Raw genomic sequence first — 230,686 nt, 5'->3', positions numbered from 1 at the left:
AGTTAGAGATTGAGTATCAGGCAAAATTCCCCGACGATCCACTATCAGTATTAAGAGAAATTTTAATTTACGTTCTTGAAGCTACCGTGACAGAAGAACGCCGACGTTTGTTGTTGGAAATTATATTCCACAAATGCGAATTTGTCGGGGAAATGGCCTCTGTTCAGTTAGCTCAACGTAGTCTGTGTATTGAAAATTACGACCGTATCGAACAAACATTGCGGCACTGCATGAATGCCAACATGCTACCAGAAAATTTGAACACGCGTCGCGTGGCGGTGCTGCTGCGTAGCTACGTTACCGGAATTATAGAGAACTGGTTATTTGCCCCAGAATCTTTTGATCTGAAAAAAGAGGCCCGGGAATACATCGCTGTACTGCTGGAGATGTGTCTTCTCTGCCCAAGCCTGCGGGTTAACGTGGCGAAAACCTGCTAACGCTTTGGGTCTGAACCAGGAATTCTCCTGGTCGTTTTGCCTGCTGCTATTCTGCCGGTCACAGCCGTGATATTCTTGCCGCTTGACTATTTTCGGTCACTTTTCCGGTTCAGAAACGTTCATTCTCATGACTATGTTGCAGCTCTATAAACGTTCACAGCATCTTATTGCTATTACCATTCTTTTCTTCATTCTATTGCTATCCTGCCAGTCATCTGCATTTGCGCGGGCGCAACAGAGTGGTGAACTGCCGACGAAAGCGGATATTCAGAGCCAGTTAGACACGCTGAATAAACAAAAAGATCTCTCCGCGCAGGATAAGCTGGTCCAACAAGATCTCATCGATACCATTGCCGCGCTGGATAAAATCGATCGCGTGAAGGATGAAACCGTACAGCTTCGGCAGAAAGTTGCCCAGGCGCCGGAAAAAATGCGTCAGGCGACGGATGCGCTAAATTCGCTTAGCGATGTTGATAATGACGATGAAACGCGAAAAACGCTGAGTACGCTCTCCTTACGACAGCTTGAGTCGCGCGTGGCGCAGGTTCTGGATGACCTGCAAAGTTCGCAAAACGATCTTGCCGCTTACAACAGCCAACTGGTGTCGCTGCAGACGCAGCCAGAGCGCGTACAAAATGCGATGTACACCGCGTCGCAACAGATGCAGCAAATTCGCAATCGACTTGATGGCACCAGTGTGGGAGAGGCGGCTTTACGCCCCAGCCAGCAGGTGCTGCTGCAGGCGCAGCAGGCGCTGCTGAATGCGCAGATCGACCAGCAGCGTAAGAGCCTCGAAGGTAATACGGTTTTGCAGGACACCCTGCAAAAACAACGCGATTACGTGACGGCGAACAGTAACCGCCTTGAACATCAGCTTCAGCTCTTGCAAGAAGCGGTGAACAGCAAACGACTGACGTTAACCGAAAAGACGGCGCAGGAAGCGGTAACGCCGGACGAAGCCGAGCGTATCCAGTCCAATCCGTTAGTGAAGCAGGAGCTTGATGTTAACCATCAGCTCAGCCAGCGCCTGATTGCCGCGACTGAAAACGGCAACAGCCTGATGCAGCAAAATATCAAAGTTAAAAACTGGCTTGACCGCGCCCTGCAATCCGAACGCAACATTAAAGAGCAGATCGCCGTTCTGAAAGGCAGTCTGCTGCTGTCGCGCATTTTATATCAGCAACAACAAACGCTGCCGTCGGCAGATGAGCTTGCCGATATGACCAACCGGATCGCCGATTTGCGTCTGGAGCAGTTCGAGGTCAACCAGCAGCGTGATGCGTTGTTCCAGAACGATGCGTTTGTCGCCAAACTGGAAGAAGGGCACAGCAACGAAGTTAATCCTGAAGTCCACGATGCCCTGATGCAGGTCGTGGATATGCGTCGTGAACTGTTGGATCAGCTAAATAAGCAGTTGGGCAACCAGTTGATGATGGCGATTAATCTGCAAATCAACCAGCAACAGTTAATGAGCGTGTCGAAAAACCTGAAAGGGATCCTCACGCAGCAAATTTTCTGGGTTAACAGTAACCGTCCGATGGACTGGGACTGGATCAAAGCCTTCCCACAAACGCTAAAAGACCAGTTTAAGTCGATGAAAATCACGGTGAACTGGGAAAAAGCCTGGCCAGCCGTATTTATTGCGTTCCTGGCAGGGCTGCCGCTGCTGCTTATCGCCGGGTTAATCCGCTGGCGTTTGAGGTGGCTGAAGGATTATCAGGCAAAATTAGCCGCCGCGGTGGGGAACCTGCGTAACGACAGCCAGCTTAATACACCCAAAGCAATTCTGATCGATCTCATCAGAGCCTTGCCGGCATGTCTGATTATCCTCGCGGTGGGCCTGATTTTGCTGACCATGCAGCTGAATATCAGTGACCTGCTGTGGGCGTTTAGCAAGAAGATGACCATCTTCTGGCTGGTGTTTGGTCTGTGCTGGAAGGTGCTGGAAAAAGATGGCGTGGCGATTCGTCATTTTGGCATGCCAGCGCAGCAGACCAGCCACTGGCGCCGCCAGATTGTTCGTATCAGCCTTGCGTTGTTGCCGCTCAACTTCTGGTCGGTCATTGCTGAGCTGTCGCCGCTTAATTTGATGGACGATGTGCTTGGCCAGGTGGTCATTTTCCTCAACCTGCTGCTGATCGCCTTTCTGGTATGGCCAATGTGCCGCGAAAGCTGGCGTGACAAAGAGTCGCATGGTCTACGTCTGGTCACCATTACCGTGCTGTCTATTATTCCGATTGCACTAATGGTGCTGACGGCGACAGGGTATTTCTACACCACGCTGCGCCTGGCCGGTCGTTGGATTGAAACGGTCTATCTGGTTATCCTCTGGAACCTGCTGTACCAGACGGTGCTGCGTGGATTGAGCGTAGCGGCACGCCGTATTGCCTGGCGTCGTGCGCTGGCGCGTCGTCAGAACCTGGTTAAAGAAGGGGCTGAAGGCGCAGAACCACAGGAAGAACCGACCATTGCGCTGGAGCAGGTTAACCAGCAAACGCTGCGTATCACTATGCTGGTGATGGTTGCCCTGTTTGGGGTTCTGTTCTGGGCTATTTGGTCTGATTTGATAACCGTATTCAGCTACCTCGACAGCATAACGCTCTGGCATTACAACGGCACCGAAGCAGGGGCTGCGGTGGTGAAAGACGTCACCATGGGCAGTCTGCTGTTTGCGATTATTGCCTCAATGGTCGCGTGGGCGCTGATCCGTAACTTACCCGGCCTGCTGGAAGTGCTGGTGCTTTCGCGACTGAAGATGCGTCAGGGCGCTTCCTATGCGATCACCACGATCCTTAACTACGCCATCATCGCCATCGGCGCGATGACGGTCTTCGGATCGCTCGGCGTCTCGTGGGATAAGCTACAGTGGCTGGCAGCTGCTCTGTCGGTTGGTCTTGGTTTTGGTCTGCAGGAAATTTTCGGTAACTTTGTTTCCGGTCTGATTATTCTGTTTGAACGTCCGGTCCGCATCGGCGATACCGTGACTATCGGTACGTTTTCAGGAACGGTCAGCAAGATTCGTATCCGTGCCACCACCATTACCGACTTCGATCGCAAAGAGGTGATCATCCCGAACAAAGCATTCGTGACGGAGCGTTTGATCAACTGGTCGCTCTCTGATACCACCACGCGTCTGGTGATCCGCATTGGTGTGGCCTACGGTTCGGATCTGGACAAAGTGAAGAAAGTGCTGCTGCAGGCGGCGATGGAACACCCGAAAGTCATGCACGATCCGGAGCCTGCGGTGTTCTTTACCGCCTTTGGCGCTAGCACGCTGGATCATGAACTGCGTTTATACGTACGTGAACTGCGCGATCGTAGTCATACGGTTGATGAACTTAACCGTGCGGTGGATCGTTTGTGCCGTGAAAACGACATTGATATTGCCTTTAACCAGCTCGAAGTGCACCTGCATAATGCGAAAGGCGACACCGTGACCGAGGTTAAGCGTGACATCATCAAGGGTGACGATCCGACGCCTTCGGTAGGTTAATAGAAAAAATCATCAGGCCCGCGAGCTTTGATTAATTCGTAGGCCTGATAAGTGCAACGCCATCAGGCATTTCAGCTATAGCGCTTTTTTAGAAGAAGAGAGCTGTTTCCTTTCGTAATCCCGTTTAATAATCTCTAGCGCCTTCAGCACTGTTTCAGGCGCAACCTGATTTTCTTCAAGTAAAACAATCAGGTCGACGGCCAGTTTGACCTCGTCCGGGGCGTTCTCTAATGACATAAATTCTCCGGGGATTAGCGGGTTAAACGCGCCAGCACGTTTTCTATTCTTGCCAGTGCATGACGACAACGCGCGAGTCGCGCTTCGAATGCTTCTACTTCACGATGCAGTTTTTGCTGTTCTTCAAAGCCGGTAGCCTGAGCCAGGCGCTCTTTGCGTTCTCGCGTCATTTCAACCAGACGGCGTTCAAACTCCTGGTGTTGTACTCGCTTGCGCTGCCAGCGCGCAAGACCTGGAGATGCGCTGTCCCACTCCCGGAGCGACCAACTGGCGGTTTCACGTGAAATCGCCTCTAACTGTGAGGCAAGGTGTTCCGCAAGCCAGCTAATTTGTGGTAGTTGTTGCTGCTCAACGGCGCGGCGCAGGGCCGCGAGATTATCATCTGCTTCATCCAGACAGGCCTGCAGCAACGTGCTGCGGGTGTGAAACAGATGTCTGTCAAAGCGGGCGCTAAGCGTTGCATGGTGCGCCAGCGGGGCACAACGCTGGCGTAGGCGGTTAAGCTGGTTTTCGAGCGTCTGAAGCAGCATGACGGTTTTCACGACAACACTCCGATGAAAATGAGAACTGTTATGCTAAAGTAGCGATTCTCTGTGTTAAGTACTCATATTATGCAACGCATTATTCTAATCATCATTGGCTGGATAGCGGTAGTGCTAGGTACGCTGGGCGTTGTATTGCCTCTGTTGCCGACGACGCCGTTTATACTTCTGGCTGCCTGGTGTTTTGCCCGCTCATCGCCGCGTTTTCACGACTGGCTGCTGTACCGTTCGTGGTTCGGCGGGTATCTGCGCCACTGGCAAAAACACCGCGCGATGCCGCCGGGAGCGAAGCCGCGCGCTATTTTGTTGATCCTGGTGACGTTTGGTATTTCACTGTGGCTGGTCAATATGATGTGGGTACGCGGCCTGCTGCTGGTCATCCTCGCCTGTTTACTGATTTTTATGTGGCGGATCCCGGTGATTGATGAAAAACAACAAAAGCAGTAAAGCGCAATAAACGCTGTTGCAATTGTCTCCCACAGTCAGTAAATTCGACCGTTTTCGAGCACAGGCGCAGGTGGTCAAAGGTTAAGCAAGTGTAACCTTGACTCATATATAGACACAAAATCATTCAAGATACGTCGAGGATGAAGTGTATAGTGCGCCGTGAAGTAATACTGTATTAATCAGGCACAAACTTATGACCGCGACTGCACAGCAGCTTGAGTTTCTCAAAAATAGCATCAAAAGCATCCACGACTACCCAAAACCGGGCATTCTCTTTCGTGATGTCACCAGTTTACTGGAAGACCCGAAAGCCTACGCCCTCAGCATTGAATTGCTGGTTGAACGCTACAAAAATGCGGGTATCACAAAAGTGGTTGGCACCGAAGCGCGTGGCTTCCTGTTTGGCGCGCCGGTAGCGTTGGGTCTGGGCGTCGGCTTTGTTCCAGTACGCAAACCCGGTAAGCTTCCGCGTGAAGTTATTGCTGAGAGCTATGAACTGGAATACGGCACCGATCAGCTGGAAATCCACGTTGATGCCATCAAACCTGGCGATAAAGTCCTGGTTGTGGATGATCTGCTGGCAACCGGCGGCACGATTGAAGCGACCGTGAAACTGATCCGCCGTCTGGGTGGTGAAGTGACCGATGCCGCTTTTATCATTAACCTGTTTGATCTGGGCGGCGAACAGCGTCTGGAAAAACAGGGGCTGACCTGTTATAGCCTGGTTCCATTCCCAGGCCACTAAGTCGGGCTATCTTATCCCGGCTGAAGTAATACCGAGACACACAACCTCGCCGTCGCTGCGAGGTTGTGTTAGCATTATCCCCCTGTGAATCCACCCTCCAGCCTTTCAGAGCCTGCCAATGAGTTATCAGGTCTTAGCCCGAAAATGGCGCCCACAAACCTTTGCTGACGTCGTCGGCCAGGAACATGTGCTGACGGCACTGGCGAACGGCTTGTCGCTAGGGCGTATTCATCATGCTTATTTGTTTTCCGGCACCCGTGGCGTCGGGAAAACCTCTATCGCCCGTTTGCTGGCGAAGGGATTAAACTGTGAAACCGGCATCACCGCGACGCCGTGCGGCGTGTGCGATAACTGCCGCGAAATCGAGCAGGGGCGTTTTGTCGATCTGATTGAAATCGACGCCGCCTCACGCACCAAAGTCGAAGACACCCGTGACCTGCTGGATAACGTCCAGTATGCGCCTGCGCGCGGTCGCTTTAAGGTCTACTTGATCGACGAAGTGCACATGCTGTCGCGCCACAGTTTTAACGCCTTGCTGAAAACGCTCGAAGAGCCGCCCGCGCACGTTAAGTTCCTGCTGGCGACTACCGATCCGCAGAAGCTGCCGGTGACTATCCTGTCGCGCTGTCTGCAATTCCATCTTAAAGCGTTGGATGTCGATCAGATTCGTCATCAGCTTGAGCATATTCTCAAAGAAGAGCATATCGCGCATGAACCACGTGCGCTGCAACTGCTGGCTCGCGCCGCGGACGGTAGCCTGCGCGATGCGCTGAGTCTGACCGATCAGGCGATCGCAAGCGGCGATGGTCAGGTCTCGACCGACGCGGTCAGCACCATGCTCGGCACGCTGGACGACGACCAGGCGCTCTCGCTTGTTGAAGCGGTTGTGGCTGCGGACGGTGAACGCGTTATGACGCTGGTTAACGATGCCGCTGCGCGTGGGATCGAATGGGAAGCGCTGCTGGTTGAGATGTCGGCTTTGCTGCACCGTATTGCTATGGTTCAACTTTCACCCGCCGCGCTCGGTAGCGATATGGCCGCCATTGAACAGCGTATGCGCGAGCTGGCGCGGATCGTCCCGCCAACCGATGTGCAGCTTTACTACCAGACTCTGTTAATCGGGCGCAAAGAACTGCCGTATGCGCCGGACAGGCGAATGGGCGTCGAAATGACGCTGCTGCGTGCGCTGGCTTTTCATCCGCGCATGCCGCTCCCGGAACCTGAAGTCCAGCGACAGTCGTTTGCCCCGGCCGCACCCACTGCGGTGATGACCCCGACGCAGGTGCAGCAGCAGCCAGCGCCTGCGCAACAGCAACAGAATGTGCCGCTCTCCAATGCCACCAGCCAGGTGCTGGCGGCGCGCAGTCAGTTGCAACGTGCTCAGGGAGCAACCAAACCAAAAAAGAGTGAACCGGCAGCCGCTTCCCGCGCGCGGCCGGTGAATAATGCTGCGCTGGAAAGACTGGCTTCGGTGTCGGAACGTGTTCAGGCGCGTCCGGCAGTTTCTGCGCTGGAAAAAGCGCCAGCGAAGAAAGAAGCGTATCGCTGGAAAGCGGCCAATCCTGTTGCAGAAGTTAAAGAAGTCGTCGCCACGCCGAAAGCGCTGAAAAAAGCGCTTGAGCATGAAAAAACGCCGGAGCTGGCGGCAAAGCTTGCGGCTGAAGCCATTGAACGCGACCCGTGGGCTGCGCAGGTAAGCCAGCTCTCGCTGCCAAAACTGGTGGAGCAGGTGGCGCTCAATGCCTGGAAAGAAGAGAATGGCAACGTGGTTTGCCTGCACCTGCGTTCCACGCAGCGACACCTTAATTCCAGCGGCGCGCAGCAAAAACTGGCTGAAGCACTGAGTTCCTTAACGGGGTCAACGGTTGAATTGACCATCGTTGAAGATGATAATCCAGCGGTGCGTACGCCGCTGGAGTGGCGTCAGGCCATTTATGAAGAGAAGCTCGCGCAGGCGCGTGAGTCGATTATTGCGGATAATAACATTCAGACGCTGCGTCGTTTTTTCGATGCGGACCTGGACGAAGAGAGTATTCGCCCCATTTGATCGTGAGCCTAATGGTTTGACGGTCGTCATCCCTTAACGTGATTGAGAGAGAAGCCTATGTTTGGTAAAGGCGGTCTGGGTAACCTGATGAAACAGGCCCAGCAGATGCAAGAAAAAATGCAACAGATGCAGGAAGAAGTCGCCAAGCTGGAAGTGACCGGCGAATCTGGCGCTGGCCTGGTTAAAGTGACCATCAACGGCGCGCACAACTGCCGTCGCGTGGAGATCGATCCAAGCCTGCTGGAAGACGACAAAGAAATGCTGGAAGACCTTGTCGCTGCGGCATTCAACGACGCGGCGCGTCGCATTGAAGAGACGCAGAAAGAGAAGATGGCTTCTGTTTCCTCCGGAATGCAGCTGCCGCCTGGCTTTAAGATGCCGTTCTGATGCAAACCAGCCCGCTGTTAACTCAGCTTATGGAAGCATTGCGCTGTCTGCCGGGCGTTGGCCCGAAGTCTGCGCAGCGCATGGCGTTCACGCTGCTTCAGCGCGATCGCAGCGGCGGGATGCGTCTGGCGCAGGCGTTAACGAAGGCGATGTCGGAAATCGGCCACTGTGCCGATTGCCGCACCTTCACAGAGCAGGACGTCTGCAACATCTGCTCGAACCCGCGTCGCCAGGAGAACGGTCAGATTTGCGTGGTGGAAAGTCCGGCGGACATCTACGCCATTGAGCAAACTGGGCAATTTTCCGGACGTTACTTCGTGCTGATGGGACACCTGTCGCCGCTGGACGGTATTGGCCCTGATGATATCGGGCTGGATCGTCTCGAACAGCGACTGGCGTCTGAGCAAATCAACGAACTGATCCTGGCGACCAATCCCACGGTCGAAGGAGAGGCGACCGCCAACTATATTGCTGAGCTTTGCATGCAGTATGGCGTTGAAGCCAGCCGTATCGCCCATGGCGTTCCGGTAGGCGGCGAGCTGGAAATGGTCGATGGCACCACGCTGTCGCACTCTCTGGCAGGACGACACAAGATTAAATTCTGAACAAACGGAGGCCGCGACGGCGGCTTCCGCTTGAAATCCTTCCCGCTTGTCCCCATTTCACCCTCAACGTGTTTTTACCATTGAAAATGGCATTGTTGAGGTAGATCTACATGAAAGGACAAGAAACTCGTGGTTTTCAGTCAGAAGTAAAACAGCTTCTGCACCTGATGATCCATTCTCTGTATTCCAATAAAGAAATCTTCCTGCGTGAGCTTATCTCTAACGCCTCGGATGCGGCAGACAAGCTGCGTTTCCGCGCTCTGTCTAACCCGGATCTGTATGAAGGTGATGGTGAGCTGCGTGTACGTGTTTCCTTCGATAAAGATAAGCGTACGTTGACCATTGCCGATAACGGCGTGGGGATGAACCGCGATGACGTTATCGATCATCTGGGGACCATTGCAAAATCCGGCACCAAATCTTTCCTCGAATCCATGGGCTCCGATCAGGCGAAAGACAGCCAGTTGATCGGCCAGTTCGGGGTTGGTTTCTACTCTGCGTTCATCGTGGCGGACAAAGTTACCGTACGTACCCGCGCTGCGGGCGATAAACCGGAAAACGGCGTGTTCTGGGAATCTGCGGGCGAAGGCGAGTACACCGTAGCTGACATCACCAAAGACGATCGCGGCACCGAAATCACTCTGCATCTGCGCGAAGGCGAAGACGAGTTCCTGGATGACTGGCGCGTACGTTCCATCATCAGCAAATATTCCGACCATATCGCGCTGCCGGTAGAGATCGAAAAATCCGAAGAGAAAGACGGCGAGACCGTGGTTTCCTGGGAAAAGATCAACAAGGCGCAGGCGCTGTGGACCCGTAACAAGTCGGAAATCAAAGACGACGAGTACAACGAATTCTACAAGCATATCGCCCACGACTTCACTGACCCGCTGACCTGGAGCCACAACCGTGTGGAAGGTAAGCAGGAGTACACCAGCCTGCTGTACATCCCGTCCCAGGCACCGTGGGATATGTGGAACCGCGATCACAAGCATGGGCTGAAACTGTATGTTCAGCGTGTGTTCATCATGGACGACGCCGAGCAGTTCATGCCGAACTATCTGCGCTTTGTGCGCGGCCTGATAGATTCCAACGATCTGCCGCTGAACGTTTCTCGTGAGATCCTGCAGGACAGCACCGTCACCCGTAACCTGCGCAGCGCGCTGACCAAACGCGTACTGCAGATGCTGGAAAAACTGGCGAAAGACGACGCGGAAAAATACCAGACCTTCTGGAAACAGTTCGGCCTGGTGCTGAAAGAAGGACCGGCGGAAGACCATGCCAACCAGGAAACGATCGCTAAGCTGATGCGCTTCGCGTCCACGCACACTGACTCCTCCGCGCAAACCGTGTCGCTGGAAGATTACGTGTCGCGGATGAAAGAAGGGCAGGAGAAAATTTACTACATCACTGCAGACAGCTATGCGGCGGCGAAGAGCAGCCCGCACCTGGAACTGCTGCGTAAGAAAGGCATCGAAGTGCTGCTGCTTTCTGACCGCATCGATGAGTGGATGATGAACTACCTGACCGAGTTCGACGGTAAGGCATTCCAGTCCGTCGCCAAAGCTGACGAGTCCATCGACAAATTGGCGGATGAAGTTGACGAATCGGCAAAAGAAGCGGAAAAAGCGCTGACGCCGTTCGTTGAGCGCGTGAAAACCCTGCTGGGCGACCGCGTAAAAGAAGTGCGACTGACCCACCGCCTGACCGACACGCCGGCCATCGTCACCACCGATGCGGACGAAATGAGCACCCAGATGGCGAAACTGTTCGCCGCTGCGGGTCAGGCCGTACCGGAAGTGAAATACATCTTTGAACTGAACCCGGACCACGTGCTGGTAAAACGCACGGCGGATACCCAGGATGAAGCGCAGTTCAAAGAGTGGGTTGAACTGCTGCTGGATCAGGCACTGTTTGCCGAGCGCGGCACGCTGGAAGATCCGAACCAGTTCATCCGTCGTATGAACCAGTTGCTGGTGTCCTGATAGCCGTAATGTAATGCCGGATGGCGCTAACGCTTATCCGGCCAACGAGCAGGCAGCTTATGAAAGCCCGATGTGCGTAGCGCCATCGGGCGTTTTTTTATCCTCTCTTTTCTTCATTTTCCTCCGTTAACCGTTTCAGCGTCGGGCGTCTTCCTTGAGCCAATTGCGTGATGGTGGTATCGTTTAGCGCTTTTTAAAAAATATCGACAACCTTTAAGGGGATTTTCGTAATGCGTATCATTCTGCTTGGCGCTCCGGGCGCGGGTAAAGGAACTCAGGCTCAGTTCATCATGGAGAAGTATGGTATTCCGCAAATCTCCACCGGTGATATGCTGCGTGCCGCCGTGAAATCTGGCTCCGAGCTGGGCAAACAAGCGAAAGACATCATGGACGCCGGTAAGCTGGTGACTGATGAGCTGGTGATCGCGCTGGTAAAAGAGCGTATTGCTCAGGAAGACTGCCGTAATGGTTTCCTGCTTGATGGCTTCCCGCGTACTATTCCGCAGGCTGACGCCATGAAAGAAGCAGGCATCAACGTGGACTACGTTCTGGAGTTTGACGTACCTGACGAGCTGATCGTTGACCGTATCGTGGGGCGTCGCGTACACGCTGCTTCTGGCCGCGTTTACCACATCAAATTCAACCCGCCTAAGGTTGAAGGTAAAGACGACGTGACCGGCGAAGAGCTGACCACCCGTAAAGACGATCAGGAAGAGACCGTACGTAAGCGCCTGGTGGAATACCATCAGATGACCGCTCCGCTGATCGGCTATTACTCTAAAGAAGCGCAGGCGGGTAACACCAAATACGCGAAAGTTGACGGCACCCAGGCCGTGGCTGACGTGCGCGCAGCGCTGGAAAAAATCCTCGGTTAATTTTTTAACGCGGTTAATGCCGGATGGTGGTGTATACACCACCATCCGGCAAATTCTCGTCTTACCTCTCACAGCAATTAGTTCTTCTTTATCGCTTTTCCGCTACAATTATCAACAATTTGAATCGATAAGAGGCGGTAATGCGTCAGACGAAAACCGGTATCCTGCTGGCAAACCTCGGTACTCCCGATGCCCCAACCCCCGAAGCCGTTAAGCGCTATCTGCGCCAGTTTTTAAGCGATCAACGCGTAGTCGATACGTCACCTGCGCTGTGGTGGCCACTGTTGCGCGGCGTTATTTTGCCGCTGCGTGCCCCGCGAGTGGCAAAACTGTACCAGTCAATCTGGATGGAAGACGGTTCCCCGCTGATGGTCTACAGCAAGGCGCAACAGCAGGCGCTGGCACAACGTTTGCCAAATACGCCTGTCGCGCTGGGGATGAGTTATGGTTCGCCGTCGCTCGAAAGCGCGGTTGATGAGCTGCTGGCAAGCGGGGTAGAACACATAGTGGTGTTACCGCTGTACCCGCAATATTCCTGTTCGACGGTAGCGGCGGTCTGGGATGAACTGGCGCGCATCTTAGCGCGTAAACGCGGTATTCCTGGCGTCTCGTTTATTCGTGATTACGCCGATGACAGCAGCTACATTGATGCGCTGGCCAAGAGCGCCCGGGATTCATTTGCTCAGCATGGCGAACCTGATTTACTGCTGCTCTCTTACCACGGCATTCCGCAGCGTTACGCCGATGAAGGCGATGACTACCCGCAGCGCTGTCGCGATACGACGCGTGAGCTGGTTTCAGCGCTTGGTCTGCCGCCGGAAAAAGTCATGATGACCTTCCAGTCTCGCTTTGGCCGCGAACCATGGCTGACGCCGTATACCGACGAAACGTTAAAAATGCTGGCGGAGAAAGGGACCCGACATATCCAGGTTATGTGTCCGGGCTTTGCGGCCGATTGCCTCGAAACGCTGGAAGAGATAGCGGTACAAAATCGGGAGATTTTCCTCGAGGCTGGCGGTAAGCAATATGAGTATATCCCGGCGCTGAACGCCACGCCGGAACATATCGAAATGATGGTCAATCTGACTGCAGCTTACCGTTAAAGCTGTGCCCTGAAGTAACGCGCGCCCTCCCGCAACGCATCGTCGGCGGTTTTCATCATCCGCGAATAGTGCAGGAAGGCGTGCAGCGTGCCGGGGTACATTTTGTACTGGCAGGGCTGCTGATGCGTCTGTAGCGTCTGGAATAATAAGCGGCTATCGTCAATCAGCGGATCAAACTCCGCGCCGGCAATAAAACACGGCGGCACATCGCGCGTCAGATCGTTATTAAACAGGCAATAATACGGTGACTCGCGATCGTCGGTGCTACGCAGGTACGCGTTTTCGTACATCTGCAAGTCCTCGCGGGTTAAACCATCCCACGCTCCGCCCATCAGCCGTCGACTCAGTGAATCCTGCAGGCCGTAAAGTCCATACCACAACAGCACCCCAGCCACCTTGCCGCAGACAATGTGTTTATCCCGCAGCCACAGTGCGCTGGCCAGCGCCAGCATGGCCCCGGCGGAATCACCGGCAAATCCAATATGATTCACATTAAGGGAATAGTCGCCAGCGTGCTGATGAAAATACTGGCAAACGGCGACAATCTCTTCGATGGCTTGCGGGAAACGAGCTTCCGGCGAGAGTGAATAGTCGATACCAATTACCGTGCACTGCGTATAGTGCGCCAGTAAGCGCATAATGCGATCGTGGGTATCCAGATTACCGAGAATAAAACCGCCGCCGTGCAGGTAATATAGCGTCGCCTGGCTATGGGGCTGCGGAGCGTAAATGCGTGTGGCAACGGGGCCGCACGTGGTAGAAATAACGCATTCGCGGGTATTCATCTGTGGCGCATCGGCATTCCACAGCTGTCGTTCATGAATATAGTGTTGGCGCTGGGCCACGATGTCATCGGCAGCGGGCCACGGCGGCAAATCGTCGCGATGAAAATTCACCACGCTTTTCATTTCATCCGAAATTTTGTCGAGTACGGGGATCTTGTTTTCCGGCTTCATAAAACGCTCCTTGTGAAGGTGAGTCATTGTAGAAATTAATCCCGTTTAAACTGCGATCTCACCGTCCGATATTGAAACTCAGCGCCGCATCGCATGCGCAGCAGGGAATGTGCTACCATGCATCGCTCAGTTAACCACCCGTAAAATCGACCATGAAATTTCCCGGTAAACGTAAATCCAAACACTATTTTCCCGTCAGCGCGCGCGATCCGTTGCTGCAACAAATTCAGCCAGAAAATGAAACCAGCGCAGCCTGGGTGGTGGGTATTGACCAGACGCTGGTGGATATTGAAGCCAAAGTGGATGATGGCTTTGTAAAACGTTATGGATTAAGCGCCGGGCATTCTCTGGTGATTGCCGATGATGTCGCAGAAGCGCTCTATCAGGAGCTGGTGCGTGAAAATTTGATCACCCATCAGTTTGCGGGCGGTACTATCGGTAACACGATGCACAACTACTCCGTGCTGGCGGATGACCGCTCGGTGCTGCTGGGCGTGATGTGCAGCAATATCGAGATTGGCAGCTATGCGTACCGCTATTTATGCAATACCTCCAGCCGTACCGATCTGAACTATCTGCAAGGCGTTAATGGACCGATTGGCCGCTGCTTTACGCTGATTGGCGAGTCAGGTGAGCGTACCTTCGCGATCAGCCCAGGGCATATGAATAAGCTACGGGCAGATAGCATCCCTGAATCGGTGATTGCCGGAGCGTCCGCGCTGGTGCTGACGTCCTATCTGGTGCGCTGCGAGCCGGGCGAGCCGATGCCGGAAGCGACCATGAAGGCAATTGAATATGCTAAAAAACACAATGTGCCGGTGGTACTGACGCTGGGCACCAAATTCGTCATTGCCGATAACCCGCAGTGGTGGCAGGCGTTCCTTAAAGAGCATGTCTCTATTCTGGCGATGAATGAAGAAGAGGCCGAAGCGCTGACCGGCGAGAACGATCCGCTGCTGGCGTCCGACAAAGCGCTGGATTGGGTGGACCTGGTGCTGTGCACCGCGGGTCCGGCGGGTCTGTATATGGCGGGCTTTACGGAAGAAGAAGTTAAACGTAAAACCCAGCATCCGCTGCTGCCCGGGGCTATTGCCGAATTTAATCAGTACGAATTCAGCCGCGCCATGCGCCATAAAGACTGTATCAATCCGCTGCGCGTGTATTCGCACATTGCACCGTATATGGGCGGGCCTGAAAAGATAATGAATACCAACGGCGCGGGTGACGGCGCGCTGGCGGCATTGCTGCATGATATCACCGCCAACAGCTATCACCGCAGTAACGTGCCTAACTCCAGCAAGCACAAGTTCACCTGGCTGACCTATTCGTCGCTAGCCCAGGTGTGTAAATATGCTAATCGCGTGAGTTATCAGGTGCTGAACCAGCATTCACCGCGCCTGACGCGCGGTTTGCCGGAACGTGAAGACAGTCTTGAGGAGTCTTACTGGGACCGTTAAATCAGGCTCAGGCCGGATAAGCGACAGCGCTATCCGGCACGTACATTAACTGGCGGTAGCAACTTCACCGGCAGGCGGCGTTTCAATTAGCTCCAGCATGGTACGGGCGATTTCACGCTCACCCATGACGACCTGATTGGCACCGCGTTCGGTAATATATTCCACCTCATCGTCATAATGCGCGCGGGCGATAATCTCAATCGACGGGCATTTCTCACGTGCAGAAGCGACAATTTCACCCGCTTCATAACCATTGGGAATGGTCAGCAACAGCCAGCGTGCGCAATCCAGATGCGCCAGATTCATAATCTCTTCGTTGGCGGCATTTCCCAGCACTGCGCGGATCCCGCGCTCGCGCAGTTCATCTACCCGGGTACGCGAGGTTTCGATAACTACCAGCGGGATCCCCGCAGCCATCAATTTCTCACCCAGCAGGCTACCGACACGACCAAAGCCAACCAGCAGGGCGTGATTACAGATATCCACCGGAATTTGCTTCTCTTCTTCGATGGCCTCTTCCAGCGTCTGCTCTTCCAGCGTTTCTGTTTTGGCGAGGTATTTTTCTAACACCGCGAACAGCACCGGGTTAAGCATGATGGACAGGATTGCCCCGGCCAGCACCAGATTCTGTCCGGCCTGCGGCAGCAGGTTTAACGCCATTCCCAGACCCGCCAGGATAAAGGCAAATTCACCAATCTGCGCCAGGCTGGTGGCAATGGTGAGCGCCGTACGTTGGGAGTGTCCAAACAGGCGCACCAGGAAATAGGCAGCAAGGGATTTACCAAAGATAATAATCGCCAGCGTGCCCAGCACCGCCAGCGGCTGCTGGATCAGGACTAACGGATCGAACAGCATCCCGACGGAAACGAAGAACAGTACGGCGAACGCATCGCGCAGCGGCAGGGTGTCATGCGCCGCACGGTGACTCAGTTCCGATTCATTCAGCACCATACCGGCGAAGAACGCGCCCAGCGCAAAGGAGACGTCGAACAACTCTACAGCGCCAAAGGCGATACCTAATGCGAGGGCGAGGACCGACAGGGTAAACAGTTCACGTGAACCGGTAGCGGCGCTGCGGGCCATAATCCATGGCACCAGGCGACGACCCACCAGCATCATAATCGCGATAAACGCCACCACCTTACCGATGGTTATGCCCATATCGACGGCCAGCGAGGCGAAGCCGACATCTTCTTTTTCCAGCATTCCGGCGACGGCTGGCAGGAGAACCAGCGTCAGTACCATCATCAGGTCTTCGACAATCAGCCAGCCGATGGCGATTTGCCCGCGCTGGCTGTCAATGAGCTGTCTTTCTTCAAGGGCACGCAGTAGCACCACGGTACTGGCGGTTGATAGACACAGACCAAACACGATCCCTACCATTAACGACCAGCCCATCACCGCTGAAAGCGCCATACCCAGCAGCGTTGCCACCGCTATCTGAGCAATCGCGCCGGGAATGGCGATAGCCTTTACCGCCATCAAATCTTTCAACGAAAAGTGCAACCCCACGCCGAACATCAGCAGGATTACGCCAAGCTCGGCCAGTTCAGGCGCTAACTTGGTATCCGCAACAAAACCAGGTGTAAATGGACCGGCCAGAACGCCCGCTAACAGATATCCCACCAGAGGAGAAATACGTAGTTTATTGGCAATCATGCCTAATATAAAAGCGAGCACAAGGCCGCCGACAATGGTGGTGATAAGCGGGGTGGCGTGATGCATTCCGTCTCCTTTGGTTGCTGTGATGATCCTGAAAACTCAAATTACGAGTAATAGTTTATGACAATTTTGATGTTTATGTTTATGAATAATTATTGAATTTTGAAGAAAACGGGATTTTAGGCGTAAAAAAGCACGGATCGGAAAAGTAAGGTGATATCTGAGAGGTAAAGGCTGATGGCAACTGTAAGTGATGACGGCCAAAATTTACTTTTGGCCGTCAGAAAATCAGGCTTTGTGTCGGTTATCAGGTAAGAATATGGTCAGTATCCCCAGAAGAGGCAGGAAAGCACATATTTTGTAGACCAAATCGATACTGGTATGGTCGGCTATCAGCCCTAACACCGCGGCTCCCAAGCCACCCATGCCGAAGGCAAAACCGAAAAATAGCCCAGAAACCATGCCGATACGCCCTGGAAGCAGCTCTTGTGCGTAGACCAGAATGGCAGAAAACGCCGATGCGAGGATAAAACCAATGATCACGGTTAAAATCCCGGTCCATTCCAGCGTTGCGTAGGGCAAAACGAGGGTAAATGGCGCTACACCGAGGATAGAGCCCCAAATAACATATTTTCTGCCAATTTTATCGCCTAATAGTCCACCAATCACCGTCCCGGCCGCGACGGCAAACAGGAAAGCAAACAGGTGAAACTGGGCATTTTGTACCGATAATCCGAATTTTTGCATCAGATAAAAGGTGTAATAGCTGCTGATGCTCGCCATATAGAAGTATTTGGAGAAAATCAGTACCAGCAGGATGCTTACCGCCAGCACCACTTTATTGCGCGGTAACGGATTTACGATGGCGACTTTCGGTTTTCCTTTACTCATCCGATGCTGCGCAGCGTACCAACGGCTGATTTGCGCCAGGACGACAATCGCTAATAACGCAGCCAGAACAAACCAGGCCACATTACCCTTACCATATGGCGCGATGATGACAGCCGCCAGCAAGGGGCCCAGAGAGCTACCGAAGTTGCCGCCAACCTGGAAAATTGACTGGGCCAGGCCGTGACGACCGCCGGAGGCCATTCGCGCCACGCGGGATGATTCCGGGTGAAACACCGAAGAGCCGGTGCCAACCAGCGCTGCGGCGAGCAACACCATATGGAAGCTGCCGGCCATGGCCAGCAAAACAAGTCCGCTCAGCGTGAAGCACATCCCAATGGGCAGCGACCACGGCATCGGGTATTTGTCCGTCCAGTAACCCACGACCGGTTGCAGCAGCGAGGAAGCAAGCTGGAAGGTCAGGGTAATCATACCTATCTGCATAAACGTCAGTGAGAACTCTGACTGCAACAGCGGATAAATCGCCAGGATCAGCGACTGGATCATATCGTTTAGCAGATGGGAGAGACTGATCGCGCCTAAAATGCCAAATGAGGTGCGTGCTTTAGCAACCGACGCTGACGCGCCAGCCACAGGCTGGGTTTGTTCACTTATTGCCATAGAAAGTCACTTCTGTTTGGGTTGCGATTATGAGGGTAATCTATTTTGTTATTATTACCTGACTAACATACCTGCGGAAGGTGTTTGAAGGAAGTCTCATTTCTGAAAACATTTTCGACTATTATTTCATATCATTGTAATTTCAGTCGTTGATTTTGGCTCAGGGAGAGAAATATGAAGTTTTTGAAACGGGGCGTGGCGCTGGCGTTATTAGCCGCATTTACGCTGGCAGGTCAGCCTGCGCAAGCGTACGAAAAAGATAAAACCTACAAAATTACCATTCTGCATACCAACGATCATCACGGTCACTTCTGGCGCAGTGAATACGGGGAATATGGACTGGCGGCGCAAAAAACGCTGGTGGACGGTATTCGTAAAGAGGTGGCTGAGGAGGGGGGAAGTGTACTGCTGCTTTCCGGTGGCGACATTAATACCGGCGTACCGGAGTCCGATCTGCAGGATGCGGAACCTGATTTTCGCGGGATGAATCTGATTGGCTACGACGCGATGGCGGTCGGAAACCACGAGTTTGATAATCCCATGACCGTTTTGCGTCAGCAGGAAAAATGGTCCAAATTCCCGTTTCTCTCGGCGAATATCTATCAGAAAAGCACTGGCGAACGTTTGTTTAAGCCGTGGGCCATCTTTAAGCGCCAGGATTTAAAAATAGCCGTACTCGGTTTAACCACTGACGATACGGCGAAAATTGGCAACCCCGAATTCTTTACCGATATTGAGTTCCGTAAACCTGCCGATGAAGCCAAACTGGTAATCCAGGAACTGAATATGGGGGAAAAGCCAGACATCATTATCGCGACCACCCATATGGGGCATTATGACAATGGCAATCACGGATCGAACGCCCCTGGCGATGTCGAAATGGCGCGCAGCCTGCCGGCGGGATCGCTGGCGATGATTGTCGGTGGTCACTCGCAGGATCCGGTGTGTATGGCTGCGGAAAACAAGAAGCAGGTTGATTACGTACCGGGTACGCCATGTGCGCCAGACAAGCAAAATGGGATCTGGATTGTGCAGGCGCATGAGTGGGGGAAATACGTGGGCCGGGCGGACTTTGAGTTCCGTAACGGCGAAATGAAAATGGTTAATTACCAGCTCATCCCTGTCAACCTGAAGAAAAAAGTGACCTGGGACAACGGTAAAAGTGAACGCGTACTCTACACCCCAGAAATAGCTGAAAATCAGCAAATGCTTTCGCTGCTGACGCCGTTCCAGAATAAGGGTAAAGCGCAGCTCGACGTGAAAATCGGTAGCGTCAATGCGCGCCTTGAAGGCGATCGGAGCAAAGTCCGTTTCGTGCAGACCAACATGGGGCATTTGCTGCTGGCTGCGCAAATGGCGCGAACCAGCGCTGATTTTGGCGTGATGAGCGGCGGCGGCATCCGTGATTCCATCGAAGGCGGTGATATCACCTATAAAAGCGTGCTGAAGGTACAGCCGTTTGGCAATATCGTGGTATACGCCGACATGAGCGGGAAAGAGGTGATTGACTATCTGACCGCCGTGGCGCAAATGAAGCCGGACTCCGGGGCCTATCCGCAGTTCGCCAACGTCAGCTTTGTGGCGAAAGACGGCAAGCTTAACGATTTGAAAATCAAAGGCGAACCCGTTGACCCAGCCAAAACCTATCGCATGGCAACGCTAAGCTTCAACGCGACCGGCGGCGATGGCTATCCGCGAATTGATAATAAGCCAGGCTATGTGAATACCGGGTTTATTGATGCGGAAGTGTTGAAAGAGTACGTGCAGAAGAACTCACCGCTGGATGCCAGCGCGTATGAGCCGAAGGGCGAAGTTACCTGGCAGTAACAGGGCGAAGTGCCGGATGGCGGTGCTGGCACCTTATCCGGCCTGCTGACTGTAAGAGTCTTCGGTTGTAGGCCTTAAAGCTGCTCGCCATCAGGCATTCATTCTACAACCGCTTAATCACGGCGTGCGATGTCGGCGAATTTCGCATCCAGAATTTTCGCCAGATCGCCCGCTGCCAGTTCGATATCCAGCCCGCGTTTGCCACCGGAAATATAAATGGTGTCAAACGTTTGGGCGGGAGCGTCGATCAGCGTCGGCAATCTTTTTTTCTGCCCCAGCGGGCTGATGCCGCCGACCAGATAGCCGGTGGTTCGCTGCGCAACCATTGGATCGGCCATATCGACTTTTTTGGCGCCTAATGCTTTGGCGACTTTTTTAAGATCTAATTGACCTGCCACCGGCGTAACGGCCACCGCCAGGTGCTTCATATCGCCATTCACGGCAACCAGCAGCGTTTTGTAAACCTGGTCCGCATTCAGACCTAGCTTGCGCACCACTTCGTCACCAAAGTTCGTCTCGGACGGATCGTGATCGTAGGTGTGGATCTGGAAAGAAATTTTGTTTTTTTCGAGTAATTTAACGGCGGGTGTCATAGCAATTTTCCTGGACCAGACAAAATACGACTCAGGCATACGCCTGATGTCTGTCTAAAAAATAGTACCATCTTGCGCAATAGTATTGGCAGGATGATGACTTTGAGCGACAATCGAACTACACCGACGCTTTAAGCGTTGGGATCATAATAATGATGAAATTCCTCTTTGACGGGCCAATAGAAATATTGGCCATTTTTTTTACCGTAACATCTCCGGCAAATTTCCTTCCCCATACAAATGCAGCGCGCCTACGGCCACGACATAGTGACCGGCGGGCATCGCTCTGAGTCGATCGCGCCAGGCTGCGTTACGCTGATGCATTAAAACGTCATACAGCGACTGGCTAAACGTATTGGGTAGCGTGAGTTCGCTATTGCACGGCGGCGTTTTAAGCCACCAGCCCATCATCTGTTGGAGCAGTCTGGCATTGGTATGCCAGTGTGTCAGGGTATCGTCCAGTAGAGCCAGGCCGTTATCGGGCAGCTGGCATAACAGCTCGATTTGGCTGGATGCGCCTTCCAGTTCGATGACCGGTTTATGCACCTGTTTTGCCGCATTCAGCAGTTGGTAATCAATCCCGTATTCCGCCCGCAGCCCCAGCTGTTGCGCCTGCGTTGCCTGTAATACCATGGCGATTTGCCACAACGGCTGGGTAGACAGCAGGGAAGGGGAAATCCCCAGTTCGCTGGTGACCTTGTGTAGATTGTCTAACTGCTCCGGGCTGATGCGTTCTTCAAGGGCGGCAAAGGTCGGAAGGTTGGCAAACGGCGCGTCGTCGCCGGAAACATCGGCTTCAACGATCAGCGCATCGGCACGCTTGAGCTTTTTGAGTAATTTGGCGGGCAGAGGCGCCATTTCGCGGCTGCCCATGTGAATGCTGCCTATCAGATGAAAATGGCGGTTGCCGGGCAAGGATATATCGATGGCAGGCCAGGTATAGGGGTTGCCGCGTAGCGCGGTGAAAAATGTTTTTACCCGGTACAACAGATCCATACGGCCTCCCTAAGTAGACTTCCATGCTAGCGCGTGGTCCAGGAAGGTGCAATGCGTGAATCGCCGGATGGCGATGCGAAATCCTCTTATCCGGCCTACAAAGTGCAGATAACATTGTAGGTCGGATAAGCGTGAGCGCCATTCGGCAATGGGTTACTCTTTCGGTTTGAAGCGCAGCAGTCGGTTAGCGTTGCTCACCACGGTAATGGAGGAGAGCGCCATCGCCGCCCCGGCAACGACCGGGTTGAGCAGCGTTCCGGTGAACGGCCACAGGATCCCAGCGGCAACCGGAATACCGATGCTGTTATAGATAAACGCGCCGAGCAGATTCTGCTTCATATTACGCAGCGTTGCCCGGGAGATAGACAGCGCATCCGCCACGCCCATCAGACTATGGCGCATTAGCGTAATCGCGGCGGTTTCAATCGCCACATCGCTACCGCCACCCATGGCAATCCCTACATCAGCCTGAGCCAGCGCAGGCGCATCGTTGATCCCGTCACCCACCATGGCAACCTGACGCCCCTGGCTTTGCAGACGCTTAATCGCCTCGGCTTTACCGTCCGGCAGGACGCCCGCAATCACCTCATCAATACCCGCCTCTTTGGCAATGGCGTTGGCGGTCGTTGGGTTGTCGCCGGTGAGCATCACCAGACGATACCCGGCGCGATGCAGACGCTGGAGCGCTGCCACGCTGTCGCTACGTAATGGATCACGTACCGCTAACAGAGCCGCCGCGTGACCATCAATCGCCAACAGGACCGGGGTTGAACCCTGGGAAGCCTGAGCGGTAATATCAGCTTCCATTTCAGTGGTATCTACCTGCTGTTCATTGAGCAACGCCTGGTTGCCCAGCAGCAACGTATGACCTTCCGTCTCACCGCTGACGCCTAACCCACGCAGCGTACGGAAACCGTTGACCTGCGGCAGCGAGATATCACCGGCTCTGTCCAGAATCGCCCTGGCCAGCGGGTGGCTGGAACCCTGTTCAAGGGCTGCAGCCAGACGAATTGCCAGCGCTTCATCGGTGTTGCCAAACGTTTTGATGGCGACAACCTGCGGCTTGCCTTCCGTCAGCGTCCCGGTCTTATCAAACACGATGGTATCCAGCGTGCTGGCGCGCTGCAGCGCATCAGCATCACGTACCAGCACCCCAAACTCCGCGGCACGCCCAACGCCGGAAATAATCGACATCGGCGTTGCCAGACCCAGCGCACAAGGACAAGCAATAATCAGAACGGTGGTGGCAATCACCAGCGTATAAACAATCTGCGGAGCCGGCCCAAAGAAATACCAGATAGCCGCACTGATCAGCGCAATGGCGACCACGACCGGAACGAACACCGAGGAGATACGGTCGGCCAGTTTGCCTATTTCCGGTTTGCTGCTTTGCGCCTGGCGCACCATACGAATAATGCGTGACAGCGTGGTGTGGCTGCCAACGGCGCTGGCGCGGAACAGCACGCTGCCGTCCTGTACGACCGTACCGGCGTGGACGCTATCGCCTTCGCCTTTTTGTTGCGGAATCGGCTCACCGGTCAGCATGGCTTCATCCAGCCAGGCTTCGCCCTGAGTGATTTCGCCATCAACCGGAACGCGATCGCCGGTGGTCAGGCGCAGCAACATTCCCGCCTGAACATCTGCCAGCGGCACGTTCTTTTCACCTTCGTCGGTAACAACACGCGCGGTCGGCGGCGTCAGATCGAGCAATTTTTCCAGTGCTTTGGACGAGCGCTGGCGAGCCCGCGCTTCCAGCATGTGCCCGAGGTTAATCAGACCGATAATCATCGCGCTGGCTTCATAATAGAGGTGTCGCGCTTCCATCGGGAACCATTGCGGCCAGAGGTTGACGCTCATGGAATAGAGCCATGCCACCCCCGTACCCAGCGCCACCAGCGTATCCATGGTCGCGGTGCCGTTCATCAGGCTTTTCCACGCATTGCGGTAAAAGTGACCGCCCGCGAAAACCATCACGGCAAGCGTTGCCAGACCAATCGCCAGCCACAGGCTGCGGTTGTCGTCACTCACCATCATGTTATCGCCAATCATTCCCCACACCATGACCGGAATACCCAGCAGCAGCGCGACGGCCGCCTGCCAGCGAAAACGTTTCATGGTTGCCACGGCGGTTTCTTGCTGACGTTCGCGACGCTTAGCATCATCTTCAATGGCTTCTGCGCCGTAACCTGCTTTCTCCACCGCTTTCACTAATTGGTCGGCGGACGCACTGCCCATTACCAGCGCAGTACGTTCCGCCAGATTTACCCGTGCCTGTGTGACACCCGGTACGTTTTGCAGAGCATCTTGTACGCGGATAACACAGCTGGCGCAGCTCATGCCGTTTAACAGCAACTGCTGGCTGTCGTCATCAGCCGTAGCTGCCGGAAGCTCGGAAGGGACCGCTGCCAGTGCTTCCGACGGGATTGATGACTCCGTCAGCGGTTTAGCCTTTGGGTGGCTTAACTCCGCGCCGTAACCGGCTTGTTTGATGGTTTCAATCAGCGCTTCTGCACTGGCGCTCCCGGTGATGTGCGCTTCAGTCACGGTGACATCCGCTTGTTCAACATCCGGACGTTGTTCCAGACTTTCTTTGACGCGTTTAACGCAGTGACCGCAGGACAGTCCGTCCAGGGTCAGGTCGATGGTTTGAGACATAACACACTCCTTTATTACGGAATTAACTGACTGTGATAAAGGTTAAACCTTCCAGCAAGGGGAAGGTCAAGGGCGTTTTAAAAAAAGATGAAAAAGCAGGAAAAGGAGAAAAACGGGAACGTCAGGTCAGGACGTTCCCGGTCTGTTATTGATTGAGAACGATAAGCGGCGTTCGATGCTCCGGTTCATTCATCACTGTGAGATCGGCGCCGTACAGCGCATTTAGCGAGGGTTGCAGCAGAACATCCTGTGGGCGACCGTTATCAACTATCCTGCCGCGTTCCATCAATACCACGCGGTCAGCATAGCGCGCTGCAAGATTGAGATCGTGCAGGACGCAGCAGACGCTGAACTGTCGTTCACCTACCAGGCGACGCAGCAGACGAAAAAGATGCTGTTGGTGGTGAATATCCAGGGCAGAGGTGGGTTCATCGAGAAACAACCATTTTGGTCTGGGCTCGGGCTCCCAAAGCTGAACCAGCAGGCGCGCCAGTTGTACCCGTTGTTGTTCTCCTCCCGACAGATGCCGGTAATCGCGCGCGGCCAGCGCCTGGCAGTCGCACAGCGTCATGATGTGCTCCGTTTCATCGCCCGTGTTGCGCGTCCGATACGGATGCCTGCCCATGCGGATCACCTCCTGCACGCTAAACGGGAAGGCCATATGACTGTTCTGGCGCATCACAGCACGGGTTTTTGCCAGCTCGGTGATTGACCACTCGTTCAGCGGCTTGCCAAACAAGCTGCAACGTCCGCTATGGGGCTGCAGATAGCCCGTAAGCTGGCGGAGTAGCGTCGATTTTCCTGCCCCATTCGGGCCAAGAATCGCGATGATTTCTCCATCAGGTAGCGTCAGGGAAACGTCATCGGTCAGTCGTCTGCCCTGAATGTGGTAGATCAGATTTTCAGCGACGATCATGACACCCTCCGGCTACGCAGTATTAACCACAGGAAATACGGTCCACCGATCAGGCTGGTTAACAGGCCAACAGGCATTTCGGCAGGCTGAACAAGAGTGCGGGCCAGCGTATCGGCAATCAGAAGTAAACAGGCGCCGGCCAGCGTAGAGCAGGGAATCAACCAGCGATGATCGGCGCCGGTAGTCATTCTGATCAGATGTGGGATCACCAGGCCAATAAAGCCAATCACGCCGCTGACGGAAACGGCAGCGCCAACCAGGAGCGAGCTGAGCAACAGTAACTGCTGGCGCTTACGTTTGACGTTTACGCCGAGGTAATGCGCCTCTTCATCACCCAATTGCAGCAAATTAAGCGTTCCTGCCATACAGACGGTGACAGCAATGGCTGGAAGAACAAACGTGCTGGCAACCAGCAGCGTCGGCCATTGGGCCTGGCCGAGATTCCCCATCATCCACAGCGTAAGTTGACGTAGCTGCTGTTCGTCACCCACATAGCTCAGCACGCCAATAGCCGAACCGCACAGAGCATTGATAGCGATACCGGCTAACAGCAGTTGCATCATTCCGCCGTGGTTATGACGCTGGCTTATCAGAAAAATAATCGTGCAGACCACCATGCTGCCCGCGACGGCAAAAATCATCTGCTCATACAACACCAGCACCACGGGGAATGAAAAGGGGATAACTATCGCGATGCCGACCATCAGCGCGGAGCCGCTGCTGACGCCAAGCAGGCCGGGATCGGCCATTGGATTGCGAAAAAGCCCCTGCATAATGACCCCTGCCGTAGCCAGCGCAGCACCGACCAAAACGGCCAGCAGCACTCGGGGCAGGCGGATGTTCAACCAGATATCGCGGTATTCGTCGTTGAACAGGGCGTTGAAGCTAATATTCAACGCCCCCTGACTGGCACCGAACAGCATCAGAGCGACCAGCAAGAGAGAAAGGCCCGTCAGAATGCTGACGGAAGAAAGCGAGTCCTTAAGCACGCAACGCTCCATAACGTCTTTGCGGCGCGAAGTTTCCGCGCCGCGAGGGGTTTACGCGGGTTTTAGTCCCGGCTCAACCAAACTGTAAATCTGGTTATTGAGTGCCGGCGCCGTGGCCAGTTCGTGAATGTGCCTGGCAACATCTGCGCGCATCACAAAGCCATGACACTCTTCGGCCTGTAATCGTTGCGCCAGGCCTGTGGCTTCACCGTTCAGCAAACCGCCGGGGCGGAGAATGGCGTAGTCCAGTTGACTGGTTTGTAGCCAGCTTTCAGCCAACGATTTTTCCCGTACAGCCTGGCCAAATGCGGCCCTAGCACGTGGGGACAAAAAGGCCCAACTGTCGCCACAGCCCAGGGAGGTGACCAGAATCATGCGTTTGATCTCAGCTTTTTCTGCTTCATCAATGACGGTTCTGTGCGCCAGATAATCCTGGGCACCGCCCATGGAGGAGATCACTGTGGCATGCTGACCCGCTGCGCGACAGGCGCAGGCGGTGACCTGGCTGTCGCAGGCATCGCCAATAAAGACCTGCACACCTTTTTCCTGCAGCCCGGCAGCGACCTGGGGATTGCGAACGACAGCAATCACCGGACGATGCTCCGCCAGCGCGAGTTCCAGCGTTTTCGCGCCGACGCCGCGACCACCTGCACCAAAAATGAGCCATGGAGCCATCAGGCATGTTCCTTTAAAGATGAAGACAACGCGTGAAAGGCGCTGACCTGTTCGGCCAGTAGCTGTCGATGCTCATCGCGACCGAGGAAAATTTTGAACATAGCGCTACCCGCCTGGTTGAAGAAGAGAATGGACGCAGTGTCCATTCCCATAAATTTGCGTTCAATCAGGGCAATATGCGTGCAGTTTTCTGCCTTGATATGACCGGTCATGCCTTTTTTGCCGCGCAGGTTGAAGTAACCGTGGCGGTGGAACCCGGAAGGTAATTCACCGGTGAATTCCAGAATGACATCAGCAGTATGGACCAGGGTGGTGACTTTGCCCCATTCGCAGACGTTTTCCCAGACGGTATCAAATTGACTGCCGGAAACCAGCGTCGGGGAAGGGAGGTTTTTCACCACCTCCAGCAATGTAGTGTTGTACTGGGCGGCGATAGCTTCCAGCGTACCGTCCGGCTCAGTTTTCAAAAAATCCTGTAAAGAGACATGGCTCATAATTCACTCCTTTTATGGTTGCTCTACCGCAATGCGCGGCGCGTTAAGTGCCTGAATCAGTTCATCAAGAGACTGCAAAATATTGCTCGCCCAAAAACGCCCTTCATTGGTCAGGCGTACACAGGTGCTGGCATCTCGCGTCAGTCCTGCGTGATGCCATTGGGTCAGTAGCGGGGCCAGTTTTTGTGCATGAGGCGTCAGCTCATCCAGCGGAACGCGGGCCGTCTCAATACCGGCCTGGAGAGTGTGTCGCCACTGGAAACCACGCTCGGCGGTGCGCATCATCATCATTAGCGGTTTTTTTCCGGCGGCGATAGATTCATGCCATGTATTCAGGTTGCGCTCGACCATCCAGGAATAGCCATTGACTGATCCTCCTGCCCCAGAGCCGAATGCCAGACAGTCTGCACCCTGTTTAATCAGCAGGTTGTACAAATTGCGTTCCCGTGTGGTGCGCGCCCAGTGGCTGTTGCTGATGCAGCGCCAGCCCGCGCTGTCCATGAAATCGCAGCCCTGAAGATAGAGATCGCGGCGTTCGGCGGGAGAGGGAACGGTTGTGCGCCCGGTTTCAACCGCTTTGCCTAGCGGTGTATTAGGGATCAGATTCAGCGCATAAAGATCTACGCCGTCGAGGCCGATGTCGCGGGCAATCGCCAGATCCTCGCCCCACAGTTTTGCGTCTTGTCCTGGCAGACCAAACAGCAGATCGCACACCACGGCGGCACGATCCCGCTTTACCAGTCCTTGCATAAAGGCTGTCGCGGTCGGGCCGTCCGAAGTACGCGCCATTTTCTTGCGGATTCGGCTGTTAAAAGACTGAATACCGATCGAAAATCGATTGGCGCCAGCGTCAAGGCAGGCATCGATTCGCGCATCGTCAAAATTGAGCACCCGTCCCTCAATGGTGATTTCGCAGTCCGGCGCCAGCGGCAGCTTGTCGCGCAGCGTGGTGATAATTCTGGCCAGATCCTGTGCAGACAGCGCAGAAGGCGTACCGCCGCCAAAATAGACGGCGTGAATGGGGGCCGACTGATGTAATGCGCTATCAGCTTCCATCTCTATTTCGCGCAACAGCGCGTTGGTGTAGCGGGTGCAGTTGTCTTCTTCAAACCGGTTTTGATAAAAACCGCAGAAAGTACAATGCGTTGCACAAAAAGGGATATGCAAGTACACCAGCCGTTTACGCGGCGGGGTTGGCTGGCTGATGACCTCCTGCCAGGTTTGTGACAATAGCTCTTTGGCAACCGGGATCGCCCCACGCCAGGGCATCGTGGCGCGGCGATCCTTAAATGGCTGACGTCCCTCGAGCGCAAAATGCGCGGTGAGATCCAGCGAGTGTTCAGTTTTCATTCTTCTTAATAAATCCAGTTAGTGAGGCCAGAATTGCTGGTGCAGGGCTTCAACCGCATCGGCGACGCGAGGCCCCATCCCCAGAATCAGCGCCTGGTCTACCGCCACAATGCGCTGGTTTTTCCAGGCTGCAGTATGGGTAATACCGGCAATCGCGCTCAGGCGATCCAGACCGCCATCCACCATTTGCGACGTCACCACGATCACCTCCGGGTTTGCGGCGATCAGTGATTCCGCGCTGTAGCTTTTATACTGCTCATGGGTGGCGACATTTTGTGCGCCGGCGAGGGTCATAATGGCATCGGCAACGCTGCCTTTTCCGGCGACCTGCGGCGCGCTGCCGCCAGCGGAGAGAATGAACATGGCTTTGACCGGCACGTTTTTCGCCGCCACGCTGTGCTGAACACGCTCCAGACGTTGCTGCAGGCGATTGACTAACGCCTCGCCTTGCTCAGGAATGTGCAGTGTTGTAGCCAGTTCTCGAATGTTGGCGTACATCTGTTCGACGGTGGCAGGCACGCGTGGCAACGTCACGACGTTAACCTTTTGCGCCCGCAGCTGATCCAAGACGATTTGGGGACCAGCATCCTGCCAGGTGATAAAGCTGTCCGGATGTAGCGATAAAATGCCCTCGCTGCTTAACTGCTTCCAGTAGCCGATATGCGGGAGTGCGGCAGTTTCGGGCGGATACGAGGTGGTTTCATCAACGCCGACCACCCGGTTGCCGACGCCCATGGCGTATATCAGTTCGCTAAGCGAGCCGCCCGCCACCACCAGGCGGTCGGCGGACTGGGCATTGAAAACGCAGGCGAGGCTCAGTAAGCCAATCATGAGTTTTTTCATCGTCAGAAATTCCACGCAAATCCAACGGCGGCATTGAAACCAGCGTCTGGAATAGATTCATGCGCGGTTCTGTAACGCTTGTCGGTCAGGTTGTTGAGCGCGAGGTTGACCTGATACTGATCCTGCGGACCGAACTCGGTGTTAAATGCGAGGTTAAGTGTGGCCCAGCCTGGGTAGTTGATTTCCGTGGTGCCGGTATTATCTTTGGCGCTGGACGCCGCGCGGATAAAGACATCGGACGTCAGGTTAGCGACGTTCATCAACCAGGTATGTTTCAAGCCGACGCGGCCGGTCAGCGTGGGTTCGCCGGTATCCCAGGTTTTAAGGGTATTGCCTTCGTACTGACGGCGAATGAGATTACCGCTCAGGTAAGGTGAAACCGCCCAGCCGTTGTATTCTGCGGTGAGTTCCATGCCCCAGGTTTTGGCCCGATCGATGTTGTCGTAGTAGTAATAGCCGCCCCGTGAAGAGGTGGTATTACCGCTGCATACGGGTTGACCTGAACAGGCCAGGCTGGCGATATAGTCTTTGGCTTCGGAGTAATAAATGGCGCCGTCAATCAGCCACATATTCCCTTTATACCGTGCGCCCAGCTCATAGTTATTCGAGTGTTCCGCCTTCAGGTTTGGGTTGCCGTAGGTCACGCTGCCGCCTGCGGACGTCTGCATAAATAGCTGAGTCAGCGTGGGGAAGACATAGCCCTGGGCATATGCAGCCCGGAGTTCAAGATCTTTAAAACCGGAATAGCGTAGGCTGGTTGAGGTCACCAGTTCATCATCGTGAACGGAATTTCCTCCGGTGGATTGCCAGGTGCTGCCGCTGCTTTGCAGGGTTTGCGTATCGTTGCGATTGAGCTTCGAAGACAGCCAGTACTGGCGTGCGCCCACGGTCCACGTCCAGTCATCGGCAAAGCGCCAGTCGTTTTGCGCGAACAATGAGGTGTTGCTTTGCTCCGCTTCGTTGTATGACAGGGTACGGGTTTGCGTATCGAAGAAGCCGGTAGCTGCGGTCTGGCGCGTACTGCCGTCCGCGTCCTGTTTTATTTTGTCATGCTGATATTGAGTGCCAATCACCAGTTCATTGTTAGCGGGAAGGGTGAAATTGCCCTGCAGCGTTACCCCCTGGGTATACTGTTTGTCGTTGGTATTGGTTTGATTGTTTATCGTCAGCGCTTTAATCGCCGGGCTGGGGATTATCTGGGTCGTTTTGACCCGGTTTTCAAATTTGCGCTCTATTGTCTGGCTGTATGCGTCAAGATGGATTTTCTTCAGGTAATCCCCGTCAGCCGCATAGTCGTAGAAAAGACCGATTTTCTCGCGTTCCAGCTTAGGTATTTTGACGCTAAAGTCGTCGAACTGGCCCTCTGGATCGTCAAACCAGGTTTGAGTAGACAGTTTGTAACGATCGAGGGAAAGTCCGATTTTGTGGCGATCGAAGTTGTAGCCAAGCCACATGCCCTGGCCGTTATTACGGAAATTGGTGTCGGGCAATCTTCCATCAGGCGTATCGCGGTCCCCCTGGTCGGAATAGCTGCCATTGATGCGGTAGTCAAAGTTTCCGATGCTGCCCCAGGCCGCAGCTGATTCTTCCCATCCTGCCGTTGCGGAGTTATAGACGGCCTTAACGCTGCCGCCGAGAGGCTTATCGCCGCCTTTTTTGGTAATAAAGTTTACGACGCCGCCAATCGCCTGCGAACCATAGAGGACAGAGTAAGGGCCTTTGACCACTTCAATCCGTTCCAGCGCGGATTCGTCAATCAGCAAACCGGCCCCGTAGTTTTGCCCGGCGCGCTGGTAGCTGACGACCTGGCCGTCTATCAAAATCAGCACCCGCGAAGAGGCTTCGCCACGAATACGGATTTGTTTCCGGCCAGCGAGGGCGTTATCGGTGACTTCAACGCCGGGAATATCTTGTAAATCATCAGCAATAGAAACGCTGGTGGAGTTTTGCAGCGTCTGGCGATCGATAACCTGAATGGTTGCCGGGCTATCCCAGAGACTACTTTCAGAGCGGTTAGCCGTGACGATCACCGTATCATCGCCGGGCGTTGAAGCGTGTGTTGTAGAGGTAGCTGCAGAAGCAGCGCCGGACATGCATAATGTCAGGGCTGAAAGAATAAATGGCCTTTGGTTAATCCGTGGCAACATAAGGGAACCTTTATTGAATGTAAATGATCATCATTATCATTCGCGTTTATATATAAAATTGTTTCCCTTTGTTCAATATGAAAGATGTAGAATCAATGCATCTTTTGATTTGAGTCAATTTTGTGCGGTCAACAAATACTGAAATGTGATCTGTGTCGCGTATAACAATGTGAATCAAAAGGATTTATTCATTTCTTTATTGGCTGAAAATGTGCAGGTCACTCGGGTAAATGATTACGGCAATCTGGGCTATAATGTGGCTCAGCACCAACAAGCACCGCGGGGGAAAAGTGAATATTAGCGATGTTGCGAAAAAAACCGGTTTAACCAGCAAAGCCATTCGCTTTTATGAAGAGAAAGGACTGGTGACGCCGCCGCTGCGTAGTGACAATGGCTATCGCACTTACAACCAACAGCATCTGAATGAACTGACGTTGCTGCGTCAGGCGCGCCAGGTTGGTTTTAACCTGGAAGAGTGCGGCGAGCTGGTAAACTTATTTAACGATCCGGCGCGTCATAGCGCGGATGTGAAAAAGCGTACGTTAGAAAAAGTGGCGGACATTGAGCGGCATATCAGTGAGCTGCAGGCCATGCGCTTGCATTTGCTGGCGCTGGCGGACAGTTGCCCGGGCGATGATAGCGCCGAATGTCCAATCATGGATAATCTCTCCGGCTGCTGCCATCACCAGGCGAAGGCTTAACGGCGAGAAGGATTAAGCATAAACACCACCGTACCGCGATACCACGGGGATTTCTCAAGCTGCGCTTCAGCCTGAGGGTCCCTGCTACCGTTTTGTACCAGTCCCAGCTTAAACGGAATGCGCAGACGAGCGAGCGCAGGCAGATACGCCTGATAATTTGTTACCGTGTGACGGCCCTGATAGCTCTGCACCACCAGTTCATCGACCGCCAGCGCGTTCAACGTGGCGACGTCGCCCGTTTTTGCCCAATCCAGTAATCCGGTTACGCCAAGTGCAAATTCAGTGGGTAACCTCTGGCGCAACTGCTGTAGAAAGTGCGCGTAGTCGGCAAGCTGATGGGTCGCCGCGTCAAAATCAACCTGCAGGCCGACAACGTGATTCCCGGCGGCCTGCCAGCGTTGCATCAACCGTATGATACGCGCCGGGATTTCCTCCGGTACGTCGAGCGTGGTAAAGCGTACGGTCAGCCAGATTGACGGAAAAGACAGACGGCTGACCGGCAGTCCGAGACGCTGGAAAACCACGTTACCCGAACGAACCAGTACCTCGCCCTGATGCAGATAGACCGTTTGCGCGTTTTTCAGCTCGTCACTGGCCTTCACTCCGGACCACAGCCAGAAGGCGGGATGCTCACGGGCGGCGACGATATCCGCCGCCTGTGCCTGGCCCAGCAGCAGTGTGGTTACCAGTAGTATTTGAGTTTTTGCGCCCACGGGCTTCCCGGATACTGCGTTTTCAGTTGGGTGAACCAGCCCTTACGCTGCAGTTTATCCACTTCCTCGCCGCCGCACTCGTTAGCGCCTGAAGGCGCATAGCACATGATGGCGCGATACAACGCGAAGCTCTTATCTTCGACTTCAGCGGTGGGCGAGGTGATTACCTGCTGATAGTAGCTTTGTCTGTCGAACTGGCCGAAGGGTTTCTTGCGCGAGATTGCTGATTCAAGCTCGTCATTGCCAGCGCTGTTTTTCCACAGATCAACATGCGTTTGCGTGGTGCGGAAGAATTCGCCTAAGCAGTTCAATGCGTGGGCATCATCCGCTTTTTTGCTCAATACCGTTACCGTTTCATTGAGGCTGCGACACGTATAACCCGCCTGCGCCGCGTCGCCATTCCAGTCGAATATGCTCAGGTTAACGTCAGCAAACGCTTCGCCAATGACCGGAGGCGTAATCGCGCTGGCCAGTTTTTTGTCATTCAGCCAGTCGCCAAAGCGATCCTCAGTAAGATCCCGCACCAGCAGCGTATGCAGGGCGATGGTACGCTCTTCGTTATTCGGACCGTGGACGGCCTGCTGACGCAGCAGTTCAGGTGTGGCCTGTGTTTTTAGCACCTGCGAGCGAAAGCGCAGGTTGGTCACGGTACTTTCTGGGGCAAAAACTGCCTCCACGTCGCCGCTATAAACCAGGGTCGCAGCGAGCTTAGCCTGCACATACTGCTGCTGTTCGTTGTCCTGACTAAGTTTTAACAACTGCTGCCAGAAATCACGCGCCGCGCTCCAATTCTTCTGGCCCATTAGCGCTTCGCCGTACAGCACCTGTTCGCTGAAGGCGAGAGTATCGTGAGCGGCAAGTTTCTGCGCTGGTGTAACTGCCTGAATAATTGCCGCGTAGTTGCCCGTTGCCTGCCACAGATTCAGTTGCAGATCGCGCCATAGCGGCAATTTTTGGCTCTGTTCAAACACCGGCTTGCTGGCGTCGAGTTGTTCCTGGGTCAACGTGGGTTTACTGTTGTTATCCAGGCGCAGCGCGCGCAGCAGTTCGATATAGCTGACCAGCGGCGCGTCGGGGAAGGCCTCCACCACCGGTCCTTCAAAGAATTGCATACCGAATACATTATCGTATTCGATAACGATTTCACGCAGTTGCTGTGCGTCAGCCGACTGCTGGAGCGTCTGCTCATACAACCCGGCCAACTGCGGCCACGCCTGTAAATACCAGTTTATGCGACGCAACATACCGCGGGTGGAATTGGCGTAGAGTCCTTCCGGCCAGCGTTGCAAATAGTTCTGCGCCTCTTTTTGCGCCTGAGCGGCGTCTTTAAGTTTGATATTGTCGATATTAAATTCGCCGTACTGCCCGTCGCTAAACTTACTGCTTTTGTTCAGTGCTGTGCGCATCAACATGTATTGCGCGGTTTCCATCAGCCAGGGGGAGCCGTTGTGCAACACGATGGTAAAGTCTTGCTCGGCCCCTTCGTAATTTTGATCGTAAAAATGCGCGGCACCGGTCAGATACGTTTTGTACAGAAGTGAAGTCGAATCAGCCGGAAGTGCAGCAAGGGACTCGGCGATCTGTTCTTTGGTCGCGCGCCCCCATAAATCCAGGCGCGCTTGCGCAAGTAATCGGCGCTGGTCGATATTTAACGTCTCGTCCGTCATTAGCGCAGCGATAAACTCGCTTACGCTCTGGCGATTATTCGACACATAACGGTTTTCCAGGTCGGCATCATAGCCGTTTTGTTTGGCAAATAGCGGAGGTTCGATTTCCAGAACAGCCAGTTGCTGACTCAGAGTGGTATCTTCACTTTGCACCGGGGCAACCGCTGGCTGCGGGACAGTCTCATCCCATTGTGGGTGATACGCAAAATAGAAATCGCGGGAGCGGGTGATATCCGCTGGCATCGACTGCACCGGCAGAACAAATGATTTTTCCTGACTCAGCAGCCGCAGCAGGTTGTCGCGGCTGTCGTTTTCAGGGTTAAAGGTCGGCGTGCCTTTCAGCAGGCAGCTGTCGTCGCTCCATTTACAGTCTTCCATATCGAAAGAGGCGAGTGCCTGCGGGGCGGCGGTCAGTAATGTGCAAAGGGCAAAGGCAAGGGGTGTCTTCCTGACCATAGTCTTATTTCCTGTCTTTTTAGTGTGATACCGCTTTAATAATCAGGGTAATTCCCTCAACGGCAATGACTTCAACCTGCGTTCCTGCGCTCAAATCGTCGCGGGCGCTTACGGGCCAGGAGCTGTCGCCGACGCGCATATGTCCGCGGCCATTGACCAGAGCGGTTTCCAGAATAAATCGACGGCCAACCAGCTGCTGTCCGCGCTGGTTCAGATGGCTGTCGGCGGGTTTCTGCTCCTGAACGCGCCTTGCCAGCCACTTCCACCACAGCCAGGCCGCCAGCAGGGTGAGGGCGGCGAACATCGCCCCCTGCCACGCCCAGTCAAGCGGGACGAGCCATACCACCAGGCCAGTAATTACCGCCGCCACGCCGCTCCACAGCAGATAGCCGTTACCGCCCAGCATCTCGGCGGCGAGGAGCAAACCGCCGAGGCTGAGCCAGAAGATGTGCGGGTGCACCAGAATCATCGCTATCATGATTTTTTCCGCTCGCTGGCGCTGTCCTTAACCAGTTCGGCGATCCCGGCAATGGAGCCCATCAGGCTGCTGGCGTCCAGCGGCATCATCACCACTTTGCTGTTATTTGACGAACCGATATGCTGCAGCGCTTCGGTGTATTTCTGCGCCACGAAGTAGTTCACGGCCTGAATATCCCCGGCGGCAATGGCCTCAGAAACCATCTGCGTTGCACGGGCTTCTGCTTCTGCGGAACGTTCACGCGCTTCAGCCTGTAAAAACGCGGACTGACGTTCACCTTCCGCTTTGAGGATTTTCGACTGCTTCTCACCTTCGGCCTTGACGATTTCCGCCTGACGGATCCCTTCTGCTTCAAGAATGTAGGCGCGTTTTGTTCGTTCGGCTTTCATCTGTGCGTTCATGGCGTCGATAAGCTCAGCCGGAGGACGGACGTCGCGGATCTCAATACGGGTGATTTTGATGCCCCAGGGATTGGTGGCCTCATCAACGATGTGCAGCAGGCGCGTGTTGATGTTGTCGCGTTGGGAGAGCATTTCATCGAGTTCCATCGAGCCGAGAACGGTACGAATGTTGGTCATGGTCAGGTTGATGATCGCCAGTTCCAGGTTGCTGACTTCATAAGCCGCTTTCGGCGCGTCGATCACCTGAATAAAGCACACGGCATCAATCGCAACATTGGCGTTATCTTTGGAGATGACTTCCTGAGAGGGGATATCAAGCACCTGTTCCATCATGTTGATCTTACGCCCAATGCGGTCCATGAACGGTACAACAAGGCTTAAACCCGGCTGCAGGGTTTTGGTGTAACGGCCAAAACGCTCTACCGTCCACTGGTATCCCTGCGGGACGATTTTGACGCCTGCGCCGACGATGACCAGCGCGACAAAAATAAGAATAGGAATAAAAATGAGCATTGATGAAACCTCCTGTTGTGCTGTCCTTTACTGCCTCATTAGTCAAATTATACCCGATTTATCAAGGTGGCTCCCCTATAATAAATTACAGAGATAGACTGTCTGCACGAAAGAGGTAAAAAAGGGATTGGTAATGGAAGAAAGCAGCATTCTGCTTCAGTTAAAAAATGTCGCATGGCAGGCAGGGGCGACGCAGGTTCTCAATAACATCTGTTTTGATCTCCGCGCCGGAGAATTTAAGTTGATTACCGGCCAGTCCGGGTGCGGTAAAAGTACGTTACTCAAGATAGTCGCGTCGTTAATAAGTCCGAGTTCCGGTGAAATCCTTTTTGAGGGTAAGGAGATCAATACCCTCAAGCCGGAAGCGTATCGTCAGCAGGTCTCTTATTGCGCGCAAACGCCCGCCTTGTTTAGTGATACCGTCTACGACAACCTCATTTTCCCGTGGCAAATTCGCGATAAACGCCCGGAACCGGATGTGTTTCTGGAAGATCTGGCCCGATTTGAGTTACCTGAGGCAATCCTCAAAAAAAATATCAATGAGCTGTCCGGCGGCGAAAAGCAGCGCGTCTCGTTAATTCGTAATTTGCAGTTTCTGCCGAAAATCCTGCTGCTTGATGAAATCACCAGCGCGCTGGATGAAGCCAACAAGCGTAATGTGAACGAATTAATTCACCACTATGTTCGCGATAAGAATATTGCTGTGCTGTGGGTGACGCATGACAAAGATGAAATTGATCATGCGGATAACGTCATAACCCTTCAACCGCACGCCGGTGAAATGCAGGAAGTAAGCAATGAACGAGCATAATATTACCAATGAATCCCTGGCATTAGCGATGATGCTGGTGGTGGTCGCAATACTGATCAGCAACAAAGAAAAGCTGGCGCTGGAAAAAGATATTCTCTGGAGCGTGTGCCGGGCGGTGGTTCAGCTTATTATCGTTGGCTACGTGCTGAAATATATTTTCGGCGTCAACCACAGCATTCTGACCTTATTGATGGTGCTGTTTATTTGCTTTAACGCGGCCTATAACGCGCAAAAGCGCAGTAAATTTATTGATAAGGCTTTTCTCTCGTCGTTTATCGCCATTACGGCGGGGGCGGGGTTAACGCTGGCGGTGCTGGTTTTGTCAGGCTCTATCGAGTTCACGCCGATGCAGGTTATCCCTATTTCCGGCATGATTGCAGGCAATGCGATGGTTGCGGTAGGGCTGTGTTACAACAATCTGGGGCAGCGGTTTAACAGCGAACAGCAGCAAATTCAGGAAAAACTCAGCCTCGGCGCGACGCCGAAAGTGGCCTCCGCGCCGCTGATTCGCGACAGCATTCGTGCCTCGCTGATCCCGACTATCGATTCAGCGAAGACCGTGGGACTGGTGAGTTTACCGGGGATGATGTCCGGATTGATTTTTGCAGGTATTGATCCGGTAAAAGCGATTAAGTATCAGATTATGGTAACGTTTATGCTGCTTTCGACGGCCAGCCTGTCGACCATTATTGCCTGCTACCTGACCTATCGGAAGTTCTATAATTCACGTCACCAATTAGTTGTAACGCATTTGAAGAAGACGTGATCTGGTGCCGGGAGCGGTATTTGTCGAATTTCCAGGCCCGATAAGCGCAAGCGCCATCGGGCAAAATCAAACGGATTAGTACAACAGCGCGTACAGCTGGCGGCGGTACTTCGAAGCCAGCGCATCGCCCGTACCCAGTGCGGCAAGGATCTCCTGGAAAGTTTTACGCGCCTGGCCGTCGGCTGCAGTAAGATCTTTCTTCAGGTGGCTAAACAGCAACTCCAGCGATTCTTCGTTGCGTCCGACCTGGTGTAACTGAATGGCAAGTTGAGTTGCCAGCGCTGCATCCTGCGGATTGCTGGCGACCTGCTGCTGCAACTGTTGGATTTCCGGCGTATCAGCCGCCTGCTTCAGCAATTCGATCTGTGCCACCAGCCCCTGATAACGGGTGTCCTGATCCTGCAACGGAATGGTTTTCAGCACCGCTTCGGCTTCGTCAGAACGGTTCAGGGCGATTTGCGTTTCCGCCAGCAGCAGACCAATTTCGCTGCTCTGGTTGGAGATCTGCCAGGCTTCTTTCAGCAGCGGCAGCGCATCAGCGTGATTACCCGCTTCGATAAATTCGATAGCCTGGCGCGCTTTCAGCTCTTCTTCGCTCGGCAACACTTTTTCCAGCAGCGCACGAATAACCTCTTCCGGCTGCGGGCCCTGGAATCCATCTACCGGCTGACCGTTCTGGAACAGATAAACCGTGGGGATCGCGCGCAGACCAAACTGGGAGGCGATCATCTGTTCAGCGTCACAGTCGAGCTTAGCGAGTATAAACTGGCCGTTGTACTGGGCAGCAAGACTCTCCAGTACCGGTGTTAACTGCAGACAATGCTGGCTGCGCTCAGACCAAAAATAGAACAGGACCGGCGTGGTCATCGACTGTTCAAGGGTCTGCTGTAGGTTCGATTCGTTAATGTTAACAATATTCTGTGTGGACATGGAGTTACTCTCTTTTGTCGATTTCTTGTTACATGGGGGCTGACGCGCGAGCTTCAACTCAACCCTGTAAAATTTTGTCCATTATGCGGCCTGGCAACAGGCGTTTAAGCAGCATCACTGCCCAGGTCACCAGCGTAACTGGATAACGTAGCTTCGGTTTATCGCTCTCAAACGCATGACGCACTTTGGCGACAACCGCTTCTGGTCCCAGCGTAAAACGCGCGGCAATGCCGGGATTTTCCACGGGAGCATCGCTCTGGGTCTGGTTGACGTTTTCAGTAAAGCGGGTGCGGATAGGGCCGGGCTCAATCAGGCTGACCTTAATTCCGCTGTAGCGCAGCTCCATACGCAGTGCGTCGGACCAGGCTTCCAGCGCATATTTGCTGGCGGCATAGGCCCCGCGTCCCGGCGTTGAGATCAATCCCATGACCGATGAGGTCATCACTATACGTCCTTCGCCGTGGGGTAACATAGCGGGCAAAAGGCGCATGGTAAGCTGATGTGCGCCAAAGAAGTTGGCGGAAAACTGCTGCTCCATTTGCTCGCGGCTGATGGTGGGCAGGGGGCCATAGACGCCGTATCCGGCGTTGTTAAAGATCCCATACAAACGATTATCGGTCAGGGCGATCACCTCATCGGCGGCGCGATCCACGCTTTCGGGTGAATCCAGATCCAGCAATACGCCGGTGAATCCCATGCTGTTCATACGCGCGACATCGTCAGGTTTGCGGCAGCCAGCCAGAATTTGAAAACCCTGGCGCTTTAGCTCAAGCGCGCTTTCCAGGCCGATTCCGCTGGAACATCCTGTTATTAAGACCGATTTTTGCATAACTTTACCTGTCAGGATCTCCGTTGTTTTACGAGTCGTGATTTACTATATCCGTCATACTTCAAGTTGTCTGTGCGTTGGCTACGCTCGCTCACCCCAGTCACATAGTTATCTATGCTCCTGGGAACTCTCTCACTTGCCGCCTTCATACAACTCGAATTATTTAGGATAGAAAAGGGGTGAGATGTTGCGCCATCCAGTCGGCAATAAACGGCTGGGCGTCACGGTTAGGATGAATACCATCATCCTGCATCCACTGGGGTTTCAGATAAACCTCTTCCATGAAAAAGGGCAGCAGAGGGATATCAAACTCTTTGGCGAGCTTTGGATAAATCGCGCTAAAGGTTTCATTATAACGGCGACCGTAGTTTGCCGGCAGACGAATTTGCATTAATAGCGGTTCGGCATTTGCCGCTTTCACGTCCTGCAAAATCGTGCGCAGAGTTTGTTCGGTTTGCGCAGGCGCAAAGCCGCGCAGGCCATCGTTGCCGCCAAGTTCGACCAGTACCCAACGCGGCTGGTGCTGCTTGAGTAATGCAGGCAGACGGGCCAGGCCCTGCTGCGAGGTGTCGCCGCTAATGCTGGCATTCACCACTGGCGTTTTGGTTTGCCATTTATCATTAAGTAGCGCAGGCCACGCGGCGCTGGCGGACATACGGTATCCGGCGCTCAGGCTGTCACCCAGAATTAATAACGTGTCCGCAGCGGCGGCGCGGAAAGTTAACAGGACCAGGAACAGGAAAGGCCAATGCCAGCGGAAAACATTGTTGAAGTTCATCATCTTAAGAAATCCGTCGGTCAGGGTGATCATGAGCTATCCATCCTTACCGGAGTTGAACTGGTTGTCAAACGCGCCGAGACCATTGCGCTGATTGGCGAGTCGGGATCGGGGAAATCCACGCTGCTGGCGATCCTCGCCGGGCTGGACGATGGCACCAGCGGTGAAGTCAGCCTCGTGGGGCAGGCGCTGCACGCCATGGACGAAGAAGCCCGGGCGCAACTGAGAGCCCGACACGTGGGCTTTGTCTTCCAGTCGTTCATGTTAATTCCGACCCTCAACGCGCTGGAAAACGTCGAATTGCCTGCGCTGTTGCGCGGCGAAAACAGCGGAAAAAGTCGCGATGGGGCAAAAACACTGCTGGAGCAATTGGGACTGGGAAAACGTCTTGATCATCTTCCGGCTCAACTTTCCGGCGGGGAGCAGCAGCGTGTGGCGCTGGCGCGGGCCTTTAACGGTCGCCCTGACGTGCTGTTCGCCGATGAACCAACGGGCAATCTGGACCGCCAGACCGGAGAGAAAATCGCCGACCTGCTGTTTTCTCTGAACCGGGAACACGGTACCACCCTAATACTGGTGACCCATGACCCGCAACTGGCGGCGCGTTGCGATCGGCGTTTACGCCTGGTGAACGGACAGTTGCAGGAGGAGGCATGATTGCACGCTGGTTTTGGCGCGAATGGCGCTCGCCTTCATTACTGATTGTCTGGCTGGCGCTGAGCCTGGCGGTAGCCTGCGTGCTGGCGCTGGGCAATATCAGCGATCGTATGGAAAAAGGGCTAAGCCAGCAAAGTCGTGAGTTTATGGCGGGAGATCGGTCGCTGCAAAGTTCGCGCACCGTGCCGAAAGCGTGGATTGACGAGGCGCGACAGCGTGGCCTGAAGGTGGGCGAACAACTGACCTTTGCCACCATGACCTTTGCCCAGGATACGCCGCAACTGGCGAACGTCAAAGCGGTGGATGAAGTGTATCCGATGTACGGCACATTGCAGACCAATCCGCCGGGGCTGAAACCACAGCCAGGCTCGGTGCTGCTGGCCCCGCGTCTGATGGCGCTGCTCAACTTAAAAATCGGTGATTCCATCGACGTTGGCGATGCCACGCTGCGCATCGCCGGGGAAGTGGTACAGGAGCCGGACTCAGGTTTTAATCCGTTCCAGATAGCGCCGCGCCTGATGATGAACATTGCGGATGTCGAAAAAACGGCGGCAGTCCAGCCGGGAAGCCGCGTGACCTGGCGCTATAAATTTGGCGGGACGCCGTCCCAACTGGAAGCCTATGAAAAATGGTTGCTGCCGCAGTTAAAGCCGGAACAGCGCTGGTACGGGCTGGAGCAGGATGAAGGCGCGCTGGGGAAATCACTGGAGCGTTCGCAACAGTTCCTGCTGCTCTCGGCGCTATTAACGCTGCTGCTGGCGGTGGCCGCGGTTGCCGTGGCGATGAGCCATTATTGCCGCAGCCGTTACGATCTGGTGGCGATTCTGAAAACCCTCGGTGCGGGCAGAGCGCAACTGCGCAGGCTGATTGTTGGTCAGTGGCTGATGGTGCTGGTGCTGTCTGGCGTGACCGGCGGGTTGTTCGGGCTGTTATTTGAGCGCGTGCTGGTCGTGCTGCTCAAACCGGTTCTGCCCGGCGAACTACCGCCTGCCAGCCCCTGGCCGTGGCTATGGGCATTAGGTACCATGACGGTTATTTCGCTGCTGGTGGGGTTACGCCCTTACCGTTTGCTGCTGGCGACGCAGCCGCTGCGGGTGCTGCGCCGTGACGTGGTAGCAAACGTATGGCCGCTGAAGTTTTATTTGCCGGTGGTATTGTTAGTTGTGATTGCACTGCTGGCCGGACTGATGGGCGGAAGCCCGCTGCTGTGGGCGGTGCTGGCTGGCGCGGTAGTGCTGGCGTTGTTGTGCGGGGTACTCGGCTGGATGCTGCTCAACGTGCTGCGCGGTCTGACGCTCACCTCGCTGCCGCTGCGTTTGGCGGTCAGTCGACTGTTGCGCCAGCCGTGGTCAACGCTCAGTCAGCTGTCGGCCTTTTCACTTTCCTTTATGCTGCTTGCGCTGCTGCTGGTGCTGCGCGGCGATCTGCTCGACCGCTGGCAGCAGCAAATGCCGCCGGAAAGCCCGAACTATTTTCTGATCAATATTGCCACCGAGCAGGTGGTTCCGCTGAAGGCTTTCCTGTCTGAGCATCAGGTGATCCCGGAATCGTTCTATCCGATTGTGCGGGCGCGTCTGACGGCGATCAATGAGAAGCCAACCGAAGGCAACCAGGATGAGGCGCTGAACCGCGAGCTTAACCTGACCTGGCAGGATACCCGACCGGATCATAACCCGATAACCGCCGGAAGCTGGCCGCCAAAAGCAGGCGAAGTGTCGATGGAAGAGGGGCTGGCGAAACGGCTGAACGTCAGGCTTGGCGATCGGGTGACCTTTATGGGCGATACTCAGGATTTCAGCGCCAAAGTCAGCAGTCTGCGCAAAGTAGACTGGGAAAGCCTGCGACCTAATTTCTTCTTTATCTTCCCCTCCGGCGCGCTGGACGCTCAGCCGCAAAGCTGGTTAACCAGCTTTCGCTGGGAGAATGGCAACGGCATGCTGACGCAGCTTAACCGTGAATTTCCGACCATCAGCCTGCTGGATATTGGCGCCATCCTCAAACAGGTGGGCCAGGTGCTGGAGCAGGTAAGTAGAGCGCTGGAGGTGATGGTGGTGCTGGTTACCGCCTGCGGCATGTTGCTGCTATTAGCGCAGGTCCAGGTCGGTATGCGCCAGCGTCATCAGGAACTGGTGGTCTGGCGCACGTTGGGAGCAGGCAAGAAATTGCTGCGTACCACGCTGTGGTGCGAGTTCGCCATGCTCGGGATGGTAGCCGGATTGGTGGCAGCCATCGGTGCGGAAACCGCATTGGCGGTGCTGCAAACCAAAGTGTTTGATTTCCCGTGGGAGCCAGACTGGCGACTGTGGGTCGTGTTGCCACTTTGTGGGGCATTGCTGCTTTCTTTATGCGGCGGGTGGCTCGGTTCACGTCTGCTAAAAGGCAAAGCGCTGTTCCGTCAGTTCAGTAGTTGATTCATATCCGTGATGATTACGCACCGGTTTTTTAAATCGGTGCGTTTTTTTATCTATGTAGCACAAATTGACAACTCCTTGATATTTAACAGCACAGAACAATAAAAACCCGACAACACGAGTGTATTAATAAACGTTAATATTTGTATGCTGAATAATTGGCAGGCTATCTATCAAGGTACAAATAATGACTATAAAAAAAACGGCGCTGGCGGTATCGATCGGCGCAGCAGTGGCATTAACGACCTTCGCCTCCCAGGCGGAAATCACGGTCCTGAAACAAGATCCGCAGGCGGGCGACCCGCTGAGCCGTCTTAACTTCACCGTCGGCGGGAGTATTCGTCCGCAGTTCCAGAATATGGCCGGTGACGATGGTAAGAATGGCTACAAACGTAATGGCTTCGACGGCGGGACGCGTTTCCGCTTCGCTGCTGACTACTATCTGTTTGATGACATCAGTTGGGTGAGCTACTACGAGCTGGGCGTTAACTTCCCGGCGATGTTCAACTGGGACAACCACTACGCTAACGGCGCCAACGATACCACGCGTCGTATGCTGTACACCGGTCTGAAGAGCGCGACCTGGGGTACGCTGACCTTCGGTCAACAGAACAGCATTTACTATGATGTGGTTGGTGCGAAAACGGATATCTGGGACTACGACATGATCGGTCAGGCGCCAGGTAACGGCATCAATGGCGACTATGACGGTTCCTATCGTACGCGTAAATCACTGAAGTATAAGAAAACGGTTGGCGATGTCGATCTCTACGCCTCTTATCTGTTCAGCGATGATTACAACCCGAACAACGGTCTGCGCTACAAACGTAAAGGCGGCGGCTCGTTGGGTGTGGATTATCACATCACCGATGACCTGACCTGGGGTACGGCGTGGAACTACACCCGTGCGGAAATGCGTGGCGACACCAGCAAAACCTACGATCAAAACATCGTTGGTACCGCGTTGAGTTGGAAACCGGACAACTGGACCTTCTCGATGGGCGGCGGTTGGTATCAAAACTTCATGACCACCAAAAAAGTGTCTGTTAATGACTACTTTGCCGGTGATGCCTGGGGTCTGGAATACTTCGCGGGTTACACCTTCCCGGTTGGTCAGTATGCGCTGAAATCTGTTCAGCCCTACTTTATGGGAGACCGTATTGAGTATGTGAATGGCCGTAACTACCTGCGTACTGACAACGGTGTGGGTATCAGCTTCCAGCTGGATTACGGTTTCCGTGTTGATTACGAACACGTATTCACCTCCAGCACCGACAATCTGGGCGATATGAACCTGGTTCGTCTGCGTTACGACTTCTAATCGAACGCCTGTCAAACGGAACGCCCGATGCGCTTGCGCTTATCGGGCCTACGGGAGCAGGGTGATCACGTTATTTGTAGGCCGGATAAGGCACTTGTGCCGACATCCGGCTTTTTCATGCCTTCTCTCATTTGAAAACACATTTCGCAACATCATGAAATAATTTCAAGGACAGCAGGTTGTGATCTGTGTCATGTTAACAATCAGCCTGTTAACGGGCCAACAAGAACAACGCCGCAAGAACGGCGTGAGACATGACACCACAACGTTAAAATGGAGAGATTATGGGATTGCGTCAGAGTTTACGCGTCGCGACCGGAGCGCTATTGCTGGCCTGCGGATTACAATTTGCTCATGCGAACAGCGATCCGCATACCATCGTGTTTGGCGTCGCGCCTGGGCCGTACGGTGATATGGTGAAACAGGCCATTGCCCCTACGCTGAAAGAGAAAGGCTATAAGGTCGTGGTGCGCGAATTCAGTGACTACGTGCAACCGAACATGGCGCTATCCAACGGCAGCATCGATGCCAACCTGTTCCAGCATTCACTCTACTTTGACAAATTCACCGCCGATAAAGGACTTAAGCTGAGCAAGCTGATTGTGGTCCCGACGGCCGGGATGGGTTTTTACTCACATAAAATCAAAAGCCTGGATGAGTTGAAAAAAGGGGATGTGATCACGCTGTCCAACGATCCCACCAACCTGGCTCGCGGTCTGCGTTTCCTGCAGTCTATCGGCCTTATCACCATCAAAGACAATATCGATCCAACGAAGGCCTCCGAGCGCGATATCGCCAGCAACCCGAAAGGACTGGTGTTTAAACCGCTGGAAGCTGCGCAGCTGCCGCGTACGCTGGACGGCGTGACCGGCGCGCTGGTCAACGGTAACTTTGCCGTGGCGGCAAAACTGGATCTCGCCAGCGCCATCAAGCAAGAGCATCTGGATGAAAATCTGAAAAATATCATCGCGGTACGCAGTGAAGATGCGGATAAACCGTTTGCGAAAGATATTGTGGAGGCGGTGAAATCTCCGGCGTATCGCGCGGTGATCGATGATCCGCAAAACATCTACAGCGCCTTCCAGAAACCGGAATGGATGTCGGCAGCCCAATAATCGCTGCGCACAAGGGTTAACAGGGGCAGCGGCGACTGCCCTTTTCGCATTTCTGAGGTGGCTATGATTGAAATAGAAAAGGTATGCGTGGATTTTAGCGCAGGCCGTGGACCGTCAACCCGGGCGGTTGATGACGTCAGCTTGCGCATCGGCGCAGGTGAGATATTTGGCATTGTCGGGACCAGCGGCGCGGGGAAAAGTACGCTGCTGCGCACCCTGAACGCCTTAACGCGACCGAGTCAGGGAAGCGTGAAGGTGAACGGCGTAGAAATTTCCGCGCTGGAAGGCGCGCATCTACGTAAAGCTCGTCAACGTATCGGGATGATTTTTCAACATTTTAATCTGATGCATACCCGTACCGTGGCGCAAAACGTCGCCTTTAGCCTGAAGGCTGCCGGATGGGAGCGCAGTAAAATTGGCCCGCGCGTTAGCGAAATCCTGGCGCTGGTGGGGCTGTCTGACAAGGCAAACCGCTTTCCGGTTCAGCTCAGCGGCGGGCAAAAGCAGCGTGTGGGTATTGCCCGCGCGATTGCCAATCACCCGGATGTACTGCTGTGTGATGAACCTACCTCCGCGCTGGATCTGGAAACCTCGGCCACGATTCTGGCGTTGCTTAAGCAGATCAATCAACAGTTGGGGATCACGATCGTACTGATCACTCACGAGATGAACGTGATCAAATCGATTTGCGATCGCGTGGCGGTGATGTCCGGCGGCAAGGTGGTGGAGTCCGGTGAGGTGTTTGACGTTTTTGCTCATCCACAGCACGCTTTCACGCAGCAACTGGTGTCGCATACCCTCAATTTGACGCTGCCCGAGAGTCTGCGCCAGCATCTGCCCGGTCAACTGCTAAAAATTCTGTTCATTGGCGATTCGGCGGAACAGCCGGTGTTGTCAGAAGTCGCGGTTAAATTTGGCGTGGCGGTGAACATTCTGCACGGCAAAATTGAATATATTGGCGAACGCGCGCTGGGGATTTTGGTGGTGCAACTGACCGCGCCGCATAACCCTTCAGCGGTGGAAGTCGCCGTGGAACATATTCGTCAACGTACTGCACAGGTGGAGGTGATTCGTGGATGATTTATTGCCTGATTTGACGCTGGCGTTTAATGAAACCTTCCAGATGCTGAGCATCTCTACGGTGCTGGCAATTATTGGCGGTCTGCCGCTCGGTTTCCTTATTTTTGTCACCGACCGGCATTTATTCTGGCAAAACCGTTTTGTGTATCTGCTCAGTTCCGTGCTGGTGAATATCATTCGTTCGGTGCCGTTTGTGATCCTGCTGGTGCTACTGTTGCCGCTAACCCAGTTTTTACTTGGGAATACCATTGGCCCGATTGCGGCGTCGGTCCCGCTCTCTGTGGCGGCAATCGCCTTCTATGCCCGTCTGGTCGACAGTGCGCTACGTGAAGTCGATAAAGGCATTATCGAGGCGGCGGAAGCGTTTGGTGCCAGCCCGATGCGCATCATCTGCACCGTTCTGTTACCGGAGGCGAGCGCGGGTCTGCTGCGTGGGTTGACGATAACGCTGGTGAGTCTGATCGGTTACTCCGCGATGGCCGGTATCGTTGGCGGCGGTGGAGTCGGCGACCTGGCGATTCGCTTTGGTTATTACCGCTACGAAACCCAGGTCATGGTCGTTACCGTGGTGGCGCTGATTATTCTGGTGCAGGTCGTTCAGGTGCTGGGCGACTGGCTGGCAAAACGCGCAGATAAGCGCGACAGACACTGATCACTGTGCGTTAAGCCAGTCGGCAACGTCCTGCCAGGTGCCGCGAAAGACGATTTTCGCGGCTTTCTTTTCCAGTTGATAGCGATACATCGGGTCGTAATACTCGTTGAGCAACGGCACCAGCCAGCCCATATGGGCGTCGGTGCTGCCCGTCGCCTGCTGTTCGCGCAGAGCCACGTCGAGCAGGGCGGTCAACTCGGCAAAACGTTGTAAACCCAGGCGACGGCGGATAGCAAACAGGCCGTGGTGCAGATAGTCACTGTACTCCTGCCAGCCCTGGCTCTCGCCATAAGCATGGGTAAAATCGTGGTGCATTCGCACGAAATACTCTTCGCGCAGTCGCTCCAGACGACGCTCAAAAGGATCGTCAACCACCGCTATAGATGCCTGGGTCATACGCTCTCGCAGGCATTCGGGCAGATGATTAGCCCCGATCATGCGGCCTTCATCTTCCAGTACCCACAGGCGTAGAGCCTGACGGCTGTCGGTTTTGAGCATTTCGACCGCCAGCAGGTTTTCAAAACTCGCCTGGCTTAGCTGCGGTTCCACGGTACGTCCAAACGAGGAGCCGCGATGGTGAGCCAGTCCTTCGAGATCCACACCGTTCGGCTGCCGTTGTACCAACTGCGTTTTGCCGTTCCCGGTACAGCCGCCGATTAAGACGATCGGTTTTTGCACCAGTTCTTCAGTCAGTTGAATCGCTGCCTGACGCAATGCTTTATAACCACCTTGTATCAGCGGGTAGTCAATGCCGGACTCGTGCAGCCACTGCTGCACAATATGCGAACGCTGACCGCCGCGTGCGCAGCATAGGTAGCCCGCAGGATTTTGACGACAGGCATCCTGCCAGGCACGTATTCTCTGCTGGCGGGTTGCTCCCGAAACCAGTTGATGGCCGAGCGCGAGGGCGGCCTCAGGCCCCTGACGTTTATAACAGGTACCCACGGCGGCACGTTCGTCATCGTTCATTAAGGGGAGATTGACTGCGCCCGGCATCGCGCCTTGTTGAAATTCGACGGGGGCGCGTACATCGATTATAGGCGTACCGGCGAGCAGAATTGCGCGATAGTCCTGTGCTGTTCGTGTGTCTTGCATAGTAAAAAACGAAACCTCAAATCATCCTGCGTACTATTTTACGCGCCAAATGAGAGGATGACTTGATTTTCAATCGCGTGCATTGTTGAAAATTGCTAAAAATCCGGCGATTTCAGGTTTTCGCTGCGTAAATAACGTCACAATATCTTCCACAGCCTTACCTGCGCCAAACTTATGCCATGCGAGGCTTAAAGGGGAAGGGGGGCGCATGGTGGGTATTATGCTACTGACCAGTTGGCCGTTATCCAGTAACGGTTGGCAGAGCGGCTGTGGAACGAAGCCAATACCCACGCCCGCAAGATGCGCTGCAAGCTTGGTTTCCATATCCGGGACGATGATCTCTTTTTGACCGGGAAGACGCCATGCGACCCGTTTGGTCAGGGTCCGCGCGCTATCTTCAATGTTGATTGCCGGAAAACGGCGCAACTGCGCTTCCGTTAATGGACCACTGACGTCTGCCAGTGGGTGATCCGCCGACATCACAAATCGCCACTGAACAGAACCCAAAGGATCGAGAGTAAAGGTGTTTGCCATCGGTTCCGTGCCGGTTACACCGATAGCCAGAGAGAATCCTTCATACAGCAGAGAATCCCACACGCCCATATAAATCTGCCGGGAAAAGTGAAACTGAGTAAAGGGATAGCGTTCGTTAAGCCAGGATAACAGGCGAGCAACGGCTTCTGGGCTGTAAAGCAGGTTATTGACCACAATGTTCACCTGGCGCTCTACGCCGTCGTTCACTTGCTGTAATTCGCTGGGCATGCTGTCCAGCCATGCGAGCCAGTCTTTTGCCTGGGAAAGAAGGTGAGACCCTGCGGCGGTTAACGTCACGCTTCGGGTGGTGCGAAAAAATAGCGCGACGCCGGTGTTTTCTTCCAGAAGCTTAATACGGTAGCTGATGGTGGCCGTGGTTTTACACAAGCGATCCGCCGCCCTGGAGAAACTCCCCGTTTCGGCGACGCCAATAAAGGTACGCAGTGTTTCCGGATCAAACATCGTCAGCCACTCCCCTTAATGATCTTCTGCAAGCCAGATTTCTTGTTCTCTGATTTATAAGTATTTTTGCATAATGGCCTTGTTTAAATTGTGGTCTAAATCTAGTTTTGGAAAATTTTTCCAATTTTTGTGTTGATGTTAATTCACGAAGGTTTTAGATTGCATGGTATTGAAGCCGCTAAATGTTCTGACTGCGGTTCTGCAGAATTCAGCTACAAGGAAACGATGATGAAACTAGAGGTATTACCGTTAAATCAGCAAACGTTCAGCGCCTATGGCGATGTTATAGAAATCCATAAACGTGATTTTTTTCATATCAATGATGGGCTCGTTGAGCGTTATCACGACCTGGCTAATGTGGAGATCCTTGAGCAGGACAGGACCCTCATTAGTATCAACCGCGCGCAACCGGCGGCGATGCCGATTGTTGTACATGAGCTGGAGCGCCACCCGCTGGGCACCCAGGCATTTATGCCTATGAATGGTGAAGCATTTGTGGTGATTGTCGCGCTCGGCGAGGACAAACCTGATCTTTCCACCTTAAAAGCCTTTATCTCCAATGGCCTACAGGGCGTGAATTACCATCGAAATGTCTGGCATCATCCACTATTTGCCTGGCAAACCGTAACCAATTTTCTGACCGTCGATCGCGGTGGCAGCGATAATTGCGATGTTGAAAGTATCCCGGCACATGAGCTCTGTTTTGCGTGACGCTATCGGCCTTCTTGCTTAATATGAGCATATTGTTCATTGTTTATGCTCATATTTTGGGCCGGAGTAAATGTAGTGGTGACGGAAGTAAGACGGCGCGGCAGGCCTGGACAGGCGGAGCCGGTTGCGCAAAAAGGCGCTCAGGCGCTTGAGAGGGGTATTGCAATTTTACAGTATCTCGAAAGAAGTGGAGGCAGTTCGTCAGTTAGCGATATTTCCGGCAGTCTGGATTTACCGCTCTCCACGACTTTTCGCCTGTTGAAGGTTTTACAAGGGGCTGATTTTGTCTATCAGGACAGCCAGTTAGGTTGGTGGCACATCGGGTTAGGCGTCTTCAATGTGGGCTCCGCGTATATTCATAATCGCGATGTCCTGTCGGTAGCCGGACCGTTTATGCACCGATTAATGCTGTTGTCAGGCGAAACGGTTAACGTTGCGATTCGCAATGGCACCGAAGCGGTGTTAATTGGCCAGAAGGAGTGCAAATCGATGGTCAGAATGTGCGCACCTTTAGGCAGTCGCATGCCGCTCCATGCTTCCGGTGCGGGTAAGGCGCTACTTTATCCGTTGATAGAAGAAGAGTTAATGGACATCGTCGTGAAAACGGGTTTACAGCAGTTTACGCCGACCACGTTGGTGGATTTTCCTACTCTGCTGCGCAATCTGCAATTGGCGCGTGAGAATGGCTATATCATCGATCACGAAGAGCATGTTATTGGCTTGAATTGCATCGCTTCGGCTATCTATGACGATACAGGCAGTGTAGTTGCTGCCATCTCTATTTCTGGGCCCGCATCCAGACTGACGGAAGAACGTTTTATCAGTCAGGGGGAGCTGGTACGGGATACTGCACGAGATATCAGTACGGCGCTTGGCTTAAAAGCCCCCGTAGCTTAAGTCGCAACCCGCTCAGAGGAGCGGGACTTTTTTGGATTTTTTTGAAGTTGGAAAATCTTTCCAATAAATAGAGGTAGAAAGAAAATGGCAAAAATGAGAGCCGTTGACGCGGCAATGTATGTGCTGGAAAAAGAAGGCATCACCACCGCATTTGGGGTTCCAGGAGCGGCTATAAACCCGTTCTACTCCGCAATGCGTAAGCATGGAGGCATCCGTCACATTCTGGCTCGTCACGTTGAAGGCGCTTCCCATATGGCTGAAGGTTATACGCGTGCAACGGCAGGTAACATTGGCGTCTGCCTTGGCACCTCTGGCCCGGCAGGCACTGACATGATCACTGCACTGTATTCCGCCTCTGCCGACTCTATTCCAATTCTATGCATCACCGGCCAGGCTCCTCGTGCCCGCCTGCATAAGGAAGATTTTCAGGCTGTTGATATTGAGTCTATTGCCAAACCGGTCAGCAAAATGGCGGTAACAGTGCGTGAAGCGGCACTGCTTCCTCGGGTGTTACAGCAGGCATTCCATGTAATGCGCTCTGGTCGTCCAGGTCCGGTGTTGATCGATTTGCCTTTTGATATTCAGGTTGAAGAAATCGAATTCGATCCAGACATGTATGAACCGCTGCCGGTATACAAGCCTGCGGCCAGCCGCAAACAGATTGAGAAAGCGCTGGAAATGCTGATTCAGGCTGAGCGTCCGGTCATCGTGGCTGGGGGCGGGGTGATTAATGCGGATGCCAGCGAACTGCTGCAACGCTTTGCTGAATTAACCCACGTACCGGTAATTCCTACGTTAATGGGCTGGGGATGTATCCCGGACGATCATGAATTAATGGCCGGAATGGTGGGGTTACAAACGGCGCATCGTTACGGAAACGCCACGCTACTGGCCTCCGATATGGTGTTTGGTATTGGTAACCGTTTTGCGAACCGACACACAGGATCCGTCGCGAAATATACCGAAGGTCGCAAAATCATTCATATCGACATTGAGCCGACACAAATTGGTCGCGTTCTTTGCCCGGATTTAGGCATCGTTTCCGACGCCAAAGCCGCGCTGACTTTGCTGATTGACGTTGCTCAGGAGATGCAGAAATCCGGACGTTTGCCTTGCCGGAATACCTGGGTTGATGAATGCCAACAGCGTAAGCGGACGTTACTGCGTAAAACCCACTTCGACAATGTCCCGGTTAAGCCGCAGCGCGTATATGAAGAGATGAATAAAGCCTTTGGTCGCGACGTTTGCTACGTCACCACCATCGGGTTATCGCAAATTGCCGCCGCGCAAATGCTGCACGTATTTAAAGATCGTCATTGGATCAACTGTGGCCAGGCAGGCCCTCTCGGTTGGACACTGCCAGCGGCATTAGGGGTTTGTGTTGCCGATCCAAAACGCAATGTCGTCGGGATTTCGGGGGATTTTGACTTCCAGTTCCTGATTGAAGAATTGGCCGTAGGCGCGCAATTCAACATTCCTTACATCCATGTGCTGGTCAACAACGCCTATCTGGGATTGATTCGTCAGTCGCAGCGCGCGTTTGATATGGATTACTGCGTGCAACTGGCATTCGAAAACATCAACTCCAGCGAAGTAAACGGCTATGGCGTCGATCACGTCAAAGTGGCAGAGGGATTGGGCTGTAAAGCCATTCGCGTATTCAAACCTGAAGATCTTGCTCCGGCATTTGAACAAGCCAAAGCCCTGATGGCGCAGTATCGCGTTCCGGTTGTCGTCGAAGTGATCCTTGAACGTGTGACGAACATCTCTATGGGCAGTGAACTGGATAATGTGACCGAGTTTGAAGAGATTGCAGACGGTGCTACCGATGCGCCAACCGAAACCTGTTTTATGAAATACGAATAGATGAGGTGAAAGATGTTACGTTTCTCAGCCAATCTTTCCATGCTGTTTCTGGAATACAGTTTTCTTGAACGCTTCGATAAAGCGGCACAATCGGGATTTCGTGGCGTAGAGTTTATGTTTCCCTACGATTACGACATTGACGTATTAAAGGAAAAGCTGCAGACCAACCAACTGGAACATACGTTGCATAATCTCCCTGCCGGAGACTGGGCGGCGGGTGAACGCGGTATCGCCTGTATTCCGGGGCGCGAAGAAGAGTTTCGCGAGGGCGTGGCGGCAGCTATTCGCTATGCGAAGGCGCTTGGCAATAAGAAAATCAACTGCCTGGTGGGTAAAACGCCAGCGGGGTTTTCCGCCGAACAGATCCAGCAGACGCTGGTGGAAAATCTGCGCTATGCGGCAAATATGTTAGCGCAAGAAGATATTTTATTGCTGATTGAGCCGATCAATCATTTTGATATGCCGGGTTTCCATCTTACCGGAACTCATCAGGCGCTGGCGTTAATTGACAGCGTCGGCTGCAATAATATCAAAATTCAGTATGACATTTATCACATGCAGCGCATGGAGGGAGAATTAACCCAAACCATGACCACGTGGGCAAATAAAATAGGTCATTTGCAAATTGCAGATAACCCTCGTCGCGGAGAGCCGGGGACAGGGGAAATTAATTATGACTTTATTTTTAAGTTTATCGATAAATCAGGTTATGACGGTTGGATTGGTTGTGAATACAAGCCACTGACCACCACCGAAGCGGGATTATCGTGGATTAATCAATATCGATAATTTGTAAGGAATTTCAGGCATCGCTATTTTTTCCACTTTGTTGGCAGGGGATCGTGTTGCCTGAATTCGGGAAAACCGACAGACATATATGAGGTTAAAAATGAAACTGGGATTTATTGGCCTGGGTATTATGGGATCGCCAATGGCGATCAATCTGGCTCGCGCCGGACATCAGCTACATGTGACGACCATTGGCCCTGTAGCGGAAGAATTGCTGTCATTGGGCGCGGTAAATGTTGAAAATGCACGTCAGGTTACTGATTTTGCTGATATTATATTTATAATGGTTCCGGACACGCCGCAGGTTGAAGAAGTGCTTTTCGGCGAACACGGTTGCGCTAAAACCGCATTGCAGGGAAAAACAATTGTCGATATGAGTTCTATCTCTCCTATCGAAACTAAACGTTTTGCTAAGCAGGTTAATGAACTGGGCGGGGACTATCTGGATGCGCCCGTCTCTGGTGGGGAAATTGGCGCTCGCGAAGGTACCTTGTCCATTATGGTTGGCGGTGAGCCAGAGGTATTTGTACGGGTCAAACCGCTGTTTGATATTCTGGGTAAAAATATCACCCTGGTGGGCGGTAATGGTGATGGTCAAACCTGTAAAGTGGCCAACCAAATTATCGTTGCCTTAAATATTGAAGCTGTTTCTGAAGCGCTGGTATTTGCCTCAAAAGCAGGTGCGGATCCAGTTCGCGTACGCCAGGCGTTAATGGGTGGATTCGCCTCTTCGCGTATTCTGGAAGTACATGGTGAGCGCATGATCAAGCGCACCTTTGAGCCTGGTTTCAAGATTGCATTGCATCAAAAAGATCTCAATCTTGCATTACAAAGCGCAAAGGCACTTTCATTGAGTTTACCAAATACGGCAACCTGTCAGGAATTATTTAATACTTGTGCTGCGAATGGCGGTAGCCAGTTAGATCACTCAGCAATGGTTCAGGCGCTGGAATTAATGGCAAATCATAAATTGTCATGACCATAGGTATCGCTGCGCTCTTTGCAGCGATACTTCAAAACCAGACACACTTTGGAAAGGTGCAGTCATGAGTGAAAAGAATAAATCCGGTATTGAATACTGGCAGAAGATTGTCGTTGTAATGAGTCTGGGTTGGGTGGCGATATGGATTTATCGCACCGTGTTAACCCCTATTTATCCTGAGATTCAGGCATCCCTGGGAAATGTCAGCAATGCTGAAATAGGCGCCATTGCCAGCTTTTATTTCTTCGCCTATTGCAGTATGCAAATTCCTTGTGGAATTTTGGTCGATAAGTTTGGCCAGAAAATTATGCTGATGTGTGGGTTTACGCTCTTTATCATTGGTACGCTCAGTATCGCTAAAGCCACTGGATTGGCGATGATCTACGCTGGTTCACTAATGGCGGGGGCGGGTTGTGCTTCTTTCTTTAGCTCAGCATATTCACTCTCTTCGGCAAATGTCCCTCAGGCTCGTCGCGCATTGGCAAACGCCATTATTAATAGCGGTTCAGCGATTGGGATGGGGATTGGCTTAATCGGTTCCAGCGTGCTGGTAAAAAGCATGAGTATGGCCTGGCAAAACGTTCTGTTCCTTGTTGCCGCCGTGCTGGTTGTAATGCTATGCGTGTTTACACTGGTTATTCGCGGAAAGACTAAAAGTGAAACACTTGTATCAGGCGAGAAAATACAGACGTTAGCGACGACAGAAGATAAGAGCCCACCGCTGTTTTCAGGTCTGTTATGTAGCGTGTACTTTCTCTACTTCTGTACTTGCTATGGTTATTACCTGATTGTGACCTGGCTTCCGTCTTACCTGCAAACTGAAAGAGAATTCGATGGCGGCGCGATTGGGGCGGCTTCGGCGTTAGTCGCCGTGGTGGGTGTCCCTGGCGCATTGTTTTTTAGCCATCTGTCCGATAGGTTTCGCAACAGCAAAGTCAAAGTTATTCTTGGTCTGGAAATCATGGCCGCTGCAATGTTGGTATTTACGGTATTATCGCCGAATACCACGATGCTGATGGTCAGCCTGACTCTGTACGGTTTGCTCGGCAAGATGGCGGTGGATCCGATTTTGATCTCCTTTGTCTCTGAGCAGGCGTCCTCAAAAACGCTGGGCAGAGCATTTAGCCTGTTTAACTTCTTTGGTATGAGCTCAGCGGTTATTGCGCCAACATTAACCGGATTTATTTCTGATTTGACGGGTTCAAAAGAGATAAGCTTTGTCATCTCAGCTTGTCTGGTAGTAACCGGAACGCTTATTTTTGCCGGCGTTACGTTATATAACAAGAAAGCAACACCGATTATTGCTTCAGCATAAAGACATAATAAAAATTATTTGCATTACTTTCTTTATTGTTTTTGTTCCGCATAGCTAAACCCATTACAACGTTATCCGATACGTGACGAGAGGGATTTATGGAACATCAAAGAGAACTATACCAACAACGTGGTTATAGTGACGACTTATTACCAAAAACGGCCGAACAACGGAACTGGAAAACATTCAACTATTTTACATTATGGATGGGTTCTGTGCATAACGTACCTAATTACGTTATGGTTGGCGGGTTCTTTATACTAGGACTTTCCACCTTCAGCATCATGCTGGCTATTATTATTAGCGCATTGTTTATTGCGTTAGTTATGGTTATGAATGGAGCCGCCGGAAGTAAATACGGTGTACCTTTTGCAATGATTCTGCGTGGCTCGTATGGTGTACGTGGAGCACTCTTCCCTGGATTATTGAGAGGGGGGATTGCAGCAATTATGTGGTTTGGTCTGCAATGTTATGCCGGATCGTTGGCATTTCTTATTCTGATTGGCAAGATATGGCCCGGATTTTTAACGCTGGGGGGTGACTTTACTTTATTAGGGTTGTCTCTGCCGGGATTAATTACATTTCTTATTTTTTGGCTTATCAACGTCGGTATTGGTTTTGGCGGTGGTAAAGTATTAAATAAATTTACCGCAATCCTCAACCCCTGTATTTATATTGTATTCGGCGGTATGGCTATCTGGGCGATATCCCTGGTAGGAATTGGACCGATCCTGGACTACATTCCTGGCGGAGTGCAAAAGGCAGGCAATAGCGGATTCCTGTTCCTGGTTGTCATTAATGCGGTCGTCGCGGTATGGGCCGCTCCGGCAGTGAGCGCATCAGACTTCACGCAAAATGCCCACTCATTCCGTGAACAAGCATTGGGTCAGACGCTGGGACTCATTGTCGCATACGTGCTATTTGCCATTGCCAGCGTGTGCATTATCGCCGGTGCCAGTATTCACTACGGCGTGGATACATGGAATGTGTTGGATATTGTACAGCGTTGGGACAGCCTGTTTGCCTCGTTCTTCGCGGTTTTAGTTATCCTGATGACAACAATCTCAACAAACGCTACGGGTAATATTATCCCTGCGGGTTATCAGATTGCCGCTATTGCTCCAACTAAATTAACATATAAAAAAGGTGTATTGATCGCCAGTATTATTAGTTTGCTGATCTGTCCGTGGAAATTAATGGAAAATCAGAGCAGTATTTATCTGTTTCTGGATATCATTGGTGGGATGCTCGGCCCTGTTATTGGGGTTATGTTAGCTCACTACTTTATCGTTATGCGTGGCAAAATTAATCTTGATGAATTATATACCGCCAGCGGTGATTATCAATATTACGATAATGGGTTCAATCTGACTGCATTCTCTGTAACGTTAGTCGCCGTAATTCTTTCACTGGGTGGTAAGTTCATTCCATTCCTCGAGCCGTTATCGCGAGTGTCGTGGTTTGTTGGGGTTATTGTCGCTTTTGTGGCATATGCCTTACTGAAAAAAAGAACGGGTGCGCAGTCAGCCGGCGTACAAAAAGTTACAGGCCAGATGTGATGAAATCAGTAAGCGCATTTTATTAAAAGTGCGTTGTTTATAAAAACTATCTGTATCCATACTAGGAGTTCGTTATGTCTTTTGATTTAATTATTAAAAACGGTACTGTTATTTTAGAAAATGAAGCTCGGATTGTTGATATTGCCGTCCAGGCTGGAAAAATCGCCGCCATTGGCGAGAACCTGGGGGAGGCGAAGCAGGTAATGGATGCGTCGGGTCTGGTGGTTTCACCCGGCATGGTTGATGCGCATACCCATATCTCTGAGCCGGGCCGTACACATTGGGAAGGGTATGAGACGGGGACGCGTGCCGCGGCAAAAGGTGGCATCACCACAATGATCGAAATGCCTCTCAACCAGCTGCCAGCGACAGTGGATCGTGAAACCATTGAGCTGAAATTTGATGCGGCTAAAGGCAAGTTAACCATCGATGCCGCACAGCTTGGCGGCCTCGTCTCTTACAACCTCGACCGTTTGCACGAGCTTGATGAAGTTGGTGTCGTCGGCTTTAAATGCTTTGTTGCCACCTGCGGTGACCGCGGTATCGATAATGATTTCCGTGATGTTAACGACTGGCAGTTCTACAAAGGTGTCCAGAAGCTAGCGGAAATGGGACAGACGGTACTGGTCCATTGCGAAAACGCGCTCATCTGCGACGAACTTGGTGAGGAAGCTAAACGTGAAGGGCGTGTAACGGCGCATGACTATGTGGCCTCACGTCCGGTATTTACCGAGGTGGAAGCGATTCGTCGCGTGTTGTATCTGGCAAAAGTCGCCGGTTGTCGTCTGCACATCTGTCATATCAGCAGTCCGGAAGGCGTGGAGGAAGTGACCCGCGCCCGTCAGGAAGGCCAGGATGTGACCTGCGAATCCTGTCCACATTATTTCGTGCTGGATACCGATCAGTTTGAAGAGATTGGGACCCTGGCGAAATGTTCTCCACCGATCCGCGATCTGCAAAACCAGCGGGGTATGTGGGAAAAACTGTTCAACGGCGAGATTGACTGCCTGGTTTCCGACCACTCTCCATGCCCTCCGGAAATGAAGGCTGGCAATATCATGCAAGCGTGGGGCGGCATTGCCGGGCTGCAAAGCTGCGTGGACGTTATGTTTGATGAGGCTGTGCAAAAACGCGGTATGTCGCTGACGAAGTTCGCTAAATTGATGGCAACCAACGCCGCAGATATTTTTGGTCTGACGCAGAAAGGACGTATTGCCCCGGGTAAAGATGCTGACTTCGTCTTTATTCAACCTGACAGCAAATACGTTTTGAAAAATGAAGACCTGGAATATCGCCACAAAGTTAGCCCGTATGTTGGCCGGACGATTGGCGCACGCATTATGAAAACTATTCTGCGTGGTGATGTTATCTATGACATCGAGCAGGGTTTCCCTGTATCGCCAAAAGGTCAATTTATCCTTAAACATCAACAATAATGTGATGTGACTTAATGCCCGTCATGCTGGCGGGCATTCTCTATTTTAAGGTATGAATATGCTTCCTGTTATTAACCGCGAAAGTTTGTTATCCGGCTTTCAGTGGTTTTTCTTTATTTTTTGTAATACGGTCGTGGTCCCGCCAACGCTGGTTTCTGCTTTTCATCTCCCTGCCAGCAATCTGCTAATGCTTACGCAGTACGCTTTTTTAACGACGTCGCTGGCCTGTCTTGCTCAGGTAATTTGTGGCCATCGTCGCGCTATTATGGAAGGGCCAACCGGTTTATGGTGGGGAACCATTTTGACGATTACTCTGGCTGAGGCGTCGCGCGGAACCCCGCTTAATGATATCGCCACCAGCCTGTCTGTCGGGATTGTCATTTCCGCTGTGCTGACGATGATTATCGGTTTTAGTGGCTTAGGACATCGATTAGCCCGGCTTTTTACCCCGACAGTCATGGTCTTTTTTATGCTGCTGCTCGGTGCGCAACTGACCACCATCTTTTTTAAGGGCATGCTGGGTTTGCCCTTTGGCATTGCTGATACCAGCGTCAAAATTCAACTTGCACCCTTTAGCCTGGCTGTTGCCGTAATGTGCTTCATCCTTGCGATGATCATCTTTTTACCACAGCGGATCTCACGCTATGCCCTGTTGGTAGGGGCGGTAGTGGGGTGGGGACTTTGGCGATTGTGTTTTCCATCAGCATCCCTGCCGTCCAGCGAATTAAGCTGGCAGTGGTTCCCGTTAGGCAGCCATGGCAGACTGTTACCGGGTATTATTCTGACGGCCGTTATCACCGGTCTGGTGAATATTAGTAATACCTATGGCGCGGTACGTGGCACGGACGTATTTTATGCGCAGCAAGGCTCCAGCAGCTCGCGTTACCGCCGATGCTTTATCATTTCCGGCTTTATGACGCTGGTGACAGTGCCTTTAGCCGTGATTCCATTTTCACCTTTTGTTTCTTCTATCGGCCTGTTAACGCAGACCGGCGACAGCTCGCGAACATCATTTATTTACGGCAGCGTATTATGTTTATTCGTGGCGATAGTGACGCCGTTAACCCGCTTATTTTGCGCCATACCGCTGGCAATCAGCAGTGCCGTGATGCTGGTTTCTTATCTTCCGCTGCTCTATTCCGGTCTGGTATTTAGCCAACAAATCACCTTTACCGCGCGGAATATTTATCGACTGGCGCTCCCGCTGTTTGTCGGCATTTTTTTGATGGGGTTGCCTCCGGTGTATTTACAAGATCTTCCGCTGACTATTCGACCATTACTGAGTAATGGCTTGCTGGTGGGAATTTTACTGGCGGTGCTTATGGAAAATCTTATTCCATGGGAACGCATTAAATAGCATGATTAAAAAGGATTGATGATGAAAATTGTAATTGCGCCAGATTCGTTTAAAGAGAGCTTAAGCGCTGACCAATGCTGCCAGGCAATTAAAGCCGGATTTTCAGCCATATTCCCGGAGGCGGAATATATTTGTTTGCCGGTTGCTGATGGCGGAGAAGGGACCGTGGATGCGATGGTGGCGGCAACAGGGGGAAAAGTCATCTCTGTGGAAGTCTGCGGGCCAATGGGGGAAAAGGTTACGGGATTTTATGGCCTGACCGGTGACGGAAAGACCGCCATTATTGAAATGGCGGCGGCGAGTGGGCTGATGCTGGTCGAACCGCAAGCGCGCAATCCTCTCCTGGCCTCAAGTTACGGCACCGGTGAGCTGATTCGGCATGCGCTGGATGCCGGTATTCGTCATATTATTCTTGGTATTGGCGGGAGTGCCACGGTTGATGGCGGTATGGGGATGGCTCAGGCGCTTGGCGTGCGTTTTCTTGATGCGCAAGGTATGTCATTAAATGCGGGAGGCGGCAGCTTGTCTCGTCTTGCGAGCATCGATATGCAACAGTGTGATCCGCGGCTGGAAGCATGTCGCATTGACGTTGCCTGTGACGTGGATAACCCTTTGGTTGGTCCGCGCGGCGCTGCAAGAGTATTCGGCCCGCAGAAAGGGGCCACGCCTGAAATGGTTGAAATGCTGGAGGAAGGGTTACTCAACTATGCCCGTGTGCTACAAACGCTGACCGGTGAGAATGTTGCTCAGGTCGCGGGCGGTGGGGCGGCTGGAGGAATGGGGATTGCTGCGGTTATCTTCCTGCAGGCCAACCTGAAACCAGGCATTGAGATTGTGCTGCAGGCAGTAAAGCTGGAGCAATCAATCAAAGACGCGGCGCTGGTTATTACCGGTGAAGGGCGTATTGATTCACAAACGGTCGGCGGTAAAGCGCCAATTGGCGTAGCGTCGGTGGCCATGCAGCATCATGTTCCCGTTATTGGTATCGCAGGGGTGTTGGGGGAAGGCGTGGAGGTGGTCCATGACCATGGTATTGATGCGGTATTCAGTATTTTGCCGCGGCTCGCCCCGTTGGCGGAAGTGCTGGCGAGCGGCGAAACCAATCTCTATCACTGCGCGCGCAATATCGCTTGTGCGATGAAACTGGGCCAGACGGTAAATCAGCGTTAAGCAAAAAAAGCCACGGTATAAACCGTGGCAAAACCCAACATAGCTAAATAAAAAATTATCAGGCGGGCTGTACGCCGTTAGATCTCCACATCCCGGTTGCAATCTTTGGAATAGATGTAGCTGAATGCTTCTCCACGACCTACGCCGTATCCGGCCTGCAGGGAATAAGCACCCATAAAAATGTAATCGCCTTTTTTCACCGGGATCCACTGATTGTCCAGGTTATATACTCCCTGGCCTGAAAGAATATAAGCACCGTGTTCCTGCACGTGTGTTTCGATATAACCGTGGCTGGCACCCGGCTCGAACGACAGGATGTGCATATTCATATCGAAGCCCAATTCTTTAGGCAGGAAATCCAGCAGGATCACGTCATCCATACCTTCATAATGAATACGTTCTAATTGGTTGGCGTTACCGGACACCAGCCACGGCGCATGGCCCGCTACTGGCGTGTAACGACGTTTGTATAAAAACAACTGGCTGTCTTCTGCCTGAGTATTGCTGAAAGTGAGCAGTTCGCCTGGCGGGCAATACAGGTATCCACCCTGAGTTAAAGTGAACGTTTGACCTTCCGCTTTCGCCTCAATGTTACCAGAAATAACATATAAGAACGTTTCAATCCCTTCGCCGCCGAAACCGCTCTGGTTGCCACCGTTCTGGTGTAGCGTCACCAGATAATCAACAAACGACGCGCCCAGTTTTGGCGTTGAGAGGATGGTGACGTCACAGTTTTCAAAACCCGGAATGATGTTTTTAACCAGTCCATCGGGGGTTAAGAGGGCGAAGTTACCGTGTTTTACAATTGCGCGGTTAGCCAGTAAATCATCGCGGTAACCCGTGACGTTATTCAAATATCCCATTGTTGACTCCTTATTTCTGCCAGGCAAGTTGATGAAGCATTAATGCCAGAGTTTTGACCCCTTCGGCAAGGTCGTTAATATTTGTACGTTCAGCAGGGTTGTGGCTGATACCGTTAATGCTGGGCATGAAAATCATGCAGGTTGGCACACGAGGAGCGAAAATTTGCGCATCGTGGCCCGCGCCGCTGTGCATCACCCGGTAGTTCAGTTGTTCTTTTTCACACAGTTCAGTGAGAGTGGCGACCAGTTTTGTGTCCATCGGGACCGGCGTTTCGTCCATCCATAAATCGATATCAATGCCAATATCCATTTCATCACAGATGGCGCGCATATCATTTTCCAGTTGCTGGGTAAAATCACGCAGCACTTCGGCGTCGGTATGACGGCAATCGATCGTGAAGATCGTTTTTCCGGGCACTACGTTAACGGTGTTTGGCTGCGGCTCAACTTTGCCAAAGGTCAGCACCAGGGGATCGCCATGCTTTTTCGCTTTCTCAATGGACTGGCTGCAGATGCGGCTGAAGGCGTAAACAGTGTCGCGACGGTAGCTTAGCGGCGTTGTACCCGCATGGTTGGATTCTCCATTCAGCGTTACCGTATAGCGACGCTGTCCGACAATCGCGCTGACAACCCCGATGGACTGACCATTGCTTTCAAGTACGCACCCTTGCTCGATGTGCAATTCAACAAAGGCTTTAATGTCAGTGCGAGCGTGAAGCGGTTTGGTGGGGAGAGTAAAGCCGCAGGCGTTCATCGCATCAACAAAACGCGTGCCTTTGGCGTCCTGGATGTTGCGGACATCATCGGGATTCGCCAGCCCAAAAATGTTCTTACTGCCCCAGAAGACATACGGGAAACGGCTGCCTTCTTCTTCTGCCATCGAGACCACTTCGACTGTTTTCAGCGGTGCGCCGTAGGTGGTCTTAAGCCAGTCAATCGCTAACCAAGCCGCCAACACACCAAACTGACCGTCAAGATTGCCGCCGTTGACGACGGTATCGATATGCGAGCCGCTTAAAATTACCTGTTCCGGGGATTCGCTACCGCGCAGGCGACCGTATAAATTGCCCACTTCATCAAAGCGCGTTTCAAGGCCGCTGGCATCCATACGCTTTTTAAATTGCTGTTGTGTTTCAAGCCATTCTGGCGAATACAGCAGGCGCGTCATCCCACCGGAAGGATCTGCGCCAAAGGAAGAGAGCCAGGGAAGGGTTTCTTCTATTGCGTGACGAAAATGGTTGATCATCTGAAATTCCTGTTTCAATAATTATTGCGCAAAGGGATTCTTTGTTTCGTATGACTTGATATAGAGGGCATCGGAAATCAGGTATTGATAAATCTCGTCAACAATGTCGACACCATGGGCCGCAGCATTGCGTTGATTAATATCTTGATCCTGTCCGGGGTAATAAACCTGTTTAAAACCAGGTGCAGGAGTAACAGCATTTAACTCTTGCATGGTTTGACTGAGATGCTGACGAAATAATTGGCTGGAGGAGAAAAACTCAGGATTAATTACTATATGCAGTTGGCCTAAATTACGTCCAGTATGTAAATCTTCATACATTGAACTGACCTGACGACCAAACGGTAATCCCAGCAGAATGCCGGATAACACATCGATCATCATCATCAGACCATAGCCTTTAGGTCCGGCGGCGGGAAGCAACGCATTGACTGCAAAAGGATCGGTGGTCGGCGAGCCATTTTTATCGACAGCCCAGGTGTTTGGGATCGCTTCGTTGCGCGAGCGGGCATCCAGAACTTTTCCCCAGGCCTGCACCGTCGTCGCCATATCAAAGGTTATGATATCGTCTCCTTCCCCTGGTGCGGCGAAGGCTAGCGGATTAGTGCCGTAGTAAATATCTGCGCCGCCGAACGGTACGACCATTGGGTCGGACTGGCATACGGAGAGGCCAATCAGGCCTGCGCGAGCGGCTTTTTGCACAAAGTAAGAAATGGCTCCGCTGTGTCCCATTCGGCTAATGCCGACAACGGAGACACCATTTTTTTTAGCAATTTCAATTGCATGCTCCATACCCATCTTTGCTGCGACTTGCCCGGCGGCATTATCGGCGTGCAAAATCGCTGTGCAGGGACCGGTATCTTCAAAACGAAATGTGGGTTCGCGGTTAGTGCCGCCTTTTGAAATGCGCTCGGCATAGTATTCAACGCGTACGGCGCCATGAGAGTGAATACCTCTGGCATCTGCATAAACCAATACCTCGGCAACCGTTGCGGCGTGCTCACGTTTTAGTCCGGCCTTGCAAAGCTTATTCTCGATAAGCTGGTGGAGTTTTTCCCGACTGATTTTCATCTGTCTTCCTTTTTAACGACGGTGTGAAGCATGACTGCCGTTAACATACCGGGAATATAAATAGATTATGTGATCCAGACACGCAAAAAAATATAGTTAGAATTTATTTGATAATCAGTGCTGATTTGCCATTTCTTTTTAAATAAAAATTCCGTTAAAAAATAGCATGTAATCCTGTGGTGGTTATTAAAATTCTTTTGCTAATAAATTGTATGTGATTTTAATCACTCTATTTGTGATGTCGGATATATACCTTGAGCTCCACATTAACACTACTCGTGCAATTGCCATGGGTGCAATTATTAAGGGGTTGTTATGATTCACGCCTTTATTAAAAAAGGGTGTTTTCAGGACTCTGTCAGTTTAATGATTATTTCACGCAAGCTGAGTGAGTCCGAAAATGTAGATGATGTTTCGGTCATGATGGGAACGCCAGCGAATAAATCGTTGCTGGAAACGACCGGGTTTTGGCATGACGATTTTAATCAGGCAACGCCGAATGATATTTGCGTGGCTATTCGTACTGAAACGGCGGATGAAAGTATTACCCAGGCCATTTTGCAGCAACTGGATGAGTCGTTGCAGCAGTTGGCGCAGGCAACCGGGGGGAGCCAAACGCTCCTGCAGGTCAGACGCTGGGAGAGCGCGTGTCAGAAACTACCTGAAGCGAATATGACGTTAATTTCTGTTGCTGGCGAATACGCAGCAGAGCTGGCGAACCAGGCGCTGGATCGCAACCTGAACGTCATGATGTTCTCCGACAACGTCACGCTGGAAGATGAAATCAATCTGAAGCGTCGCGCACAAGATAAAGGTCTGCTGGTGATGGGACCGGATTGCGGAACTGCCATGATCGCCGGTACGCCGCTGGCTTTTGCCAACGTGATGCCGGAAGGCAACATTGGTGTGATAGGCGCATCCGGCACAGGGATCCAGGAGCTCTGTTCACAGATAGCGCTGGCCGGGGAAGGCATCACTCACGCCATCGGTCTGGGCGGTCGCGACCTGAGCGCCGAGGTGGGTGGCATTAGTGCGCTTACCGCGCTGGATATGCTCGGCGCAGATGATAAAAGCCAGGTGCTGGCCTTTGTGTCAAAACCACCGGCAGAGGCTGTTCGCCAGCATATCGTCACGGCGATGAAAGCCACGGGCAAACCTGTGGTAGCCCTGTTTTTAGGTTACACCTGCACAGCGCCCCGCGATGAGAACGTCTGGTTTGCATCGACGCTGGATGATGCGGCTCGTCTCGCTTGTTTGCTGGCGCGAGTCACGGCGCGACGCAGTGCGCTTACTGCTTCGGGAGATGGCCTGATTCGGGGGCTCTATACCGGAGGTACGCTGGCTGCCGAAGCCGCGGGGCTGCTGGCCGCGCACCTGAACGTTGCTGCGGATGCACAGCATCATCACGGCATGATGCTGGATGCCGCCGGGCACCAGATTATCGATCTGGGGGATGATTTTTACACCGTTGGGCGACCGCATCCGATGATCGACCCTGCGTTACGTAATCAACTTATTACGGATCTGGGTTCACAACCACAAGTGCGGGTGCTGCTGGTGGATGTCGTGATTGGCTACGGGGCGACGGCAGATCCTGCTGCGTCACTGGTTCAGGCCTGGCAGAAGGCATGTGTTGCCCGAGACATCGACCAACCATTGTTTGCGATTGCGACGGTGACTGGTACAGAAGGTGACCCGCAGTGTCGTTCATTGCAAATCGCTACGCTGGAAGATGCCGGAATTGCCGTGGTGAGTTCGCTGCCTGAGGCAACACTGCTTGCCGCCGAACTGATTCGACCATCTCAACCGTTATCTCATCAATCCGCACCTTCGCTACTGGAAAAAGTAGCGGTTATTAATGCCGGGTTACGCAGTTTTGCGCTGGATTTACAGGCGGCAGAAAAGCCGGTGGTGCATTACCAGTGGGCGCCTGTCGCTGGCGGTAATAAAAAACTGGCTCGTTTATTAGAACGTTTGCAATAAGGGGTTCCAATGTTTACATCAGTGGCGCAAGCCAATGCTGCAGTAATCGAAGAAATTCGTCGTGCGCGTCCGCACTGGCTGGATGTGCAACCCGCGTCCTCGTTAATCAGCGAACTTAATGAAGGAAAAACGCTGCTTCATGCGGGACCGCCAATGCGTTGGCAAGAGATGACCGGCCCGATGAAAGGGGCCTGCATTGGTGCATGTCTTTTTGAAGGGTGGGCCAATGATGAAATGAGCGCACTGGCATTACTGGAGCAGGGAAAAGTCAATTTTGTACCTTGCCATCATGTTAATGCGGTGGGGCCGATGGGCGGGATCACTTCTGCCAGCATGCCGATGCTGGTAGTAGAAAACATCACAGAAGGGAACCGGGCTTACTGCAACCTAAACGAAGGTATCGGCAAGGTGATGCGTTTCGGCGCGTATGGTGAGGATGTCCAGCAGCGTTTACGTTGGATGCGTGATGTTCTGATGCCGGTCTTAAGCGCAGCGCTGAGCACCCTGGAGCAGGGTATTGACCTGACCGCCATGATGGCGCAGGGCATAACGATGGGCGATGAGTTCCATCAGCGCAACATTGCCTCTTCAGCCCTGTTGATGCGTACGCTGGCGCCGCAAATTGCCCGTTTGGAACAGGATAAGCAGCAGATTGCTGAGGTGATGGATTTCCTCAGTGTGACCGACCAGTTCTTCCTTAACCTGGCGATGGCTTACTGCAAAGCGGCAATGGATGCCGGAGCAATGGTGCGTTCCGGCAGTATTGTGACCGCAATGACCCGTAATGGCGATATGTTCGGTATTCGCGTGAGCGGACTTGGCGATCGCTGGTTTACCGCGCCTGTTAACACACCGCAGGGGCTGTTCTTTACCGGTTTTTCGCAGGAGCAGGCTAATCCGGATATGGGCGATAGCGCCATCACCGAAACTTTTGGTATCGGCGGCGCGGCAATGATCGCCGCACCAGGCGTAACGCGTTTTGTCGGTGCAGGCGGGATGGAGGCCGCGAAGTCCGTTTCCGAGGAGATGGCTGAAATCTATCTGGAACGCAATATGCAGTTGCAGATCCCCGGCTGGGACTTCCAGGGGGCCTGCCTGGGGCTCGATATCCGTCGCGTGGTTGAAACGGGGATTACGCCGCTGATCAATACCGGTATCGCCCATAAAGAGGCCGGTATTGGCCAGATTGGCGCGGGTACGGTCCGTGCGCCGTTGGCCTGCTTTGAGCTGGCTCTGGAAGCGCTGGCTGAAAGTATGGGCATTAGCTAAGAGAGCCGCGCATGATGATCATCCGTCCTCTGATGGGCAGTCAGCAGTCTGCGGATTTTCGCCAGTCATGGCAATTGTCTGGCGTCTGGCGGCGCTCGATTAACCTTGTGGCCGAAGGGGGCGCACTGTTAACGCTGCATCGCCATGGAAGCGGCTTTAGCCCTGGGGGATGGGTGATCCGTTCGCATGACTTTGATGCGCTGCGTGCGGCGTTAAGTGGTAGTGACATCCCTCTGGCTGTCCCCGGGGGGATTGTGTTGGGGCCGTATCTGCTACGCCAGCCGCAGCGTCGTTGTTCATTGCAAATAACCTATCGCCCCCATGCCCCGCGCCTTGCACCGGCCTGGATGGATCGCGGCGAGGAAACGGGATTATTCGGACCGTTAATGCTGGCGGCAAGCCTGCCTTTGTGCCCCGAGCTGCGCCAGTTTCGCCACTGCTTCTTCTCGGCGCTTGCCGGCTTGTCGACAGACTGGCGACAGTGGTTAGGCAAAGGACCTGGTTTAACGCCCAGCCATGATGACACGTTGACCGGTATGCTGTTGGCCGCATGGTATTTCGGCGCGCTGAATAAGTACTCCGGGCACCGTTTCTTTGATTACTCCGGCAACCTTGAACAGGCGACGACAGTGGTTAGCGTGAGTTACTTGCGCTACGCGGCGCTAGGGTACTTTGCTTCACCTCTACTCCACTTCACCCATGCTCTGCGTCGCCAGGAAAGGCTGGATGCGGCGATAAATTCGCTGCTGGCGCTTGGGCACACCTCCGGCGCAGACACCCTGTTAGGGTTCTGGATTGGACAACAAATCATAGAAGGATAGGGAATGAAAACGCTGGTTGTTGCTCTCGGTGGCAACGCATTATTGCAGCGCGGCGAGGCGCTGACGGCAGAAAATCAATACCGTAATATTGCCAGTGCTGTACCCGCCCTGGCGCGTCTGGCGCGTTCATACCGCCTGGCTATCGTTCATGGCAACGGACCGCAGGTTGGCCTGCTGTCGTTACAGAATCTTGCCTGGAAGGAGGTTGAACCTTACCCGTTGGATGTGCTGGTGGCCGAGACGCAGGGCATGATTGGTTATATGTTGGCCCAGAGCCTGACCGCAGAACCGGAGATGCCGCCGGTGACCACAGTGTTAACCCGTATTGTGGTATCCGAGGACGATCCTGCGTTTATGTCACCGGAAAAATTTATCGGCCCGGTGTATTCGCCCGAAGAACAAACGCAACTGGAAGCCACCTACGGCTGGCATATGAAGCGTGACGGCAAATACCTGCGGCGTGTTGTCGCCTCGCCTGAGCCTCGCCAGATCGTAGAAAGTGATGCCATTAAGCTCTTGCTTAAAGAAGGGCATGTGGTGATTTGTAGCGGGGGCGGCGGCGTCCCCGTCACTGGCGAGGGATTAGGGGCTGAAGCGGTCATCGATAAGGACCTGGCGGCAGCGTTGCTGGCTGAACAGATCGACGCCGACGGTCTGGTTATTCTTACCGATGCCGATGCGGTCTACGAAAACTGGGGGACGCCGGAGCAGCGCGCGATTCGTCAGGCCTCCCCTGATGAACTGGCACCGTTTGCTAAAGCCGATGGTTCGATGGGACCAAAAGTGACCGCCGTCAGCGAATATGTGAAACGACGTGGAAAACCGGCATGGATTGGCGCGCTGTCACGTATTGAAGATACGCTGGCGGGCAAAGCCGGAACCTGTATCCGTCTGTAAAAAACGGGGGCGTGTGTATGTACGCCCCCGTATCAACTTATTTCAGCTTTGACTGCGCCCAGATGATACCGCTGGCATATTCCGGCGGCAGCAGGGGAATAAGCGCTTCCAGCGTGGCGCTAAGGCGCGCGGTATCGCTGTCGCTCAGGTTCAGGTGACCCACCTTACGCCCTTCACGCACTTCTTTGTCATACCAATGCAGGTGTACCAGCGGCAGCTTCAGCCAGTCGTAGTTCAGGTCGCTGCCGATCAGGTTTACCATCACCGAAGGATTGTTCACCACCGGCGTCGGCAGCGGCAGGCCGGTAATGGCGCGCAGGTGCAGCTCAAACTGGCTGATGCTGGCGCCGTTTTGCGTCCAGTGCCCGCTGTTGTGCACGCGGGGAGCCAGTTCGTTAATCAGCAGACCCTCTGGGGTGATGAAACACTCCATTGCCATCACGCCGACATAGCCCAGCTCCTGCATGATGGCAGAGAGCATCGCTTCGGCCTGTTCCTGCTGTCTGGCGTTAGCCTGCGGGAAGACTACGCTGGTGCGCAGAATGCCGTCCTGGTGCAGGTTATGGGTCAGCGGATAGAAGACGGTGCTGCCGTCGTGCGCACGAGCGCCAACCAGGGAGACTTCACCGGAGAAGTTGATTCCCCGCTCAACGATGCATTCGCCGTAGCAATCGTCCGGCAGTTGTTCGATTTCATTTGCGCGCAAACGCCACTGCCCACGACCGTCGTAGCCGCCGACGCGACGCTTCACAATCGCCAACTCGCCGAGTTTGTCAAACACCGCAGACCATTCGCTTTTATCCGCCAGCAGTTGCCATGGCGCGGTCGCCAGGTTGAGTTTGTCAAAAAGCTGTTTTTGCGTCAGACGGTCGGCAATAATCGGGAAGACGTCGCGGTTAACAAACGCCGGATGACGCGCCAGTTCGCGGGTTAGCGCCGTTTCCGGCCAGCGCTCAATCTCAGCAGTGATCACGCTTTGTTGAAAAGGAACGGCAGCCGGTTCAGCGTCCAGCCCGACGGGCCAGACCGCAATGCCCAGCGGCTCGCCGGCCTGGCGCAGCATGCGTCCTAGCTGACCGTTACCGAGTACACAGACCTGCTTCATGCGACACCTCGCGGGTCCGGGTTCTCCAGCACCTCATCGGTTTGCGCTTTGCGCCAGTCGTTCAGACGCTGGTGTAAGGCTTTGTCGTGTGTTGCCAGAATTTGCGCGGCCAGCAGGGCCGCATTGGCCGCGCCCGCTTTGCCGATCGCCAGCGTGCCCACCGGAATACCGCGAGGCATTTGAACGATGGAATAAAGGCTATCTACGCCGCTCAACGCTGCGCTTTGTACCGGAACGCCTAAAACAGGCACCAACGTTTTCGCCGCAATCATTCCAGGCAAATGTGCAGCACCACCGGCACCGGCAATAATCACCTGATAGCCGTTCTCTTCAGCGCCTTCGGCGAAACTGAACAGTTTGTCTGGGGTACGGTGAGCAGAGACGACCTCAACATGGTGTGGAACGTCCAACATTTCGAAGATTTCGGCGGCGAACTGCATGGTAGCCCAGTCGCTTTTGGACCCCATCACGATGGCGACACGCGCCGGATTATTGCGGGAAGACATGCGTCTGAAAACTCCTGTGGTGCACTACACTCGGCTTTTGAGGGCACAGAGAATAGCATAATTCATCGTCAAGGAAAACGATTGCGCGCTTTACACTTCACTCTTCAAGCTGCCTCTTTGTTGGCTGCATCTGCTCACCCCAGTCACTTACTTTTGTAAGCTCCAGGGGATTCACAGATTTGCCGCCTCGATGCAACTCGAATAGTTTTGTGTAAAGAGGAACTGGATATCTGCAGAATTAAAACGGAAATACGATCAGTTCAACGTCGTGTGGTGTGACTTTGATCATCGAACCTTCGCTGTGCCATGCGCCTAATACCACGCGGAAAGCAGGTTGCTCATTGGCAGTAAGTTCGTGGACCGCCGGGCGGTGGGTATGGCCGTGAATTAACCACTGAACCTGATGTTTTTCCATCTCAGCGATAACGGCCTGCTGATTCACATCCATGATCTCCAGCGACTTGCTGCTGTTGGCCGCTTTGCTGTTGGCGCGCATTTTCGCAGCGATTCGCTGGCGAACGAACAGCGGCAGGGCGAGGAACAGTTTCTGTAACCAGGGTTGATGCACTTTGGCGCGAAATGCCTGATAGCCCGCGTCGTCGGTGCATAAGGTGTCGCCATGCATGATCAGCACCCTGCGGCCATACAGGTCGAGCACTTTTTCTTCGGGAAGCAAGGTCATGCCGCTCTCACGGGCAAAACGTTTGCCGAGCAGAAAATCACGGTTGCCGTGAATAAAAAAGCAGGGAACGCCGGAATCCGCCAGCGATTTTATCGCCGCGGCCATTTCATGATGCAGCGGATTAGGATCGTCGTCGCCAATCCAGGCTTCAAACAGGTCACCGAGAATGTACAGCGCATCGGCCTTTCGCGCATCGCCGGCTAAAAAACGCAGAAAACCGGCGGTGATCGCCGGTTCTTCTGTGCAGAGGTGAAGATCTGCAATAAACAGTGTCGTCACGATTACTCGCTGACGGTCACGTTTTCGATGATGACGTCTTCTTTAGGCACATCCTGGTGCATACCGCTGCGACCGGTGGAAACGCCTTTGATTTTATCAACCACGTCCATGCCTTCAACAACTTCAGCGAACACGCAGTAACCCCAACCCTGCATGCTTTCGCCGGAGAAGTTCAGGAAGTCGTTGTCTGCAACGTTGATGAAGAACTGTGCGGTTGCGGAGTGCGGAGCCTGAGTACGCGCCATCGCCAGCGTACCACGGGTGTTTTTCAAACCGTTGTTCGCTTCGTTTTTGATCGCTTCTTTCGTGGCTTTTTGCTTCATGCCTGGCTCGAAACCACCGCCCTGGATCATGAAACCGTTAATAACACGGTGGAAAATGGTGTTGTTGTAAAAACCTTCGCGGCAGTAGTCCAGGAAGTTTTTAACTGTTTCAGGCGCTTTATCATCAAACGTTTTGATTACGATATCGCCGTGATTAGTGTGGAAAGTAACCATTTTTGCATCCTGTTCCGATAGATTGGTGCTTCGACCCCGTCAAGGGTCAGAGTTAGGGGTGTGTTATAGCATAACCGCAAGCTGCGATCACCTCGCAAAGTGTGCTGCTTCCGGTCTAAATTATGGGTATTATACAGACTTTACTATCCACACACGTCTACACGGAATCTTCGATGTTAAAAATCTTTAATACACTGACGCGCCAAAAAGAGGAATTCAAACCTATTCATGCCGGGGAAGTCGGCATGTACGTGTGTGGTATTACCGTTTACGATCTCTGTCATATTGGTCACGGACGTACCTTTGTTTCTTTCGACGTCGTCGCGCGCTATCTGCGCTTCCTCGGCTATAAGCTGAAGTATGTGCGCAACATTACCGATATTGATGACAAAATCATCAAACGCGCGAATGAAAACGGCGAAAGCTTTGTGGCGTTAGTCGACAGAATGATCGCGGAAATGCATAGCGATTTCGACGCGCTGAATATTCTGCGCCCGGACCTGGAGCCGCGCGCTACGCACCATATCGCTGAGATTATTGAAATCACTGAACAGCTGATTGCCAAAGGTCACGCTTACGTGGCTGATAACGGCGACGTGATGTTCGACGTGCCGACTGACCCGAATTACGGTCAACTGTCACGTCAGGATCTGGAACAGTTGCAGGCGGGTGCGCGCGTTGACGTGGTTGATGTGAAGCACAACCCTATGGACTTCGTGCTGTGGAAAATGTCCAAAGAAGGCGAGCCGAGCTGGCCGTCTCCGTGGGGCGCAGGCCGTCCGGGTTGGCACATTGAGTGTTCGGCAATGAACTGCAAACAGCTGGGCAACCATTTCGATATTCATGGCGGCGGTTCAGACCTGATGTTCCCGCACCATGAAAACGAAATCGCTCAGTCCACCTGCGCGCATGACGGTGAATACGTCAATTACTGGATGCACTCCGGGATGGTAATGGTTGACCGCGAGAAAATGTCCAAATCGCTGGGCAACTTCTTTACCGTGCGCGACGTACTTAAGTACTACGACGCCGAAACCATCCGCTACTTCCTGATGTCGGGTCATTACCGTAGCCAGTTAAACTACAGCGAAGAGAACCTGAAGCAGGCGCGTTCTGCGCTGGAGCGTCTGTATACCGCGCTGCGCGGCACCGACAAATCCGTTACTCCTGCTGGTGGCGAAGCCTTTGAGGCGCGCTTTATTGAAGCGATGGACGATGACTTCAATACGCCGGAAGCCTACTCAGTACTGTTTGATATGGCGCGTGAGGTTAACCGTCTGAAGGGTGAAGATATGGCGGCGGCGAACGGCATGGCTGCGCATCTGCGTAAGCTTTCCAGCGTGCTGGGACTGCTGGAACAGGATCCAGAAGCGTTCCTGCAAAGCGGTGCGCAGGCGGATGACGGTGAAGTTGCTGAAATTGAAGCGTTAATCCAACAGCGTCTGGACGCCCGTAAGGCGAAAGACTGGGCGGCAGCCGACGCCGCGCGTGACCGTCTCAACGAGATGGGCATCGTGCTGGAAGACGGCCCGCAGGGCACCACCTGGCGTCGTAAGTAACTCTCTATTGCCGGATGGCGTCTAACGCCTTATCCGGCCTACGATGCAATGATCGGTAGGCCTGATAAGCTTAGCGCCATCAGGCACTATTAATGACGTCTATACCACCACAGCACACCCATCATCATCACTCCCGGTAGCCACACCCATAATAATTCCGAAATAATCACCTGGTGCCCGTAAGGGGTCGCGTAGCGTGATAGCGCAAACGGCGCGACTTTAATCACCTGCCACGGCGCGAAGAAGCGTTCATCCGACCACGGCCACAGCCAGCCAACGCCTTTGCCGCCGGTGGTGACAGAATCCAGCAGACTGTGCGACAGCAGTGATACCGTCAGGAATAGCCAGCAGCGAATCAATCCCGCCTTAAACCATCGTCGGCCAATCACTACGCAAAGCAGCGGCACGACAAAAGCAAACAGCAGGGAGTGGGTAAAACCACGGTGACCAAACACGTTGCCGTAGGCGACGCCAAGTTTAAAAGACAGTACGTCGGCGTCCGGCAGCATAGCCAGAATGACGCCTGTAAACAGTAATCGCGGGGGGATGACTTTAAGTCCGAGACCTAACCCTAAACAGAGCGGAACGGCAACGTGGGTAACAATTGTTGGCATGATGATCGCTTCATGTGGAAAAACAACATGCTAACAGTTCACTGTGAAGCGGCGGTGAAGTCATTATCTGAAAAAGAGAGGGGAGGTGGCCGGACAAGGAATGACCTTATCCGGCACCGGGATCACGCTACGACGTTAATGCTGTGGCCTTCAAAGCTGACGGTCTGACCGGCAACGATTTTGCAGCGTTTACGCGTTTCAACAGCGCCATCGACCTTCACTAACCCTTCGCCAATAGCAATTTTTGCCTGGGCACCGCTTTCGCTCCAGCCTTCCAGCTTCAGCAAATCGCAGAGTTCAACGTGTGGGTGTTTACCCAGTGAAAATGTGGCCATTTTAAACGTCCTTTACATCATGATATTCAACACACGCCTGCAGCGTGTTTTCGATAAGTGTGGCGACCGTCATTGGGCCTACGCCGCCGGGTACCGGCGTGATATATGACGCGCGTGCGGCAGCATCTTCAAAGACCACATCGCCAACAACTTTACCATTCTCCAGACGGTTGATGCCGACATCAATCACAATCGCACCTTCTTTGATCCACTCGCCGGGTATAAAGCCAGGTTTGCCGACGGCAACAATCAGCAGGTCAGCATGTTCAACATGGCGGCGCAGATCTTTGGTGAACCGGTGGGTGACGGTGGTGGTGCAGCCTGCCAGCAGCAGCTCCATGCTCATCGGGCGACCAACAATATTCGACGCGCCAATGACGACCGCATTCAGACCGTAGGTGTCGATGTTGTAACGTTCAAGCAGGGTTACAATGCCGCGTGGGGTACACGGACGCAGGCGTGGCGCACGCTGGCACAGGCGACCGACGTTATACGGGTGGAAACCGTCAACGTCTTTATCCGGCGCAATACGCTCCAGCACTTTAACGTTGTCGATACCCGCAGGTAACGGCAACTGTACCAGGATACCGTCGATGGTGGTATCTGCATTGAGCGTATCGATCAGCTCAAGAAGCTCCGCTTCGCTGGTGGTTTCAGGCAGGTCATAGGAGCGGGAGACAAACCCCACCTCGTCACAGGCTTTGCGTTTACTCGCAACATAAATCTGCGAAGCCGGGTTGCTACCTACCAGCACAACAGCCAGGCCTGGGGCGCGTAATCCAGCCGCTAAACGCGCCTGAACTTTTTGAGCAACCTCAGAGCGCACCTGCTGCGCAATCGTTTTACCGTCAATAATCTTTGCTGCCATCAGAGAGAGGATTCCGTCTGTTACGTTAAACCGAAGGGGATGCTGCTATTTTGTCAGAAGCGGGACGTGCTGTCAGTTTTCGTTTGCGTTTTTACGTGCGATAGGGGGCGTTACTGCCGGCGAAAGGGGTCAGGTCAGAGGCTAAAGCCTTACGGGTAATTAATGAGCATGCTAATTAAAGTTAACGTGAATGAAACAACTCATCACCCTGGTCTTTTCATGGGTAATGCGTCGCAAACCAGTCTGTTACGCTTAATTTTGGGTGATTTTACCTCATTTTCACCCAGATTTTTCCTGGGGCCTATTAAGAATTAGCCAGGGCCATTAAAAGGAATTGCAGGTATTTTTCATTAATTGAAATGTTTAATTTATCGCTGTGACGAATAGTCATATTCGCGAAGATAAATTAGTGAATCAAATACTCAGGAGAGTTGGGGTAAACGGTTAGCTAATTCTCTTGCGAGATATATCTTTACAGGATGCAGAGATAATTAGCCTGACATTTAATGTCGATAATGAGTCAAACGGATCCCGCAGGACGCCGGAGCCGGATGTGTGTAATTCAAGGGAAATCCATGAAACGTAAATTAATGACCTCTTCTGTTATTGCCAGCCTGATGTTAGTCGCAGGTGCGGCGGTTGCGGCCGATCCGGTAAGCGTTAGCGGCGGTACTGTGCATTTTGAAGGTGAACTGGTCAATGCAGCCTGTGCAGTCAGTACTCAGTCATCCGATCAGGTTGTCACCTTAGGCCAGTATCGTACTGCCAGTTTTGCCGCAGTGGGTGATACGACGGCACAAATTCCGTTCTCTATCGTCCTGAACGACTGTGACCCGAAAGTTGCCGCAACCGCAGCCGTTGCTTTCTCTGGTCAGTCTGATATTACCAATAACAACCTGCTGGCCGTCACTTCTGCAGACAACGGTACTACTGCCAGCGGCGTCGGGATTGAAATTCTGGACAATACGTCCACCGCGCTGAAGCCGGATGGAGCCACCTTCTCTACCGCTCAGGCGCTGGTTGAAGGGACCAACGCCCTGCGTTTCTCTGCGCGTTATAAAGCCACTGCTGCAAGCGCAACGCCGGGTCAGGCAAATGCTGACGCGACGTTCATCATGAAGTACGAATAAGCCGTTTTGATTTGCGCAAGGATGCAGTACGCCTCATTGGATGAGGCAATATCCGGGGATGATGAAGGATGCGGCAGATGATAGGGAAAGGCGTGGCGCTGGCGGGAATGCTATGCGTAATGCCCGTGTTTGCACATACGGTAATACTGGAAAGTGGCCGCGTCCACCTACGCGGGCAACTGGTCAACGGAGCCTGTACGGTCGCCACTGACAGTCAGAATATGCGGGTGCAAATGGGGCAATATCGCACTAATGCTTTCTCCGGGACGGGAAGCTTTGCCTCTACCAGCGTACCGTTTTCACTGCGTTTAACCTCGTGCAGTTCTGATGTCTACGACCATGTTGGGATTGCGTTTGCGGGCGTGACGCCAGCGGAAGATCCGCAGGTTTTCCTTGCCAGCGGCGATGCTTCTGCGGCTTCGGGGATCGGTCTGGCGTTATTTGACGAGCGCCAACGGCAAATTATTCCGAATGCACTGCCGCTTCATTATGCGCCGATTATAACGCAAGAGATGACGTTTCATTTCACTGCTCGTTATCGGGCTGTCTCGGAAAATATAACGCCGGGAATGCTTCGTTCAGACGTGTGGTTTACGTTGGTTTATCCCTGATTTATTTCCCAACGATAATCGCATCAAAGGTATTTGTAGCTATGTCTAATTATCTGAAATCAGGTTTTATCCTTTTACTGGCCTTATTTTCTGCTGCCAGTGTTCAGGCTGCCGGCGGTATTGCATTAGGCGCCACTCGCGTTATTTATCCGGCTGATGCCAAACAAACATCCCTGTCTATCAGCAATAGCGATACCAAAGAGCGTTACCTGGTAAATTCCTGGATTGAGAATAGCGCAGGCGTTAAAGAAAAATCATTTGTGGTTACGCCTCCACTGTTTGTCAGCGAGCCCAAAAGCGAAAATACGCTGCGTATCATCTATGCCGGCGAACCGCTGCCCAAAGATCGTGAGTCTCTGTTCTGGATGAATGTGAAAGCCATTCCGTCAGTCAATAAAAACAGCCTTGAGGGCAAAAATGTTCTGCAACTGGCGATTCTGTCACGTATCAAACTTTTCGTCCGTCCGAATAATTTGCCGCAAATCCCGGAAGATGCGCCTGGGATGCTGACGTTTTCCCGTTCCGGTAACCACCTGAAAATCAATAATCCGTCAGCGTATTACGTCACATTGGTCAATCTCAATGTGGGGAAAACAAAGGTCGATAACGTGATGGTTGCGCCGAAAAGCGATGCGCAGATCCAGCTACCAACGGGCGTTCAGGGCAACGTCACGTTCCAGACGGTCAATGATTATGGCGCTGTGACTCCGGCCAAAACGGTTAGCGTGCGTTGAGATAACGATGAATAAGACAACGTATTTTCCTGGCCTGTTACCGGGGGTTACTCCACCGCTGGCAGGGGTGGCGTTGTCCACGCTGGCGGCGCTCTTTCCCTCTTTAAGCCATGGGGAAAGCTATTTTAATCCGGCCTTTTTATCTGCGGATACGGCAACCGTGGCGGATTTATCACGCTTTGAAAAAGGCAATCACCAGCCTGAAGGCGTTTATCGCGTGGATATCTGGCGCAACGATGAGTTTGTGGCCACTCAGGATATTCGTTTTGCGACCAGTGCGGGAAAAGCCGGGGAGAAGTCTGGTGGGCTGATGCCGTGTTTTGGACTCGACTGGGTGAAACGCCTTGGCGTCAATATCGCCGCGTTTCCGGCACTCAGTAAGGACCCGAACGATACCTGCATCAATCTGCCTGAAGCGATTCCAGGCAGCGAGATTGCATTTGATTTTTCTACCTTGCGCCTCAACGTCAGCCTGCCGCAAGCGTCGATGTTAAACAGCGCGCGTGGCTATATCCCACCTGAAGAGTGGGATGAAGGGATCCCAGCTGCGCTGGTTAACTACAGTTTTACCGGCAGTCGCGGCAGTGATGCGGACAGCTATTTCCTGAGTATGCTCAGTGGTCTGAACTATGGCCCATGGCGGTTGAGAAATAACGGCGCGTGGAGCTATTCCAAGGGCGATGGATACCATTCACAAAGCTGGAAAAACATCGGTACATGGCTTCAGCGCGCAATTATCCCGCTGAAAGGCGAACTGGTGATGGGCGACAGCAACACCGGCAACGACGTTTTTGACAGCGTCGGGTTTCGCGGTGCGCGGCTCTATTCCTCAGACAGTATGTATCCTGACAGCTTACAAGGCTATGCGCCTACCGTTCGCGGCATTGCGCGTACCGCAGCGAAACTGACCATTCGTCAGAATGGCTATGTGATTTATCAAAGCTATGTTTCACCCGGCGCGTTCTCGATAACCGATCTCAACCCGACGTCATCCAGCGGTGACCTTGAGGTCACTGTGGATGAGAAAGACGGCAGTCAGCAACGCTATACGGTGCCGTACTCAACGGTTCCCTTATTACAGCGAGAAGGGCGTTTCAAGTATGACGTGGTCGCCGGGGATTTTCGCAGTGGCAATAGCCAGCAATCCTCACCTTTCTTTTTCCAGGGAACATTAATTGCCGGGTTACCAGAAGGCTACACCGCATATGGTGGTACGCAGTTGGCTTCACGCTACACCGCGATGGTTTTAGGCACTGGTCGAAATCTCGGGGACTGGGGGGCGGTTTCTGTCGATCTTACCCACGCGCGTAGCCAACTGGCGGATGACAGTACGCACCAGGGGCAGTCTTTGCGTTTCCTGTATGCGAAATCGTTGAACAATTTTGGCACTAACTTCCAGCTGTTGGGGTATCGCTACTCAACGCGTGGCTTCTATACCCTCGATGACGTCGCGTACCGCAGTATGGAAGGCTATGAGTACGAATACGACAGTGAGGGCAATCGCCACGACGTGCCCAATGTGAAGAGCTACCACAACCTGAGCTACAGCAAAAAAGGTCGTTTCCAGATAAACATTTCGCAGAATCTGGGGGATTACGGATCGCTGTATGTCTCGGGTAGTCAGCAAACGTACTGGAATACCTCAGATACCAATACCTGGTACCAGGTAGGCTATGCCAGTGGCTGGCAGGGGATTAGCTATTCACTCTCCTGGTCGTGGAATGAATCGGTTGGCATCTCCGACACCGACCGTATTCTGGCGTTCAATATGTCAGTCCCGTTCAGCCTGCTGAGCGGGCGGCGCTACTCGCGTGACAACGCCCTCGATCGCACCTACGCCACCTTTAATGCCAACCGCAATAGCAACGGACAAAACAGTTGGCAGAGCGGAGTCGGCGGTACGCTGCTGGATGGACGCAACCTGAGCTACAGCGTGAATCAAGGGCACAGTAGCACCAATGGCTATAGCGGAAACGCCAGCGCCAACTGGCAGGCGGCCTATGGCACGCTCGGCGTGGGATACAACTATGACCGCGACCAGCATGACTACAACTGGCAACTCTCCGGCGGCGTGGTGGGTCACGCGGACGGCATTACGCTCAGTCAGCCTCTGGGCGATACCAACGTGCTGATTAAAGCGCCTGGCGCGCAGGGGGTGCGGATAGAAAACCAGACCGGCGTTCAAACCGACTGGCGTGGATACGCGGTGATGCCGTATGCCACCGTCTATCGCTATAACCGCGTCGCGTTAGACACCAATTCCATGAACAACAATACCGATGTGGAAAATAACGTCAGCAGCGTAGTGCCAACGCAAGGGGCGTTGGTGCGGGCGGCGTTTGATACGCGAATCGGCGTGCGGGCACTGATTACCGCGAAATATGCCGGTAAACCCGTGCCGTTTGGTTCCGTTGTGCGGGAGAACACCAGCGGTGTGACCAGTATGGTGGGTGAAGACGGGCAAATTTATCTCAGTGGTCTGCCGCTAAAAGGCGAGTTGCTGATCCAATGGGGAGAAGGCGCAAAAGCTCGCTGCACGGCGCGCTATGCCTTGCCTGAAGAGAGCCTGAAACAGGCGGTGACGATCACGAACGTGACGTGCGAATCTCCAACGGCACGACAGGAATAATACGATGAAACGACAAACGGGTTTGTTACTGGGAAGTGCTTTACTGCTGATGGCCCATTCGTCCTGGGCGACGGTCTGCCAAAACTCGAATGGCACACCAACGGATGTTTTTTACGATCTGTCGAACGTGTTTAACAGCAGCAACAACCAGCCGGGTCAGGTCGTGACGTTACCGGAAAAATCGGGCTGGGTTGGCGTTAATGCCACCTGTCCGGCTGGGACAACGGTAAATTACACCTATAGAAGCTATGTGACTGAACTGCCGGTTCAAAGTACCGAGGGTGGATTTCAGTACCTGAAGCTCAATGACTACCTGCTAGGGGCCATGAGCATCACCGACAGCTACGCTGGGTTGTTTTATCCTCCGCGTAATTATATCCGCATGGGGACTCACCCTAACGTATCTAAGCAGCAGCCTTTTGGCGTAATGGATTCAAAGCTGGTGTTTAAACTCAAAGTGATCCGCCCGTTTATTAACATGGTGCCGATCCCCCGGCAGACGATGTTCAGCGTTTATGTTACGACCAGTACCGGAGATGCGTTAAGCACGCCGGTTTACACCATCAGCTACAGCGGCAAGGTGGAGGTTCCACAAAACTGTGAGGTGAACGCCGGACAGATTGTCGAATTTGATTTTGGTGATATTGGCGCATCGCTGTTTAGCAAGGCGGGGGCGGGAAACCGGCCAGAAGGCATTAATCCGCAGACCAAAACGGTGGCGATAAAATGCACCAACGTCGCCGCACAGGCCTACTTAACCATGCGTGTAGAGGCCGAGAAAGCCACCGGGCAAATGATGGTTTCTGATAACTCAGATTTAGGTTTTATTGTCGCCGACGGCAATGGCAGACCGCTGACGCCTAATAATCTGTCCAGCACGATTCCGTTTCAACTGGACGACAACGCCGCGGCAAGCGTGGGCATTCGGGCATGGCCGGTCAGCGTGACGGGCAATAAGCCCACCGAAGGACCTTTTACAGCCCGTGGCTATCTGCGAGTGGATTATGACTAACAAGCAAACGCCCCCCGCAGGGACACTCCTGGCAATGCTGTCTCTGCTGACATTCAGTTCGTTGTGCCATGCCGCTTCGTCGCTGGGAGAAATCAATATTGAACTGCGCGGTAACGTGGTGGACTTTACCTGTGCGGTAATTGCCAGCGACAGCAACAAGTCTGTGGAGCTAGGCACCTGGCCGACAAAGCAGCTTCAGACCAGTGGAGAGACCACGCAACCGGTCGCGTTTACGCTGAAGCTGGAAGGCTGCCCGCCGGGATCCGCTTCGATAACGTTTTCCGGAACACCGGCACCAGGCACGACGTTGCTGGCGCTTGATGATGCGGTGATGGCGCAAAAGGTGGCGATCGAATTGCATGACAGCGATCGCACGCGATTGCCGCTCGAACAGGCCAGCCAGACCGTGGGGATTGATGAGAACGGCAATGCCACGCTGACCTTTTTCGCCAACTATATCGCGTTAGCAGACGGGGTTCAGCCTGGTCTCGCCAGGGCTGATGCCACGTTTATGATTAACTATAACTAATCAATGTGCTGACAAAACACTCCCGAACGACATCTCGCCGGGAGTGTTATTACATTAATTCATGCATTTTTGCGTAATCAATCAGCTCAACGATGGTGTGTAATCCGAGCTTGGAGTAGATATTCGCCTTGTGAGCGCTAATCGTTTTATTGCTGAGTAACAACTGCTCAGCAATTTCCTTATTGGACAGCCCGTTTGCCAGATAACGCAAAACGGTAACCTCGCGGTTAGAGAGCGGCATGTCATTCAAGACGCCTTTCTGTGCATTTATATTGTTAATGAAATTAAGGGTATCCGAAGGGAAAAAAGAATATCCCGATAAAATCATTTTTACCGCATTGTAGATATCATTGAGATCCTTTCGTTTACTGACAAAACCATTTGCACCGGCCCTGATAGCACGCCCGGCATAAAATGACTCAGATTTTGAGGACAGAAACAGTACCCGAGTTTTCTCCTGCAATGACTTTATTCTTTTGAGTAATGTAAACCCATCAGAGCCAGGTAGTTCAATATCCAGAATGACAAGATCGACCGGGTGCGTGCGCAGGTGTTCTATTGCCGTACGGCTGTCATCGGTTTTCAGCACTACTTGAATATTACTGTTTTTCTCGAGTAGTACTTCTATCGACATTCTGACAATAGGGTGTTCGTCCATAATGATAACGGATGCTGGTTTCATTGTTGTATGCCTCAAACTGTTTGCGTATCTTGCGAATTTGATAAAACATCAGGCGTTATAATATTGTCAAATAGCCAAGAATTGTTCTGAGGGAGAGCCGAATAAATATTATTTCATCCTTGTTTATTCGGTTGTTCTTCTGCAGAACAATGAATTTGTGGAAAATCCATTTCACACCGGGAAAACTAACAATTAATCAGGAAACTGTGGGGATTATACCTGCTCTGTTCTTTCGGAAAAGACTTACAACATCCCGGTTGTTAATGTCAGTTAGGATGTTCTGAAAGATCCAGGTGTCTTAATGGCTATTGGCATTATTTATCTGCAGTTCGAATTATGGCAGATTGAAAATTTTTTTTAAACAGTAAAAACGATATGATAAACTAATTGTTTAGGTTTTGTTAAGGCGGCATTAAGGTGGTTTTATATTGAAATGCACAGAATCTGTAAGGTTTACTGTGACAGTCGCACCAGACATAATACCAGGAATAGTTGTAAATATTAAATTTTTGTAAAAATTAGATCTGTTTTCTTATTCAAGAATAAGTAATTTCTTAAAAAATCTTATGGGACAGGAGGTTATGGTGTTAATTAAAATGAGGAGAGGTAACGTTGAGGCGATGTATCAGATGTAAGAAGCGTTGCCTGCTGGGCAATCCCAGGCGCGTAATCAACTTGTTCAGACGATAGATGATGCGGTGGTAGGGGAGAGTCTGTAACAATGCAATCTTTTTTAATGAGTTACCTTGTAAAAGTAAGGCAATCATCTCCCAATCGAGCTGGTTTATGCGCCTGGAATGAATATAGTTTAGAGCCGGATATAATAAGGCGTGACGCATCTCCGGGAGGCGTAAATTGCGTGACAAGATATAAAATGGACCAGACAGTGAAATAAAAGAGGTAAGGTCTTCATCGCGATTCGATAGCATTATGAAGATTTGAATGTCATTACGCTTCTTAATTAATTGACGCAGACCTTCAAGTATATCGAAATAAGGAGTTGTTAAGCCTTCTATGTCAATCACTAACTGGCTAATTACCGGCTCTTGCATGCTGAGCAACGCCGATTCAACGCTCTGGAAGATCCCCGTGCGAGTGCCTGAAAATAAATGCCGGCTCAGCGCATAGGCCAGATAGTAGTCTGTCGTAATTATCGCCTGAGATATAGTGTCGTCCGGTAATGTGTATTCGAGTTTTTGCGCCAGATACTCGAGCCGGTCAAATACCTGTGAGGTACAGTGGGGATATTGCCAGGTACAGTTAGCGTTTCGTATACGGCGATAGCGGTCCCGGCGTTTTGCGCTGTGCATCCTTTTCCATTCCATTTCTGTTGCGGCAGGTCTGGATAAATTGCTGACTACAAACATCGCTGAACCAAACTTTTGCCAGCGCAAAGGTGAGTTTACTTGTGCCGTTGGGTTTCAGTGCTTCAACAATCATCAGACTGGCAATTGCGTATCCCATCAGAATAATCTGCCGGAAGTTTTCTGATGTCTTACTCAATGCCCAAAAGCTTGTTTTATCCAGTTCAGCCTCTCTCTGAGATTAGATAAAATATTACCGGGTATGTCTTTCTGTTACCCCGGAAATAGTATGGCTCGATAATTCTGGCAGCCTGAAGCCAGGTACAGTAGGAGCCGATACTTAATCGACGATGAGATATTTCTCAATAAAAATTAGGCAGAACTACTCCGACTAATTTTGTAGAAAGTTCAGATGTGCGCGGATGTATCTTAAGAATTGCTGATCGTTTTTCACATGCAGCTTTTTCATAATGCTGCGGCGGGTAGCTTTGGCCTGGAGATCGCTTACCGAGAGCAGGTGAGCCGTTTCGGCTAAGGTATACCCACTGGCGAGAAACATTAAGAACTGACGTTCTTCGATAGAAAAGTTACGAGTGGTGCAGTAATGGCAGATAGTTGCGGGCACGCTATTGCGCAGCGCGCGTTTTTGCAGGATGAGAACCAGTTTTTTGGTTATCTCGTCTACGTCATCTTCCCGATAAATCAGTGGCAGCATGTACAAGCAGGGTCGGAACATCAGCTTATCTTTATCGTTTTTGCTACAGATGACCACCCGGTGTTGGCGCCTGGTGTGGACAGGAACCTGGTAGCAATCGGCGCTGAGCCAATCTTCATCCAAGGAGATAAACGCGATGTCAGCGCGATCGATATCTTCGACGGGTAAAAAGCAAATCTCCTGGTGCCATTGATTTGCCAGATGGGAGATGATGATTTTCAGTCCATGTTCGAAGTGACTGTTTTCTTCCTTGATGGCGATACTTAACATTAAAGAGTTCCTGAACCACGGGAGAGGGGATAAAGGAATGTTAAGCAAAATCATAAATATTCTAAATACATGTATCCCTAAATCTGACGTTTTGCGGGCTGAGTTGTTACCAGGTGATTTCCTGGATACCCTTGAACGAGCAGAAAAAATCAACATTCGTACACTTCGCCAGCAACCGAAACAAAAGGCATTGACTCAGCAAGCGCTGACCGTATAATTCACGCGTTTCATCTGCATGAAGTAATCACTTCGCAATGCGCCCTTAGCTCAGTTGGATAGAGCAACGGCCTTCTAAGCCGTAGGTCGTAGGTTCGAATCCTACAGGGCGTACCATCTAAACATCACTTCAGATGTCCAGCTTCAGCGAATTGCGATGAATTTTCCTTTTCCAACCACGTTTCCACTTCCTTAAGACTGAGTTGTACCTCCTCCCTGAGTGAAAAATCAGCTAACGGCTGTTGTTCAAGTGCGGCACAAACGCTGCTGGCAGAACGCATTCCCATGCTGGCGCAACTGCTTTTTAGCTGATGCGCCAGACTTTTTATCTTCTCGCGATCGTGTGCTGCGCGCGCATTATCAATCTCATCTAATACAGGAAGGGTATGTTGCTTAAAGAGCGCTAACCATTCGTGTACCTTTTGCCATCCCATTAGCTGAATATCTCCGGCTAATTGCTGGGTATCTAACCGTTTGTTGTCATTTTCTGATGCAACCGGGAGAGGCGCGTAACCGTGAAAATAATGCATAATTAACCGACTGAGTTCATCCCGGGGAACCGGTTTTTGAATAACGCCGAGAAACAGGGTACTGGTTCTTTGGTTTAGCGTTTCGTCGATGACGTGCGCGCTAAAGCCTATCAGATTTAGCATTGGGTATGCGCAGGTTAACTGCTGCGCCAGCGTGATGCCGTCGATATCCGGAAGACCGAAATCAACCAGGGCGGCATCATAATGGGCGTCTTGCTGCAGTATGGTTAGTGCCGCTGCGGCATTGTCGGCAGCGGTAACCTGTGCGCCATTGAGGGTGAGCATTTCTGTGCTGATGCGCTGCGTGAGAGGGTTATCCTCGATAAGCAGTATGCGTAAACCCTGTAATGATATCGCTCGAGGAACGGATTTCGCTACCGGCATCGCGCCAGCCCGTAATGGCAGACGCAAACGAAAGCAGCTTCCTACCCCTGGTGTGCTGGTGACGCTGAGTTCTCCCTGCATCGCCTGCGCGAGGCTGGCGCTGATGGTGAGTCCAAGTCCGGTTCCCCCACGTTTACCGCTTACCTGAACAAACGGCTGAAAAATGTCGCCCTGACGGGCAGGATCAATCCCGCATCCCGTGTCCTCAACCTCAATGTACCAATCCTGGCCTTCACACCGACTACGCAGGATGATGTGCCCCCGATCGGTAAAGCGCAGTGCGTTGTTTAATAAGTTAGTTATGATTTGCCGGATGCGGCGCGGATCGCCGCGTAAGGAGTCGGGTACGTCGTCGGCAAAATCCATAATCAATGCGACCGGGCGACCCGCAACGCGACTGTGCATGAGTTGAAGCGTACTTTCCAGCAATGGCCTGGGCTCAAAGGGTTCATCACCGATGGCCACATTTTTTCCGCCCGCTTCGATGGCGGAATAGTCAAGAATATCGTTGAGGATGGTCAGCAGAGATTCGCCAGAGTCGGTGATTGCGCGCAGATTCTCCTGATGCTGCGCCAGTGCGGGATTGTCTGAGAGCAACTGCGCAGTGCCGAGGATTCCGTATAGCGGGGTGCGTATTTCATGGCTCATGGCGGCAAGAAACGCCGATTTTGCCTGGTTAGCTTTTTCGGCTTCCGCACGTGCCAGCCGATGTTCAGACACCATCGACCGCAGCTCGGCGGTGCGCGCTTTAACCTGAGCGGCCAAATGTTCGCGGTGGCTATTCAGGGCGTGAACGCTGGCGCGAAAGGCATCCATCAACCGCCCAATGGTGTCCAGTTCGCGAACGCCTGCGGTTTCCGGAAATGGGGAGTCGATATCACCTTCAAGCAGACGCTGTAACGCCTGGGTTTGCTGCGCCAACGGACGCGTGACCGAGCGGTAAACCACGCGCCAAAGAATGAGAATTAACAAGCATAATGATACCGCACCTAACAGCAGCAGCAGCGTTTGCCCGCGCTGGCTGGCCTGTTTGAGATGCGCCAGCCCGGTCTGATTGCGTTGGCCGATGATTCCCACCAACTGACTGACTTCGCTACTGAAACGGGTAAATTGCTCGATATTGTTTTGCGATAAGATCTGTAAGCGGGTAGTAATGTCATTGTCCTGACGATACAGGGCCAGCAGATCGACATAACGGCTAATTGAATTTATTGCGTCGGCAACCTGAGCGCGTACCACCGGATCTTCAATGCGTATTTGTCGGCGGTGAAGCACTCTGACGGCGGCATTCAGCTGGTTTTCCAGCGCCGCCAGGTTATTCTGCGCCTGGTTATTCCCCAGATTCATCACCATTTGCTGCACGCGTAGCGCGCTCAGGCGCAGTTCATTCATCTGGTTATAATATTCCAGATCAATATCGATAAGCCTGTCGAGAGCGTGTTCAGCCGCCTGCCCCTGATGGCTTTCAATTAAATCATAAATGCTTGCCTGCGTAGCGCCCGCCGAGGTGGCGGCATTACTGGCCTGCCCGCGCGCCATTTCGGCAACGTTGGCGGTAGCCTCAACAAGTTGTTGGCTGAGTTGTTGCTGTTGCTCGCGCAGTTTCAGCCGTTCGCCAACCATTTCCCCCTGATGGCTTAACGACTGGGCGATCTCTTTTTCCTGTTCTTCAATGGACGAAGTATCAAAGCCCTGTTCGCGAAGAGTTTTCAGTAATGCGGTTATTTTCAGACTTTGGGCGGTTAACATACGCCCCTGAGCCAGCCACATATTTTCATTATCTGCGGTGGTCAGATTCTGCGCGGAAAACAGTTCCCAGGCGCTGGCTTCGCTGAGCTGGCGCGCCATGTCCATGGTCGGGATCAGCGCCTGGGTATTGGCCTGCTCAACCTGGCTGACAAAACGCAGGTTATACCAGCCTACCAGCGTACTCATGAGGGTCAGCGCCGCCATCAGCGCAAAGCCTATCCACAGTCGTTTGGTCAGAGATAAATTCACTGTCTGGTCGCCACAGATTAAAAAGGTTGAGTCGAAAAGAGGAAAGCAACTAGGATAAAGCCTTATCAATGATGAGGCTATCATGCGCGTATTGGTTTTCCTGCTTATCACGCTTTTTCCCGGTCTGGGTCACGCGACCGTGCCCGCACTACTGCGCTGGCAGGATAGCCAGCAGGCTGTCCCGGCGCCGCAAACGGACGTTACTGCAAACAAAATCTGGAAACTGTGCGCGCTGTATCCCAGCCTGAAGGATTCTTACTGGCTTTCCGTAAATTACGGCATGCTTGAGGCGGCGAAAAAATACGGAGTGAGCCTGAAGGTGCTTGAAGCGGGAGGGTATCGTCAGTTAAACATGCAAAAATCTCAAATCGCTCAGTGCCAGCAATGGGGCGCGGATGCCATTTTGTTAGGCAGCAGCACGACGACTTTTCCAGATTTGCAGACCCAGGTTGGATCGCTGCCTGTTATTGAGGTGGTGAATGCGATCCATGACGCGACGGTAAAGGCGCGGGTTGGGGTTCCGTGGTTTCAGATGGGGTATCAGCCAGGCCGCTATCTGGTTAAGTGGAGCGGCGGTAAACCGCTAAAGGTCTTATTATTGCCCGGGCCTGACGACGCCGGAGGCAGTCGTGAGATGGTGGAAGGATTCCGCCAGGCGATTGCCGGCAGTCAGGTGCACATTGTGGATGTGGCGTTAGGGGATAATGATATTGAAGTTCAGCGCAACCTGTTGCAGGAGATGCTTGAGCGTCACCCGGATGTTGACGTAGTGGCCGGTACGGCAATTGCTGCGGAAGCCGCCATGGGGGAGACGCGGAATCAGGGCACGCCGCTAACCGTAGTCTCTTTTTATCTGTCGCACCAGGTGTATCGCGGGCTTAAACGCGAAAGAATCATAATGGCTGCCAGCGATCAGATGGTCTGGCAAGGTGAACTGGCGATTCAGCAGGCTATCAGGATATTACAAGGGCAACCGGTGTCGGAAAATATCAGCCCACCGATCCTGGTGCTCACCCCGAAAAATGCCGACAGCCAGCATGTTAAGTGCTCGCTGTCACCCGGCGGATTCCGTCCTGTTTATCTGTATCAGTACACGTCAGCCGCTAAAAAATAGCCTTCCCCATGCTGCGTCACCAGTAAATCCGCTCGTAGCTTGTGGCGTAAACGGCGGATCAGCACATCTACGGTGCGTAAGTCTGGATTGTCCACCCGTCGTGCCGAAAGCATGCGCAGTAAACGTTCGCGGCTGAGAATCTCCCCCGGATTGGTGACAAAAGCGACCAGCATTTCATATTCGGCGCGGGTGAGTTTGATCGCTTCTTCACCCAGTTCCAGGGTATGACGAGAGACATTCAGACAATACCCGGCAAACTGATAGCAGTTGTCTTTGGCCTCCGGCTGCGCCTGACGGGCAAGGTCGATCCGCCAGAGCAAGTTTTTCACCCGTACCACCAGTTCACGTAGCTCCAGCGGCTTGGTGACATAATCATCAGCGCCCATTTCCAGGCCAACGATACGGTCAATTTGGTCACTACGGCCCGTTACCAGAATGATCCCTACCGTTGAACGTTCTCGCAGGGCACGGGTCAGCATTAAGCCATTTTCATCCGGGAGGTTAATATCCAACAGAATAAGATCCACAGGGTGCTGCGACAGGATTTCACGCAGGCCGGCTCCGCTGGCGGTGACAGAGACATGATAACCTTCCTGTTCAAAATAAGTCTGTAACCGTGCCTGGGTCACGGGTTCATCTTCAACAATTACAATGTGATGCGACATCCTGGTTGCTGTCTCTTTCTGTTCATATCTGTTCACATTTTGCCGTAAGCCATTCATCCTGACCAGTGTTGCTGTTCACATTTGAGAAATAAGATCCTCTGTAACTAAACCATATAATTACAGGGGCTATTATGCGGAAACTTTGGAGGGCGCTACTCAGACCGAGCGCACGTTGGTCAGTGTTGGCGCTGGTCGTCATCGGGATTGTGGTTGGTATCGCGCTGATCGTTTTGCCGCACGTTGGCATCAAATTAACCAGCTCTACCGAGTTTTGCGTGAGCTGCCACAGCATGCAGCCGGTTTATGAAGAATATAAACAGTCCGCGCATTTTCAGAATGCCTCTGGAGTGCGCGCAGAATGCCATGACTGTCACATTCCTTCAGATATTCCGGGCATGGTGAAGCGTAAGCTGGAAGCAAGCAACGATATTTATCAGACCTTTGTTGCCCACTCTATAGATACGCCTGAAAAATTCGAGGCCAAACGCGCCGAGCTGGCGGAGCGAGAATGGGCGCGGATGAAAGAGAACAACTCTGCTACCTGCCGCTCCTGTCATAACTATGATGCGATGGATCATGCTAAGCAGCATCCTGAAGCCGCACGCCAGATGAAGATTGCGGCCAAGGACAACCAATCCTGTATCGACTGCCATAAAGGTATCGCGCACCAGCTTCCCGATATGAGCAGTGGTTTCCGCAAACAGTTTGACGAGTTACGCGCCAGGGCGAACGACGATGGCGATACGCTCTACTCTCTGGACATCAAGCCTATTTATGCCGCTAAGGGTGATAAAGAACCTGCTGGCTCACTGCTACCCGCCTCTGAAGTAAAAGTGTTAAAGCGTGATGGCGATTGGCTGCAAATTGAAATTGTGGGCTGGACCGAGAGTAACGGACGCCAGCGCGTGTTGGCGCAACTGCCGGGCAAGCGCATTTTTGTGGCCTCCATTCGTGGTGACATCCAGCAGCACGTGAAAAACCTGGAGCAAACTACCGTCGCGGAAACGAATACGCAGTGGAGCAAGCTGCAGGCCACCGCCTGGATGCAAAAGGGCGATATGGTCAACGACATCAAACCTATCTGGGCCTATGCCGACTCGCTCTATAACGGAACCTGTAACCAATGCCACGGCGCGCCAGAGAAAGAACACTTTGACGCTAACGGCTGGATTGGCACGTTGAACGGCATGATTGGATTTACCAGTCTGGATAAACGTGAAGAACGTACCTTGCTGAAATATTTGCAGATGAATGCCTCTGACACTACGGATAAGCCGCATGGCGATAAGGGAGAAAGCAATGAAAAATAACGATCTCTTTCAGGCATCTCGCCGACGTTTTCTACTGCAGTTGGGCGGCTTGACCGTAGCCGGTATGTTGGGACCTTCTCTGCTTACGCCCCGTAGCGCCAATGCTGCAGAGGTGCAGGGAGCTGGCGTCAAAGAGGGGATCCTGACCGGTTCTCACTGGGGGGCAATCCGTGCCACTGTTGTTGATGGCCGTTTTATTGAGGCCAAACCGTTTGAGCATGATAAATACCCGTCAAAAATGATCGCCGGACTGCCGGATCACGTACATGGCGGCACGCGTATTCGCTATCCCATGGTCCGCGTCGACTGGTTGCGTAAACGCCATCAGAGCGATACCACACAGCGCGGAGATAACCGCTTTGTGCGCGTTTCGTGGGATGAAGCGCTGGACTTCTTCTATCAGGAGCTGGAGCGCATTCAGAAGACCTATGGTCCGAGCGCGCTGCTGACGGCCAGCGGCTGGCAATCAACCGGCATGTTCCATAATGCTTCCGGGATGCTGGCGCGCGCCATTGCGCTGCATGGCAACAGCGTGGGTACCGGGGGCGACTATTCCACCGGTGCTGCTCAGGTGATCCTGCCGCGCGTGGTCGGGTCAATGGAGGTATATGAACAGCAGACTTCCTGGCCGCTGGTACTGAAAAATAGCAAAACGATTGTGCTGTGGGGTTCCGACCTGATTAAAAATCAGCAGGCGAACTGGTGGTGTCCGGATCATGATGTCTATGAATACTACGAGCAACTGAAGGACAAAGTGGCGCGCGGCGAGATCTCGGTTATCAGCGTTGATCCGGTCATCACCTCGACTCACGACTACCTGGGCCGCGACAAGGTTAAGCACATCGCCGTGAACCCGCAGGCTGATGTGCCGCTACAGCTGGCGCTGGCGCACACGCTCTTTACCGAGAAGCTCTACGATAAGCATTTTCTTGATAACTACTGCGTTGGGTTTGAGCAATTTCTGCCTTATTTGCTGGGCGAAAGTGACGGACAGCCTAAAGATGCGCAGTGGGCGGAAAAAATATGCGGGATTGATGCCGATACGATTCGTGAACTGGCGCGGCAGATGGCGGGCGGCAGAACGCAGATTATTGCCGGCTGGTGCGTGCAGCGTATGCAGCACGGGGAGCAGTGGGCATGGATGATTGTGGTGCTGGCCTCAATGCTTGGACAAATCGGCTTACCCGGCGGTGGGTTTGGCTTTGGCTGGCACTACAACGGCGCAGGCACCCCGGGGCGTAAAGGCGTTATCCTGAGCGGATTTTCTGGCTCCACTACCGTTGCGCCTGTACATGACAGCACCGATTTTAAGGGCTACAGCAGCACTATTCCGATCGCACGTTTTATCGATGCGATTCTGGAACCGGGCAAAAAAATTAACTGGAACGGAAAAACCGTCAAGCTGCCGCCGTTAAAGATGTGCGTTTTTGCCGGGACTAACCCTTTCCATCGTCACCAGCAGATCAACCGTATTGTTGAAGGCTGGCGTAAGCTGGAAACCGTTATCGCCATCGATAATCAGTGGACGTCGACCTGTCGATTCGCCGATATCGTCTTGCCCGCAACGACCCAGTTTGAGCGTAACGATCTCGACCAGTATGGCAACCACTCTAACCGCGGCATTATCGCTATGAAACAGCTGGTGCAGCCGCAGTTTGAAGCGCGTAATGATTTCGATATTTTCCGCGATCTTTGCCGCCGCTTTAATCGTGAAGAAGCCTTCACCGAAGGGCTGGATGAGATGGGGTGGTTGAAACGGATCTGGCAGGAAGGTAGCCAGCAGGGGAAAGGGCGCGGGGTTCATCTCCCGGCTTTTGACGTTTTCTGGAATCAGCAGGAGTATGTTGAATTCGAACATCCACAGATGTTTGTTCGTCATCAGGCCTTCCGCGAAGATCCCGATCTTGAGCCGTTGGGTACGCCGAGTGGTTTGATCGAGATTTTCTCAAAAACGATTGCCGATATGCAGTATGACGACTGCCAGGGGCATCCGATGTGGTTTGAGAAAATCGAACGTTCCCACGGTGGGCCGGGGTCGCAGCGTTGGCCGCTGCATCTGCAATCGGTTCACCCGGATTTCCGTCTGCACTCGCAGCTTTGTGAATCTGAAGCGCTACGTAAACATTATGCGGTAAGTGGTAAAGAGCCGGTATTTATCAACCCGCAGGATGCCAGCGCAAGGGGGATTCGCAACGGTGATATTGTCCGTGTGTTTAACGCACGTGGACAAGTACTGGCCGGAGCGGTTGTCTCCGATCTTTACACTCCGGGCGTGGCGCGTATTCACGAAGGTGCCTGGTACGATCCTGACAACGGTGGAGAAACCGGGGCGCTGTGTAAATACGGCAATCCGAACGTGTTAACGTTAGATATCGGCACGTCTCAACTGGCGCAGGCAACCAGCGCCCATACTACGCTGGTGGATATTGAGAAATATACCGGCAAAGTGGATAACGTGACGGCGTTCAGCGGCCCGATAAAAATGGTGGCGCAGTGCGAATATGTCCCGGCAGAGAAGGTGACGTCATGATGAAACGCTCTTCCCTGACCACAGAACAGATAGCCTGCGTTTACGCCTGGCTGGCGCAGTTGTTTTCCCGGGAGCGTGATGACCAAAGCCTGGCGCTTTTACAGGCCAGCGAAATGGCTGAGTGGTTCGCGGTGCTAAAAGATGAACCGTCGCTTGAGGCGGAAGTTCTTTTGCTGGAGGAGAAAATTGCTGCGCTTCAGGTGCGCGAAGACGCTACCCTGGAACTGGCGGCTGATTTTTGCAGCCTGTTTCTGATGTCGGACAAACATGCGGCGTTACCCTATGCGTCGGCTCATCTGGAAGGCGGGCAGAATTACGGGGGTATTAAACAATTGTTATCTGATGCGGGCATGCAGGTAAGCGATACGTTTAGCGAGTCAGCCGATCATCTGGCGATTTTTATCGAACTGTTAAGCCATCTGCATTTTTCTCTCGGAGAGTCGGGGCTTAGCCGCCAGCGTATTGATGCACTGCGCAGAGAAACGCTGGTGGGGCTGTTACGCTGGTTACCGACGTTCACCGCCAAATGCCGCCGCTATGATGACTTTGGTTTCTACGGCGCGCTGAGTCAGCTGTTGCTGGCGTTGGTCAGACTGGATAATCAGAACTGAGTGATGGCCTAAGCCACAAAAAACGGGAGCAAATTCGCTCCCATTTTAACCCTATCACCGCACAACCAGCACCGGGCATTTCGCGTGGCGTACGACGGCTGCCGCCGTTGACCCCAGCAGATATGTGCTAAAACCGGGCTTATGTGAGGCGATGACAATAAGCTCGGCGTCAACCGCTTCCGCCAGCTTGAGGATCTGGTCCTTCGGCGGGCCATAAACGACATGAGTCTGACTCCTGCCAGCAGGAATATTGAACTGCTTAATAATTTCTTCGAGTTTTTCGCTGGCCTTGGCCTGCAGACCACTTCTGTCCGGAAATTCGGTAGAGTAGGCCAGCCCCAGCGAGGCATAAAACGGAACGGTAGGAATAACGGCTAAAAAGTGGACCTTAGCGGTTTTGGCATGCGCCTGGACCTGGGGAACAACATGGCGGGTTAAATCGGTTTCAGAGATATCAATGGGCACCAGAATTGAGCGATACATATTCACTACCTCCTGTTTGTTTACCTCTACCCAGAGTGTAGCGAAAGTTGGCTCTGTATAATAAGTGACCAGATCAAGGTTACGTGCATAAATGCGCGTCAATGAAAGGCGTGTGTCGCAAGTCTGCTCATAAATGTATATCTGAGCAACACTGCAAGACAGATATCTTCATTAATACGTGTAATCAAAAAACAGAAAAGGGTTCTTTTTTATGTGTTTTCATTATATATTTAATTATATAACGAGTGTCACCAAGGGGTTAATTTCAGCAGCTTTTAAAATTTATCAAACTTTTATTCTGATGTTTATGAAATTAGTAGTTAATCCAACCTTGTGTTTGGTTTAAAATTCTGATTTTAAACGAAATTTGATATTTGCATTTCGTTCTCATTAATTATGCGAGCCCCTTCAAACTTACCCGCATGCTGATTCTCATTTCCCTCTGTGTTTGATGAATATCAATAAGTAACCGCGTTAGGGTAATTATTGTCTACCCATTAAAGAGTATTCGTCTTGTGGGAATAAAAGATGAGAAAAATAAATAAAACCATCCTCTGGACGATGCTGCTGTCCATTGTTCTTGGGGCTGTTATCGTTTTGGCAGGGCAATGGACCTTGCACAAAACGTCAAGCACGGAATTCTGTTTATCGTGCCATACAATGCAGGCCCCCTATGAGGAATATACCGGTTCGGTTCACTTTCAGAATCAGAAAGGGATTCGTGCAGAGTGCGCGGATTGTCATATCCCGCAAGGCGGGCTGGATTATCTGGTGGCTAAACTGCGGGCCTCAAAAGATGTTTATCATCAGTTCATAACCAAAAAAATCGATACCCCGGAAAAATTTGAAGAACACCGTCTGGAGATGGCGCAAACCGTCTGGGCACAGCTCAAGGCGAGTGATTCTGCGACCTGCCGTAGCTGTCACAGCATGGACGCGATGGATCTTGCCGCACAAAGCGCAGATGCGCAGAAAATGCACAAAATGGGCATCGCGGAAAAGCAAACCTGTATTGATTGCCACAAAGGCGTCGCCCATTTCCCACCTGAAGTAAAAATGGATGACAGCGCGCTCAAAGGGCTTGAAGCACAGTCAGCCTCCACTCCTGCCTCGGCAACTGAGCTTTATGCCGTAAGCAACACCGCGCTTGGCGATTTGGGAACCGTTTACCCGGCAACAAAAATGCAGGTCCTGAAATCAACGGACACTACGCGACAGGTCGAGATTCGCGGGAGCCAGATGCAGGGAAGTGAACAGGTCATTTACTACGCGGCAGGACAGCGTTTGATTCTTGCCAGCCTGAGTGAAAAAGGTCAGCAGTCGCTGAAAATCCTCTCCGACTGGAAAAAAGATGATTACGGCAATGCGTGGCGAGATGTGGTACTGCAGGGTGAATGGAGCGGTTCCGCTCTCGCCAGCCGCGAACCCATGTGGGATTACGCACGCAAACTCGACAATGTGTATTGCGCGGGCTGCCATGCGCCAATTCCGGCGAATCATTTTACGCTCAACGCCTGGCCTTCAGTAGCGAAAGGGATGGGCGCTCGCACCAATATCAGTGAAACCGAACTGGATATCCTGAGCCGTTACTTCCAGTACAACGCTAAAGACATGAACAAATAAGCGATAAATCAGGAGAAATCATGAAACTCACAAGACGTGACTTTATCAAGACGGCTGGCGCGGCAACCGGGACAATGGCGATTTCTTCGGTGATCCCAATGCCAGCCTGGGCCGAAGGCCAAAATGGCGGAGCGATTCTGACGGCTGCACGTTGGGGTGCGGTATACGTGGAAGTAAAAGACGGCAAAGTGGTTTCCTCAAAAGGGGCATTGCCGAAAACGGTGCCGAACTCGTTACAGCAAACCGCGCCGGATCAGGTTCATACCAATATCCGCGTTAAATATCCGATGGTGCGCAAAAGCTATCTGGAAAACCCGGGTAAAGCGGATGGTAAACGTGGCAACGATCCTTTCGTGCGAGTGAGCTGGGAGCAGGCGCTGAAGCTCATTCATGAGCAGCATAGCCGGATCCGTAGCAGCTATGGGCCGTCCTCAATATTTGCCGGTTCCTATGGCTGGCGCTCCAGCGGCGTTCTGCATAAGGCGCAAACCTTACTGCAACGCTATATGAGCATGGCCGGTGGCTACGCCGGTCATACCGGAGATTATTCAACCGGGGCGGCGCAGGTGATCATGCCTTATGTCGTGGGATCGGTTGAGGTCTATGAGCAGCAAACCACCTGGCCGATGGTGCTTGAGCACAGTCAGGTCGTGGTGCTGTGGGGGATGAACCCGCTCAACACCCTCAAAATTGCCTGGAGCAGCACGGATGAACAGGGGATTGAATACTTTAATCTGCTGAAAAAATCAGGAAAAAGCGTTATCGCCATCGATCCAATGCGTTCTGAAACCATTGAGTTCTTTGGTGATAATGCCACCTGGATTGCGCCACATATGGGGACCGATGTGGCGATGATGTTAGGGATCGCCCATACGCTGGTGAAGAAAAATCTCCATGACAAAGCCTTCCTGGAAAAATACACCACCGGTTATCCGCAGTTTGAGGAATACTTGCTCGGCAAGAGCGATAAAATAGAGAAAACCGCCGAGTGGGCTTCCGGCGTGTGCGGCGTGCCTGCTGAGCAACTGGAAAAACTGGCGGAAATTTTCTCCAGCAATAAAACCATGCTCATGGCAGGTTGGGGGATTCAGCGCCAGCAATATGGTGAGCAAAAACACTGGATGCTGGTGACTCTGGCGGCGATGCTGGGGCAAATTGGTACCGAAGGCGGCGGCTTTGGATTCTCGTATCATTATTCCAACGGCGGTAACCCAACGCGCACGGGTGGGGTATTGCCAGCAATTTCCGCCAAAATTGAGGGGGGGTCATCAGCGGGTAACGACTGGGCGGTTTCCGATGCGGTAACCAGCCTGCCGGTAGCGCGAATTGTTGAAGCGCTGGAAAACCCAGGCGGTAAATATCAGCATAATGGTAAAGAGCAAACCTTCCCGGATATCAAAATGATCTGGTGGGCGGGCGGTGCTAACTTTACCCATCATCAGGATACTAACCGCTTAATTACAGCCTGGCAGAAGCCTGAACTGGTTGTCATCTCTGAGTGCTACTGGACCGCAGCGGCCAAACACGCTGATATAGTCCTGCCGATCACCACCTCGTTTGAGCGTAACGATCTGACCATGACCGGTGATTACAGTAACCAACACCTGGTGCCGATGAAGCAGGTCATCGCGCCGCAGTTTGAATCCCGCAGCGATTTTGACGTATTTGCCGATCTGGCTGAGATGCTCAAGCCGGGAGGTAAGGCGGTCTACACCGAAGGCAAAGACGAAATGGCGTGGCTGAAGCAGTTCTATGATGCCGCGCAAAAAGCCGCCCGCGCCCAACGTGTCGCTATGCCTCAGTTCAACGCGTTCTGGCAGCAGAATAAACTGATCGAAATGCGTGAGAATGAAAAGAATAACAAATATGTGCGCTACGCGGATTTCCGCAGCGATCCGGTGATGAATGCGCTGGGAACGCCGAGCGGTAAGATAGAAATCTACTCGAAAACGATTGAAGGCTATCAATATAAAGATTGTCCGCCGCATGCGTCATGGATTGAACCCGATGAATGGAAAGGAACTGCGGATAAAGATCAACTGCAACTGCTGACTGCGCACCCGGCGCATCGTCTGCATAGCCAGCTGAACTACGCGTCGCTGCGCAAAGAGTACGCTATTGCCAATCGCGAGCCGGTCACCATTCACCCGGATGACGCGAAAGCCAGAGGGATTGCCGAAGGCGATCTGGTCCGCGTATGGAATGCGCGTGGGCAGGTGCTGGTGGGGGCGCACGTTAGTGACGGCATTAAACCGGGAATTATCTGTATCCATGAAGGTGCATGGCCGGATATTGAAAACGGTATCTGTAAAAATGGCGGCGCGAACGTACTGACGGCAGATATCCCGACTTCAAGGCTGGCGAATGGCTGTGCGGGGAATACCAGCCTGGTATACGCAGAAAAATTCACCGGTGAAGCGCCAAAACTCACCGTCTTTGATGAGCCAGCCATTGTCACTATGTAACGAAGGCTGATAAACGGGAGCCGCGAGGTTCCCGTTTTTTATTGCTGTTTTGGCCATGTTTACTGTCGTTACTCTGCCAGCACAATTACATCTCCCGTTGCCGGGGCGTCAGTTCCCGGTAGCCATAATCGCCCCCACGAACCGGTGCAATGACAGCCGAGTAGTTTTTCGGGTTGCTGTTGCTTAATAAATTGTCGGGTTCGCCATAGCTTAGCGGGGGAGGCGGCACGTAAATGAAATCCACCGACGAGGGCGTAAATTTGATTAATGCCGGTAATGTTCTGGCAATGGCGTACGATATTCTCTATTCCCCGATGCCCGCATCCGGTAATGATGACTAACCCACGCTCCGATTTATATATCAATACGCCTTCATCGCTGATGTAATCCGGTTGGGGCGTCTCCTTACTAATAACACCATAGGCCTGTGGAGTGGGGACACTGATTTCCCCTGACCACAAAAAGCGCTCGCTGATAGCTAGCGGCTCGCGGGTGTATTCCATGATGAGCCGAGAGTAGTCGTTATCACGCGAGAGTTTTTTTATTTTCCTTGTCGTTCCTGCCAGGGTTATTGAAGCGTACCGCTCGCAGGCTATTTGGGGATGGCAAATGATACGGCTGTTATCCGCAAGCCACGGCACGCCGCCGCAGTGATCGTAATGGCCGTGCGACAGTACCACGGCGGTCAATTGCGTCAGGTCTACGCCCATTTGCGCGGCGTTAAGTATGTAGCTGTCGTCCGGCCCAGTATCAAACAGTATGCTGGTGGTTTCATCCTGAACTAACAGACTTAACCCAGGCTTTGCCCGTAATGATTTATCCGCGCCCGCAGCACGCCGGTTTTCAAGCAATACCGTGAGGGTTAAAGCCATACCTGTCTCCAGTATTCAAACGGCATACTGTAATGCATGGTTTTTGAGAGCGCTGTGATCGCAGCGCCCTTTGGCGTTATCCGTTATCGTGTAGAGCTTGCCTGCGCACGGTGTTTTTCCGCCTGCTGCTCATGGGCATAGGAATGAGCATTATTTGTCGACTGATGTACTACCATTGCCTTTTCATGTTCATTCATTTGTGAAAATGATTGTGCATGGGGTGACGTCTCTGCCGCATTAACGCCAGCTGAAATAAAAAACGCGATAGCTAAAAAAGAGGACATCTTATTCATCATATTTCTCCTGTATGGGTTTACGGAAGAAATTATAATTGGCGAGGTCGGTCAGCGGCGTGACTGAATTATGACGGTTGTGTCAGACAACAGGTGATGACATATATCTGTCATCACCCGGAATTATTTCGCGTGCTTGGGCAGCGTCAGAATAAATCGGGTAGCAAGCTGATCGGATGAAACCGAGACTTTTCCCTGATGGGCGATGACGATTGATTTCACTATCGCCAGGCCAATACCGCTGCCTTCGCCTTTGCGCTGTCGCGAAGGGTCTACCCGATAAAATCGGTCAAAGAGCCGGGGGAGATGCTGTGGGGGAATGGGGGGGCCAGGATTTTCCACGATTATCTGCACCTGACTGTCCGCCTCTTTCACCCGTACGGTTACCGACTCGCCTTTTGGCGTATAGCGCATAGCATTTGATAGAAGATTGCTCACCGCCCGGCGTAGCATTAACGGATCGCCCGAAACCCAGCACGCGCGTCCTTCAAAACGTAAGCCAACCTCGCGCTCTTCTGCCCAGGCCTCGAAGAAGTCGAACACTTTACCCACCTCATCAGCCAGATTAAGCGCTGTCTTTTCCGGGATGAGCTGATTGTTGTCCGCCTGCGCCAGAAACAGCATGTCGCTGACCATTTTCGACATACGACTAAACTCTTCGAGATTGGAATACAGCACATCTTCCAGCTCTTTTTGGCTGCGGGTCTGGCTGAGCGCAATTTCCGTTTGCGTGACGAGGTTAGTTATTGGCGTGCGGATCTCATGGGCAATATCCGCCGAGAAGTTCGACTGACGTTTAAATACGTCCTCAATGCGCTCGATCATGTGATTAAACGAACTTACCAGCTGTTCCAGCTCAATAGGAACAGCTTGCGGATCGAGGCGTACATCCAAATCTTTTGAGGTGATATTTTGGATGCGGCGACTGACGTTACGGATCGGTTCATGGCCTTTATAGACAGCGAACAGCACGATAAAAACAATCATCATGCTAATCAGTGATGCCGTCATAATCAGTTTGTTTTTCAGGTCGTTAATATAGTGCAGATGAAAATCGATCGATAATGCCAGATACAGCGTATATGCCGGTTTTCCATCGGTAAGCTGTCCTACAGGCAGGCGAATCATTCGCCAGTTAGACGACGTTTTCTGCCCGTGGACATGTCTGGGCGTTTGTAGCGTTGGGCCGGAGATAATAAAAACATCGCTGGCATGGGCATTTTTATCCGGCCTTGCACTGGAAATAAATTGCCGGAGATCGGGTGCATTGGGCGAATGAAAAATGGCTTTCTGATTACTATCTTCCAGAGAAATAATGACGTTCGAGTAACCCGCTACCACGTTTTTTAGCGTTTCCAGACGGCGTGATTCTGGCTCGTTAGGTTGGTTAATAATCCGCTCCAGCGTGGCGCTGATCTCTTGTAGATCATTGATATCCTGCTCGGCGAAATGGACCTTTACAGAGTGGATCATTATCCAGGCAAAGGCGAAAAATGACGCGATCGTCGCCAGACTGATAAAAAATGTCAGCCGTGTCGCCAGCGAAAAAGGGCGTCGCCATCGTTTACTGGCCATCAGGAACCTCAAGCATATATCCCACGCCGCGCACGGTCTGGATCAGTTTCGGCTCAAAGTCGTTATCGATTTTGGCGCGCAGACGTTTCACGGCCACGTCGATAGCATTGGTATCGCTGTCAAAATTCATATCCCAGACCTGAGACGCGATCAGCGAGCGGGGTAAAACTTCCCCCTGATGGCGCAGGAAAAACTCAAGCAACGTAAACTCTTTGCTGGTCAGGGTGATGCGCGTACCGCTGCGGGTGACTTTTCTGCTGAGCAGATCGACCATTAAATCCGCGACCTGAAACTGGCTCTCGACAATCACCGCCGCACCCCGGCGTAGCAGCGTTCTGACCCGTGCCAGCAGCTCGGCGAAGGCGAACGGTTTAACCAGGTAGTCATCCGCGCCTAATTCCAGACCTTTAACCCGATGTTCAATGGTGCCCAGCGCAGTGAGAAGAAGAATTGGCATCCCTTTGTTCGCGGATCGCAGCATCCGCACGATATCCCAGCCGTTTACATCCGGCAGCATGATGTCGAGTATGAGCAGGTCGTAATCACTGGTCATCGCCAGGTGATACCCGTTCAGGCCGTTATCCGCTAAATCCACGACAAAACCCGCTTCCGTCAGGCCTTTCGTCAGGTATTCACCGGTTTTTTTCTCATCTTCGACTATCAAGACCTTCATCGCATTCTCCTTCTCGCACTGGTTGTGCGGACTTTCAATTCTAGGGAAGCGGGATCGGATAGCAATCGGTTATTGGGAAAATGACAGTTTTGTCATTTTCCTGTCACCGGTTAAACAGAGTCAGTTGGTTAAAGTACAACACTATAAATTCCTACACATTTTAGGGTCATCAGTCCGGTCAGGACGAGAAGAACTATGAGCAAATTTAAGCTTCTTACCCTCAGCGCTGTATTCGTTCTCGCCGGTTGTTCATTGGCGCCGGACTATCAGCGTCCGGCATTGCCAGTGCCGCAGCAATTCTCCTTAAGCCAGAATGCGTTGGTTTCTGCGCCGATGGGATATCAGGATACGGGCTGGCGGACTTTCTTCGTTGACCCCCAGGTAAAGGCGCTGATCGGCGAGGCGCTGATTAATAACCGCGATTTACGTATGGCAGTGCTGAAAGTTCAGGAGGCGAGAGCGCAATATGGCGTCACCGACGCTGACCGCTATCCGCAACTCACGGCAGGTTCCAGCGGCACCTACAGCGGTAAATTAAAAGGCGATAGCAGCACCAACCGCGAATTCGAAGCCGGGCTGAATCTCAGTTTTGATCTCGATTTCTTTGGCAGGCTGAAGAATATGAGTGAAGCCGAGCGACAGAACTTCTTTGCCAGCGAAGAGGCGCGTCGGGCGGTGCATATCTCATTAATCTCCAGCGTGTCACAAAGTTACTTCAATCAGCGTCTGGCTTATGCGCAATTGCAAATTGCCGAAGAAACGTTGCAAAACTATCAGCGCTCATACGCTTTTGTGGAGAAACAGTTGCTGACCGGCAGCACCAACGTACTGGCGCTGGAACAGGCGCGCGGCGTAATTGAAAGCACGCGCAGCGAAATCGCGAAGCGTAAAGGTGAACTGGCGCAAGCGAACAATGCGCTGCAGCTGTTGCTGGGTACGTACGGGAAATTACCCAACGACCAGATGCGCAGCGGCGGGGATATTAAACCGGTAACGCTGCCGCCATCGTTGTCATCGCAAATACTGTTGCAGCGCCCGGATATTTTGGAAGCTGAGCACGGATTAATGGCGGCGAATGCCAATATCGGCGCCGCGCGGGCGGCATTTTTCCCGTCGATTACCCTGACCAGTTCAGTTTCCAGTAGCAGCAGCGATCTCTCCAGCTTATTTAATGCCGCCAGCGGAATGTGGAATTTTGTTCCCAAAATAGATATTCCAATTTTCAATGCCGGGCGTAATCAGTCGAATCTCGACCTCGCCGAAATACGCCAGCAGCAGTCGGTGGTGAATTACGAACAAAAAATTCAGAACGCCTTTAAAGAGGTGGCGGATGCGCTGGTATTGCGCCAAAGCATTGCCGATCAAATTCGCGGTCAGCAGCGTTATCTGACCTCATTGCAAATCACCTTACAGCGCGCCAGAGCGCTTTATCAAAATGGCGCGGTTAGCTATATCGAAGTTCTGGATGCCGAACGTTCCTTATTCGCCACGCAGCAATCACTGCTCGATCTTAATTACGCCCAGCAGGTTAATGAAATTAAGCTGTTTGCTGCCTTAGGCGGCGGTTGGGTGGAGTAATCCTTAATATTAACTTTTCAGGAGCATCAATTATGAATATTACCGCCAAAGCCGTGCTGTTTAGCCTTTTTTCTCTGGTCATGTTTAACGCTCAGGCCAATGAGTATCAGCATGGCGAAATGATGGATATGCAGCCAGCGGCTCAACAGGAACAACTCATTAGCGCCACGGGAGTGATTGAAGCTGTTGATAGGGACAGTAAAAAAATCACGATTAAGCATGACCCTATTCCTGCGGTGAACTGGCCTGCCATGACGATGCGTTTTACGTTGGTTGCCGACACGAAGGCTGATGATATTAAACCCGGCGATAAGGTTGCGTTTACGTTTGTTCAGCAGGGAAATCTCTCTGTATTACGTGATATTCACATCAGTAAATAACGTTCTCGCTGGTCTCTTTTATTCTTACCCGGATTATTCGTAATGCGGGTGAGACTATCGCGCAATGGAAATCACTATGGCGTCTTTAAATATTAAAACTACCGCGCTTATTCTCGCAGGCATGATTGCCGGTGGGGTTATTTCTGTCGGTATTTATACTTATTATTCATCCGTAAAAGCAACGGCTGAAACCGGGCAGGCTGCGCCAAAAGAAGACAGAAAAGTTTTGTTTTGGTACGACCCCATGTACCCGAACACGCGCTTTGATAAGCCGGGTAAATCGCCATTTATGGATATGGATCTTATCCCGAAATATGCCGATGAAGAGACCGCGAGCGCGTCAGCGCCTGGCGTACGAATCGATCCCACCCAGACCCAGAATTTGGGGCTAAAAACAGAACCTGTGCGCCGTGGGCCGCTGCACTACGCGCAAACTTTCCCGGCTAACGTTAGCTATAACGAATACCAGTTCGTTATTGTCCAGGCACGCTCCGCAGGCTTTATCGAAAAGGTTTACCCGCTCACCGTGGGCGACAAAATTAAGCAAGGCGCGCCGCTTATCGACCTGACGATTCCCGACTGGGTTGAGGCGCAGAGCGAATATTTATTGCTGCGTGAGACCGGCGGTAGCGCGACACAGGTGGAAGGCATTCTGGAGAGGTTACGCCTGGCCGGTATGCCTGAAGCGGATATTCAGCGCTTAAAATCGACGCGTAAAATTCAAACCCGCTTCACCCTGAAAGCACCCATTGATGGGGTGATCACTGCATTTGATTTGCGTACCGGCATGAACATTTCCAAAGACAATGTGGTCGCGAAAATTCAGGGTATGGACCCGGTATGGGTCAGCGCGTCGGTCCCGGAATCTATTGCCTGGCTGATTAAAGACGCCTCGCAATTTAGCATCACTGTGCCAGCCTGGCCGGACAAGACTTTCACCATCAGCAAATGGAATATCTTACCCAGCGTCGATGCCACCACGCGGACGTTGCAGATCCGTTTGCAGGTCGAAAACCGCGACGAGGCGCTCAAACCGGGGATGAATGCCTACCTGCAACTGAAAACGCAAAGTAAGCCGATGTTGCTGATCCCGTCTAAAGCGTTAATTGATACGGGTACCGAACAGCGGGTGATTACCGTTGATCATGAAGGTCGATTTGTGCCGAAGCAGGTTGCGGTATTCCATGAATCACAGGGACTAACGGCTATTCGCTCCGGCCTGACGGAAGGCGAGAAGGTGGTGTCCAGCGGTCTGTTCCTGATCGACTCCGAGGCGAATATCTCCGGCGCGCTGGATCGTATGCGCGCCCAGAATAGCGGTGCACAAGACGCAGTCGCTAGCCCAGCCCCGGCGGCCCATTCACACTGAGGATATGATAAATGATTGAATGGATTATCCGCCGCTCAGTAGCAAACCGTTTTCTGGTAATGATGGGGGCGCTGTTTCTCAGTATCTGGGGAACCTGGACCATCATCAATACCCCGGTTGATGCGCTGCCCGATCTCTCTGATGTTCAGGTGATCGTCAAAACCAGTTATCCGGGGCAGGCGCCGCAAATCGTTGAGAATCAGGTGACCTACCCGTTAACCACCACCATGCTGTCGGTTCCGGGCGCGAAGACGGTGCGCGGCTTCTCGCAGTTTGGCGATTCCTATGTATACGTCATTTTTGAGGATGGCACCGATCCTTACTGGGCGCGCTCGCGCGTGCTGGAGTATCTCAACCAGGTTCAGGGCAAATTACCGGCAGGCGTTAGCGCGGAAATGGGGCCGGACGCCACGGGCGTCGGCTGGATTTTTGAATACGCGCTGGTCGATCGCAGCGGGAAACATGACCTGGCGGAATTACGTTCTCTGCAGGACTGGTTTTTAAAGTATGAGTTAAAAACGATTCCGAACGTGGCTGAAGTAGCCTCGGTAGGCGGCGTGGTTAAACAGTACCAGGTCGTTATCGACCCGATGAAGCTCACGCAATATGGCATTAGCCTGGCGGAGGTGAAATCTGCGCTGGACACGTCGAATCAGGAAGCGGGCGGTTCGTCAGTTGAGATGGCTGAAGCGGAATACATGGTTCGCGCCAGTGGCTATCTGCAAACGCTTGATGATTTCAATAACATCGTCCTGAAAACAGGGGCCGACGGTGTGCCTGTTTACCTGCGCGATGTCGCGCGCGTGCAGATTGGGCCGGAAATGCGCCGTGGGATCGCCGAACTCAATGGTGAAGGCGAAGTGGCGGGCGGGGTGGTTATCCTGCGTTCCGGTAAAAATGCGCGTGAAGTTATCTCCGCTGTTAAAGCCAAACTCGACACGTTAAAAAGTAGCCTGCCGGAAGGCGTGGAGGTAGTTACAACATACGATCGCAGTCAGCTCATCGATCGCGCCATTGATAATCTGAGCTATAAGCTGCTGGAAGAGTTTATCGTTGTTGCACTGGTGTGCGCTCTGTTTCTGTGGCATTTGCGTTCGGCGCTGGTGGCGATTATTTCCCTGCCGCTGGGGTTGTGTATCGCGTTTATTGTGATGCATTTCCAGGGACTGAACGCCAATATCATGTCGCTTGGGGGAATCGCCATTGCCGTCGGGGCGATGGTCGATGCCGCGATCGTGATGATTGAAAACGCCCATAAGCGGCTGGAAGAGTGGGGGCATCAGCATCCGGATGAAAAACTGGATAACGCAACGCGCTGGAAGGTCATTACCGACGCCTCGGTAGAAGTCGGCCCGGCGTTGTTCATCAGCCTGCTGATTATCACCCTGTCATTTATCCCTATTTTCACGCTTGAGGGGCAAGAGGGGCGACTGTTTGGCCCGCTGGCATTCACCAAAACATATGCCATGGCAGGCGCGGCGTTTCTGGCCATTGTGGTAATTCCAATCCTGATGGGATTCTGGATCCGTGGCAAGATTCCGGCGGAAAGCAGCAATCCGCTAAACCGCTTCCTGATCCGTATTTACCATCCGCTGCTGTTGAAGGTGCTGCACTGGCCTAAAACTACCCTCCTGGTGGCGGTGCTTTCAATACTGACGGTTATCTACCCGCTGAATAAAGTTGGTGGGGAATTCCTGCCGCAGATTAACGAAGGCGATTTACTGTATATGCCTTCAACCTTGCCAGGAATTTCGGCGGCGCAGGCGGCGGATATGCTGCAAAAAACCGATAAGCTGATCATGACCGTTCCGGAAGTCGCGCGCGTGTTTGGTAAAACCGGTAAGGCGGAAACCGCAACGGATTCCGCGCCGCTGGAAATGGTTGAAACGACAATCCAACTGAAGCCGCAGGAGCAGTGGCGTCCGGGAATGACGATGGACAAAATCATCGCCGAGCTGGACAAAACCGTGCGCTTGCCGGGGTTGGCGAACCTGTGGGTTCCGCCTATCCGCAACCGTATCGACATGCTCTCTACCGGTATCAAAAGCCCAATTGGCATTAAGGTGTCAGGTAACGTTCTGACTGATATCGACGCCACGGCGGAACAAATCGAAGAGGTGGCCAGAACCGTACCGGGCGTCTCTTCGGCGCTGGCTGAGCGTCTGGTGGGAGGGCGCTATATCAACGTAGACATCAATCGGGAGAAAGCAGCGCGTTATGGCATGACCGTAGGCGCAGTGCAGCTGTTTGTCACCTCAGCGGTGGGGGGCGCGATGGTGGGCGAAACGGTGGAAGGGATTGCTCGTTATCCTATCAATCTGCGCTATGCGCAGAGCTATCGCGATAGCCCAGAAGCGCTGCGTAATCTGCCGATTCTGACGCCCATGAAGCAGCAAATTACGCTGGCAGATGTTGCAGATGTGACGGTAGTTTCTGGTCCGTCAATGTTAAAAACTGAAGATGCGCGACCAACCAGCTGGATTTATATCGACGCCCGCGACCGTGACATGGTTTCGGTGGTGAACGATCTGAAAAAGGCTATTGCTGAAAACGTACAGTTAAAACCGGGGACCAGCGTGGCTTTTTCCGGGCAGTTCGAGCTGCTTGAACGCGCCAGCCATAAGCTCAAACTGATGGTGCCGATGACGCTGATGATTATCCTCGTTCTGCTTTATCTAGCTTTCCGTCGCTTTGGCGAGGCGCTGCTGATTATCACCAGCGTCCCCTTTGCGCTGGTGGGCGGCATCTGGTTTCTCTACTGGATGGGGTTTCATATGTCGGTTGCAACCGGAACCGGGTTTATTGCGCTCGCCGGCGTTGCCGCAGAATTTGGCGTGGTGATGCTGATGTATCTGCGTCACGCCATTGAAGCTGAACCTGCACTGGAAAATCCGCAAACCTTTACCGCTGATAAGCTGGATGAGGCGTTGTATCACGGCGCGGTGCTGCGTGTGCGTCCGAAAGCGATGACCGTGGCGGTAATTATCGCGGGTTTGCTACCTATCTTGTGGGGGACGGGGGCAGGCTCAGAAGTCATGAGCCGTATAGCCGCACCGATGATTGGCGGTATGATCACTGCGCCATTGCTGTCGCTGTTCATTATCCCGGCAGCTTATAAGCTGATGTGGCTGCACAGGCATCGCAGCCAAAAGTAATGCTCTGAAGCGCTCGCCTGCGTCGGTTTGGTCGCCGAAGCAGGCGTAGCTTTATGCTTCCAGGGCTTTCACGCGTTTGCGGTACTCGCCCGGCGTGCAGCCAAATTCCCGTAAAAAGACTTTATGGAACGACGATTCGCTGGCGTAGCCTACCGACTCGGCGACGACAATCAAAGGCTGCGACCCGCGTGACAACATCTGGGCGGCGAATTGCAGACGTAAGGTGGTTAACACCGCCAGCGGTGTGGAATTTGACACTTCACGGAATAGCTGTGCGAAGCTGGCCCGCGACATATGTGCCCGTTTTGCCAGCTCTTCAACGGTCCAGGCAAAAGCCGGTGACTCCAGCATCAGGAATACCACGGCCCCCAGTTTGGGATGCAGCAATAAATTCAACACGTTCTGTGCGGGCGTCGCTTGGGTTAGCCACTCGCGAACGGCGAGTGTGAACAGTGTGGCGCATTGTTGGCTACATACTACACTGGAGCCCGGCAGCGCACTCATGGATTCCTGTTGCATCAGTGCGATCATAGCCTTGAGCCAGTGGCTGACGGGGCTGTTTTCATCAGGCGCCAGAACCAGAACTTCCGGCAGCGCAGTTAAAAAGTAACGAGAGGAAGCATGCAGTCGCAGGCTACCGCATACGATATGCGTTTGTTCATCGCCGGACTGGCACAACCGGTGCGCGGAGTTTTGCGGTAGGATAACAAGAATGCCTGGCCGCAGGGTGAATGATGTCCCGTCGGGCATCTCCAGTAGGACCGCTCCCTGAGTAACCGTATGCCAGCGGATAACGGACAACTCTCCCGCCGCGTGTGGCAACTGCCAGTCTCTGCTCAGTAGACAGTTCTGGTCGATCGAGCCTTGCGGGTCATTAAGCATCAGTAATCGGCTAAGGGTATCCATGAAGACTCCTGAACAGTTTTATTTATTGTTTGTTGAAACGGCATTATCTCTTTAATTAATTATTATTTTAATACCTTCAAAGTGTTAGTGTATTTTTGTGTTCTATAAACGTTAGTCATCTTTAATGGTGATTTAGACGATTTGACAGTTAATCGCGCGTTATGGATACGTTGTTTTGTCAGGGCTCAACCTATACTTCAGTTCATCAAACGAACAGTGACCTGGCGGAGAGACAGCATGAATCAGTATCAGGCGATTATTATCGGATTTGGCAAAGCAGGGAAAACGCTGGCGGCTACCCTGGCGAAAACGGGCTGGCGTGTGGCGATTATTGAACAGTCAAACACCATGTATGGTGGGACATGCATCAATATCGGCTGCATTCCAACCAAAACCCTGGTACATGATGCTGAACTTCAGCATGACTTTGCTGCGGCCATGCAGCGCAAGACCTCCGTTGTCAGCTTTTTGCGTGATAAAAACTTCCATAATCTTGCCGATCTGGAAAACGTGGATGTGATTGAAGGGCGGGCCGAATTCGTTGATAACCATACCGTGCGGGTCATGCAGTCAACCGGCGCGATTGAGCTAAGCGGTGAGAAGATCTTTATTAATACCGGCGCGCAGTCAACGATTCCGGACGTAGAAGGATTAACGACTACACCGGGTGTGTTTGACAGCACTGGCCTGTTGAATTTGACGCAACGTCCTGAACGTTTAGGTATTTTGGGCGGCGGTTATATTGGCGTTGAATTCGCATCGATGTTTGCCAACTTCGGCAGTAAGGTCACTATTTATGAAGCGGCCCCGCAGTTTTTACCCCGCGAAGATCGGGATATTGCTGACGCTATCGCTAATATTCTATGCGACAAAGGGGTTGAGATTATCCTCAATGCCAGGGTTCAGGCGGTTTCATCCGAGGACGGCGAGGTACGGCTGCAAATGCCGGAAGGCGCACACACAGTGGATGCGCTGTTGGTGGCATCGGGTCGCAAACCTGCAACTGAAAATCTACAGTTGCAGAACGCGGGTGTGGATGTAAATGACCGTGGCGCCATTATTGTGAATAAATACCTGCGTACCTCGGCAGACAATATTTGGGCAATGGGCGATGTCACGGGGGGATTACAATTTACCTATATCTCGCTGGATGATTTTCGCATTGTGCGTGACAACCTGTTAGGCGAGGGATTACGTCATACCGGCGATCGCCAAAACGTACCGTATTCCGTCTTTATGACGCCACCGCTTTCCCGCGTGGGGATGACCGAAGAACAGGCTCGCGCCAGCGGCGCGGCGATGCAGGTAGTTACACTACCTGTTGCGGCTATCCCGCGTGCACGGGTGATGGATGACACGCGTGGTGTCCTTAAAGCGGTGGTGGATAGCGAAACGAAACAAATATTAGGCGTATCGCTGCTGTGCGTGGATTCTCATGAGATGATTAATATCATTAAAACCGTAATGGACGCGGGTTTACCGTATACCACATTGCGCGATCAAATATTTACGCATCCGAGCATGAGTGAATCACTGAACGATCTCTTTTCTCTCGTTAAATAATAAAAGCGTAGTCTGCATGTTTGCCCCGCCCGTGTGGGGCTTTTTTTATCTATTTATCGGCTGGATACTAATTGACAGTTATTCTGGCGTGATGGATGAAATGAAATAAGTCGACGTATTTTATTATATTGCTACTGAAACTACTGGTTAATGGAAATACACATGAACATGTTTAAAAGTACCTTACTAATGACCGCGTTATTGACTGCGCCGGTGACATTTTCCGCATTGGCGCAAACCGAGGTTGCCCACGTTAGCGTGTCTGGCATAGCGGATTCACCTTCCGTGATAGAGGATGCTATTGCGAAACTGGCTCAGGAAAATAATGCAACTTCCTGGAAAATAACCTCAATGCGCATTGATAGCAGTACTCACGCAACGGCAATTTTGTACAAGTGAGGAGAGTCTGAATGGAAAAATATCTGCATTTACTCAGTAAGGGCGATAGAATTGGATTAACCCTAATTCGCCTGAGCATTGCAATTGTTTTTATCTGGATTGGCTTATTAAAGTTTGTACCTTACGAGGCCGACAGCATTACGCCGTTTGTCGCCAATAGCCCGGTAATGTCATTTTTTTATGAACATCCAGAAGAGTATAAGCAGCATTTAACCCACGAAGGTGAGTTTAAGCCGCAGGAACGTGAGTGGCAGACTGCGAATAATACGTATACGTTTTCCAATGGTCTGGGCGTAGTCGAGGTGCTTATCGCTTTGCTGGTGCTGGCTAATCCTGTTAGCCGTTGGTTGGGACTAATTGGCGGCGTTCTGGCATTTGCTACACCAATTGTAACCTTATCATTTTTAATAACCACGCCTGAAGCATGGGTAATGCCGCTGGGTGATTTACACCACGGATTTCCATACTTGTCAGGCGCCGGGCGGTTGGTGTTAAAAGATACGTTAATGTTGGCGGGAGCAGTGATGATCATCGCAGACTCATCCCGATCAATAATTAAGCAGCGATATTGAATTTTTAACGTTGTACCCTCTGTAAGATAGCAAGCCACTATAGTTAGTTTCGGTAATTACCGGGCCAGCAGGATGCTGGCTTTTTTTCTGCCTTAAGGGAAATTTATTTAATATGTATGAGTTGCAATTATTCAGTTTATAAGAATAACGAGTCAGAGCTATATTTTTGATTAATGATACAGTGTCGTAAGTATTTTCCTTTCTTCTTGTACAAGCGTGCCACCCCGCGTACGACATAGCCCTCCCGCAAGGATAGCTCCATTTTTCTCAAATTTTATCTATGCAATTCTTGCTATTTGTTATCTCAAAACTACACTTCAAAAAAGATTGTTATTCACTTTTGTTATAGTTAATCAACAAGTTCGTGTGGTTTTAGGCATGTCTTAAGCTAGAATTAATCCTGATTAAACGTTTTTACGTATCAATAAATGACTAAAGATAGTTAAAAACTTAATTTTTAACCAACTGTTTGACATGGAATCCACTATGGTAATTAAGCACCAGGGGTGGATGCTGATCTCGCGTTTTGTGAGTAACCAAAAGCGAGACATATCTTAAATATGGAAATAAGGGTTTTAGAATGAGCTTTGGATTAGCAAAGGAAAACAAGTTTGAAATCATAGCTACCCTTCGAGAAGAGCTGCACAAGAAAACGAAACTGGAAGTCTTATGCGAAAACAGTAGCGTTATCACGCAGTTAGAGAAGGTCGATTTCGAGCGGTTTGTGATCTCCGGGCACGAAGACATTGTTCCTGAAAAGGTCCAATACTTTATCCTGCACAGCGAAAGCGGGATTGTGAAATTTAGTGCCAGATTCGAACAAACCTCATCAGCAGGTGCGGAAGCAGGATTATCCTACCTCATCCCGGATATGATTTTCTTTGCCCAGCAGCGACAAAATCAGCGTTTTTCCTTCCTGAAGGGTTACGACTTTTTCTGTTTTGGTCGTTACAAAAACGGAGAAAACTACTCTCTGAAGATTAAAAACATCTCGCAGGGCGGTTGTGCATTAATTGTTAAAGATGTGAACTCCCGTTTTCTTTATAAAGATGCGGTGATTAAAAATGCCACACTGGATTTTGATACGTTTGGCAGTTTACAGCTGGATTTAAAAGTGATCGATGTCGTCATGATCAATGAATTTGATGATGATAATCAATTGTATTCCTGCCATCAGATCTCATGCGGGTTCGATTTTAAAAACCGTCGCGAAGAGGCTGAGGTCGAGAAGATTATTATTAAATTTTTAATGAGTAACAAGATTAGAAGCTTATAAGGAGCGGTGAACAGGATGTTGATGTGTGGCAGTGATAATTTTGTAGGCAACGGTCTGTTTACCTACCTGACAAGCAAACATGTACCGATACAAACATTCCCGTTTGAGGATATGTTGCATCAGACATCATTATGCCAGCATCAAACCATGGTTTTTAATATCATTGATAATGAACAACCGTGTTCAGCGATCGTGCAGTTTCTGAATAAAAACCGCTTTAAGTTTTATAATAACGTCGTGGTAATTGTTGCTGATAGCCTGGTGGCAAAATTATGCGTCGAGTTGTTATATGTTGAAAAAACAATAGTTTTGACTGAGAAATCTTCGCTGCGTGATTTCGGTCAACTGGCGTCGTTAACGGTCGGGAAATGGAATCCCCGACTATATCGTTCGCAGAAAAGATTAACCGAGAGAGAGCAGCAGATCCTGAATTTGTTGGTAAGCGGTTATTCCGCTAAAGAAATTTCAGAGTTAGTTAGTCTGAACTATAAAACTATTCAGGCGCATAAGATGCGGGTCGTCGCCAAGCTGGGACTGACCAATACCTCTGAGTTAAATAAATTAATTGTCAGATTTACCCATCGTATGTCTTTTTTACCCTAAGTTGGCCATTCTTTTCTGATGTAACATACCTAATAGTAGATACAATTCGGGAGTGATGTTGACTGGTTTTTAATTTCTATGATTTATTGAGGGGGAGCGGAATGTTTAATTCCAGTGAGGTGCTAACTGCGCTTGAAAAGGCATTGAATACCAGTCAGCTTTATATGGTTTATCAGCCTATTTTTAACTTGCGTACTCAGAGTATTAGTGGGTTTGAAGCATTAATGCGTTGGAATAGCCCTCAGATGGGTATGATCTCTCCCGATGTTTTTATTACATTACTGGAAGACAGCGGCAATATCATTTCAATTGAAGATATGGTTATCCACACTCCCTGGGATGTGGCAACCTGTTGGCCAGACCCCCTTGTACTATCAGTCAATATTTCCGCGCTTGAATTTTGCGATCCTCTGTTACCCCAACGTGTCAGAAAAAACCTTACCGCCTGCGGACTGCCGCCCCATCGATGCCAGATAGAGGTCACGGAAACGTCGCCGCTGTGCGACAGTCAGGTAGCGGCTAAAAATATGATGGAGTTGAAGGCGATAGGGGTCAAACTTGCCCTTGATGATTTTGGAACCGGCCACGCTAATCTTAACTATCTGTTGAAATATCCTTTTGATACCTTAAAAATTGACAAGGAATTTGTCACCGGCATTGAACCCGACACCCGCTCAACAAAGATTGTGGAGGGTATCATTTCACTGGCGCATAATTTTGGGATTGAAGTTCTGGCCGAAGGGGTGGAAACCCAGTCCGAACTGGACCGCCTGATGCAGATTGGTTGTGACAAAATTCAAGGCTTTTTCATTTCTCCTCCGGTGTTGGCAGAAGAGATCCCTACACTCTTAGTACAATATAATCATTAATCCCTCCTTTTTACATTTCCCAAACCCTTGATTGTGCCGCGTTGCCGGTAAGTCCGCAGACCTGAAAGACAAAAAAAAGCCCCCTGTAGAACAGAGGGCGGGTAAGTTTATATCTGCTTAGAACGATTTCTTAAAGCCGATAGAGGCATTGATCGGCGCTTCAACCTGCGACTTACTGCCGCCGTTGCTGAATTGCGTACCCAATTCACCGTAGACCTGCAGGTTTCTGTCGATAGACCATGACAGACCGGTGGCAACTTCAGTGCTGGAGTACTGTTGTGAAGATTCCAGCGTGGTGGTGGCGACCGCATTGCTAAAGTGCGTTTTGTCTTTTGACCCCAGTCCCTGCCAGACGTTGACCCTACCGTACGGCTGGAATTTGCCATGGTTGGTGTCATAGTCTGCGACCAGGCGCACGCCCAGACGAGCGGTAAAGGAATCAGCGGTATCCATTTTCACTTTCGTTTGGGTCACACCATCGAGATGCCCGTTATCGAAGTCGCTGTATTGATAGATCAACTGCGCCTGAGGTTCCAGACTCCATGCGCTGGCGCCCAAACGGAATGATTTACCCACTTCTGTCGACGCCGTCAGCGTGTTGCCTCTGACGGTATACGATCCGTTATTGCCGGTCGCCGCCAGGCGGGATTTATGGTTACCGTATTGCAGGACGTTATCAACATACATTCCGTCGCCCGAGAACCAGGTGGCATAGCCGCCGACATAAAACGCGTTGTCGTCGATGTTACCGCCTTTGCCGTCGCTGCCTGTCTTCGTGCCTTTCACGTTGCTGTCGATGTCAAGAATGCTGGTATACAGTCCGGCTTTCCAACTGTCGTTAGCATACATGTCAACGCCGACCTGAATACCCATGGTATGGGAGCTGGTTTGTGTCCCGGCCGCATCATCCAGTTTGGTTTTTCCGGAGTAACCAATCATTCTTGCCCAGGCGCGATTATCTTCATCAATACCCGGTTTAACTTCGTCGCCCATACGCTGGTGCATGTTGCCTAGCAGGCTGATGTCGCCCTGACGAACGACGCTGGCGAGACCAGAATACAGCATAGTTTCTGGACGATATTCGCTTCTCAGGTACCAGTTTTCACCCTGACCTTGAGCATTACCCGCATGCAGTTGATACTCAAATGCGCCAGCAGCCATACGGTCGGCGGCAAGATGGAAGGCGTCACGCGACGTTTGGGCCGTGGTGGTCGCGCCATTGAGCGCCGTCACCACTTCGATGCCATCGCCAATGGTCGGCGCGCCGAGACCAGAGCCGTCGACATCCAGCAGCGTACTACCGCTGGCTTTACCGCCATCGATAATCAGACGGTCGGCAATGCCTGCGCCGCTACCATTCTGGATTGCCGCCATGTTGATAGTCCCTTTTTCGCCGGTGTAATCCCCTTTGACGGTTAACGTTGTGCCAGTCTGCTGGCCGATGAGTGAAACATCGCCGCCGTTGCTCAGGCCCGCTACCGTCTGGTTGTATCCCTGCGTGTTCAGGGTGGTGTCAGCGACAACGTAGTGGTGCGAAGCGCTACTAAGGGTGTTGGTATTACCCGCCTGCAGCACGCCGTTGGCAATCAGCGTTGCGCCGCTGTAGCTGTTTTCACCTTGTAGCTCCGTCACACCGCTACCGGTCTGATGCAACTGGCCTTCGCCGCTGATATTACCGGTCAGCGCCAGGGTATCGCCACGATTAACATTGAGTACGCCGTTATCAACGATATCCCCCTGAATGCTACCGATATCACCGCCGTTACCCAGCTGTAAAACGCCTTGTTCGATGGTGGTGCCACCGGTATAGGTGTTATCCAGCGTCAGAGTCAGGGAGCCTTTACCGGTTTTGGTCAACTGACCGTTACCTTCGACTTCCGTTAGCAGGGAAACGTTATGTCCGTTGGTATCGAATGTCCCGCCGCCGGATTCCAGCGTCACCTGACGGGCAGTATCAAACGCTTCGCCATATTTCAGCGTACCGCCATTAAAAGTAATTCCCGTTTCTGGCGCGCCAAGGTTGGTATCGCCCGCCACCTGCAGCGTCCCTGAAGTGATGGTGGTTCCACCGCTATAGGTATTGTCGCCAGTGAGGATGAGCGTACCAAGATCGCCTTTATTCAGGCCGCCGGTACCGCGGATTACGCTGTCGATAGTGGCGGTGTAGTTAGCGCCGTCTACTGTGCCATCGCCGACGCGAATCAGCGTGTTGGCCGTATCGGTGGTAATGGCCTCACCGCCTACGCGATAACCATCGGTAGCGAACTGTGCGCCGCTAATGATAACGTCGCCTTTGCTGTTATCGACGGTGACGTTGCCCGCTTCACCCTGGAAGACGGCAAACGCGGCATCGGTAAACGGTGCGTTCAGCGCGCCTTCTGGCGTTGATTCATCCGTAGTCCAGTTGTCGTTACCCTGGCTTGATTGCCAGATACCGTCGCCGCCGTTGATGACGCCGTTGTTTTTCAACTCGCCATTCTCACCGCCGGTGCCGTCCCAGAAGCGCAGCGTCAGTCCGGCATGGTTGACCAGGTTAACCTGGTTTTTAACCGAGGTTTGAACGTACAGGCTGTCTGCGGCTTCCGGCGCGTTGGCAATGTCCATCACATTGTTGGTCAAGGTGCCGGTGTAGTTGATGACACGATAAACGCCAACGTCAAAACTACCGCCCGGAGAGGTCTCGATATTGAGCTTACCGTCGAGCGTCAGATCGCCATTCACATCAATCAGGTCGTTGAAAGCTCCGCCAGGGGTATAGGCCTGACCAAACTGGTAATCAAGCTGTGCGTTATCGCTGAGCGTCAGTGAACCGGTAGTGAGTTTACCCACGCTGTTGATGGCGGCACCTGCGGTAATATGGCCATCGTCCAGCACATCAACCGCGCCGCCGATAATACCGTTACCGCCGAGCGTTGCCCCTGATTTCACTGTCACCTGACCGGTTGCGGCAGACTGATTACCGTTGACCAGCAGCACACCTTCATTGACGTCCGTGGCGCCGGTCCAGGTATTATCGCCGGTCAGCGTTAATGTGCCGTCGCCGATTTTCACCAGACTGCCGCCGTTGCCGCTGATAATGCCGCTAATGGTGTCATCAAGATGCAAATTACCCAGCGACAATTCTTTATTCCCCAGTTCAACGTTACCCGCACCGGACAACGAACCGATAGACGTAGCGCTGTCGACTGCGCTGATATCGACCTTGCCACCCGCCAGGTTTTTAACGACGGTATCTTCAGCCATCGCCTGGTCGGCTAAGGTCATCAGTCCGCTGTTATTCACCGTAGCATTGCCGCCGCTGGCGTTTTCTTCCAGCGCCAGGGTGCTGTCTTGTGACACGTTAACCTTCGCGTTGCCCGCGGTAGCGTTGTTGGTTAACACCGCTTTTGCTGCGCCCGTCAGGTTCAGTTTTGCGCTCGCAGCGGTGACGTTATCTGCCAGCGTTAACAGGCTGTCGGCAATGTTCATGGTCAGGGACTGCAGACTGGTATCCGTTCCGCTGACATTGAGCGTCGCCCCCTTATTGACGTTCACAGTGCTGCTTTCATTGCTACCAAAGGCCCCGGTTTTGCTGACGTTGACCGTTACATTGTTGGCATTTCCGGTACCGGCAATTTCGGTATCGCCTTTGTAGCTGTTCGCGCGGTCGAGCGACAGGGTGCTGCCCGCATCGCTTGAACTGCTGGTGACTTTCAGTTTACCGTCGCCGGTAATCTCACCTGTTGGCGTGAAGTGGTGTGAATTGAGGTCGAACACCGCCGCGTTATCATGTGCTCCCAGCTCAATGGTGCGATTGCTGATCAGGTCCGCGCCCATTTGCAGCGTGGAGCCGTTATTGATAGCTAAGTCGGTTCCGCTCTGGCCGAGGTTGCTGTCGGAGGAAATCTGCAACGTACCGCCATCAATGCGCGTGCCGCCACGATACTCGTTATCGCCGCTGAGGATCAGACGACCAAGGTCGGTTTTCACCAGCGTCAGCTTGTCAGTCGTGCTGGCTTCGCGGATAACGGACTCAATGGTCGCGGTGTAGTTTTGCCCCGCGCCACCGGCGCCAACGCGCAGCAGCAGTTCACCGGTTCCAGGCGTCTGGCCTGCGTGGGTCGCGTTTTCCGTGGTGGCATAAGCGTTAAGCGCATCGCCTTTAACGACATAGCCATCGGCGTCAAACTGTGCCCCGGAGAAGTTAACTTCTCCCACGGCGTTATCAACGGTAACGGTTCCGCCTTTGGTGGTGAAGACAGCAAAGGACTTCTGCGCCCAAGGGGCGTTACCTTCACCGGTTGCTGTGGTCCAGTTGTTATCACCCTGGCTGCCGATCGCCATCCATTTGCCATCGCCACCGTCAATTTTGTTGTCGCCTTCAATGCCCGACGCGCCGTGGCTCTGATTGACGGTTGCGCCGTCCCAGAACTGCAGGGTAACGCCGTTGGCGTTCACCAGGTTGACCTGTTTGTCGATGGAGGTCTGGACAAAAATATTGCTCTTATCCTGGCTATCCGGTATCGCGCCTAATTCCAGCGTCTGGTTATTCAGCGTGCCGCCGTAGTTATAGATACGGTACACACCCGGTCCGAAGTTGCCGCCCTGTGAAGTCGTCACATCCAGGGTTCCGTCCAGTTGCAGATCGCCTGCGACGTTAATCAGATCGTTTAGCGCACCGCCTGGCGTATATGCCTTGCCCAGTTCAAAAGCGGAGGTCGTTTTGCTGCCGAGCTGCAGATTACCGTTGATGGATAACGTACCCGCACCGCCGTCACCGGCGCTGAGGGTCGTGGCATCGTTCATCAGCACGTTGCCGCCGATAACGCCATTGCCGCCAAGTGTGGATGTGCCGCTGACGGTGGTGGTGCCGCGCGCCGCGCTTTGATCGCCATTGACCAGCAGCGTACCGTTAGTGACAGTGGTCTCACCGGTATAGGTGTTGTTGCCGTTCAGTCGGGTAATGCCGCTACCGATTTGCTGTAGCGCCCCGATGCCGGAGATCACACCATTGAGCAGCACGGTGTTGGCGCGATTAATCGCCAGTACGCCGTTGTCGATAATGTCAGACACGGCGCTGACTTCGCCTTCATTTCCGCCGTCACCTAACTGCAGCGTACCAGTTTGATCAATGGTGGTAGAGCCGGTGTAGCTGTTGTTAGCGGTAAATACCGTAGTACCGCCCGCCGCACGTTCGAAGTTCCCGTCGCCGCTGATGATGCCGCGATAGATCTGTGCTGCTGACGTATCCCCCTGGGTATCGAAGATAACCTTGCTGCCTGCGCCCTGGGTGGTGATATCGTAATCGCCAATGCTTGCGGCAGTACTGGTTGGCTCGACGTGGTCGCCGGTGCGCAGCGTTGCGCCATTGTTTACGGCGATGGTTTTGCTCGCCAGATTAAGGTTTTCAACTACGCGCACATCCGCATTTGACCCGCTAATGGTCAGTGAATCCCAGCCGGTGCCAATGTTGGTGCCGGTATTTAGGTTGTCGCTGGCCAGCGTACCAATCTTCGCATCTTTCGTATCGGTGAAGGTGAGGGCGTTGCCTGTACCCGCAGCGGTCATGATGTGGCGCGTTTTATCCAGCGTCACATTGCCAATGTTGGCCTTATTGTTACCACCGGTACCCGCGAAATTCACTTCGCCGGCATAGGAGCCACTGCGCCAGTTGAAGGTGTCCGTACCTTCGCCGGTGTTGATTACACCACTGGTCACACCGCCGCTGATATCAATGGTGTCGTTACCTTTACCAGACTGAATGGCTACCGCCGTGTCGTTGATAGCCTGCAGGGTTCCCGTGTTGGTAATGGTTTTGCTGCTGTCGCCGCTGGCGTCGATCACCGGTGATGTGGTGCTGGCCGAGATAATCTTGCCGCTGTTGGTTAATGCGCTGACGTTTTTCGCGATGATCGCCGAACCGCCTGCGCTATCATGCACGTTGATGTCAGCATTGGTGGTGACACGACCGTCCGTATTGGCGCGAATCCCGCTGCCTTCGCTGTTTTGTACTTCAATGGTGTAGCCTTTGCCGATAGTAAGGTCGCCCGTCACCGCATCGCCATTGCGTTGTTCAAAAGCGAAGCCGGTACCTTTACCATTGACGTTAAGGATGTTGTTCAGCCCATCTTTCATGTTCAGCGCCACGCTGGTACGGATCCCCGGGCCATCGTTGGCATTGATGGTCACGTCATTGAGCGTGATATCGGTATTGTTGGCATCGTTTTGAATACCGGCACCCGTCCCTTTAGCGCTGATAGTCACACCTTTTGCAGCCAGCTTACCCGCTCCCGTCTCGAGACGAATGCCGTCTGCTGAACCATTGGTCGTGATGGCATCGCCGGCATTACCGGTAATACTCAGGCTTGCACCATTGGTCAGCAGAACCCCTGCGGTTCCGTCATCAACGGTTACCTGGCCCAGTTTTTTAATCTGAGCGCTGGCACCTGAAGCCCGTACGCCGATACCGTTACTGACGTGCAGGGCGCTGGAGGCGTTATTGGTTAAACTCCCGCCTTTTTGAACATCAACACCGATGCTGTCGACGCTGGCCAGATCGATAATCGCTTTGGTATCGAGGATCAGGTTGCCCAGATTTCTCGCCACATAGGCGATAACCTTGTTGCCGCTGACTTCAGAGGTGATCTTCGCGTCCGAGGTGAGGGTGGTGCTCGTGGCATTACCCTGCGTATTGCCATTCAATTGATGCGCCTGACCATCCACAACCCCGGCAACTGTTCTTTCACCGGTCAGATTAATGGTGGTTTTATCGCTGATAGTTCCTTTCGCGCCGCCCTCGATAACCAGTGCCGCGGAGTCGGTACCCTGAACGGTGAACGTTGCTTCACCAGTATCTACGCTACTGCCAGCCCCGGTGGCGAGAACGCCAACAGAATTGTTACCGCTGAGAGTCAGATTCAAGTTGGAAGTGGACTGATCTTTCGGGTTAGTGGTATTACCGGCCAGCAATGCGCCATTGGCGATACGGAAAATGGTGGTGCGATCCTGACCGTTGTCATTCATCACCGCCTGACCAATATTGGCGGTAGCGCCTTTGCCATACAGGTAATAACCAATCTGATCGGTGCTGTTGAATGACGGGCTACTCAGGCTGTCTACGTTAGCGATGGCGTTATCACGCACGTGCACGCCGATGTTACCGGCCTTATCCAGCGTGATGTTGGAGTAAACGTTGACCACTGCCTGGCCGTTAGCGCCGCCTTCCGCCCAGATGGCGTAGTTACGGTTACCGACGCCGCCTTCTCCGTCCACCACGATAGAGCCTGCCGCGCTGGTGGTGACTTCGGCATTTTTGTTATTGGCGCTAACGTGGATCCCCACGTTGTTGGTGCCATTTACGTTAATCTTGCCGTCGTTGCGGATTTCCTGATTATTTTCCGCGCCGCTGTCCCGTACGGAGATGCCGTAGTTCTTACTGCTACCTCCTTCAGAACCGCCATTGATCACGATGTTGCCGGTATTGAGGACGTTGCCCGTGGCATTCCCGACCAAAATCCCCGCGGCGTTACGTATGCCGGTTCCCAGCGTGATAAGGCCGTTGTTAATAACTTCTTTAGCACTCTTGGTCATAATACCAGCGCTCAGGCTGGAACCGCCCGCCATGGTGACATCTTTAGACGGATCGCTTGCGTCGCGACCAAGATAAATTGAGGCATCCTGAGCGTTGGTAAAGGTGGCATTCCCGGCGACTTCTACGCCATAAGCGGTGCCTTTGGCAAAGGATGCACCGCTTTTACGCCCATCTACGACGTTGATATCGCCGTTGTTGACCCCTTGCGCATCGTCAGACAGTTGCATCCCAATAGCCAACGTCAGCGAAGAGTCGGGTACGTCTTTGCTCCAGGGATCGGCTGCCGACGCGGTACCGAAGTTATCGGTGGTGATGGCCTGGTTAATCGTGCCATCGTTAGTCATCTGGCTGGTACCTTGCCCCTGCATGCCAAATGCGCCATAGCTGTTGACGTTTTGGTTGCCGTCTTTGTCGATAAACAGCCCGGAATTGATGATCCCGTTGTTGGTTGCCGTAGCGTCTTTTGCCAGCATGCCAATCGCCAGACTCTGTCCGGTAGAAGTACGTAATGCGTTTAGTTGGCCGAGGTTGTTGATAACCCCGCCATCAATGGCTTTCATGACGCCATTAATACTGCCGTCAACGGCAATAATCGCATCTTGGTTCAGGGTGCCGGTGGTGCCTGCACCGTTGGCGTAAATAGCATGCAGCTCACCGCGGCCAGCGGTCGCGTTATTGCTATGCGACAAGCCGTCGGTCCAGACATCGTAATCCCAGGTGAGCACGTCTGAGGGCTTGCTGGAGTTGATAAGATCATCAATCAGCTCGGCATATTTCGTTTGTGCGGCGGTGGAGGTAGTGACAACATTTGCATCCAGCCACAGCTGGATTTGGCTGACTTTTTCGCCTTCCGGGTTTTCTGCTGCATCGCTGCTGTTGCCCAACAGCCAGTCGTTAAAATCGGCCAGCTCCTGCGTGTTGGTAATGCTAAATGTGCGCTCACCCGTTTCGACGACATTGCCGTCTGTATCATAACCGTAGGTCATGAGCTTCACATCATCGCCAAACACAGAGGTTTGCGCCGAGCCGGCGAACGTTTTTTCAGGAATAACCGGAGCAGCGTTAAATTTTATGTAGTTATCGGATTGCCAGTTAACCTGGCTACCAGCGTCCTGAGCCTCCAGTAATGAGGAGTCTTTGGCCAGCAACTCGATAGTATTGGCTTTGTCGCGGACATTGAGCGTGTCGTTGCCAATATCCAGATTGGCTATGGAGCCATTTGTCGCCAGCGCGATGCCAAATTGTTTATAGATTTTAGACAACGTTGGATCGTAGGTGTTTAATGCCGAATCGCCAATCTGTGATTCGGTAAGAAAATTATTTAAGTCATTGGTGTTAAAGACTTTAATAGTTGTAGGTTCGCCAGGGAAGGCCGGGTCGTTAATATCAAATTCTGTGCTTTGTGATGGTGTCGACGATTGGTTATACGTCAGGTATTCCGCCAGTTCTTCAGCGGTAGTAATCGTTTTTACGCCCTGGTCAGGGCTGGTGGCCTGCAGGGTGATTTTGCCGGTTTGCAGTAGCTCTCTGATGGTCGTTGATTCAACAACACCACTTTGGCCTGGGGCAATCGTTGGGATCGCGCCGCTGATATTGAGCGCCTGACCAGCAGTGATATCTTTATATAAGAATCCGTAGTCGTGGATACCCTCATAATCTCCAACGGAAATACCTGCCTGGTAGTCGGTGAAAATATTGTGCTCACCGATATCGATAATCGGATCAGCGGAAGCCGGCATTGAAGCAGCGCTTAATGCGCCGGCCGCCAGTACGGCGACAGTTTTACGCGAGCTGCTTTTTTTCTTTCCTTTAGTTAATTCGGAAACGACCACCCAGATACCGAGTACCGCGTTCCAAATAATGCTGTAAACTTTGTTCATATATAACCCTCGTCTACATTCCTGTTATGTATGTGTTAATACGTTGAGTTGTTGGCTATGGTTGGCACGCGGATGTGCTACCCGGTAATAGATTTCGGAAAATAGGGTTCCCTTCCGTGCGATGCGGAATTTAAAATTTGAGTAGAAAGAAAACCTTTTAAATGGTAAGCGTGATAATTGTCCTTAAATAAGTCAGTTATGGCTGGCTATAGTGGGAAATGGTGTACTTGAGTCGCGAGTTATTTTTGCCGAGTTTTCTGGCAATGTTGCTTTTGTACGCCCCGATGGTTTTTTCACTTTTTTGTGATGCTCCGGCGATTTGCGTCAGTGACCAACCCCGGGCCAGCATCATCATTACGCTGAATTCGTTTGCTGTAATTTTATTTTGTAGTTCTTTGTTATTGCTTGGTTTTTTGTTTTGTGTAATACGCGTTACGGCATGCAGTAACCGATCAAGGCTGGCGTCTTGATCGAGAAACAGCATGTTCTTCCCGCAAACGGTTTGAAAAATAGAAAAAGTAGCTTCATCTGCCAATACAATGATTCTTGTGGCAGGGCGTAAAGCCATGTTGCGGATAATCCTGGCATATTTTAAAAAATCTGTGTTGTCAGGATTAATAATGATGCAATCCGTTTCATAAGGGATTATGTTGACGGCAGAAAGCGTCTGAGAGGAGTAATACGCGATATCAATATATAATGATGAACCACGTAGGATTTCTCGCATGCCTAGCCAGGGGTAAATTGAGTCACCCAAAAAAATAGCCTTAGACATAACGATCTCCTTGAAATTTTGATGCAGGCGACCGCCTCTTTTTTTAAGAAGAAAAAGAGTTTCTTGCGACGCATGAAATGTTAATTAAATCTCGTATAACGTTCTCTGGTGTGAACGCATCCTTATTTATTACAGATTCCACAGATATTTCTGTATTAATTCGAATCATTAACTATTCTTAAAGTAGATATTACACTTTGTTAAAATTTAAGATAAATCGTTTATTTCAGCTCTGCGTAAATGATTGATAGATTTCGCTTATGGATCACGCTAATAATGATTGAGTGATTTCTATAAAGACAGGGTATTCCTATTCATTGTGGAGGGGATTTATATGGAAAACTTTATATTTCATACAGATACCTGTTTTTCTTGATGAGATGATTGGTGACCAGGAGAATTCTTAATCAAGACCAGGACAAAGAGAAGGGGAGCCAGGGGGAAGAGAGAAATATCGCTCAATTTGCAGTTATCGACCTGAAATTAGAATTTTCAGGTCGATAATTCTTAGTGGTGTTAAGTTTTTAGGGAATTATCCTATTTTGGGCTTTTTGTGCTTAATTTTAAAATCTCACCTGAAGAGGTTATTTTTTCTGATTGCATTGCTGATAGCGCTTAGCCCGCCAACAGCTCCTGTTCAACCTGATGCACCTGTTGTTCCAGGGTATTGCGGATTTCCGTAAGCGCCCGTTGTTGATCGCAGAAGTAGGCCTCTTTATCTGTGACGGAGGTGGCAAGCCGCCAGGCGTTCTCAGCTTCCAGTTCGGTAATTTCTTTGAGCAGCGCGTTAATTTGTTCTCTGAGCTGCTGGATTTTGCTGCGTAAATGCTGCAGATCGTTCAATCGGTCACTCGCCATCATCGGTTCGAGGCCACTTTGTAATTGAGTCAGTAGCGCCCGAACGGCGGCAAGATCGGCATTTTGGCGCGCCTGGTTAAGCTGAACCATCATCTGATGCGCTTTCTCTTTCAGACAATCTGCCACCACATCCGGATGACAAAGACGGCTGGCCTGGCGCCACAGGCGTTTTAACTCATTACGTTCATCAGATGAAAGTCGCTGGTCACGGTTAAAACGATGCTGCTGCTCCTGAAATTCATCATATTCATGGCTGGCCTCTTCCTGTGCCTGGCGGGTTGCGCTGTCGTCCTGGCGAGAAAAGTCGTTTTCCAACTCACGAATCTCCGCCAGCAGGGCGGTAATCAGCTCCGTTTGTTGCTGAATACGTTGGCGTGTTTCCACCGATTCGCGCGAATCTGAATTAAGGTTCATCCAGTGCTGCTTGAGCCTGGCAAGTTGATCAACAGCCTGGGAAATATAGTGCTGACAGGACTGATAGTCTTTTTCCCGACGTTTTCGCTCCGCTTCCTGTTTACGCTGGGCGCTGGCGGCGAGCTGTTTACGTAACTCGAGGATACGGCTCATTAGCGGTCCAAGGCGAAGATGATACAGATCGTTGAAATCATCGAGGATTTGAATGCGCGTGTTGCGCTTATCGATCAGGTCACGCAGCTGTGTTTCGAGCGCTTTGAGTTCCAGTTTACTGGCGGCAATGGCGGGATCCTGCCACGTAGAGACTGCCCGTTGAGATTGCAGCCAGGCTGAGATTTCACGCAGGGCATCACTAAAGCGTCGTTCTTCGATCGCCAGCACAATGGTGCCTGGCACGACGGATAAAGGCTCATTTTTCAGATGTTCTACCTGCTGGAAAATAATTTCCTCATCTTCCAGTTCAATAGCGCTTTTGACGATTTCCAGTCGTTTAATGATCTTATTCATGACAGTCGTTGCCTGGCCTGGCTCAAAAACGAGTGACTAAAACACAGCCGGTTCACCCGTTTGAAAATGTTAGAAAAACAGTAAAGCGCATTCTGTGGCCTGCGATGCCTTTTCGTCCAGAATAATTCACTGTAATTATGAAAAACCGGAAGTCGCACGCACCTGTTTGCATCTTCAAACCTCTGTTTCATGTTTTTTATTATCGGGTAATTATTCTTGATTCAAAAAAGATAATGCGTATAGTTCTCATTCTCTTTTGTCATTAACTCTCTGTATTACTTCTGGTAAGGATCCCGACAATGAAAAAAACAACATCTGCGTTGGCATTGCTGATTGCTGCGGCGTTAAGCGGTTGTGCGGCGCACTCCACGCCAGCCAGCAACGTCAGCGTTACGGAAAAAACAGCACAACCTGCCGTTACCGATGTACAGCAACGCGCGCTGGCGGATGGGTTATATGAAATGGCGCTTAGCCCGGCAGGGGATGCGTTGTACGTTGCCAGCGCCGAAGGATTTAAAGATGTGCAGGGCGGCGTGGTTTACAAGTTGGATCCGAAAACGCTTAAAACGCTTGGATTGAGTCATACCGATATGAAAAACTTTGGTATGGCTATCTCGCCGGACGGTAAAACGGTGTATGTCACCAACTCACTGGACGGTGGCCTGAGCGCGCTGAATACCGCTGACGGCAAGGTGAAAAATCGCGTATTGTTCCCGGAACGTAACCCAGAAGGTTTCCCGTATGGTGCCCGTCAGGTGCTGTTGCATAACGGTTTGCTCTATATTGGCGCCGTGGCGGATCCGGCGGTGATTTGGGTGGTTGATGCCGAAACCCTGAAGCTGAAAACCCGCATTAAAAACACGGGTAAATGGATGACCGGACTGCATTATTCAGCGGTGACGCAGCGAATTTATGCAGCTAACGGCGGCGGTGAAATTCTCGTCATCAACCCGCGTAACCAGCGTGTAGAAAAACGCTGGCAGCCGCTGGGCGATAAACCTGCGTTGCTGTTGAACATGGCGGAAGACCCGCAAACGGGTCGTCTGTTTGTCACCGACAACTCAAAAGCGAAAACCACTCTGGTTCTGGATATTCATACGGGTAACCTGCTGAAAAAACTGGATGTGGGTGATTCGCTGGCGGTGAAATTCAACGCAAAACGCAACGAAATCTATATTACGCAGCGTGATTCAGGGAAATTGCTCAGCCTGAATGCGACCGATTACAGCGTGAAGAAAAGTTGGGATTTACCCCCTAACCCAAACAGCCTGCTGCTCTCGGCGGATGGACAAACGCTGTTTGTGACGGTGAAGCAAAAATTTAATAAAGACCACTCTACGTCTGCGCCAGATAACGTGGTACGTATTGACTTGAATAAACAATAACAACTCGCCTTCTTTTTATTGTTTTTCTCCCGAGCCTCGGTGCGTTGGGCAAGGAAGCCCGGCGCATCCAATCGATTGCGCCTTGCGACAACCAGGTTGAAATGTTAAAAGAAGCCCCTTCAATAAAAACGACACAGGGGAAGGGCGTGAAAAACGCGTCAACTGCATCTGACACCAGCGTGTCTGATGCCGCGTCGACGAACGAGCCGACGCTTCAACGAGGGTTGCAAAACCGCCATATTCAGTTAATTGCGCTGGGCGGTGCAATTGGTACGGGCCTGTTTTTGGGCATTGGTCCGGCTATTCAGATGGCGGGACCTGCGGTGTTACTGGGTTACGGCGTTGCCGGGATCATCGCTTTTCTGATTATGCGTCAACTGGGCGAAATGGTAGTGGAAGAACCCGTTTCCGGATCCTTCGCTCATTTTGCCTATAAATATTGGGGACCGTTCGCGGGTTTTCTGTCCGGCTGGAACTACTGGGTGATGTTTGTGCTGGTCGGTATGGCGGAACTTACAGCGGCCGGGATCTATATGCAGTACTGGTTGCCCGATGTCCCGACCTGGATTTGGGCCGCGGCATTTTTCGTGATCATCAATGCCGTCAACCTGGTCAACGTACGTCTGTATGGCGAAACGGAATTCTGGTTCGCGCTGATTAAAGTGCTGGCCATTATCGGCATGATTGGTTTTGGCGTGTGGATGCTGTTTTCCGGTAACGGCGGGGAACATGCAAGCATCGATAACCTGTGGCGTTACAACGGCTTTTTTGCTACCGGCTGGAACGGATTAATTCTGTCGCTGGCGGTGATTATGTTCTCCTTTGGCGGACTGGAGCTTATCGGGATTACTGCCGCAGAAGCGCAGGACCCGCAGAAAAGCATTCCAAAGGCGGTAAACCAGGTGGTGTACCGTATTCTGCTGTTTTACATCGGTTCTCTGGTGGTGCTGTTAGCGCTCTACCCGTGGGTAGAGGTGAAATCCAACAGCAGCCCGTTCGTGATGATTTTCCATAATCTTGACAGCAACGTGGTGGCTTCTGCGCTGAACTTTGTCATTCTTGTGGCTTCGCTGTCGGTGTATAACAGTGGTGTTTACTCTAACAGTCGTATGCTATTTGGTCTCTCGGTTCAGGGGAACGCGCCGAAGTTCTTAACCCGCGTCAGCCGTCGTGGCGTACCGGTGAACTCACTGATCCTCTCCGGCGCTATTACGTCACTGGTGGTCCTGATCAACTATGTTCTGCCGCAAAAGGCCTTTAGCCTGCTGATGGCGCTGGTGGTGGCGACGTTACTGCTGAACTGGATTATGATCTGCCTGGCGCATCTGCGGTTCCGGGCGGCGATGCGACGTAAGGGACGTGACACGCAGTTTAAAGCACTGCTGTACCCGGCAGGGAACTACCTGTGTATTGCTTTCCTTGGCATGATTCTGGTGCTGATGTGTACGATGGATGAAATGCGCCTGTCAGCTATCCTGCTGCCGGTATGGATCCTGTTCCTGTTTGTTGCCTTCAAACTGTTGCGTCGTAAACCTCGCTAAGCTATGGCCGATCTCATATTAATAATGGGATCGGCCATTTTCTCTCTGTCCGGTTTATCGCTGAAACGCGCCAGACAGTGCGCGAATATCGTTTCCGGTAGGCGACTGATGAATGCGTAAACCAAACTCTTCGACCACGGCAAAGATATGGTCGAAGATATCAGCCTGAATACTTTCATATTCCAGCCAGACTACCGTATTAGTAAAGGCATAAATTTCGATCGGTAAACCGTGATCGTCCGGCGCAAGCTGGCGTACCATTAACGTCATATCTTTGCGAATACGTGGATGATGACGCAAATATTCGTTCAGATAAGCGCGGAAGGTGCCAATATTCGTCATCTGGCGGTGATTCAATACCGATTCAGGCGCATCTAATTGCTGATTCCACTCGTCAATTTCCTGGTGACGTGTTGTTAAATACGGTTTCAGCAGGTGGGCTTTATGCAGACGCTGGCGCTCATCCTCATCAAGAAAATGGATGCTGGTGGCATCGATGCTGATGCTGCGTTTTATTCTCCGCCCACCGGAAGCCGACATTCCACTCCAGTTTTTAAAAGAGTCTGAGACCAGTGACCAGGTTGGGATAGTGGTGATGGTGTTATCCCAGTTGCGCACTTTCACGGTGGTTAAGCCAATATCAATAACCGCGCCATCGGCACCATATTTCGGCATTTCCAGCCAGTCACCCAACTTCAACATATCGTTGGCTGAAAGTTGTATTCCGGCAACCAGTCCGAGGATTGGATCTTTAAACACCAGCATTAACACGGCGGCCATGGCGCCCAGACCGCTTATCAGTATTGCCGGTGACTGACCAATCAGCAGGGAAATCATCAATATTCCGACGAGAATTGCGCTGATGAGTTTGATGCCCTGGAATATGCCTTTTAGCGGTAATTGCGATGCGGCAGGGAGTTTTTGCGACAGATTGAGAATAACGTCCAGCAGGGAAAACAGGGACAGCAGGGCGTACATCATGATCCACAACTGAGCGCAGGTCACTAATATTTCTGCTGCTTCGCTGCCTTTCTGTAGCCAGAGTGCGGCCTGTATATTGACAATGATACCCTGCAGGGTGAATGCCAGCCGGTGAAATAACTTGTTCTGCGTGATGATTTGTAGCCACAGGCGGGAGCTGGCGCTGGCACGCTTTTCAAATGCGCGTAATACCACCCAGTGCAAAATAACGTGAACAATAATGGCGGTGATAAAAATAATGCCAAAAATCATCACCAATGAGGTGGTGTGATTTATTTCAATGCCGAGTTCTTCTACCTGAGATATCAATTCCTGCATAACGTCTCCTTAATAAACAGCGGTCTATGATGACCGCTGTGCGGAGCTTATGCAAATGCGGAGGATTAGACTTCCGTCAGCGTCGTTTCCAGCGGCAGACGAGATTTCGGCAGTGCGGCGTTGAAATCTTCTACGCTGTGATGACCCACCGGAACCACCACTACGCTGGTGAAACCTTTCTCTTTCAGGCCAAATTCTGCATCCATGACCGCTGAATCAAAGCCTTCGATCGGTACAGCATCCAGGCCCATAGCCGCAACGCCCAGCAGGAAGTTACCGACGTTGAGGTACACCTGTTTTGCCATCCAGTGGTTGTCATCCTTCAGCTCTTTGCGATGCATGTCGGCAAAGAAAGTACGGCCCTTATGGTTTGCGGCTTTAGCTTCAGGCGTAGCGAAACGACCATCGCTCTCTTCTTGATCCACCACGCGCTCCAGCCACGCATCGTCCATCGCCGTTTTGGCGCAAAACACCACAACGTGGGAAGCATCCAGCATTTTGCGTTCGTTGAATACAAAACCGCCGGCTGCGGATTTAGCTACACGCGCTTTACCTTCGTCAGTGCTGGCGACAATAAAGTGCCATGGCTGAGAGTTGGTGCTGGACGGGCTAAACTGCAGCAGCGTTTTTAATTTTTCGGCCTGCTCAGCGGTCAGTTTTTTATTCGGATCGAATGCCTTAGTGGAGTAACGTTTTAAGGCGACAGAAACAATATCCATAACTACTCCTGGTGATTTTTTATACCCTGCGGGTGCGTTTTGTTTCAGCAGGGTACAGGGTTAGCGGGAAAAAGATAAGACAGGAAAATGCAAAAACACTTATCGGGGTTAACGATAAATCAGCCTGGACGTAGACGTTTTTGATCCCGCTTCGCCAGACCGTCTACGACGCGGTGCCATGAATCATTCACCAGCTCTGCCAGTAATGACTCGGTAATGTCGTCGCCAGGGTAGACCGAGATCCAGTGTTTTTTATTCATGTGATAGCCGGGTTTAATGCTGGGGTAGATCTGCTGGTTTAACAGTGACTTTTGCGGGTCTGATTTCAGGTTAACCAGCGGGCGTCCGCGAAGCTCAGTGACCAGCATAAAAATTTTGCCGCCGACTTTGAAGACGTCGTATTCCGGGCCGAATGGCCAGCAGTGTTCGGTAAAAGGCTGTTCGAGCGCCAGGCGCTTCGCACAGGCATGCAGGGTCTGGCCGTCCATTATTTTTCCTCGCGGGTCAGTGCGCGCCACATGGCTTCAAACCCCATCGATATATAGTCTTTTGCGCGGGCCGTGTCGCGGGCGGCGAACTCCATGGTGGTCTCCGCCAGAGAAAGAAACAACGCATCGCCAAAGGCGCGATACTCGTCAGACATAAACTCGGGTCGTACGGAACGATGACAAAGATCGCGTAATTCCGGGAACATATCGTCAGCCTGTTGTTCTGTTTCTTTGCTGATTTTCTCGCTGACGGCCAACTGGCGAATCGTGCGATGCCCGCAGGTGTGGTTCAGGCCCCAGCTAATGTAGCTGTTCCAGATGTAGTGAGTCATGGTTTTGGCATCGGTCACTGAGCGATCCAGATTTGCCATCATCGACTGACAAAGATCTTGCTTCAAAAAGAGGTAAAGCTCGTTGATCAAATCATCTTTGGTCGCGAAATAGCGAAACAAGGTTCCCTCCGCAACCCCTGCATTGCGTGCTATCACGGCGGTAGAGGCCGCAATACCTGATTGTGCAAATGCTGTGGTTGCAGCTTCCAGTAATGCCAGTTTTTTGTCTTCACTCTTCGGACGAGCCACTACACTTTACCCTTAAGTCTGTAAAAAACATGATTGAATCACGGCCTTTGCTGCACCGCAACGGCGAATGTCAAAGATTGAAAATCATCTTGACGGCGAACTTTCGATTTCTATAATGAGTGCTTACTCACTCATAATCAAGAGTCAGTCGCGCAAACCAGCGGAAAGGGGGCGCGTTTAAGGTCAGGATATGAAGCGTCTCACAGTTTGTGTGGTTGTTATTATGCTTATTGCCGCAGCTGCAAGTTTACCGTTTGTACTCAATGCCGGGTTTGGTCAGGCACCGCAAGGGGCACAACTGAGTCAGGTTGAACAGTCACCACACTATCGTGATGGACAGTTTCATAACCAGGTGCCGACACCGGGCTATACCGGCAACAAAGGTATGCTGGCGGCCTGGTGGGAGTTTCTGGTTGCAAAGCGTGAAAATGCGCGTCCGGCGCAGCCGTTACCGCTGGTGGCGACCGATCTCGCCGGGCTTGCGCCGCTGCAGGATACGCTGGTCTGGCTCGGCCACTCCTCGTGGTATTTACAGCTGGCGGGTCAGCGTATCTTGATTGATCCGGTGTTTAGCAATTATGCCGCACCGTTTTCATTCCTGAATAAAGCCTTCGCCGGAGATTATCCGTGGAGTGCGCAGACGATGCCGGAGATCGATCTACTCATCATCTCGCACGATCACTATGACCATCTGGATCTCGCCACTATCAAGGCGCTAATGCCGAAAATTAAGCGGGTGATTACGCCGCTCGGCGTCGGATCGCATCTGCGTTACTGGGGGATGCGCAGCGAGATAATCGAAGAGCGCGACTGGAATCAGTCTGTCAGAGTGACGGATTCGCTGATCGTTCATGTGCTGCCTGCTCGTCATTTCTCGGGACGCGGTATCAAGCGCAACCAAACGCTATGGGCGAGCTTCATGTTCGAAACGCCGGAGCAGAACGTTTATTACAGTGGCGATTCCGGCTATGGACCGCATTTCAAAGCCATTGGCGAGCAGTTTGGCTCGGTTGACCTGGCGATTATGGAGAACGGTCAGTATGACCAGGACTGGAAGTTTATTCACATGATGCCGGAAGAGACGGCACAGGCCGCGGCAGATTTGCATGCGAAAGCCGTGTTGCCAGGGCATGCCGGCCGTTTCGTTCTGGCGAAACATACCTGGGATGATCCTTACAAACGACTGGCGCTTGCCAGCCGTCATCAGGATTACCGCCTGCTGACGCCCATGCTGGGTGAACCGGTAGTACTGTCCGAACCGGACCAACCGTTTACGGCCTGGTGGCAACAGGCGACTCAATGAATACAGGGGAGAGCATGATGACGATTTCTGCTCAGGTAATTGATACGATTGTTGAATGGATTGATGATAATTTGAATCAGCCATTGCGCATTGATGATATTGCGCGCCATGCGGGATATTCCAAATGGCACCTGCAGCGTCTCTTTATGCAGTACAAAGGTGAAAGCCTCGGGCGTTACATCCGTGAGCGTAAGCTGCTGCTGGCGGCGCGCGATCTACGCGATACCGACCAGAAAGTGTACGACATTTGTTTGAAGTACGGATTTGATTCGCAGCAGACCTTTACGCGTATTTTCACCCGTACGTTCAGCCAGCCGCCGGGTGCTTATCGCAAAGAAAATCATAGCCGAACGCATTAACGACGAAGAGTTCTCGCGGGCCTAATCCGCCAGCGAGAACCAGCGCCGCCAGATGAAGCGCAACAGCAAATACTCAAGCACCCCCAGCAGTAAAAACCACAGGCAATACAGCAAAGTATAAAACTGGTTGAGATCCATCAGATGAAAGGTGGTGACGACCTTTTGCGCCAACAGCAGGCCAAGCGAGGGGGCGGGTAGCAGCAGGCAGGACAAAAAAGCCAGCAGCAGGATCCCTGCGACGGTCATCAGTGATTCAAGCGGATGTTTCATAGCATTGTTAAACTTGAGTTAAAAAGCCATTGTCCGGGATCTCTGCGGGCAACGCAAATTCCCACGCTTATAACCCTGCCCAAATCTCACAATGCTTTTTCACCAGACCACTCAACGACCCGCCGTCGGCGACGAAATCACGCATATTTTGTGCTTCATCATGACCATTTTTAACCTGCAGGCCTATAGCTTCAATCGCGCTGGCCGCGCCCACTTTATCTGCAGAGGTAGCGATATTCTCCAGTAGCCGCAATGTGTCATCTGACAAGCGGCAGCCGTCGCCGGTGTTGACGTCGGTGACGATTCCCGCCATACCAAAGCGGCAAGCCTGGAAACGGTTGAATTTATACAGCAGGTAATCACGCTCCTGGTGTTTGAACGGGCGTTTGGTGAGTAACCAGTGGGCGGTAGCCTGAATAAGCCCTGCCATATTGACTGCATGATCAAGGGTCAGCGGCGTATCCATTACCCGAACCTCTACTGTGCCAAAGTGCGGGCTGGGGCGGATATCCCAGTGTAAATCTTTAATGCTGTCAATCATGCTGGTGTAAGCCAGCCGACGGAATAGCCCCTCGAATTCCTGCCAGTTATTCACCCATGGCATCGGGCCATTATCGGGAAATCCGGAGAATATATTTAGTCGCGCGCAGGCAAACCGCGTGTCGGACGTCTGCATATAAGGTGAGGCGGCGGAGAGCGCAATAAAATGGGGAACAAACCGCGACAGCCCGTGCAGGAGATAAATGGCATCATCGCCGTTTGCGCAGCCGATATGCACATGCTGGCCGAACACCGTCGCCTGCTGGATAAGATAGCCAAAATTTTCCAGGTTGCGTCGATAGCGTTTGTCATCGCACACTTCCTGACGTTGCCATTTTTGAAATGGATGCGTACCACCACCACAGATGGCGAGGTGATGCTTTGCAGCAACCCGCGAGATTACCTGCTGCATGGCGGATAATTCAGCACTCGCCTGGTCGATATTGCGACAAACCCCGGTCGCCATCTCCAGCATACTTTCCGTGATATCGTGCTTTACTTCTCCGGCGGTAAGCAGCGGCTTTACGGCGTCAATCAACCGGGAAGAATCCTGGCTCAGGTCGTAGCCCGGAGGATTGACTACCTGCATTTCCAGCTCAATGCCTAACGTGAAAGGGTCAGAAACATGAAAATCGGGTAGTGGCATAGGGTTCTCTTCAGCGTTGATTGAATCCTTAGAGTATAGAAGCGCTGCTGATTTTCTGTTCGTTGTCAAAATCTTCTGGCGACGCTTTGAAGACGAAATGGCCGGTGTTATAACTATTTTTTACTTCGCAAAAGGGGTTGAAAGTTGCCGGAACTAAATCTTTATGGACAGACCGTCGGCGATGTTGTGCCGGGCTGGAATGGCGCCGCCGTGCTGCCACGGGAAACGCTTACAGGGCAATATTGTCGACTGGTTCCTCTGGATGCCGACAGCCATGCTGCCGATCTGTTTGATGCCTATGCGCAGGCACCGGACGATCGCGACTGGACCTGGCTTGCCAGCTCTCGCCCCACAAGCGTTGAGGCCGCAGCTTGCTGGGTTCAGGGGAAAGCTGCTGATGCATCTCTGGTTCCCTATGCCGTCATTGAGCAGCGTTCCGGACGTGCCGTTGGACTAGTGTGCTTTATGGCGATTGAACGAGAGCACGGTTCGGTCGAAATAGGTCATGTGACCTGGTCACCGCGCATGAAAAATACGGTACTCGGCACCGAAAGTATCTGGCTGCTGCTGCGCCAGGCGTTTGCGTTGGGCTATCGTCGCGTGGAGTGGAAATGTGATTCCCTGAACACGGCTTCCCGTCGGGCGGCTGAGCGCCTTGGGTTTATCTTCGAAGGACGCTTTCGCCAGAAGATTGTGCGCAAGGGGCGTAATCGCGACAGCGACTGGTTATCGATGATTGACGGCGAATGGCCCCAGTGTGACGCCGTGTTACAGCGCTGGCTGGCTGCCGACAACTTTGATGAAAACGGCCGGCAACGAAAAACGCTGGCTGCCTGTAGCGGAGAATAAATTAATGCCCGCAGCTAACCATGGCTGCGGGCGTAATGCTGTTTACCAACAGATAAATCCACCATCTACAACCAGGTCTACACCGGTGCAAAATGAAGCAGCATCGCTGGCCAGAAAGAGTGCCGGGCCCGCCATCTCTTCCACTTTTGCCATGCGCTGAATCGGCGTCTGGCTTTCAAACTCCCGCGTCTGATGAACCATTTCCGGTCGAGTGTTCATCGGCGTGGCGGTATATCCAGGGCTGATAGAATTCACGCGGATCCCTTTTCCAATCCACTCCATCGCCAGGCTTTTTGACAGATGAATGACTCCAGCCTTAGCGCTATTGTAATGGGCTTGTTCAAGACCTCGGTTAACAATAATTCCGGACATGGATGCGATGTTAATAATCGAGCCACCACCGGATTCCAGCATCAGTTCCGCTTCGGCTTTACAGGAATTCCACACGCCAGTGAGGTTAATGTCGATAACGCGTTGCCACTGCTCGCTTTCCATTTCCAGCGCTGGGTTGGCGTTGGCAATGCCTGCGGCATTGACCGCAATATCCAGACGACCAAAGCGTTCCTTCGCCAGGGCTACCGCGGCGCGAAGGTCGCTAAGCTGACGGACATCACCCGTATAGAGCGCAGCCTGGGCGCCAATAGCGGTAATAGTATCAACGGTCGTGTTCAGCCCGCCGTCTTCGCGCAAATCAAAACAGACTACGTGTGCGCCCGCGCTGGCGAGTGCGCAGGCGATAGTCTGACCGATGCCGCTGCCTGCGCCAGTAACAAAAGCGACGCGCCCCTCAAGATTAAACAGTTGTTGAGCAAAATCTTTTGCAATCATAGTGATGACTCTCTTAACAGATACCCTGGCGGGCATTAAGACATAATCAGGCCGCCATCGATGTTGATGGTTTGTCCGGTGAGATAACGCGCATCGTCAGAGGCGAGAAAAGCGACCAGCCCGGCGACATCTTCAGGTTTGCCCGCGCGTTTCATTGGGATGCCTTTAACCCATTCAGCCATCAGTTCACCTTTGCCATAGCGTTTTTCATCTGTACTGAGAATCTCGCCCCAGACACGATCGTTGTAATCCCACATTTCGCTTTCGATTATCCCCGGGCAAAAGGCGTTGACGGTGATATTCCATGGCGCTAACTCATGGGCCAGACTTTGCGTAATGCCAATTACGCCCATCTTGCTGGCGGCGTAGTGTGGGGTATAGATGAAACCCTGACGTCCCTGACCGGAAGAGGTATTAATCAGGCAGCCCTGGTTTTGCTTAACCATATATTTTGCGGCTTCCCGGCAGCAGAGCCATACGCCAGTGGTATTTACGGCGAGGACTTTTTCGAAATCTGCTTTCGGCATGCGGTCGAAATAGTCGATGGTGATAACACCCGCGTTTTGAATTGAGACATCAATGGTGCCAAAGCGCGCTGCGGCCTGCTCGTACAGAGATTGCACCTGCGCTTCATTGGTGACATCCACCTGCAAAGATAAAATATCTGCCTGATAGCGCTGACGAAGCTGTTCCGCTGTTTCGTGGACGCGCTCTGCATTAGATACCATCACCAGATTTGCGCCGTCGCGGGCAAAACGTTCGGCGATACCTGCGCCAATCCCTCGACAAGCACCAGTGATGACAATTGTCTTACCATGAAAATCACGTTGCATATTTTTATCCCCTGTATGGGCCGGGCAAAAGATGCCCGGCGGAATGTTGCTGCTTAACTGGATACGGTATTTACTGAGGGTGCTGCCGCCAGCTTTTCGTCGTGGCGACGCATCAGAATGACTTTGTTCTGCAGCTTTTGCTGGAACTGATCGACAACAACGGCGGTGACGATAACCACACCTTTGATGACCATTTGCCAGAAGTCGCTGACGCCCATCATCACCATGCCATCGGCGAGGAAGACAATTACGAAGGCACCGATAATGGAGCCGGAGACACGTCCACGTCCTCCCGCGAGGGCAGTTCCACCCAGCACAGTTGCGCCAATGGCATCCATCTCAAACATGTTGCCGGTCATCGGATGTGCTGTTTGCAGTTGTGAAGCCACAATCAGCCCAACAAAAGCGGCACACAGACCGGAGAAGGCGTAGACAAAGATCTTCGCTTTTACGATAGGGACACCCGCCAGACGTGCGGCGGATTCGTTCCCTCCAATCGCGTAGATGTAGCGGCCTAATGGGGTTTTGGTGGTTACCCAGTAGCCCAGCAGCAGGAAGGCAATCATCAGCCAGATAGGGAGATAAATCCCCAACAAAGTACCTGACCCCAGCGTGGCAAAACCGGTATTGCCCAGCGCGTCCATGCCGTTCAGATTTGGGTAAGTGCTGCCGTCGTTAAACAGAAGAGCAGACCCTCTGGCAACGTACATCATGCCGAGCGTACAGATAAACGGTGCAACGCCGAAACGGGTGATGACGGCACCGTTGACAAAACCAACGACAACGCCGAAGAGGGCAACACAGATTATGACCTCTGGTACGTTGAAGAAGATGATATTGCCACCCCAGATGGGCAGACCGTTGGTAAGCAAGGCGCCTGCAACCATGCCGCAAATACCCGCTACCGCCCCGACGGACAGATCGATACCGCCAGTCAGTATCACCAGCGTCATACCAATTGCCAGTAAGCCTGTGATGGCGACGTGCTGGGTCATGATCAACAGGTTAGAGGTGGTCAGGAAATTAGGTACCATCACGCTAAAGAATGCGATAACCAGCAGCAGTGCGATAAACGTTCTGGCCTTCAGCAGGTACATATAAATCATATATTTCTGGTTCATGATGGATTCCAGCCTGATTAATCTTGAGGTGTAGAAGCCGCGATTAATGCCTCGCGGGTGACCGCATGACGGGGGACATCAGCGGTGATTCGGCCATCGGCCATCACCAGAATACGGTCCGCCAGCGCCATCACTTCGTCCAGCTCTGATGAAGAGAACATCACCGCCAGCCCTTGCTGCGCCATTTTGCCAATAAGGTGATACACATCGGTTTTCGCGCCCACATCAATGCCTCGGGTAGGTTCGTCAAGGAAAACCACCTGCGGTTGCGTCATCAATGCCTTACCCAGCACCACTTTTTGCTGATTACCGCCGCTTAATGAGGTGATAGGCAATTCGGGATCGCTCACTTTGATAGCCAGTTGCTGGATCATTGCCTTCACACTGGCCTGCTCTTTGTGCGGGTTCAGCCATTTCCAGGCACGGCGAAAGCCTTGCAGGCTGAAGTCAGACAGCGTCATGTTGGACTGAATCGACATCATCTGAACAACGCCTTCACCTTGTCGGTCCTCAGGCACCAGCGCCAGCCCCTTTTTAAGACGTGACTGAAAATGGGCTTTATCAATGCATTCGCCGTTAAGCTGCACGCTCCCACTCTGGCAGGGCATGAGTCCCACCAGTCCTTTGAACAGTTCAGTTCGTCCTGCGCCCAGCAGACCATAGATTCCGATGACTTCGCCTTTACTGAGGCTAAACGTCACGTCATTAAGCTTATAGCCGCCGCTCGGATGAAGGGCTGTGAGACCCTGTACGGATAGAACCGTTTCACCTTTTGGTGCGGGTTGATAATCAAAATGTTTTTTCTTATCACCCACCATTTGTTCAATGATCCACGGAATACTGGCATCATTGACTGGACGTTCACTGATAAAACGGCCGTCGCGGAAAATCGTGATGTAATCGCCAATTTCCATCAACTCTTCCAGACGGTGGGATATATAGATGATGGTGACGCCGCGTCGCTTGAGTTGCTCAATGACGTTAAACAACACTTTCACCTCAGACTGGCTGAGGGCGGAGGTCGGTTCATCCATGATTAAAACACGGGTATCTTTGGAGAGCGCACGCGCAATCTCGACCAGTTGCTGATGACCGATCCCTAGTTCTTCCAGTGGCGTATACGGATCAACATCCAGTTCGAGTCTTTCCAGTAAGGATTTTGCCAGAGCGTATTGGTATTTTTCGTTGATTTTCCCTTTCTGAAAAAACTCGTTTGCCATGAAAATATTATCCATGACATTCATGTTTGGGAATAAATTCAACTCCTGAAAAATAATACTGATACCCAGTTTTTCGGCCTGATGGGTCGAATTTAATGTAACGGGTGTGCCATCCATAATAATGTGCCCGGAAGAAGGGCTTTCGACACCAGCAAGCATTTTCATCATGGTGGACTTACCCGCACCATTTTCTCCGATCAGCACGTTTACTTTATTCCGATATACCCGATAGTTGACGCTATCTAACGCCACTACCCCAGGGTAAACACGCGATAAATCGTGTGTTTCGATAATAACTTCAGATTCGACGGAATGAGGAGTGACGATATCTTGCTGCTGCATGTTATTGTCCTCCTACAGATTCAATTTTCGCTGGTGTAATATCCGGGATGGATCCTGGAATCTCCCACTCAGAGAAAACACCATAAACGTGTACTGACTCGCCGGTTTTAAGTTGCGCAGATTGGATCATCTTTATTGCTTGTTCGTTAATTCCCCGACCATATTCACCAAATAATACCTGGTCATTGAAATCACTATAACTTGCGCCTTTAAAGGCATCGCGTAATTGTGTGCCGCGTAGCGTCGGACCAATCTGTACAATAATGTTGTTGCCGCTTTTATCGGCGATAGTCATTTTCCCATTGCGAGAGGCGGTATCCAGAGTGCTAATTTTTCCCTCAACTTTTACGTAAAAGATGCAGGGATTCTCTTCCTGGGAACGATAGCCGAGGTTTTTACAGGCGCTATCAAAATCTTTTTCAGCTTGCAAGGCCATCAGTAAATCAGCCACCGGACGAGCCTGCCCGACAATTTGCGGGACAATTTTGTTTTGCCACGTTTGATCTATATTGGCCATGTGCGGATTCGGTGGCGACTTGAGGTCCGCAAGTTCCTGCTGCGAGACGATGCGGCATCCTCCCACGGTCAACACGACCAGCGCAAGCCAGGCTTTTTTAGACATAATATTCTCCTCTGCGCCTCCTGAGAGGCGCAACAACCCGGGATCAGGACTTGATATTGAAATCCTGTACTTTATCTGCGTTTTCTTTAGTGATAAGAATTCCGCGGAACATGACGCGTTGTTTTTCTGGTTTTATGCCTTTTTGCAGGTAGTTATCGAGATCGGTAACCCCTTGTGCTGCGATAGCCTGTGCCTGGAGCATGACGGTTGCCTGTAGAGTGCCAGCCTTCACCGCATCACGTTCGTCGTTGCTGCCGTCGATACCGACCACGACCACGTCGCTGCGGTTCGCCGCTTTTAATGCAGCAATAGCGCCCAGTGCTACTGGACCGTTACCGCAGATAATACCTTTCACGTCCGGGTGAGCTTGTAGGATGCTGTCCATAATACGTTTACCGTCGATAAGCGTACCTTTGGCATCCTGTCTGGCAACACTAACCATATCCGGGAACTGATCGATAACCTGGTGGAAGGATTTGGAGCGCGTAACACAATTATTATCGGCAAGGTTACACGTCAGTTCAGCATATTTACCTTTTTCGCCCATCTTCTCGACGAAAATATTTGCAACTTCGGAACCCGCCTGGAAGTTATTGTGGGTAATTTGCACCAGTGCAACATCATCAACGGGAATTTCACGGTTGATTAATATGACGGGAATTCCAGCTTTTTTCGCTTTTTCAATTGCCGCGACGCTGGCCGTTGAATCTGCATTATCCAGAACGATACCCTGGACTTTTTTGCCGATTGCCGTATCAATCAATTCATTCTGTTTTTTCACATCTTCACTGTGCGACAAAATTGTGGTTTTGTAGCCCAGTTCCTGGGCTTTTTCACTGGCACCTTTTGCTTCTGAGGCGTAATACGGATTATCCAGTGAATTCACCATAATCATGATTGTCCCTTTTTCCGCTGCATGAGCAGTAAAAGACAAAGCAGTCAGGGTTGCAGCAGTTAACAGCGTTAAACGTAATTTCATGACAATGTTCTCTCTGTGTTGTTATTGTCGGGTACGGTGAAACAACGTAAAGCTTGAATTTTTTATGGTCCGGTATCCTCCTGTATATGTGGTAAATAACGTCGCGCTTTTTCCCTGGTGAGGCGTCAGGCGGACGAGGCCGGTTTCCATAATGTTCTGTTTACCGCATGGCGCCATTCCTGCCATCTTTTTTGCAACCGATGATGGCGATCCATGTCGGGTTGAAATGTGCTATGTACGGTTAAAAAAGCTTTTAAATCAGTCAGTGAGCCAGGGGAAAGCGCTTTACGCGCCAGTAATGCCGCGCCAATGGCGGAAAGTTCTGGCACATCGCTACGCATAACCGGATAACCAAGCAAGTCTGCCTGGTATTGCATTAGCCAGTCATTTTTAGTGGGGCCACCGTCAACCATTAATGCAGTTAACTTGAAATCATCGTGCTGCTGCATGGCAACTACAACATCGGCGATTTGATAGGTAATCGACTCAAGTGCGGCACGAATGAGATGTGCTCGTTTAACTCCCCGGCTGAGTCCGCAGATGACTCCACGGGCACTGTCATCCCACCATGGCGCGCCAAGGCCGGTCAGTGCTGGCACAAAATAAACGCCGAGGGTTGAATCAACGGAGGCGGGAAGGGTGTTGAGTTCGTAGGTCAGTTCGGCATCAGAAAGTTCGCTCAGACCCGTACTGTCTGCCATCCATGCCACCGCATCACCCGTGTGCGGGATATTGCCTTCCAGTCCGTATATGATGCTGTTTCCATCGTGCCAGGCGATGGTGGTAGCCAGTGCGTCAATATCACATTGGGCTGATTTGACCGGCGCCATCACCGATGACCCGGTACCGTAAGTTGCTTTAACGCATCCCATTTCGCCAAGAGCATGGCCAAACAGAGCGGCATGTGAGTCACCCACCATCGACATCACAGGAATGCCGTCTGGAATGCCATTCAGTCCACGTGTATGACCAAATAATCCACTGGAGGGTTTTATTTCCGGTAAGGCGGCACGTGGAATGTGGAAGAGTGCCAGCATGGCTTCATCCCACTCCCCAGAGTGCAGGTTTAGCAACTGTGTGCGGGCGGCGTTGGAATAGTCACAGCAGAAGGCTTCACCAGCGGTTAAATTCCAAAGCAACCAACTGTCGATCGTTCCCAGGCAAATTTGTCCCTGCGCAGCCAGCTGTGGCCCATCGGTCACGGATTCCAGTAGCCAGCGCATTTTTGATGCGGAAAAAAGGGGAGCGATTGGCAGACCAGTGGTTGATTTTATCAGCTGTTCTTTATTTTCATGCCGCAGCTCCTCGCAGTAAGCCGCGCTGCGCGTACATTGCCAGGTGATTGCGGAATTTAGCGGTCTGCCAGTCTGGCGATACCAGCCTATGGCGGTTTCACGCTGATTACTAATAGCCAGCGCCGCGACGTTTTCAGCACCAACATGATTCACAGCTTTGGCAATGACGCCAATAGAAGCATCAATCAACACCTCGCCAGATTGTTCAACCCAGCCATCCCGAGGGGTCTGAATCGCCAGTGGCTGAGAAAACTTTGCGACCACATTGCCCTGTGCATCAAGCGCGACTGCTTTGGCGTTAGTTGTGCCTTCATCCAGCGCAATAATGAACTCTTTCTTCGCTGCACACATAGATTATCTCCTGAGTCACATTGCGTCCCGGTTTGGAGGATAAAGCCCCCCTCATTGTCGCGTCATTACTACATCAGGCCTGGCTGTGACATCGTTTTTTTAATTATTGAATATATATTCGGTGTTGATTATTTATTTAATACCTTAGCTACAATCTTTCCGTTGGGCTACAGAAAAAATCATCAATTGTGCTGAGAATCACACTTACATAGACGGGATAATAACAGAAAGAAGAATAAATTAAGGCGAGGTGAAACCTTTCAGTTCATTGAAATATATAGGTTTTAGTCACAGCCTTTGCTTTTTATCTTTCGTGCAAAGGCTATCAGCGAATCGAGGATCAGGAGGTGACCAGCATCCGGGCGGTAGGATAGTCGGTAATAAGCACGTCGATATAACCTCCGTTCAACGCCCCTTTAATTGCCGCGACTTTGTCTGTACCGCCAGCAAGGGCCACGACATTCGGGCATTTTTTTACCTTGTCCAGGGCCATGCCAATTACGGGATCTTCGTCATCTTGCAATACCGGCTGGCCCTTGTTGTCGTAGTAATGCAGGCAAATGTCTCCGACCGCGCCGCGATCAGCCAGTACCTGCAACATATCTTCGTGGTAGTAGTTGCCTGATGTTTTCAGCAATTGGGACGGTTCGAGGATCCCGACGCCCACAATGGCGATGTCTACGTTATCAAAGCGTGAAATCACATCGGCGACATCTTTGCTGGCAACGAGACGGTTTTTCTCTTCAACCGAGCCTTCGATACTCTGCGAAGGCAGCAGCCAGGCTTCACAATTCAGATGTTGTGCCAGCGTCTGCGTCAGAATTGTGGCCTGTACGTTGCCGTTAGGACCCACGCCGCCCAACAATTGAATTACGCCGCCGGCTTTCAGGTTCTGCGTATGGACTTCATCCACCATCGCTCGGATCGTCGAACTCCATGAGGAAACGCCCACCAGATCTTTGGGGCGTAGTCGGGTTTCCAGATAGTGGGCTGCGGCAGAACCAATGGCGCGTTTGATGGTGTGGTCGCTGGCATCCTCTTCGGTATCGACCACAATGGCCTGCTTAATGCCGTAACGTTCCTCGATCCCTTTTTCAAGATTCAGGAAGATATTTGAGGGCTGGACAACGCTGATTTTCACCACCCCTTCTTTCTGACAGCGGGTGATGGCGCGGGAGATAAACGACTGAGAAAGCGAGAGAAGTTGAGCAATATCGGACTGTTTGCGTCCTTCAAGATAGTAAAGGGTAGCGATTTTAACCAATAGCCGTTGTTCGTCCTGCTTAGCCATATATTTCCTCGAAAATCATTTACGTACCGCCATTATCTTAATGCGTTTTATCATACGCGAAAATTGAAGACAGGTAAGTGTGATAAAGCTCTAACTTTAACCAATCCTCCAAAACAGCTATGGACAAATACGAAAATTAGGTTGCATAATTGAATAAAGAATCATTTGTGAATATATATTCATGGTGGTTACAGGTCAACTTATTATTACCAGCGTCAGTGTGGTCGCGGTAAGGAGGCAGAATGTTCCTGAGTATGATACAACGGCGTAAGCCTGAAGATGTGACGTATGGGAAATTCTGGTTTTTTTAGTCCCACGCGGAATAAATATTCCATATTGAAAATAAATTCAGAGGTGCTAAATGAATCCCTGGAACTATGATATCCAGACTCTTGAGCGCAAAGCGCGGGCGGTTCGCCGTCACATCGTTAGATTAAATGCTAACAGCCCTGCGGGTGGGCATACTGGTGCGGACTTGTCTCAAGTTGAGCTGTTGACGGCACTCTATTTTCGTATACTCAATGTCGCTCCGGAGCGTATCGCTGATGAGGCTCGGGATATCTACATCCAGTCTAAAGGTCACGCGGTAGGCTGTTACTACTGCGTTCTGGCGGAGGCGGGTTTTTTTCCCGTTGACTGGCTGGAAACCTATCAACATGCCAATTCCCATCTTCCCGGACACCCGGTGCGCCAGAAAACGCCGGGTATTGAACTGAATACCGGTGCTCTGGGCCACGGTTTACCTGTTGCGGTGGGACTGGCTCTGGCTGCGAAGAAAAGTAACAGTTCACGCCGCATCTTTTTAATCACAGGCGATGGCGAACTGGCCGAAGGAAGTAACTGGGAAGCGGCGCTGGCTGCTGCTCATTATGGCCTCGATAACCTGATCATTATTAATGACAAGAACAATCTTCAATTAGCCGGACCGACTCGCGAAATCATGAATACCGATCCGCTTGCCGCAAAATGGCAGGCATTTGGTATGACGGTGACTGAGTGTCAGGGGAATGATATGGCGTCGGTTGTCGCCACGCTGGAAGGACTTAAGCAGGATGGCAAACCTAACGTCATCATTGCCAATACCACGAAAGGCGCGGGTATATCGTTTATCCAGGGGCGCCCTGAATGGCACCATCGGGTGCCAAAAGGTGAAGAGATCGAACTGGCTCTGGAGGAGTTAAAAGATGAGTAATGCAGAACACCTCGCGAACGTCATGGTTCAGGCGTTCATTGATGCAGTGGAACAAGGTGTTGACCTGGTGCCGGTCGTAGCGGACTCGACATCAACCGCGAAAATTGCTCCTTTTATAAAGCAGTTTCCCGGTCGCCTGGTCAACGTAGGTATTGCCGAACAAAGCATGGTTGGAACGGCGGCAGGACTTGCACTTGGCGGTAAGGTCGCCGTCACCTGTAACGCTGCGCCATTTCTTATCTCCCGTGCCAATGAGCAAATTAAAGTCGATGTTTGCTACAACAATACCAATGTGAAGCTATTCGGTCTTAATGCCGGTGCCAGCTATGGTCCGCTGGCGAGCACTCACCATTCGATCGATGATATTGCCATTATGCGAGGCTTCGGCAATATCCAGATTTTCGCCCCATCTTCGCCACGAGAGTGCCGACAGATTATCGATTATGCGATTGGCTATCAGGGACCGGTATATATTCGTCTTGATGGAAAAGCACTGCCGGAACTTCATGACGAGAGTTACCGTTTTGTTCCGGGGGCGGTGTTGACGCTGCGTGAGGGCGAGCATGTGGCGCTGGTGGCAACGGGCTCGACAGTTCATGAAATTGTTGATGCCGCTGCGCTGTTGGCTGATGCCGGTATTCAGGCGAAGGTGGTCAGTGTACCTTCAATTCGACCATGTGATACCAAAGCCCTGTTGTCAGCACTACAGGGCAGCAAAGCGGTGATTACCGTAGAAGAGCACAACATTAATGGTGGGTTGGGAAGCCTGGTGGCAGAAGTGCTGGCTGAGGGCGGAGTCGGGGCGGTGTTAAAGCGTTTAGGCATTCCGGATGGAGAGTATGCAGCGGCAGCGGATCGTGGCTGGCTACGCCAGCATCATGGTTTTGACGCCGCAGCTATCGCTGCTCAGGCGCGTGAACTGCTGTGACGTTCACACTGTTGCCAGTGTGATTACATCATTGCCCGAGAACCGCCATTGCACGCGATACGCCTGGCTGTGAGCACGTAGTATCATTTGGTTGTGTTGCAACTCAACGATTTGATACTGCGTAAATTCGGCGACTGATTGTTGTGACGCCTGGGTTGCTTTAAAGGTACTTTCTTTGGCGGAAAATGCCAGCGTGAGAGCCTGCTCCACAGACAGACCGCTATTAGCCAACCACGCTTTTTCTGTATTGGTGACAATACTACTTACCAGTTCGTTCGCCATTTGCTGCGTAAAAATAGTTTCTATATCCAGCCCGACGGGATGCGTTGATACCGCCGCCAGGGCGATTGTTCCGCTATGACTGATGCTGCCAAACAGATTTTGCGGCCACAACGGTTGGCGTTGCGCGCCGATGCCGGGTACGGTTTTGTGACCAAACTCACGCAGCGCGTGTACTGCGGCAATACGCCCAGCTAAGTGCTCAGCTTTACGCTTACGTCCACAGGACTGAAGCTGAGTGTGGTGGGGGAGCCAGAGCAGGTCGTGCTCATGGAAGCTGGCGGGATCGAACTCGACAATGTGCAGCGTGTGGTCTGCGAAAGTGAGCGGTGTGTGCGTGGTGTGCATGATAGTTATAATTTCCCTCTCCCCGCAGCGAGGAGAGGGAAAACGTTATCAGAAGTGCGTGTTAACGCTCATGAACCACGTCCGGCCCGGTTCGTTATAGGTGTATGCGCCAGCGCCCGCCATATAGTTCCCGGTTACAATATCGCCCGTGGTCTGGGCATTACCTTCACGCCACAGACGTTTGTCGAAGACGTTATCCACGCCGCCGGTCAGGCTGACGTTTTTCGTCACATCCCAGGTCGCGCTCAGGCCGACGATGCTGTACGGGCTGACTTCACTCGCCGAACTACCGGTTACCGGTTTACCCTGGTAATCGTACTTCTTCGGCTGCTGTTTGCCGTACCAGGTGAAGGTGGACTGCAGCGACAAATCTTCGCGTGCCTGCCAGCTCAGAGTCGAGTTCAGCGTGTACTCAGGAATAATCGACAGGCGTTCGCCGGTCTCTTTATTTTTACTTTGCAGCATGTAAGTGATGTTGTTGGTCCAGTTAACGGTTTCGCTAACCGGCACGTTCAACGTACCTTCCAGACCCTCAACCACCGCTTTAGGAATGTTTTCCCACTGGTAGATATCGGTGTAAGTCGTCTTCCCTTTGTTGGTGATAGACGTTCTGTCGAACGGTACCGTACCTGCTTCAATTTTGTTGCGATAATCGTTGCGGAACCAGGTTACCCCAGCCAGCCAGCCGTCGCGCTTGAACTCAAGACCAATCTCTTTGTTGATACTGGTTTCGGCCTTCAGATCGTCGTTACCCATCATGTAGCAACCAATACCGGTCGCGGAACCGGTGGCGTAGCAACCCTGCCCCTTGCTGTACAGAATGTAGTTCGGGTTGAGCTGATACAGGCTTGGCGCTTTATAGGCGCGCGCGATACCCATTTTCAGTGTAAAGTCGTCACCCAGACCCTGGGACAGGTTCAGGGACGGACTCCAGTTGTCGCCGACGATGCTGTGATGGTCGAAACGCAGACCTGGCGTCAGCATCGTGCTGTCGGTCAGCTCCATGTTATTTTCAGCAAACAGAGAGAAAATCTCTGCATCTGAGTACGGGCTACGGTTAGTGCTGCTGGCCCCTGGAATATCACCGCCCATAAAGGTCTGTGAATTAGATAACATGTCTTTCATGCGCTGCTGGTTCCATTCGGTACCAAGCGTCAGATTTTGGTTAACCAGCAGATCTAACGGAATGCTGACCTCACTGTGCAGCATGACGTCACTCAGGTCGGCGTCGAGATATTTTTGTGACGCATTCGGGTCGAAAATCCCTTCAGTACCACCTGCCAGGCCTTCCGGTGTACGGGAGTTACGCGTGTGTTCGTACTGCACCCAGTTGCTGGTGGTGACGCCGTTATCCCAGCCGCCGTTCCAGGTCAGAGAGTAGTTCTGGCGGTAAAGACGGTTGGTCTCTTTCCCGTAGTTATCTTTCACCAGTTGGTTGGTGTTGGTGTTTTGGGTGTCACCCGCATACAGGTTGCCCTGGCGGCTATAGCCGGCTTCCAGTTCCAGTGACTGGAGCGGGGCGAAATCCCAGCGAACCACGCCGTTAATGTCTTTGTTGATTACCCCTTCACGACCGGCGGGTAAGGTGTTGGAGTAGGTGCCGGTACGTTCAGACTGATGGCCCTGGTTGATGTCCCACGCGTCGGCCTGAGTTTTATCGAGATTACCGTACAGACGGAAGCTGAAATCCCCGCCCAATGGGCCATTCAGGCTAAAGTTGGTCCGCTTGGTCGAACCTTCATCTTTGTGTTCCGGGGCGTTGAAATAGGTATCCCAGGAGCCGTGCCATTCATTGCTGCCTTTTTTGGTGATGATATTCACCACGCCGCCAGCCGCACCGTTGCCATAGCGTGCCGCGGCAGGACCGCGCAGCACTTCAATACGTTCGATCATTTCCGGTGGGACCCAGGCGGTATCGCCGCGGGTATCACGCTCGCCGCGCCAGCCCTGGCGTACGGAGTTACGGCTGGTAACCGGTTTTCCGTCGATCAGAATCAGGGTGTTTTCTGGCCCCATACCGCGGATATCGATCTGACGGTTGTTGCCGCGCTGTCCGCTGGTTGAGTTACCGGTCAGGTTAACGCCAGGCATGGTACGGATGATTTCCGACACATCGCGAGCGGGAGGATTCTTACGAATCTCATCAGCGGTAATGGTTGAAACGCCCGGCGCCTGCAGGTTCTGCTGGGCAGCGGTAACGACGATGGTGTCTTCATGAGAGACTGCGGCGCTATCGGTTTGATCTTCTGCCATTGCTGGCAGGGCTACCCCGTAAATCCCTAAATTGACCAATAAGGCCAGTGAATGAATCTTGTTGTTCATTGTATGTCCTGCTGTTCTTTTAGCCACGAGTTCCAATGTGCCGTGTTGCGGCATTTGGCCTGATGTCGCCCGCATCCGCGTAAACCCTCCATTCCAGAAAAAGTACGCAGCGCCAGGTCGGTTTATAAGTGGTGAAAAACTGTGCGCGCTTCCCACAGCGCGACAATACGCTATTGCAAATGCAAATAGTTATCAATAATATTATCAATATATTTCACGCTAGATCATAAAATTTCACGATAAACATGGGGTTATGGCGGTGACGACGTTAAAGATGGGAAGCGAGGCGTGGTGGCAGTCAAAAAAAGGCCCGGAGTGGGAGCGTGAAGACAACGGAAATTATCGGGTAACCTTCTGGTGGCGTGACCCGCAGGGAACGGAGAAAGAGTCAGCCATTCATCACGTTTGGGTTTATATCACCGGCGTCACCGACCACCATCAAAATGCTACCCCTCAGTCGATGCGACGCATTGATGGAACGAATATTTGGTGCTGGAGTGTTTCCCTCAGCGCCAACTGGCGTGGCAGTTACTGTTTTATTCCAACAGCGCGCAACGATATTTTTGCGCCGCAGGCGCTGGGCGAAACGCCTGACCGAACCGCGCTGCGTGAAGGCTGGCGGCAATTACTGCCTCAGGCTATTGCTGACCCCCTTAATTCGCAGAGATGGCAGGGCGGTCGTGGCCACGCGGTGTCTGCGCTGGAAATGCCTGATGCACCCGTACAACCAGGATGGGATCGACCTGAAAACCCCGATTCACCCGCAGTGTGTCTGCAATGGCGTAGCGCCAGGCTTGGTAATACGCGTCGCGTATGGGTCTTTACCACCGGTGAGGCCCAAGCGGAATCTCGTCCGCTGGCTATCCTGCTGGACGGACAGTTTTGGGCGCAGAGTATGCCGGTCTGGCCTGCGCTAACTTCACTTACGCATCGTGGGCACCTTCCTCCTGCCGTTTATCTCCTGATTGATGCCATCGACACGGCTCACCGTAGCCGCGAACTGCCGTGTAACGCGGATTTTTGGTTGGCGGTACAAGAGGAGCTGTTGCCGCTGGTGAAGACGACAACCGCGTTCAGTGATGACCCGCAGCGCACGGTGGTCGCCGGACAAAGTTTTGGCGGATTGTCATCGCTGTATGCCGGGCTAAACTGGCCCGCGCGCTTTGGCTGCGTGCTCAGCCAGTCGGGCTCTTACTGGTGGCCGCATCGCGGTGGTCATCAGGATGGGACGATCGTTGAGCAACTGAAGAGCGGGAAGGTCAGTGCTCAGGGGCTGCGTATTGTCCTGGAAGCCGGGATCCGCGAGCCCATTATTTTTCGCGCTAATCAGGCGCTATATGCCCAGTTACCCTCTGCACCACAGTCTATTTTCTGGCGTCAGGTTGATGGCGGACACGATGCGCTTTGCTGGCGCGGCGGTTTGATGCAAGGGCTGATAACGCTCTGGCAACCGCTTACCGACACGATTTAACCGGACGACGTTCCACGACAGGAGTTGAGTATGGAATTCAGTAACCCCTTCGATAATCCGCAGGGCCAGTTTTACATTCTGCAAAATCCCCAACGTCAGTTTAGCCTTTGGCCGCGACAATGCTCACTTCCTGCTGGTTGGACGGTCGCGTGCGAACCCCAATCCCAGGAAGCCTGCCAGCAATGGCTGGATGCAAACTGGACCACGCTGACGCCAGCAAATTACGTCGATGTGCAGGAGGCTCCATGACTCAGCGTTTACCATTAGTCGCGGCTCAGCCGGGGATCTGGATGGCGGAAAAACTCTCCACATTGCCCTCGGCATGGAGCGTGGCGCACTACGTAGAATTAACCGGCGAACTGGACGCGCCGTTGCTGGCAAAAGCGGTTGTGGCGGGTCTGGAGCAGGCAGATACCCTACGGATGCGGTTTAGCGAAGATAACGGCGAGGTCTGGCAATGGGTAGACCCCGCGCTCGCCTTTGCGCAACCCGACATTATTGACCTGCGTGAAAAATCCAATCCCCATGAGGCGGCACGAGCGTTGATGCAGGCAGACCTGCAGCAGGACATACGTGCTGATAGCGGCAAACCGCTGGTTTTTCACTTGCTCATTCAGGTGGGAGACAAGCGCTGGTATTGGTATCAGCGTTACCATCATCTGCTGGTTGATGGCTTCAGTTTTCCGGCCATTACCCGCCAGATAGCCGCGATTTACCGCGCATGGCTGCATGGCGAGTCCACGCCAGAATCACCTTTTACGCCATTTGCTGAGGTGGTGGAAGAGTATCAACAGTATCGTCAGAGTGATGCCTGGCAACGCGACGGCGCCTTCTGGAGCGAGCAACGAAAGCAACTCCCACCTCCGGCATCGCTATCGGATAAACCACTGCCGGGGCGGTCAGCCAGCGCGGATATCATTCGTCTGAAGTTAACCGCGCCTGAAGGGGAGTTTCGCCGACTTGCGGCACGTATGCCTGACGTTCAGCGAGCGGATCTGGCCCTCGCGCTGGTGGCGTTGTGGCTGGGACGTTTGTGCAGCCGAATGGATTATGCAGCCGGGTTTATCTTTATGCGGCGCATGGGATCGGCGGCGCTGACGTCCAGCGGACCCATTTTAAACGTTTTGCCATTTGGTGTGCAACTGGATGCGGCAGAAAGCTTGCCTGCGCTTGCGCAACGACTGGCCGGACAGTTAAAGAAAATGCGCCGACATCAGCGTTATGATGCCGAGCAAATTGTTCGCGACAGCGGGCGCGCAGCCGGTGCTGAACCGCTGTTTGGCCCGGTGCTGAACGTGAAAATATTCGACTATCAGCTCAATATTCCCGGCGTGCAGGCGCGAACTCATACGCTGGCTACGGGGCCGGTGAACGATCTTGAGCTGGCGCTGTTCCCGGATGAAAACGGCGGTCTGAGTATTGAAATCCTGGCCAATAAACAACGTTATGAAGCCGAGACGCTGGCGCAGCATGCATCACGTATAATCGGGCTTATCGAGCAGTTTGCCGACAATCCGGCGCTATGCTGCGGCGACGCCGGGATGCTGTTGCCAATAGAACATGAGCGGCTGACGAAGATTAACGACACCACCGTGGAGATCCCGTCCACTACGCTGAGCTCGTTGGTGGCGCAGCAGGCTGATAAAACGCCGGATGCCCCGGCGCTGGCCGATGCCCGTTATCAGTTTAGCTATCGCGAAATGCGCCAGCAGGTCGTGGCGCTGGCGCAGCTTCTGCGCGAGCGTGGCGTCCGCCCTGGCGACAGCGTAGCCGTGGCATTACCGCGTTCCGTGTTCCTGACGCTGGCATTGCACGGTATTGTTGAGGCAGGAGCCGCCTGGCTGCCATTGGATACCGGATACCCGGACGATCGCCTGCGGATGATGCTCGAAGACGCAAAACCGAAATTGCTGATCGCGACCGAAGAGCAACTGGCGCGCTTTAGCGATATTCCGGCGCTGGAAAGTCTGTGCTACAACGCGCCACTGCCAGCAGAAGATGCAGCTCCGCTGGCGCTATCTCAACCCAATCATACGGCCTATATCATTTTTACTTCCGGTTCTACCGGCAGACCAAAAGGGGTAATGGTTGGGCAAACCGCCATCGTTAACCGTTTGCTGTGGATGCAAAATCACTACCCGCTGGCCGCAGATGATGTGGTGGCGCAAAAAACGCCGTGCAGTTTTGACGTCTCGGTATGGGAGTTTTTCTGGCCGTTTATTGCCGGGGCAAAACTGGTAATGGCGGAACCTGAGGCGCACCGCGATCCGCTGGCGATGCAGCAATTCTTTGCCCAATACGGGGTGACGACCACGCACTTCGTTCCTTCGATGCTGGCCGCTTTTGTCGCTTCACTGACGCCGGAAACCGCGCGGGAGAGTTGCGCCTCGCTGAAACGGGTATTCTGCAGCGGTGAAGCCTTGCCTGCAGATTTATGTCGCGAGTGGGAGCAGTTGACTCGTGCGCCACTGCACAATTTATACGGGCCAACGGAAGCGGCGGTCGATGTGAGCTGGTATCCGGCCTGTGGGGATGAACTTGCCGCCGTAACCGGCAACAGTGTGCCGATTGGTTATCCGGTATGGAATACGGGTTTACGCATCCTGGATGCCATGATGCGCCCGGTGCCTTTCGGCGTGGCGGGTGACCTGTATCTGACGGGGATCCAACTGGCGCAAGGATACCTGGGGCGAGCGGATCTGACCGCAAGCCGCTTTATCGCCGATCCGTTTAACGCCGGCGAACGCATGTACCGTACCGGGGATGTGGCGCGCTGGCTGGAAAATGGCGCGGTGGAATACCTTGGGCGCAGCGATGACCAGCTTAAAATTCGCGGACAACGCATTGAGCTTGGTGAGATTGATCGGGTGATGCAGCAGTTGCCTGATGTCGAGCATGCCGTTGCCCATGCCTGCGTATTCAACCAGGCGGCGGCGACAGGCGGCGATGCACGTCAACTGGTGGGGTATCTGGTGTCGCAATCGGGGTTACCGCTGGATACGTCCGCATTGCGGGACAGTCTGCGTGAAAAACTGCCTGCGCATATGGTGCCAACGGTATTGTTGCAACTGGCGGAGCTACCGCTTAGCGCGAACGGTAAACTGGATCGTAAAGCGCTGCCGATGCCGCAGTTGACGTCGCGTACTTCCGGGCGCGCGCCGCGTACAGGGACTGAAACTACCATCGCACAGTCTTTTGCGGCTTTGCTGAGTTGCGAGGTGAATGACGTGGAGGCGGACTTCTTTGCGCTTGGTGGTCATTCGTTGCTGGCGATGAAGCTGGCAGCGCAGTTGAGCCGGGCTTTTGAGCGTCAGGTGACGCCTGGGCAGATAATGGTGGCTTCTACCGTTGAACAACTGAGCGCACTGCTGGAGAGCAATGATGATGAGCAGTCGCAGCGTCTGGGATTTGAGACGCTACTGCCGCTGCGCCAAAGTCACGGGCCAACGCTGTTTTGCTTCCATCCGGCGTCGGGTTTTGCCTGGCAGTTTAGCGTGCTGTCGCGCTACCTCAGCCCGCAATGGTCGATTACCGGCATTCAGTCTCCACGGCCGGATGGCCCTATGCAAACGGCGGAGAACCTTGATGCGGTATGTGAACATCATTTGGCAACGCTGCTCAGCCAGCAGCCTCATGGTCCCTACTATTTATTAGGTTACTCGCTGGGAGGCACGCTGGCGCAGGGGATTGCCGCGCGCTTACATGCCAGAGGAGAGACAGTTGCATTCCTGGGACTGCTCGATACCTGGCCGCCGGAAACGCAAAACTGGCAGGATAAAGAGGCCAATGGGTTAGATCCAGCGGTACTGGCGGAGATCGCGCGCGAGCGTGAAGCGTTTCTGGCTGCGCAGCAGGGTAATGCGTCAGAGACCTTATTTAACGCAATCGAAGGTAACTACGCCGATGCGGTTCGCCTGCTCACCACGGCACACAGCGTGCCGTTTGCTGGTCACGCCACGCTGTTCGTCGCTGAGCGTACCTTAGTGCCGGGAGTCAGTCCGGAGCGCAGCTGGTCGCCGTGGATATCCAGTCTGGATGTCTATCGTCAGGACTGCGCGCACGTTGATATCATAACCCCTGAGGCGTTTGAGAAGATTGGGCCAGTCATGTGTGACCTGCTCAAAGACATTCAGTAAATGGTCTCGCCACCTCTGCGGAGGTGGCGGTGTTTACCTGTTCGCCGTACGTCCTAATGGCACCACTAACGGCGTTCCGGCAACCGGATCGTCGATAATCATACAGCGCAGACCGTAGATTTTTTCAATAAGCTGCGCGGTGACTATCTCCTTTGGCGCACCCTCGGCAATAATTTTTCCGTCACGCAGCGCAATCAGATGCGTCGCATAGCGACAGGCCTGATTGAGGTCGTGCAGAACGGCGGCCAGCGTATAACCTTTCTCCCGATTGAGCTCACTCAGCAGCTCCAGCAGATCGATCTGATGGCTGATATCCAGCCAGGTGGTGGGTTCATCAAGCAGCATAATCGACGTTTCCTGTGCCAGCACCATCGCAATCCATGCGCGCTGGCGTTGTCCACCGGAAAGGGTATCCACACTTTGTGATGCAAGATGTGTGATACCCGTCGCCTGCATTGCGTTAGATACCGCGATTTCATCTTCATTGCGCCAGCGGGTAAACAATGGCTGGTGCGGGTAGCGCCCGCGGGCAACCAGTTCCTGTACCGTAATATCACCCGGCGTGGTGGCGTTTTGCGCCAGCAAACCTATTCTGCGGGCAACCTCTTTGCTGGCATAGTGCTGAATATGCTCGCCGTCGAGCCAGACCTTGCCATGCGCGGGCGTCATCAAACGACTCAGCGTGCGCAGTAGCGTTGATTTCCCGCAGCCGTTTGGCCCGATGATTGCGGTGAAGTGACCGTCGGGAATCGACACATTGAGGTTTTCCGCCACGGTAAACTTGCCATAACCCAGCGTTAACTGGTCGCCACGCAAACGGGCTACTGATTCGATCATTTTTTGCGGGACTCCTGAATTAACAAGACGATAAGATAAATACCGCCGAGGCTTACGGTGACAACGCCCACCGGAAGCTGATAAGGCATAAAGAGCTGTTGGGCGCATAAATCCGCCATCAGCAGCAGCAACGCGCCGCACAACGCCGACAGAGTTAATCCCCAGCGCGATGTGCCGCTAATCCGCCGCGCGATATGCGGGGCGACAAGGGCAATAAACGAGATTGGACCTGCCAGCGCGGTGGCGGAAGCGGTCAGTACAACCGCTACCAGCATCATCATCAGACGTGAGCGTTCTACACTGACGCCAAGCGCGCAGGCGCTGTCATCACCCATTTCCAGCAAACGCATCCGGCGTACCAGCAGCGTGGCGCACACCAGCATGATGATAATCAGTGGGGCAGAAGGCCAGGTCTTGGCCCAGGTCAGGCCATTGAGCGAACCGGCGTTCCACAGCCCGGCCGTCAGCGCGGTTTCTAATGATGCTTTCAGCAATAGCCAGGTGTTGAACGCGACCAGCATAGCGCGTATGCCGATACCAATAATAATCAGCCGGAAGGTGTCGATACCATTGCGCCAGGCGAGCGCCCAGACTACCAGAGAGGTCAGGACCCCACCCAGCATGGCTGCCAGCGCGATAGCGGTAAGATGCTGTCCGAACAGTACCATTGCCACCAGCACACCGCTCCAGGCCCCGGTATTGAAACCCATCACATCCGGGCTACCCAGCGGGTTGCGCATCAGCGACTGAAATATTGCGCCGCTCACGCCGAGCGCCGCGCCAATCAATAGCGCCATGAGCACGCGTGGCAAACGCCATTCGGTCACCACCAGTGTAATGCTACGCGGCGCATCGCCGAGCAGGGCAGCAATAATTTGCTGGGTTTCCAGCGTAACGACGCCGCTACGCAGGCTCCACAAGCCAACGGCGAGACATCCTACAACCAGCAGCAGGCTGCTGATTATCAGGCGGCGAGGGAGGTGCATCATGCGCCACCTCCACGCGGTTTCCGCCGTACCAGAAAGATAAGCACCGGCGCGCCGATGAAGGCGCTGACCACCGAAACGCGCAGCTCACCGGGGACAATCAGGCGACCGATGATATCGGCAATCAGTAACAGAGAAGGGGTTGCCAGCAGGGTTACGGGCAGTGACCAGCGGTGATCCGCCCCCACCAACCAGCGCGCCATATGCGGCATCATCAGGCCAATAAAAGCGATAGGGCCGACAATCGCGGTTGCACTGCCGCACAATACGGTAATCACCAGCAGGCCAATAAACTGCGTGCGAGCGACTTTACTGCCAAGCGCGGTAGCGGTGTCGCTGCCAAGGCTCAGACTATTCAATGCCCGGCTGAGGAATAACGCGACCGCCGCAGCAATCAGTACCGGTACCAGAACAACCTTTAGCGTTTGCAGGCTGCGGATATCCAGTGAACCGGCCTGCCAGAAACGCAACTGGTCGTAGACGTCCGGATTGAGCAGGGCGATGCCGGTAGATAATCCTTCCAGCACCGCGCCCAGCGCTACGCCCGCCAGCGTCAGACGTACCGGGCTTAACTGTCCGCCGCCCTGGCTACCGGTAAATGCCACGATCAGCGACGCGGCCAGCGCCCCGCAAAAGGCCATCAGCAGTTGCTCTTGCGCAGAGGAAAAGCCGAACAGCGCGGCTCCCAGCACAATAGCGAAGCTGGCGCCAGAGTTGACGCCCAGAATACCGGGATCGGCGAGAGGGTTACGCGTGAGCGTTTGCATTAATGCGCCAGCCAGGCCAAGCGCGCCACCCGCGAGCAGCCCCGCCAGCGTGCGCGGCAGGCGCGCGTCCAGCACGATGGTGCAATCAGCGCTTTGACAACTGCCTGTGAGCGCATCCAGCACCACGGAGGCAGGTAGCGACTTGGCGCCAATAACCAGACTTAATACCGTGGTGAGAACAAGTAATAACAATAGTCCGGGCACGGCGAAGGCGCGTGTCGCGGAAACAGAGCATGACATATCAACTTCCCTGATAATGATAGTAATTATCGTTATCGATCTTATTTGGATATGTTAGCATGTGCAGCCATCGAATGGATATTGAAAAAGTACCTGGTAAGGCTCTGTAATGAATCGACAATCCTGGCTGCTCAATCTCAGCCTGTTAAAGACCCACCCTGCATTTCGCGCCGTCTTCCTCGCCCGTTTTATTTCCATTGTCTCTCTGGGGCTACTCGGCGTGGCGGTTCCGGTACAGATCCAGATGATGACTCAGTCGACCTGGCAAGTAGGTTTATCGGTGACGCTGACCGGCAGCGCAATGTTTATTGGCCTGATGGTGGGCGGGGTGCTGGCCGATCGCTATGAGCGTAAAAAAGTGATCCTGCTGGCGCGTGGAACCTGCGGCGTCGGCTTTATTGGTCTGTGTCTGAATGCGCTGCTGCCCGAACCATCGTTACTGGCCATTTATCTGCTTGGCTTATGGGACGGTTTCTTTGCCTCGTTGGGCGTAACCGCTTTGCTGGCGGCAACGCCGGCGCTGGTCGGGCGCGAGAATTTGATGCAGGCCGGGGCAATTACCATGCTGACGGTACGCCTGGGTTCGGTAATTTCGCCGATGCTTGGCGGGGTGCTGCTCGCGACCGGCGGCGTGGCCTGGAACTACGGGCTGGCGGCGGCGGGTACTTTCATTACCTTGCTGCCGTTGTTGAGTCTTCCCGCGTTGCCGCCTCCGCCACAGCCGCGTGAGCATCCGCTGAAATCGCTGCTGGCAGCATTTCGCTTTCTGCTTGCCAGCCCGTTAATTGGCGGCATTGCGCTGCTCGGCGGTCTGCTGACTATGGCGAGCGCCGTGCGCGTGCTGTATCCGGCGTTGGCAATTAACTGGCACATGTCGAGCGCGCAAATTGGTCTGCTGTATGCCGCCATTCCTCTTGGCGCGGCAGTGGGGGCATTGACCAGCGGACAGTTGGCGCACAGCGTTCGTCCGGGACTGATCATGCTGGCATCAACCGTAGCGTCGTTCCTGGCAATTGGTCTGTTTGGCTTGATGCCGGTCTGGCAGCTTGGGGTTGTCTGCCTGGCGCTGTTCGGCTGGTTGAGTGCGGTCAGCTCTTTGTTGCAATACACCCTGTTACAGACGCAGACGCCGGAAGCAATGCTTGGGCGAATTAACGGTTTGTGGACGGCGCAGAACGTTACCGGCGATGCGATTGGCGCGGCGCTGTTAGGTGGTCTGGGCGCGATAATGACGCCGGTCGCTTCGGCAAGCGTGAGTGGCTTTGGGCTGGTGATTATCGGTCTGCTACTGCTGCTGCTGTTGGGTGAAGTGCGCCGATTCCGACAAATGCCCGTGAATGCCAGCTAACGTTATGCCCAGGGGAGGCCGGATAAGGCATTAGCCGTATCCGGCGCGGGTGATTAAAACAGAGCCGACAGACGCTGCAGCAGCAACGTCGCGCTGTAGTAGTCGAGACGGAAGGTTTCCGTGCCCAGAGCATAAACACGTTTATTCTGCACGGCTGGCAGATGCGCCAGAAGCGGATTGGCATAAATGGCATCGGCATCTTTGCTGTCGCCAGCAAACAGGAACAGCGCTTCGCCGTTCAGGCCAGCCGCCAGGTTCTCACCGCCAAGCTGGATGATATCGTGGCGTTTGCCCTGACTCTGGCTGGTGTGCAAACCGGCAGGCAGCGGGGCCAGAGTGAAACCTAATTGCTCCATCAGTTTGCCCTGCGCCGACTCAGGGGTCCACAGGTTGGCACTGTGCGCCGCGGCGGTATACACCAGCGCGCTGACCGGTTGCGGCGGCAGGGTGATACGTTGCTTAACCGCCTGCAGTTGCTTATCAAACTCGGCAATACGGGATGCCGCCTGTTGTTCCTGACCGGTAATTTCACCTAACTGCGTCAGCAACGACTGCCAGCTTTTATCGTCGTAATTAATGATGAGCGTTGGCGCAATGGTGGACAGCTGATCGTAAAGCGCGAGGGCTGAATCGCCCCCAGTGGCGCTTATCAGAATCAGATCCGGCATTTGTGCCGCTACGGCCTCAGCGCTCGGTTCCCCGATGTACAAACGGCTCAGTTTGCGCGCCTTTGCCACTTCGCTCCACTGGCGTAAAAAGCCCTGTGCATCGCCGATGCGGTTGTTCGGCGTAGTGGCACCGCTGGCGATGACCGGAGCATCAATCGCCAGCAGCGAGCCGGTGAGGGTGACGCTGGTGGAGACAATTCGCTGTGGCTTATGCTCCAGCGTATGCGTGCCGCGACTGTCGGTAACCTGACGCGGCCAGTCGGCGGCGTGGCCTGAAGAAATTCCTGAAATAGATAAACCAGCCAGTAAGAGCACGGTGCGACAAAAAGAGGGGAGACTCACGTATCAGCATCCTGTTATCAGTATAAGTAATGCTTCTCATTTTCATTGTTAGTGGGCAAGGATGCAAGCCAAAGTCGCACATTGTGCTACCACAAGAGTTGACATACCGGCGCTTTGCTTTTAGGTTAGCGACCGAAAATATAAATGATAATCATTATTAGAGCCTTTATCATTTTTGGAGGATGATATGGATATGTCACTGGCCGAGGAAAAAACGCAGACTATGCCGACGCTCGCTCCCGACAGTTTTTTCTTTATGTCGCCGTATCGTAGTTTTACGACGTCAGGATGCTTCGCCCGCTACGCGGAACCGGCAATTGATGGCGATTCGCCAGACAGCCCATTCCAACAAAAAATGCATGCACTGTTTGCGGATGCCAAATCGCAGGGCATCGCGAACCCCATCATGGTAGGGGCGATTCCTTTTGATACCCGCCAGCCGTCATCGCTGTTTATTCCCCGCTCGTGGCAGACGTTCTCCCGAACGGCGAAGCAGCAGTCATCACGTTACTTTAACGCGCATCAGTCGCTGAACGTTGTTGAACGTCAATCGATCCCGGAACAGGATTTCTTTGAAGATATGGTCAGCCGGGCGGCTGCGCTGACGGCTACCCCGGAAGTCGACAAAGTGGTGTTGTCACGCCTGATCGATATCACCACCGATGCCAGCATTGACAGTGGCGCGCTGCTGGAGCGCCTGGTGGCGCAAAATCCGGCCAGCTACAACTTCCATGTGCCTCTGGAAGACGGCGGCGTATTGATTGGCGCCAGCCCGGAACTGCTGTTGCGCAAAGAAGGCGATCGTTTTAGCTCACTGCCGCTGGCAGGCTCGGCACGTCGTCAGCCAGATGATGTGCTGGACCGAGAGGCGGGGATCCGCCTGCTGGCCTCCGAGAAGGATCGCCATGAGCACGAACTGGTGACGCAGGCGATGAAAACCGTACTGCGCGATCGCAGTCGTGAACTGCAATTGCCTTCTTCACCGCAACTGGTTACCACGCCAACGCTCTGGCACCTTGGCACACCGTTTGAAGGTAAAGCCAACGCGCAGGAAAACGCCCTGACGCTGGCGTGTCTGCTGCATCCGACGCCTGCGCTGAGCGGTTTCCCACATCAGGTTGCACGCAACATTATCGCCGAGCTGGAGCCGTTCGATCGCGAACTGTTCGGCGGCATTGTTGGCTGGTGCGATGCCGAAGGTAACGGTGAATGGGTGGTGACGATCCGCTGCGCGAAGCTGCTGCGTAATCAGGTTCGTTTCTTTGCTGGCGCCGGGATTGTTCCTGCCTCTTCTCCGGTTGCGGAATGGCGTGAAACGGGGGCCAAGCTCTCCACGATGTTGAATGTTTTTGGACTGCATTAAGAGCCTTATTGACCAGGCTTCTGAGGAGCGATAATGAGTATTCCTTTCACCCGCTGGCCGGAGGAGTTTGCCCGCCGCTATCGTGAAAAAGGTTACTGGCAGGATTTGCCGCTGACCGACATTCTGACCCGTCACGCAGAAAGCGATCATACGGCGGTAATTGATGGTGAACGCCATCTGAGCTATCGCCAGCTAAATCAGGCCGCTGACAATCTCGCCTGCAGCCTGCGCCGTCAGGGACTCAAATCCGGTGAAACCGCGCTGGTACAACTGGGCAATGTGGCTGAGCTGTATATCACCTTCTTTGCGCTGCTCAAGCTGGGCGTAGCCCCGGTGCTGGCGTTATTCAGCCATCAGCGTAACGAACTAAACGCCTATGCCAAACAGATTGAACCGGCGCTGCTGATTGCCGATCGCCAGCATGCGCTGTTTAGCGGGGACGATTTTCTAAACGCTTTTGTGGCTGAACACAATTCAGTGCGCGTGGTGCAACTGCGTAATGATGAAGGTGAACACAATCTACAAACGGCGATAAGCCAACCTGCGACTGATTTTACCGCCACGCCGTCGCCCGCTGATGAGGTGGCGTACTTCCAGCTTTCCGGCGGGACGACCGGGACGCCAAAGCTAATACCTCGTACCCATAACGATTACTACTACAGTGTGCGTCGCAGCAATGAGATTTGCCGCTTCACCGGGGAAACGCGTTATCTGTGCGCGATCCCGGCGGCGCATAACTATGCCATGAGTTCGCCTGGCGCGCTGGGCGTATTCCTGGCCGGCGGCACCGTGGTGCTGGCGGATGACCCGAGCGCAACCCTGTGTTTCCCGCTAATAGAACGGCATGAGGTTAACGTCACGGCGCTGGTACCGCCTGCGGTGAGCCTGTGGTTGCAGGCTATTGCGGAATGGGGCAGCAATGCGCAATTGGCTTCGCTGACGCTGTTGCAGGTTGGTGGGGCACGTCTTTCCGCCACGCTTGCGGCGCGTATTCCTGCAGAGATTGGCTGCCAGCTGCAGCAGGTCTTCGGCATGGCGGAAGGGCTGGTGAACTACACCCGTCTGGATGATAGCCCGGAGCGCATCATCAATACCCAGGGTCGCCCAATGTGTCCCGATGATGAAGTCTGGGTGGCGGACGCTGACGGCAACCCATTAGCCCAGGGTGAAACCGGACGCCTGATGACGCGTGGCCCTTACACCTTCCGCGGCTACTTCAAAAGTCCTGAGCACAATGCCAGCGCCTTTGATGCCAACGGTTTTTATTGTTCCGGCGATCTGATCGCTATCGATCCGGATGGCTATATCACCGTTCAGGGACGCGAGAAGGATCAGATCAACCGTGGTGGGGAGAAGATCGCTGCTGAAGAGATTGAAAACCTGCTGCTGCGCCATCCATCGGTGATCCATGCCGCGTTGGTCAGTATGGATGACGAACTGATGGGCGAGAAAAGCTGTGCCTGGCTGGTGGTAAAAGAGCCGCTGCGCGCGGTGCAGGTGCGTCGTTTTCTACGTGAACAGGGCGTGGCGGAATTCAAATTACCTGACCGCGTTGAATGCGTTGAGTCATTACCGCTGACCCCGGTTGGGAAAGTGGATAAAAAACAATTACGTCAGTGGCTGGCAGCACGTTCACTGGCCTGAAGGAGAAAAAGAGATGGCAATTCCTAAACTGCAGGCTTATGCGCTACCCACGGCGCTTGATGTTCCGGTGAACAAGGTCGACTGGGCGTTTGACCCTGAACGCGCCGCGCTGCTGATCCACGACATGCAGGATTATTTTATCGGCTTTTGGGGTGATAACTGCCCGATGATGGAGCAGGTTGTCGCTAACATCGCCGCACTGCGTCAGTACTGTAAAGAGCATAACATTCCGGTGTATTACACCGCTCAGCCGAAAGAACAGAGTGATGAAGACCGCGCTCTGCTCAATGATATGTGGGGACCGGGTCTGACGCGTTCACCGGAACAGCAAAAGATTGTTGAGGCGCTGGCCCCGGATGAAGCGGATACCATTCTGGTGAAATGGCGTTACAGCGCATTTCATCGCTCCCCGCTGGAACAGATGCTCAAGGAAACCGGTCGTAATCAACTGATCATTACCGGGGTGTATGCGCATATCGGCTGTATGACCACCGCAACGGACGCTTTTATGCGTGATATCAAGCCGTTTATGGTTGCCGATGCGCTGGCGGACTTTAGCCGTGACGAGCACCTGATGTCGCTGAAATACGTGGCAGGGCGTTCCGGGCGCGTAGTGATGACTCAGGAATTATTACCGACCCCGGTCCCGGCCACTAAGGATGCGTTGCGCAGCGTTATTCTGCCGCTGCTGGACGAGTCTGAAGAGCCGATGGATGATGAAAACCTGATCGACTACGGGCTGGATTCTGTGCGCATGATGGCGTTGGCGGCGCGCTGGCGTAAAGTTCATGGCGACATTGATTTCGTGATGTTGGCGAAAAATCCGACCATTGACGCCTGGTGGACGCTGCTCTCCCGCGAGGTGAAGTAATGGCCGGATTTGATTTTGCAGGGAAAACCGTCTGGGTAACCGGGGCGGGAAAAGGGATTGGCTATACCACGGCGCTGGCATTTGCGCATGCTGGCGCTGAGGTGACAGGATTCGATCGCGAGTTTCCTCAGGATAACTACCCGTTTACGACCGAAGTACTGGATGTGGCGAATGCCGGACAGGTGGCTGAGGTGTGCCAGCGCGTCCTTCAAGCGCGCGAGCGTTTGGATGTGTTGGTCAATGCCGCAGGTATTTTGCGTATGGGGGCCACCGATGCGCTGAGCGCTGAGGAGTGGCAGCAGACGTTTGCGGTAAACGTTGGCGGGGCGTTCAATCTGTTTCAGCAGACGATGGCGCAGTTTCGTCGCCAGCAGGGCGGGGCGATCGTGACCGTCGCGTCGGATGCGGCGCACACACCGCGTATCGGCATGAGTGCCTACGGCGCGTCAAAAGCCGCGTTGAAAAGCCTGGCGCTGACCGTCGGACTTGAGCTGGCGGGTAGCGGTGTGCGTTGTAATGTGGTTTCACCAGGCTCGACCGACACTGACATGCAGCGTACGTTGTGGGTTAGTGATGACGCGGAGCAACAGCGCATTCGTGGGTTTGGCGAGCAGTTTAAGCTCGGTATTCCGCTGGGGAAAATCGCCCGGCCGCAGGAAATCACCAACACCATTTTATTTCTCGCCTCTGACCTTGCCAGCCACATTACGCTGCAGGATATCGTGGTGGACGGCGGCTCTACGCTGGGGGCATGACCATGATCTGGAAACGTCATTTAACGCTGGATGAACTGAATGCTACCAGTCAGAACACGATGGTGGCGCATCTTGGCATGGTTTATACCCGACTGGGGGATGATGTGCTGGAAGCCGAAATGCCGGTGGATAGCCGCACGCATCAGCCGTTTGGCCTACTGCACGGCGGCGCGTCGGCGGCTCTGGCGGAAACGCTGGGTTCGATGGCGGGTTATCTGATGACGCGCGACGGGCAGTGCGTGGTGGGGACGGAACTGAACGCTACCCATCATCGGGCGGTTGCGCAGGGGAAAGTGCGCGGTGTCTGCCAGCCGCTGCACCTCGGGCGTCAGAGCCAAAGCTGGGAAATCGTTATCTTTGATGAACAGGGACGACGCTGTTGCACCTGTCGTTTAGGCACTGCAGTGATGGGGTGAAGATAAGCGCGTCGTTTAGACGCGCTTCGTAACACCAGTTACCAGCTATAGCGCAGATTAAAACTCCCGTTGAGATCGCGGTAGTCGTTATTACCTTTCTGACCTGCCGCCTGGACGCTGACGTTCCACTGGCTATTGAGATTCGCCTGAATTCCCACTTTTAGCTCGCTGCGATCGGCAGGAAGATCCTGTTTTACCGTTGCGTTATCAAATGATACGGCCAGATCGTCGGTGGAGTGTAGCCAGTTAATCTCTGCGAATGGCCGGACGGTTGCATCGACGAATGAAAGCTGGCTATCAATTCGCAGACCAAGACGTGTGGTCCAGCTATCGCCATTTTGCCCGTCTATGCGTGTACCATTTGTCTCAACGCTATCTGCCTCGTAGCGTTGCCAGATAACCTGCGCCTGTGGCGTCAGGCTTACTGTGTTAGCGCTGCTCATATTCATGTCGTAGCGATAACCGCTTTCCAGCGAAATCGCGTGAGCCAGGGAGTCGTAATGCGTTGAACCGGCATTGCCATTCTCGACGCTGTTATTGTAGAAGCCATACTGATACCACGTATCAACATACCAGCCGCGATGTTGCCGGGCATCAGAGAACCAGGTGGCATACGCGCCAAGATTGTAACCGTCGATATCGCCTGTGGCTGTAAACTGACTGCCATCCGCGCCACGATTTCCGGTGCTGTCGGTACTGCCGTCAAGGTAACTGGCCATCAGGCCAAACGTGATGCTTTGCTGATCATCGCGCCAGGTTGCAAGGTCGCTGCCAAGCTGAAACTGGGTGTAATCGCTGTCCATGTCGATATTGCCATTTACAGCCGATGTGTCCGTTTTTCCGCCTTTCATTCGCGCCCAGACGCTTCCTTCGGCCGAGCGGTACTGGCTCCCTTCACGATCGAACAGCGTTTGCATCTGCAGGCTACGCGCCAGCCACTGGTTGCCCAGATAAGCGCCTATATCGGCGCGATATTGTGGATTTGACGGGGTGACGTCGCTACCGCCGTCGTCAGGATCAACTGGCGTGACGTCGCTGCCGCCATCGTCAGGATCGACTGGCGTGACGTCGCTGCCGCCATCGTCAGGATCGACCGGTGTGACGTCGCTGTCATCAGGATCGATCGGAGTGACGTCATCATCCGGGTCGTCGGGTGTTTCTGCTTTGGAACGCAAATACCAGCTTTCGTTATCTTCATACAGACGATACTCATACAGGCCGATTTGAATCTGATTGCCAAGAGAAAACGCGTTATCTGATGACACCCCACCGACGTCAACAATCTCGATACCTTGATCGGTATATGCACCCACGCCATCCACATTATTGATGTAGAGCGTGGTGCTGCCGTTTACATTACCCGAGACAATGAGCTGGTCGGTTGGTGAATTATCATCGCCTAAACTGGCGTTAAGTGAGAGCTGACCGCCGTTGCCCGTGTAGTCGCCGTTGATGATTAACGCATTCCCGGGAGTCGAACCACTGCTGCGGATTACGCCCTGGTTGGTCACATTGCCATTAACGATCAACTGGCTGTCTGGCGTTGTGCTATCGCCAAAACTTAGCAGGCCGAGGTTATTCACCGCGCCGTTGATTACCCCGTTGCCGCCGAGGGTGGCTCCGGCTTTGACATTGACGCTCTGCTTGCTGCCTTCAGCGCCGATAGCGCCCGATTCAGTCAACCACAGCGTTCCCTGCTGAATGTCTGTGATTCCGCTCCAGGTATTCTTTGCGGTAAGGGTGAGCGTGCCGTCTCCTTTTTTGGTCAGACTTTTACCGTCCCATCCAGTGATGGCGTTGGGTGAGGTATCTGCCAGCAACCCATTGACGGTAAATGTCTGGCCCGCGTCAAGGGTAAACGTACCGTGTGCAGGCGTAGAGACCGCGGCGGAGTCTCCGGCGTACCAACTGAGCCCCACGCCCAATTCATATTGGGTATTATCAAGGGCGTTAACCTGACCAGAAATCGCGATATAGTCGGGCAGGGTATCCGGATCGGTTGAGATCGAAGCGAAATCGCTCACGATTGCGGAGTCGGCGTCAATTAGCGTAACCGTGTCGATGTCTGCCAGTTGATTGTCTGAGGTCAGCGCGTTGAGATCCAGCGCATTACCCGAATTGCTGATGTGTAGATCGCCGCCGGGATTAACCTGTCCGCCGGTAATTAGCGGGTTAGCGGACCGACTGGCCAGCGCAGCGGCGCTTAAATCGACACTGAGAATACTGCTTTCTTTCAGCGTGACCTCGTCAGCATGCACGGTGCTGTAAGTTCCGGCTGCGTGGTCTGCCGCCAGCTCAAGGGTTCCTGCGTTAGTCAGCGTCGTGAGCGTGGAATCATCGGTAACCCGCCACAGGCTCTGGTCGGCAAGGTTAAGGTTGAGGATTGAATCAATACCCTGGTCGTTGAAGCTTTCATTAACCGAGGTTGCCCCGGCGAAATAAGAATCCGCGTCCATATTGAGGTTGATATATCCCCAGCCGCTGTTAACGATGTCGCCGGTTATGGTCATTTTCCCTGAGCCATTCACCGTCCCGCCAGGTAGAACATTCCCGCCCGAAGAAACTTTCGGATTCCAGATGGCAACGCCGCCGTCGGCGATAATGGTGGTATCGCCCGTCAGATTCACGATACCGCCTTCTTGCACTATCACGCCGTAACCACTGCCGTTAGCGCCGGTCATATCAATAGTCAGGTTCTCACCATTGATGATGCCTGCATGGGTAAAATCCCCATTGCCGATGGCCCAAAGACCGTAAGGATCGTTACCGCTCATGATGATATCCGTATTGGATATATTGATCGTCGCGCCGCTGTATTGGGCTGATGCGCCATAGCCGTTCACCGCGTAGATAGTGTTTCGCTGCTCTGCTGAACCGTTGAAATTTATGGTTGTCGGGGCGCTGTAGGGGGTGTTGGCCACAATACCGTTGGTTGTGTGGCCTGTGGAATTTCTTCCATCAATAGTGCTGCCTTCGCCAATGTTGGCGACGGCGGCATGCATGCTGCTCATTAGTGTAAGGGCGGTGGACTGCGCGGTCGTGACGGTCAGATTTTTGGCATTGAATTCACTGTATCCTCGGCCGGTCAGGTAAATTGTTGATGCAGTCCCGTTTGCGCTAATGGCGCTGTCTGACCCTAAATCAACCACGCCGCCTTCTATTCGAAGCCCTTCCGTCTTCTGGCCGGTGACGTCAATGGTGAGATTGTTGGCCTTTACTGTCCCGATGGCATCATCTTTGCTGGTTGCTGAATAATCATCAACAATCATCCCGTATCCTTCGGAGAAACCGTGCACGGTAATGGTGGAATCATTGCCAAAATCCACGTTGCCGCTGATGTCCGCGCCCGTACCTTTTGCGCGCTCGGTAGAGGTTGTGGAAAGGGTGATATCAAGGCTATCTGCCGTAAAATAACTTTGTGAACCAGAAACGAGTCCATATGCCGTACCTCCAGGCATTGAGAGCGTAATTGCGCTGTTCTTGCCCAGATTAACTTGGCTGTATTGCCCCTCCTGGATACCATAAATCGTGGTGCCTGTTCCTGCCTCTGATACGGTGAAATCAATGTTCAGCCCGTTCGCGTTAACCTGGGTGTTTTTTCCAAGATAGAGCGCGCTGCCGCCGGCTGTGCCGCTGGTTAATTCTATGCGGCTGTCATCCCCAAAATTGAGCGTGGTACCGTTTGCCCAGTATGTGTCGATACCGACGGCCTTACCGGTTGCTTCGGTGTTAACCTGGATTATTCCAGCATTTATGGTTAACGTATTATTGTCGTCATAGAAATAGACGCCCGTCGCATTACCATTTTGGGATTCGGTGATAATTTTACTCTTGTTGCCGAAGTTCAGCGTGGCGTTTTCTGTATGAACGTTAATTCCGTAAGCATCTTTTTTACTAATGGTATTAATTGATATATTCTCGGCGTCTATATTTGTGCCTGGACTGGTGTTGTTAATATAAAGACCTGTGGTTGATGCTGTTTTGGCCGTTCCTGTGTCCGTAACGTTAATCTGTGTGCCGTTACCTAAATTATTACTGGCGCTGTTATCAAGCTTTACCCCAACAGAGCCACTATCACCAGTAACGTTAATGGTGGCTTTACCATTAATTTGTACGCCTTGCCCCCCTGAGGACAGGCTTTCGATACCCGTGGTGCCATCAACAGACGTCACTGTATCGCCATCATTTAAACTGATGGTTTCACCGCTAAGCGGACCGTAGTCGCTGGCATGAACGCAGTTTGCCGTTAATCCAACCGCCGATAACACCAGGCCCGCGACGGTTGCGCGGACCCGATGATCGCCCTGCGAGAGTTCTGAAGTCACCACAAACATATTTCTGGCGATATTCCAGACGATGCGATAGCATTTATTCATAATTTATATCCTTATACGGCCATCCTGAACAACCTGGCGCTGAAAATTCTGCTGGATTAATTTTATTTTTTATGTGAGTGATTTTGTCATTAAAACTGGTGGTGCGGGTATATTCTTTATTTTGAAATCGGTGATTAAAATGAAATAAAGCACTAACTGCATACAAAATCAGGATAGTCTGAATCCATGAGTGCATAATCGTATAAGTTGAGAAATTCAGGTTAATATTGTTAATTAATATCCTTATTAATAATAAAAATATTAAGTGACACGCTCTGCATCATGCCGGGAGGAGATGTGGACAAAACATTGAGGGGTTGGCACATAGCGCGCAATTTTTTCAGTTGTCTCTGCGTTGATAGTGATCAAGTTAACAATACAATGTAAAAAATCAGTGATATATCCGCTTTACATGGTTGTCAGGTTGTTAAATCAAGAAAAGATGTTATAGAAACAAAATGTAACATCTCTCTGACCAGGATAACGGATACAACTATGAACAAATCAGGGAAGTACCTCGTCTGGACATTGCTCTCCGTAGTGGGAGCATTTGCCCTCGGCTATATCGCATTAAACCGTGGTGAACAGATCAACGCGTTGTGGATAGTCGTGGCGTCGGTCTGTGTCTACCTAATCGCTTACCGTTTTTATGGCCTGTACATTGCGAAAAATGTACTGGCGCTGGACCCGACGCGTATGACGCCAGCCGTGCGTCATAACGATGGTCTGGACTATGTTCCTACCGATAAAAAAGTGCTGTTTGGTCACCATTTTGCGGCGATTGCCGGAGCGGGTCCGTTAGTTGGACCTGTGCTGGCGGCGCAAATGGGCTATCTGCCAGGTATGATCTGGCTGCTCGCCGGGGTAGTGCTGGCGGGGGCGGTGCAGGATTTCATGGTGCTGTTTGTTTCTACCCGTCGCGATGGTCGTTCCCTTGGCGAACTGGTGAAAGAAGAGATGGGCCCTACGGCGGGCGTCATTGCGCTGGTGGCCTGTTTTATGATCATGGTGATTATCCTTGCGGTACTGGCGATGATCGTCGTGAAAGCGCTGACCCACAGCCCGTGGGGCACTTACACCGTCGCGTTTACCATCCCGCTGGCGATCTTCATGGGGATTTACCTGCGTTATCTGCGCCCGGGCCGCATTGGTGAAGTGTCGGTCATCGGTCTGGTATTCCTGGTGTTTGCTATCATTTCCGGCGGCTGGGTCGCTGAAAGCCCGACCTGGGCGCCGTACTTTGATTTTACCGGAGTACAGCTGACGTGGATGCTGGTGGGCTACGGCTTTGTCGCTGCCGTGCTGCCGGTGTGGCTGCTGCTGGCGCCGCGTGATTATCTTTCTACTTTCCTGAAAATCGGCACCATTGTTGGTCTGGCGGTAGGGATTCTGATCATGCGTCCGACGCTGACCATGCCTGCGCTGACTAAGTTTGTTGATGGTACTGGCCCGGTCTGGACTGGTAACCTGTTCCCGTTCCTGTTTATTACCATTGCCTGTGGCGCGGTATCGGGCTTCCATGCGCTGATCGCTTCCGGTACCACGCCGAAGATGCTGGCGAATGAAGGGCAGGCCTGCTTTATCGGCTACGGCGGGATGCTGATGGAATCCTTTGTCGCCATCATGGCGCTGGTTTCTGCGTGTATCATCGATCCGGGCGTGTACTTTGCGATGAACAGCCCGATGGCGGTGCTGGCTCCGGCGGGGACGGTTGACGTAGTCGCTTCTGCGGCGCAGGTGGTCAGCAGTTGGGGCTTTGCCATTACGCCGGACACGCTGCATCAAATTGCCAATGAAGTCGGTGAACAATCCATTATCTCCCGCGCAGGCGGAGCGCCGACGCTGGCTGTAGGGATGGCGTACATTCTGCACGGCGCGCTGGGCGGTATGATGGATGTGGCGTTCTGGTATCACTTCGCCATTCTGTTTGAAGCGCTGTTTATTCTGACGGCGGTAGATGCCGGTACACGTGCCGCGCGCTTTATGCTGCAGGATCTGCTGGGCGTGGTGTCACCGAGTCTGAAACGTACCGATTCGCTGCCTGCGAACCTGCTGGCTACAGCGCTGTGCGTGTTGGCCTGGGGTTACTTCTTGCACCAGGGGGTGGTGGATCCACTGGGCGGTATTAATACTCTGTGGCCGCTGTTTGGTATCGCCAACCAAATGCTGGCCGGTATGGCGCTGATGCTCTGTGCGGTGGTGTTGTTCAAGATGAAACGTCAGCGCTACGCATGGGTGGCGCTGGTGCCAACGGCATGGCTGCTGATTTGTACCCTGACCGCTGGTTGGCAGAAAGCGTTTAGCCCGGATGCGAAAATCGGCTTCCTGGCTATCGCCAACAAGTTCCAGGCGATGATCGACAGCGGCAACATTCCGGCGCAGTACACCCAGTCGCAGCTGACGCAACTGGTATTTAATAACCGACTGGATGCGGGACTGACCATCTTTTTCATGGTGGTCGTTGTGGTGCTGGGTCTGTTCTCCATCAGAACTGCGCTGGCAGCGCTGAAAGAGGACAAACCGACGTCGAAAGAAACGCCGTACGAACCGATGCCTGAGAATGTCGAAGAGATCGTGGCGCAGGCGAAAGGCGCGCACTAATATTCTCTTAACCAACGAGCCCTCTCCTGAACGGGGAGGGCGTTTGTACGACAGGGAAACACTATGTTTGAAACGCTCTCCAAAGCCGGGAAATATTTAGGTCAAACCGCCCGATTAATGATAGGTGTGCCGGATTACGACAACTATGTTGAACATATGCGCGTCACGCATCCGGACCAGATGCCAATGACCTATGAAGAATTTTTCCGCGAGCGTCAGGATGCGCGCTATGGGGGGAAAGGCGGCGCGAAGTGCTGTTAATTTTTTGCCGGATGCGCTGACGCTTATCCGGCCTACAACAATGCTTTGACCGTAGGCCTGATAAGGCGAAGCCGCCATCAGGCAACCCGCACCCTAATCACACCGTAAACGACTCTACCTTTTCGAACGCTGCGCGCAGGGTCTGCGGCGTTAACGTTACCGGCAGCGCGTGAATGGACTCCACAGGGCGCAGAGTGTGCGCGATAACCTTATCGAGTTCGACGCGGTTATTGATGTTCACTTCCAGTTGAGCTAATCGGGTTGGTAGGTTGAAGCGCTGATAAGCGGTAATCAACTGCGCCAGCACATCATCTTGTCCCAGCAGCGCGCTCTGCACCAGTATGCCGTACGCCACTTTGGTGCCGTGTAAAAACTTCTCCGTTTGCGGGAGGACGGTCAGGCCATTGTGTACCGAATGCGCGGCCGCCACGCGGGTATAGCGCTCGCCCAGACCGCCGACCATGCCGCCTCCGGCTATAATCGCATCCACCACATCACAAAACGTGCGGCTTAGCGTGCCTTGCTGTTTGTCTGCCAGCGCCTGCTCGCTGCTTTCCAGCAGGACGTCGCGAATCGTCTGCGCCGCATCAATACCCAGACGCACGGTAAGCGGTAGGGTTTCCGGTTGAGGTGCGAGTACGACGGCCTCGTACCATTTCGCCAGCGTGTCGCCGATCCCCGCCAGTAAGTATTCTTCTGGCGCATGGAGAACGATCTCGGGTTCTACCAGTACGAGGAAGTTGGCATCCGCGAAAATTTCAAAATGCAGCGCCTGTCCTGCATCGTTATACCAGACGGAGAGCGGTGTCCAGGCGGCGCAGGTCGCCGCGATAGTAGGAATACCGACAAAAGGCAGACCCAGACGACGGGCCAGCGCTTTGGCCGTGTCGAGCAATGTCCCGCCGCCCACGCCAATCACCACGCTGCGATTCTCTCCTGACTCTTTTGCCAGTTGAGCGACATCTGTTTCACTGCAATGGCCCGTAAACAGCAGGCGTTTAGCCCCGGCAAGATGAAAGTCCTCTGGCAGATAAGGTCGGGCTGCATCGATGGCGCGCTGACCATATACCCAGACGGCGCGTGAGAGTTGATCCCCGGTGAAAAAATCGTTGAGTCTCGACAGGCTGCCGGGATGGGAAAAATAGTTGGCCGGGCCGGTGACGACGCGAATCTCGGTATTACTCATGTTGTGTTGTCCTTTTGGCTGTCCTGTCCAGGCAGGTTATTTTTATTTAGACGTCTGAACGTCTTGATTGCCAAATACTAGCATCGTGCTATAGTGGCTTCAACCACAACATCACACGCTGGGATAACAATAATGAGTAATAACCCGCTGATTCCGCAAAGCAAACTGCCTAATCTGGGCACCACTATTTTCACGCAAATGAGCGCGCTGGCGCAGCAGCACCAGGCCATTAACCTCTCGCAGGGATTTCCTGATTTTGATGGTCCGCTCTTTTTACAAGAACGTCTGGCGTATCACGTCGCGCATGGCGCAAACCAGTATGCGCCGATGACGGGCGTACAGCCGCTGCGCGAAGCTATTGCGGATAAAACCGCGCAGTTGTACGGCTATAAACCTGATGCGAATAGCGAAGTGACCGTCACTGCGGGGGCTACAGAAGCATTGTACGCCGCGATTACGGCATTGGTTCGGCCTGGCGATGAGGTGATATGTTTTGACCCGAGCTACGACAGCTATGCGCCCGCGATCGAATTATCCGGCGGCGTGGTTAAACGCATCGCGTTGCAACCGCCGTCTTTTCGCGTCGACTGGCAGGAATTTAGCGCGTTACTTAGCGAACGTACCCGGCTGGTGATCCTTAATACACCGCACAACCCTTCCGCCAGTGTGTGGCATCACGCCGATTTCGATGCCCTGTGGCAGGCGATTAAAGAACGCGATATTTTTGTCATCAGCGATGAAGTGTATGAACATATCTGCTTCGCCGGACAGGGACATGCCAGCGTGCTGGCGCATCCACAGCTGCGTGAACGTGCCGTTGCCGTTTCATCGTTTGGTAAGACTTATCATATGACCGGCTGGAAAGTCGGCTACTGCGTAGCGCCTGCCGCCATTAGCACGGAATTGCGCAAGGTACACCAGTATCTGACGTTTTCCGTCAATACGCCGGCACAGCTGGCTCTGGCGGATATGCTGCGCGAAGATCCAACGCATTATCGTGAGTTGCCAGCCTTTTATCAGAAAAAACGCGATGTACTGGTAAATGCGCTGCGTGAAAGCCGACTGGAAATTCTGCCGTGTGAAGGCACGTATTTTCTGCTGGTCGATTACAGCGCCGTCTCCACGCTTGGCGACGTTGAGTTTTGTCAGTGGCTGACCAAAGAAGTGGGCGTTGCGGCGATCCCGCTATCGGTTTTCTGCGCCGATCCTTTCCCGCATAAGCTGATTCGCCTATGTTTTGCCAAGCAGGAATCGACGCTGATAGCGGCAGCCGAACGTCTGGTTTCGCTGTAGCTATTTAACCGTCCAGGCTTTGGAGAAGCGACGGTCGGCAAATAATTCTTGCAGGCCGTTAATTTGTTTCAGGCGTAAAACCTCGTCACTATCCATGCCGAGATCTTTGCCAATTTTTTCTTCACTCCAGCCCAGCAATGATAATTCACGGACGATTTCGGACATGGCATGAATTTGGTGACGTCCGCGAGCACGGTTATGGCGGATGGTCGCAGCCATACGCTCATGACGCTCACGCTCTAAACAGGAGACCGGCAAATATCCTTTTAGCCTTGTGCGCAGCGAGGCTTTGGCTTTCCCTAGTTCATGGCGGTGGAAACCATCGACAATTTCGTATTCTTCAGCCGTGGAGTGGACCACCACGATGGGCTGCGTGAATCCGTCAGCTTCCAGAGATTTCAGCAGCAGCTTTTTCTCCGGTGGCGCAACGTTATTGGGATTGTAGTCATTGGGTGAGATGTGATCATTTTTAACCCACAGCACGCAGTCTACAGGCTCTTCGCGAAAAGGACTGACGCTGTGTATTGCCTGTCTGAATTCATTGATGGCTTCAATTCTCTCTTTTTCTGACAGATCAGAAAGAAAGCCAACGAGTTCCTGAGTTAATCGTTGTTGCATAAGATCCCCCATTCCTGGCGTTTGGTTTTCATGCGTTCGTTATAACGTTGGTAGTTTTTGGGTTTTGTTGGGCTGAATGACAGCGCCCGACACCAGTAGTCGTTATTCAGCAGGACTTTACAGATACGCCGCCACGACGGGATATCCGCTGAGCCAATATCTCGTTCCTGAGTTTGCGGAATATTTTCCATGCCCTTTTTCTTATACCACTGCAAATAGACGGCGATTTTATTGCGATAATGTTCGGCGGTCGTTTCCGGCATGCTGTTGAGCAGCAGCATGGCATATTCCTGCCAGCTTAAATGTTCGGGTTTCAATATTTTTCGATGACCATAAAAATGGTTATCGAGACCTGCATAAATCCCGCCGCTTTTTACGCCGCTGACGCGCGCGCACATTGTCGCCCAGCGTTCAGGCTCAATAACATGGTAGAGCCACAGTCCCTGACGCTGCTCTGGCCCAAAGGGTTCGCAGATGCGCATATATCGTGTAGGAACACCGGCCTGATACATCAGGTTATACAAGGGGTTGCATGGCAACTGGGTTTTAGCAAACCAGGTCCAGATGTCGGCGGTTTTCCAGTCATAAAGTGGGTAAATATACCAGGTATGCCCGCCGGGGGCGCTGGTGGTCCAGGGCTTATCATCGGCAAAGCGTTGCTTTTGCGAATTAGCAATGGCGACAAAACGATTATATGATTCATCGGCGCGGATCCCGACCATCATCGCGGCTGGTCGTTTCTCTGAATACCAGTCAGCGAACTCGCGAACAAATTGTTCAAACGTCATGCCGGGCTGGTAAAAAGAGAAATACTCAGGATCGGTTATGGCATCTTCCGGAGGCTGGCGAACCCACGGCGTGCCCGGTTCCCAACATTGCCATTCAGGTTGAAATTGGGAGAGGGAATTTTGCGTAGTGAGCGGTAATGCGACCCAATAAAAACGTTCGATGACATCGGAATAACGTTCGCGAAGCGCCTGTACATAGTCGATAGTGCAGGAAAACTGGGCTTCCCAGTCGATAAATAACACGTCAATTTTTTTACCTGACTGGCGGGCACTTATGGCCGTCAGATGTAACATCAACCCAGAATCTTTACCCCCAGAGAAAGAAACGCAAATGCGTGGCAGAGCCTCAAGCGTCCAGGCAATACGTTCCTGTGCGGCTTCGAGAACGTTTTGATTCAGTGGTATTTTATAAACAGACATATCAAGTCCATATCCAGATTTTATTATTTACAGCTATAGTAAATACTTTCAATAAGATATGCTAATTTCACCAGGATGCAATACTTAAACATATTCACGGTTTAAATATTGCTGTCTAATTTATAAGAAATATATATTGTTGTGTTGTTATTTACAGAGCCTATGGGGTGATTGTTTTAATGTACTCAGCAAATGATTTGTTATTAAGTGAGGAGCGATTATACATTAAAAATAGTTTAACTGACGGTAATTTGAAATCAACACTGATCTCTTTCAGGTTAAGCGCTACCGCGTTTTGCTCATATATTATTTTGGGAAGGAGACCAATAATATCTGTGCTGGCAATAATATTGGTAATAGAAGTCAACGAATCACTACTAAAACCTATTTTACGGTTGAGAAAGAGATTATTAGCTGCTGACTGTTGTTCCTGGACTCCGGGTTGTGTCGTGATAAACAGTGTAAACTGCTCGCGCATGATGTCTTCAAGCGTACTGTGTTCAACCATTCTGGGATGATTCCTGCTGCATACTAATACACTTTCAACTGTTTTAAACAGGGTACATACGATAGAGCGGTTGTGCACAGGTACTGTCGAGATGATTAGATCAGCCTTGCGGTACGCCAGAATATTTTCTGCGGTTTCTGTCGACATTAATATATCGTGGTGTTCAATTTCAACATCGGAGTTTTTTCTTAATGAGTTTATTAATTCTGTTACGCCCAGCGTGGTGGTGATTTGTGGACTGTAGATTACGAATTTATTTTTCAGGCTGGAACCGTGCATAATATTAATGGTTTGTTCCAGTTTATTTAGATTCTGCTCAAGGTGCTGATGAAGATTGGCTCCTGTCACCGTAGGCGTAATGCCTTTGCCGGAGCGAATAAACAAAGGGTCGTTAAACTGCGTACGTAGTCGTTGTAATGACTGGCTTACGGCTGATGGTGTGATGTACAACGTTTCCGCAGCTTTGCTGATGCTTAAATGTTGATATATGCATTCAAATATAACCAGCAGGTTGAGATCGAACTTTTTGAGGTCATAGAGGTTAGCCATGCATACCTTCCTGTGATGGTAATGTATTGAAAAATTCAATTATGGAATAGTTTAAATGCTAGTTATTCTTGAAATTTATGTTTCTGTGCTTAATGAATAATTAACTTTAGCTAAAATAGCACAGATTGCGTAATTTTCACCAGAAAGTTAATTCTAATGAGTGATTGAAATGAGAACGATAACAATCACTCATCTTGTTACCTTTATTTATTTCCCATGATAATGTTTAATTTTTCTTTATCCGGTAAGCCTACTTCCTGTTGTAACGTATCGTCTTTACTCATGTAATAGATTGCCGGCGTTACGTTGGCCCCCAAATCATCCATCAACTTTTGGTTGATATTCAGTACCTTCATTTGCTCCGCAGGGACCGAAGCCGGGATTTCCAGCTTCATTTTCCCACCGGATGCCTCATAGTCATGCCAGGTTTTGGCCGGATCTTTGGCTGCCAGAATTGCAGCGGCGGTGGCCGGGCTTTCAGGTTTAATTACGCCAACCAATAATGTACGCAACTGAACTTTACCGGCGTCCACCCACGGACGCGCCTGCTGCCAGAACTGTTTGCAATAGGGACAGAAAGGATCGGCAAACACGTAGACGATGACCGGGGCCTCTTTTTTCCCGTCCAGAATCCATGCTGCTTTTTCCATTCGCTGCCACATCTCTCGTCCGGCAGGAGCATAGATCTCTTTTTCGATTAGCGCATTGCTGAGATTTTCGCCTTTTTCGTTATACATGTAGCCGGAGATGGCATGTTTACCGTCAGGCGTGACATAGATAGTGACCCCCATGTCCTGGTATTTTCCCAGATAGCCTTTCATTCCTCCCGGCGCGTCGAAGGGTTTCAGGATAGTAATACCCTGTTTCTCAATAGCTTTAACGGGAGCAGGCAGTTCTTCGGCATGCACCACGGCAGGGAGCAGGGTTAACAGTAAGGTACGTTTAAACATTGATTTTCCTTATAAAATCAGAAGGAAAGGGGACTTAGTTGCAAAACCTATCGCAGCCATAGGTAAGATCGACCGTCCGTCGATTGCCCTTTCTTGAGTTGGGTGATGTAATCCCATTCGCTGTCACGACCTTTGTTAAGGTAATGTAGAGCGCAACACATAGCCAGCCCTGCTGGCACTGACGTTACCTGCGGGTAGCTCGGGTAATGAGGCTCCCTGCAAAGGGGGCCTTTTTTACTTTCACCTTTAGGTTCACAACATGTGTTTGAGTGGGTTGTTAGTTATCGCTTATTGATTTGATAAAGGAAACGCATTAGCCCTGCGAAGAGATTTTCGTTAACTTATCTCTCAACGAAAACACGGAGGAAGTACAGATGTCTTTGATTAATACCAAAATTAAACCTTTCAAAAACCAGGCGTTCAAAAACGGTGAGTTCATCGAAGTAACCGAGAAAGATACCGAAGGTCGCTGGAGCGTCTTCTTCTTCTACCCGGCTGACTTCACTTTCGTATGCCCGACCGAACTGGGCGACGTTGCAGACCATTACGAAGAACTGCAGAAACTGGGCGTAGATGTGTATTCCGTATCTACTGACACCCACTTCACCCACAAAGCATGGCACAGCAGCTCTGACACTATCGCGAAAATCAAATACGCGATGATCGGCGACCCGACTGGCGCTCTGACCCGTAACTTCGACAACATGCGTGAAGATGAAGGTCTGGCTGACCGCGCAACCTTCGTTGTTGACCCACAGGGTATCATCCAGGCAATCGAAGTTACCGCTGAAGGTATCGGCCGTGATGCGTCTGACCTGCTGCGCAAAATCAAAGCGGCTCAGTACGTCGCTTCTCACCCAGGTGAAGTTTGCCCGGCAAAATGGAAAGAAGGTGAAGCCACGTTAGCCCCATCTCTGGACCTGGTCGGTAAAATCTAAAATTCGCTACGCCTTTCGCGCTACAGGTGCGTTGGCTACGCTTAATCACCCCGGTCACTTACTTATGTAAGCTCCCGGGGATTCATAAGCTTGCCGCCTGCCTGTAACACGAAATTCTTGCGAATTAATTCTTAAGCGGGTGCGTCGTGCCCGTTTTATTCCAACACCATGATGCAAACGTATTCAGACTGCCTGAACGAGGCCGCTTGCATGATGATGTTTTCAGAGAGGGAAGAAGAATGCTCGACACAAATATGAAAACCCAGCTCAGGGCTTACCTTGAGAAACTGACCAAACCTGTTGAGCTGATTGCTACGCTGGATGACAGCGCTAAATCGGCAGAAATCAAGGAACTGCTGACTGAAATTGCTGAACTGTCAGAAAAAGTCACCTTTAAAGAAGACAATACTCTGGCGGTACGTAAGCCATCGTTCCTGATTACCAATCCCGGTTCTTACCAGGGGCCGCGCTTTGCCGGTTCTCCGCTGGGCCATGAGTTTACCTCTCTGGTACTGGCGCTGTTGTGGACTGGCGGTCATCCGTCAAAAGAGGCGCAGGCGCTGCTGGAGCAGATCCGCGATCTCGACGGTGATTTTGAATTTGAAACCTATTATTCGCTCTCCTGCCATAACTGTCCGGATGTGGTACAGGCGCTGAACCTGATGTCGGTATTGAACCCACGCATCAAGCATACGGCGATTGACGGCGGTACATTCCAGAACGAAATCACCGATCGCAATGTGATGGGCGTTCCGGCGGTATATATGAACGGCAAAGAGTTTGGCCAGGGTCGTATGACGCTAACTGAGATTGTCGCGAAAGTGGATACTGGCGCAGAAAAACGTGCGGCCGAAGAGCTGAATAAGCGCGATGCCTACGATGTGCTGATTGTTGGCTCCGGTCCTGCGGGAGCGGCTGCGGCGGTGTACTCTGCACGTAAAGGTATTCGCACCGGTCTGATGGGCGAACGCTTTGGCGGTCAGGTTCTTGATACCGTTGATATTGAAAACTACATCTCGGTACCGAAAACCGAAGGCCAGAAACTGGCGGGCGCGCTGAAAGCACACGTTGATGATTATGATGTTGATGTGATCGACAGCCAGAGCGCAAGCAAACTGGTTCCGGCGGCGCAGGAAGGCGGTTTGCACCAGATTGAAACGGCATCCGGCGCGGTGCTGAAAGCGCGCAGCATTATCATCGCCACCGGCGCGAAATGGCGCAACATGAACGTTCCGGGCGAAGATCAGTATCGCACCAAAGGCGTAACTTACTGCCCGCACTGCGACGGCCCGCTGTTTAAGGGTAAGCGCGTGGCGGTGATTGGCGGCGGTAACTCTGGTGTTGAAGCAGCTATTGACCTCGCAGGCATTGTTGAACATGTGACGCTGCTGGAGTTTGCTCCTGAAATGAAGGCTGATCAGGTGCTGCAGAATAAGCTTCGCAGCCTGAAAAACGTCGACATCATTCTGAATGCGCAAACGACAGAAGTGAAAGGCGATGGCAGCAAAGTCACTGGTCTGGAGTATCGCGACCGCGTGAGTGGCGATGTTCACAGCGTGGAACTGGCAGGTATCTTTGTACAGATTGGTCTGTTGCCAAACACCAATTGGCTGGAAGGTGCCGTTGAACGTAATCGCATGGGTGAAATCATCATCGATGCCAAATGTGAAACCAGCGTGAAGGGCGTTTTCGCCGCCGGTGACTGCACCACCGTACCGTATAAGCAGATCATCATCGCGACCGGTGAAGGCGCGAAGGCCTCGTTGAGTTCGTTTGATTATCTGATTCGCACGACAGTAGCATAAAAAAAGTAAGACTCACCTGCAATGCCAAAACCGCCAGTCATCCGCTGGCGGTTTTTTATTTCCACGCTCTCATATTGTCAATTCTTGAAACAATTAACCGCATAAAACATTCACTTAATTAGTCTGATCATTAGTTTTATCAAAGAAAGATTAGACGTTTTCTTTATTATATTAACCTGCATTATGTTTTCATTTGTTGTATGAATAAATGGTTGGTTAATTCATGGGTGAAATATATGAAACCCTGACGATCTTTGAATCGACAGGGTTGTTGTTGCGTGATTTTTTTATTTCTCACGATAGTCACACGCTGAAAGCGGCTTATTCAGCTTTGGATACAAATGCCTCGACGCTAACAGAGCAGGAGTGGCTGGAAGCAGAGTACGACTTCAATGCGCTATTTGTCGGGCCACAAACGCTAAAGGCCGCGCCATTCGCTTCGGTTTATCTCGAAGAAGATGCCCTCGTAATGGGTAAATCAACGCTGAGCATGCGGGAATTTATGGCAAACATAGGTTTGTCTATAAGCCATGTAAATAACATTCCGGATGATCATATTTCCTGTGTATTGGAATTGGCGGTTTTATTATCGGCTAATGCCAGAACATCAGCAGAATACCAGGTCGCCCTTACTCGATATGTAATTGAGTATATAGCGATGTGGGTGCCCGAGTATATAGAAAAAATAAATATAAATGCACAGACCGCCACGCTGAAAACCGTCGCGGAAAGGTTGTCTTCTTGGCTTGATGAATTAAACACGAGAGTATCAATATGAGTAATGAACCGGGAATTCTGAACAGACGTTCATTTTTGAAAGGCTTAATTGCCCTTGGAACAGTGGCTGCCCTGCCAGGGGGATTGCTGACTTCACGCTGCGCATTGGCGCAACCGCCCATTCCGTTTAACCCCAAAACCTACAAAATTTCTCGCAACGCCTGTCCGCGTAACTGCTATGACACCTGTAGCCTGAAAACCTGGGTCAAGGATGACGTTATCACCTTTGTGGAAGGCGCGCCTGAGTCAACGTTTACGCACGGAACACCGTGTGTAAAAGGTCTGACTTATCCTCGCCGGGTATATAGCCCGGATCGCATTAAATATCCGATGATTCAGGATGTTCGTGGCAGCGGTAACTGGCGTCGTATCTCCTGGGACGAAGCAATGCAGCGCATTGCAACCAAGATGCTGGAGATCAAAAAGAAAGACGGCTCAATGCTTGGGCTGGCGCTGTCAAAATACTCAGGCAATCTTGGGGTGATGGGCTATGCCGTTGAAGGGATGATGTCTTCGCTGGGTTACACCACCCGTTTTGCCGGGACGCCTTGCTGGCCAGCGGGTATCGATGCCCAGAACTACGACATGGGCGACATGTGGTGTAACGACCCGGAAGATTTTGTTAAAGCAAAATACATCATCATCTGGGGCGCTAACCCGGCATGGTGCTCTATGCACACCATGAAGTACATCTATCAGGCGCGGGAGAAAGGCGCAAAAGTGGTCGTTATCGATCCGCTGTTAACGCAAACCGCCGCGAAAGCCGATCTCTATTTACGTGTTCGTCCAGGCTCTGATGGCGCCCTGGCGCTGGGCATGGCGCGCCACCTGGTGGATAAAGGTTTGGTGGATCAGAATTTCGTCACTCACTATTCCCACGGATACCCGGAATTCGAAGCGTATCTACGCAACAGTGTGACCGTAGAGTGGGCTGCTGAAATTTGCGGTCTGTCGGCGGATGTGATTCGCCAGTTGGCGGAAGAGTTTACGGCGGTTAATCCTGCCACCGTGTGGATTGGCTACGGCATGCAGCGCCATGTTAACGGCGGCGCTAACGTACGTGCGATCGATGCCTTTGTGGCGATGACCGGCAATATTGGTATTGAGGGCGGCGGCGCTCGCTACGGCCATCTGCAGACATGGGGCTATAACTACCACGGAATGATGCAAAAGCCTCCTGCAGGTTCTGTCGGTATGAAAGGCGCTGGTGGTCCGGTGGGCGAGTTTGTTAGCGATAGCGGTGAGAAGAGCGAATACTCCGATCGTGCACTGAACATCAACCAAACGGCGCAGGGGATCCTCGACGCCAGTGAACCGCCGGTACGTATGCTGTGGGTGGCCTCTAAAAACCCATTTGCTCAGGATTTCGACCGCAACAAGATGATCAAAGCGTTTGATAAACTGGAAATGGTGGTTTGTGTCGACCAGTTCTTCAACGAAACCGTCCAGCATGCGGATATCGTGCTGCCCGTCACAACAACTTTTGAGCAATGGGATGTCTCTTCGTCCTATTGGCACTATTGGTTATCCGTCAACGAACCGGCTATTAAACCGCTGTATGAGTGCAAGAGCGATCCTGAAATTGCGGCGTTGTTGTCCAAAACCATCAATAAACTGGAACCCGGTTCATGTACCTTCCCGCAGGAGTTTGATGCCAAACGTTGGTTGGATCAGGAATTCAATGAGGGAATGGGCAAACAGTTCGGCATAGCGGGCTGGAATGACCTGCTGGAAGGACCCCGCAAAGCAAAAATGGTCAGCAGTGCAGCCTGGTTCGATCGCAAATTCAAAACGCCGTCAGGCAAGTATGAGTTTAAATCAGAACGCTGCGCGGAAAACGGTCACACGGCTTTGCCTGAATATAAAGCGGGTGCGCAGGGGGCGCTGCCGTTCCACCTGTTTACACCTCACCTGCAGTATGGTCTGCACTCGCAGTTTGTCAATCTGGACTGGATGCAGGTTTTCTGGCCAGAACCCTTTGTCTATATCCACCCGCTTGCTGCGCAGAAAAAGGGCATCACAGAGGGCGCTCACGTCAAAGTTTTCAACGAGGCGGGTCATGTTGAGCTGCGCGCCAAAATCACCACCAACGTGCCGGAAGATTTTCTTGTGATGTACGAGTCCTGGTTCAATAAGCTTAGTTACAACGTACAGAATGTGGTTAAAGATACGCCAGCCGATATGGGGAAAATGGCGACAGGCGCACCTGGTGCGGCCATTCACAGTCAATTTGTAGATATTACTCTGTCAGGAAATGAAGGAGCAGCGGCATGAGACGCGCGTTTTTAGTTAATAGCGATAAGTGCATCGGCTGCCGTGGCTGTGCGATGGCGTGTAAAAGTTTTAACCAGCTGGAGCCAGAACGTTTCTGGCGCTATGTCTACCCGCTGGATAAAGAAATTTATCCGCATGAGGAGCGAGCGTTCTACTCGCTGGCCTGTAACCACTGCGAAAATCCGGCCTGCCTGGCAGCTTGTCCGGTAGAGGCGTACACCAAACGTGAGGATGGCGTTGTCGTGCATAACCCGGAACGTTGTATCGGATGCAAAAACTGTATCCGCAACTGTCCATACGGTGCGCCGCGCTTTAATGAAGAAACGAAAAAAGCGGAAAAATGCAGCATGTGCTACGAGCGTCTTGATGTTGGCATGCAGCCGGCGTGCGTGAATGCCTGTCCGGTAGGTGCGCTGACGCTTATTGACCTCGATGCCGATCCGATACCTGACAATGCGGTGCAGTATCCGCCGGGATTCCCGCGTATGCCGCAGCTTAATCCTGGCACGCGTTTTATCCTCGCGCGTCAACCGAAGCAACCGGAGGGCAAGTAATGGAAAAGTATGAACTTCCTCTGGTTATTTTTACCGTCTTGAGCCAGATGTCGGTCGGTATAACGCTCATTCTGACGCTGCGCGCGTTGCAAGGAAAACTGGAAAGCAAACGCCTGTACTGGTTGGTTAGCGGGCTGATTCTGGCGGCTGCTTCCGTGGCGGCGGTATTGCACCTTGCGCATCCGGATCGCGCTTACAACGCCCTGATCAACCTGCAGCACGCCTGGCTTAGCCGTGAAATTCTCGGCGCAACGTTATACGGCGCGGCGGTGGGCGTGACGTTTTTGGCAAAAGGGCATAAAGTGTCGGCGGTTCTGGCTTCTGTTCTCGGGATCGCACTGGTGGCGGTTCAGGGGATGACCTATGCCGCCCCGGCAATGGTGGCGATCGCCAACGGTCTGACAATGCTGCTGTTTTTCATTACGGTGTGGGTGATGGGCTGCGCGGCGATTCCGCTGCTTAACCTCGCGCCTGCCGTTGCCGCATTGCGCCAGGGAATTATCGTTTGTATGGCGGTTATGTTTACCGCGCCTGTTATCTGGCTAAGCGGCGGCACTATCATGCAGATGACGGCGCATGCCTGGCTGACGTCGCCGCTTTATCTCGCAAGCCTGGTGTGTCTGGCGGTGGCCTTTGCGCTCAGCCGCCAGGGCGAGCGTCGTGCAAAAGCGCTCTTTGTCCTGCTGTTTGTTGGCGTATTCCTGAGTCGTCTGACGTTCTTTGGCGATACGGTCAGCACTATCGTCAATATCGGTCATTTGTACTGATCGTGAGGTAATAAAAACCCCTGTCAGGCGTTAACCTGGCAGGGGTTTTCTTTAGTAACGGTGAGGCTGTTAACGCACGACCAGCACCGGCAGCGTCGCGTGGCGAACTACGCTGGAAGCATTTGAGCCGAGCAGATGGGTGCTGATTGATGGGTTACGCGATCCAATGACGACCACATCCGCATTCAACTCTTCACCCAACTCGTTGACCACGTCACGGACGCTGCCAAAGCGGACGTGTTGTTTAATACGGGAAGGATCGATGCTGAAGTGACCAACCATCGTTTGCAGACGGGTTTCCGCTTCGTGTTGCAGATGCTCTTCAAAACGACGGACATCGGCCGCAAAGCGGTGCAGGCTTAAGCTCGCTGAGCCTGGCAGCACATGCAGCAGATGGATAACCCCTTTATCCTGGGCCAGAAATTCTGCATGGCGAATAGCCTTGTCGCTCAGTTCCATTTCGAATACATCAACAGGCATTATGATTGTGTTGTACATAAACATTCTCCTTGTCATTACATGAACACATAACAGCATAGTATTAAAAATGATTCTGTCAGTCACGACACAGATTTATGTTTTGCGAACAGGAAAGAAAGCGAGGAGCAGGGAAATCTAACCGGAAAGAGGATGCGGATGCATCCCCTGTAAGATAAAGCGCGTGGCTTTGATAAGACAGAGTTAGCGCAGGTAGTCGCCTGCAGCTTCAGGCTGGTACTCAAGCTCGATGACTTCGAGGTGCGTTGAGGTCCCGCCAGGCAGTTCCCAGTGAATAGTGTCGCCAACGCGCAGGCCCAGAAGTGCAGCGCCGACAGGTGCCATTACCGAAAGCTGTGTGCTGCTGTCAGTCATATTGGCCGGATACACCAGGGTACGCACACGGACTTCGCCATCACTCAGATTGCGGAATTTCACGCGGCTGTTCATGGTTACGACATCGTGCGGCATGGTTTCTGGAGAACACATTTGGGCACGATCCAGCTCGGCGTTCAGGGCGTCGGCAATCGGTAAACCAGCAAACGCAGGTTGCTCCAACAGGCGGTCAATGCGTTCCGCATCGAGGTCGTTAATGATGATAGTTGGTCTGGACATTTATTACTCCATGTCGTCGAAACTGCGGGTGCGCAGGTAAATAATCCCAAAAGAAAACCCTCACCGTCAGGCGGCAAGGGTTTAGCTTTTATGATGATACTGAGACTTACCCCATGTTTGAAGTGATTTAGTTCACATTCAGGTAAATCATCAATTTTGTCGCGTATGGTGTGATTTTAGCCGAAAAACGTGATCGTTCTCCAATTTGCATTATGCTTTTTAAGCGCTCGCTACGGGCGCGTCAAACAACTCAGTGTTCCGCGACAGGAGATCTCATGAGCGAGTACGACAAACTTACCTTGAAAGACGGCAGCTATTTGCATTTTAAAGACTGGGGAAGTGGACAGCCTATCGTCTTCAGCCATGGTTGGCCGTTGACGGCAGATGCGTTTGAAGATCAGATGCTGTTCCTCGGGTCGAAAGGATTTCGTGTAATCGCCCATGACAGGCGCGGCCATGGGCGTTCGGCTCAACCCTGGGATGGCCACAATATGGATCAGTATGCTGACGATCTGGCTGAACTGACCGCGCATCTCAATCTTAAAGATGCTGTTCATGTCGGACACTCTACCGGCGGTGGGGAAGTGGCGCGCTACATAGGTCGCCATGGAACGCAGCGGGTGGCAAAAGCGGTGTTAATCGGCGCGGTGACGCCCATTATGATCAAGACCGACTTTAATCCAAATGGCGTGCCGAAAGAGGTGTTTGATGGCATCCGTGAAGGGGTGATAAACGATCGCGCTGCCTTTTTCTATGAACTGACCGCAGCATTCTATGGCTACAACCGCCCGGGTGCGAACGAGTCAAAAGCCGTTCGCGAAAGCTTTGTTGAACAGGGCTTACAAGGTTCCATCAAAGCGTTGTACGACTGTATTCACGCGTTTTCAGAAACCGACCTGCGTGAGGACCTCAAAAAAATGACCATTCCGACGCTGGTTATCCACGGTGATGACGATCAGATTGTCCCGTTTGAAACCTGCGGAAAGGTCGCGGCGGAAATACTGCCGGACTCGCAGCTGAAGGTGTATGTCGGCGGCTCGCATGGTATTTGCACCACCCATAAACAACAGATCAACGGCGATCTGCTCAACTTTATTCAATCGTAATCTTTTGAGAACGTATAACGCTGATCCGCCCGATGGGGGTCAGCGTTATGCCCGGTCGCGAGTTTCAGTATCCCACTTTATCGATAATAAACTGTTTACCGCAGTTACCCGGATGCGGCTGCGGTAAGAATGACTGTGGGGATAACGTCTGGTTGATGGTGTCTGCCTTCAGGGACAACTGGATCTCGGTGAGATACGCCGGATTGCCGTGGCAGCTTAGCTTCACGGCTTTGATGCTCTCTTGGCCCCAGCTTTTGGCGATGGCGGCGTCAAATGCGCTACGGCTGACGGTTTTGCCGTAGTTTTCCGCCAGGAATTTGCCCGCGTCACTGTTCTTAACCTCGTTATTCAGCCGTACCATCGTGCCGAAATACTCGTCGGGATCAAAGCCGAAACAGGCGCCATGTTTGGCATACTCGTAACGTTCCAGACAAGTTCTCCCGCCTGCGCCGGGCATTACGGCGCTGAGTTTTGCCGCGCTTTCCAGCGACAGCCCGGTTTCGGGGGCCGCGCATTTACGGCTGGCGCGCGCTTCAGGCAGGTTGGGAATAGGGCGAGTCGCGCAGCCAAAGCGCATCCAGCGGCGGTTGTCTACTCCACGGGCGGCGATGGATTTTGGCAGGCTGGGCCATAAACCGTGAACGGTCAGGAAATCTGCTTTGTTCGCGCTCTCTTTTTGCAGACGACATTCGTCAGGCTCCTGACGATTACGCTCGTGTTGACTCTGACAAAATCCGGTTTGCCAGGAGAGGGCCAGCACGTAGCTGTCAAAATCAGCGTACTGTTTTGCCAGAAGTTCATCGGCCTGAGCCGCAGAAACGGGCAGCAGGAGTGCTGCCAGCAACGAAGAATAACGCCATGTTGATGTCATGATGATTTCGGATACTTATATAAATTCTGAATATCATCTATTTAATCATAAAAAATGCCAGTCAGGTTTAGCTGACTGGCATCATTTTCATCAGGCGTGAACCAGGATGATTAGCTCCACATTGCCAGAATCGGCCAGCCGACCAGCAGAAGCATAGAGATGTAGATAACGCCGAAGATAGCACCCAGACGCCAGTAGTCTTTGGACTTCACATAACCACAGCCGTAGATGATAACGCCAGGGCCCGTTGCATACGGAGTCAGACAGCCCATGATACCGATAGACAGTACCAGCAGGATACACAGGTGTTCCATTGGAACGCCCGGGATGCCTTTACCGACGGCCAGAATAACCGGCAGCATGGTGGCAGTGTGTGCGGAAAGGCTGGCAAACAGGTAGTGAGCAAAATAGAACACCAGCACCAGAACGATCACGGTCGCGTTAGGCGAGAAGCCTTCCAGGTGCGTGCTCATGGTGTTGGCGAACCAGTCGATGAAGCCTGAACGGGTTAAACCATTCGCCATAACGACCAGCGTGGCGAGGTTGACCAGGGTGTTCCATGCGCTGTTATAGCGGGTAATGTCTTTCCACGGTACCACGTGCAGCGCCAGCATCAGGGAAACGGCGAGCAGGCCTACTGCGGTTGCATCAATCAGTTTACCGCCGAAGACCCACAGACCCAGGCTGAGCAGAACCAGACCGATCAGGGTCAGCTCTTTGCGCGTCAGTTTACCCATGGTTTTCAGTTCATCACCGGCCCATGCGGCAACTTCAGCACTGTGAGTGACTTCTGGCTTGTACAGAACATAGGACAGCCACGGAGCAACGATCAGCAAAATAATACCCACCGGCAGGAAGCTGAGGAACCATTGCAGCCAGCTGATTTGAATACCGGCAATTTTGTTGACGAATTCCAGACCCAGCACGTTAGGCGCAGCGCCGGTAACGAACATAGAGGAGCTCAGGCTGGTACTGATGACCATCATCCACATCAAATATCCACCGATACGGCGCGCGGAAGGATCGTTCGGGAATGACTTAAACAGCGGCGGCAGGTTTTTAATTACAGGGAAAACGGTGCCACCGGTACGCGCGGTGTTGGACGGTGTAAACGGCGCCAGCAGAATGTCGATGATAACAATCGCATAGCCCAGCGTCAGGGTACGTTTACCCATGAATTTCACCAGGAACAGTGCGATACGACGACCCAGACCGGTGACTTCATAACCCAGTGCGAAGATAAACGCACCGAACACCAACCACACGGTGGTGCTGGAGAAGCCTGCCAGACCCCATTTCAGCGCTTGCTTACCCGCTTTAAACGCCGGGTCGGCCAGTTCGGAAGCATCAAACAGCAGATAGTTGCTGCCGATAACGCAGATCGTGACGGCGATAAAGCTGATCGCTGTTGCCGGAATTGGCTCAAGGATCATACCGACGATCATCGCTACAAATACAGCAAAGTAGTGCCAGGCCTGTGGGGGCATTCCATCGGGTACAGGGATAAGAAACATGACGCCCATTACAACCAGCGGGGCCAATAACTTCCATATTTTATCTTTTGCTAAAGACATGTGTGTGATTCTCCGGAAAGGATCTTTAATTGTGATAATGATGAACTTGTGAAATCTGAGCTAAGAACCAGGTGACGATCAGCAGATCGGCGCAGCCTCCAGGACTGAGGTTGCGTTCAATGCACTGTTGGTCGAACTGGCGCAGGTATTCGAGATCGGCAGGGGTGCGAACTCCCCCTTGCTGCAACAGGGAGGTGGCCTGCTGCTGTAGCCAACGCAGACCTTCTGCGCCGCCACGTGAAGCCACGTTGGTGTCGCCGTTGATAGACATCAGCAGCAATAATGTGTCGAGTAACGCCAGTTCAGGGTCGCGGCCCTGAGTCAGCAGTGCGCGGTAGTGCGGCAGGGCATGCTGGATGACTAGCGGGTACCCCGCTTCGGCTTCGCCCCGTGCGCCGGTTAATCCCAATTGCTGATAAAGACGTTGGCCAGCCGTGAGTTGTTGATTGTTCTGGCGCAGTTCGCGCTCGGTCAGGCCACGGCAAAATGTTGCTGCCGTAGAGCAAATGGTTTCAGCGGTGACAGTCAGTTGGAGCTGGTGTAGGCGGCCAATGGCGGCGCACAGCAGCCCCAGTGAAAAGATGCTCCCTTTATGGGTGTTTACCCCGGCGGTGGCGCGAAACATATCGGCTTCGCAGGCCATGCCCAGCGGACGCAGTCCTTTCAGCACATCTTCAGGTGACAGCTGCGCGCTAAACGCCCCATATTCAATAAAACGTGGCAGCCACGCCTGAATCGCTTCAGCGCTGCGATGAAAATCTTCCAGCGCCATATCTTTATGCGCGCCGTTGTTAATACGATCCACCAGACCGGGTTTGGGCGACAGGTTGACTTCAGTCAACATAGCCCGCCACGCAAGCGTTGCGTAAGCATCAGGCAGATCCAGAGGAAGGACTGCGTTATTGGTTGATGTTGCGGGAATCGGCATCATGCAGCAGTGCCTCCATCTGAGAAAGTAAGTCGGAAAGCGCGTGGGTTTTACCCCGAGCACAGTCGGCAGCACTTTGCTCGCACAACAGACAGCGGCGGGCAGGGAGTGCGAAATGACGCCGGGACAGAATTTCCCCCACAGGGGTCAGGACATCGATGTCCCATAACCGTCCCAGCGGGTGTGAATGCTCAAGTTCAATCGTGGCGAGCTTGAGGTCGTGGGCCGGAGCCTCAACAGACAAAAGACCTTCCGGACCGCTGGCAGAAACCAGCGCCGTTTGCTCCCTGACAATCCAGGCGGATTTTTCCGCCAGCGCGAGCAGGGCGGTGACGCCGTGATTAAAGATGCGACGAGTTAATTCGCTGTCTTTAATCGGACCCGGTGCGACCACGGTAAACGAGACCAGCGCCGCGTGGTGGCGGGTCAGCCAGGCATGTTGCCTTGCTTGCCTCTCATCACGGCTGGCGAGCAGCTCGGGAATAGAAACCGCGTGTTGGGTGGCGTGTTCAGGGAGCAGGTGCATGGCTTATTCCTTCACCTGATGCACAACGTCAATCACCGAGCCATCGCGGTAACGCACAACGGCAATCACGCGGTCGGTAAAGTCGATAGCGCGTGGCTGACCGGTGAGCTGCTGTGCGCGTTCGCGCAGCCATTCAATGGACACCACTTTCATACCGGCTTCTTTCAGACGTTCTGCCAGTTCTGGACGCGCAGGGTTAACGGCGATACCGTGGTCAGTGACCAGAATGTCAACACTGGAGCCTGGCGTTACGCAGGTCAGCACGTTATCAACCAGCGTCGGGATGCGCCCACGAACCAGCGGAGCGACGATGATGGAAAGCGCAGCCGCAACCGCGGTATCGCAGTGACCACCGGATGCGCCGCGCAGTACGCCGTCAGAACCGGTCAGTACGTTCACGTTGAAGCTGGTATCAACTTCCAGCGCGCTCAGCACCACGACGTCCAGACGATCGACAGATGCGCCTTTCGAGCCCCAGTTGGCATACTGGTTAGCGCTGATCTCAATGTGGTTTGGGTTGCGGGCCAGAGACTCCGCCGCGTTACGGTCAAAGCTCTGTACGTCCAGCAGTTTGCGGATCAGGCCTTTTTCGTGCAGATCAACGATGGTCGCGGTGATGCCGCCCAGCGCAAAGTCAGCGCGGATATCGCGGCTGCGCATTTTGTCTTCCAGGAAACGTGTAACGGCCAGAGAAGCGCCGCCGGTTCCTGTCTGCAGTGAAAAGCCTTCATTGAAGTAACCGGAGTTAGCAATGACGTCTGCCGCACTTCGGGCGATTAACAGTTCACGCGGGTTGGTGGTCATGCGGGTCGCATCGGCACCGATTTTGTCCGCATCGCCGACCTGGTCGATCTGCACGATCAGATCCACCTGATCTTGTGTAATGCTGGCCGGGTTATGCGGATAGGTCAGCAGCTGTTCAGTCAGCAGGACAACCTGTTTCGCGTTTTCGGCATCGACGCGGGCATAGCCCAGTGAGCCGCAGCACGCTTTACCGGTATAACCGTTGGCGTTGCCAAACGGGTCGCAGGACGGTACGCCGAGGAACGCCACATCAATGCTGAGTTCGCCGCTTTGTACCAGGTGTACACGGCCGCCGTGGGAGTGAATCTGTACCGGCTCGGCCAGCAGGCCACGTGAGATCTCTTCCGCCAGCGGACCACGCAGGCCGGAGGTATAAATACGGCTAACCACGCCCTGGCGGATGTGCTCAACCAGCGGAGCATGGCAGTCGCTCAGGGAGCTGGAGGCCAGCGTCAGATTTTTAAAGCCCATACTGGCGATGGCGTCCATCACCAGGTTAATCGTCAGATCGCCGCCGCGGAAAGCGTGGTGAAAAGAGATGGTCATGCCGTCCTGTAAACCGGAACGGCGAATGGCGTCTTCCAGGTTAGCGCACAGCTTTTTGTCGCGCGGTTTTTGCGCCTGCAGTTCTACTTTTGCGGTGCTCTGATAAGCGGAAAGCTCACTTTCTGCATGACGGCTCCAGGTCGCCACGCGATCCTGGCGTTGAGACTGTTCGATTTTCTGCGTCATTTTTTTGCCTTATTCTTCGCGAATGCCGGAAAGTTCTGCACGGGAGATAACCAGAAGGGCGCGCTCGATAACCGGGCTGTCGACCATTTTGCCGTTCAGGGAAACTACGCCACGGCCTTCGCGAGCGGCGGCTTCAGCGGCTTCTACCACCAGGCGCGCGTGAGCCAGCTCTTTACGCGTCGGGGCGTACAGGTTGTGCAGGAGTTCGATCTGGCGCGGGTTGATGAGCGACTTGCCGTCAAAACCCAACTGCTTGATGTGTGAGGCTTCGTGCAGGAAACCTGCTTCGTTGTTGGCATCGGAATACACGGTGTCGAACGCCTGAATGCCGGCAGAGCGTGCCGCCTGCAAAATAGAGCAGCGGGCAAACAGCAGTTCAGTCCCTTCCGGGGAGCGTTCAGTGCGCAAGTTACGCACATAATCTTCCGCGCCCAGGGCAATACCGATCAGGCGCTCGGAAGCGTGGGCAATTTCTACCGCACGGGTAATGCCTAACGGCGATTCAATAGCGGCTAACAGACCAGTGCTGCCGAGTTCACGGCCACAGGCTTTCTCGATACGCAGGATTTCGCTTTCGATGTCGATAACATCCTGCGCGGTATCGGTCTTCGGTAAACGCACGATGTCTGCGCCGCCACGTACCACGGCTTCGAGATCGTTAATGCCCCATTCGGAGTCGAGGGCGTTTACGCGCACGATAGTTTCAACGTCGTGATACAGCGGATGCTGCAGCGCGTGGTACACCATACGACGAGCAGTATCTTTCTCGCGCAACGCGACGGAGTCTTCGAGGTCGAACATCAGCGCATCTGCCGGGTAGATGAACGAGTTGCTGACCATGGCGGCATTGGCACCCGGTACGAACAGCATGCTGCGGCGGGTACGGGTTTTACGTTGCTGCAAAGATTCGCTAATCACTGGCAATCCTCCCATGGCAGTGCCGGAATACCGCCAGCGCGGGCCAGTAGTGCTTCCAGTCGCGCACGTAAAATGCAGTCCAGTGCGCCTTTATCATCAACATTTAATTGCACGCCGCGTACGTTGTAGCGGGACAGAACGTCCAGGATGGTGGCCCGAATGGCATCACCGAACTGCTTTTCGACGCTACTGTTAACCTGCAGGTCAATATCCTGCGAATCGAGCGGGGCGATGCGAATCATCACATCACCGGACTCGAGTGTGCCTGCGACGGCTGCCTGGTTTATTTTCATTTTTCACCTGTTGCTAATGCGGGGGTATTTTGGCGGACTGCCGCACCCGATGAGGCTCGCTCAACCATGCTTTGCAGATAATGCAGCGTGGCGTCAGGGACCAGGGATGCGATAGCCGTGAGATCTTTTTTAACCAGCAGCTTGCGCACCCAGGAGGCGGAAATCGGCATCTCCTGGAAGCACAGCCGCTCAATTTCCACCAGTTCAATCGGTGGGGCGGGAAGCGTTGGGGTCTCCAGCCAGTAGCGCATATCATTGTTGTACTGGGAGGTGACGGTGCAATACGGCTCCGTACCGACGAAGCGGTGCGTAACGCCGAGAGCCGGGGCCAGATACTGACGGAAGATTTTCAGGTCTATTTCGGTGTAGCAGTGGTTAATAACGCTCTGCTCTTTGATGAAGTAGCACGGGAACGTGGCGCGGGAAATGATGTATTCCGAACCGCGATGTACGGTTAAACGTGGAATGTCTTTGGTCCCTTTAAGCACCAGATCCAGTCGGTCTTCATACGGAAAACGCGAGGTATCTTCTTTCACCAAAAACAGATGCAGCCAGTCGCATTGCGCGGCCGCCTGTTGGATCAGAAAACGGTGTCCGTTGGTGAAGGGGTTGGCGTTCATGACGATACAACCAATTTTTTTCCCTTCACGACGCTGTTTCGCCAGTGATTCTGCATAGCGTTTCAGACGTGTGGTGCTGTTTTCCATGAGCACCATAATGCCGGGGACGCTGGTCAGAGTAGAAAAACCACACTGCTTAAACAGCGACTCGTACTCGGTTTTTGTATAGATGAAGAGGTGCGTACAGTGGCGCTCATAGGCGAGGTTGATTAACTCGGTCGCCAGCGTCAGCGCTAAGCCTTCACCCCTTACGGATTCGCAGATGGCGACGCATTTTATGATATTGCCGGCAATGCCGCCGCAGGCGATCAGGCGGTCATCACGGGTAACGGTGATAAATACTTCGACGGTGGTATCAACGCTCAAATCATTCTCTTTCAGAAATTGCGCGATAGCCGCCATCTTTTTATTTTCTGAGCGTTTAACTTGCGTGAATATATTATTACCGAACATAGTAAATAGAGCCCCGATGCTATATTTGTTACTGGGTTTCTGTTTTTGTTGCCCTGTTTAGCAACCTGATAACGTTTTGTTTGCAATTGAAGGGGGTGTTTTTTTATTACGACGTATTTCTTTTTTCCCCTGCTGCATACATCGTAAGGAGTATTTTGGAGGTAATTTTTGATTTATTTCACAATAAGTTAGAAGGTTTTAATGTGTTTTATGGTTTTAAGTTTTTTAATTAATTTAACTCCGAAATAGCGTGTGGTTTTAATTTGTTTAATTGATTTAAGGTGGGGAATCTGCAACGATCCTGTTTTATACCGTGACTTGTAAATAAAACATTTTCATTACAACTACAATAAAAAATAAGTTTCGGATAACGTCGCTGAGGAAGAAATATGGCAAAGCAGAAAAATAAAACACGGTTTCCTTTTTTTCGCAGTCTGGCGTTTCCACTGCGTATCTTTCTGCTTATTTTGGTCGTTTCTGTTTTTATTATCGCCGCGTTAGCACAATACTTCACCGCCAGCTTTGAAGATTATCTGGCAACGCATGTCCGCGATATGGCGATGAATCAGGCCAAAATCATCGCCTCTAACGACAGTATCATCACGGCGGTGAAGCATCGTGATTACAAGCGTCTGGCGACCATTGCCGATAAACTGCAGAGCGGGACAGACTTCGACTATGTGGTTATCGGAGATACCCACTCTATCCGTCTTTATCATCCGAATCCGGAAAAAATTGGCTACCCGATGCAGTTCACGAAACCCGGCGCGCTGGAAAAAGGGGAGAGTTACTTTATTACCGGCAAAGGGTCAATCGGGATGGCGATGCGTGCCAAAACGCCCATCTTTGATGACGATGGCAAAATCATTGGCGTGGTCTCAATTGGCTATCTGATCAGTAAAATTGATAGCTGGCGCTCTGACTTCTTACTCCCAATGGCAGGCGTGTTTATCCTGCTGTTGCTGGTACTTATGCTGCTCTCCTGGTTTTTTGCCGCCCATATTCGACGGCAGATGCTGGGGATGGAGCCCAAGCAAATCGCGCGGGTGGTGCGTCAGCAGGAAGCGCTATTTAGCTCGGTGTATGAAGGATTGATCGCCGTGGATCCTGATGGGTATATCACCGCCATAAACCGCAGCGCGAGGAAAATGCTGGGGCTGTCTTCGCCTGGGCGAAAGTGGCTGGGAAAACCGGTGAGTGAGGTGGTTCAGCCGGCTGACTTTTTCATCCAGCAGATTGCGGAACAACGACAGGACGCGATGGTGAACTTTAATGGCCTGAGCGTTATCGCTAACCGTGAGGCGATTCGCTCCGGCGATGAACTGCTTGGGGCAATCATCAGTTTTCGTAGTAAAGATGAAATTGCTACCCTTAATGCGCAATTAACGCAGATCAAACAGTATGTAGAGAGCCTGAGGACGCTGCGTCATGAGCACCTGAACTGGATGTCGACCATTAACGGCCTGCTGCAAATGAAAGAATATGATCGGGTACTGGCAATGGTGCAGGGGGAGTCACAGGCACAGCAGCAACTGATTGACAGCCTGCGCGGCGCGTTTGCCGATCGTCAGGTAGCCGGTCTGTTATTTGGCAAGGTGCAGCGCGCGCGGGAGTTGGGCCTTACCATGACCATCGTTCCAGGCAGCCAACTGCATCAACTTCCCGAGGGGCTGGACAGCACAGAGTTTGCAGCAATTGTTGGCAATCTGCTTGATAATGCATTTGAAGCGAGCTTGCGCACCCAGCAAGGCAACAAGGTCGTCGAGCTCTATTTAAGCGATGAAGGAGATGACGTGATCATCGAAGTTGCCGATCAGGGATGCGGTGTACCGGAAGCATTGCGTGAAAAAATATTTGAGCAGGGTGTGAGCACCCGTACCGATGAACCCGGTGAACATGGCATCGGTTTGTATCTGATTGCAAGTTATGTGAGGCGCTGTAACGGGGTGATTACGCTCGAAGATAACTCCCCTTGCGGCACCTTATTTTCTTTATTTCTTCCGAAAGTGAAAAAAAATAATGACGGAACCATTAACGCTGTTGATCGTTGAGGATGAAACGCTACTGGCGGAAATGCATGCTGAATATATCCGCCATATACCGGGCTTTAGCCAGATATGGCTGGCGGGTAATCTTGCGCAGGCGAGGATGATGATTGAGCGTTTTAAGCCCGGTCTGATACTGCTCGACAACTACTTGCCGGACGGCAAGGGAATTACGTTGTTGCATGAGCTAACCCAGGCGCGATATCCGGGTGGCGTGGTGTTTACCACGGCGGCCAGCGACATGGAAACGGTCTCCGAGGCCGTGCGCAGCGGCGCGTTTGATTATCTGGTCAAACCTATCGCTTACGAGCGGTTGGGGCAGACGCTTACGCGGTATCAACAGCGCAGACGCATGCTGGCAGGCAATGACAGCGCCAGTCAAAAGCAGATTGATGAAATGTTCAATGCCTACGCGCGCGGCGAGCCGAAGGGCGATTTGCCGACCGGGATTGACGCCTTAACGCTGAATGCGGTATTGAAATTATTTGCCGATCCGACGGTACATCATACTGCGGAAACGATCGCCCAGGCGCTTACTATCAGCCGTACCACCTCCAGACGCTATCTGGAGTATTGTGCCAGCCGCCATTTGATTATTGCGGAGATTATTCACGGGAAGGTAGGCAGGCCGCAGCGTATTTATCACGGCGGCTAAATGCTGATTTCTGACGTAGGCCGGATAAGATGCTTTAGCATCGCCATCCGGCAACGGGTTGAAATGCCGGATGCGGCGTAAACGCCTTATCCGGCCTACATTTAACTGAGTGTCAGCCGCCAACGACGGACGAAGAAGAGCCAGGTACCATCACTTCAGTGGCGATAATCACCACCAGCAGTCCAACCAGGACCGGAACCGAGGTACGTTTCACCACTTCGAACGGAGAAATCTTTGCCATCCCTGCGACAGCCACAACCACGCCGGAGACCGGGGAAATTGTGCGCCCAAGGTTTGATGCCTGCAGCATCGGGATAACAAGATAAGCCGGGTTAATGCCGGAAGAATGTGCCAGCTTAGGGATCATCTCAACGAAGGCATAGAACGGGGCGTTACCGGAGCCTGTAGTCATTGCTGCCAGCATCGTCAGGATCACCAGCACCATCATCAGAATAATGCTTGCTGAGCCAAACGAGGTAGCGATAGAGATCAGACTCTGGATAAAGCCGATTGTGCTCAGACCCTGGGCAAAAACCCCCGCCGCGACTAACAGCATTACCACGTTAGCAAAGGCATCCGCCATGCCACGGTAGGCGACTTCCAGGCCAGAGAAAACCTTCTGGGTGTTGAATCCGCGAACGAACTCCAGGACCGCAGCGATGAGCATGCACAGCACCAGAATTGTAATAATATGCAGCTGTGGACCCCATTTACCATCGAAAATCAGGACGCCAACGATCGGGGTAAACGGCAGGATTGCGTAAAACGAAGGGGCGGTAGTGGTGATTTCAGCCACATCTAACATTTCATGAGAAATGTTCTCTTTTTTATCCAGATAACGCTGCCAGAAAAAGTGGGCAATCGCCATAGCAATGATGGCGGCAATGGAAATGGGCAGCGTGGTTTTAAACGCGAAATCGATCAGCGGCATTTCCGCGGCTTTGGCAGCCAGCACCACATCACCGGATGTAGGAGAAAGGATGATTGCAGCGGGGGAGGCACAAATGGCCGCTGCGGCGCCACGGCTGATCCCAACGTTAACCATCACCGGGAACAATGTTGCCATCAGCAATACGCCCAGACCGGTTGCTGAAGAAACCGCCAGGGACATCAGGCAGGCGACAAAATAGGCGGCAATCATCAACAGATAAGGTGAGTTGATATATTGCAGCGGTTTGGAGGCCAGCTTAACTACCATATCGTTCGCGCCAATATGGGTCATATAGGCGGCAAAACCACACAGCATCATAATCATCATGCCGAGATCGCCACCGCGGCTCATCAGCAAAATTTTAATATATTCAACAATGTCTGTTGCCGTATAGCCCGTCGTTGCTGCGCTGGAAGGCAGAACTTTATGACCCATCAGCGCACTGATAATCAGTAAAACCAGACCGCCAACAAACAGTACGCCTGTCGCGGAATAACCTTTAATGATGTAGCGCGCTACACCCACAATAACCACAACTCCAATAAGGAGTTCAATAAATGTCAACATTGTTTCCCCTGTCGCATTGCTGCCCAGAAAGTAAAAAAACTAAAAAAAGTAAAAAGTGGTGACAGAATGTGCCTAATAAACAGATAACTCTTGCTGATTGAAATCAATAAAAATACGGATTCAAGCGATGGCTAAGCCATTTTTTCAGCATCGTGGTTAAAAAAGAATCTCACAATAAAAAACTGTGAAGCGCGGCGTTGGTGTGTCTGTTTTGTGGTAATATTGATAATTAATTGTTATTTTGTTGTTGTCTTATTTGACGTTTTCTGGAGGGAAGAGCTATTTATTGGCAATAAAGAGAAAATTGTTCCTATGAAATGACTCAATAAATAAAGGGATAATTATCTTAAAATTTATAAGCTGAGGAATATTCTGATTTTTTATCTGCGTTTTTTTGTTAAGCTAACATTAAGGTTGGGTTTGCTATAATTAATAATAAATCCCAGGATGGTAATTAAGTTGTGATTGTCGCTAAACGATATTTTCTCATTTTTTCATTTCTTTTTATTCAGTTAGCTTTCATTCCCCAGGGTGCTGCTGAAGACAAAGGCTGGTTCGCTACTTTTAAAGATAATGTTAGTGAGACCTGGCAGCAGCCGGAACATTATGATCTGTATGTACCTGCTATTACGTGGCATGCACGTTTTGCCTACGATAAAGACAAAACGGATCGCTACAATGAACGCCCATGGGGGGCTGGATTTGGCCAATCCCGTTGGGATGATAAAGGTAACTGGCACGGGCTCTATATAATGGCCTTTAAGGATTCCTACAATAAATGGGAACCGATCGGCGGCTATGGCTGGGAAAAAACCTGGCGGCCGCTGGCCGATGAAAACTTCCATACAGGTCTCGGTTTTACCGCCGGTTTTACCGCGCGTGATAACTGGAACTACATTCCTGTACCCGTGCTGTTACCGCTGGCATCAATTGGCTATGGTCCGGCAACGTTTCAGATGACCTACATTCCAGGAACGTATAACAACGGCAACGTCTACTTTGCCTGGATGCGTTTCCAGTTTTGATAGACTACCTGTATTGTCAGGTGGTTTATTAAAAATGCTTTTAAAAACATATTGTTACGAAGTTTAACTGAAAAATAACGCGACATTTATCACTTTTTGATAAAGTTCGACTGGACAAAGTGCACCACAATTGTTGTACTGATACCCGACACAGCATTTGTGTCTATTTTTCATGTAAAGGTAATTTTGATGTCTAAGATTAAAGGTAACGTTAAGTGGTTTAATGAGTCCAAAGGATTCGGTTTCATTACTCCGGAAGATGGCAGCAAAGACGTGTTCGTACACTTCTCTGCAATCCAGACCAATGGTTTTAAAACTCTGGCTGAAGGTCAGCGTGTAGAGTTCGAAATCACTAACGGTGCCAAAGGCCCTTCTGCTGCAAACGTAATCGCTCTGTAAGCATACGACAGCAAGCATTCAAAACCCGCTTAATTGCGGGTTTTTTTCGCTCTAATGTGCGGGCGAGGCAGAAACCAGCCAGAATGCGAGGGCGGTCATCGCGAATGACCCCAATAGATTCACCAGCACATTCACCATAGCCCAACCAAAGCGTCCTTCCTGTAGCAAAAACACCACTTCTGCAGAGAAAGTGGAAAATGTTGTTAGTCCCCCGCAAAAGCCAGTGGTAATCAGTACCTTCCACATTGGGTCAATGTTTGTCATGCGATTAAACCATGCCAGGCCCATACCAATGATAAATGCCCCAATTAAGTTTGCAGCCAGCGTACCGAATGGAATGGCCTGATGCAGCGGGTTAAACCGCATGCTCAGCATCCATCTTGCTACGCTACCTGTACCACCACCAATAAAAACCGCTAAAAGGAGTTGTAACACTGCGTAATCCTGCTATTTGATTGTATAGAGAGTGAGTGTAACGCTGAATAATCGTTGTTGGCGAGCTTAACAAAGTTTTCTGGAGGGAATATGTTCGTTGCTGCAGGGCAATTTGCCGTGGGTCCTTCATGGGAGAAAAATGCAGAAACCTGTGCCTTACTGATGTCTCAGGCAGCAGGCGAGGGAGCATCGCTACTGGTATTACCGGAGGCATTGCTGGCGCGTGACGATTTTGACCCTGACATGTCAGTGAAATCAGCCCAACTGTTAGAAGGTGGGTTTCTGACGCGTTTGTTGCGAGAAAGTGCGCAAAATGAGATGACAACAATCCTGACCATTCATGTTCCCTCTGTGCCTGGTCGTGCCTATAACATGCTGGTGGCATTACGGGCAGGGCAGGTTGTGGCCCATTACGCGAAATTACATCTCTATGACGCCTTTTCCATTCAAGAATCACGTAATGTGGATGCAGGGGACGCCATCGCGCCGCTGCTGGACGTAGACGGATTAAAAGTAGGGCTAATGACCTGCTATGACCTGCGCTTCCCCGAGCTGGCGCTGGCGCACGCACTGCAGGGGGCTGAAATCCTCGTTTTACCCGCGGCCTGGGTGCGGGGATCGTTAAAAGAGCATCACTGGGCTACACTTTTGGCAGCAAGAGCGCTGGATGCCACGTGTTATCTGGTGGCAGCTGGAGAGTGCGGTAACAAGAATATTGGCCAAAGTCGGGTTATCGATCCTTTAGGCGTGACCATTGCAGCAGCGGCAGAAACGCCCGCGCTAATCATAGCCGAGGTTTCCGGCGAGCGGGTGAGGCAGGTCAGGGCGCAACTTCCGGTGTTAAGTAACCGACGCTTTGCGCCACCGCAATTATTATGACGTTTTTTTAAACAAGGCTTGATTCACCTTGTTACAGATTGCTATTGTGTGCGCGCGTCGAAAGGCCGTTAATATTCTCAGGTTAATATGGCGCTTTATGCAGCCTGGTTTAAGTCAAGAAGGTATCTATGGGTGAGATTAGTATTACCAAACTGCTGGTGGTTGCCGCACTGGTTGTTCTGCTGTTTGGTACCAAGAAGTTACGTACACTGGGTGGAGACCTGGGAACGGCAATCAAGGGCTTCAAGAAAGCGATGAACGACGATAATACCGATGCCAGGAAAGAGGCTGATGGTAGCGTTCAGGCTGAGAAGCTTTCTCATAAAGAGTAATGTCAGGAGCATGATGCTCATACTGCAAACTCTGAATGAAAAAAAACCGGCGATTTGCCGGTTTTTTTATTGCTGATATGTAAGTGATTATTACACGATTACTTCACTTCCAGCCCTTTGGCCTGCATGTCAGCATGGTATGAAGAGCGAACGAATGGACCACACGCAGCATGGGTAAAGCCCATAGCCATAGCTTCTGCTTTCATCTCATCGAACTCATCCGGGCTTACATAGCGTTGCACCGGCAGGTGATGGCGGCTTGGTTGTAAATACTGCCCCAGCGTCAGCATAGTCACGCCATGGCTGCGCAGGTCGCGCATGACCTCAATGATTTCAGCATTGGTTTCGCCCAGACCCACCATCAGACCCGACTTGGTCGGAATCTCCGGGTGTGCTTCCTTGAAACGTTCCAGAAGCTTCAGCGACCAGTTATAGTCAGCCCCAGGGCGTACATTGCGATAAATACGCGGTACGTTTTCGAGGTTGTGGTTAAACACGTCCGGCGGTGTGGCGGTGAGGATATCCAGCGCGCGATCCATACGACCACGGAAGTCAGGCACCAGCGTTTCGATTTTAATCGACGGGCTTTTCTCACGAATAGCGGTGATGCAGTCAGCAAAGTGCTGGGCGCCGCCGTCACGCAGATCGTCGCGGTCAACGGAGGTAATGACCACATAGCGCAGCGCCATGTCCGCAATTGTCTGAGCCAGTTTTAACGGCTCGTTAGCATCAGGAGCAACCGGACGGCCATGGGCAACGTCGCAGAATGGGCAACGGCGGGTACAGATTGCGCCGAGGATCATAAAGGTTGCAGTGCCGTGATTGAAACATTCAGCCAGGTTAGGGCAGGAAGCTTCTTCGCAGACAGAGTGCAGGCCATTTTTGCGCATTGCCGCTTTGATGCCCTGGATGCGAGTGGAGTCCGCTGGCAGTTTTATTTTCATCCATTCCGGTTTACGCAGCAGGGCTTCACGCTCTGTTGCCACATTTTTTACCGGGATAAGAGCCATCTTATCGGCATCGCGGTATTTAACACCGCGTTCCATCACAATGGGTTTACTCATAGCTTGCGTGTTCCAGTTGCGAATTACGAAGGAAAGCGTTTCAATTCAAGGGAATGTTGCATTTATCAACTATTTTTGAATTAGTGATACGCAGTATATCATTGAAACGGGCCAGAAAGCAGCCTGACAGGCTGGCAAAATGTAAAATAGTTGTTGTTTTGTGCCATTTGCCACAACATATGCCGTGGCAAAGTATGACCGCATTTTTAGTCCGCAACGTATTCGTGCGGTGGGTTACCCAACAGCGCCAGAATGTTGGCCAGCAGGCGTGGGCGAATGCTCTCAGTGGTGGCCGCGCTATCCCACTGCGATACTTTTGCCATCTCCATTCCGGCATAACCACAAGGATTGATACGCAGGAAAGGCGACAAGTCCATATCCACGTTAAGCGCTAAGCCGTGAAATGAACATCCTTTACGAATACGTAACCCCAAAGAGCAGATTTTCTTCTCTCCAACGTAAACGCCAGGCGCATCGGCTCGCGGGTGAGCGTCAATGCCGATTTCCGCCAGGGTATTGACGACGGTTTGCTCTAACAGCGTAACCAGTTCGCGAACGCCAAGTTTACGACGCTTCAGGTTTAACAGCACATACATGACCTGCTGGCCCGGCCCGTGGTAGGTCACCTGGCCGCCACGATCGCTCTGGATCACCGGAATATCTCCGGGCATCAGTACGTGTTCTGCTTTACCTGCCTGACCCTGGGTAAAGACAGGATAATGCTCTACCAGCCAGATTTCATCATGGCTGTTTTCATCGCGGGTATCGGTAAATTCGTGCATGGCCAGAGAGACTGGCTCGTAAGGTTGAAGACCGAGCTGGCGGACCAGAATTTTATCCTGATACAAAACGGCATCTCCGTAAATACTCACACAGAGTAGAGAATGTTAAAGAGGGGAAAAGTATATCACAGGAGGGAGGGGTTACCCGAGCGGGGATGCAGCGGGTAACCGACAGGTTTTTACAGCACCATGCGTACGATATCGATGTTACCTAATTCTTCGTACAGCGTTTCAACCTGCTCAATGTGTGTAGCAGTGATGGTGATAGAGACCGAGTGGTAGTTGCCTTTGCTGCTCGGTTTTACCGTCGGAGAGTAATCACCTGGCGCATGGCGCTGTACCACTTCAACCACCTGATCAACCAGCTCAGGCAACGCCTGCCCCATTACTTTGTAAGTAAATGGAGTAGGGAATTCAAGCAGTTCGTTAAGTTTGGTTTTCATGTCAGCTCCGGCGTTACATCAAAAAATAATAACTCCCACAGTGCGTGGGAGTTATCAGGATACCTAGTATATGGGGACGTAAATCACACTTTCAAGTGTTCGATTTTTAGCCAAACCAGTGATGGAACATTAATTTAATGTAATCAATGATTTTCCCAAAGAAGTTCCCTTCAGGGATTTCCTGCAGAACCACCAGCGGGCGCTGCTCAATGGTTTTGCCATCCAACTGGAAGTTGATAGTACCGACAACCTGATTTTTCTGCAGCGGTGCGTGCAGTTCAGTGGTGTTCAGCACATAGCTTGCTTTCAGATCTTTCATGCGACCGCGTGGAATGGTCAGATAGACGTCTTTATCAACACCTAACGACGCACGATCGGTGTTACCAAACCAGGCAGGTTCTGAGGCAAATTCTTTACCTACTTTCAGCGGGTTGACGGTTTCGAAGAAACGGAAGCCCCAGGTCAGCAGTTTTTTACTTTCGGTTTCGCGGCCTTTATAGGTGCGACCACCCATGACGGCGGAGATCAGACGCATCTGGCCTTCAGTTGCTGATGCAACGAGGTTATAGCCAGCCTTATCGGTGTGACCGGTTTTGATACCGTCGACATTCAGGCTGTTATCCCACAGCAGGCCGTTGCGGTTTAGCTGACGAATGCCGTTAAAGGTGAACTCTTTTTCTTTATAGATAGAGTATTCGTTAGGCACGTCACGAATTAGCGCCTGACCAATCATCGCCATGTCGCGAGCCGAGCTGTACTGGCCGTCAGCATCAAGACCATGAACGGTCTGGAAGTGGGTGTTTTTCAGGCCCAGCGCATTCACATAGCTGTTCATCAGTCCGACGAAAGCATCCTGGCTACCGGCGGCGAAGTCCGCCATTGCCACGCACGCGTCGTTTCCGGATTGCAGGTTAATGCCACGGATCAGCTGAGAAACAGGAACCTGCATGCCTGGCTTAAGGAACATCAGCGATGAACCTTTGAAGACCGGGTTGCCCGTAGCCCATGCGTCATTACCGACGGTAACCAGATCGGTTTCTTTGAATTTCCCGGCTTTCATCGCCTGGCCGATGACGTAGCTGGTCATCATTTTGGTCAGGCTGGCGGGATCGCGGCGAGTATCGGCGTTCTGTTCTGCGAGAACCTTACCTGAATTGTAATCAATCAGGATATACGACTCCGCATCGATCTGCGGAACGCCCGGGATCATGGTTTTAATATTCAGGTCATCGGCATGGGCAGCAGAGAGAGAGGCTGCGCAGAGAGCCGCGGTGAGCGCCATACGCTGCACGAAACGAGCGGAAAAAGTGGTCTTCATGGTCTGAACTACGACGTCCGTGATGAAATTAAAAAAAGTGCCCTACTATAGCAAATGCATAACTGGCAGGCATCTGACTTTCCGCGTGACTTTGTTAATGTCATTTACAGAAACTGACAGTTCAGATACCTGATTTACGTTATTACACGCCGGTGATGAAGGACTGTAATTGCGCCTCGGATTGAAGACGCTGCTGCAATGCGGAAGCTTCAGTTTTGCTGGCGAACGGCCCCATCTGGATACGCCAGACTGCGCCGTTTTGTACTACCCGGCCAGGGACGCCAAACTGCTGGCTTAAACGCTTTTGATACTGCTGTGCGCGCGACTGCTCGCTGACAGCGCCAACCTGCACCACGTAGCGTCCGTTAGCGGTTGCCGCTGGAGCAGGTGCTGCGACGGCTGCTGGTGTCGCTGCCGGCGCGGTTGACGATACCGGTGCGGTGGTCGTCGGTTGTGGCGCCGGGGTCGGCTCGCTGCCTTCCAGCACACCTGCTGCGAGCGTGGTCGGCGCACCGAGGAATCCACCGCTGTTGACTGGCGCGCCGGTTGGATCATCGCTTTTCAGCGTGGAATTGCTGATTGGACGAATATCACCTTGCGGCTGACCTGCATCCGATGGCGAAGGCATGCTTCCCATATTGCCGCCACCGCTTAAATCTGGACGTGCCGGCAGGGCATAAGTTTGTTTCGCGACCGTAGTACAAGCCATTCCCGGCCCCGACAAGGAACCATCCTGGGCGACGATGATCGGATCGATACGTACTTTGGTGTTGTTGGAGGTGTTCAGACGATCGGCAGCGGCACGCGAAAGTGAAATCACGCGATCGTTGCCATAAGGGCCGCGATCGTTAATGCGTACGACGATCATCCTGCCGTTTGCCAGGTTGGTAATTCTGGCATAGCTTGGGACTGGCAACGTCGGATGCGCAGCGGTCAGTTGCATCGGGTCGAACGCTTCGCCAGACGCGGTTAAGTTGCTTCCGGGTTCCGCATCATAAATAGCGGCGAGCCCGGCCTGACTAAAGCGGGAGGGATCCTGGACGATTTTGTAGCTTTTACCATCACGCTGGTAGTCCTGATTCGCCGTTGGGTTCAGGGGTTCAAAGCGCGGATCGGCCCCGCTGATTTCAACAATCGGACCATTACACACCGCAGGCTGCGGCGCGACAGCAACCTGTTGCTGACCATCATCACTCGAACACGCCGCGAGCATTCCTGCTGCGATGCAGATACCAAGCCACTGCTTACGCATTGCGTACCCCTTACACGCTTTTCGACAACATTTTTCTATGGGTGTGGATCGACATAACAATCCCGAACCCGGCCATCAGCACGATAAGTGCCGAGCCTCCGTAACTGACCAGTGGGAGTGGAACCCCAACCACGGGCAGAATACCGCTCACCATACCAATATTTACGAAGACATAAACGAATAATATCAACATTAAGCCACCCGCCATGACGCGACCAAAGGTGGTTTGCGCGCGAGCAGCGATCCATAATCCGCGCATAATCAGCAAAATGTACAGCGTCAGCAGAATCAATATCCCCACCAGACCCAGCTCTTCCGCCAGGACTGCGAAGATAAAGTCCGTGTGGCGCTCCGGTAAAAACTCAAGCTGCGACTGCGTACCATGCAGCCAGCCCTTGCCGCGTAGCCCGCCAGAGCCAATAGCAATTTTAGACTGAATGATGTGATAGCCCGCGCCCAGCGGGTCGGTTTCCGGGTCGAGCAGCATCATGACGCGCTGACGCTGATAATCATGCATCAGGAAGAACCACAGTATCGGAATAAACGCTGCGACCAGAACCACCGCAACGCCGATTAAGCGCCAGCTCAAACCAGAAAGGAACAGGACAAACAGACCTGAAAGGGCAACCAGAATTGAGGTGCCGAGGTCAGGCTGGGCTGCGACCAGCAGCGTGGGCATAAAAATCAGCACCAGCGCAATGGCGGTATTTTTTAGCGATGGCGGGCAAACGTCTCGGTTAATAAAACGCGCGACCATCAGTGGCACGGCGATTTTGGCGATTTCTGAGGGCTGAAAACGCACAATACCTAAATCCAGCCAGCGCTGCGCGCCTTTGGAAATGGCGCCGAAGGCGTCTACCGCCACCAACAGAATAATGCAGAATATATAGAGATAGGGTGCCCAGCCCTCATAAACCCGGGGCGGAATTTGCGCCATCACGACCATGATGACCAGACCCATTGCGATTTGGCCGACCTTGCGCTCCATCATGCCAATATCCTGGCCGCTGGCGCTCCAGATGACCAGTGAGCTGTAGACCAGCAGAGCCAGCAAAATCAGTAACATGGTGGGATCGATGTGGATTTTGTCCCAGAATGTTTTTTTGTTCGGATTATCCGTCACGATTATTGGTCCTCCGCTGCTGCAACCGCGGGGTTTTCTGCAGGCAGATTGGTGTTGTTGTCGCCTAACATAATGTGGTCAAGGATTTGGCGCATAATAGTGCCCACCGCCGGACCCGCGCCGCCGTTTTCAAGGATCATGGCGACAGCGACCTGGGGTTTATCATAGGGGGCGAAGGCCGTCATCAGCTTGTGGTCACGTAAACGTTCGGCGATTTTATGCGCGTTATAGGTTTCATTGGCTTTCAGGCCAAAGACCTGTGCGGTACCGGATTTCGCCGCAATTTTGTAAGGCGCGCCAGCAAAATACTTGTGCGCAGTCCCGTTAGGGCGGTTCGCGACACCATACATACCGTCTTTCGCGATTTCCCAATAACCGGAATGAATATCGCCAACGGGCGGTTCGTGCGGCTGTACCCACGGCACCTGCTTGCCGTCTTCTGCCGTACTCATCAGCAGATGCGGGACTTTTACCAAACCGTCGTTGATAAGGATCATCAGCGCTTTACTCATCTGGATAGGGGTTGCAGTCCAGTAACCCTGACCGATGCCGACCGGAATGGTATCACCCTGGTACCATGGTTTTTTAAACCGTTTTTGCTTCCACTCGCGGGTTGGCATATTGCCGGAACGTTCTTCGGCAAGATCGATACCCGTGTATTGGCCGTAGCCAAACTTGCTCATCCACTCTGAAAGCCGGTCTATCCCCATATCATAGGCGATTTGATAGAAAAACGTATCTGCGGACTCTTCCAGAGAACGGGTGATGTTCAGATGACCGTGCCCCCACTTTTTCCAGTCGCGGTAACGTTTCTCAGAGCCCGGTAGCTGCCACCAGCCCGGATCGAACAGGCCGGTGTTGCGGGTAATGACGCCTGCGCTTAACGCAGAAACAGCGACGTAAGGTTTTACCGTTGAAGCAGGGGGGTAAACGCCCTGCGTGGCGCGGTTAACTAATGGAGTATTCGGGTCATTGAGCAACCCGGAGTAATCTTTGCTGGAGATACCATCCACAAACAGGTTCGGGTCGTAGCTCGGCATGGATACCAGCGCCAGAACGCCACCGGTACGCGGATCGGTAACCACCACGGCGGCACGACTGCCCGCCAGTAGCGTTTCAATGTACTGCTGGAGTTTCAAATCCAGAGTGAGATAGATATCGTGCCCGGCCTGCGGGGCCACTTCTTTCAGCTGGCGAATGACGCGGCCGCGGTTGTTCACTTCAACTTCTTCATAACCGGTCTGGCCGTGAAGGACGTCTTCGTAATAACGTTCAATACCCAGCTTGCCGATGTCGTGCGTCGCCGCGTAGTTAGCCAGCTTGCCGTCTTTGTCCAGGCGGTCCACGTCTTTATCGTTGATCTTCGATACGTAGCCAATCACGTGGGTTAGCGCAGAGCCGTAGGGGTAATAGCGACGTTTATAGCCTTTAACTTCGACGCCCGGAAAGCGATATTGATTAACGGCAAACCGTGCGACCTGAACTTCAGTCAGGTTGGTTTTTACCGGAATAGAGGTGAAACGGTGTGAACGGGCGCGCTCTTTTTTAAAGGCGGCAATATCATCGTCCGTCAGGTCTACGACGTTACGCAGCGCGTCGAGCGTATCCTGAATGTTGTCGACCTTTTCCGGCATCATTTCTATCTGATAAATGGTGCGGTTAAGGGCGAGCGGAATGCCGTTGCGGTCATAAATGATGCCGCGACTTGGCGCGATAGGGACCAGTTTGATACGGTTTTCGTTCGAGCGAGTCTGATAATCAGTAAAGCGAACGATTTGCAGATTATAAAGGTTGGCGATCAGCACGCCGGTGAGCAGCAAAATCCCCAAAAAAGCGACCAGCGCCCGGCGCACAAACAGCGCGGACTCAGCCGAATAGTCGCGAAAAGAATTCTGTAGTTTCATCCGCTGCTTAATCTACTCAAGAATCAATGATCACTCACGGTGATAAGGATGGTTGGTGGTAATGCTCCACGCCCTGTACAGACTCTCCGCTACCAGAACCCGAACAAGAGGGTGAGGAAGGGTTAACGCAGAGAGTGACCAGCTTTGTTCCGCTGCCGCTTTACAGGCGGGAGAGAGCCCTTCTGGCCCGCCAATCAACAGGCTGACGTCGCGGCCGTCCAGTTTCCAGCGCTCCAGTTCGGTCGCCAGCTGCGGCGTATCCCAGGGTTTCCCGGGGATATCAAGGGTGACGATGCGGTTTTTGCCGGCTGCGGCCAGCATCTGCTCACCCTCTTTGTCGAGAATGCGTTTAATGTCCGCGTTCTTGCCGCGTTTTCCTGCCGGGATTTCGATCAGCTCAAAGGGCATATCTTTCGGAAACCGACGCAGATACTCGGTAAATCCGGTTTGCACCCAGTCAGGCATTTTCGTTCCCACAGCGACAAGTTGCAGCTTCACGCATTAACTCCAGAGTTTTTCCAGTTCATACAGGCGGCGACTCTCTTCCTGCATCACGTGGACAATCACATCGCCGAGGTCAACGACGATCCAGTCAGCGACATTCTCGCCTTCCACGCCGAGCGGCAGCAGGCCAGCAGTGCGGGACTCCTGAACAACGTGATCTGCGATAGACATAACGTGACGGCTGGATGTGCCGGTGCAGATAATCATGCAATCAGTGATGCTGGACTTGCCCTGAACGTCTAAGGCAATGATGTCTTGACCTTTCAGGTCATCAATTTTGTCGATTACAAAATCCTGGAGTGCTTTACCCTGCAAGTGTTCCCCCTGGGTGAAAAGAGTTAAAAACGTCTGTTAGTATACCTGAACCAGAGGCGATATCGGGACAAATGTCTCCGAAAGCGCTTGTGAAGTGCGCTATCATCCCATCCCACGCTACAGAATGCATCGCCATTTTTGTAAAACAATTTCTGCAAAGCTCTGAAGGGCGGGAAAAGTCAGGTTGCGGAGAATAACAGCCTGTCATGGGGTGTCAATGGGAGAGAGCCCCTTCGAGATAAAAAACAGCGCTTTCACTCCCCGTCGTGCCATACGGCACGGCTGTTGAGCACTTTCAGAACCGCAAAATCGTCACAAAAATCAATTGCGCTCCAGCAGCCTTGTTCGACGCGGAAATGCCACATTGCCGCTGCTGGCATGGATAGCAGACGGGCGATCAATACGCTCAGTACGCCCTGATGACTCACCACCAGCAGATTCTGGCAGGCTTTGTAATCAGCGAGTTGCGCAATGAAGCGTTCCACACGCAGGGAAAATGCCTGAAAACCTTCGCCATTTGTGGGCGTCGCATTCTGCCAGTCGTTACACCACACGGCGTAGTTTTCGGCGTCTTCGCGCTCCAGATCGCGATGATGGCGCATTTCCCAGTCACCAAAAAACATTTCATTGAGTTCAGGCATATTGCGCACCGCAACCTCGCGATCCCCTAAGACCAACTGTGTTGTATGGCGGGCGCGTTCCAGCTCGCTGCACAAAACGTTGTCGACAGGCACATTGCGTAACAGCCTACCCAGCGTTTGCGCCTGAGCGATCCCCCGTTCCGTTAGCGGTGTGGGGGCGTGGCCGCTGTATAAACCAGCGACATTGGCTTCGGTTTCTCCATGACGTACTAACCAGAGTCTCATGTTTTCCTCATCAGGCTATTCGCACAAAATATGATGTTTGCCCTGATTGCGCAGATATTTTTCACTAAAATACCCTCTTTTACGTGGAGCGGCACGATGTCTTTATTGAAGAGCGCGCATGGTGGTAATACCCGAGAAGCCGCCGAATTGTTGGGCATCTCGCCTGAGCATTTGCTGGATTTTAGCGCGAATATTAATCCGTTGGGTATGCCGGCAAGTTTAAAACGCGCGATCATCGACAACCTGGACTGCGCGGAGCGTTACCCGGATGTCGATTACGCTAAACTGCATGCGGCGCTGGCGGAGCATCATCAGATTCCGGCCTCGTGGATCCTGGCTGGAAACGGCGAGACCGAGTCTATTTTTACCCTGGTGCATGGCCTGAAGCCACGCCACGCGATGATCGTGACGCCCGGGTTTGCGGAATATCGTCGGGCGCTGCAATGGGGAGACTGTACGATCCATGAGTTTGCGCTGCGCGAAGACGACGGCTGGCAGCTTACCGATGCGATCCTCGATGCGTTAACCTCAGAGCTGGACTGCCTGTTTCTCTGTACGCCCAACAATCCCACCGGGTTACTACCGGATAACCGCCTGCTACGTGAGATTGCCGCACGTTGTGAGCGGCTTGGGATCGCTCTGATCCTCGATGAAGCCTTTATCGATTTTATTGCCGGGGAGCCGGGGTTTATTCCGCTGCTGCGGGATAACCCACATATTTGGGTGCTGCGCTCTCTCACCAAGTTCTATGCGATACCGGGGCTGCGTCTGGGGTATCTGGTCAACAGTCACGAGCAGGCCGTTGCACAAATGCGCAGCCGACAAATGCCGTGGTCAATTAATGCGTTTGCTGCCCTGGCAGGCGAGATTATCTTACGCGATAGCGCATATCAGCAGGCAACGTGGAAGTGGCTGGAACAAGAGGGGGCGCGGTTTGATCAACAGTTGCAAGAATTGCCCGGCCTGACGACGTATCCCGGCCGGGCAAATTATCGTTTATTACGCTGCGATTGCGCGGATATTGATTTGCAACGCGCGTTGCTGGAACAACACGTCCTCATTCGCAGTTGTGCTAATTATCCGGGGCTGGATGCGCGCTATTATCGGGTAGCCGTTCGCAGCCTGGAAGAGAATAACCGCCTGTTGACGGCCTTACGCAAGGTGCTTAGCGGTACAATCCCTGCTGATTGATATAGTCAAGCACTGCGCCTGGCATCAGGTCGTCGCACGGCTCGCCTTTTTCCAGACGCTCACGGATGAGCGTGGCGGAGATGTTAAACCACGGCGTTTCGGCCAGGTAAATTTTTCCGCAAGGCAGGTTGTGCAGGTCATCTGCTGAATGGGTCAGATGATCCTCCAGCCATTGCTGGTGTTTTTCCTGCGCCATTTCGAGCGGATAGCCCGGACGTCGGCACACGATAAGATGGGTATTCCCCAGAATGGTGTGGTAGTCATGCCAGGAAGGGAAGGTAAGCAGTGAATCCTGACCAATGATAAACGCTAATGGCACGTTTGGGCCTTGCTCCTCGCGCCACTCTTTTAGCGTTTGTGCGGTGTAGGAAGCGGTATCGCGTTTCAGTTCGCGTTCATCCAGGGAAAATAGCGGCTTGTCAGCAATGGCCAGTTCAACCATACGCTTACGTTGCTCACCGGACGCTTCAGGTTGCGCACGATGCGGCGGGACGTTATTGGGCATGATGATGACCCGGGAAAGCCCAATCAGATTCGCCAGAATTTCAACCGGTTTAAGATGACCATAATGCACCGGATCAAAGGTGCCACCGAACAGAGCCTGCAATGATTTCATATCAACCATCAATAAAAACATCGGCCAGCGATTTATGACAGAGCAAAAGGGAAAGTCCCTCAAGTTCTGCCCACACTGACTGACCATAGTCTTGTTTAAGCGTAATTTCCGTACGCGTTAACAGCGTTACCGCCTGACGCAGTTGCGCGGGGTTCAGCCGGTTTAGCGCATCGCCCATCATACCCCGGCGATTCTGCCACACCCGGTGTTTATCAAACAACGAGCGCAAAGGCGTATGGGCCGACTGCCGTTTTAAGTTAACCAGCAACAGCAACTCTCGCTGTATCGTACGCAACAAAATAACCGGCTCACTGCCTTCCAGGCGTAGCTGCTGCAGAATGTGCAGCGCGCGTTTGTTTTTGCCCATCAGCAGCGCGTCCACCCAGTGGAACGGGGTAAAGTGCGCGGCATCATTAACGGCTTTCTCCACGCGAGGCAGCGTTAGCTTGCCATCTGGCCAAAGCAGCGCTAGCCGTTCCAGCGCTTGCGCCAGTGCTAGCAGATTACCTTCATAGCAATAGCACAACAGCTGATTGGCTGCGTCATCCAGTTGCAGATTGTTAAGCTTTGCTCTGGCGGCGACCCAGCGCGGGAGCTGTGCTTGCTCCGGCGTCTGGCAGCTAACCTGAACCGCGTTTTTCGCCAGCCCGGTATACCATGCGCCGTTTTCCTGCGCCCTGGTGAGTTTGTTGCCGCGAACAATCAACAGCAGATCGTCATGTAGCAAAGTGACGAGTGAAGCAAGCTGTTCGTTAATGGCGGCATTCGGGCCATTTTCTGGCAATTGCAAAAGCAGGGTTTGACGACTGGCAAACAGGCTCATCGCCTGGCAGAGTGAAAAAATCTCTCCCCAGTCGGTGCTGTTGTCCAGAGTGAAAGCATGGTGTTCTTCGAATCCTTGCGTTGCTGCAGCCTGACGGATGGCGTCCTGGCTTTCCTGCAATAAGAGAGGATCGTTACCTAAGAGTAAATACGCCGCGCGCAGCCCTTCATCGAGCTGTGCGCGGAGTTGTTCAGGGTACAACTTGAGCATCAGTTACCCAGCGTGGTGGAAACACGCGCCGGAGATGACGCAGGCGTCGCGGCTTTATTCACCGCAGGCTCAGCATCAGCATTGGATGACTGAGTATCGGCCAGATGTACGCTCGGCAGCTTACGAATCAACTGCTCAGCCGCTTTGTCATACATCTCTTTGATAATCATGTCCTGCTCGTTATCCTTCGCCAGTGCAGCCTGTGGGTTGTCAAAGAACGAACGATAAACTTTGGCGCTGATTGGATAAATATCATGACCTGGGATCAGCACGGTTGCGCTTACGGACATCACCATCTGGTATTCAGCCGTTTGACCGTTCTGGAATACCGATGCCGTATCCTGCGAAATGCTGACCGCGCCAAGGCGTAAGGACGTCACATCTTTACGCATTGTACCGTCTTCAAGCAGCGTAACGCCGTTCAGACGTAGCTGATTACGAACCGCACGGCTTAACGGGCCGTTCGGATCGCCAGTGTTCAGGATCATGGTTTTCATTGAGGGTGGAACCTGCGTAGTACTACGCAGATGCCAGCCGCACCCGGCGGTGACAAGCACCGCCAGAGATAACAACAATGTTGTCAGAAGTCGCACGCTTCCTCCCGCGCTTAGCCAACGACCAGATTGAGGAGTTTACCCGGTACATAAATCACTTTACGTACGGTAACGCCATCAAGATATTTTGCTACCAGATGCTCCTGGCCAGCACGCTCACGAACCTGCTCTTCAGTGGCGTTTACCGGAACGGTGATTTTTCCACGTACTTTACCGTTTACCTGGACCACAACCAGCGTTGAGTCTTCAACCATTGCCGCTTCGTCCGCCACCGGCCACGGCGCGTTGTCGATATCGCCTTCGCCTTTCAGCGCCTGCCACAGGGTGAAGCAAACGTGCGGGGTGAACGGGTTGAGCATGCGTACAACAGCCAGCAAGGCTTCCTGCATCAGGGCTCTGTCTTGTTCGTCTTCCTGCGGTGCTTTCGCCAGCTTGTTCATCAGCTCCATAATCGCCGCAATCGCGGTGTTAAAGGTCTGACGACGACCGATATCATCGGTGACTTTAGCAATAGTTTTGTGCACGTCGCGACGCAGCGCTTTTTGATCTTCGCTCAGCGCATCGGCGTTCAGGGCTGCAACATCCCCCTGAGAAGTATGTTCGTAAACCAGTTTCCAGACACGTTTCAGGAAGCGGTTTGCCCCTTCAACGCCGGATTCCTGCCATTCGAGCGTCATATCAGCCGGAGAAGCGAACATCATGAACAGACGAACGGTGTCAGCACCGTAGCGTTCAACCATAACCTGCGGGTCGATACCGTTATTTTTCGACTTGGACATTTTGCTCATGCCGGTATACACCAGCTCATGGCCTTCTGCGTCCTTCGCCTTAACGATACGACCTTTTTCGTCACGCTCAACGATGGCATCAACCGGAGAAACCCAGTTACGTTCACCGTTTGCGCCAACATAGTAGAACGCGTCAGCCAGCACCATCCCCTGACACAGCAGCTGTTTAGCTGGTTCATCAGAGTTGACCATGCCTGCATCGCGCATCAGTTTGTGGAAGAAGCGGAAGTAGAGCAGGTGCATGATGGCGTGTTCAATACCGCCAATGTAGATATCAACCGGCAGCCAGTAGTTAGCGGCGTCGGAATCCAGCATGCCTTCCTGATACTGCGGGCAGGTGTAGCGCGCGTAGTACCAGGACGACTCCATAAAGGTATCGAAGGTATCGGTTTCACGCAGGGCAGGCATACCGTTAACGGTGGTTTTCGCCCACTCCGGATCGGCTTTGATTGGGCTGGTAATGCCGTCCATAACCACGTCTTCCGGCAGAATAACCGGCAACTGGTCTTCTGGCGTAGGCAGTACGGTACCGTCTTCCAGCGTCACCATCGGAATCGGCGCACCCCAGTAACGTTGACGGGAAACACCCCAGTCACGCAGACGGTAGTTAACTTTACGCTCACCCACGCCTTTGGCTACCAGCTTGTCAGCAATGGCGTTGAAGGCCGCTTCGAAGTCGAGGCCGTCAAACTCACCGGAGTTAAACAGCACGCCTTTTTCGGTCAGCGCCTGTTCAGACAGGTCCGGCTCTGCGCCTTCAGCGGTCAGAATTACCGGCTTGATGGTCAGGCCATATTTGGTGGCAAATTCGTAATCGCGCTGATCGTGGCCCGGAACGGCCATGACTGCGCCCGTACCGTATTCCATCAGGACGAAGTTTGCTGCCCAAACGGGGATCTCTTCGCCAGTCAGCGGGTGAACGGCTTTAAAGCCAGTATCGACGCCTTTTTTCTCCATGGTCGCCATTTCAGCTTCTGCAACCTTGGTGTTGCGGCATTCGTCAATGAAGGCGGCCAGTTCAGGATTATTTGCGGCGGCTTTCTGCGCCAGCGGGTGACCTGCGGCAACGGCCAGGTAGGTCGCACCCATAAAGGTGTCCGGGCGGGTGGTATAAACGGTCAGCGTATTCTCGTAACCATTCACATCAAAGGTGATTTCCACGCCTTCAGAACGGCCAATCCAGTTGCGCTGCATGGTCTTAACGGTGTCAGGCCAGTGATCCAGGTTATCCAGATCGCGCAGCAGTTCGTCAGCGTAGGCGGTGATTTTAATGAACCACTGTGGGATCTCTTTACGCTCAACTTTGGTATCGCAACGCCAGCAGCAGCCGTCGATAACCTGTTCGTTCGCCAGAACGGTCTGGTCGTTCGGGCACCAGTTGACCGCAGAGGTTTTCTTATAAACCAGGCCTTTTTTGTACAGCTCGGTGAAGAACTTCTGTTCCCAGCGGTAGTATTCCGGGGTGCAGGTCGCCAGCTCACGGCTCCAGTCATAACCGAAACCCAGCATTTTGAGCTGGTTTTTCATGTAAGCGATGTTGTCGTACGTCCACGGTGCCGGCGCGGTGTTATTTTTAACCGCAGCGCCTTCCGCAGGCAGGCCGAACGCATCCCAGCCAATTGGCTGCAGTACGTTTTTGCCCAGCATACGCTGGTAGCGGGCGATCACGTCACCGATGGTGTAGTTACGTACGTGGCCCATGTGTAGTCGACCAGAAGGATAGGGAAGCATAGACAGGCAGTAATACTTCTCTTTGCTCTCGTCTTCGGTAACTTCAAATGTGCGCTTCTCATCCCAGTGAAGCTGTACTTTGGATTCTATCTCTTCCGGGCGGTATTGCTCTTGCATGGCAGCCAGTGGTCCTGTTTTCAATACAGCTACAAACGTAGCTCTAGATGTGGTGTTTCAGATCCGCATAGCATAGCCCAAACGCCCGCGCCAAAACAGCCTTTCGCGCATTCAGCGTTGAATTCCCGCAAGGATAATTCTTGCACGAATTTACACACTCTGTGGACAGTCTTGCAAAGCGTAGCGTAAATAACGTCTATTATTATAGACAGTTAACGACCCAGGAGGCGAAGCGATGAACAAGGTTGCTCAATATTACCGTGAACTGGTGGCTTCACTGAGCGAACGTCTGCGTAATGGCGAACGCGATATCGATGCGTTGGTGGAGCAGGCGCGTCAACGAGTTATGCAGACCGGGGAGTTAACGCGAACCGAGGTGGAAGAGGTCACCCGGGCCGTCAGACGTGACCTGGAAGAGTTTGCTCTGAGCTATGAAGAAAGCCTCGATGAGGAGACAGACAGCGTCTTTATGCGGGTTATCAAAGAGAGTATCTGGCAGGAACTGGCCGATATTACCGATAAAACGCAGCTCGAATGGCGCGAAGTGTTCCAGGACCTCAGTCATCACGGGGTTTATCACAGCGGCGAGGTGGTCGGATTAGGTAATCTGGTCTGCGAGAAGTGCCACTTCCATTTGGCGGTTTACACCCCGGATGTGCTGCCGTTATGTCCGAAATGCGGACACGATCAGTTCCAGCGCCGACCGTTTGAGCCGTAATCGCTTATTGCCGGATGGCGACGCAAAGCGTCTTATCCGGCCTACAAATTGCACGATTTTGTAGGCTGGATCAGCGTTAGCGCCATCCGGCGTGTATTAGGCGTAAAACTTCAGCCGTTCTGCCAGCAAATCGACAAACCCCTGGCGATCAACATCCACCATCACGGTGGCGTTTGGCTTATTGCCGCTCAGGAAGTAGTAGTCCACCACGGTCATTCCCTGGGTATATTTACCCTGAGTCTCCACGCCAACCCAACGATCAACGGTGGTAAACAGTTCTGGTTTCAGCAGCCAGGCAATGGTGCATGGGTCATGCAGCGGTGCGCCGATGAATCCCCACTTTTCATCTTTGTGATATTCAAAGAAGAAGTCGAGTAGTTCTGCAACAATCGTCGAAATGGGATTGCCGATCGCGCGGAATCGTTCGGTATCTTCGCGATGTATTTGCGCTTTATGCGTGACGTCCAGACCAGCCATCACCACTGGAATGCCAGACTGGAATACGATTTCAGCGGCTTCAGGATCCACGAAAATATTGAACTCGGCGGCAGGGGTCCAGTTTCCGAGGCCCATTGCACCGCCCATAATCACGATACGGGCGATTTTGGCGTGCAGCTCAGGATGGCTATTCAGAAGCAATGCTACGTTAGTTTGCGGCCCGGTGGAGACAATGGTTACCGGTTCCGGGCTGTCCCGCAGGGTTTTTGCCATCAGTTCCACGGCGGTACAGTCAAGTGGCGCAAAAGCGGGTTCCGGCAGCGCCGGGCCATCCAGCCCACTCTCACCGTGGACGTTATCGGCAATAATCAGATCGCGCATCAGTGGTTTCACTGCGCCACCGGCCACTGGGATATCCGTACGGTTGAGTAACGTTAACATGCGTAATACGTTACGCAGCGTTTTGTCGGGCGTCTGGTTACCGGCAGATGAGGTTATCGCTTTCACATCCAGTTCAGGTGAGGCGAGGGCGAGAACAATTGCGATAGCGTCGTCATGACCTGGATCGCAATCAAACAGGATAGGAAGTGCCATTGTTGCTCCTTGTAAGTGGGACTTTGTGACAAGGTTAACGCTGGGCTGTACCTGTTTCGAGAAGTGAAGAGATAAATCGTGAGGTGGCGCGCACATGGAGGTGCGCGCCAGCAAGATTAATGCAGGATTTTCGCGAGGAAGTCTTTGGCGCGGTCTGATTTCGGATTGGCGAAGAACTCTTCTTTCGGCGAGTCTTCAACAATTTTCCCTTCATCCATGAAGATCACCCGGTTCGCCACTTTACGCGCAAAGCCCATTTCGTGGGTGACTACCATCATGGTCATCCCTTCATTGGCCAGTTCAACCATGACGTCCAGCACTTCGTTGATCATTTCAGGATCAAGCGCTGATGTCGGTTCGTCAAACAGCATGGCGATAGGATCCATACACAGCGCCCTGGCAATGGCGACACGCTGTTGTTGGCCTCCGGAGAGCTGAGCCGGAAACTTATCGGCGTGCGCTGACAGACCAACGCGTTCCAGTAACTTTTGCGCTTTGTCGCGGGCCGGCTTTTTATCGCGTTTAAGCACTTTTACCTGCGCCAGAGTCAGGTTCTCAATGATCGACAGGTGGGGGAACAGTTCAAAGTGCTGGAACACCATACCAACGCGGGAGCGCAGTTTAGCCAAATCGGTTTTTTTATCATTCACCACGGTGCCATCAACGGTGATCACGCCCTGTTGTACCGGCTCCAGCCCGTTCACCGTTTTGATAAGCGTTGATTTACCTGAGCCTGACGGGCCGCAGACCACCACCACTTCCCCTTTTTTCACTTCCGTGGAGCAGTCGGTCAGCACCTGAAAGTGACCATACCATTTAGAAACATTTTTCAGGGTAATCATTAAACTGTCCTTTTCTTCAAATAGCTGACCAACAACGATGCGCTCAGACTGAATACAAAATAAACGGCGCCAGCAAACAGGATCATTTCAACCTGCGTGCCGTCACGCTCGCCAATGGTGGAGGCGGTACGGAAGAAGTCTGCCAGACTTAATACATAAACCAGCGAGGTGTCCTGGAAGAGTACGATGCCCTGGGTGAGCAGCAGCGGCACCATTGCGCGGAATGCCTGCGGCAGAATGATGAGCTTCATCGACTGCCAGTGGGTCATCCCCAGCGCCAGCGCAGCGCTGGATTGCCCACGAGAAATACTCTGGATACCGGCACGGATAATCTCGGAATAGTATGCGGCTTCAAACATCGAAAACGCGACCATTGCTGAGATCAGGCGAATATCGGTTTTTGGCGACAGACCCAGTACGTTTTGCAGGAAGCCTGGCACAATCAGGTAGAACCACAGCAGCACCATTACCAGCGGAATGGAACGGAACACGTTGACGTAGCCTTTCGCAAACCAGGCAATAGGTGCGAAGCTGGACAAACGCATCACTGCAAGGATGGTTCCCCAGACAATACCAATGACCACTGCCGTAACGGTGATTTTCAGCGTGATAATCAGCCCATCCAGCAAATACGGCAGGGAAGGGACGATAGAACTCCAGTCAAATTCGTACATTATTTGCCTCCCAAATTGCCAGGCAGGCGGATTTTACGTTCAACGAGATTCATCACCAGCATGATGACGGCGTTAATCAGGACGTAGGCCAGAGTGATGGCGGTAAACGATTCCCATGCGTGGGCGGAGTAATCCAGCAGCTTACCCGCCTGCGCCGCCATATCGACCAGGCCGATAGTGGAGGCGATCGCGGAGTTCTTCACCAGGTTCATCATCTCTGAGGTCATTGGCGGAACAATCACGCGGTAAGCGTTTGGCAGCAGCACATAACGGTAGGCCTGCGGCAACGTTAGCCCCATCGCCAGCGCAGCGTTTTTCTGCCCACGAGGCAGAGACTGAATAGCGGCACGAACCTGTTCACAGACGCGCGCGGCGGTAAACAGCCCCAGGCAGAGCATCGATGAGAGGAAGAACTGGATGTTGGGATCCAACTCAGCTTTGAACCACATCCCAATGTTTTCCGGCAGCAGTTCGGGAATGACCAGATACCAGGTAAAAAACTGGACGATGAGCGGAACGTTACGAAACAGCTCAACGTACAGCGTGCCGATCCCAGAAAGGAAACGATTTGGAACGGTACGTAAGATGCCGAATAAAGAGCCTATGAGGAAAGCGATAATCCAGGCGGTGATGGATAACGCGACCGTGACCTGGAAACCACTCCAGAGCCAGCCGAGATAGGTGGTGTTGCCGAACGGGGCTTGTTGTAAAAAAATACCCCAGTTCCAGTCTATAGACATAAATCTACTCCAGAAAAAAAAGGGTAGCAGCGCTACCCTCGAAGATTGTTATTCGGCGTTTTGCGGTTTTCAGGCCTGATGGGGAACGACCATCAGGCTTATAGTCTGTCCGTGCCGAGTAGCAATCGAGAGGGCAAGGTGAACTCGCCCCATTTATTTTAGTTAGTTAAGCGCTTTATCATTCGGTTCTTTGAACAGGGCTTTCATCTCGTCCGACAGTTCGAAATTCATGTTCAGGTTCTTCGGTGGAATTGGATTTTTAAACCACTTATCAAACCATTTCTCAGCATCGCCTGAGGTCTGCGCCTTGGCGATAGTGTCGTCCATCAGCTTTTTGAACTCAGGGTCATCTTTGCGCAGCATACAGCCGTAGGCTTCCTGAGACTGCGGTTTGCCGACGATCTCCCAGTTGTCTGGTTTCTTCGCCTTCGCGCGCTCGCCAGCCAGCAGGGCGTCATCCATCATAAAGGCAACGGCGCGGCCGCTTTCCAGAGTACGGAAAGAGTCACCGTGGTCTTTCGCGCTGATGATGCGCATATCCATTTTTTGTTCTTCGTTCAGCTTGTGCAGCAGCACTTCTGAGGTGGTACCCGAGGTCACGACTACGGCTTTACCTTTCAGATCGGCGAAATCTTTGACGTTGCCGCCTTTTTTCGCCAGCAGACGAGTGCCGACAACGAAAATGGTGTCAGAGAAAGCCGCTTGTTTTTGGCGCTCGACGTTGTTGGTGGTGGAGCCACATTCAAAGTCAAAGGTGCCGTTTTGCAGCAGCGGGATACGGTTTTGTGAAGTAATCGGGATCAGTTTCACCTGCAGGTCAGGCTTGTTCAGCTTTTTCTTCACGGCTTCAACGATTGCGTTGGAGTAATCCTGTGAATAACCGACCACTTTTTGCTGATTATCGTAGTAAGAGAACGGTACCGATGATTCACGGTGGCCGACCACAATCACGCCGTTTTTGGCGATCTTGTCCAGCGTGCTGCCTGCCGCTGGGGCTGCGTCTTCTGCGTGCGCCAGACCGGCGGACATTCCCATAACCAGCATGGCAGTGGCGAGCTTACGTAATTGCATATCCAACTCCTTTATCGTCTGCGCCAGTGACGCATTGATACCCATTGTGATGTTGTTATTGTTTGCTACTAAAACGTGCAGTCTTGTATGTGTTTGTTAACATTTAGTTTGGATGAATGTAAAGAATTTGCTGTGTTATTGTTTATTTTTGCGAAGTGCGCCGCACCATTTGGGGGCAAAAATATCTTGTTGCACTTTTCAGGTGCTACCGGCGCTCAACTTTGGTGCGACCAGGTTGCACATTCAGCCAAAACAGCGTTTGCCTTGTAGAACAAAGCAATAGACGTGCCAGAATGGGAAGAGAGATGTGTTTTGGGCCGGATAAACGAGACGTTATCCGGCCAGGGGAGGTGGATTACTTACGATGTTGGCGCAGGCTCATTACCACAGCACCAAAGCCAAACAGCGCGGTAAGCAGCCAGAGCGGCCAGTTACCGGTACGGGCATAAGGGGTTAAGCCCGTCGTTGGCGTCACGCTGGTGGTCAGAACCTGGCGGGTAAACTGCGGGATCATCGCCTGAATCTCACCCTGTGGACCAATCACCGCCGTAATACCGTTATTGGTGCTACGCAGCAGGGGACGCGCCAGCTCGAGGGAACGCATCCGCGCCATCTGGAAGTGCTGCCACGGGCCAATGGATTTACCAAACCAGGCATCGTTGGAGATAGTCAGCAGGTAGTCCGTATCCGGGCGGAAGTTATCACGTACCTGTTCGCCAAGAATGATTTCGTAGCAGATGGCTGCCGTCAGCTTAAAGCCGTGCGCATGCAGTTGTGGCTGCACATAAGGGCCACGGCTGAACGAAGACATTGGCAGGTCAAAGAACGGCGCTAACGGGCGCAGGATCGATTCCAGTGGAACAAACTCGCCAAATGGTACCAAATGGTTTTTGTTATAGCGGTTGCTGGAGTCGTAGCTGTACGGACTGTCTTTACCCAACGTGATGATGGTGTTGTAGGTGTCGTAACGATTCTGCTTGTTCAGCCGCGCGTCTACAATACCGGTAATCAGCGTGCTGTTTTTCGATTTCAGCAGGTCATCCATCATGCTCAGAAAACGCTGCTGATTAATTTCCAGGTCCGGAATAGCGGATTCTGGCCAGATGATTAGCTGTGATTTGCCCATTTCGGGCTGGGTGGCGTCGAGATAAATCTTCAGAGTGTTGAGTAACTGACCTTCATCCCATTTGAGCGACTGAGGAATGTCACCCTGCACCATCGAAACCTGAGTGGTTTTTTCCGGCTCAAGCGTGAACCACTGGATATAGCGCAGCGGAAAGGGCAGGGCGAATAGCACGACGCCGACGACCAGCGGACGCCAGTTACGCGTCACCAGCGCCAGCGCCAGCAGACCGCTAACCATCATCAGCAGGAAGTTAATCGCCTCAACACCCATTACCGGCGCCAGCCCTTTTAACGGACCGTCGATCTGGCTGTAACCAAACTGCAGCCATGGGAAGCCGGTCAGTACCCAGCCGCGCAGGAATTCAGTGATTTGCCAGACTACCGGCGCGGCAATCGCCACGCGTAGCCAGGTGGTTTTCGGCCACAGACGCGCCAAAACGCCGGCAAACAGGCCAGTGTAGAGGGAAAGGTATGCGGCAAGCAGAACCACGAGGAAGACGTTAACCGGGCCCGGCATACCGCCAAACTGCGCGATGCTGACGTAAACCCAATTGATGCCGGAGCCAAACAGCCCCAGCCCCCAGAAGTAGCCGATAGCGGCAGACTGGAGCGGGCGGCGGTTGAAGGTGAGAGCCTGCAGGCCCATCAGCGAAACGATCGCGGCGGGCCAGATGTCATACGGAGAGAAAGCCAGCGTCCCGCAGGCACCGAATAATAACGCCAGCAGCAGGCGAATGCGCTGGCGTTCAATTAATGGGGCAAATGCCATGTAGTCTTAGATCCAGTTTCGGGTTTATTCGTCCAGTTTGGGCTGGGGTGAGTCGTCCGGAATTCTGACATGAACCTGAATAATACGACGGCTGTCGGCCATTGCCACTTTGAACTGGTAACCATCAATGTCGATAGTCTCCCCGCGCGCGGGAAGATGCCCAAAGGCCTGCATGACCAGCCCGCCGATGGTGTCGACTTCTTCATCGCTGAAATGCGTGCCGAAAGCTTCGTTGAAGTCTTCAATCGGCGCCAGTGCGCGAATAGTCCAGGTGTGGCGGCTGAGCTGACGGAAATCAATATCGTCTTCTTCGTCGTACTCATCTTCAATTTCACCCACGATCAGTTCAAGGATGTCCTCAATGGTCACCAGACCTGAGACACCACCGAATTCGTCGATGACGATAGCCATATGATAACGCTGGGAGCGGAACTCTTTCAGCATGCGGTCAACCCGCTTGCTTTCAGGGACGACAACCGCCTGGCGTAACACTTTCTCCATGCTGAAGGCTTCGGCATCGCTGCGCATAAACGGCAGCAGATCTTTGGCCATCAGAATCCCTTCGATGTGATCTTTGTCTTCGCTGATCACCGGGAAACGCGAGTGGGCAGACTCGATGATGACATCGAGACATTCGTCCAGGGTCTGGTTGCGTTTCAGGGTAATCATCTGAGAGCGAGGGATCATGATGTCGCGCACGCGTTGGTCCGCAATGTCCATCACCCCTTCGAGCATATCGCGCGTATCTTCATCGATAAGGTCGTTTTGCCCGGAATCACGGATCAGCTCCAACAGTTCGTCGCGGTTTTTCGGTTCACCGTGGAAAAGTTGGCTCAGTAACAGGGAAAAAAATCCCTTTTTGCTGGTTAAGGTGTCACTACTGTGTGAATTGTCGTCGCTCATGGCGTCGTATGGGTTCTCATGTTAGTTAATCCAAAGCGCGTCATGCGTGTACTCAGCTGTTGACGGCATGTTTCTTCAACGTACTTCGAGTCAGGTGGACAGTATTAGGCGCAATACCTGATGACGGCTGCGCCTTTTCAGGCCTACCAGACTTCGAAATACTTATTCTTTCTCGGCAATGTACGGATCCTCATAGCCCAGAGCAAGCATAATCTCTGTTTCTAAGGATTCCATCTCTTCCGCTTCATCGTCTTCAATATGGTCGTAGCCGAGTAAATGCAGGCTACCGTGCACCACCATGTGCGCCCAGTGGGCCTCAAGCGGTTTGCCTTGCTCCTGCGCTTCTTTCTCGACGACCTGACGGCAGATGATCAAATCGCCCAGCAAAGGCATCTCAATGCCCGGTGGTGCTTCAAATGGGAATGAGAGCACGTTGGTTGATTTATCTTTCCCGCGATAGGTCAGGTTCAGCTCGTGACTTTCCGCGTCATCGACCAGACGAATGGTCACCTCTGACTCTTCCTGAAACTGCGGGATCACCGCATCCAGCCAGCCCTGAAACTGACTTTCTGTTGGTAAACCGGATTCGTCTTCACATGCCAGCTGTAAATCGAGAATAACCTGACTCATTTTTGTTCCTGCTCCTGAGCTTCACGCTTGCGTTCTGCTGCCTGCTCGGCTTTGCGTTTCTGTTCTGCTTCTTCCCAGGCTTCATACGCCGTGACGATACGGGCAACCACCGGATGGCGAACCACGTCTTCGCTATGGAAGAAATTGAAACTAATTTCGTCGACTTCAGCCAGCACTTCAATGGCATGACGCAGACCGGATTTGGTGCTACGCGGCAGGTCAATCTGGGTGATATCGCCAGTGATGACCGCTTTGGAGTTAAAGCCGATACGGGTCAGGAACATTTTCATCTGTTCGATGGTGGT

Annotated in this window: 203 protein-coding genes, 1 tRNA gene and 1 other annotated feature (2 of these 205 only partly in view); of the genes, 94 read left to right on the top strand and 110 right to left on the bottom strand. The window is 52.5% G+C overall.

The window, feature by feature from the left end; genetic code table 11:
• Positions 1-437 carry the 3' portion of a multidrug efflux transporter transcriptional repressor AcrR gene (acrR, locus tag WHR59_RS17920; protein WP_043015419.1) on the top strand. 214 nt of this gene lie to the left of the window's left edge, so the window shows 437 of its 651 coding nt (coding positions 215-651); its start codon lies beyond the left edge, outside the window; the stop codon is at positions 435-437.
• 127 nt (positions 438-564) lie between these two features.
• Complete coding sequence (gene mscK, locus WHR59_RS17915; RefSeq protein ID WP_338843347.1) at positions 565-3,930, top strand: mechanosensitive channel MscK; 3,366 nt, start codon at positions 565-567, stop codon at positions 3,928-3,930.
• Positions 3,931-4,005: 75 nt separating this feature from the next.
• Here the strand turns inward: mscK and rsmS are convergent, their stop codons facing one another.
• Positions 4,006-4,167: a pleiotropic regulatory protein RsmS gene (gene rsmS, locus WHR59_RS17910; protein ID WP_064507026.1), complete on the bottom strand. Its 162-nt coding sequence runs from the start codon at positions 4,165-4,167 to the stop codon at positions 4,006-4,008.
• A 14-nt stretch (positions 4,168-4,181) separates the two neighbouring features.
• Positions 4,182-4,709, bottom strand: a complete 528-nt coding sequence (gene priC / locus WHR59_RS17905) for a primosomal replication protein N'' (RefSeq protein WP_043015421.1) — start codon at positions 4,707-4,709, stop codon at positions 4,182-4,184.
• 69 nt (positions 4,710-4,778) lie between these two features.
• Between priC and WHR59_RS17900 the strand changes: the two genes are divergently transcribed.
• From WHR59_RS17900 to hemH, 8 genes are all read left to right on the top strand, one after another.
• On the top strand, positions 4,779-5,156 hold the full coding sequence (locus tag WHR59_RS17900; RefSeq protein WP_008783969.1) for a DUF454 family protein: 378 nt from the start codon (positions 4,779-4,781) through the stop codon (positions 5,154-5,156).
• A 193-nt stretch (positions 5,157-5,349) separates the two neighbouring features.
• Positions 5,350-5,901, top strand: a complete 552-nt coding sequence (gene apt / locus WHR59_RS17895) for an adenine phosphoribosyltransferase (RefSeq protein WP_043015422.1) — start codon at positions 5,350-5,352, stop codon at positions 5,899-5,901.
• 118 nt (positions 5,902-6,019) lie between these two features.
• Positions 6,020-7,948: a DNA polymerase III subunit gamma/tau gene (dnaX, locus tag WHR59_RS17890; protein WP_080625613.1), complete on the top strand. Its 1,929-nt coding sequence runs from the start codon at positions 6,020-6,022 to the stop codon at positions 7,946-7,948.
• Positions 7,281-7,345 (top strand) — a sequence feature (DnaX frameshifting element). Its footprint overlaps the gene before it by 65 nt.
• A gap of 57 nt (positions 7,949-8,005) precedes the next feature.
• Positions 8,006-8,335, top strand: a complete 330-nt coding sequence (locus tag WHR59_RS17885; RefSeq protein ID WP_003021764.1) for a YbaB/EbfC family nucleoid-associated protein — start codon at positions 8,006-8,008, stop codon at positions 8,333-8,335.
• The gene (recR, locus tag WHR59_RS17880; RefSeq protein ID WP_003021767.1) at positions 8,335-8,940 is read left to right on the top strand and encodes a recombination mediator RecR; all 606 of its coding nucleotides are present in this window, start codon (positions 8,335-8,337) and stop codon (positions 8,938-8,940) included. Before WHR59_RS17885 ends, recR begins: the two co-directional genes overlap by 1 nt.
• Before the next feature lie 110 nt (positions 8,941-9,050).
• On the top strand, positions 9,051-10,925 hold the full coding sequence (gene htpG, locus WHR59_RS17875) for a molecular chaperone HtpG (protein WP_032942554.1): 1,875 nt from the start codon (positions 9,051-9,053) through the stop codon (positions 10,923-10,925).
• A gap of 230 nt (positions 10,926-11,155) precedes the next feature.
• Positions 11,156-11,800 (top strand): adenylate kinase, encoded by a 645-nt coding sequence (gene adk / locus WHR59_RS17870; RefSeq protein ID WP_003021773.1) that lies wholly within the window; start codon positions 11,156-11,158, stop codon positions 11,798-11,800.
• Between the two features lie 140 nt (positions 11,801-11,940).
• Positions 11,941-12,903, top strand: coding sequence for a ferrochelatase (gene hemH, locus WHR59_RS17865; RefSeq protein WP_172862786.1), 963 nt, complete (start codon positions 11,941-11,943; stop codon positions 12,901-12,903).
• Here the strand turns inward: hemH and aes are convergent.
• The gene (aes, locus tag WHR59_RS17860) at positions 12,900-13,859 is read right to left on the bottom strand and encodes an acetyl esterase (RefSeq protein WP_338843346.1); all 960 of its coding nucleotides are present in this window, start codon (positions 13,857-13,859) and stop codon (positions 12,900-12,902) included. The two genes, hemH and aes, sit on opposite strands and share 4 nt — an antisense overlap.
• Before the next feature lie 152 nt (positions 13,860-14,011).
• Here aes and gsk point away from each other — a divergent pair, with 152 nt between their 5' ends.
• Positions 14,012-15,316 carry an inosine/guanosine kinase gene (gene gsk, locus WHR59_RS17855; RefSeq protein WP_043015427.1) on the top strand — a complete coding sequence of 435 codons (1,305 nt, stop codon included), beginning with the start codon at positions 14,012-14,014 and terminating at the stop codon, positions 15,314-15,316.
• A gap of 45 nt (positions 15,317-15,361) precedes the next feature.
• Here the strand turns inward: gsk and ybaL are convergent, their stop codons facing one another.
• Both ybaL and fsr read right to left on the bottom strand, forming a co-directional pair.
• Positions 15,362-17,041 carry a YbaL family putative K(+) efflux transporter gene (gene ybaL, locus WHR59_RS17850; RefSeq protein ID WP_043015428.1) on the bottom strand — a complete coding sequence of 560 codons (1,680 nt, stop codon included), beginning with the start codon at positions 17,039-17,041 and terminating at the stop codon, positions 15,362-15,364.
• Positions 17,042-17,266: 225 nt separating this feature from the next.
• Positions 17,267-18,487: a fosmidomycin MFS transporter gene (gene fsr / locus WHR59_RS17845; RefSeq protein ID WP_338843345.1), complete on the bottom strand. Its 1,221-nt coding sequence runs from the start codon at positions 18,485-18,487 to the stop codon at positions 17,267-17,269.
• A gap of 174 nt (positions 18,488-18,661) precedes the next feature.
• On the opposite strand from fsr, the gene ushA reads away from it, so the two are divergent.
• Complete coding sequence (ushA, locus tag WHR59_RS17840) at positions 18,662-20,314, top strand: bifunctional UDP-sugar hydrolase/5'-nucleotidase UshA (RefSeq protein WP_043015430.1); 1,653 nt, start codon at positions 18,662-18,664, stop codon at positions 20,312-20,314.
• Positions 20,315-20,427: 113 nt separating this feature from the next.
• Here ushA and ybaK read toward each other — a convergent pair whose 3' ends face one another.
• The 10 genes from ybaK to WHR59_RS17790 form a co-directional block, all read right to left on the bottom strand.
• Positions 20,428-20,907 (bottom strand): Cys-tRNA(Pro)/Cys-tRNA(Cys) deacylase YbaK, encoded by a 480-nt coding sequence (gene ybaK, locus WHR59_RS17835; protein ID WP_043015431.1) that lies wholly within the window; start codon positions 20,905-20,907, stop codon positions 20,428-20,430.
• Between the two features lie 201 nt (positions 20,908-21,108).
• Positions 21,109-21,903 carry a TraB/GumN family protein gene (locus WHR59_RS17830; protein ID WP_221922509.1) on the bottom strand — a complete coding sequence of 265 codons (795 nt, stop codon included), beginning with the start codon at positions 21,901-21,903 and terminating at the stop codon, positions 21,109-21,111.
• A 153-nt stretch (positions 21,904-22,056) separates the two neighbouring features.
• Positions 22,057-24,558, bottom strand: a complete 2,502-nt coding sequence (gene copA / locus WHR59_RS17825) for a copper-exporting P-type ATPase CopA (protein ID WP_080625610.1) — start codon at positions 24,556-24,558, stop codon at positions 22,057-22,059.
• Between the two features lie 145 nt (positions 24,559-24,703).
• A complete protein-coding gene (locus WHR59_RS17820; RefSeq protein ID WP_043015434.1) occupies positions 24,704-25,474 on the bottom strand; it encodes a heme ABC transporter ATP-binding protein in 771 nt (256 codons plus the stop codon).
• Positions 25,471-26,463 (bottom strand): FecCD family ABC transporter permease, encoded by a 993-nt coding sequence (locus tag WHR59_RS17815; protein ID WP_043015435.1) that lies wholly within the window; start codon positions 26,461-26,463, stop codon positions 25,471-25,473. Before WHR59_RS17815 ends, WHR59_RS17820 begins: the two co-directional genes overlap by 4 nt.
• Before the next feature lie 51 nt (positions 26,464-26,514).
• Positions 26,515-27,138 (bottom strand): anaerobilin reductase, encoded by a 624-nt coding sequence (gene chuY / locus WHR59_RS17810; RefSeq protein WP_087053065.1) that lies wholly within the window; start codon positions 27,136-27,138, stop codon positions 26,515-26,517.
• The gene (hutX, locus tag WHR59_RS17805) at positions 27,138-27,632 is read right to left on the bottom strand and encodes a heme utilization cystosolic carrier protein HutX (RefSeq protein ID WP_043015437.1); all 495 of its coding nucleotides are present in this window, start codon (positions 27,630-27,632) and stop codon (positions 27,138-27,140) included. Before hutX ends, chuY begins: the two co-directional genes overlap by 1 nt.
• A gap of 12 nt (positions 27,633-27,644) precedes the next feature.
• The gene (hutW, locus tag WHR59_RS17800) at positions 27,645-28,982 is read right to left on the bottom strand and encodes a heme anaerobic degradation radical SAM methyltransferase ChuW/HutW (protein ID WP_087053064.1); all 1,338 of its coding nucleotides are present in this window, start codon (positions 28,980-28,982) and stop codon (positions 27,645-27,647) included.
• Between the two features lie 18 nt (positions 28,983-29,000).
• The gene (locus WHR59_RS17795; RefSeq protein ID WP_087051618.1) at positions 29,001-29,825 is read right to left on the bottom strand and encodes a heme/hemin ABC transporter substrate-binding protein; all 825 of its coding nucleotides are present in this window, start codon (positions 29,823-29,825) and stop codon (positions 29,001-29,003) included.
• A 2-nt stretch (positions 29,826-29,827) separates the two neighbouring features.
• Positions 29,828-31,972, bottom strand: coding sequence for a TonB-dependent receptor domain-containing protein (locus WHR59_RS17790; RefSeq protein WP_200000265.1), 2,145 nt, complete (start codon positions 31,970-31,972; stop codon positions 29,828-29,830).
• Between the two features lie 290 nt (positions 31,973-32,262).
• On the opposite strand from WHR59_RS17790, the gene cueR reads away from it, so the two are divergent.
• On the top strand, positions 32,263-32,673 hold the full coding sequence (cueR, locus tag WHR59_RS17785; RefSeq protein ID WP_043017858.1) for a Cu(I)-responsive transcriptional regulator: 411 nt from the start codon (positions 32,263-32,265) through the stop codon (positions 32,671-32,673).
• On the opposite strand, the gene WHR59_RS17780 is transcribed toward cueR, so the two are convergent.
• The 4 genes from WHR59_RS17780 to WHR59_RS17765 are packed head-to-tail and all read right to left on the bottom strand — an operon-like array spanning position 32,670 to position 36,901.
• Positions 32,670-33,386: a DUF3142 domain-containing protein gene (locus WHR59_RS17780; protein ID WP_047412964.1), complete on the bottom strand. Its 717-nt coding sequence runs from the start codon at positions 33,384-33,386 to the stop codon at positions 32,670-32,672. The genes cueR and WHR59_RS17780 overlap by 4 nt on opposite strands.
• The gene (locus tag WHR59_RS17775) at positions 33,356-35,509 is read right to left on the bottom strand and encodes a hypothetical protein (protein ID WP_087053062.1); all 2,154 of its coding nucleotides are present in this window, start codon (positions 35,507-35,509) and stop codon (positions 33,356-33,358) included. Before WHR59_RS17775 ends, WHR59_RS17780 begins: the two co-directional genes overlap by 31 nt.
• 19 nt (positions 35,510-35,528) lie before the next feature.
• A complete protein-coding gene (locus WHR59_RS17770; RefSeq protein WP_043015443.1) occupies positions 35,529-35,987 on the bottom strand; it encodes an NfeD family protein in 459 nt (152 codons plus the stop codon).
• The gene (locus WHR59_RS17765) at positions 35,984-36,901 is read right to left on the bottom strand and encodes an SPFH domain-containing protein (protein WP_003021835.1); all 918 of its coding nucleotides are present in this window, start codon (positions 36,899-36,901) and stop codon (positions 35,984-35,986) included. Before WHR59_RS17765 ends, WHR59_RS17770 begins: the two co-directional genes overlap by 4 nt.
• A gap of 133 nt (positions 36,902-37,034) precedes the next feature.
• On the opposite strand from WHR59_RS17765, the gene fetA reads away from it, so the two are divergent.
• Positions 37,035-37,712 (top strand): iron efflux ABC transporter ATP-binding subunit FetA, encoded by a 678-nt coding sequence (gene fetA / locus WHR59_RS17760; RefSeq protein ID WP_043015444.1) that lies wholly within the window; start codon positions 37,035-37,037, stop codon positions 37,710-37,712.
• Positions 37,699-38,478: an iron efflux ABC transporter permease subunit FetB gene (gene fetB / locus WHR59_RS17755; protein WP_043015445.1), complete on the top strand. Its 780-nt coding sequence runs from the start codon at positions 37,699-37,701 to the stop codon at positions 38,476-38,478. The genes fetA and fetB overlap by 14 nt, the downstream gene beginning before the upstream one ends.
• Positions 38,479-38,553: 75 nt before the next feature.
• Here the strand turns inward: fetB and WHR59_RS17750 are convergent, their stop codons facing one another.
• From WHR59_RS17750 to tesA, 3 genes are all read right to left on the bottom strand, one after another.
• Complete coding sequence (locus WHR59_RS17750) at positions 38,554-39,408, bottom strand: co-chaperone YbbN (RefSeq protein WP_080625608.1); 855 nt, start codon at positions 39,406-39,408, stop codon at positions 38,554-38,556.
• A gap of 58 nt (positions 39,409-39,466) precedes the next feature.
• Positions 39,467-40,237, bottom strand: coding sequence for an SDR family oxidoreductase (locus WHR59_RS17745; protein ID WP_043015447.1), 771 nt, complete (start codon positions 40,235-40,237; stop codon positions 39,467-39,469).
• Between the two features lie 163 nt (positions 40,238-40,400).
• Positions 40,401-41,018 (bottom strand): multifunctional acyl-CoA thioesterase I/protease I/lysophospholipase L1, encoded by a 618-nt coding sequence (gene tesA / locus WHR59_RS17740; RefSeq protein ID WP_087051704.1) that lies wholly within the window; start codon positions 41,016-41,018, stop codon positions 40,401-40,403.
• Between tesA and ybbA the strand changes: the two genes are divergently transcribed.
• From ybbA to WHR59_RS17710, 6 genes are all read left to right on the top strand, one after another.
• Entirely contained in the window at positions 40,986-41,672 is a 687-nt protein-coding gene (ybbA, locus tag WHR59_RS17735) for a putative ABC transporter ATP-binding protein YbbA (RefSeq protein ID WP_043015449.1), read from the top strand. The genes tesA and ybbA overlap by 33 nt on opposite strands.
• Entirely contained in the window at positions 41,669-44,083 is a 2,415-nt protein-coding gene (gene ybbP, locus WHR59_RS17730) for a putative ABC transporter permease subunit YbbP (RefSeq protein ID WP_193144616.1), read from the top strand. Before ybbA ends, ybbP begins: the two co-directional genes overlap by 4 nt.
• A 187-nt stretch (positions 44,084-44,270) precedes the next feature.
• Positions 44,271-45,404: a porin gene (locus WHR59_RS17725; protein WP_043015451.1), complete on the top strand. Its 1,134-nt coding sequence runs from the start codon at positions 44,271-44,273 to the stop codon at positions 45,402-45,404.
• 284 nt (positions 45,405-45,688) lie between these two features.
• The gene (locus tag WHR59_RS17720) at positions 45,689-46,519 is read left to right on the top strand and encodes a MetQ/NlpA family ABC transporter substrate-binding protein (RefSeq protein ID WP_003021862.1); all 831 of its coding nucleotides are present in this window, start codon (positions 45,689-45,691) and stop codon (positions 46,517-46,519) included.
• A gap of 63 nt (positions 46,520-46,582) precedes the next feature.
• Positions 46,583-47,599, top strand: a complete 1,017-nt coding sequence (sfbB, locus tag WHR59_RS17715; RefSeq protein ID WP_338843344.1) for a virulence-associated ABC transporter ATP-binding protein SfbB — start codon at positions 46,583-46,585, stop codon at positions 47,597-47,599.
• Positions 47,592-48,251 carry a methionine ABC transporter permease gene (locus WHR59_RS17710; protein WP_043015453.1) on the top strand — a complete coding sequence of 220 codons (660 nt, stop codon included), beginning with the start codon at positions 47,592-47,594 and terminating at the stop codon, positions 48,249-48,251. Before sfbB ends, WHR59_RS17710 begins: the two co-directional genes overlap by 8 nt.
• Here the strand turns inward: WHR59_RS17710 and mnmH are convergent, their stop codons facing one another.
• Both mnmH and allS read right to left on the bottom strand, forming a co-directional pair.
• The gene (mnmH, locus tag WHR59_RS17705) at positions 48,252-49,346 is read right to left on the bottom strand and encodes a tRNA 2-selenouridine(34) synthase MnmH (protein WP_047412949.1); all 1,095 of its coding nucleotides are present in this window, start codon (positions 49,344-49,346) and stop codon (positions 48,252-48,254) included.
• A gap of 69 nt (positions 49,347-49,415) precedes the next feature.
• A complete protein-coding gene (gene allS, locus WHR59_RS17700) occupies positions 49,416-50,342 on the bottom strand; it encodes an HTH-type transcriptional activator AllS (RefSeq protein WP_043015455.1) in 927 nt (308 codons plus the stop codon).
• A gap of 228 nt (positions 50,343-50,570) precedes the next feature.
• Here allS and allA point away from each other — a divergent pair, with 228 nt between their 5' ends.
• The 10 genes from allA to glxK all read left to right on the top strand — a co-directional run bounded on the left by allA (position 50,571) and on the right by glxK (position 62,424).
• The gene (gene allA, locus WHR59_RS17695; RefSeq protein WP_043015456.1) at positions 50,571-51,053 is read left to right on the top strand and encodes an ureidoglycolate lyase; all 483 of its coding nucleotides are present in this window, start codon (positions 50,571-50,573) and stop codon (positions 51,051-51,053) included.
• 78 nt (positions 51,054-51,131) lie between these two features.
• Positions 51,132-51,950 (top strand): HTH-type transcriptional repressor AllR, encoded by an 819-nt coding sequence (gene allR, locus WHR59_RS17690; protein WP_043017859.1) that lies wholly within the window; start codon positions 51,132-51,134, stop codon positions 51,948-51,950.
• A gap of 84 nt (positions 51,951-52,034) precedes the next feature.
• Positions 52,035-53,816 (top strand): glyoxylate carboligase, encoded by a 1,782-nt coding sequence (gene gcl, locus WHR59_RS17685; protein WP_047412945.1) that lies wholly within the window; start codon positions 52,035-52,037, stop codon positions 53,814-53,816.
• A gap of 12 nt (positions 53,817-53,828) precedes the next feature.
• A complete protein-coding gene (gene hyi / locus WHR59_RS17680; protein WP_047412942.1) occupies positions 53,829-54,605 on the top strand; it encodes a hydroxypyruvate isomerase in 777 nt (258 codons plus the stop codon).
• Between the two features lie 100 nt (positions 54,606-54,705).
• Positions 54,706-55,584 carry a 2-hydroxy-3-oxopropionate reductase gene (gene glxR / locus WHR59_RS17675; protein ID WP_199994202.1) on the top strand — a complete coding sequence of 293 codons (879 nt, stop codon included), beginning with the start codon at positions 54,706-54,708 and terminating at the stop codon, positions 55,582-55,584.
• Between the two features lie 67 nt (positions 55,585-55,651).
• Positions 55,652-56,902 carry an MFS transporter gene (locus tag WHR59_RS17670; RefSeq protein ID WP_199994201.1) on the top strand — a complete coding sequence of 417 codons (1,251 nt, stop codon included), beginning with the start codon at positions 55,652-55,654 and terminating at the stop codon, positions 56,900-56,902.
• Positions 56,903-57,000: 98 nt separating this feature from the next.
• Positions 57,001-58,461, top strand: a complete 1,461-nt coding sequence (locus WHR59_RS17665) for an allantoin transporter (protein WP_043015461.1) — start codon at positions 57,001-57,003, stop codon at positions 58,459-58,461.
• 74 nt (positions 58,462-58,535) lie between these two features.
• Positions 58,536-59,897 carry an allantoinase AllB gene (gene allB, locus WHR59_RS17660; RefSeq protein WP_080625604.1) on the top strand — a complete coding sequence of 454 codons (1,362 nt, stop codon included), beginning with the start codon at positions 58,536-58,538 and terminating at the stop codon, positions 59,895-59,897.
• A gap of 58 nt (positions 59,898-59,955) precedes the next feature.
• Positions 59,956-61,254, top strand: coding sequence for a uracil/xanthine transporter (locus WHR59_RS17655; protein WP_043015463.1), 1,299 nt, complete (start codon positions 59,956-59,958; stop codon positions 61,252-61,254).
• Positions 61,255-61,275: 21 nt separating this feature from the next.
• On the top strand, positions 61,276-62,424 hold the full coding sequence (gene glxK, locus WHR59_RS17650) for a glycerate 3-kinase (protein ID WP_043015464.1): 1,149 nt from the start codon (positions 61,276-61,278) through the stop codon (positions 62,422-62,424).
• A 77-nt stretch (positions 62,425-62,501) separates the two neighbouring features.
• On the opposite strand, the gene allE is transcribed toward glxK, so the two are convergent.
• Genes allE through allD form a run of 3 tightly spaced genes read right to left on the bottom strand, consistent with a single transcriptional unit; the run spans position 62,502 to position 65,604 of the window.
• Positions 62,502-63,287, bottom strand: a complete 786-nt coding sequence (gene allE, locus WHR59_RS17645; protein ID WP_043015465.1) for a (S)-ureidoglycine aminohydrolase — start codon at positions 63,285-63,287, stop codon at positions 62,502-62,504.
• A gap of 10 nt (positions 63,288-63,297) precedes the next feature.
• On the bottom strand, positions 63,298-64,533 hold the full coding sequence (gene allC / locus WHR59_RS17640) for an allantoate deiminase (protein WP_043015466.1): 1,236 nt from the start codon (positions 64,531-64,533) through the stop codon (positions 63,298-63,300).
• 21 nt (positions 64,534-64,554) lie between these two features.
• A complete protein-coding gene (gene allD, locus WHR59_RS17635) occupies positions 64,555-65,604 on the bottom strand; it encodes an ureidoglycolate dehydrogenase (RefSeq protein WP_047412933.1) in 1,050 nt (349 codons plus the stop codon).
• 315 nt (positions 65,605-65,919) lie between these two features.
• On the opposite strand from allD, the gene WHR59_RS17630 reads away from it, so the two are divergent.
• From WHR59_RS17630 to WHR59_RS17615, 4 genes are read left to right on the top strand one after another with little or no spacing between them, the layout of a single operon-like run.
• A complete protein-coding gene (locus tag WHR59_RS17630; protein ID WP_047412930.1) occupies positions 65,920-67,587 on the top strand; it encodes an acyl-CoA synthetase FdrA in 1,668 nt (555 codons plus the stop codon).
• Positions 67,588-67,596: 9 nt separating this feature from the next.
• Entirely contained in the window at positions 67,597-68,856 is a 1,260-nt protein-coding gene (locus WHR59_RS17625; protein WP_047412928.1) for a DUF1116 domain-containing protein, read from the top strand.
• Between the two features lie 11 nt (positions 68,857-68,867).
• Entirely contained in the window at positions 68,868-69,677 is an 810-nt protein-coding gene (locus WHR59_RS17620; protein ID WP_181230675.1) for a DUF2877 domain-containing protein, read from the top strand.
• 3 nt (positions 69,678-69,680) lie between these two features.
• On the top strand, positions 69,681-70,574 hold the full coding sequence (locus tag WHR59_RS17615; RefSeq protein WP_338843343.1) for a carbamate kinase: 894 nt from the start codon (positions 69,681-69,683) through the stop codon (positions 70,572-70,574).
• Positions 70,575-70,611: 37 nt separating this feature from the next.
• On the opposite strand, the gene purK is transcribed toward WHR59_RS17615, so the two are convergent.
• The 4 genes from purK to ppiB all read right to left on the bottom strand — a co-directional run bounded on the left by purK (position 70,612) and on the right by ppiB (position 73,643).
• Complete coding sequence (gene purK / locus WHR59_RS17610; protein ID WP_338843342.1) at positions 70,612-71,679, bottom strand: 5-(carboxyamino)imidazole ribonucleotide synthase; 1,068 nt, start codon at positions 71,677-71,679, stop codon at positions 70,612-70,614.
• Positions 71,676-72,185, bottom strand: a complete 510-nt coding sequence (gene purE / locus WHR59_RS17605; RefSeq protein WP_043015473.1) for a 5-(carboxyamino)imidazole ribonucleotide mutase — start codon at positions 72,183-72,185, stop codon at positions 71,676-71,678. Before purE ends, purK begins: the two co-directional genes overlap by 4 nt.
• Before the next feature lie 238 nt (positions 72,186-72,423).
• Entirely contained in the window at positions 72,424-73,146 is a 723-nt protein-coding gene (gene lpxH / locus WHR59_RS17600) for a UDP-2,3-diacylglucosamine diphosphatase (RefSeq protein WP_338843341.1), read from the bottom strand.
• 2 nt (positions 73,147-73,148) lie between these two features.
• Positions 73,149-73,643, bottom strand: coding sequence for a peptidylprolyl isomerase B (gene ppiB, locus WHR59_RS17595; RefSeq protein WP_003021875.1), 495 nt, complete (start codon positions 73,641-73,643; stop codon positions 73,149-73,151).
• A 173-nt stretch (positions 73,644-73,816) separates the two neighbouring features.
• Between ppiB and cysS the strand changes: the two genes are divergently transcribed.
• The gene (cysS, locus tag WHR59_RS17590) at positions 73,817-75,202 is read left to right on the top strand and encodes a cysteine--tRNA ligase (protein ID WP_043015475.1); all 1,386 of its coding nucleotides are present in this window, start codon (positions 73,817-73,819) and stop codon (positions 75,200-75,202) included.
• Positions 75,203-75,291: 89 nt separating this feature from the next.
• On the opposite strand, the gene WHR59_RS17585 is transcribed toward cysS, so the two are convergent.
• From WHR59_RS17585 to folD, 3 genes are all read right to left on the bottom strand, one after another.
• Positions 75,292-75,816, bottom strand: a complete 525-nt coding sequence (locus WHR59_RS17585) for a metal-dependent hydrolase (RefSeq protein ID WP_338843340.1) — start codon at positions 75,814-75,816, stop codon at positions 75,292-75,294.
• Positions 75,817-75,938: 122 nt separating this feature from the next.
• Entirely contained in the window at positions 75,939-76,151 is a 213-nt protein-coding gene (ybcJ, locus tag WHR59_RS17580) for a ribosome-associated protein YbcJ (RefSeq protein ID WP_016152124.1), read from the bottom strand.
• 1 nt (position 76,152) lies between these two features.
• Positions 76,153-77,019 (bottom strand): bifunctional methylenetetrahydrofolate dehydrogenase/methenyltetrahydrofolate cyclohydrolase FolD, encoded by an 867-nt coding sequence (gene folD, locus WHR59_RS17575; protein WP_003021887.1) that lies wholly within the window; start codon positions 77,017-77,019, stop codon positions 76,153-76,155.
• 575 nt (positions 77,020-77,594) lie between these two features.
• On the opposite strand from folD, the gene fimA reads away from it, so the two are divergent.
• The 6 genes from fimA to sfmF all read left to right on the top strand — a co-directional run bounded on the left by fimA (position 77,595) and on the right by sfmF (position 83,664).
• Positions 77,595-78,149: a type 1 fimbrial major subunit FimA gene (fimA, locus tag WHR59_RS17570; protein WP_338843339.1), complete on the top strand. Its 555-nt coding sequence runs from the start codon at positions 77,595-77,597 to the stop codon at positions 78,147-78,149.
• 77 nt (positions 78,150-78,226) lie between these two features.
• On the top strand, positions 78,227-78,760 hold the full coding sequence (gene fimI, locus WHR59_RS17565) for a type 1 fimbrial protein subunit FimI (protein WP_047412895.1): 534 nt from the start codon (positions 78,227-78,229) through the stop codon (positions 78,758-78,760).
• 41 nt (positions 78,761-78,801) lie between these two features.
• Positions 78,802-79,494, top strand: a complete 693-nt coding sequence (fimC, locus tag WHR59_RS17560) for a type 1 fimbria chaperone FimC (RefSeq protein WP_047412892.1) — start codon at positions 78,802-78,804, stop codon at positions 79,492-79,494.
• A gap of 7 nt (positions 79,495-79,501) precedes the next feature.
• Positions 79,502-82,123 (top strand): fimbrial biogenesis usher protein, encoded by a 2,622-nt coding sequence (locus WHR59_RS17555; protein ID WP_213733173.1) that lies wholly within the window; start codon positions 79,502-79,504, stop codon positions 82,121-82,123.
• A 4-nt stretch (positions 82,124-82,127) separates the two neighbouring features.
• Positions 82,128-83,135: a type 1 fimbria D-mannose specific adhesin FimH gene (gene fimH / locus WHR59_RS17550; protein ID WP_043015482.1), complete on the top strand. Its 1,008-nt coding sequence runs from the start codon at positions 82,128-82,130 to the stop codon at positions 83,133-83,135.
• A gap of 34 nt (positions 83,136-83,169) precedes the next feature.
• Complete coding sequence (gene sfmF, locus WHR59_RS17545) at positions 83,170-83,664, top strand: fimbria assembly protein (protein ID WP_231125753.1); 495 nt, start codon at positions 83,170-83,172, stop codon at positions 83,662-83,664.
• A gap of 49 nt (positions 83,665-83,713) precedes the next feature.
• Here sfmF and fimZ read toward each other — a convergent pair whose 3' ends face one another.
• From fimZ to fimW, 4 genes are all read right to left on the bottom strand, one after another.
• Entirely contained in the window at positions 83,714-84,346 is a 633-nt protein-coding gene (gene fimZ, locus WHR59_RS17540) for a fimbria biosynthesis transcriptional regulator FimZ (RefSeq protein WP_043015484.1), read from the bottom strand.
• Between the two features lie 587 nt (positions 84,347-84,933).
• Positions 84,934-85,656, bottom strand: coding sequence for a fimbria biosynthesis regulator FimY (gene fimY, locus WHR59_RS17535; protein WP_043015485.1), 723 nt, complete (start codon positions 85,654-85,656; stop codon positions 84,934-84,936).
• A complete protein-coding gene (locus WHR59_RS17530) occupies positions 85,607-85,810 on the bottom strand; it encodes a hypothetical protein (protein WP_181634008.1) in 204 nt (67 codons plus the stop codon). The genes fimY and WHR59_RS17530 overlap by 50 nt, the downstream gene beginning before the upstream one ends.
• A gap of 231 nt (positions 85,811-86,041) precedes the next feature.
• The gene (gene fimW / locus WHR59_RS17525; protein ID WP_043015486.1) at positions 86,042-86,635 is read right to left on the bottom strand and encodes a fimbria biosynthesis transcriptional regulator FimW; all 594 of its coding nucleotides are present in this window, start codon (positions 86,633-86,635) and stop codon (positions 86,042-86,044) included.
• Positions 86,636-86,672: 37 nt separating this feature from the next.
• Here fimW and WHR59_RS17520 point away from each other — a divergent pair, with 37 nt between their 5' ends.
• Positions 86,673-86,852, top strand: a complete 180-nt coding sequence (locus tag WHR59_RS17520; RefSeq protein ID WP_043015487.1) for a hypothetical protein — start codon at positions 86,673-86,675, stop codon at positions 86,850-86,852.
• A 39-nt stretch (positions 86,853-86,891) separates the two neighbouring features.
• Positions 86,892-86,968, top strand: a tRNA-Arg gene (locus WHR59_RS17515).
• An 8-nt stretch (positions 86,969-86,976) separates the two neighbouring features.
• On the opposite strand, the gene torS is transcribed toward WHR59_RS17515, so the two are convergent.
• Positions 86,977-89,763, bottom strand: a complete 2,787-nt coding sequence (gene torS / locus WHR59_RS17510; protein WP_338843338.1) for a TMAO reductase system sensor histidine kinase/response regulator TorS — start codon at positions 89,761-89,763, stop codon at positions 86,977-86,979.
• A gap of 82 nt (positions 89,764-89,845) precedes the next feature.
• Between torS and torT the strand changes: the two genes are divergently transcribed.
• Complete coding sequence (gene torT, locus WHR59_RS17505; protein WP_043015488.1) at positions 89,846-90,877, top strand: TMAO reductase system periplasmic protein TorT; 1,032 nt, start codon at positions 89,846-89,848, stop codon at positions 90,875-90,877.
• Here the strand turns inward: torT and torR are convergent.
• Positions 90,850-91,542, bottom strand: a complete 693-nt coding sequence (gene torR, locus WHR59_RS17500; protein ID WP_043015489.1) for a two-component system response regulator TorR — start codon at positions 91,540-91,542, stop codon at positions 90,850-90,852. The genes torT and torR overlap by 28 nt on opposite strands.
• Before the next feature lie 131 nt (positions 91,543-91,673).
• Here torR and torC point away from each other — a divergent pair, with 131 nt between their 5' ends.
• Genes torC through torD form a run of 3 tightly spaced genes read left to right on the top strand, consistent with a single transcriptional unit; the run spans position 91,674 to position 95,993 of the window.
• A complete protein-coding gene (torC, locus tag WHR59_RS17495; RefSeq protein ID WP_043015490.1) occupies positions 91,674-92,852 on the top strand; it encodes a pentaheme c-type cytochrome TorC in 1,179 nt (392 codons plus the stop codon).
• Positions 92,842-95,382, top strand: coding sequence for a trimethylamine-N-oxide reductase TorA (gene torA / locus WHR59_RS17490; protein ID WP_338843337.1), 2,541 nt, complete (start codon positions 92,842-92,844; stop codon positions 95,380-95,382). The genes torC and torA overlap by 11 nt, the downstream gene beginning before the upstream one ends.
• The gene (torD, locus tag WHR59_RS17485) at positions 95,379-95,993 is read left to right on the top strand and encodes a molecular chaperone TorD (RefSeq protein ID WP_338843336.1); all 615 of its coding nucleotides are present in this window, start codon (positions 95,379-95,381) and stop codon (positions 95,991-95,993) included. The genes torA and torD overlap by 4 nt, the downstream gene beginning before the upstream one ends.
• A 54-nt stretch (positions 95,994-96,047) precedes the next feature.
• Here torD and uspF read toward each other — a convergent pair whose 3' ends face one another.
• Positions 96,048-96,476, bottom strand: coding sequence for a universal stress protein UspF (gene uspF, locus WHR59_RS17480; protein ID WP_003021923.1), 429 nt, complete (start codon positions 96,474-96,476; stop codon positions 96,048-96,050).
• Positions 96,477-97,004: 528 nt separating this feature from the next.
• Between uspF and WHR59_RS17475 the strand changes: the two genes are divergently transcribed.
• Both WHR59_RS17475 and WHR59_RS17470 read left to right on the top strand, forming a co-directional pair.
• Positions 97,005-98,099, top strand: coding sequence for a NapC/NirT family cytochrome c (locus WHR59_RS17475; RefSeq protein WP_181634006.1), 1,095 nt, complete (start codon positions 97,005-97,007; stop codon positions 98,097-98,099).
• Between the two features lie 20 nt (positions 98,100-98,119).
• Entirely contained in the window at positions 98,120-100,564 is a 2,445-nt protein-coding gene (locus tag WHR59_RS17470) for a trimethylamine-N-oxide reductase 2 (RefSeq protein ID WP_043015495.1), read from the top strand.
• A 68-nt stretch (positions 100,565-100,632) separates the two neighbouring features.
• On the opposite strand, the gene WHR59_RS17465 is transcribed toward WHR59_RS17470, so the two are convergent.
• The 4 genes from WHR59_RS17465 to cusR all read right to left on the bottom strand — a co-directional run bounded on the left by WHR59_RS17465 (position 100,633) and on the right by cusR (position 103,977).
• Positions 100,633-101,436, bottom strand: coding sequence for an MBL fold metallo-hydrolase (locus tag WHR59_RS17465; RefSeq protein ID WP_047412866.1), 804 nt, complete (start codon positions 101,434-101,436; stop codon positions 100,633-100,635).
• A gap of 83 nt (positions 101,437-101,519) precedes the next feature.
• On the bottom strand, positions 101,520-101,729 hold the full coding sequence (locus tag WHR59_RS17460) for a hypothetical protein (protein WP_047412863.1): 210 nt from the start codon (positions 101,727-101,729) through the stop codon (positions 101,520-101,522).
• A gap of 123 nt (positions 101,730-101,852) precedes the next feature.
• A complete protein-coding gene (locus WHR59_RS17455; RefSeq protein WP_087051605.1) occupies positions 101,853-103,304 on the bottom strand; it encodes a Cu(+)/Ag(+) sensor histidine kinase in 1,452 nt (483 codons plus the stop codon).
• Positions 103,294-103,977: a copper response regulator transcription factor CusR gene (gene cusR / locus WHR59_RS17450; protein WP_338843335.1), complete on the bottom strand. Its 684-nt coding sequence runs from the start codon at positions 103,975-103,977 to the stop codon at positions 103,294-103,296. The genes WHR59_RS17455 and cusR overlap by 11 nt, the downstream gene beginning before the upstream one ends.
• A gap of 195 nt (positions 103,978-104,172) precedes the next feature.
• Here cusR and WHR59_RS17445 point away from each other — a divergent pair, with 195 nt between their 5' ends.
• From WHR59_RS17445 to WHR59_RS17430, 4 genes are all read left to right on the top strand, one after another.
• Positions 104,173-105,555: an efflux transporter outer membrane subunit gene (locus WHR59_RS17445; RefSeq protein ID WP_043015500.1), complete on the top strand. Its 1,383-nt coding sequence runs from the start codon at positions 104,173-104,175 to the stop codon at positions 105,553-105,555.
• A gap of 32 nt (positions 105,556-105,587) precedes the next feature.
• Complete coding sequence (gene cusF, locus WHR59_RS17440) at positions 105,588-105,935, top strand: cation efflux system protein CusF (RefSeq protein WP_338843334.1); 348 nt, start codon at positions 105,588-105,590, stop codon at positions 105,933-105,935.
• Positions 105,936-106,011: 76 nt separating this feature from the next.
• Complete coding sequence (locus WHR59_RS17435; RefSeq protein ID WP_338843333.1) at positions 106,012-107,304, top strand: efflux RND transporter periplasmic adaptor subunit; 1,293 nt, start codon at positions 106,012-106,014, stop codon at positions 107,302-107,304.
• A gap of 11 nt (positions 107,305-107,315) precedes the next feature.
• Complete coding sequence (locus WHR59_RS17430; protein WP_338843332.1) at positions 107,316-110,459, top strand: CusA/CzcA family heavy metal efflux RND transporter; 3,144 nt, start codon at positions 107,316-107,318, stop codon at positions 110,457-110,459.
• A gap of 51 nt (positions 110,460-110,510) precedes the next feature.
• On the opposite strand, the gene rclR is transcribed toward WHR59_RS17430, so the two are convergent.
• Complete coding sequence (gene rclR, locus WHR59_RS17425; protein WP_338843331.1) at positions 110,511-111,365, bottom strand: reactive chlorine-specific transcriptional regulator RclR; 855 nt, start codon at positions 111,363-111,365, stop codon at positions 110,511-110,513.
• Positions 111,366-111,602: 237 nt separating this feature from the next.
• On the opposite strand from rclR, the gene rclA reads away from it, so the two are divergent.
• The 6 genes from rclA (at position 111,603) to WHR59_RS17395 (ending at position 116,647) form a co-directional block, all read left to right on the top strand.
• The gene (gene rclA, locus WHR59_RS17420; protein WP_338843330.1) at positions 111,603-112,928 is read left to right on the top strand and encodes a reactive chlorine resistance oxidoreductase RclA; all 1,326 of its coding nucleotides are present in this window, start codon (positions 111,603-111,605) and stop codon (positions 112,926-112,928) included.
• Between the two features lie 168 nt (positions 112,929-113,096).
• Positions 113,097-113,327, top strand: a complete 231-nt coding sequence (gene rclB, locus WHR59_RS17415) for a reactive chlorine resistance periplasmic protein RclB (RefSeq protein ID WP_043017861.1) — start codon at positions 113,097-113,099, stop codon at positions 113,325-113,327.
• 11 nt (positions 113,328-113,338) lie between these two features.
• On the top strand, positions 113,339-113,899 hold the full coding sequence (rclC, locus tag WHR59_RS17410) for a reactive chlorine resistance membrane protein RclC (RefSeq protein ID WP_043015506.1): 561 nt from the start codon (positions 113,339-113,341) through the stop codon (positions 113,897-113,899).
• Positions 113,900-114,479: 580 nt separating this feature from the next.
• Entirely contained in the window at positions 114,480-115,175 is a 696-nt protein-coding gene (locus tag WHR59_RS17405) for a flagellar brake protein (RefSeq protein WP_221922514.1), read from the top strand.
• Positions 115,176-115,196: 21 nt separating this feature from the next.
• Positions 115,197-115,778: a helix-turn-helix transcriptional regulator gene (locus WHR59_RS17400; RefSeq protein ID WP_170928040.1), complete on the top strand. Its 582-nt coding sequence runs from the start codon at positions 115,197-115,199 to the stop codon at positions 115,776-115,778.
• A 101-nt stretch (positions 115,779-115,879) separates the two neighbouring features.
• Positions 115,880-116,647, top strand: coding sequence for a putative bifunctional diguanylate cyclase/phosphodiesterase (locus WHR59_RS17395; RefSeq protein WP_200000276.1), 768 nt, complete (start codon positions 115,880-115,882; stop codon positions 116,645-116,647).
• A 117-nt stretch (positions 116,648-116,764) separates the two neighbouring features.
• Here WHR59_RS17395 and WHR59_RS17390 read toward each other — a convergent pair whose 3' ends face one another.
• The 3 genes from WHR59_RS17390 to WHR59_RS17380 all read right to left on the bottom strand — a co-directional run bounded on the left by WHR59_RS17390 (position 116,765) and on the right by WHR59_RS17380 (position 128,651).
• Positions 116,765-126,097 carry an autotransporter outer membrane beta-barrel domain-containing protein gene (locus WHR59_RS17390; RefSeq protein WP_338843329.1) on the bottom strand — a complete coding sequence of 3,111 codons (9,333 nt, stop codon included), beginning with the start codon at positions 126,095-126,097 and terminating at the stop codon, positions 116,765-116,767.
• A 196-nt stretch (positions 126,098-126,293) separates the two neighbouring features.
• The gene (locus WHR59_RS17385; protein ID WP_075145027.1) at positions 126,294-126,872 is read right to left on the bottom strand and encodes a helix-turn-helix transcriptional regulator; all 579 of its coding nucleotides are present in this window, start codon (positions 126,870-126,872) and stop codon (positions 126,294-126,296) included.
• A gap of 615 nt (positions 126,873-127,487) precedes the next feature.
• On the bottom strand, positions 127,488-128,651 hold the full coding sequence (locus WHR59_RS17380; protein ID WP_338843328.1) for a DnaJ family molecular chaperone: 1,164 nt from the start codon (positions 128,649-128,651) through the stop codon (positions 127,488-127,490).
• Positions 128,652-128,950: 299 nt separating this feature from the next.
• Here WHR59_RS17380 and WHR59_RS17375 point away from each other — a divergent pair, with 299 nt between their 5' ends.
• Together WHR59_RS17375 and pheP are read left to right on the top strand one after the other, a co-directional pair.
• Positions 128,951-130,036 (top strand): YncE family protein, encoded by a 1,086-nt coding sequence (locus WHR59_RS17375; protein ID WP_213732212.1) that lies wholly within the window; start codon positions 128,951-128,953, stop codon positions 130,034-130,036.
• 146 nt (positions 130,037-130,182) lie between these two features.
• Entirely contained in the window at positions 130,183-131,577 is a 1,395-nt protein-coding gene (gene pheP / locus WHR59_RS17370) for a phenylalanine transporter (protein WP_043015514.1), read from the top strand.
• A gap of 54 nt (positions 131,578-131,631) precedes the next feature.
• Here the strand turns inward: pheP and WHR59_RS17365 are convergent, their stop codons facing one another.
• From WHR59_RS17365 to WHR59_RS17350, 4 genes are all read right to left on the bottom strand, one after another.
• Entirely contained in the window at positions 131,632-132,876 is a 1,245-nt protein-coding gene (locus WHR59_RS17365) for a mechanosensitive ion channel family protein (RefSeq protein WP_043015515.1), read from the bottom strand.
• Positions 132,877-132,941: 65 nt separating this feature from the next.
• On the bottom strand, positions 132,942-133,595 hold the full coding sequence (gene nfsB, locus WHR59_RS17360) for an oxygen-insensitive NAD(P)H nitroreductase (RefSeq protein WP_003831162.1): 654 nt from the start codon (positions 133,593-133,595) through the stop codon (positions 132,942-132,944).
• A 119-nt stretch (positions 133,596-133,714) separates the two neighbouring features.
• A complete protein-coding gene (locus tag WHR59_RS17355) occupies positions 133,715-134,083 on the bottom strand; it encodes an MmcQ/YjbR family DNA-binding protein (protein ID WP_043015516.1) in 369 nt (122 codons plus the stop codon).
• A complete protein-coding gene (locus WHR59_RS17350) occupies positions 134,083-134,664 on the bottom strand; it encodes a TetR/AcrR family transcriptional regulator (RefSeq protein ID WP_047412824.1) in 582 nt (193 codons plus the stop codon). Before WHR59_RS17350 ends, WHR59_RS17355 begins: the two co-directional genes overlap by 1 nt.
• Positions 134,665-134,854: 190 nt before the next feature.
• Between WHR59_RS17350 and WHR59_RS17345 the strand changes: the two genes are divergently transcribed.
• Positions 134,855-135,967, top strand: a complete 1,113-nt coding sequence (locus WHR59_RS17345; RefSeq protein ID WP_043015517.1) for an MBL fold metallo-hydrolase — start codon at positions 134,855-134,857, stop codon at positions 135,965-135,967.
• Between the two features lie 17 nt (positions 135,968-135,984).
• Positions 135,985-136,326 carry a RamA family antibiotic efflux transcriptional regulator gene (locus WHR59_RS17340; RefSeq protein WP_003021996.1) on the top strand — a complete coding sequence of 114 codons (342 nt, stop codon included), beginning with the start codon at positions 135,985-135,987 and terminating at the stop codon, positions 136,324-136,326.
• 21 nt (positions 136,327-136,347) lie between these two features.
• Here WHR59_RS17340 and WHR59_RS17335 read toward each other — a convergent pair whose 3' ends face one another.
• Together WHR59_RS17335 and WHR59_RS17330 are read right to left on the bottom strand one after the other, a co-directional pair.
• On the bottom strand, positions 136,348-136,596 hold the full coding sequence (locus WHR59_RS17335; protein WP_047412821.1) for a DUF1158 family protein: 249 nt from the start codon (positions 136,594-136,596) through the stop codon (positions 136,348-136,350).
• A gap of 67 nt (positions 136,597-136,663) precedes the next feature.
• A complete protein-coding gene (locus WHR59_RS17330) occupies positions 136,664-137,782 on the bottom strand; it encodes a YbdK family carboxylate-amine ligase (RefSeq protein ID WP_047412818.1) in 1,119 nt (372 codons plus the stop codon).
• 144 nt (positions 137,783-137,926) lie between these two features.
• On the opposite strand from WHR59_RS17330, the gene WHR59_RS17325 reads away from it, so the two are divergent.
• Entirely contained in the window at positions 137,927-138,631 is a 705-nt protein-coding gene (locus WHR59_RS17325) for a GNAT family N-acetyltransferase (RefSeq protein WP_087051590.1), read from the top strand.
• Positions 138,632-138,673: 42 nt separating this feature from the next.
• Here the strand turns inward: WHR59_RS17325 and WHR59_RS17320 are convergent, their stop codons facing one another.
• The 8 genes from WHR59_RS17320 to WHR59_RS17285 all read right to left on the bottom strand — a co-directional run bounded on the left by WHR59_RS17320 (position 138,674) and on the right by WHR59_RS17285 (position 147,513).
• Complete coding sequence (locus WHR59_RS17320) at positions 138,674-139,459, bottom strand: SDR family oxidoreductase (RefSeq protein ID WP_047412814.1); 786 nt, start codon at positions 139,457-139,459, stop codon at positions 138,674-138,676.
• Between the two features lie 35 nt (positions 139,460-139,494).
• Complete coding sequence (locus WHR59_RS17315) at positions 139,495-140,292, bottom strand: SDR family oxidoreductase (protein WP_003831170.1); 798 nt, start codon at positions 140,290-140,292, stop codon at positions 139,495-139,497.
• 53 nt (positions 140,293-140,345) lie between these two features.
• Positions 140,346-141,413 carry an ABC transporter permease gene (locus WHR59_RS17310; protein ID WP_043015522.1) on the bottom strand — a complete coding sequence of 356 codons (1,068 nt, stop codon included), beginning with the start codon at positions 141,411-141,413 and terminating at the stop codon, positions 140,346-140,348.
• A 17-nt stretch (positions 141,414-141,430) separates the two neighbouring features.
• Positions 141,431-142,975 (bottom strand): sugar ABC transporter ATP-binding protein, encoded by a 1,545-nt coding sequence (locus WHR59_RS17305; protein ID WP_047412811.1) that lies wholly within the window; start codon positions 142,973-142,975, stop codon positions 141,431-141,433.
• 1 nt (position 142,976) lies between these two features.
• Positions 142,977-143,597: a DUF2291 family protein gene (locus tag WHR59_RS17300; RefSeq protein WP_181230658.1), complete on the bottom strand. Its 621-nt coding sequence runs from the start codon at positions 143,595-143,597 to the stop codon at positions 142,977-142,979.
• Between the two features lie 43 nt (positions 143,598-143,640).
• Entirely contained in the window at positions 143,641-144,576 is a 936-nt protein-coding gene (locus WHR59_RS17295) for a D-ribose ABC transporter substrate-binding protein (RefSeq protein ID WP_043015525.1), read from the bottom strand.
• Between the two features lie 125 nt (positions 144,577-144,701).
• Entirely contained in the window at positions 144,702-146,222 is a 1,521-nt protein-coding gene (locus tag WHR59_RS17290) for an FGGY family carbohydrate kinase (protein ID WP_200000285.1), read from the bottom strand.
• A 340-nt stretch (positions 146,223-146,562) separates the two neighbouring features.
• Positions 146,563-147,513 (bottom strand): sugar-binding transcriptional regulator, encoded by a 951-nt coding sequence (locus WHR59_RS17285; protein WP_003831176.1) that lies wholly within the window; start codon positions 147,511-147,513, stop codon positions 146,563-146,565.
• A 361-nt stretch (positions 147,514-147,874) separates the two neighbouring features.
• Here WHR59_RS17285 and WHR59_RS17280 point away from each other — a divergent pair, with 361 nt between their 5' ends.
• Both WHR59_RS17280 and WHR59_RS17275 read left to right on the top strand, forming a co-directional pair.
• Positions 147,875-148,705, top strand: coding sequence for a transketolase (locus WHR59_RS17280; protein ID WP_003831177.1), 831 nt, complete (start codon positions 147,875-147,877; stop codon positions 148,703-148,705).
• Positions 148,698-149,633, top strand: a complete 936-nt coding sequence (locus WHR59_RS17275) for a transketolase family protein (RefSeq protein WP_008784049.1) — start codon at positions 148,698-148,700, stop codon at positions 149,631-149,633. The genes WHR59_RS17280 and WHR59_RS17275 overlap by 8 nt, the downstream gene beginning before the upstream one ends.
• A 3-nt stretch (positions 149,634-149,636) precedes the next feature.
• On the opposite strand, the gene entD is transcribed toward WHR59_RS17275, so the two are convergent.
• A complete protein-coding gene (entD, locus tag WHR59_RS17270) occupies positions 149,637-150,260 on the bottom strand; it encodes an enterobactin synthase subunit EntD (RefSeq protein ID WP_172862811.1) in 624 nt (207 codons plus the stop codon).
• 48 nt (positions 150,261-150,308) lie between these two features.
• Positions 150,309-152,582 (bottom strand): TonB-dependent siderophore receptor, encoded by a 2,274-nt coding sequence (locus WHR59_RS17265; protein ID WP_043015528.1) that lies wholly within the window; start codon positions 152,580-152,582, stop codon positions 150,309-150,311.
• A gap of 253 nt (positions 152,583-152,835) precedes the next feature.
• Here WHR59_RS17265 and fes point away from each other — a divergent pair, with 253 nt between their 5' ends.
• The 3 genes from fes to entF are packed head-to-tail and all read left to right on the top strand — an operon-like array spanning position 152,836 to position 158,189.
• Positions 152,836-154,053, top strand: coding sequence for an enterochelin esterase (fes, locus tag WHR59_RS17260; protein WP_338843327.1), 1,218 nt, complete (start codon positions 152,836-152,838; stop codon positions 154,051-154,053).
• 30 nt (positions 154,054-154,083) lie between these two features.
• Positions 154,084-154,302, top strand: coding sequence for an MbtH family protein (locus tag WHR59_RS17255; protein ID WP_047412796.1), 219 nt, complete (start codon positions 154,084-154,086; stop codon positions 154,300-154,302).
• The gene (gene entF / locus WHR59_RS17250; protein ID WP_338843326.1) at positions 154,299-158,189 is read left to right on the top strand and encodes an enterobactin non-ribosomal peptide synthetase EntF; all 3,891 of its coding nucleotides are present in this window, start codon (positions 154,299-154,301) and stop codon (positions 158,187-158,189) included. Before WHR59_RS17255 ends, entF begins: the two co-directional genes overlap by 4 nt.
• A gap of 33 nt (positions 158,190-158,222) precedes the next feature.
• On the opposite strand, the gene fepC is transcribed toward entF, so the two are convergent.
• Genes fepC through fepD form a run of 3 tightly spaced genes read right to left on the bottom strand, consistent with a single transcriptional unit; the run spans position 158,223 to position 161,019 of the window.
• The gene (fepC, locus tag WHR59_RS17245; RefSeq protein WP_075145017.1) at positions 158,223-159,026 is read right to left on the bottom strand and encodes an iron-enterobactin ABC transporter ATP-binding protein; all 804 of its coding nucleotides are present in this window, start codon (positions 159,024-159,026) and stop codon (positions 158,223-158,225) included.
• Entirely contained in the window at positions 159,023-160,015 is a 993-nt protein-coding gene (gene fepG / locus WHR59_RS17240) for an iron-enterobactin ABC transporter permease (protein WP_043015533.1), read from the bottom strand. Before fepG ends, fepC begins: the two co-directional genes overlap by 4 nt.
• The gene (gene fepD / locus WHR59_RS17235) at positions 160,012-161,019 is read right to left on the bottom strand and encodes a Fe(3+)-siderophore ABC transporter permease (protein WP_043015534.1); all 1,008 of its coding nucleotides are present in this window, start codon (positions 161,017-161,019) and stop codon (positions 160,012-160,014) included. Before fepD ends, fepG begins: the two co-directional genes overlap by 4 nt.
• A gap of 109 nt (positions 161,020-161,128) precedes the next feature.
• Between fepD and entS the strand changes: the two genes are divergently transcribed.
• Positions 161,129-162,367, top strand: a complete 1,239-nt coding sequence (gene entS, locus WHR59_RS17230; RefSeq protein WP_043015535.1) for an enterobactin transporter EntS — start codon at positions 161,129-161,131, stop codon at positions 162,365-162,367.
• Positions 162,368-162,420: 53 nt separating this feature from the next.
• Here entS and fepB read toward each other — a convergent pair whose 3' ends face one another.
• The gene (fepB, locus tag WHR59_RS17225) at positions 162,421-163,377 is read right to left on the bottom strand and encodes a Fe2+-enterobactin ABC transporter substrate-binding protein (RefSeq protein WP_043015536.1); all 957 of its coding nucleotides are present in this window, start codon (positions 163,375-163,377) and stop codon (positions 162,421-162,423) included.
• A gap of 187 nt (positions 163,378-163,564) precedes the next feature.
• On the opposite strand from fepB, the gene entC reads away from it, so the two are divergent.
• From entC to entH, 5 genes are read left to right on the top strand one after another with little or no spacing between them, the layout of a single operon-like run.
• Complete coding sequence (gene entC, locus WHR59_RS17220; RefSeq protein ID WP_043015537.1) at positions 163,565-164,740, top strand: isochorismate synthase EntC; 1,176 nt, start codon at positions 163,565-163,567, stop codon at positions 164,738-164,740.
• 33 nt (positions 164,741-164,773) lie between these two features.
• Entirely contained in the window at positions 164,774-166,384 is a 1,611-nt protein-coding gene (gene entE, locus WHR59_RS17215) for a (2,3-dihydroxybenzoyl)adenylate synthase EntE (RefSeq protein ID WP_338843325.1), read from the top strand.
• Between the two features lie 13 nt (positions 166,385-166,397).
• Entirely contained in the window at positions 166,398-167,255 is an 858-nt protein-coding gene (locus WHR59_RS17210; protein ID WP_043015539.1) for an isochorismatase, read from the top strand.
• The gene (entA, locus tag WHR59_RS17205) at positions 167,255-168,010 is read left to right on the top strand and encodes a 2,3-dihydro-2,3-dihydroxybenzoate dehydrogenase EntA (RefSeq protein ID WP_043015540.1); all 756 of its coding nucleotides are present in this window, start codon (positions 167,255-167,257) and stop codon (positions 168,008-168,010) included. The genes WHR59_RS17210 and entA overlap by 1 nt, the downstream gene beginning before the upstream one ends.
• Positions 168,011-168,012: 2 nt before the next feature.
• Complete coding sequence (gene entH / locus WHR59_RS17200) at positions 168,013-168,426, top strand: proofreading thioesterase EntH (protein ID WP_029139447.1); 414 nt, start codon at positions 168,013-168,015, stop codon at positions 168,424-168,426.
• A gap of 38 nt (positions 168,427-168,464) precedes the next feature.
• On the opposite strand, the gene WHR59_RS17195 is transcribed toward entH, so the two are convergent.
• Positions 168,465-172,802, bottom strand: a complete 4,338-nt coding sequence (locus WHR59_RS17195) for an autotransporter outer membrane beta-barrel domain-containing protein (RefSeq protein WP_338843324.1) — start codon at positions 172,800-172,802, stop codon at positions 168,465-168,467.
• Between the two features lie 495 nt (positions 172,803-173,297).
• Between WHR59_RS17195 and cstA the strand changes: the two genes are divergently transcribed.
• Both cstA and WHR59_RS17185 read left to right on the top strand, forming a co-directional pair.
• On the top strand, positions 173,298-175,403 hold the full coding sequence (gene cstA, locus WHR59_RS17190) for a pyruvate/proton symporter CstA (RefSeq protein ID WP_043015542.1): 2,106 nt from the start codon (positions 173,298-173,300) through the stop codon (positions 175,401-175,403).
• 63 nt (positions 175,404-175,466) lie between these two features.
• On the top strand, positions 175,467-175,664 hold the full coding sequence (locus WHR59_RS17185) for a YbdD/YjiX family protein (protein WP_043015543.1): 198 nt from the start codon (positions 175,467-175,469) through the stop codon (positions 175,662-175,664).
• Between the two features lie 97 nt (positions 175,665-175,761).
• Here the strand turns inward: WHR59_RS17185 and WHR59_RS17180 are convergent, their stop codons facing one another.
• A complete protein-coding gene (locus WHR59_RS17180; protein WP_338843323.1) occupies positions 175,762-176,850 on the bottom strand; it encodes an oxidoreductase in 1,089 nt (362 codons plus the stop codon).
• Between the two features lie 132 nt (positions 176,851-176,982).
• On the opposite strand from WHR59_RS17180, the gene WHR59_RS17175 reads away from it, so the two are divergent.
• On the top strand, positions 176,983-178,143 hold the full coding sequence (locus WHR59_RS17175; RefSeq protein WP_075145010.1) for a pyridoxal phosphate-dependent aminotransferase: 1,161 nt from the start codon (positions 176,983-176,985) through the stop codon (positions 178,141-178,143).
• Here the strand turns inward: WHR59_RS17175 and WHR59_RS17170 are convergent, their stop codons facing one another.
• The 4 genes from WHR59_RS17170 to dsbG all read right to left on the bottom strand — a co-directional run bounded on the left by WHR59_RS17170 (position 178,144) and on the right by dsbG (position 181,976).
• On the bottom strand, positions 178,144-178,761 hold the full coding sequence (locus tag WHR59_RS17170) for an IbrB-like domain-containing protein (RefSeq protein WP_043015546.1): 618 nt from the start codon (positions 178,759-178,761) through the stop codon (positions 178,144-178,146).
• The gene (locus WHR59_RS17165) at positions 178,746-179,969 is read right to left on the bottom strand and encodes a phosphoadenosine phosphosulfate reductase (RefSeq protein ID WP_043015547.1); all 1,224 of its coding nucleotides are present in this window, start codon (positions 179,967-179,969) and stop codon (positions 178,746-178,748) included. The genes WHR59_RS17170 and WHR59_RS17165 overlap by 16 nt, the downstream gene beginning before the upstream one ends.
• Before the next feature lie 160 nt (positions 179,970-180,129).
• Entirely contained in the window at positions 180,130-181,026 is an 897-nt protein-coding gene (citR, locus tag WHR59_RS17160) for a DNA-binding transcriptional repressor CitR (protein WP_047412754.1), read from the bottom strand.
• A 203-nt stretch (positions 181,027-181,229) separates the two neighbouring features.
• Positions 181,230-181,976, bottom strand: a complete 747-nt coding sequence (gene dsbG, locus WHR59_RS17155) for a thiol:disulfide interchange protein DsbG (protein ID WP_043015549.1) — start codon at positions 181,974-181,976, stop codon at positions 181,230-181,232.
• Positions 181,977-182,350: 374 nt separating this feature from the next.
• Here dsbG and ahpC point away from each other — a divergent pair, with 374 nt between their 5' ends.
• The 6 genes from ahpC (at position 182,351) to WHR59_RS17125 (ending at position 189,091) form a co-directional block, all read left to right on the top strand.
• Positions 182,351-182,914, top strand: a complete 564-nt coding sequence (gene ahpC, locus WHR59_RS17150; RefSeq protein WP_004859485.1) for an alkyl hydroperoxide reductase subunit C — start codon at positions 182,351-182,353, stop codon at positions 182,912-182,914.
• Between the two features lie 239 nt (positions 182,915-183,153).
• A complete protein-coding gene (gene ahpF, locus WHR59_RS17145; RefSeq protein WP_213733187.1) occupies positions 183,154-184,719 on the top strand; it encodes an alkyl hydroperoxide reductase subunit F in 1,566 nt (521 codons plus the stop codon).
• Positions 184,720-184,942: 223 nt separating this feature from the next.
• Positions 184,943-185,497, top strand: coding sequence for a TorD/DmsD family molecular chaperone (locus WHR59_RS17140; RefSeq protein WP_080625567.1), 555 nt, complete (start codon positions 184,943-184,945; stop codon positions 185,495-185,497).
• The gene (locus WHR59_RS17135; protein WP_047412742.1) at positions 185,494-187,770 is read left to right on the top strand and encodes a molybdopterin-dependent oxidoreductase; all 2,277 of its coding nucleotides are present in this window, start codon (positions 185,494-185,496) and stop codon (positions 187,768-187,770) included. Before WHR59_RS17140 ends, WHR59_RS17135 begins: the two co-directional genes overlap by 4 nt.
• A complete protein-coding gene (locus WHR59_RS17130; RefSeq protein ID WP_003022094.1) occupies positions 187,767-188,324 on the top strand; it encodes a 4Fe-4S dicluster domain-containing protein in 558 nt (185 codons plus the stop codon). Before WHR59_RS17135 ends, WHR59_RS17130 begins: the two co-directional genes overlap by 4 nt.
• Positions 188,324-189,091: a dimethyl sulfoxide reductase anchor subunit family protein gene (locus tag WHR59_RS17125; RefSeq protein ID WP_338843322.1), complete on the top strand. Its 768-nt coding sequence runs from the start codon at positions 188,324-188,326 to the stop codon at positions 189,089-189,091. The genes WHR59_RS17130 and WHR59_RS17125 overlap by 1 nt, the downstream gene beginning before the upstream one ends.
• 69 nt (positions 189,092-189,160) lie before the next feature.
• Here WHR59_RS17125 and uspG read toward each other — a convergent pair whose 3' ends face one another.
• Positions 189,161-189,589 carry a universal stress protein UspG gene (gene uspG, locus WHR59_RS17120; protein ID WP_003022101.1) on the bottom strand — a complete coding sequence of 143 codons (429 nt, stop codon included), beginning with the start codon at positions 189,587-189,589 and terminating at the stop codon, positions 189,161-189,163.
• 183 nt (positions 189,590-189,772) lie between these two features.
• Positions 189,773-190,183, bottom strand: coding sequence for a nucleoside diphosphate kinase regulator (gene rnk, locus WHR59_RS17115; protein ID WP_005120853.1), 411 nt, complete (start codon positions 190,181-190,183; stop codon positions 189,773-189,775).
• Positions 190,184-190,458: 275 nt separating this feature from the next.
• Here rnk and WHR59_RS17110 point away from each other — a divergent pair, with 275 nt between their 5' ends.
• Positions 190,459-191,289 carry an alpha/beta fold hydrolase gene (locus tag WHR59_RS17110; protein ID WP_043015554.1) on the top strand — a complete coding sequence of 277 codons (831 nt, stop codon included), beginning with the start codon at positions 190,459-190,461 and terminating at the stop codon, positions 191,287-191,289.
• A gap of 64 nt (positions 191,290-191,353) precedes the next feature.
• Here WHR59_RS17110 and rna read toward each other — a convergent pair whose 3' ends face one another.
• The 8 genes from rna to citC form a co-directional block, all read right to left on the bottom strand.
• Complete coding sequence (gene rna, locus WHR59_RS17105) at positions 191,354-192,160, bottom strand: ribonuclease I (protein ID WP_043015555.1); 807 nt, start codon at positions 192,158-192,160, stop codon at positions 191,354-191,356.
• Between the two features lie 110 nt (positions 192,161-192,270).
• Positions 192,271-193,734, bottom strand: a complete 1,464-nt coding sequence (citT, locus tag WHR59_RS17100; RefSeq protein ID WP_043015556.1) for a citrate/succinate antiporter CitT — start codon at positions 193,732-193,734, stop codon at positions 192,271-192,273.
• A 25-nt stretch (positions 193,735-193,759) separates the two neighbouring features.
• The gene (gene citG, locus WHR59_RS17095; protein ID WP_043015557.1) at positions 193,760-194,665 is read right to left on the bottom strand and encodes a triphosphoribosyl-dephospho-CoA synthase CitG; all 906 of its coding nucleotides are present in this window, start codon (positions 194,663-194,665) and stop codon (positions 193,760-193,762) included.
• Entirely contained in the window at positions 194,634-195,188 is a 555-nt protein-coding gene (gene citX, locus WHR59_RS17090) for a citrate lyase holo-[acyl-carrier protein] synthase (RefSeq protein ID WP_338843321.1), read from the bottom strand. Before citX ends, citG begins: the two co-directional genes overlap by 32 nt.
• A gap of 3 nt (positions 195,189-195,191) precedes the next feature.
• On the bottom strand, positions 195,192-196,724 hold the full coding sequence (citF, locus tag WHR59_RS17085) for a citrate lyase subunit alpha (protein WP_043015559.1): 1,533 nt from the start codon (positions 196,722-196,724) through the stop codon (positions 195,192-195,194).
• Positions 196,725-196,733: 9 nt separating this feature from the next.
• Complete coding sequence (locus WHR59_RS17080; RefSeq protein ID WP_338843320.1) at positions 196,734-197,642, bottom strand: aldolase/citrate lyase family protein; 909 nt, start codon at positions 197,640-197,642, stop codon at positions 196,734-196,736.
• Positions 197,639-197,935, bottom strand: coding sequence for a citrate lyase acyl carrier protein (citD, locus tag WHR59_RS17075; RefSeq protein WP_003831276.1), 297 nt, complete (start codon positions 197,933-197,935; stop codon positions 197,639-197,641). Before citD ends, WHR59_RS17080 begins: the two co-directional genes overlap by 4 nt.
• Complete coding sequence (gene citC, locus WHR59_RS17070; RefSeq protein WP_047412710.1) at positions 197,932-199,008, bottom strand: [citrate (pro-3S)-lyase] ligase; 1,077 nt, start codon at positions 199,006-199,008, stop codon at positions 197,932-197,934. Before citC ends, citD begins: the two co-directional genes overlap by 4 nt.
• A 389-nt stretch (positions 199,009-199,397) precedes the next feature.
• Between citC and dpiB the strand changes: the two genes are divergently transcribed.
• Positions 199,398-201,059, top strand: coding sequence for a sensor histidine kinase DpiB (gene dpiB, locus WHR59_RS17065; protein ID WP_080625563.1), 1,662 nt, complete (start codon positions 199,398-199,400; stop codon positions 201,057-201,059).
• Complete coding sequence (gene dpiA / locus WHR59_RS17060) at positions 201,028-201,708, top strand: two-component response regulator DpiA (protein ID WP_003831279.1); 681 nt, start codon at positions 201,028-201,030, stop codon at positions 201,706-201,708. Before dpiB ends, dpiA begins: the two co-directional genes overlap by 32 nt.
• Before the next feature lie 112 nt (positions 201,709-201,820).
• On the opposite strand, the gene dcuC is transcribed toward dpiA, so the two are convergent.
• Positions 201,821-203,206, bottom strand: coding sequence for an anaerobic C4-dicarboxylate transporter DcuC (dcuC, locus tag WHR59_RS17055; protein ID WP_087053032.1), 1,386 nt, complete (start codon positions 203,204-203,206; stop codon positions 201,821-201,823).
• Between the two features lie 461 nt (positions 203,207-203,667).
• On the opposite strand from dcuC, the gene pagP reads away from it, so the two are divergent.
• Both pagP and cspE read left to right on the top strand, forming a co-directional pair.
• Entirely contained in the window at positions 203,668-204,231 is a 564-nt protein-coding gene (pagP, locus tag WHR59_RS17050; protein ID WP_043015565.1) for a lipid IV(A) palmitoyltransferase PagP, read from the top strand.
• Between the two features lie 189 nt (positions 204,232-204,420).
• On the top strand, positions 204,421-204,630 hold the full coding sequence (cspE, locus tag WHR59_RS17045) for a transcription antiterminator/RNA stability regulator CspE (protein WP_000034825.1): 210 nt from the start codon (positions 204,421-204,423) through the stop codon (positions 204,628-204,630).
• Between the two features lie 51 nt (positions 204,631-204,681).
• Here the strand turns inward: cspE and crcB are convergent, their stop codons facing one another.
• Positions 204,682-205,065, bottom strand: coding sequence for a fluoride efflux transporter CrcB (gene crcB, locus WHR59_RS17040; protein ID WP_043015566.1), 384 nt, complete (start codon positions 205,063-205,065; stop codon positions 204,682-204,684).
• A gap of 90 nt (positions 205,066-205,155) precedes the next feature.
• Here crcB and WHR59_RS17035 point away from each other — a divergent pair, with 90 nt between their 5' ends.
• Positions 205,156-205,944, top strand: a complete 789-nt coding sequence (locus WHR59_RS17035; RefSeq protein ID WP_087051573.1) for a deaminated glutathione amidase — start codon at positions 205,156-205,158, stop codon at positions 205,942-205,944.
• A 128-nt stretch (positions 205,945-206,072) separates the two neighbouring features.
• Positions 206,073-206,276, top strand: coding sequence for a twin-arginine translocase subunit TatE (gene tatE / locus WHR59_RS17030; RefSeq protein WP_038638735.1), 204 nt, complete (start codon positions 206,073-206,075; stop codon positions 206,274-206,276).
• Positions 206,277-206,374: 98 nt separating this feature from the next.
• On the opposite strand, the gene lipA is transcribed toward tatE, so the two are convergent.
• The 10 genes from lipA to WHR59_RS16980 all read right to left on the bottom strand — a co-directional run bounded on the left by lipA (position 206,375) and on the right by WHR59_RS16980 (position 215,847).
• Positions 206,375-207,340, bottom strand: coding sequence for a lipoyl synthase (gene lipA / locus WHR59_RS17025; RefSeq protein WP_003022702.1), 966 nt, complete (start codon positions 207,338-207,340; stop codon positions 206,375-206,377).
• 206 nt (positions 207,341-207,546) lie between these two features.
• Positions 207,547-208,188: a lipoyl(octanoyl) transferase LipB gene (gene lipB, locus WHR59_RS17020; RefSeq protein WP_042309816.1), complete on the bottom strand. Its 642-nt coding sequence runs from the start codon at positions 208,186-208,188 to the stop codon at positions 207,547-207,549.
• 113 nt (positions 208,189-208,301) lie between these two features.
• A complete protein-coding gene (ybeD, locus tag WHR59_RS17015) occupies positions 208,302-208,565 on the bottom strand; it encodes a DUF493 family protein YbeD (RefSeq protein ID WP_003022706.1) in 264 nt (87 codons plus the stop codon).
• Positions 208,566-208,671: 106 nt separating this feature from the next.
• The gene (dacA, locus tag WHR59_RS17010) at positions 208,672-209,883 is read right to left on the bottom strand and encodes a D-alanyl-D-alanine carboxypeptidase DacA (protein ID WP_003022711.1); all 1,212 of its coding nucleotides are present in this window, start codon (positions 209,881-209,883) and stop codon (positions 208,672-208,674) included.
• Positions 209,884-210,025: 142 nt separating this feature from the next.
• Entirely contained in the window at positions 210,026-211,135 is a 1,110-nt protein-coding gene (gene rlpA, locus WHR59_RS17005) for an endolytic peptidoglycan transglycosylase RlpA (RefSeq protein ID WP_043015569.1), read from the bottom strand.
• A 10-nt stretch (positions 211,136-211,145) separates the two neighbouring features.
• Positions 211,146-212,258 (bottom strand): peptidoglycan glycosyltransferase MrdB, encoded by a 1,113-nt coding sequence (gene mrdB / locus WHR59_RS17000; RefSeq protein WP_006685529.1) that lies wholly within the window; start codon positions 212,256-212,258, stop codon positions 211,146-211,148.
• 2 nt (positions 212,259-212,260) lie between these two features.
• Complete coding sequence (gene mrdA, locus WHR59_RS16995; protein ID WP_043015570.1) at positions 212,261-214,162, bottom strand: peptidoglycan DD-transpeptidase MrdA; 1,902 nt, start codon at positions 214,160-214,162, stop codon at positions 212,261-212,263.
• Positions 214,163-214,192: 30 nt separating this feature from the next.
• Entirely contained in the window at positions 214,193-214,660 is a 468-nt protein-coding gene (rlmH, locus tag WHR59_RS16990; protein WP_003022725.1) for a 23S rRNA (pseudouridine(1915)-N(3))-methyltransferase RlmH, read from the bottom strand.
• A 3-nt stretch (positions 214,661-214,663) separates the two neighbouring features.
• Positions 214,664-214,981 carry a ribosome silencing factor gene (gene rsfS / locus WHR59_RS16985; RefSeq protein ID WP_003022728.1) on the bottom strand — a complete coding sequence of 106 codons (318 nt, stop codon included), beginning with the start codon at positions 214,979-214,981 and terminating at the stop codon, positions 214,664-214,666.
• A gap of 254 nt (positions 214,982-215,235) precedes the next feature.
• Positions 215,236-215,847, bottom strand: coding sequence for an adenosylcobalamin/alpha-ribazole phosphatase (locus WHR59_RS16980; protein WP_043015571.1), 612 nt, complete (start codon positions 215,845-215,847; stop codon positions 215,236-215,238).
• A 96-nt stretch (positions 215,848-215,943) separates the two neighbouring features.
• Between WHR59_RS16980 and cobD the strand changes: the two genes are divergently transcribed.
• Positions 215,944-217,038, top strand: a complete 1,095-nt coding sequence (cobD, locus tag WHR59_RS16975) for a threonine-phosphate decarboxylase CobD (RefSeq protein WP_043015572.1) — start codon at positions 215,944-215,946, stop codon at positions 217,036-217,038.
• Here cobD and nadD read toward each other — a convergent pair.
• From nadD to leuS, 4 genes are read right to left on the bottom strand one after another with little or no spacing between them, the layout of a single operon-like run.
• Positions 217,013-217,654, bottom strand: a complete 642-nt coding sequence (gene nadD / locus WHR59_RS16970) for a nicotinate-nucleotide adenylyltransferase (RefSeq protein WP_087051702.1) — start codon at positions 217,652-217,654, stop codon at positions 217,013-217,015. The two genes, cobD and nadD, sit on opposite strands and share 26 nt — an antisense overlap.
• Before the next feature lies 1 nt (position 217,655).
• Complete coding sequence (holA, locus tag WHR59_RS16965) at positions 217,656-218,687, bottom strand: DNA polymerase III subunit delta (RefSeq protein WP_338843319.1); 1,032 nt, start codon at positions 218,685-218,687, stop codon at positions 217,656-217,658.
• Complete coding sequence (gene lptE, locus WHR59_RS16960; protein WP_047412692.1) at positions 218,687-219,280, bottom strand: LPS assembly lipoprotein LptE; 594 nt, start codon at positions 219,278-219,280, stop codon at positions 218,687-218,689. The genes holA and lptE overlap by 1 nt, the downstream gene beginning before the upstream one ends.
• 14 nt (positions 219,281-219,294) lie before the next feature.
• The gene (gene leuS, locus WHR59_RS16955) at positions 219,295-221,877 is read right to left on the bottom strand and encodes a leucine--tRNA ligase (protein WP_087051570.1); all 2,583 of its coding nucleotides are present in this window, start codon (positions 221,875-221,877) and stop codon (positions 219,295-219,297) included.
• Between the two features lie 235 nt (positions 221,878-222,112).
• On the opposite strand from leuS, the gene WHR59_RS16950 reads away from it, so the two are divergent.
• The gene (locus tag WHR59_RS16950) at positions 222,113-222,595 is read left to right on the top strand and encodes a zinc ribbon-containing protein (RefSeq protein WP_006685521.1); all 483 of its coding nucleotides are present in this window, start codon (positions 222,113-222,115) and stop codon (positions 222,593-222,595) included.
• A 96-nt stretch (positions 222,596-222,691) separates the two neighbouring features.
• On the opposite strand, the gene rihA is transcribed toward WHR59_RS16950, so the two are convergent.
• From rihA to WHR59_RS16905, 9 genes are all read right to left on the bottom strand, one after another.
• Positions 222,692-223,627: a pyrimidine-specific ribonucleoside hydrolase RihA gene (gene rihA / locus WHR59_RS16945; RefSeq protein WP_075144998.1), complete on the bottom strand. Its 936-nt coding sequence runs from the start codon at positions 223,625-223,627 to the stop codon at positions 222,692-222,694.
• 116 nt (positions 223,628-223,743) lie between these two features.
• A complete protein-coding gene (gltL, locus tag WHR59_RS16940; protein ID WP_043015577.1) occupies positions 223,744-224,469 on the bottom strand; it encodes a glutamate/aspartate ABC transporter ATP-binding protein GltL in 726 nt (241 codons plus the stop codon).
• Complete coding sequence (gene gltK / locus WHR59_RS16935; protein WP_003022757.1) at positions 224,469-225,143, bottom strand: glutamate/aspartate ABC transporter permease GltK; 675 nt, start codon at positions 225,141-225,143, stop codon at positions 224,469-224,471. Before gltK ends, gltL begins: the two co-directional genes overlap by 1 nt.
• Positions 225,143-225,883: a glutamate/aspartate ABC transporter permease GltJ gene (gene gltJ, locus WHR59_RS16930; protein ID WP_003831316.1), complete on the bottom strand. Its 741-nt coding sequence runs from the start codon at positions 225,881-225,883 to the stop codon at positions 225,143-225,145. Before gltJ ends, gltK begins: the two co-directional genes overlap by 1 nt.
• 162 nt (positions 225,884-226,045) lie before the next feature.
• Positions 226,046-226,954, bottom strand: a complete 909-nt coding sequence (locus tag WHR59_RS16925) for a glutamate/aspartate ABC transporter substrate-binding protein (protein WP_172862825.1) — start codon at positions 226,952-226,954, stop codon at positions 226,046-226,048.
• 355 nt (positions 226,955-227,309) lie between these two features.
• Positions 227,310-228,848, bottom strand: coding sequence for an apolipoprotein N-acyltransferase (lnt, locus tag WHR59_RS16920; RefSeq protein WP_172862826.1), 1,539 nt, complete (start codon positions 228,846-228,848; stop codon positions 227,310-227,312).
• A gap of 24 nt (positions 228,849-228,872) precedes the next feature.
• Positions 228,873-229,751, bottom strand: a complete 879-nt coding sequence (gene corC / locus WHR59_RS16915; RefSeq protein ID WP_038638785.1) for a CNNM family magnesium/cobalt transport protein CorC — start codon at positions 229,749-229,751, stop codon at positions 228,873-228,875.
• Positions 229,752-229,913: 162 nt separating this feature from the next.
• Complete coding sequence (ybeY, locus tag WHR59_RS16910) at positions 229,914-230,381, bottom strand: rRNA maturation RNase YbeY (RefSeq protein ID WP_003835559.1); 468 nt, start codon at positions 230,379-230,381, stop codon at positions 229,914-229,916.
• On the bottom strand, positions 230,378-230,686 hold the final stretch of the coding sequence (locus WHR59_RS16905; RefSeq protein WP_003022776.1) for a PhoH family protein. Its footprint extends 738 nt past the window's final position; 309 of the gene's 1,047 nt are visible here — the last part of the coding sequence; its start codon lies beyond the right edge, outside the window; its stop codon occupies positions 230,378-230,380. The genes ybeY and WHR59_RS16905 overlap by 4 nt, the downstream gene beginning before the upstream one ends.

Origin of the sequence: Citrobacter europaeus (genome assembly GCF_037482245.1) — a bacterium.
GTDB classification, from domain to species: domain Bacteria; phylum Pseudomonadota; class Gammaproteobacteria; order Enterobacterales; family Enterobacteriaceae; genus Citrobacter; species Citrobacter europaeus.
The sequence above is the reverse complement of the archived record's forward strand: the minus strand, read 5'-3'. Positions and strand labels throughout refer to the sequence as shown.

Bases quoted from the DNA above. Each gene is read 5' to 3' on its own strand.
- mscK (WP_338843347.1), top strand. From the start codon at position 565: ATGACTATGTTGCAGCTCTATAAACGTTCACAGCATCTTATTGCTATT.
- rsmS (WP_064507026.1), bottom strand. From the start codon at position 4,167: ATGTCATTAGAGAACGCCCCGGACGAGGTCAAACTGGCCGTCGACCTG.
- WHR59_RS17900 (WP_008783969.1), top strand. From the start codon at position 4,779: ATGCAACGCATTATTCTAATCATCATTGGCTGGATAGCGGTAGTGCTA.
- apt (WP_043015422.1), top strand. From the start codon at position 5,350: ATGACCGCGACTGCACAGCAGCTTGAGTTTCTCAAAAATAGCATCAAA.
- dnaX (WP_080625613.1), top strand. From the start codon at position 6,020: ATGAGTTATCAGGTCTTAGCCCGAAAATGGCGCCCACAAACCTTTGCT.
- WHR59_RS17885 (WP_003021764.1), top strand. From the start codon at position 8,006: ATGTTTGGTAAAGGCGGTCTGGGTAACCTGATGAAACAGGCCCAGCAG.
- recR (WP_003021767.1), top strand. From the start codon at position 8,335: ATGCAAACCAGCCCGCTGTTAACTCAGCTTATGGAAGCATTGCGCTGT.
- htpG (WP_032942554.1), top strand. From the start codon at position 9,051: ATGAAAGGACAAGAAACTCGTGGTTTTCAGTCAGAAGTAAAACAGCTT.
- adk (WP_003021773.1), top strand. From the start codon at position 11,156: ATGCGTATCATTCTGCTTGGCGCTCCGGGCGCGGGTAAAGGAACTCAG.
- hemH (WP_172862786.1), top strand. From the start codon at position 11,941: ATGCGTCAGACGAAAACCGGTATCCTGCTGGCAAACCTCGGTACTCCC.
- aes (WP_338843346.1), bottom strand. From the start codon at position 13,859: ATGAAGCCGGAAAACAAGATCCCCGTACTCGACAAAATTTCGGATGAA.
- gsk (WP_043015427.1), top strand. From the start codon at position 14,012: ATGAAATTTCCCGGTAAACGTAAATCCAAACACTATTTTCCCGTCAGC.
- ybaL (WP_043015428.1), bottom strand. From the start codon at position 17,041: ATGCATCACGCCACCCCGCTTATCACCACCATTGTCGGCGGCCTTGTG.
- fsr (WP_338843345.1), bottom strand. From the start codon at position 18,487: ATGGCAATAAGTGAACAAACCCAGCCTGTGGCTGGCGCGTCAGCGTCG.
- ushA (WP_043015430.1), top strand. From the start codon at position 18,662: ATGAAGTTTTTGAAACGGGGCGTGGCGCTGGCGTTATTAGCCGCATTT.
- ybaK (WP_043015431.1), bottom strand. From the start codon at position 20,907: ATGACACCCGCCGTTAAATTACTCGAAAAAAACAAAATTTCTTTCCAG.
- WHR59_RS17830 (WP_221922509.1), bottom strand. From the start codon at position 21,903: ATGGATCTGTTGTACCGGGTAAAAACATTTTTCACCGCGCTACGCGGC.
- copA (WP_080625610.1), bottom strand. From the start codon at position 24,558: ATGTCTCAAACCATCGACCTGACCCTGGACGGACTGTCCTGCGGTCAC.
- WHR59_RS17820 (WP_043015434.1), bottom strand. From the start codon at position 25,474: ATGATCGTCGCTGAAAATCTGATCTACCACATTCAGGGCAGACGACTG.
- chuY (WP_087053065.1), bottom strand. From the start codon at position 27,138: ATGGCTCCATGGCTCATTTTTGGTGCAGGTGGTCGCGGCGTCGGCGCG.
- hutX (WP_043015437.1), bottom strand. From the start codon at position 27,632: ATGAGCCATGTCTCTTTACAGGATTTTTTGAAAACTGAGCCGGACGGT.
- hutW (WP_087053064.1), bottom strand. From the start codon at position 28,982: ATGAAAACTGAACACTCGCTGGATCTCACCGCGCATTTTGCGCTCGAG.
- WHR59_RS17795 (WP_087051618.1), bottom strand. From the start codon at position 29,825: ATGAAAAAACTCATGATTGGCTTACTGAGCCTCGCCTGCGTTTTCAAT.
- WHR59_RS17790 (WP_200000265.1), bottom strand. From the start codon at position 31,972: ATGTTGCCACGGATTAACCAAAGGCCATTTATTCTTTCAGCCCTGACA.
- WHR59_RS17775 (WP_087053062.1), bottom strand. From the start codon at position 35,509: ATGGTCAGGAAGACACCCCTTGCCTTTGCCCTTTGCACATTACTGACC.
- WHR59_RS17770 (WP_043015443.1), bottom strand. From the start codon at position 35,987: ATGATAGCGATGATTCTGGTGCACCCGCACATCTTCTGGCTCAGCCTC.
- WHR59_RS17765 (WP_003021835.1), bottom strand. From the start codon at position 36,901: ATGCTCATTTTTATTCCTATTCTTATTTTTGTCGCGCTGGTCATCGTC.
- fetA (WP_043015444.1), top strand. From the start codon at position 37,035: ATGGAAGAAAGCAGCATTCTGCTTCAGTTAAAAAATGTCGCATGGCAG.
- fetB (WP_043015445.1), top strand. From the start codon at position 37,699: ATGAACGAGCATAATATTACCAATGAATCCCTGGCATTAGCGATGATG.
- WHR59_RS17750 (WP_080625608.1), bottom strand. From the start codon at position 39,408: ATGTCCACACAGAATATTGTTAACATTAACGAATCGAACCTACAGCAG.
- WHR59_RS17745 (WP_043015447.1), bottom strand. From the start codon at position 40,237: ATGCAAAAATCGGTCTTAATAACAGGATGTTCCAGCGGAATCGGCCTG.
- ybbA (WP_043015449.1), top strand. From the start codon at position 40,986: ATGCCAGCGGAAAACATTGTTGAAGTTCATCATCTTAAGAAATCCGTC.
- tesA (WP_087051704.1), bottom strand. From the start codon at position 41,018: ATGATGAACTTCAACAATGTTTTCCGCTGGCATTGGCCTTTCCTGTTC.
- ybbP (WP_193144616.1), top strand. From the start codon at position 41,669: ATGATTGCACGCTGGTTTTGGCGCGAATGGCGCTCGCCTTCATTACTG.
- WHR59_RS17725 (WP_043015451.1), top strand. From the start codon at position 44,271: ATGACTATAAAAAAAACGGCGCTGGCGGTATCGATCGGCGCAGCAGTG.
- WHR59_RS17720 (WP_003021862.1), top strand. From the start codon at position 45,689: ATGGGATTGCGTCAGAGTTTACGCGTCGCGACCGGAGCGCTATTGCTG.
- sfbB (WP_338843344.1), top strand. From the start codon at position 46,583: ATGATTGAAATAGAAAAGGTATGCGTGGATTTTAGCGCAGGCCGTGGA.
- mnmH (WP_047412949.1), bottom strand. From the start codon at position 49,346: ATGCAAGACACACGAACAGCACAGGACTATCGCGCAATTCTGCTCGCC.
- allS (WP_043015455.1), bottom strand. From the start codon at position 50,342: ATGTTTGATCCGGAAACACTGCGTACCTTTATTGGCGTCGCCGAAACG.
- allA (WP_043015456.1), top strand. From the start codon at position 50,571: ATGAAACTAGAGGTATTACCGTTAAATCAGCAAACGTTCAGCGCCTAT.
- gcl (WP_047412945.1), top strand. From the start codon at position 52,035: ATGGCAAAAATGAGAGCCGTTGACGCGGCAATGTATGTGCTGGAAAAA.
- hyi (WP_047412942.1), top strand. From the start codon at position 53,829: ATGTTACGTTTCTCAGCCAATCTTTCCATGCTGTTTCTGGAATACAGT.
- glxR (WP_199994202.1), top strand. From the start codon at position 54,706: ATGAAACTGGGATTTATTGGCCTGGGTATTATGGGATCGCCAATGGCG.
- WHR59_RS17670 (WP_199994201.1), top strand. From the start codon at position 55,652: ATGAGTGAAAAGAATAAATCCGGTATTGAATACTGGCAGAAGATTGTC.
- WHR59_RS17665 (WP_043015461.1), top strand. From the start codon at position 57,001: ATGGAACATCAAAGAGAACTATACCAACAACGTGGTTATAGTGACGAC.
- allB (WP_080625604.1), top strand. From the start codon at position 58,536: ATGTCTTTTGATTTAATTATTAAAAACGGTACTGTTATTTTAGAAAAT.
- WHR59_RS17655 (WP_043015463.1), top strand. From the start codon at position 59,956: ATGCTTCCTGTTATTAACCGCGAAAGTTTGTTATCCGGCTTTCAGTGG.
- glxK (WP_043015464.1), top strand. From the start codon at position 61,276: ATGAAAATTGTAATTGCGCCAGATTCGTTTAAAGAGAGCTTAAGCGCT.
- allE (WP_043015465.1), bottom strand. From the start codon at position 63,287: ATGGGATATTTGAATAACGTCACGGGTTACCGCGATGATTTACTGGCT.
- allC (WP_043015466.1), bottom strand. From the start codon at position 64,533: ATGATCAACCATTTTCGTCACGCAATAGAAGAAACCCTTCCCTGGCTC.
- allD (WP_047412933.1), bottom strand. From the start codon at position 65,604: ATGAAAATCAGTCGGGAAAAACTCCACCAGCTTATCGAGAATAAGCTT.
- WHR59_RS17630 (WP_047412930.1), top strand. From the start codon at position 65,920: ATGATTCACGCCTTTATTAAAAAAGGGTGTTTTCAGGACTCTGTCAGT.
- WHR59_RS17625 (WP_047412928.1), top strand. From the start codon at position 67,597: ATGTTTACATCAGTGGCGCAAGCCAATGCTGCAGTAATCGAAGAAATT.
- WHR59_RS17620 (WP_181230675.1), top strand. From the start codon at position 68,868: ATGATGATCATCCGTCCTCTGATGGGCAGTCAGCAGTCTGCGGATTTT.
- WHR59_RS17615 (WP_338843343.1), top strand. From the start codon at position 69,681: ATGAAAACGCTGGTTGTTGCTCTCGGTGGCAACGCATTATTGCAGCGC.
- purK (WP_338843342.1), bottom strand. From the start codon at position 71,679: ATGAAGCAGGTCTGTGTACTCGGTAACGGTCAGCTAGGACGCATGCTG.
- purE (WP_043015473.1), bottom strand. From the start codon at position 72,185: ATGTCTTCCCGCAATAATCCGGCGCGTGTCGCCATCGTGATGGGGTCC.
- ppiB (WP_003021875.1), bottom strand. From the start codon at position 73,643: ATGGTTACTTTCCACACTAATCACGGCGATATCGTAATCAAAACGTTT.
- cysS (WP_043015475.1), top strand. From the start codon at position 73,817: ATGTTAAAAATCTTTAATACACTGACGCGCCAAAAAGAGGAATTCAAA.
- WHR59_RS17585 (WP_338843340.1), bottom strand. From the start codon at position 75,816: ATGCCAACAATTGTTACCCACGTTGCCGTTCCGCTCTGTTTAGGGTTA.
- ybcJ (WP_016152124.1), bottom strand. From the start codon at position 76,151: ATGGCCACATTTTCACTGGGTAAACACCCACACGTTGAACTCTGCGAT.
- folD (WP_003021887.1), bottom strand. From the start codon at position 77,019: ATGGCAGCAAAGATTATTGACGGTAAAACGATTGCGCAGCAGGTGCGC.
- fimA (WP_338843339.1), top strand. From the start codon at position 77,595: ATGAAACGTAAATTAATGACCTCTTCTGTTATTGCCAGCCTGATGTTA.
- fimI (WP_047412895.1), top strand. From the start codon at position 78,227: ATGATAGGGAAAGGCGTGGCGCTGGCGGGAATGCTATGCGTAATGCCC.
- fimC (WP_047412892.1), top strand. From the start codon at position 78,802: ATGTCTAATTATCTGAAATCAGGTTTTATCCTTTTACTGGCCTTATTT.
- WHR59_RS17555 (WP_213733173.1), top strand. From the start codon at position 79,502: ATGAATAAGACAACGTATTTTCCTGGCCTGTTACCGGGGGTTACTCCA.
- fimH (WP_043015482.1), top strand. From the start codon at position 82,128: ATGAAACGACAAACGGGTTTGTTACTGGGAAGTGCTTTACTGCTGATG.
- sfmF (WP_231125753.1), top strand. From the start codon at position 83,170: ATGCTGTCTCTGCTGACATTCAGTTCGTTGTGCCATGCCGCTTCGTCG.
- fimZ (WP_043015484.1), bottom strand. From the start codon at position 84,346: ATGAAACCAGCATCCGTTATCATTATGGACGAACACCCTATTGTCAGA.
- fimY (WP_043015485.1), bottom strand. From the start codon at position 85,656: ATGCACAGCGCAAAACGCCGGGACCGCTATCGCCGTATACGAAACGCT.
- WHR59_RS17530 (WP_181634008.1), bottom strand. From the start codon at position 85,810: ATGGGATACGCAATTGCCAGTCTGATGATTGTTGAAGCACTGAAACCC.
- fimW (WP_043015486.1), bottom strand. From the start codon at position 86,635: ATGTTAAGTATCGCCATCAAGGAAGAAAACAGTCACTTCGAACATGGA.
- WHR59_RS17520 (WP_043015487.1), top strand. From the start codon at position 86,673: ATGTTAAGCAAAATCATAAATATTCTAAATACATGTATCCCTAAATCT.
- torT (WP_043015488.1), top strand. From the start codon at position 89,846: ATGCGCGTATTGGTTTTCCTGCTTATCACGCTTTTTCCCGGTCTGGGT.
- torR (WP_043015489.1), bottom strand. From the start codon at position 91,542: ATGTCGCATCACATTGTAATTGTTGAAGATGAACCCGTGACCCAGGCA.
- torC (WP_043015490.1), top strand. From the start codon at position 91,674: ATGCGGAAACTTTGGAGGGCGCTACTCAGACCGAGCGCACGTTGGTCA.
- torA (WP_338843337.1), top strand. From the start codon at position 92,842: ATGAAAAATAACGATCTCTTTCAGGCATCTCGCCGACGTTTTCTACTG.
- torD (WP_338843336.1), top strand. From the start codon at position 95,379: ATGATGAAACGCTCTTCCCTGACCACAGAACAGATAGCCTGCGTTTAC.
- uspF (WP_003021923.1), bottom strand. From the start codon at position 96,476: ATGTATCGCTCAATTCTGGTGCCCATTGATATCTCTGAAACCGATTTA.
- WHR59_RS17475 (WP_181634006.1), top strand. From the start codon at position 97,005: ATGAGAAAAATAAATAAAACCATCCTCTGGACGATGCTGCTGTCCATT.
- WHR59_RS17470 (WP_043015495.1), top strand. From the start codon at position 98,120: ATGAAACTCACAAGACGTGACTTTATCAAGACGGCTGGCGCGGCAACC.
- WHR59_RS17465 (WP_047412866.1), bottom strand. From the start codon at position 101,436: ATGGCTTTAACCCTCACGGTATTGCTTGAAAACCGGCGTGCTGCGGGC.
- WHR59_RS17460 (WP_047412863.1), bottom strand. From the start codon at position 101,729: ATGAATAAGATGTCCTCTTTTTTAGCTATCGCGTTTTTTATTTCAGCT.
- WHR59_RS17455 (WP_087051605.1), bottom strand. From the start codon at position 103,304: ATGGCCAGTAAACGATGGCGACGCCCTTTTTCGCTGGCGACACGGCTG.
- cusR (WP_338843335.1), bottom strand. From the start codon at position 103,977: ATGAAGGTCTTGATAGTCGAAGATGAGAAAAAAACCGGTGAATACCTG.
- WHR59_RS17445 (WP_043015500.1), top strand. From the start codon at position 104,173: ATGAGCAAATTTAAGCTTCTTACCCTCAGCGCTGTATTCGTTCTCGCC.
- cusF (WP_338843334.1), top strand. From the start codon at position 105,588: ATGAATATTACCGCCAAAGCCGTGCTGTTTAGCCTTTTTTCTCTGGTC.
- WHR59_RS17435 (WP_338843333.1), top strand. From the start codon at position 106,012: ATGGCGTCTTTAAATATTAAAACTACCGCGCTTATTCTCGCAGGCATG.
- WHR59_RS17430 (WP_338843332.1), top strand. From the start codon at position 107,316: ATGATTGAATGGATTATCCGCCGCTCAGTAGCAAACCGTTTTCTGGTA.
- rclR (WP_338843331.1), bottom strand. From the start codon at position 111,365: ATGGATACCCTTAGCCGATTACTGATGCTTAATGACCCGCAAGGCTCG.
- rclA (WP_338843330.1), top strand. From the start codon at position 111,603: ATGAATCAGTATCAGGCGATTATTATCGGATTTGGCAAAGCAGGGAAA.
- rclB (WP_043017861.1), top strand. From the start codon at position 113,097: ATGTTTAAAAGTACCTTACTAATGACCGCGTTATTGACTGCGCCGGTG.
- rclC (WP_043015506.1), top strand. From the start codon at position 113,339: ATGGAAAAATATCTGCATTTACTCAGTAAGGGCGATAGAATTGGATTA.
- WHR59_RS17405 (WP_221922514.1), top strand. From the start codon at position 114,480: ATGAGCTTTGGATTAGCAAAGGAAAACAAGTTTGAAATCATAGCTACC.
- WHR59_RS17400 (WP_170928040.1), top strand. From the start codon at position 115,197: ATGTGTGGCAGTGATAATTTTGTAGGCAACGGTCTGTTTACCTACCTG.
- WHR59_RS17395 (WP_200000276.1), top strand. From the start codon at position 115,880: ATGTTTAATTCCAGTGAGGTGCTAACTGCGCTTGAAAAGGCATTGAAT.
- WHR59_RS17390 (WP_338843329.1), bottom strand. From the start codon at position 126,097: ATGAACAAAGTTTACAGCATTATTTGGAACGCGGTACTCGGTATCTGG.
- WHR59_RS17385 (WP_075145027.1), bottom strand. From the start codon at position 126,872: ATGTCTAAGGCTATTTTTTTGGGTGACTCAATTTACCCCTGGCTAGGC.
- WHR59_RS17380 (WP_338843328.1), bottom strand. From the start codon at position 128,651: ATGAATAAGATCATTAAACGACTGGAAATCGTCAAAAGCGCTATTGAA.
- WHR59_RS17375 (WP_213732212.1), top strand. From the start codon at position 128,951: ATGAAAAAAACAACATCTGCGTTGGCATTGCTGATTGCTGCGGCGTTA.
- WHR59_RS17365 (WP_043015515.1), bottom strand. From the start codon at position 132,876: ATGCAGGAATTGATATCTCAGGTAGAAGAACTCGGCATTGAAATAAAT.
- nfsB (WP_003831162.1), bottom strand. From the start codon at position 133,595: ATGGATATTGTTTCTGTCGCCTTAAAACGTTACTCCACTAAGGCATTC.
- WHR59_RS17355 (WP_043015516.1), bottom strand. From the start codon at position 134,083: ATGGACGGCCAGACCCTGCATGCCTGTGCGAAGCGCCTGGCGCTCGAA.
- WHR59_RS17345 (WP_043015517.1), top strand. From the start codon at position 134,855: ATGAAGCGTCTCACAGTTTGTGTGGTTGTTATTATGCTTATTGCCGCA.
- WHR59_RS17340 (WP_003021996.1), top strand. From the start codon at position 135,985: ATGACGATTTCTGCTCAGGTAATTGATACGATTGTTGAATGGATTGAT.
- WHR59_RS17335 (WP_047412821.1), bottom strand. From the start codon at position 136,596: ATGAAACATCCGCTTGAATCACTGATGACCGTCGCAGGGATCCTGCTG.
- WHR59_RS17330 (WP_047412818.1), bottom strand. From the start codon at position 137,782: ATGCCACTACCCGATTTTCATGTTTCTGACCCTTTCACGTTAGGCATT.
- WHR59_RS17320 (WP_047412814.1), bottom strand. From the start codon at position 139,459: ATGATTGCAAAAGATTTTGCTCAACAACTGTTTAATCTTGAGGGGCGC.
- WHR59_RS17315 (WP_003831170.1), bottom strand. From the start codon at position 140,292: ATGCAACGTGATTTTCATGGTAAGACAATTGTCATCACTGGTGCTTGT.
- WHR59_RS17310 (WP_043015522.1), bottom strand. From the start codon at position 141,413: ATGAACCAGAAATATATGATTTATATGTACCTGCTGAAGGCCAGAACG.
- WHR59_RS17305 (WP_047412811.1), bottom strand. From the start codon at position 142,975: ATGCAGCAGCAAGATATCGTCACTCCTCATTCCGTCGAATCTGAAGTT.
- WHR59_RS17300 (WP_181230658.1), bottom strand. From the start codon at position 143,597: ATGTCTAAAAAAGCCTGGCTTGCGCTGGTCGTGTTGACCGTGGGAGGA.
- WHR59_RS17295 (WP_043015525.1), bottom strand. From the start codon at position 144,576: ATGAAATTACGTTTAACGCTGTTAACTGCTGCAACCCTGACTGCTTTG.
- WHR59_RS17290 (WP_200000285.1), bottom strand. From the start codon at position 146,222: ATGTGTGCAGCGAAGAAAGAGTTCATTATTGCGCTGGATGAAGGCACA.
- WHR59_RS17285 (WP_003831176.1), bottom strand. From the start codon at position 147,513: ATGGCTAAGCAGGACGAACAACGGCTATTGGTTAAAATCGCTACCCTT.
- WHR59_RS17280 (WP_003831177.1), top strand. From the start codon at position 147,875: ATGAATCCCTGGAACTATGATATCCAGACTCTTGAGCGCAAAGCGCGG.
- WHR59_RS17275 (WP_008784049.1), top strand. From the start codon at position 148,698: ATGAGTAATGCAGAACACCTCGCGAACGTCATGGTTCAGGCGTTCATT.
- entD (WP_172862811.1), bottom strand. From the start codon at position 150,260: ATGCACACCACGCACACACCGCTCACTTTCGCAGACCACACGCTGCAC.
- WHR59_RS17265 (WP_043015528.1), bottom strand. From the start codon at position 152,582: ATGAACAACAAGATTCATTCACTGGCCTTATTGGTCAATTTAGGGATT.
- fes (WP_338843327.1), top strand. From the start codon at position 152,836: ATGGCGGTGACGACGTTAAAGATGGGAAGCGAGGCGTGGTGGCAGTCA.
- WHR59_RS17255 (WP_047412796.1), top strand. From the start codon at position 154,084: ATGGAATTCAGTAACCCCTTCGATAATCCGCAGGGCCAGTTTTACATT.
- entF (WP_338843326.1), top strand. From the start codon at position 154,299: ATGACTCAGCGTTTACCATTAGTCGCGGCTCAGCCGGGGATCTGGATG.
- fepC (WP_075145017.1), bottom strand. From the start codon at position 159,026: ATGATCGAATCAGTAGCCCGTTTGCGTGGCGACCAGTTAACGCTGGGT.
- fepG (WP_043015533.1), bottom strand. From the start codon at position 160,015: ATGATGCACCTCCCTCGCCGCCTGATAATCAGCAGCCTGCTGCTGGTT.
- fepD (WP_043015534.1), bottom strand. From the start codon at position 161,019: ATGTCATGCTCTGTTTCCGCGACACGCGCCTTCGCCGTGCCCGGACTA.
- entS (WP_043015535.1), top strand. From the start codon at position 161,129: ATGAATCGACAATCCTGGCTGCTCAATCTCAGCCTGTTAAAGACCCAC.
- entC (WP_043015537.1), top strand. From the start codon at position 163,565: ATGGATATGTCACTGGCCGAGGAAAAAACGCAGACTATGCCGACGCTC.
- entE (WP_338843325.1), top strand. From the start codon at position 164,774: ATGAGTATTCCTTTCACCCGCTGGCCGGAGGAGTTTGCCCGCCGCTAT.
- WHR59_RS17210 (WP_043015539.1), top strand. From the start codon at position 166,398: ATGGCAATTCCTAAACTGCAGGCTTATGCGCTACCCACGGCGCTTGAT.
- entA (WP_043015540.1), top strand. From the start codon at position 167,255: ATGGCCGGATTTGATTTTGCAGGGAAAACCGTCTGGGTAACCGGGGCG.
- entH (WP_029139447.1), top strand. From the start codon at position 168,013: ATGATCTGGAAACGTCATTTAACGCTGGATGAACTGAATGCTACCAGT.
- WHR59_RS17195 (WP_338843324.1), bottom strand. From the start codon at position 172,802: ATGAATAAATGCTATCGCATCGTCTGGAATATCGCCAGAAATATGTTT.
- cstA (WP_043015542.1), top strand. From the start codon at position 173,298: ATGAACAAATCAGGGAAGTACCTCGTCTGGACATTGCTCTCCGTAGTG.
- WHR59_RS17185 (WP_043015543.1), top strand. From the start codon at position 175,467: ATGTTTGAAACGCTCTCCAAAGCCGGGAAATATTTAGGTCAAACCGCC.
- WHR59_RS17180 (WP_338843323.1), bottom strand. From the start codon at position 176,850: ATGAGTAATACCGAGATTCGCGTCGTCACCGGCCCGGCCAACTATTTT.
- WHR59_RS17175 (WP_075145010.1), top strand. From the start codon at position 176,983: ATGAGTAATAACCCGCTGATTCCGCAAAGCAAACTGCCTAATCTGGGC.
- WHR59_RS17170 (WP_043015546.1), bottom strand. From the start codon at position 178,761: ATGCAACAACGATTAACTCAGGAACTCGTTGGCTTTCTTTCTGATCTG.
- WHR59_RS17165 (WP_043015547.1), bottom strand. From the start codon at position 179,969: ATGTCTGTTTATAAAATACCACTGAATCAAAACGTTCTCGAAGCCGCA.
- citR (WP_047412754.1), bottom strand. From the start codon at position 181,026: ATGGCTAACCTCTATGACCTCAAAAAGTTCGATCTCAACCTGCTGGTT.
- dsbG (WP_043015549.1), bottom strand. From the start codon at position 181,976: ATGTTTAAACGTACCTTACTGTTAACCCTGCTCCCTGCCGTGGTGCAT.
- ahpC (WP_004859485.1), top strand. From the start codon at position 182,351: ATGTCTTTGATTAATACCAAAATTAAACCTTTCAAAAACCAGGCGTTC.
- ahpF (WP_213733187.1), top strand. From the start codon at position 183,154: ATGCTCGACACAAATATGAAAACCCAGCTCAGGGCTTACCTTGAGAAA.
- WHR59_RS17140 (WP_080625567.1), top strand. From the start codon at position 184,943: ATGGGTGAAATATATGAAACCCTGACGATCTTTGAATCGACAGGGTTG.
- WHR59_RS17135 (WP_047412742.1), top strand. From the start codon at position 185,494: ATGAGTAATGAACCGGGAATTCTGAACAGACGTTCATTTTTGAAAGGC.
- WHR59_RS17130 (WP_003022094.1), top strand. From the start codon at position 187,767: ATGAGACGCGCGTTTTTAGTTAATAGCGATAAGTGCATCGGCTGCCGT.
- WHR59_RS17125 (WP_338843322.1), top strand. From the start codon at position 188,324: ATGGAAAAGTATGAACTTCCTCTGGTTATTTTTACCGTCTTGAGCCAG.
- uspG (WP_003022101.1), bottom strand. From the start codon at position 189,589: ATGTACAACACAATCATAATGCCTGTTGATGTATTCGAAATGGAACTG.
- rnk (WP_005120853.1), bottom strand. From the start codon at position 190,183: ATGTCCAGACCAACTATCATCATTAACGACCTCGATGCGGAACGCATT.
- WHR59_RS17110 (WP_043015554.1), top strand. From the start codon at position 190,459: ATGAGCGAGTACGACAAACTTACCTTGAAAGACGGCAGCTATTTGCAT.
- rna (WP_043015555.1), bottom strand. From the start codon at position 192,160: ATGACATCAACATGGCGTTATTCTTCGTTGCTGGCAGCACTCCTGCTG.
- citT (WP_043015556.1), bottom strand. From the start codon at position 193,734: ATGTCTTTAGCAAAAGATAAAATATGGAAGTTATTGGCCCCGCTGGTT.
- citG (WP_043015557.1), bottom strand. From the start codon at position 194,665: ATGATGCCGATTCCCGCAACATCAACCAATAACGCAGTCCTTCCTCTG.
- citX (WP_338843321.1), bottom strand. From the start codon at position 195,188: ATGCACCTGCTCCCTGAACACGCCACCCAACACGCGGTTTCTATTCCC.
- citF (WP_043015559.1), bottom strand. From the start codon at position 196,724: ATGACGCAGAAAATCGAACAGTCTCAACGCCAGGATCGCGTGGCGACC.
- citD (WP_003831276.1), bottom strand. From the start codon at position 197,935: ATGAAAATAAACCAGGCAGCCGTCGCAGGCACACTCGAGTCCGGTGAT.
- citC (WP_047412710.1), bottom strand. From the start codon at position 199,008: ATGTTCGGTAATAATATATTCACGCAAGTTAAACGCTCAGAAAATAAA.
- dpiB (WP_080625563.1), top strand. From the start codon at position 199,398: ATGGCAAAGCAGAAAAATAAAACACGGTTTCCTTTTTTTCGCAGTCTG.
- dpiA (WP_003831279.1), top strand. From the start codon at position 201,028: ATGACGGAACCATTAACGCTGTTGATCGTTGAGGATGAAACGCTACTG.
- dcuC (WP_087053032.1), bottom strand. From the start codon at position 203,206: ATGTTGACATTTATTGAACTCCTTATTGGAGTTGTGGTTATTGTGGGT.
- cspE (WP_000034825.1), top strand. From the start codon at position 204,421: ATGTCTAAGATTAAAGGTAACGTTAAGTGGTTTAATGAGTCCAAAGGA.
- WHR59_RS17035 (WP_087051573.1), top strand. From the start codon at position 205,156: ATGTTCGTTGCTGCAGGGCAATTTGCCGTGGGTCCTTCATGGGAGAAA.
- tatE (WP_038638735.1), top strand. From the start codon at position 206,073: ATGGGTGAGATTAGTATTACCAAACTGCTGGTGGTTGCCGCACTGGTT.
- lipA (WP_003022702.1), bottom strand. From the start codon at position 207,340: ATGAGTAAACCCATTGTGATGGAACGCGGTGTTAAATACCGCGATGCC.
- ybeD (WP_003022706.1), bottom strand. From the start codon at position 208,565: ATGAAAACCAAACTTAACGAACTGCTTGAATTCCCTACTCCATTTACT.
- dacA (WP_003022711.1), bottom strand. From the start codon at position 209,883: ATGAAGACCACTTTTTCCGCTCGTTTCGTGCAGCGTATGGCGCTCACC.
- rlpA (WP_043015569.1), bottom strand. From the start codon at position 211,135: ATGCGTAAGCAGTGGCTTGGTATCTGCATCGCAGCAGGAATGCTCGCG.
- mrdA (WP_043015570.1), bottom strand. From the start codon at position 214,162: ATGAAACTACAGAATTCTTTTCGCGACTATTCGGCTGAGTCCGCGCTG.
- WHR59_RS16980 (WP_043015571.1), bottom strand. From the start codon at position 215,847: ATGAGACTCTGGTTAGTACGTCATGGAGAAACCGAAGCCAATGTCGCT.
- cobD (WP_043015572.1), top strand. From the start codon at position 215,944: ATGTCTTTATTGAAGAGCGCGCATGGTGGTAATACCCGAGAAGCCGCC.
- nadD (WP_087051702.1), bottom strand. From the start codon at position 217,654: ATGAAATCATTGCAGGCTCTGTTCGGTGGCACCTTTGATCCGGTGCAT.
- holA (WP_338843319.1), bottom strand. From the start codon at position 218,687: ATGCTCAAGTTGTACCCTGAACAACTCCGCGCACAGCTCGATGAAGGG.
- leuS (WP_087051570.1), bottom strand. From the start codon at position 221,877: ATGCAAGAGCAATACCGCCCGGAAGAGATAGAATCCAAAGTACAGCTT.
- WHR59_RS16950 (WP_006685521.1), top strand. From the start codon at position 222,113: ATGAACAAGGTTGCTCAATATTACCGTGAACTGGTGGCTTCACTGAGC.
- rihA (WP_075144998.1), bottom strand. From the start codon at position 223,627: ATGGCACTTCCTATCCTGTTTGATTGCGATCCAGGTCATGACGACGCT.
- gltL (WP_043015577.1), bottom strand. From the start codon at position 224,469: ATGATTACCCTGAAAAATGTTTCTAAATGGTATGGTCACTTTCAGGTG.
- gltK (WP_003022757.1), bottom strand. From the start codon at position 225,143: ATGTACGAATTTGACTGGAGTTCTATCGTCCCTTCCCTGCCGTATTTG.
- gltJ (WP_003831316.1), bottom strand. From the start codon at position 225,883: ATGTCTATAGACTGGAACTGGGGTATTTTTTTACAACAAGCCCCGTTC.
- WHR59_RS16925 (WP_172862825.1), bottom strand. From the start codon at position 226,954: ATGCAATTACGTAAGCTCGCCACTGCCATGCTGGTTATGGGAATGTCC.
- lnt (WP_172862826.1), bottom strand. From the start codon at position 228,848: ATGGCATTTGCCCCATTAATTGAACGCCAGCGCATTCGCCTGCTGCTG.
- corC (WP_038638785.1), bottom strand. From the start codon at position 229,751: ATGAGCGACGACAATTCACACAGTAGTGACACCTTAACCAGCAAAAAG.
- ybeY (WP_003835559.1), bottom strand. From the start codon at position 230,381: ATGAGTCAGGTTATTCTCGATTTACAGCTGGCATGTGAAGACGAATCC.